Source organism: Pseudomonas sp. LRF_L74, from assembly GCF_965644255.1.
GTDB lineage: Bacteria > Pseudomonadota > Gammaproteobacteria > Pseudomonadales > Pseudomonadaceae > Aquipseudomonas.
On record NZ_CBFFRH010000004.1, the window covers coordinates 115,344 to 346,029 of the forward strand.

Sequence of the window (230,686 nt, forward strand, 5' to 3'; positions counted from 1 at the left end):
ACGATTGAAGGTGGAGCGGGTGTTCGCCGAACGTCCGCAATTGCCTCGCTCCAGCCCCCATCAACCCTCCAGCAACACCCCGTACTGCAACGGCTGGCGCATCAGCACCAGGTCCTTGCGGCGCACCACATTGGTCGGGTAGCGCGCGTCGAGGTTGGAGGTGTCGACGGTCGCCACCGCCACACCGCTGTGGTCGCCGACGATCGCCTCATGACGTGGGAAGGCGAAGGTATCGGCGCCGAATACACCGCTGCCGCCGCAGGCCCCGCTGTCGGCATCGAGGCTGTTGGCGAAGGCCAGGTAGACATTGTTTTCCCCGGCACGCACGCGGCCCAGGTGCCAGTGATACGGATCGGCACCCATGGGAATCGGGTAGTTCTGGCGAATACCGCTGCCCGCATGCGCTCCCGGCACAGGTTCGGCCAAAGCCGTGCTGCAGGCCAGCAGGTCGCAGCCACGCAGCGCCAATACACGACCGGCTTCCGGCACCAGGCAGTCCTCGCCGATCAGCAGGCCGAGCCGGCCGAACGGCAGGTCGTAATGGCACCAACGCTCACCCGCCGTGGCCCAACTGCGCTCCTTTTCGCCCAGGTGGATCTTGCGGTAACAACCGATCACGCCCTCGGGGCCGACCAGCACGGCGCTGTTGTACAGCGCCTCGCCGTCACGCTCGACGAAACCCGCCACTAGGTGCAGGCGCAGGCGCTGGGCCAGGCGCAGCAGTGCGCTGACGCTCGCCCCCTGCGTGCTTTCGGCCCTGTCCGCACCGCGATAGGCACCAGTCAACGCCAGCTCCGGGAACACCACCAGTTCGGCGCCATCAGCCTTGGCCTCGCCCGCCAGTTCGGCGATGCGTTGCAGGTTGGCGGCCTTGTCCTGGCCCGGTGCGAACTGACCGACCGCGATCCGCGAACGCTTGCCCGTGGGCAGCGGATCGAGACCGTACAGGCCGAAGAAATCCAGCGGGTTCCAGGCATAAGTGTTGGTCAGCACCTCGTGATAATGCTCGGGGCGACGCAACGCCATGCGCCGCGCCTGCTCGCTACGCGCGCGCTGCACATCCATCTCGCCGAGCACCACACCGTCGCCGCTGTCACGCGAAGCCTGGATGCTGCCATCGGGTTCGATGATGCAGCTGCCACCACTGAACTGCACGCCGCGCTCCAGGCCCCAGCGGTTGCCTTCGATCAGGTAGCAGCCGTTCTCGTAGGCGCGGTTGATCCAGTACGGTGCGGGCGTGCGCTCGGCCAACCAGTTGCTCAGGTGGCAGATCACGTCGGCACCAGCGAGACCGGCAACCCGCGCGGTCTCCAGGAAGTGGATATCCATGCAGATCAGCAAGGCGATGCGCCCGATGGGCGTGTCGAACACCTGGTGGCCGCGATTCCCTGGCGCTGCCCACTTCGGTTCGGCGATGTAAGGGTGGGTCTTGCGGTGGGTGCCGACCAGCCCTTGCGGGCCAACCAGGAACGCCGAGTTGTAGTACAGGCCGCTGCCGGTATCGACCTCGGGCAGGCCGACGACGATGTGGCAGTCGTAGCGGCGCGCCAGCTCGGCGAAATGCGCGCTGGTCGCACCGGGCACGGTCTCGACCTGCGCGGCGATTTCCTCGCGGCTCATCCAGCAGTAGCCAGTGGTGGCCATTTCCGGCGTGACGATCAGCTCGGCGCTGGCCTTGGCCGCCTCCTCCACCAGGGCGGAGAGACGTTCGATGTTGCGCGCCTTGTCGCCCATCACGGGCTCGAACTGGATGGCGGCGATCTTGACGGTGGACGTGCTCATGGGCGTCTCCTCAGACGGTGGCCGAAAGGGAATCGGGGCGTGGGCCAGGGTGATCGCTGGACGGCTGCCAGGTGGTCTGCACGTCCCTGGGGAACTGGCTGAAGTAGTAGCGGCCGCGGGTGGCGAGGCTGAACGTGACGTGCAGCACCGGGCCGACCAGCATGGCGATGAACGAGGCGTAGTAGAACGGGTAGGCGCCGAGGATACCGGCGGCGCCGATGGCCACGGCGATCACCAGGGCGAAGGTGCCGCACGGGTTCCACGAACGCAGGTACTCACGGCGGAACTCGATGAAATCACTCGGCGCCAGGTTGAGCATTTTCCGGCAGACGAAGTAGTCGGCGAGGATGATGAACACCCAGGTGTTGGTGAGGATGCCGGTAATGGCCAGGAAAGTGGCGGTGTACTGCAGCACGTTGAACACGTAGAACACCACGCCCAGCAACCACACCAGGAGCATCCACCACTGCCGGCCGGGGCGGAAGTTGAAGGTCATGTCCATGGTGTTGGACAGGGCGATGGAGCCGGAATACAGATTCATCACGTTGATGCGGATCTGCGTGATGATGGTGAAGATCACCCCGGTCAGGGCGATCACGAAGGGAAAGACGAAGCCCGGATCGAGGGCCTGGGCGTAGACGTCGCCGCCTTCGATGTGCGGCATCAGGGTGTAGGCGAGGAAGGCGCCGCAAAGCATCACCGCAACGATGGGAATCAGCATACCGAGCATGATCGTGGCCGTGCCACCGTGGCTGATGCCGGGTTTGGCGAAGCGGCCGTAGTCGGTGGCCAGCAAGCCCTGGAAGACGATCTGGCCGTTGGCCATGTTCATCACGATCCACAGCGACGTCGCACTCACCTCACCACGCGGCAGCCAGCCGCTGGGTCCGACGGCGTCGTAGTTGTGGGTCAGTTGGTACAAGCAGAAACCGAACAGCACGATGAAGATCGGCACGCCCCAGGTCTGCAGGAACTGCATCGACGACATGCCCTTCCAGACGAACCAGATCGCCACCAGGCCGATGGCGGCGAAGATGGCGATGCCTGCCGGCGACGACACTTCGATGCCCGCGTAGTGGGCGATGGCGTGGGAAACGATGGTGCCTTCGAAGAGGAAATAGAAGATGAAGTTCACCGCGTAGATCAGCGAGGTGAACGCCGAGCCCATGTAGCCGAAGCCCAGGCCGCGGGTCATCAGGTTGAGCGACAGGCCCTCCTTGCTCGCCAGCTTCATCACGCAGGCGCCGATGATAGTCGCCAGGATCACCATGTAGGCGATGGGCAGCAGCAGGGTCGGCCAGCCGACCTGGTAACTCATGTCGGCACCGAGGCTGAACCAGAACATGGCGGTGGAGTTGCCCAGCAGCACCAGGATGATGGCCGGGATCGGCCAGCGGTAACGGCTGGGTACGCGACCGACCGCGTAGTCCTCGACGGCCTCCGCCTCGGTGATGTCCTGTGGTCCCTGGAACCACGCTTTCAGTTTGCTCATGGGGCGATCCTCTACGGATGGAACTGATGGGTATGGACGGCAGTTGAAAAAGGGCGACGCGTTTTTCAGGCATGCGTCTGCCCTGCCGACAGCCCGGAGGCGTCGGTGAAATGTTTTTTTCGAGGTAGGGTTTAGAACCTGCTCAAAGGCTCGCGAGCTAGAGCAATGCAAGGCAAAAACAGGCGAGGACGCGGAGTTTACGAGCTGTAAATGAGCAGTCCGAGCCTGTTTTTAACGCAGCAGTGCCGACGCGCAGCAGACTTTGAACAGGTTCTTACGGAGGGTGTGAGTGCTGCTCGATGATCGTTTCAGCCACTGCTTCCATGCTGCAGCGCTGGCTCATCGCATCACGCTGGATGCGCTTGTGCGCGTCGCGCTCGCCATAACCGTGGCGCAGCATGAGCAGGGTCTTGGCCATGGATATCTTCGACACGGAGGAATGCTTCACCTGCAACTGACGGATCTGATCGAGCATCTCTACCTTGCGCTTCCAGGCGACCCGCGCCATCAGCACCTGGGTCAGCAGGCCGAAGGGTTTCAGCGGGCGCTCGATCACCGCCGCCGGGCGGGTTTCCAGCAGCAGTTGCAGCATCGACGGGTTCTCGTAGCCGACGATGGCGATGATCGGCGGGGCGTCCTCGCCGAGCCCGGCGCACAGGGCGAGAATGGCGTCGCGCTGCTCCATCTCCACCGCCAGGATCGCCACGTCGGTGGCCGGCAACGCTTCGGGCACCGGCCAGCAGTGCTGGACCACGCAACCGATGCGTTGCAGGTGGCTGCTGACCACGCGCAGTTCGTTGTCCTGCGGATGCACCACCAACACGTTGAGGCCATTGAGTTCGCGCAACAGACTGGGCGTCGTGCTCATCGCTCGGCTCCTCAGGCGTGCAACTGATGGTCGATCATGTAGGGACTCGGCCGCACCGCCGCCGGGCTCTCCTCGATGATCACGAAACGGCCATTGCGGTCGACCCTTGCCACCCGTGGCCACAACCAGGTGTGCTGGGTCTGCGCGTCGATCCACACCTCGCCCTGTGGCGCGGTGAAGCGAACCTGGGCGAGCGCCTCGCGCAGCTCCTCCAGCGAACCGCCCGGCACCTGGCGCGCGGCCAGAGCGAACAGGTGCACCTGGAAATACGCCGCCTCGGCCCCCGAGGTGATCGGCGCATCCGCGCCATGGCGAGCGCGATAGCGCCGCACGAATTCGCGACTGGCCGGATTTTCCACGGTATCGAACCAGGGCGCCACGCAGATGTGCCCTTCGGCCACCTCGGCAGGCATCAGGGCGATCTCCGCCTCGTTGGTCGACTGGCTGAGAATGGGCATGCGCGCCGGGTCGAAGCCCGCTTCGCGATAGGCCCGGTACAGCGTGGGAATGTCACTGCCGACTGTAGTCGAGTAGATCGCATCGGGCGCCGCATCGCGCACCTTGTTCATCACCGCGCGGAAGTCGTCCAGGCTGGAGAAGAACGGCAGGTAGATTTCGCCGACCACCTCGCCACCGGCCTGTTCGAACAGGTCGCGCATGATCCGGTTGGACTCGTACGGGTACACGTACTGGCAGCCGATGAAGAACACCCGCTTGCCGAAATGGCTGAGCGCGTGCCGTGCCAGTTGCACCGAGTTCTGGTTCGGTGCCGCGCCGGTGTAGAAGCAGTTGGGCGAATACTCGAAGCCCTCGTACAGGGTCGGATAGAACAGCAGGCGGTGACGGCTTTCGATGATTGGCAACACAGCCTTGCGCGTGCTCGACATGTGCGTGCCGAACAGCACCCGCACCTGGTCCTCGTCGCACAAGCGTTGTGCCGACTGGCGATAGTGGTCGGGGGTCGGGCCGGTGTCGCAGGCCACGGCTTGCAGCTCCACACCGTCGATGCCACCGGCAGCATTGACCTCATCGATGGCCAGGCGCGTGGCGTTGGCCTGGGTGGTCTCCACCGCGGCGCTCAGGCTGCTGCTGGAAAACAGCAGGCCGACCTTGAATCCGCCAGCGGCCATATCAGCGTGCCTCCGGGACAGAGGAATGAAAGGTCATGGGATTCTCCATGCAAGCCAACGACACTCGTGAGCGCAGTTGAACAACCGCGCAGGCGAAGCGAAAGGGAGAGTGTTGGCGGAAAGCGACCAGAGGAAAAGAGGCGCTTTCGAGACCGACGGCGCTGTCGGCAGGGAACGTGGAGTGAGCCGCAAGGCAGGATCGCATCGTTGGGATCAGGCTTGCCCGAGGCGGTAAAGGCTCGATATGGGAAGCAAAGCAGGTTTCGCGCCAGCTCAGGCAAAACCAATAGAATCAGCAGCTTGTGCTGTCATGGAAAAACCGGATGGCAAGCGAGTGGGTAGAAACTGAACATATCCTTCCCACCCTGCACGTTTTCAGTGCGAAAAATCTTCACAGTGGGGACGGCTAAATCAGCGATTCAAATAGGGCCATTGCGCCGGCGATAGAATGGCTTTGCACGCCATCCGGTGGATCTGGGAGAGCCGTCATTCCCGCGAAGGCGGGACAGCGGCACCATCGCTGAACAGCGCTTGCGCTGGCCCGAAGGGGAATAACCCAGATGCTGCGACGTACTTGGTCCCCCGCCTTCGCGGGGGTGACGGAAACAGGCTGTTTCGGCGCATTCATAGGGCAAACCACAGGCTCACGGATAACTGAAGCGCTTCACCAGCGTCAGCTCGCCCGGCGCGCGCATCGGCACGAGGAAGGTTTCCTGTTTCTCGTTGGGCGTGCCTTCCTCGGTGAGGATGGTCACCTGGGCGGTGGTCAGGGCCTGGGCCGCTTCGCTGTTGCCTTCTTCGTCTTCGCCGTAACCGCCGCCGTAATAGTTGACGTAGACCAGGTACTGGCCCTTGAGCGGAGTCGGCGAAGCGATCATTTCCGGGCCATAGCCGGTGGTGACGTCGACGTCCTGGGCCGCGCCGTTGGGCAGTACGCGGTCGCCGTACCAGACGTGGCCGCCATCCGGTGTGACCAGGTGCAGGTCGAGATCGGTGTTGTCGCTGTCCCAGGACAGCACCACGCGCAGGCGGGCCGCGGTCTGGCCATTGCCACCGTTACCGTAGAACTGCACGCGCTTGCGCGCCTGACCGTCGGCGCTGCGCACTTCCACGCTGTTACTGCCGGAAGGAAAGACGAAGGGCCGGTCGAAGCTGCCGTCGTCCTGCACCTTGAGCGGCATGGCGATGCCGTTGACCACCAGGCGCGCCGGGCCGCCGCCGGGCTTTGGCTGGGCCTTGATCTGGCCACGGATGCGCGCGGTGTCGGACTGGCCGGCATCGACGTTGACCGAAGAGGCCGGGTAGTTGACCTGTTGCGAGAAGGACGCGCCCTCCCCCGAGCCCTGGCGCCAGCCACCGACGGGCGTATCGATCCTGATTGCGTCGGCGGCGAGCACGGCCAGCGGCAAGCTGCAGGTCAGGGACAGAAAGAGTGCGGACAGGCGCAGGTTCATCGCGGTCATTCCAGAAGAAGGTGGCGGGCCAGGGTTTCGACATAGGTTTCGTCCTGGCCGTTGGGGTGGGCCTCGAAGGCCAGGTGCAGGTATTCGTGGGTCAGGTCGAGGCGATCCTGCAAGGAATACAGGCCGCGTACGAAGATACGCCGACGCTCTCTATCGACATAAGGCCGCCCTGACATCAGCTTGCACACGGCGAACTGGCGCGTCTCGCCGTAGCCCGGCTCGGCATCCAGGCGCTCGCGCCATTTGCCCTGTTGAACCAGCAGCCAGGCCTCGGCGGCAGGCAGTGCCTGGCAGGCGGCCACCGGTTTGTCCCAGCGGGTCAGGCTGGCGCGCGGGAAGGCATGGGCGAGGATGGCATCGTAACGCAGCCCTTGCTTGGCTTGCGCCACGGCCTGGGTCCAGGCCAGGCGCTCGGGGCCTGGGATATCGGAGTGGTAGGTGACCGGGCTGCCGGCCAGCACCAGATCAGCCGTCCAGGCGGCAATTTCACGCGGAGCCGCTGCGGCCGGGCGCGGTGCGACCCGCTGATTGGAACTGCTGTCGGCAATGGTCAGGCAGTCGCCATGACGCCCGGCGTTTTGCAGCAGGTAGGTACGGATCGCCACCGCCAGGGCCTTGCCCGCCTCGGCCGGTTGTGCCGACGCCTCGCGCTCCAGCACGCGGGCCACGTACTCCTCGCGCTCCAGGCGCGCAGTCAGTTGCGGCGCGGCGCCATCGCGGGACAGGTAAAGCTCGCCGGTGCTTTCGATGGGCAAGCGATTGCCGTTGGCGAACAGCACCTCGTAGTGACCGCGCAGCACGCCAGCGCCAGCCGCAGTCTGGCTGCCAGCCTGATAGACATCACGCAGCGGATAACGCTGGAACAGGCTGACTTCGACGCAACGGCCGGCATCGGCTGGCCAGGTCGTCGGCAGTACATTGCTCAGCGCATCGGCGTACTGGCCGAGGACCATCTGGCTGGTGCCCTCGCCGCCCGCCCACAGCGGCGTGCCATCGACCAACCAACCGGCGAAGCCGCCTTGGCGCGCGGAGGCATCGCCATCGGCCAACCAGCTCCAGGTCTTTATCCGCAGACGTCCACCCAGGGCGCCAACCACCTTGCCATCGTGGGAATCGAGGACCACGTCGAGCAGGGTCTGACGAGTCTCCTCCTGGGCCGGCAAGCGCTGCAGGATGTCGAGCAATTCGCTGACCGGCACCCGCGTCTGCGGCTTGAGCCGGGCTAGATTGGATACCCAGGTCGGGCTGCGGCGGGTCTGCCAATAAGCGTTCCATTCGGCATCGGCAAAGCCCAGCCGCACCGGATCGAAGTACAGGCCGCAGGACTGCACCAGGGCACGGTCACGCTCGATGCTCTCACCAGTCTTGCAGCAATAGACTTCTTCGCGGTCCTGGCCTTGGCAGGTGTAGGGCGTTTCCGGGCGATGGTTGTCGACCAGATAGGCGTAGACGAAGAGTTTCCACAGGCTGCCCAGCGGGGTTTGCAAATCCTTGGGCAAGGGCTCGCGGGTGATCACCTGCTGACGGTTGAGTTGCAGCAGTTCAGCGCCATTGGGGGAATCGATGGCCAGGCGCAGAGGGGTTTCGCTGGCTTGGGCAGACCAAGACCCAATCGAAAAAAAGATACCCCAAACGCAGCCCCAAACCGTAGGAGAGCTCGCTCCTACACGGTGCCTGGAAGAACGTAGGGTGGACGACGCTTTACCCGTCCACCACGACGCCGCCTTGGTGGATGGAAAGAGCGTCATCCACCCTACGAGAGCAGGCAAGTCCGTGTGCCCCGCCCGACTGGGCAGGGAGCATGACAACGAGCCGACCCGACGCACCGATCACTCGACCTTGAGCGTGCCCAGCGCTGGCTCTTGCTCCAGCGCCTGGTCCTGCGGTGCATACATGCGCTGGTAGCGCACGGGCGGCAGGTTGAACTGGCCTTTCTGCGAGAAACGCACCAGGTGGCGTACGGTCACGCTGCCTTGCAGGCTGTCCAGCGGCACGGCGTAGAGCAATTGCCCCGGTTCGTGACGGGCTTTCTCCAGCGGCGCGGCCTCTTCCGAATCCAGACCGGAGACCTGAATGCCCCAGGTGATACGTTCCACGTCCGCCCCCGGCGGCAGCGGCACTTCGACGATACCGTAGCGCAGCGGGGTTTCCTGCTGGGTGCTCAGGGTCACTTCGTCGAGATACAGCGCATCGCTGGACAGGGCCTCGCCTTGTTTGACCACCTTGACGCTGAACTCGAACGCCTTGTCGCCCGGCACCAGGCGCAGCAGGCGGCGCTCCACGCTGACCGGCAGGTTGCCCTTCGGCGCCTCGGCGCTGTTGAAGGTCACCGCCGCATTCACCGGGCGGCCCAGCTCGGCCGGCAGTTCCAGCGCTGTCGGCAGGCCCTGGCCTTGCCATTGCCAATACGCCTCACCACTGGCGCCTTGCTGCTGTTTCCAGCCAGCGCCCGGATTCAGCGCTTCGCCACGCGGCGCCTGAGCCACGGCGCGTTGCAGCCAGGTCAGCGCCAGGGCGCGTTCCAGGGTTGATTGCTCCGGCGCCAGGCGACGCAGAAGCTCGCTAGCCTTGGCCTGATCCAGTGCAGCCAGGCTCAGCCTGACCGTCTCGGCGAACGGATGCTGGCTGGCGTCGACTGTCTGCTTCGCCAGTTCAAGCTTCGCGGTGAAAGCTTCCGGCTCCTTGACCTTGGCTTCGCGGGCTAGGTCGTCGGCCAGCACACGGGCGATGGCCAGGCCGAGTTTCGAGTCCGGCGCCATCATCACCAGGCTGGTCTCGCCGTCGTCGCCCGGCACTGCCTCGTCACCAGCACCCGCATTGCCAAGGTCAGTCAGCAGGCCTTCCAACAGGGTCGCTACCGGCAGTTGCATGTCACGGGCGAAGCTCAGCACCAGTGCGCGCTGCAACAGCGGCGTGGTCGGCGCCTGCTTGGCATAGACCTCGAGAATACGCGCCCAGTGATCGGCCGGCAGGTCGATTTCCAGGGCGCGGCTGGCGTGCCAGTCGGCATAGTAGGCATACGCCGTGAGGAAGGCATCCGGCTCACCGTCACCGCCCCACCAAGTGAAGGCCGCTTCCGGGCCGGCCATCTGCACCAGGCGCAGACGGCTGTTCTGCATGATCAGACGCAGGCGGTCGCCCACGCGCGGCTCGCCCTTGGCCAGGGTCGGATAGGCCAGGCTCAGCGGCAGCAGGCGGCTGGAGGTCTGCTCGACACAGCCATACGGATAAGCGATCAGCGCATCCAGGTTGTTGTTGAACAGCGCTTGCGGGCTATCGTCCAGACGCAGACGCACATCGCTGGCGTCGGCAGGCAGACTGAGTACGTTGCTGCCAGCATTAACGTCGAGGGCACGGGTCTGCAGGGTCTGCCAACCGGAGCCGGCGACCTTGAGGCTGACGCCAAGGCCGTCGACGGTCTTGCCGTCCTGTTGCAGTTGCGCGGTCCACTCGCCAGCGGACAAGGCCATTTCCGGCAGCGCCACGTAGTTGATGCCTTTGTCCAAGGTCAACGGAATGCGTTGTTCCTGGCCAGCGTACTGGGTGACCAGCTCGGCCTTGGCTTGGCTGTCGCCCTGATTGAACACGAACACGCCCTGGGCCGGTTTGTCGCCGGCACGGTAGGCGGTGGGGCCGCTCCACTTCAGGTACAGCGGTTTTTCGGAACGCACGAACTGTTTCTTCTGACCGACCTGGCCGTCTTCATTCACCGCACGCGCGGTGATGCGCCAGCGGGTCAGCGAGTCGGGCATGCGGAAGGTGAAGCGCGCCTTGCCGTCGGCATCGGTCACCAGGTCCGGTTGCCAGGCGGCGGTGTCGACGTCTTCGCGACGCGGTCGCTCCAGCACCTTGACCCCACGCTCGCTGCGGTTGGCCCGACCGGGTGCGGTCGGCTGACCCGGCAACGCCACGTCGTAGCTGATGAACGCCAGGCTGGCGCTGGTGCGCACGTTGTTACGACGCGGGTGATAGAAGAACTGGTCGATGCCCGGGGCGATTTCCGGCTGCAGGGCGTAGATCATTTCATCGACCACGCTGACAGTCAGGCGTGCGGCGGTCGGCTTGCCGGCATAACGGGTGTCGATCTCGACGGTGACGGTGTCACCCGGCTGGTACTGCTCCTTGTCGGTCTTCACCGCGATGTCGATCTGCGGCTGGGCGACCTTGATCCCGGCGTTCTGGAAGCTGTAGTCGCCGCCCTTGGTGTAGAGGGTGGAGAAGGTCAGGTTCGGCGAGAAGTTGTCCTTCACCGGGATGCGCGCGCGGTACTGGGTGTCGTTGAGCTTCTCCAGCTTCAGCCAGTCGCCACCCTTGGACAGCAGCGCGGTGGCCTCGACGTTGTCGCGCTCCAGGGTCAGCAGTGCATCGCTGACCGGCTCGGGGAAGGTGATCAGTGCCAAGGCTTCGTCACCCGCGTGGTATTCGGCCTTGTCGAGGACGATTTCCACGGTGCCGGCCACTGCCTTGACGCCGTCGCCGCTGACCGAATGGCCGGTGGCGCCGAGGATCAGGCCGTTCTTGTCCTTGAGCGTGATGCTGTAAGTGCCGGGACGGTCGAAGGTCAGGCTGAAGCCATCCTTGCCCGCCTCGACGTCGGCGCGCTTGCTGCTCTGGTCTTCCAGGCGCACCCACTCATAGGTGGCCGGCTTGAGCTGGCTGTTCTGCTCGCTGCGGAAGCTGAACGGCACCGCCTCGTTGACTGCACTGAAGCGTTGCGGTGCGGACAGCACATAGCGCGAGGCGCCGCGCTCGATGAGGATTTCCTTGCTGGTCTTGACCCGGTACGCCGCACCATCGCTGGCGAACACGCTGAGCAGGTAACGGCTCGGCTTGTCCGCCGCTGGCAGGTTCAACGCCGCACGACCTTCGCCGTCGGTTTCCAGTTCGCTGCTGGTCAGCTCGACCGGGAACTGGCCGAGGTACTGCAGTTCGTTATCGACCATCGACAGTTGCTGGGCACGCAGGCTCAGTTGCAGGCGCGCGTTCTTCACCGGTTTGCCATCCGGGTAGAGCAGCACCAGGTTGCCGGTCACCGCTTCGCCGGTACGGAAGTCCGGCTTGACCAGGTCGAGGGAAATCTCGAAGTGCGGCTTGATGTAGTCGGCAACGCGGAAGGCACTGCTGTAGAGCTGGTCACGGTAGGCGAAGCGCAGTTCGTAACCGCCGGCGATAGCGTTGTCCGGCAGTTGGAAGCGGCCCTGGGTGCCGGACTTGCCGTCCAGATTCAGGTCCAGGCTCTGCAGCTCGGTACCACTGGCGTCGAGCACGCTGAGCTTGACCGGTGCGGCCTGCGGCGCCACCGAGTCGCGGGCGTTCTTGAACTCGCGGCCGACGATCTTGACGTTGACCCAGTCGCCCGGCCGGTACAGCGGACGGTCGGTGAAGGCATAGAGCTTGGTGTCGTAGATTTCGCTGTCGTAGTAGAAGTTTTCCGAGACGAACACGCCGCCTTCGGCATCCTCGCCGATCACGTAGGAACGCTCGGGGCTGGCATGCTTGAGGCGCAGCAGGCCCTGTTCGTCGGTGCTGCCGCTGCTCATCACGCCGAGGCCGTCGGTCCACAGCACCTTGGCGTTGGCCACGGCGCTGCCTTCATGCTTGCGCGCCGTCCACACCAGCAGTTCGTCGCCGGCGATCTTGCTCACCGCCACGCTGTTGGAAACGAACACCACGGTCGTCGCACGGTACTTGCCGACCAGCGCCTCGACCAGGTACAGGCCCGGCTTCAGCTTGCCCAGCGGGATATAGACGTTGCCCGGGTTGACCTTGATGAAATCGCTGGACGAACCGGACAGATCGACGCCCTTCGGCGGCTCGATGGGCTTGGCGTCCCACAGCGGGTAACGGAACTGCGCCACCAGCGGCAGGCCTTTCATCGGTGCGAATTGCGGCTGCGCGTCGTATTGGGTCGGCGCGGCGATGGCCGAGCCCATCTTCAGCTCGGGCGCCTCCTCGGTGACCTGCTTGCGCGACTCGTAGGTGAACGCACGCTGCATCACCCGCCGCGACTTGCGGTACCAGTTGTCCCACAGGTAAGCCAGGGTGTTGGACAGGCCCTCACCCTTGAACTGCCCCTCGGCCATGACCCGGTGCAGGTTCTTCTGGCGCTTGAGGAACTCCAGCGGCTGTTCCAGGCGATAGACGCGCATGTCGACGCCGCCGTACTGCTCCATGCGATAGCGGCGGTAGTCACGACCGGGGGCCTCCAGGCGGACCTGGGCCACTTCATCGGTGGCGAAGCTGCTGTCGGCGAGCAGGAAGAACGATTCGCCGCTGACCGGCGCGTAGCCGCTCGACGGCACCGCGTCCTCGGCGTTCGTGCTGGTGAACGGCAGCAGCAGCGCAGCGCACAATGCCAACCCGCGCCAGGCGCTCACGGCGGTCATCGTGCGAGAAACCGCAGACGATACACACCGATGAAGTTGGGGTTGGATGGGTCGGGTATCCATCGAGTGTCCTTCCATGCCATGAGTTGTTGCAGGCTCACTGAGCGCATGCCGTTGTCTGTTGGGGTGGTGGTACCGGTGTGATAGGCGATGTCGCGGCCCATCCAGATCATCAAATGCTGATCGTCACCCTGGTCGAAAAACATCAAATCGCCGGGCCGTGCCTGATTGAGGTCGCGGCCGACGAACTGGCTGTTGTGTTGAATCAGCTTGATCGCGTTCACGTACGGGCCGACCTTGCCGCCGCCCTGCTGCCAGGTCTGCGCCAATTGCCGCTGGCCATCGCTCAGTTCCAGCTCCGGCGGCAGGTAGCGGTTGGACAGGCCATTGGCGCGCAGCCACTTGGCGTCGTGAACCTTCAGCGCCTCGTTGGCGGCGAAACGCACCAGGCCGGCGCAGTCCTGCTGGTGCCAGCGCGGGCTCGGCCCCTGGCGCAGTTGCTCCTGGGCGATGCGCACGAACCAGGCGCGGAACACCTGGGACTGCTCGGGATCCAGCGGCGCGGCTTCCTCGGCGCGCAGCGAGGCGCTGCCCAGCGCGAGCAGCAACGCCAGCAGGGGCAGGTGCCATCTCACAGCGCCTTCCATTCCAGCGGCAGCCATTGCCAGTCGTCATCGGCCTTGGCGTTCGCCGGCAAGGCCAGGGCGTACTTGCCATGACCGGCCAAGGCCTTGAGCTTGGGCAGCAGCAGGGTCTGGGCGGCGTTGCGGAACACGGGTTCCATGTCCGCCGGCAGGCTGTCGAGGGTTTCCTGTTGCAGCAGCGCCGACAGCGTATCCGGGGCTAGGTAGGCCGGAACCAGAGCATCCTTGGGCAGCACGTCGGCCAGCGGCGGGAAACGTTTGTCCAGGGTGTTCAACGCCTTATCCACCAGACGGTCATCGAGGGAGAACAGCAAGGTGCCCTCCTGGCGCGCCAGAGTGATACGGAAGAAACCATTGGCGGCCAGGGTATCCGGCTCATCCGCCGCACTGGCCGGGTATTGACCGAAATTGGAACTGCTGACCCGTTGCCAGACCTGGGCATTGCCACGTTTTTCGGAACTGACCGGGAACGCACCATCTACCGCGTTGGCTTCCCAGGCGCCGATCACGCCACCGAACAGCTTGCCGATACTGGCATCCAGTTCAGCGTTCGGCGTGGCATCGAGCTGGGCGACCAGCAACGGCGAATGCAGGCGCGATTCGGGATACCAGCACAGGCCGGCCGCACCGGTGAAATGTTCGGTCAGGGCCTTGGCCACCGAGCTCTCGGCGCCGACCTTGCCCAGCAATTTCTGCGGCAGGCTCTGGTTGACCGGCAACGCCACGCAGGCACTGGCACCCATCGGCATGGCGCGCCACACCGGGGAGAAGTCGAAACCAGGCTCGCCATCCACGTCGGCCAAGGCCAGGTAGCTGTGCCAGCCTTTGTCGTCCATCTCGAAACGCAGGCCGGCGAACGCCGGGACGAATCGCTGGTAACCGAAGGCCAGGTAATCGCTGCTCAGGGCAATGCGGTGGGCCTGCTTACCGCGGGCATCCAGGCCGAAACGCTTGGGCAGGAAGTCGTCGCCTTCGAGCAGCGCCTCGACACTTTCGGTGGCACCACGAGCCTGTTGCGCACCTTCATAATCACCATCGAACAGCATGCCGGGGCTGGACAGCACCAGCAGCTTGTCGCCGTGGCTGGCCAGCAGCAACGCTCGCTCGCCGTTGTAGCGCAGGCGATAAAGCGGCACCACGTCGCCATCCACGCGAAGCTCGCCGGTCTGGCGCAGTTGCGTGTCGTCGGTGGCCGCATGCAGCAGCGGCTCCAGCACACGGGCCAGGCCGCCACGGTCCATGACCAGGGCGAAATACTTGAGCTTGCCATCGGCGCCATGCCACAGGGCGACACTGGCCGGCTGGTCGAGCAGTTCGTCGATCAGCGTGTCTTTCAGTTCGAGGTCATGCTCGTAGATGATCCGCCGCAGGCTGCCGGTCACGCCGAGACGGTCGGCGTTGGCCTCGTAATAGAAGACGAAGTCCTCAGTCAGGGTGTCGCGCAGCAGCGGCACGCTGAGCAGGTCCTTGGGCAGGCGGCTGAGCGATTGGCTCTCGATCAGCGCGTCGGGCCGGCTCAGGTCCAGTTGCAGCTCGCTGGCCTCGCCCAGTTCGCGGACAGGCGCGGGCGTGTGCAGCATCCAGCCGATGAAACCAGCGGCGCTCAGCGGCACGACGACGCCCAGGCCGATCAGCAGTCCGCGCAGGCTGCGCTTGGACGAGGCATCGACAGGCGCCGGGCCTTGCGTCGGGGTGTTTTCGCTCATGTGATTATCCGGCGGTCCGTTAATAGTTGAAGGCTTTGATGAATTGCAGGTCGCCGATGCCACGCAACGGGACCACGAAGGTCTCGCGCTTCTCGTTCGGCGTGTTTTCGTTGAACACCAGGCTGACCTGCGAGGTGATGACCTCGTTCTGATTGCTGCCAGCCTCGAAGTTGTAGCCGTTCTCGTTGAGGTTGCCCCAGTAGTTCACGTAGACCAGATAGGTGCCGCGCAACGGCGCGGTCATGGTGAACATCTCCGGGCCGGGGCCGTCGACGCTGTCGGTATCCAGGCCGCCGCCGTTGCTCATCACCGGGGCCGCCCAGTAGGCGTGCTGGCCATCGGGGGTGACCACGTGCAGGTCGAGCTCGGCCTTGGGGTCGTCCCAGCCAAGGACGATGCGCACACGCGCCGGGGTCTTCAGGTGGTTGGCTTCGTAGAACTGGATGCGCTTGATCGACTTGCCGTCACCGCTGACCACCTCGACGCTGTTGGAGCCGGCACCAAAGTTGTAGGGCCGCACGAAGCGCCCGTCGTCATCGGTATAAAGCGGCAGCGGGTTGCCGTTGACCACCAAGCGGTGCGGCTGGCGTGCGCCCTTCAGGTTCTTGAGGGTACCCTCGATCATGCTGCGGCCACGTTGGGCGCCACGGTCGATGGGGGGCGTGGGGTAGGCGACACGAGGCTGATCATCCCGATCAATCAGTCCGGAAAAACGCCATCCGCCGGTAGGCCCTTCCAGCTCGGCAGAAGGCTCTGCCAAGGCCACTGGCACCATCATGGCCAGGCCAACGAACGACAACAGCCTGCGCATATCAGTCCTTTAGAGCGACAGCAGTGTTGGGAAAGTTCGTAAGGCTAGCGACTCGCCATGGCGTTTACAATCGCACAACGGCACTAGCTTTAAATCTTTTGCAATGGTGCACAAAGGCGAGACAAGCAGGCTGGAGGATTGAGGCTGAAGGCTGTACGGACCGGGGGCTGGCGGGACACCACAAGGTGTTTATGACAGGCGAATCCGGGTGGACCGGGACGCGCAGCGCGTAGGGTGGACAACGCACAGCTTGTCCACCAATTGGCAGCTCAGGCTATCGAGGCCAAACCCGTTATCGAAGTATCTCGGCAGCTGTGCCGCCCTTCACACCCCACCAAATATTTCCCCTCGTCCCCGAATCGCTCCCGCTCGCCAACTGGCATAATCCACCCCGGACTCTCCACCGGTCGCCGCGGGCGCAAAGCCCGTCACCTTTTCTGCAGGGATGCATCATGCACAACCCGCTCGTCGCCTTCTTCTTTCGCGTCTTCAACACCCTCGCCGTGCTCGTGCTGCTGGCGTTCTACCTCGTGCGCGGCCTGTTGCGCCTGTTGCTCGGCCGCTGGCAGGCGCCGGCCTGGCTGAGTCGTAGTGGCGATGGCCTGTGCTCAGCCGGGCGAACGATGCGCGCGCAACCGAAGAAGACCGCCATCGGCCTGTTACTGCTGGCGCTGATCGGCGGTGTTGGTGCCTATACCTGGCACTGGTACAAGAACCTGCCGGTGCCGCATACCGTCGACTATTCGGTGCATGCGCCGAACCTGACCCGCTACGACAAGGAGCCGGTGGAGATCGACACCCTGCGCGTGGACTTCCGCGAGTCTGTGGCACCGCTGGAAGCCATCGGCAAGGACGTGCCCCAAGGCGTTCGCCTGTCCCCCGAAATCGCCGGCGCCTGGCACTGGGCCAGCGACCGCAGCCTGGTGTTCACCCCGAGCGGCGACTGGCCGATCAATCAGGCCTACACGATTGAGCTGGACAAGAAGGCCCTGCTCGCCGACGGTGTGCTGCTGCAACGCTACGAGGCTGGGGCGGCCACCGCGCCCTTCACAGCCCGCGCAGCGAGCAGCGAGCTGTACCAGGACCCGGCCGTGCCGGCACTGAAGAAGATGGTCACCACCCTCGCCTTTTCCCACCCGGTGGACGAGGAATCGCTGCGCAAGCGCGTCAGCCTCAACCTCGACCGTGGCCTGGAATATCGCGACAAGGACATCGCGCCGACGCCAGAAATCAGCTTCAGCAAGAACGGTCTCGAGGCCTATGTACATTCCGCACCGCTGGCCACGCCGCTGGAAAGCGTCCTCATCCGCCTGCTGGTGGAAAAAGGCATTGCCGCACGTAACGGCGGCAATCTGAGCCCCGATGCGCTGGCGACGGCGGTTACCGTCCCCGGCCGTTATCGCCTGACCTTCAGCAAGGCCGATATCCAGTTCGCCGACAACGACCGTGGCGAACCCGAGCCGGTGCTGATGTTCACCAGCTCCAGCGCCGTGGCCGACGAAGCCATCGCTGGCAAGGTGCAGGCCTGGCTACTGCCAGCGCGTAACGAGCGCGGCCAGCCATACTGGAACGAGTCGGAGATCAGCGAACAGATCCTCGCCAGCTCCGAGCGCGTAACACTGACCCACGTCCCCAGTGCCGATCCGCTCAACAGCCTGCATGCCTTCAAGTTCAAGGCACCACCCGGCCGCTATCTGTATGTGAAGGTAGCGAACAAGGTCGAAGCGGTCGGCGGATACCTGGCCAAGGACCCGACCTATACCCTCAAGCAGATGCCGGCCTATCCCAAGGCGCTGGCGTTCCTATCTGATGGCGCCTTGCTCAGCCTCAACGGCGAGAAGCAGATCGGCTTCCTCGCCCGTGGTGTACCCGGTGCCCATGTGGAAATCGCCCGCCTGCTGCCGAACCAATTACACCACCTGGTCGACCAGAACTACGGCACCTTCGCCCGGCCCAAGCTCAGCGAAGGTGACTTCGACCGCCTGGTGGAACGCGAGGCCTTCGACGTGCCCATCGTCGGCAGCGACCCGGCCAAGACCCACTATGACCATGTCGACCTGTCCCGTTACCTGAACGCCAACGGCGGTCGACGCGGCATCTTCGTGGTCAAGCTCAGCGCCCAGGACAACCCGGCCAAACACACCCTCGACGGCTACTACAACGACAGCAAGCCGAGCGACCTGCGTTTCATCGTGGTCACCGACCTGGGCATCATCGCCAAGCGCAGCGGCGACGGTAGCCAGGATGTATTCGTCCAGTCGATCAGCCAGGGCGGCCCGGTGGCCGGTGCCCAGGTCGACGTGATCGGCCGCAACGGCCTGCCTGTCGCCAGCGGCGAGACCGACGCCGCCGGCCAGGCGCACTTCGCCAAGCTCGACGAATTGCGCCGGGAAAAGACCCCACTGATGTATGTGGTCAGCCGCGGTACCGACCAGTCCTTCCTGCCGTTGAATAACAGCCGGCAGCGCCTCGACCTGTCGCGCTTCGAGATCGGCGGCCGCTACGAGAACGGCGACCCCGGTGCCATCGCCGCCTACCTGTTCACTGACCGTGGCCTGTACCGGCCCGGCGAAACGGCGCACATCGCCTCCATCGTTCGCAGCGGCGACTGGAATACCGCCCTGCGTGGCGTGCCGGTGGAACTGCAGATCTACGACCCACGCGGCCAGACCGTGCTGACCCAGGGCCTGAAACTCACTGCCAACGGCTTCGACAGCCTCGACTTCGCCACCAGCGAAGCCGCGCCTGCCGGCACCTACACGGCGACGCTGATGTTCATCGACCCGGACCAGCGCCGCCTGCCGCTGGGCAGTGTCGACTTCAAGGTTCGCGACTTCGAGCCGGATCGCCTGAAAGTCAGCGCCAGCCTGGCACCGCAGCCGGTCAAGGGCTGGATCGCGCCCGAGCAGGTAGAAGCCAAGGTCAAGGCCCTGCATCTGTTCGGCGCGCCAGCGTCCGGACGCCGTATCACCGCCGACATGACCCTGTCGCCGGCCTACGCCGCCTTCGACGGTTACGCCGACTACCGCTTCCGTCTCAGCGACACGCTGGCCGAATCGACCACCGAAGAACTGGCGGAAGGCACCACCGACGATAACGGCGAAGCCAGTCTCGATCTCGACCTCGCCCGTTTCACCGCCGGCGCCTATCGCCTGAGTCTGCTGGCCAAGGTCTACGAGGCGGAAGGCGGGCGCAACGTGGCAGCGCAGAGCAGCCTGATGGTGTCGTCCGCGCCCTGGCTGGTCGGGGTGAAGAGCGTCGACTCGCTGAGCTACGTGAGCAAGGGCGCCAGGCGCGACGTGCGCTGGCTGGCCATCGACCCGGCGTTGCAGGCCACCGCCGTCGACGGCCTGAGCACCGAGCTGGTCGAGCACCGCTACGTGTCGGTGCTGGTCAAGCAATCCAACGGCACCTACAAGTACGAGTCGCGGGTGAAGAACGTGGTACGTGGCAGCCAGCCACTGAGCCTGCCTGCCGAAGGTGCGAGCCAGACGCTGGAGACCGGCGAACCCGGCGACTTCACCCTGGCGCTCAAGGACGCCGACGGCAAGCTGCTCAACCAGGTCGACTACAGCGTCGCCGGCCAGGGCAACGCCAGCCGCTCGCTGGAGCGCAACGCCGAACTGCAACTGCGCCTGAACAAGGACAGCTATGCACCCGGCGACGACATCGAGATCAGCATCCGCGCGCCCTACACCGGTGCCGGGCTGATCACCATCGAGCGCGACAAGGTCTACAGCCACCAGTGGTTCAAGGCCGACAGCACCAGCAGTGTGCAGCGCATCCGCCTGCCCGCCGAACTGGAAGGCAACGCCTACGTCAACGTGCAGTTCGTGCGCGACAGCGGCTCGCCCGAGGTGTACATGAGCCCGCTGTCCTATGGTGTGGCACCGTTCAAGATCGACCTCGATGCGCGACGCAATCCACTGCGTATCGAAGCGGCCGAACACATCGAACCGGGCCAGCCACTGGACATTCGCGTACACAGCGACCGCCCCGGCCGCGCGGTGGTCTACGCGGTGGACGAAGGCATCCTGCAAGTGGCGCGCTACAAGGCGCCGGACCCATTGGCCGAGTTCTTCCAGAAACGTGCGCTGGAAGTGCAGAGCAGCCAGATTCTCGACCTGCTGCTGCCGGAGTTCAGCCGCCTGCTTGCCGCAGCCGCGCCTGGCGGTGATGGCGAAGACCTGCTGGCCGCGCACCTCAACCCGTTCAAGCGCAAACGCAAGCCGCCGGTGGCGTACTGGTCCGGCTTGATCGACCTGCCAGCCGGCGAAACCACCCTGCGCTACGACGTGCCGGACTACTTCAACGGCAAGCTGCACCTGTTCGCGGTCAGCGTCGACGACGCACGCATCGGTGTCGCCGAAGGCGCCAGCGAAGTCCGTGGGCCGCTGGTGATCACGCCGAACGTGCCGGCCTTCGTCGCACCGGGCGACCGCGTCAAGGTCAGTGCCGGGGTGTTCAGCAACCTGGAGCAAGCAGCGCAGGTCAAGGTCAGCGTGGAAACCAGCGCCGGCCTCAAGTTGGCCAACACCACGCCCGCCACCCTCGACCTGGCGCCACGCAAGGAAGGCGTGGTCGAACTGGATATCGACGCCGCCGAGGTGCTCGGCTCCGCCGACCTGACCTTCGTCGCCACCCTGCCCGATGGCAAGCGCGTGACTATCGGCGAAACCACCTCGGTGCGACCGCTGGTGGAACGCCGTGTCGCCCTTAGCCTGGGCCGCTTCGACGGCTCCAACCATGAGCTGCCGGTCAAGCGCGATCTGTATAAAGAGTGGCGCGAGGTACAGACCGGTCTCGACGCCTCGCCGCTGGTCTGGGCCGGCGGCCTGGAACGCTACCTCGACGGCTACGGCTACAGCTGCACCGAGCAATTGCTGTCCAAGGCGATGCCGGCGCTGGTCTGGGGCAGCTCGGCCAACGGTCTCGCCGCACCGGCGCAACCGGCCTTCGACGCTGCCGCACGCATGCTGCGCCAGCGCCAGAACGGTGAAGGCGGCTTCGGCATGTGGGCGGCCAATCCGCAGGTCGCCCCCTATGTCAGCCTGTACGCTGCCGACTTCCTGATCGAAGCCAAGGAGCGCGGCTTCGCCGTGCCGGGCGACCTGCTCAACAGCAGCAACGCCTATGTTGCGCAGATCGCCAACGGCCCGAGCAACGGTCTGGAGGAGTTGCGCAACCGCGCCTACGCGGCCTACCTGCTGGCGCGCCAGGGCACCCCGGTGACCGCCGCGCTGACGGATATCCGCGAGCGCTACGAAACCTTCCAGGGCAAGGACTGGCAGCGCGACATCGGCGCCGCCTACCTGGCCGCCAGCTACAAGCTGCTGAAGCAGGACAAGCAGGCCGAAGCCCTGTTCGACCAGCAGGTGTGGCGCAGCACGGACAAGGGCTGGAGCCGCTACGGCCTGTACTACGATCCGCTGGTGCACGATGCCGAGCATCTGCGCCTGCTGGTCCGGCACTTCCCGTCGCGCATCGATGACGTGCCGGTCAAGCTGCTCGACGCCCTCGGCAAACAGCTCACCGAGCGGCGCTACAACTCGCTGTCCGCCGCTCTGCTGCTACGTGCGCTGGATGCCTATGGCGAGCGTGCCGGCAACGACCTCAAGCTCAGCCTCACCGCTCGACTCGGCGAGAAAGGCGGCGAACAGGCGCTGCCGATGGCGGGCAAGCCGCCGCGCGCCGATGTACCGCAAGGCACCACCCTGCTGCTGCAACGCAAGGACGGTGACGCCCCGGCCTTCTACATGCTCAGCGAGGGCGGCTACGACCGTGGCGCGCCGGACACGGTGATCAGCCAGGGCCTGGAAGTGACCCACGAGTACACCGACCTGGACGGCAAGCCGTTGAACTCGGTGAAGGTCGGCGAGGAATTCCTCGTGCGCCTGCGCCTGCGCGCCAAGGACTACGACCAAGTGCAACAGGTAGCCGTGGTCGACCTGCTGCCAGGCGGCACCGAGCCGGTGTACAACCAACCGGCACCGGTCACCAGCAGCGAGGACGGCGACGAGGAAGACAGCGGCGAAAGCGAAGAAGAAGCCCGCTGGCTGCCGCCCATCGGCGAGTTCGACAAGAGCACCTGGAGGCCGCAGTTCGCCGACGTGCGCGATGATCGCGTAGTGCTTTACGGCACCGTGCTGCGCGATGCCGCGACCTTCGTCTACCGCGTGCGGGCGACCAACGCCGGCAGCTTCGGCACCCCGCCGGCCTACGCCGAAGGCATGTACGACACCACTCAGCAGGCACGCGGCAAGGCCGGCCGGCTGGAGATCGTCAAGCCGTGAAGGACACAAGCGTAGGGTGGATGACGCTCTTTTCATCCACCATCGCGACGTTGTGGTGGACGGATGAAGCGTCGTCCACCCTACGGCTGACTTTGCGCCTTGACCCATCCTACGGCTTTCCTGACGCAACATGCCGCGCCTGAAACGCCCCCTGACGGTGCTTGCAGTCCTGGCGCTGGGGCTTTTGCTCTTGCGCCTGTGGCCACACGCTCCGCTGCGCGAGGCGGCACCGACCTCACGCCTGGTGCTGGCACAAGACGGTGAGTTGCTGCGTCTGACCTTGGCCAGCGATGGCCAATACCGCTTGTGGCTGCCGCTGGAGCGCATCGCCCCATCGATGGTCGACGCCCTGCTGCTCAAGGAAGACCGCTACTTCTATCGCCACCCCGGCGTCGATCCCGGCGCGCTGCTGCGTGCCGCCATGGCCACCTATGGCGGTGGTCCGCGCCAGGGTGGTTCGACCTTGAGCATGCAACTGGCACGACGGCTCTACGGCATCGAGTCGCGCCACGTGCCGGGCAAGCTGCAACAGATCGTCCTGGCGCTGTGGATCGAGGCGCGCTACAGCAAGCACGACATCCTCGAGGCCTACCTCAACCTCGCGCCCATGGGCGGCAACATCGAAGGCGTCGAGGCGGCCAGCCGCATCTATTTCAGCAAGTCGGCCGCGCAGCTTTCTCTCAGCGAATCGTTAGCGCTGGCGGTGATCCCGCAGCAACCGGGACGCCGTGGTCACTTCGGCCCCTCGCTGCAAAAAGCGCGCTTGCAGCTACAGACCATCTGGCTCGCCGAACACCCGGATGATCCGCGCAACGCCGGTCTGCTCGACCTGCCCCTCGAAGCCCGCAGCCGTGCCCAGTTGCCGTTCCGCGCACCGCACCTGAGCGAGCAATTGCTGGCCAGCCGCGACGGGCAGGAACTGACCAGCACCCTCGACCTGCGCCTGCAACACCAGCTCGAACGCCTGATTCGCCAGTTCGTCAGCGAGCGCGCCAGCCAGGGCGTGCACAACGCCACGGCGATCCTGGTCGACAGTCGCGATCAACGGGTCAAGGCGCTGGTTGGCTCGGCGGATTATTTCGATGCCGGCCTGCATGGCCAGGTCAACGGCGTGCAGTCGCGTCGCTCGCCCGGTTCCACGCTCAAGCCGTTCCTGTATGGACTGGCCCTGGACCAGGGCGTGATCCAGCCGATGAGCATCATCAAGGATGCGCCCAGTGCGTTCGGCGCCTTCCAGCCGGAGAACTTCGACGGCAAGTTCGTCGGCCCATTGACCGCCCAGGACGCGCTGATCCGCAGCCGCAACGTGCCCGCCGTGTGGCTGGCCAGCCAGGTGCAAAAGCCCTCGCTGCACGGCCTGCTGCAACGCGCCGGTATCGCCGGTCTGCGCGACGAAGGTTTCTACGGCCTGGCCCTGGCCCTGGGCGGCGGTGAGCTGACCCCAGCCGAACTGGCACGCCTGTATGTGATGCTGGCCAATGACGGTCGCCTGCGCGAACTGCGCTACACCCTCGATCAGCCGGAAAAGATCGGCCCTGCCCTGCTCTCCCCGCAAGCGGCGTTCATGGTCCGCGACATGCTGCGCCACAACCCGCGCCCCGACGGCCTGCCGCCGGACCGCCGTGGGCGTAACTGGCCGGTAGCGTGGAAGACCGGCACCTCGTGGGGGTTCCACGATGCCTGGAGCGCCGGCATCGTCGGGCCGTATGTACTGGTGGTCTGGGTCGGCAATTTCGATGGCCAGCCGAACCCGGCGTTCATCGGCCTGAAGACCGCCGCGCCGCTGTTCTTCCGCATCGCCGATGCCCTGCCGCTGGCCTTGCCCAATGAGCAGGCGCCTGTGGATAAGGCGCCCGTGGGCCTGATGCGCGTCGAGGTCTGCGCCGCCTCCGGCGAGTTGCCCAACCGCTGGTGCCCGCAGACACGCAAGACCTGGTACTGGCCGGGCGTATCGCCGATTCGCGTGTCCAACCTGCATCGCCCGGTGATGGTCGAGCGCGCCACCGGCAAGGCGGCTTGCCCGCCCTTCGATCCGGGGACCACCGAGCTGCAGGTATTCGAATTCTGGCCGTCCGATCTGCAACGCCTGTTCGCCGCGGCCGGCCTGCCACGCCGCACGCCACCCGATCCACGGGAAACCTGCCAGAACCAGACAGTGATCAGCGACGAAGCGCCACGCATCACCTCGCCGCTGACCCAGGTCACCTACAGCCTGCGCCTGTCCAAACCTGAGGAAAGTATCCCCCTCAGCGCCAACGTCGCCAGCGATGCACAGCGCCTCTACTGGTTCGCCGAGCAGACCTTGCTGGGTGAAAGCGCAGCCCGCAGCGGCCTGCAATGGCGCCCGCCGCACTCGGGGACATATCGGCTGCGGGTTACCGATGACCAGGGACGCAGTGCGAGCAGGGTGTTGCGGGTGGAGTTTTTGCCATGAGGCAGTGGCAAGCGCCATGCTGAAGTGACCACTTGCAACTCACCTCTCCGATCAGATCCAGCCACCCCATTGCAGGATGAACAGACCGATGTTGGTGGTCACCACCGCCATCAGTGTGGTGATGACGATGATCGCCCCGGCCAGTTCGTGGTTGCCACCGGCGGCACGGGCCATGACGAAGCTCGCGGCCGCCGTGGGGCTGGCGAAGTAGAGGAAGAGGATGCCCAGCTCGGCATTGCGGAAACCGCAGAAGAACGCGCCAAGGGTGCCGAGCAGCGGTAGCCAGACCATCTTCATCAGGCTGGCGCTTACCGCCGTCATGCCGCTGGCACGCAGGGAGGCCAGGGACAGGGTGCCGCCGATGCAGATCAACGCCAGCGGCAGGGACAGCGAGGCCAGGTAGTCGCCGGAGGTCAGCAGCCAGGCCGGTAGCTCGATCTTCCAATAGGAGAACGGCATGGCCAGCAGCACGGACAGGATCAGCGGGTTGCGCAGGATGCTCAGGGTGATGTGCCAGGCATTGGTGCGGCTGTTGGGGTTGTAGACCTCCAGCACCACGGTCGACAGGCTGTTGTAGCAGAGGATCACCAGGCCGCCGAGCACGCCGCCGAGGGACAACCCGTAGTGGCCGTACAGGCTGGTCGCCAGGGCCAGGCCGATGATGCCGTTGTTGCCACGAAAGGCGCCTTGCACGTACACGCCACGATCCGCCCTGGGGCAATGCCAGATCGCCCAGCCCCATGCCAGCAGGAAGCCCGCCAGGGTCGCCATCACGAAGTAGCCGAGCACGCCGGGTTGCAACGAGGTGTCCAGGTCGGCATGCAGGATGGCGAGGAACAGCATGACCGGCATGCTGACGTTGAACACCAGGTTGGTCGCGGTATGGATGAAGTTGGGGTCGATCATCCCTACACGCTTGAGGAATACGCCAAGAAACAGCATGGCGAATACCGGCAGGGTGATGGTCAGGGTTTGCAGGAAGATGGAGAGCATACTGCGCCCGGGCAAACAGTTAGGGCGCTAATGATAGACCTAAAAGCAGCGGTAGGCTCCAGGGTGCATCGAGGGGCTGTAGGAACGCTTGACGTTTCAAACGTAAATGGCGGCCTCAAGGGGCGGATATTCTACGGACGCCCGGCCCCCCTCAATCGTCATTCCCGCGAAGGCGGGAATGACGGAGGAATAACGAACGTCCGCTCCTGCCTCAAATCCGCCTGTGAACAACGCAGCGGGTACGGTGGACCGGGACGCGCAGTCAACGCGCAGCTTGTCCACCGTACGGCTTGAAGCTTGTGGCTTATCGCCTTACCGGCCTTTTCTGCAACTTGCGCTGCAAGGTGCGCCGGTGCATGCCCAGCGCCCGCGCGGTGGCGGAGATGTTGCCTTCGTGCTCGGCCAGCACGCGCTGGATGTGCTCCCACTGCAGGCGATCCACCGACATCGGGTTTTCCGGCACCAGGGTGTCGAGGTCGGCGTGCTGGGACAGCAGCGCGGTGAGCACGTCGTCGGCGTCCGCCGGCTTGCACAGGTAGTTGGTGGCGCCGCGCTTGATCGCCTCCACGGCGGTGGCGATGCTCGAATAGCCGGTGAGGATCACCACGCGCATCTCCGGGTCCAGCTCCAGCAGCTTGGGCAGCAGCACCAGGCCGGAGTCGCCTTCCATCTTCAGGTCGACCACGGCGTAGTCCGGCAGGTCGGCCTTGGCCGCCGCCAGGCCTTCGTCCGCCGAGTTGGCGACGGTCACGCGCAGGCCGCGACGATCCATGGCACGGGCCATGACACGGGTGAAGGTCGCGTCGTCATCCACCAGCAGCAGGTGGGGATGTTCTTCGTTCAGGTGCTCGTCACTCATGGTCACTCTCCCGTGGAGATTCTGGGCAGGCGCAACTCGGTCAGGGTTCCGTCCTGGATGTTGTACAGTTTCACCGAACCGCCGGCGCGGGTCACGCTCGCCTGGCTGAGGAACAGGCCCAGGCCGAAGCCCTTGCCCTTGGTGGTGAAGAAAGGTTTGCCAATCTGTTCGGCGATGGCCAGCGGCACGCCGTCGCCATGATCGCGAATGCTCAGGATGATCCACTGTTCATCCCAGTCCAGGCGGATATCCAGCCTGTCCGGGCAGGCATCGGCGGCGTTGTTCAGCAGGTTGAGCAGGGCCTGGGTCAGGTCGGCGGGTGGCGACAGATAAGGGTTCTGCCCCTGGCCCAGGCACTGGTAGCGATAGGTCGCCTCGGGGCGCATCAGGTGCCAGCGATTGAGCGTCGCCTCCAGCCATTGCACCGCGCTCTGCTCGTGGACCGCCTGACGCCGGTCGGCCTCGGCCGCGCGCACCAGATGCTGCAGGGTTTCCTTGCACAGCTTGACCTGTTCCTGGAGCAGTGCCAGGTCGTCCTGCAGGGCCGGCTTGTCGCGATACTCCTGGCGCAGTTCCTTGAGCAACACGCTCATGGTCGCCAGCGGCGTGCCCAGCTCATGAGCCGCGCCAGCCGCCTGGGTCGCGACTGCCAGCAGTTGCTGGTCGCGCATGCCCTCCTCGCGGCGCTGCGACTGCAACTCGGCCTGGCGCCGCAAGGCCGCCGCCATCTTGGCCACGAAGTAGGTGATGAAGGCCGCCGCCAGGGCGAAGCTCAGCCACATGCCGAACAGGTGCAGGCTGATCAGCATCGCCTCGTGATGGACGTTGTGCAGTTGCAGCGGGTGGTACCAGATCAGCAACGCGGTATAGCCGGTCAGCGCCAATGCGCTGAGGCCGATGGAGTAGATCCAGGGCAAGGTCGCCGCGGCGATGCTCAACGGCACCAGGTAATAGGACACGAAGGGGTTGGTCGAGCCACCGGAGAAATACAGCAGCACGCTGTGCACGATCAGGTCGAAGCCGAGTTGCACCGCGTATTCGAGGTCGGTCACCGGCCATGGCGCGCGCCAGCGCAATGCGGTGAGCACGCAGAGCACCAGGGAAAAGCCCAGGGTGATGCACAGCGGCAGCCAGGGCAGCGGCAGGATATCGGACAGGTAGGCGATACCCACCGAACCGGCCTGGGCGGCCAGGACCAGGATGCGGATCAGGGTCAGGCGCCAGAGATTCTGGCGACTGGCGGAGAACAGGAGGACGGGCGCTTGCATGGTGGCTCCGGAAGACTGTGCCGAGTATAACCATCCACCATCGTTCGCCGGTCCTGTGCGGCAACTCGCCGCACGGCGCCCCGCACTTTTTTCGATATTCAGCGAACAGCCCTTGACCCGAACAGTCTCAGACCTGCGTCTACCTTGTCGGAACGTCATCTACAGGAGTTTCCCATGCCCGTTTTCAATCGCCTCGCCCTGGTCGCCGCCCTTGGTCTCGCCGCTCTCGCCAGCCTGCCGGCCAATGCCGACGAGGCCCGTTACAACCAGGTTTCGCTGCGCGCCGAAGTCAGCCAGGAGGTGGCCCACGACCGCATGCGGGTGACCCTGTACAGCGAGGCGCAGAACAAGGACCCGGCCAAGCTCGCCGCGGACACCACCACCACGCTGAACAAGGCCCTGGAACGAGCGCGTGCCGGCAAAGGCATCGACGTGCGCCTGGGCAGCCGCAACAGCTCGCCGGTCTACGACGACGATGGCAAGCGCATCAGCGCCTGGCGCGAGCGCGCGGAAATCCGCCTGGAGAGCGCCGACTTCGCCTCCTTGTCGCAACTGACCGCCGACCTGCTCGGCGAGCTGAAGATGGGCGAGATGAGTTTTTCCATCGCCGAAGACAGCCGCAACAAGGCTGAAGACACGCTGATCAAGGAAGCCGTGGCGGACTTCAAGGCCCGCGCCCAACTGGCCACCGAGGCGGTTGGCGGCAAGACCTACAAGCTGGTCAGCCTGAGCCTCAACGGTGGCGGCTTCCAGCCGGTGATGCCGATGCGGGCGCTGGCCATGGACCGTGCTTCGTTCAGCAAGAGTGCGCCGACCCAGGAGATCGAGGCCGGTACCAGCCGGGTGAGCATGAGCGCGGATGGGGTGATCGAAATCCAGCAACCCTGATCGCCACAAAGCGCGGTGTAGGCGATACACTCCGGTACCCACCTGACCGGAGTCATCGCGCTTGCTGACGTTCATCGCGCGCCGCCTTGCCCTGCTGCTGCCCACCCTGATCGGGGTGACACTGCTGAGCTTCGCCCTGATCCGCCTGATCCCCGGCGACCCGGTGGAGGTGATTATGGGCGAACGCGGCCTGAGTCCGGAACAGCACGCCGCCGCGTTGCAGCAACTGGGCCTGGACCGGCCACTGCCGCAGCAATACCTGAATTATCTCGGCGACTTGCTCACGGGCGACCTCGGCCAGTCGCTGCGCAGCCGCGAGGGGGTCTGGCAGGAATTCCTCGTGCTGTTCCCCGCGACCCTGGAACTGAGCGCCGCCGCCCTGCTCTTCGCCCTGCTGGTCGGCCTGCCGGCCGGGATCATCGCCGCCCTGCGTCGCGGCCGCGCCGCCGATCACACGATGATGGGCATCGCCCTGACCGGCTATTCGATGCCGATCTTCTGGTGGGGCCTGATGCTGATCCTGCTGTTCTCCTCCGGCCTGGGCTGGACGCCGGTATCCGGGCGCACCGACTTCATTGCCTTCGACATCGAGCCGGTGACCGGCTTCATGCTCATCGACGCCTGGCTCAGCGGCCAGCCAGGGGCGTTTGTCGACGCCCTGCATCACCTGCTGCTACCCGCCATCGTACTCGGCACCATCCCGCTGGCGGTGATCGCGCGCATGACCCGCTCGGCGATGCTCGACGTGCTGCGCGAGGACTACATCCGCAGCGCCCGCGCCCGTGGCCTGTCGCCAGCTCGCGTGGTGCTGGTGCACGCCCTGCGCAACGCGCTGGTGCCGGTGCTGACCGTGCTCGGTTTGCAGGTCGGCACCCTGCTCGGCGGCGCAGTGCTGACCGAAACCCTGTTCTCCTGGCCCGGCATCGGCAAATGGCTGATCGAAGCCATCGGTGCCCGTGACTATCCGGTGGTACAGAGCGGTATCCTGCTGATCGCCTGCCTGGTGATCCTCAGCAACTTCGTGGTCGACCTGCTCTACGGGCTGGTCAATCCGCGCCTGGGAGGCAAGGCATGAACCAGGCCATTGCAATCGCCCAGCCACCTCATTCGCTACAGGTGTTCTGGCAATCGCTGCGCCGTAACCGTGGCGCGCTGGCCGGATTGATCTTCATTCTGTTGATCAGTGCCGGCGCCCTGCTCGCGCCCTGGATCGCGCCGTTCGCGCCGGATCATCAACAGGCCGGCGCCGAGCTGCTGCCACCGGCCTGGCTCGCCAACGGCCACCTGCCTTATCTGCTCGGCACCGACGAAGCCGGCCGCGACCTGCTCTCGCGCCTGCTGCATGGGGCGCGCCTGTCGCTGCTGATCGGCCTGGCCTCGGTCGCCCTGGCGCTGGTCCCAGGCGTGCTGCTGGGCCTGCTCGCCGGCTTCTACCCGCGCCTGCTCGGGCCTCTGATCATGCGCCTGATGGACATCATGCTGGCCCTGCCCGCGCTGCTGCTGGCGGTCGCCGTGGTGGCGATCCTCGGCCCCGGCCTGGTCAATACCGTGGTCGCCATCGCCATCGTCTCGCTGCCTGCCTACGTGCGCCTGACCCGCGCCGCCGTGCTCGGCGAGCGTGAGCGCGACTACGTCACCGCCGCGCGCCTGGCCGGGGCGCGTACGCCCCGACTGATGTTCATCACCGTGCTGCCGAACTGCCTTGCGCCGCTGATCGTGCAGGCCAGCCTGAGTTTCTCCTCGGCCATCCTCGATGCCGCCGCCCTCGGTTTTCTCGGCCTCGGCGTGCAACCGCCGGCGCCCGAGTGGGGCACCATGCTCGCCATGGGCCGCGACCAGATGGTCCACGCCTGGTGGATCGTCGCCCTGCCTGGCCTGGCGATCCTGCTCACCGTGCTGTCGCTGAACCTGATCGGCGACGGCCTGCGCGACGCCCTCGATCCCAAACTGAAACCGGCGGGGTGAGCGACGCATGAACCTGCTGAGCCTGCGCAACCTGACCATCCGCTTCGGCGAACGCGCCGTCGTCCAAGGCCTCGACCTCGATGTGGCAGAGGGCGAAATCCTCGGCCTGGTCGGCGAATCCGGCTCGGGCAAGTCCATGAGCATGCTCGCCGTGCTCGGCCTGGTCGATGCCCCCGGCAAGGTCGAGGCCGAGACCCTGGACTTCGCCGCCACCGACCTGCTCAAGGCCGGCCCGCGCCAGCACCGGAAACTGCTCGGCCGCGATATCGGCCTGGTCTTCCAGGACCCGCTCAACGCGCTGAACCCTTCGCTGCGCATCGGCTATCAATTGCATGAAGTGCTGCGCCACCACCTTGGCCTGCGTGGCGCGGCGGCACGTCGGCGGGCCATCGAGTTGCTTGAACGGGTACGCATCCCGGAACCGCAGAAACGCCTGCGCGCCTACCCGCACCAACTCTCCGGCGGCATGGCCCAGCGCGTGGCCATCGCCATCGCACTGGCGGCCGAACCGCGCCTGCTGATCGCCGACGAACCGACCACGGCGCTGGACGTCACCACCCAGCAGCAGATCATGCAACTGCTGCTCGACCTGCAACGCGAGCGCGGTATGGCGATGATCCTGATCAGCCACGACCTGGCCCTGGTGGCGCAGACCGCCAACCGCGTATGCGTGATGCGCCAGGGCTGCCTGGTCGAAGAAGGGCCGGTGGAACAGGTGCTGTATGAGCCACGGCACGACTACACCCGTCAGTTGCTGGCCGCCTTGCCGGAGAATCAGCCCTCCCACGTGCCGGTCATTGCCCATGATGCGCCGGCCCTGCTGCAAGCCAGCGGCCTGTCCCGCGATTATCCACAGTCACGCGGCTGGTTGCGCAGGCCAGGGCTGTTCCGTGCCCTGAACGACGTGTCGTTCGAACTGCGCGCCGGCCGCACCCTGGCGGTGATCGGCGAGTCGGGCAGCGGCAAGTCGACCCTGGCCCGCATCCTCACCCTGATCGACGACGCCAGCGCCGGCAGCCTGCGCATCGCCGGCCAGTCCTTCTCCGAGCTGGACGCAAGCGCCCGCCGGCAAGTACGTCGCGATGTGCAGATGGTGTTCCAGAACCCCTTCGCCTCGCTCAATCCACGGCAGACCATCGGCACTCAGCTGGAAGAACCCCTGCGCCTGAATACCGGCCTGGACGCCAGCGAACGTCGGAGCCGGATCAGCGCAATGCTGCAACGAGTCGGCCTCGCGGCGGAACACGCCAACCGTTATCCACACATGTTCTCCGGCGGCCAGCGCCAGCGCATCGCCATTGCCCGGGCGATGATGCTACGCCCGAAAATCCTCATCGCCGACGAGCCGACCTCGGCCCTCGACGTCTCGGTGCAGGCCCAGGTACTGGAACTGTTCCATGACCTGCAGGCCGAGTACGGCACCGCCTACGTGTTCATCACCCACAACCTGGCGGTGGTGCGCCAGGTGGCGGACGAAGTGCTGGTGCTGCATCGTGGCGTGGTGGTCGAACAGGGTGATGCGACGCAGGTTTGCGAGCATCCGCAACATCCCTACACGCAGACGCTGTTGGCCGCGACACCGAGGTTGGCGCGGCCAGAGGCCTGACCTGGCGCGTCAATACACGTCGCGCCGATAACGGCCGTCCTCGACCAGTTGCTCGACCCGGGCATCGCCCAGCACCTCGCGCATGACCCGGTCGACGCCGCTGGCCATGCCTTCCAGGCTGCCGCAGACGTAGATCGAGGCGCCCTCTTCCACCCACCTGCGCAACGCCTCCGCCGCTTCGCGCAGGCGATCCTGGACGTATAGCTTCTCAGCTTGATCGCGCGAGAATGCCAGGTCCAGTCGCGCCAGTTGCCCGCTGGCCAGCCAGCCCTGCAGCTCGCTGCGGCAATAGAAGTCATATGCCTCGTTGCGTTCACCGAACAACAGCCAGTTACGCCAATGCCCGTCGGCGATGCGCGCCTTGATCAGGCTGCGCAGACCGGCCAGGCCGGTGCCGTTGCCAATCAGAATCACCGGGCGGTCGTCCTCCGGCGCATGAAAACCGCTGTTGCGCCGCAGGCGAGCCAGGACGCTTGCGCCCAGGCCGGCGAACTCGGTCAGCCAACCGGAGCCGAGGCCCAGGCTGCCGTCGGGGTGACGCTGCTGGCGCACGAGCAGTTCCAGGCTGCCGTCGCTCGGCAACGAGGCAATCGAGTATTCCCGACCGCTCAACGGCACCAGCGCCTCGAATAGCGCCTGGGCGTGCAAACCGACCAGATGGGCGAAACTGTCCGGCAACTGGCGGCTGGTCAATGCCTCATGCAGTGGCTGGGCGACCGGGCCGACATTGACCCACTCGGACGGGTCCAGGCCATGGCCGTCGAGCCACCGGCGCACGCGCGCCTTGGCGTTGCGCGGCAGGATTTCGAGAATGTCGCCGGCCTGCCACTGAGTATCGCCAGCGGGCGTCAAGCCAACCAGGAACGTCGCTTCGCCCTGGCTGCCCGGATTGATGCGCTCGCGCCTGCTCAAGGTCCAGTTGCCGAACGGGGCTTCCTGCACGACCTGGGGCTTGATCCCGGTAAGGTCGCCCAGTTGCCGTTGCCAGAGGTCCAGGGCATGGGTGTCGCTACCATCGACTTCCACCGGGTCGAACAGGCGTTGCGCGCCCTGCTGGTCGAGCCAGTCGCGCATGCGCCGGGCGAAACCGCAGAAGTGCGCATACTGCCGATCGCCCAGGGCCAGCATCGCGTAGCTGAGGTTTTCCAGGCCAACCGCGCCGCCGATCACCTTGCGCTCGAAACCACGGGCGTTGTCCGGCGCCTCGCCGTCACCAAAGGTACTGATGACGAACAGTGCCTTTCTGGCGCGTTTCAATTCGTCCTCGCTGAGTTTGCCCAGGGGCTGCACCTGCACCGGATGCCCGGCCGCCTGCAATTGACCGGCAGTCTGCCAGGCCAGTTGCTCGGCGAAGCCGCTCTGGCTGGCGAAACCGATCAGCCAGCTTTCGCCACCGGCGCTGCCCGAGACCTCGCCACGGGCGGCACGCACCGCGCGCTTCTTGCGCCGGCGGTCGAGGTAGAGCAGCCAGCCGGTGATGAAGAACAGTGGCATCGCCAGGCTGGCGACCGCCATCAGGATGCGCCCGGTCAGGCCGAAATACTCGCCGACGTGCAAGGCATAGACGCTGGCCAGCAGTTGCGCCTTGAAACTCTTGTCGCGGAAACGGGAAACCTGCGACACCTCGCCGGTCGCCGGGTCGACTTTAATCTGGTCGAAGGCCCGCACGTGCTCGGCATCCTTGGGCAGGATGAACACGTCGGCCTTCTCGCCGGCACGGAAAGGCAAACGCGTGCTGTAGATGGCGATGTTGTCGCCGGAGGTCTGCTGGATGCCACGCCACATGGCGTCGAGGTCGATGGTCGCCTGCTCCTCGTCAGCCCCGGCGCGCTCCGGTCGACCACGGCGTTCCTGCTTGCCCGGCTCGTCACTGAGCAGCGCGGTCAGGCCGCTGCGGTACCAGTCGTAGGACCAGTAGAGGCCGGTCAGGGCGGCGCAGAGATAGAACACCAGGCACCAGGTACCGGCAATCGCATGCAAGTCCCAGTTGAAGGCGCGGCCCTTCTTCGACCAGTCGAAAGTCAGCCAGGTGCGCCAGCTCAAGGCCTTGCGCGGCCAGCGCAGGTACAGGCCGGACAAGCAGAAGAACACCAGCATGAGGGTGCTGAAACCCGTGAACTGGCGGCCGGTATCGCCCATTGCCAGGAAACGGTGCAGTTGCAGCATGAGCATGAAGAAATCTTCGCCGCGCGGCTCGCCCATCGCCTCGCCAGTGTAGGGATCGACGAAGCTCAAGGCGCCACGCCGTTCGCCCGGCGGCGGCGTGAGGAAGATACGCGCCGGCTGGCTGCCGCTCATGTCGACGAACAAGGCCGAAACGCCCTTGCCCTCAGCTTGCAGCTTGGCCACCAGTTGCGCGGGCGGCAACACCCCGGTGTCGCGCTGCTCGACGCGCATCTGCGGGTTGATGGCGATCATGATTTCTTCCTGGAACGCATACAGCGCGCCCGTCACACCCATCAGGGCCAATACCAGGCCCGCACTGATGCCGAAGAACCAATGCAGCTGAAACATTATTTTTTTGAACACGGCTGATTACCTTGAACGAAACGACCCGCCCCTCAAATGGCAGGTAATTCTATTTGAGAAGCCATCTCGACGGGATCGGTTTCCTATCGCTTTTACCTTTCATTTACATCTTTGTATCCAAATTGATTCGAATAGGCAATGTAATGAGAATCATTATCGATAGTGCTATGCTGGCGGACGTCTTCGTCAGCCATTAGAAGGAGCCACCGCGATGAATGCCCCCGCGCAAGACCGCCGCGTGAACCTGGGACCGGTTCAGGAAACGTTGCTTATCCCTCTGTTCGGACGCGCGCAAGAAACCAGCCGCCGCAACGGAATGCTGCAAGATCCCAAGGCGGTGGAAATCGTCGCCGCGCTCGATTATGACTTCGACAAATGGCGCAACACGCCGAGCCTGGCCGGTGCCTGCCTGCGTACACGCATGTTCGATGAACACGTTCAGGACTTCCTGGCCCAGCACCCTGCCGGCACCGTGGTAGAGATCGGCTGTGGCCTCAATACCCGCTTCGAACGCCTGGACAATGGCCTGGCCACCTGGTTCGAACTCGACCTGCCGGACAGCATGGCGCTGCGCCAGCGCTTCTTCCACGAACAACCGCGCCGCCACATGCTCGCCTGCGACCTGCAGGACAACGACTGGATGGATGATGTCGCCAACACTGGCGGGCCCTGGTGCTTCGTTTCCGAAGCCGTGGTGATCTACCTGGAAGAAGACCAGGTGAAAAACTGGGTCAAGCGCCTGAACCAGCGCTTTCCCGGTGCCTGGCTGCTTACCGACACGACGGCCAGGCGCATGGTCGAGGGCCAGGCCGCCCACGACACCATGAGCACCCTGGGGGTGGACAGCTGGTTCCGCTGGGCCTGCGACGACCCGGCACAGCTCGCTGGTTGGGGCTTGAAGCTGATCGACAGCCGCACCTTCCTCGATGCCCCCAGGGAACTGCTCGAACGCTTGCCCCTCTCCTGGCGCGTACTGATGCGCTGGACGCCCTGGCTGATCCGCGGAAAGCTCGAGGCCTACCGGATGAACCGCTTCGAATTGCTCGGCGTATGACCCCCTGAAAACAAGACGCCCCGCACGAGGCAGGGCGTTCGACGGCTTACAGGTAGAACGCCTTCAGCGGTGGGAATCCGTTGAACTCCACCGCGCTGTAGCTGGTGGTATAGGCGCCGGTGGAGAACCAGTACATGCGATCACCGCTGGCCAGGTTCAAGGGCAGGCCGTACTTGTAGTGCTCGTACATGATGTCGGCGCTGTCGCAGGTCGGGCCGGCGATCACCACTTCTTCCATCTCGCCTTTCTTCTCGGTCCAGATCGGGAACTTGATGGACTCGTCCATGGTTTCGATCAGGCCGCCAAACTTGCCCACGTCGGTATACACCCAGCGCTCGACCGCCGTGCGCGACTTGCGCGCCACCAGCACCACTTCGCTGACCAGCACACCGGCGTTGGCGATCAGCGAACGGCCTGGCTCGAGGATGATTTCCGGCAGGTCGTCACCGAAGTCTTCCTTGAGGAAGCGGATGATTTCCTCGGCATAGGTTTCCAGGCTGTTGGTCCGGGTGATGTAGTTGGCCGGGAAGCCGCCGCCCATGTTGATCATCTTCAGCTCGATGCCGTCTTCTTCCTTCAGGCGCTCGAAGATCACCTTGACCTTGGCGATGGCCGCGTCCCAGACGTCGATGTCACGCTGCTGCGAACCGACGTGGAAGGAAATGCCGTACGGCACCAGGCCCAGTTGCTTGGCCAGGATCAGCAGGTCAAGGGCCATGTCCGGCTGGCAACCGAACTTGCGGCTCAGCGGCCAGTCCGCCGAGGTCGAGCCCTCGGTGAGGATGCGCACATAGATCTTCGAGCCCGGCGCGGCCTTGGCGATGTTGCGCAGGTCGGCTTCGGAGTCGGTGGCGAACAGGCGCACGCCTTTGTCGTAGAAGTAACGAACGTCGCGGGCCTTCTTGATGGTATTGCCGTAGCTGATGCGCTCCGCGCCGATACCGGCCGACAGCACCTTGTCCAGTTCGTAGATAGAGGCGATGTCGAAGTTCGAGCCTTTGTCGCGCAGCAGTTCGATGATCTCGATCGCCGGGTTGGCCTTGACCGCATAGTAGATCTTGGCGAATTCGAAACCGGCGTGCAGGTCGTCATAGGCCTGGCTGATGATCGCGGTATCGATCACCACGAACGGGGTTTCCTGCTGGTCAGCGAAAGCCTTCATTTTATTGAAGGTCTCGCGCGGGTAGTAATCTTCGATCTTGATCGACATGCGGGGGCTCCAAATGGCTAAACCATGAACACTCAATGAATCGGGCAGCCGAACCGTTTACAGGTTCAACCGGGTGTCGGGGGCGGCCGGCGCCAGCGCTGGCCGGAGGGACCACTCGCCAGGAGCGGACCCGGAACGTCTGACAGTTTCCCCACTTTGGTTCGCCTACTTCCCAAGGCATGTCGCCGAAAGCAAAAAGGCCTACCGTTTGTTGGCAGACCTCGCTGTCTCGTCGTCAGTACTTGAGCCGGATGGATCGTTTCCAGCATGGACGTTCGGGCGCGAACTTTAGGGCCATGAACCCCGTATATCAACCAAAAATTGCCGCGTTTTTACATCTGCCGCCTGGTTGTTTTTTATCTTCGACAGAACGTCCTGAATGCTGAACAAAAATGCCTGTTCAGAGGCTTTCTCGATGCATGGAAAGTACAGGCGAGCCGGCCACTCCGCTCGACCTGGCTGACAGAACGGACGCAGGTCCGTATCGTCAACAGCCCCTAGTGCGGACTCCAGCATGGATATCAAACAACTCAAGTTCCTCGTCGCCCTCGACGAGACCCGCCACTTCGGCCAGGCCGCCGCACGTTGCCACGTGACCCAGCCGACCTTGTCCATGCGCCTGCGCAACCTGGAGGAGGAACTGGGCCTGGAACTGGTCCAGCGCGGGCAGCGCTTCGAAGGCTTCACCGAGCCCGGCCAGCGCATCCTGGCCTGGGCCCGCAGCCTGCTCGCCGCCGAGGATGGCCTGCAGGCGGAAGCCGCAGCCTGTCGCGGCCAACTGGTCGGCAGCCTGCGCCTGGGGCTGGTGCCCCTGGCGAGCTTCGATCCGATGCGCCTGGTCCGGGCCTTCTCCGCCCAACACCCTGGCCTGCGCTTCCAACTGTTCGCCCTGAGCAGCGAACAGATTCTGGAGAACCTGGCGCGCAACCAGATCGACCTCGGCCTTTCCTATCTGGAACGCCTCAAGCCCGAACACTTCACCACTCTCGAATTGGCCGAGACACGCATGGGACTGCTGCATGACCGCCGCCACTTTCATTTCGACCAGCCGAGCCTGGGCTGGGAGGCGCTTGGCGCGCTGCCCCTGGGCCTGCTATCGACCGGCATGCACTTTCGCCAATCGATCGATCATGGTTTTCGCAGCCTCGGCCTCGTCGTCCGCCCCCTGCTGGAAACCGATGCCGTTCATCAGTTGCTTCAGGCTGTCAGCGCCGGGCTCTGCTGCGCGATAGTTCCGCTCGATGGCGGCCTGGCGGAATCTGCCGAACACCTGGCCCTGACGCCCATCGACGATGCCCATACCCTGGCTCCCCTCGGTCTCATCATCCGCCGGCAGACACCAAGATCGGCGCTGGCTGAAGCCTGCTTCGAGGAAGCGCAGCGCCTGCTCAGCGAACCCATTCGCAAATCGATAGACGCTTTCGATCAATGAATCAGTAGCAGTTATTAGACGGCGACCGGCCTGCGGCCTAATCTTTCTGTGTCATTCCGCCGCAGGGGAAGCCGTCCATGCCCCGCACCATCGCACCCGTAGCAGAACAAGCCAGCAGCATCGCCTTGCCGACCGCGCAAGCAGGCTACGCCTATGCGGAGCTGGGCAGTGCCCTGCAGACCGGCGATGCGCTGCTGGCAGACGAGTGCGCCCTGGCGATCGCCTACAACGGCATCAGCCATGCGGTCATGATGACCACGCCAGGTGACCTGGAAGACTTCGTCGCCGGCTTCAGCCTCAGCGCCGGTATCGTCGACAGCATCGACGATGTCTATGACATCGAGATCAGCGGCTGCGGCGATGCCCGCCAAGCCAGCGTGCAGATCAGCAGCCGCGCCTTCTGGTCCCTCAAGGACCAGCGTCGCCAGTTGGCGGGTACTACCGGCTGTGGCCTGTGTGGCGTGGAAGCGCTTGAGCAGGCGTTGCCGGCGCTACGCGTGCTGCCCGCCTCGCCTCTACCACCCGCCAGGCATTTGCACGGCCTGCGCCAACGCATCGACGAGCAGCAGAGACTGGCCCGTCGCAGCGGTGCGGTGCACGCGGCGCTGTTCGTCGACGGACAGGGCGAAATCCTCCGTTGCCGGGAAGATATCGGTCGCCACAACGCCCTCGACAAGCTGATCGGCGCGCTCCTGCGCGACGGCCTGGATGCACGCGCCGGTTTCGCCGTGGTCACCAGCCGTTGCAGCCTGGAACTTATCCACAAGGCCGTGCGTGCCGGCCTGTCCACCCTGGTCAGTCTCTCCGCGCCCACCGCCCTGACCGTGCAATGGGCACGCAAGCACAACCTGAACCTGATCCACGTCCCTCATCACAGCGCGCCACGGGTCTACAGCCCGGCGCCCGAATAGAAGAAAAACGACCATGAGCCTGCAACCCGTCAAACCTCGCTTCAAGCCTTACAAGGGCGCGGCCGCCGGATGGGGCGCGCTGATCGCCGTCACCAACTTCTGGCTGGACAGCAAGCAGCCGTTCAAGAACCTGCGCGCGCTGCTCAAGACCAACCAGAACGGCGGCTTCGACTGCCCCGGTTGCGCCTGGGGCGACTCGCCCGAGGACGGGCGCATCAAGTTCTGCGAGAACGGCGCCAAGGCGGTCAACTGGGAAGCCACCAAACGCCGCGTGGATGCCAGGTTCTTCGCCAAATACACGGTCAGCCAGTTGTTCGAGCAAAGCGACTACTGGCTCGAATACCAGGGCCGCCTGACCGAGCCGATGCGTTATGACGCCGCCAGCGATCACTACGTGCCGGTGAGCTGGGACGACGCCTTCGCCCTGATCGCCAGGCACCTCAAGGGCTTGGACAGCCCCAACCAGGCCGAGTTCTACACCTCCGGCCGCGCCAGCAACGAGGCGGCCTATGCCTACCAGTTGTTCGTTCGCGCCCTGGGCACCAACAACTTCCCCGACTGCTCGAACATGTGCCACGAGGCCAGTGGCGTGGCGCTGATCAACAGCGTCGGCATCGGCAAGGGCACGGTGACCTTCCATGACTTCGAACACGCCGACGCCATTTTCGTGTTCGGCCAGAATCCCGGCACCAACCACCCACGCATGCTCGAACCACTGCGCGAAGCGGTGAAACGCGGCGCCCAGGTCGTGGCCTTCAATCCGCTCAAGGAGCGTGGCCTGGAACGCTTCCAGCATCCACAGCATGCCCTGGAAATGCTCACCAACGGCTCGGCACCGCTGAACACCGCGTTCTTCCGCCCAGCCCTGGGCGGCGACATGGCCATCGTGCGCGGGATCGCCAAGTACCTGCTGCAATGGGAGCGCGAGGCCCAGGAGCAAGGTGAGGAGCCGATATTCGACCACGCCTTCATCGCCGAACACACCAGCGGCCTCGACGATTACCTGGCCGTGGTCGACGCCACGCCGTGGGAAAAGATCGTCGAGCAGTCGGGCCTGAGCCAGGACGAAATTCACCAGACCGCGCTGATGTACCGTCGCGCCGAGAACGTGATCATCTGCTGGGCCATGGGCATCACCCAGCACTTCCACTCGGTGCCGACCATCCAGGAAATCGTCAACCTGCAGTTGCTGCGCGGCAATATCGGACGCGAAGGCGCGGGCCTGTGCCCGGTTCGTGGCCACAGCAACGTGCAGGGCGACCGCACCATGGGCATCAACGAGCGCCCTCCGGCCCTGCTGCTGAACAACCTGGAAAAACGCTTCCAGTTCGCCGTGCCGCGAGAAAACGGCCACAACGTCGTCGAGGCGATCAACGCCATGCTCGACGGTCGCGCCAAGGTCTTCATCGGCCTGGGTGGCAATTTCGCCCAGGCCACGCCGGACAGCCCGCGCACCCACCAGGCGCTGCGCAACTGCGACCTGACCGTGCAGATCAGCACCAAGCTCAACCGCAGCCACCTGACCCACGGCACCGACGCGCTGATCCTGCCGTGCCTCGGCCGCACCGACAAGGACATCCAGGCCACCGGCCCGCAGGCCGTGACCGTGGAAGACTCGTTCAGCATGGTCCATGCGTCCTATGGCCAACTGGAGCCGCTGTCCAGGGACATGCGCTCCGAGCCGTGGATCATCACCCAGATGGCCAGGGCCGTACTCGGCAACCATCCGGTCGACTGGAACGCCCTGAGCGGCGACTACAGCCTGATCCGCGACCTGATCGCCGACACCATTCCCGGTTTCCAGGACTTCAACGAGCGGGTCAAGCATCCGGGCGGCTTCTACCTGGGCAGCTCCGCCGGTTCGCGCCGCTGGAACACCGCCGCCGGCAAGGCCATGTTCAAGAATCACGCGCTGCCGGAAGCCCTCGGCCACGAGAAGATCCGCGCCACCGGAGAAAAACCGGACCTGATCCTGCAAACCCTGCGCTCCCACGACCAGTACAACACCACCATCTATGGCCTGGACGACCGCTACCGGGGAGTGTGGGGCTATCGCGACGTAGTGTTCGCCAACGAGGCCGATATCCGTCGCCTGGGCTACGAGCCGGGGCAGAAGGTCGACGTCACCTCGCTGTGGAGCGACGGTATCGAGCGCACCGTCAGGGGCTTCACCCTGCTCGCCTTCGACATTCCGCAAGGCCAGGCCGCCGCCTATTACCCGGAAACCAACCCGCTGGTGCCGTTGGACAGCTATGGCGCCGGCAGCCACACGCCGACGTCGAAATTCATCGCCATCCGCCTCAGCCCCGCCGCCGCGAATCAGCGTATTGCCTGATCCACGGCAACCTTGCGTAGAGTGCGATCTGTTTCAATAACGAAACAGATCGTTACGCGCCCGCATGCGAATCGCTTGAGCGATCCGCGCCTCTCCCTGATACTGCTGCGCTAATTCGCACCGACGACGCGTGCAACGCCTGCGTTTGGCTGGCGTCCTAATAATCAATGCCACACCAACATACAGGTTCGAGGAGCCACCGCCGATGATGAAAAGGAGCGACTGGATCTGGACCCTGGTCGGGTTGGTCGCCGTCGTGCTCTCCTGCTACCTGTTGTACAAAGAAATCCGCAACATCTCGCTCGACGAGCTTTCCGACAGTATTGCCGCCATACGCCCCCACAACTGGCTGATGGCTGGCTGCGCGACGCTGGGTGCCTACGTTGCCCTGGCCTGGTACGACCGTATCGCCGCTGCCCACCTGGGCAAGAAGATTTCATGGTGGTTCATCACCCTGTGTTCGTTCACCACCTACGCCTTGGCCCATAACATCGGCGCCTCGGTGTTCTCCGGTGCCGTGGTGCGTTACCGCGCCTATTCCAGCAAGGGGCTGACGCCCCAGGAAATCGGCCTGCTGATCTTCTTCTGCTCCTTCACCTTCGCCCTTGGCGCATTGCTCTGGGGCGGCCTGGTGCTGGTCTGCCTGCCCCAGGTGATCGAGCGCCTGGCCAACGTGGGGCCTTGGCTGTCGATGGGCATCGGCTCGCTGCTGCTCGCCTTCGTGGCCCTCTACGTGTTCGGCTCGTGGCGCAAGTTCAAGCCGTGGACCTGGCGTAAATTCCACATCGAATACCCGCGCCTGGCTATCGTCGGCCGACAGTTGCTGGCCGGTCCCATGGAACTGGCCTGTGCCGCGGCGATCATCTATTTCGCCTTGCCCACGGAAGGCAACCCTGGCTACTTCGTGGTGCTCGGCGTGTTCATCGCCTCCTTCTCCCTGGCCCTGTTGTCCCATGCGCCTGGTGGCCTGGGCGTGCTCGAGGTGACGTTCCTGACGGCCATGCCGGAGCTACCCAAGGTCGACGTGCTGGCGGCACTGATCGTGTTCCGCGTCTTCTACCTGCTGCTGCCATTCGCCCTGTCGCTGCTGGTGGTGATGGGCTTCGAATGGGGGCAGTGGCGCAAGCGCAGGACTGGCTGACAGTCGATGATGGCCGCCGGCCTCATCGGCGAGACTGATTTTTACTATGGACAGGGGTGAGTTCCGTCAGGAACCCGCCTCCCCGACCATAGGCCTCGTCACTTCCCTAAAGCACGAGGCTCAGCATGAAAACCACTCTTCTCGGCACCCTGCTCGCCACCAGCCTGCTCGCCGTCAACGCCCATGCGATACCGGCAAGCGCGCCCCAACCGATTCTCGGCGAAGCCCGCGACAGCAAAGCGACTCAGACACAACCCCTGGCCGACAGCGGCTATTTCCAGACCCGCATGGGCAAGGCATTCGCCGACAGCGGTACCTTCCAGACGCCACAAGGCAAGACTTCCGGTGTCTCATCAGGCAATACTCATCGAGGCCACATGGCATGAAACACGCCATGACAAACGGCAGCGCCTCCAAGGGCCTGCCGGTTGCCAGGGCTTAGTACAACAGCCCGATTGGGCGCTACTGGCCCCGTGCCGTATAGTTGCCGCCTCTTTTTCGCCGCGACGCCCAGCATGCATACCATAGAGCGGATCTACCCCAAGGACCTCGACCCGCAGAACCTGGATGACCAGAACACCCTGCGCATCCACATGGAGCGCTATGAGTTCGCCAGCCGGCATCTGCATGGCCTGCGTATCCTCGACATGGCCTGCGGTTGTGGCTATGGCACCGCCCTGCTCGCCGAGCGGCACCCGGACAAACAGGTCACCGGCGTCGATATCGATCCTGACGCCATCGCCTATGCCCAACAGCACTATCGCTTGCCGAACCTGACCTATGTCTGCGCCGATGCCCAGCGCTTCGGTAGCGAGCAGCCATTCGACAGTATCGTCAGCCTGGAAACCATCGAGCACCTGCCCGACCCGTACAGCCTGACCGACAACTACGCGCGCCTGCTGGCGGCTGACGGCCAGGTGATCGCGTCAGTGCCGATCACGCCAACCCTGGATGGCAACCCCCACCATCTGCATGATTTCAGCCGCCGCTCGTTCTTCGGCCTGTTTCGCCGCCACGGCCTGGCGCCGCGCGAGCACTTCGAGCAGATCCAGTGGTGGCAATTCAAAGGGCTGTTCTCCAAGCGCCCAGACCAGGCCAAGCAACATCGCTCGGAAGGCGTCGGCAATGCCGTACTGGCGTATTACCGCAAACATCCGCTGTACCTGTTCGCCCGCCTGGCATCGATGCTGCGCTATGGCTTCAGCAATCGCTACCTGACCTGCGCCTTCCGTCGTTGAGTCCAGCGTTTTCGGTTGTTAGAGTGCCCGACTCCAGTTCGCTTGCCAGAAAGACCATGTCGCCACGCGCCGAACAGAAGCAGCAGACCCGCCAGGCCCTGATGGACGCAGCGCTCGGCCAGATGGAGAGTGGTCGTGGCTTCTGCAGCCTGAGCCTGCGCGAGATCACCCGTAGCGCCGGCATCGTGCCGACGGGCTTCTACCGGCACTTCCAGGACATGGACCAATTGGGCCTGGCCCTGGTCAACGAAGTCGGCGCCACCTTCCGCAATACCCTGCGCGACGTGCGCCGCAGCGAGTTCGAGCAAGGCGGCATCATCGACGCCAGTACCCAGATATTCCTCGACACGGTGAAGGCCAACCGGGGCCAGTTCCTGTTCCTCGCCCGCGAGCAGTACGGTGGCTCGCAAGCCGTGCGCCAGGCCATCGCCATCCTGCGCCAGCGCATCACCGACGACCTGGCCGTCGACCTGCGCCTGCTCAATCGCCTGCCGCACCTGGACGACATCGCCCTGGGCCTGGTGTCGGACATGGTGGTGAAAACCGTATTCGCCACCCTGCCCAAGCTGATCGATCCGCCGACCATCGCCTCCCATGGCGAACTGGACCCGGAGATGGAGATGACCGAGCAATTGCGCTTCATCTTCATCGGCGCCAAGCATTGGCGCGGAGTGGGTCGCAACGACAGCTGAGTAGTCGTGCGCGACAGCTATCGCGATCATCGAGACAATCTACGAGCCAGGCGAATGATCCGCGCCTAAGATGGGCCGTACTCATCCGGGAGGTCGCCATCATGTCCCTCGCCAATCTGCTCAACCTGCTCGCCGACTATGCCGCCGGCTCCAGTGGCCGTTGCCCCGACGAGGTTTGAATCCGGCCGGCCAGCGGACTACCCTGTGCGACCTCCTACATAGGGTCGCGCCATGAAACTGAAATCCGTCTGCGTCTTCTGCGGTGCCAGCACCGGCACCAATCCCGTCTACCGTGAAGCGGCGGTTACCCTTGGCCGCACCCTGGCCGAGCGCGGCCTGCGCCTGGTCTATGGCGGCGGCGCGGTCGGCCTGATGGGCATCGTCGCCGATGCGGCGCTGGCCGCTGGCGGCGAAGTGGTCGGCATCATCCCGGAAAGCCTCAAGCGCGCCGAGATCGGCCACGCTGGCCTGACCCGCCTGGAAGTCGTCGACGGCATGCACGCGCGCAAGGCACGCATGGCCGAGCTGTCCGACGCGTTCATCGCCCTGCCCGGTGGCCTCGGCACCCTGGAAGAACTGTTCGAAGTCTGGACCTGGGGCCAGCTTGGCTACCACGCCAAACCGCTGGGCCTGCTCGACGCCAACTCTTTCTACGCCTCGCTCGGCAATTTCCTCGATCATCTGGTCGGCGAAGGTTTCGTTCGTCCACAGCACCGCGCCATGCTCCAACGCAGTGAAAATGCCGCCCAGTTGCTGGATAGCCTCGATGCCTGGCAGCCCGTCGCCGCGCCCAAATGGGTCGAGTCCAACCCAGGCTGAAGCCAGCCCCCCTGTGCGTCCGCGCCAGCGGGCACTATGCTTGTCGCACAACCTTTTTCCCTCAGGTACTTCCGTGGCGATACCGCTCCTGGTCTGCGACGACTCCGCGATGGCGCGCAAGCAGCTCATCCGCGCCCTGCCACCCGAATGGTCGGTGAGCATCACCCAGGCCACCCAGGGCGAAGAGGCCCTGGCTGCGATTCGCCAAGGCCTGGGCCAAGTGGTATTTCTCGACCTGACCATGCCGGTCATGGACGGCTACGAAACCCTGGCGCGGATCAAGGCCGAAGGCCTGTCGTGCAAGGTGATCGTGGTCTCCGGCGACGTGCAGGAAGAAGCCCTGCGCCGGGTCAAGGAACTGGGCGCCCTGGACTTCATCCGCAAGCCGGCACCGGCGGATAGCGTTCGAAGTACCCTGGAGCGCCTGGGCTTGCTGGGCGCCGACACACTGCAGGCAGCAACCCAGCCACGCGCCGAACTGGCCCTGAAGGTCAATTTCCGCGATGCCCTGCGCGAGGTCAGCAACGTCGCCATGGGGCGTGCCGCCGCCCTGCTGGCCCAGGTGCTCGGGGTGTTCGTGCGCCTGCCGATCCCCCAGGTCAATATCTTCGAAGTCAGCGAACTGCACATGGCCCTGCTGGATGCCCAGCGCGGCGAGCGCCTGAGTGCGGTGTGCCAGGGCTTCATCGGCGACGCCATCGCCGGCGAAGCGCTGCTGCTGTTCCACGACTCGGAAATGAACGACGTTGCCCAGTTGCTCGGCTGGCAGCCGCACGACAGCATCGAGTCCTCGGAAATGCTCCTGGAACTGGCCAGCATCATCACCGGTGCCTGCCTACAAGGCATCGCCGAGCAGATCGACGTGCGTTTCTCCCAGGGCCATCCGCAACTGCTCGGCCAGCACTCGTCCATCGAGCAACTGATCCAGCTCAACCGCCAGCGCTGGAAGAAGACCCTGGCCATCGAGATCAGCTACAGCCTGGAAGCGCACGCCGTGCATTTCGACCTGCTGCTGTTGTTCACCGAGGACTCGCTGGTGCGCCTGACCCGCAAGATCCACTACCTCATGCAGCAGGAGTAGGCCGATGCCCGCGCAAATCGATATCAAAGAGGTGCACTGGCTGCTCGACATCGTGCAATGCCTGGACGTCGGCGTGATGGTGCTGGACCGCGACTATCGCATCGAGGTGTGGAACAGTTTCATGGAAAACCACTCCGGCCTGGGCTCGGATGAGGTCCAGGGGCGCAGCCTGTTCGAACTCTACCCCGAGGTCGACGAGCCCTGGTTCCGGCGCAAGGTGGAAACCACGGTGAAGCTCGGCACCCGCGCCTTCAGCCTGTGGGAACAGCGGCCGTATCTGCTGCACTTCAAGAGCTACCAGCCGATCACCGGCCAGGCCGACTACATGTACCAGAACATCACCATCCTGCCGTTGGCCGCATCGATGGGCAAGATCGAGCATGTCTGCGTGATGCTCTACGACATGACCGACGCGGCCATCCACAAGCAGATGGCGGCGACCTAATAAGAATGCCGAGCGGCGCTCCTACAAGATCCAGCACAAGCGTTCGGTTTCGTAGGGTGGACGCCGCTTCATCCGTCCACCATAGCGCCGTCTTGGTGGATGAAAAGAGCGTCATCCACCCTACGGAAACACTCGATATCCGATTGCCTGAGAGCCTGTTCTAAGGCTTGCTGCGCCGTCCCTTACCACCGAAGCTCGGTACTTTGCGCACGGCCTTGATCGGCGGTTCGGCCGGTTCGTCGGCTTCCAGCCATTTGCCCATGCCGGCCTTGCCGCCGACCACCTTGGGCTTCTTCGGTTTTTTCGGTTTCTTCAGGATCTGCCCACTGGCATCGGTCTGCGGCACCCGGTGGTCCGGCTCGAAACCTGGTTCCTCTTCACGGCGCAGGGTCTGGCGGATCAGCACCTCGATGGCCGACAGCAATTGCACCTCATCGGCGCACACCAACGACACCGCCTCCCCCGTGGCGCCAGCACGACCAGTGCGACCGATGCGATGTACATAGTCCTCGGCGACGATGGGCAGATCGAGGTTGACCACCAGCGGCAGGTCGTCGATATCCAGGCCGCGCGCCGCCACGTCGGTGGCCACCAGCACCCGCACCTCGCCAGCCTTGAAGCGTTGCAGCGCGCGCAGGCGCGACGGCTGCGGCTTGTCGCCATGGATCGAGTCGGCGGCGATGCCTTCGGCGAGCAGCGTCTGCTCCAGCTCGTCGACGCCCTTGCGGGTCTTGCCGAACACCAGCACCTGGTCCCAGCGACGATCGCGGTACAGGTGCAGGAACAGCTCGCTCTTGCGCTTCTTGTCCACGGTGACCAGCCACTGCTTGACGCTCTTGGCTGCGGCGTTGCGCGGGCTGACCTCGATACTCAGCGGGTCGCGCAGCAGCTCCCTGGCCATCTGCCGGACCGCATCGGAGAAGGTCGCCGAGAACAGCAGGGTCTGGCGGCGCTTGGGCAGTGCGCAGAACAACTCGTCCAGCTCCTGGGCGAAACCGAGGTCGAGCATCCGGTCAGCCTCGTCCAGCACCAGCGCTTGCAACTGGCCGAACTTCACCGCGTTCTGCCGATACAGGTCGAGCAGCCGGCCAGGCGTGGCCACCAGCAGGTCGATTCCCTTGCGCAGTTTCATCATCTGCGGATTGATGCTCACCCCGCCGTATACCGCATAGCTGCGCAGCGGCAGGTTCTGGGCGTACTGCTGGATGCTCTGGTGAACCTGTTCGGCCAGCTCGCGAGTCGGCACCAGCACCAGGGCGCGCACCGAATTGCTCGCCACCTGGGCACCTTCCATCGTCAACCGATGCAGCAGCGGCAGGGCGAAGCCGGCGGTCTTGCCCGTGCCGGTCTGCGCGGCGGCGAGCACATCGCGCCCCTTGAGCACGGCCGGGATTGCCTCTTTTTGTACGGGCGTCGGCGTGCGGTATTCGAGACTTTCGAGCGTGCGTAGCAGCGGATCGATCAGGCCGAGTTCGGCGAAGGTCATGACGGATTAACCGGAAAAATGAACAGGCGCGCAGTTTACCTGCTTGGCCGCTGTCGCATCAGACGCTCTGTCGCAGCAATGCCCTGACCTTCGCCGCGGAAAGCTGTTGCAAACGGTGCAGGTAGGCGTGGTCGACCTGTGCCACGGCGTGCTCCTCGCGCAAGCGCCGGGCGAGCAGCAACGTCAGGTTGGCGGCCATCTCCGCATCGGCCAGCGCCCGGTGCGCCTGGCCGGTGTCGGGCAATCCGGCCCAACGGTTGAGCGAGCCCAGTTTGTGGCTAGGCGCCTCGGGCAACAAGCGGCGCGACAACAGCAACGAGCAGGCGAAATGCTGCAGGCGCCGACGGCGCAGTAATGCCAGCTCGGCATCCCAGAACTTCGAATCGAAGGCCGCGTTATGCGCCAGTAGCGGCGTAGCGCCAACGAAGTCGGCGACCTCGGCCATGACCTGCGCCACCGGCGGCGCCGCACGCACCATGCGATTGGTGATACCGGTCAGTTGCTCGATGAACGGCGGCACCCAGACCCCGGCGTTCATCAGGCTCTGGTAGCGCGCGACGATCCGGTCGCCCTCGATGATCGCCACGCCGATTTCCGTCGGCCGGGCGTTCTGCGCCGGCGACATGCCGGTGGTTTCGAAGTCGATGACGGCGATACGGTCGAGCATGGAGTCCTCAGTGTTTCAACAGCAGCTTGCCCTCGACGGGCACGTAACGGTCGGCGGCACGAATCAGCGATTGCGCCGTCAGGCCGGGCACACCATACACGCAACTGCTCACACCCAGGGCACGCAGGCGCTCGAGCAACAGGTCGAAGTCGCCATCGCCAGAGGCGAGCACCACTTCATCCACCCGGCTCGCGGCATCCAGCACATCGATGGTGATGCCCACGTCCCAGTCGCCCTTGGCCGAGCCGTCGCTGCGCTGGATGAACGGTTTGAGCTGCACCGCGAAACCGAGGTTGCGCAGGATCTGCTGGAACTGCTGCTGGCGTGGGTCACCGCGCTCGATGGCATAGGCATGGGCCTCGACGATCTCGCCCTCGGCCGCGACCGATCGCCACAGCGCGGTGTAGTCGAAATGGCAGCCATGGGCCTGGCGTACGGTGTAGTACAGATTCTGCACATCGGCGAACAGGGCGATCTTCTTCACGGCTCAGCCTTGGCATGTATGGCCGGCCATTATGCTCGGGCAGGGCAAAAGCTTGAAGCGTGAACTCGGCGCCATTCATCCGCAGGCTCAAGGCTGCACCTTATCCATGCTCATCGGCTAGAGTTACAGCTATCCGTTTTGCCTCGAAAGCAGTCCATGAATCCACTCACAGTCCTCAACGATGCCTTTTTCTTCTTCAGCCGCCATCTGGGTCGGATAGCCCTGCTCTGCCTGCCGCTCATCGCGCTCGAGAGCCTCGCCAGCAGCCTGCTCTCACGGCTGTTCGAAAGCGGCCATTCCGCAGCCTGCGAATTGCTCGTGGGCCTGGCCTTCTACCCGCTGTACAACGCCAGCCTGATTCTCCTGCTCGATGCCCGCAGCCAGCGACAACGCCCGTCACTGCTCAACCTGCTGCTCGCCAGCCTGCCGCTCTGGCCCGCCTACGCGGTGCTGTATGCGGCGAACACGCTGCTGACGATCATGGCCGCCTCGGTGTTTCTGCTGCCGGCCATCTGGCTGATGGTCAAGCTGGCCTTCTCGGAATATCTGCTAGTGCTGCGCGGCCTGCCGCCGCTGCAGGCCATGCGCGAGAGCTTCATGCTGACCACCGGGCACTTCTGGTCACTGCTGGGCTGTGGCCTGCTGGCCCTGGCACCGTTGCTGCCATTCAATGCCTGGTCAGGCGATATGCTTGGCGCCCGACCGCCATTGATCGACAGCCTGCTGGTCGACTGCATCAGAGGCATGCTGCAACTCTTCGCCACCGTGGTCCTGTTCCGCTGCTTCATGCTCTGCACACCGGCACCGGCAGAGGAACCTGGGCATCAATAAGCGCTATGCTGTGGACCCTTTCCGCTCCGACAGGCCCATGACCCTGCCCAAGCTCATTCGCACGCTGCTGCTGGCATTGGCGATTGTCCTGATCATCGCCGCGGCGATGATCTACAGCATGACCTGGCACCCCGCCACGCGTGAGCATGCCCTGGTTTCCTGCGAGGCCGACGCCCCCCAGCCGCAACCCGGCCAGGCGCTCAAGGTGATGACCTGGAACGTGCAGTACCTGGCCGGCAAACGCTACGTGTTCTGGTACGACCTGGCCGACGGCAATGGCCCGGACCTACGGCCGACTAGCGCAGACCTGGCCTACAACCTCGACGAGGTGGCGCGGGTCATTCGTGATGAGCAGCCCGACATCGTCCTGTTGCAGGAACTGCAGGACGGCGCCCACGCCAGTCACTACCAGAACCAGTTGCAACTGCTCAAGCAGCGCCTGAGCGATCTTTATCCATGCAGCAGCGAAGCCTTCTACTGGCGGGCATCGTTCGTGCCGTACCCGAAGATCTGGGGCAGCGTCGGCACCAAGCTGGCGACCCTCAGCCGCTTTCGCATCGAACGCGCCGAGCGCCTGCAATTGCCGCGCGCCAGCAACAACTGGCTGGCCCGTCCGTTCGCTCCGCGTCACTCGCTGCTGGTCAGCTACCTGTCGCTGCGCAATGGCCGCGAGCTGGCGGTGATCAACACCCGCTTCGCCGACCCGCTGCCGCAGTCGAATGCCGCGCTGCGCCAGGTCGCCATGACCCGTGGCCTGCTCGACCAACTGGAAAACCAGGACACGCCCTGGCTGCTCGGCGGCGACCTCAACCTGTTGCCACCTGGCCAGTACCATCGCCTGGCCGAACCGCAGCGCCTGCGTTTCCAGCCGCGCAGCGAGCTGGCCCCACTGCTGGTCTACCCCGTGATCCCGACCAGCGAAGAGGCCGACCAGAGCCGCTGGTTCACCCGTTTTCCCAACGACCCAGCGGTACGCGGCCCGGACCGCACCGTCGACTACCTGCTCTACAGCCCGGCCCTGAGCCGGCTGGACGGCTACGTGCGGCGCCGCGATACCCGCGAGATTTCCGATCACCTGCCCCTGGTGGGGCGGCTGCTGTTGCCGGTGGAATGACGGCGGCAGCAAGGAGGCAGGAGCGGACGTTTGTTACTCCGTCATTCCCGCGAAGGCGGGAACCCAGAAGCGCCTTTTTTATTTGGGTTCCCGCCTTCGCGGGAATGACGATTGAGGGTAGAGCTGGCGTCCTCTCCTGCCTCATCTCGGCGCAGAAGCACCGTCACTGCTTGCGTGGCTTGGCCCGCGCGGTCGGCTCGGCGATCAGCGGGTCGTCGGGCCAGTAATGCTTTGGATAACGGCCCTTGAGGTCCTTTTTCACCTCCAGGTAGGTGTTGGCCCAGAAGCTGGCCAGGTCCTGGGTCACTTGCACGGGACGCCTGGCTGGCGACAACAGATGCAACCTGACCGGCTGGCGTCCGCTTGCGATGCGCGGGGTATCGGCCAGACCGAACAGCTCCTGCAGACGCACGGCCAATACCGGATCGCCCTCGCCGTAATCGACGCCAATGCGCGATCCCGAGGGCACCAGCAGGCTGCGCGGCGCCTGCTCGTCGAGGCGCTGCGGCAAAGGCCAGGGCAATAGCGTGGCGAGGATGCCGGGCAGATCGAGACTGGCGAAATGGCTGAGCCGGCTGACCTTGCCCAGCCAGGGCTGGAGCCAATTCTCCAGGCTCGCCAGCAAAGCCGCATCACTGACATCCGGCCAGGCACTGCTTGCGCCATCCAGGCGGCGCAGCAAGGCGATACGCGCCTGCCACTGGCGCAGTTCCGGTGTCCAGGGTAGAAGCTCCAGGCCCTTGCGCCGTACCAGCTCGACCAACGCCCGAGTACGCGCCGATTCGTCCAGGCCGGCCAGGGGCTCACGCTCGATGACCAGTTCGCCGACCCGCCGCTGCCGTTCGGCACGCAACACGCCTTCGCGCTCGTCCCACTCCAGCGTCTCGCGCACGCTGACCTGCTCGGCCAAGGCGCCAGCGAACAGCGCCGGGTCCAGTTCCGTCGCCAGGTAGATACGTTCTTCACGCTGGCCCTGGCGGCTGCCCAGGTCGGCGATCACCAGCCACTCATGCTTCATCAGCGCATCGGGCTCGGCGAATTGCGCGGCACGGCCATTGGCCAGGCGATAGTTGCCAGCCCCGGCACTCCGCTGGCGGGCAATCCGGTCCGGATAGGCGAACGCCAGCAGGCAACCGAGCCAGCGCCCATCCTCGGGCTGTTCGACAGGCGTCACCTTGCCCTTGGGCAATAACGAGCGGAACTGCCGGGCCAACTGCCGGGCACGCTGCACGCCGCCCCGGGACGTTTGGCCGCCCCCCGCCTCGCCGGCCAGGAGCGCCAGGCGGCGGTGCAGGTCGGCCCCGTCGCCACGCAGGATGTCACGCTCGCCGAGCAACGCGGCGAGATCGCATGCCAGTCCGGCGAGCCCGAGCGACTGGCCACGCAACAACAGGTGTGCGATGCGTGGGTGGGTCGGCAATTCAGCCATCGCCTGGCCATGTGGCGTCAGCGCCCCCCGTTCATCCTGCGCGCCCAGGCGGCGCAGCAGGTCGCCGGCCTGGGCCAAAGCGGCTGCGGGCGGCGCATCGAGCCAGGCCAGATCCTCCGCCGCCGCGCCCCAACGGGCGATCTGCAGGCACAGGCCAGCCAGGTCGGCCTGCAGGATTTCGGCCTCGGCATGGGCGGCGAGCTGCTCGTGCTGGCTTTGCGACCACAACCGGTAACACACCCCCGGCTCCAGGCGGCCTGCACGACCAGCCCGCTGCGTGGCACTGGCGCGGGAAATGCGCTGGGTGTCCAGGCGGGTCATGCCGCTGGCCGGATCGAAGCGTGGCACCCTGGCCAGGCCGGCATCGACCACCACCCGCACACCGTCGATGGTCAGGCTGGTCTCGGCGATATTGGTCGCCAGCACCACCTTGCGCTTGCCGGCCGGAGCCTTGTCGATGGCGGCGCGCTGTGCCTGCAGGTCGAGTTCGCCGTGCAGCGGGCACACCAGGATGTCCTCGCGCCCGCGTAGCATGTCGCGCAGTTGTTCATCGACGCGGCGAATCTCAGCCTGGCCCGGCAGGAACACCAACAGGCTGCCAGGCTCGTCCACCAGCGCCTGCTGGATCGTCTGCAACACCCGTGGCTCGATACGTTCACCGGCCTGCCAGGGGCTGCCCCAGCGAATATCCACCGGATGCATGCGCCCTGCGCTGCTCACCACCGGCGCCTCGCCCAGCAGCCGGGACAGCCGCTCGCCCTCCAGGGTGGCGGACATCAGCAGCACCTTGAGCGGCTCGTCGCGCAGCAGCTCGCGGCCATTGAGCGTGAGGGCCAGCGCCAGGTCCGCGTCCAGCGAGCGTTCATGGTATTCGTCGAAAACCACCAGCCCCACGCCGTCCAGCGCCGGGTCGTCCTGCAGGCGGCGGGCGAGGATGCCTTCGGTGACCACTTCGATCCGCGTCCTGGCGCTGACCTTCGACTCCAGGCGGATGCGATAGCCCACGGTTTCACCGACCTTCTCCCCCAACTCGGCCGCCAGGCGCTCGGCGGCGGCCCTAGCGGCAAGACGGCGAGGCTCGAGCATGACGATGGTCTGTCCGGCCAGCCACGGCGCATCGAGCAGGGCCAATGGCACACGGGTGGTCTTGCCCGCGCCGGGCGGTGCTTCGAGCACGACTTCGTGGCGCTCGGAGAGGGCCTGGCGCAAGGCCGGCAATACGGCATCGATGGGTAACGGGGTCATGGCGGCTCCAGAAACAGGGCGCCGATTATAAAGCGCCCTGCGCAGAACCGTTTAACGATGGCCAAGGTCTGAGGCAGCTAGGGTTCCCGTCTCGCCGCGGCCGGGAATAGGCCCTAAATCATTACCGTGCAACATCGGCCTTGTTATAGTGCCGCACCATTTTCCCGGAGGTGTCCATGCGCAAATCGTCCCGCGTCCTTGGCGGTGTCCTCGCCGTCACGCTGCTGACCCAGTTGTCCGCCTGCGGTACGCTGTTTTTCCCGGATCGCCGTGGGCAGATCGATGGCAAGGTCGACCCCTTGGTGGTCGGCCTGGATGCGGTCGGCATCCTGTTCTATGTGATTCCCGGCCTGATCGCCTTCGGCATCGACTTCGCCACCGGCGCCATCTACCTGCCGAACGACAACAAGTACTCGGTGGCGCCCGAGAAACTGCAAGACGCCATCGGCGAAGATGGCAAGGTCGACAGCGCCAAGCTGAAAGCCATCATCCTGCGCGAGACCGGCAAGGACCTGCCGCTGGACGACCCACGCCTGATCCAGCACCACGGCAGCGTCGAGCAACTCGCCACCTACGGTTTGATCCTGCGGGCGTAAGAACCTGCAAAGCAAAACGCCCCGTCGATGCGGGGCGTTTTGCTGTCTGGCGGACGCAATCAGTCGACCAGTTTCAGCTCGCCTTTCATCAGCGCCACGTGGCCAGGGAAGGAGCAGAAGAACTCGTAGGGCGTGCCCGCTTCCAGTTTCGCCACATCGAAGCTGACGGTTGCGGTTTCGCCGCCACCGATGACCTTGGTGTGCGCGATGATGCGCGCGTCGTCCGGCTTCAGGTAGTCCTTGTCCAGGCCCGCGGCCATGCCGTCGCTCGCCACGCCCGGCGCATCGGCGGTCTTGGCCAGTACCCAGTTGTGACCCATCACCTGCTTGGGCATGGTGCCGACGTGCTTGAGCGTCACGGTGAAGCTCTTGCAGCTCTTGCTGACATCGATCGACTTGGTCTCGAAGGTCATCTGGTCGGTGGAATGTACTTCGACCGCACAGTCGGCGGCGAAAGCCTGGGCACTGGCCAGGCCAAGAGCGGATGCGATCACGAGTTTGCGGATCATCGAAAATTCTCCTTGGCGGATGGGAAATATCCGAATCGGGAGACTGCCTCAAAATGTGGCAACTGCCTATCGTCTGTGGCAACTAGACGCACGGTACTTTGGTAGCAAAACGGCCATGGGCCGCAAGCGCCGGGGCAAAAGCGGCTCAGGACGCTCGCGTTTGAGGCTCGTGGGGGCGGCCATCCGCCCCGAGGCTTTCAGGTATGATGCCCACCTGATCCGCCATGCGAGCCTGACATGCGCCGTCTGTTCATCCTGCTGCTCCTGGTCCTGGCCCTGCCCATCAGCGCCAATCCGCTCGACAAGCGCGCCGCTGCGCCGGCCTCGCCACTGGGCAGCACGGCCAGCGGCAACCTCGACTTCCTGCCTGTACAGGAAGCATTTCGCCTGAGCCTGGCCGACAGTTCGCCGACCTCGGCCAGACTGCAGTTCATCATCGCCGACGGCTACTACCTGTACCGCCATCGCTTCCAGTTCCGCGTCGAGCCCAGCGATCTGGCTGCTGGCGAAACCGTGCTGCCGAACGGCGAGGCCAAGCACGACGAGTTCTTCGGCGATGTCGAGGTGTACCACGGTGTGCTGGAACCGCAGATTCCGCTGAACAACCCGTACAACCTGCCCCTGACCATCCACGTCACCTACCAGGGCTGTGCGGACAAGGGCCTGTGCTACCCACCGCAGACCCAGCGCATCGAAGTCGGCGGCAATGCCGGTGACCAGGCAACCGGTCCATCTGCGACACAAAGGATCGACGCGCTGTCCCTGAAGGAACTGTTGTTGTTCTTCCTTGCCGGTATCGGCCTGGCGCTTACGCCTTGCGTATTGCCGATGTTGCCGATTCTCTCGGGCGTGGTCCTGCGAGGCCAGAGCGGCGGTCTTCGCGGCCTGAGCCTGTCACTCGCCTATGTGCTGCCGATGGCCGCCTCCTTTGCCGTGCTCGGCGCACTGATGGGCCTGTTCGGCGCCCAACTGAACCTGCAGGCGCGCCTGCAATCGGCCTGGGTACTGGTACCGTTCGCCGCGTTCTTCGTAGCCTTCGCCCTGGCCATGTTCGGCGTCTACGAACTGCGCCTGCCGCGCTTCATCAGCGAACCGCTGGACCGGCTCGCCGGCAATGCCCGTGGCGGTTCGATCTGGGGCGCCGCCGTGCTTGGCGTGCTCTCCAGCCTGCTGGTCTCGCCCTGCGTGTCCGCGCCCCTGGCTGGCGCGCTGCTTTATATAAGCAGCAGTGGCGACGCCCTCGGCGGCGGTTTCAAACTGTTTGCCCTGGGCCTGGGCATGGGCGCGCCCCTGATTGTCATCGCCACCGGCGGCGGCGCCCTGCTGCCACGCAGCGGCGGCTGGATGATCGCCGTGCGCAATCTGTTCGGCGTATTGCTGCTCGGCGTCGCCGTCTGGCTGCTGGAACGGGTGCTTCCCGGCCCCCTCGGCCTGGCCCTGTGGGCGCTGCTGGCCGTCGGCATCGGTATCGCGCTGATCCGTCTCGGCCTGCGACATGGCGGCACTGCGCGCGTCCTGGCTCTACTCGGCGGCGCGCTGCTGCTGGCCTATGCCTTGACTGGCGCGATCGGTGCCAGCCGTGGCGGTAGCGATCCGCTGCGCCCCTGGGCGGGAAAACTGGAAACCGGCCAATGGCAGACCATCAGCGATCCGCGCGAACTCGACGCAGCCCTGGCCGCCGCGGCGAAAGCCGGGCAGCCACTGCTGCTCGACTGGTACGCCGACTGGTGCATCAGCTGCAAGGTGATCGAGCGCGAAGTGTTCACCGCCCCCGAGGTGGTTCGCCAACTCGACGGCCTGCGCCTGATCCGCTTCGATATCACCGACAGTACCGTCGAGCAGCGCGCCCTGCTGGATCGCTACAAACTGTTCGGCCCACCCGCGATCCTGTTCTTCGACGCGCGCGGAAAAGAAAATCAGGATGCCCGCGTGATCGGCGAAATAGACGCCAAGGGCTTTTCCGCCAAGCTGAGCCAGGTACGCGACGAATAAACGTGACCTTTCGGTCATCTTCCACCAAAATCGCCCATCGTGCCGGTGACTGGACAGTCCCGGCATCTTTCGGCAAAGTCTCGCCTTTGCTCGAACTGCCCCTCTGACAAGGAATCGCCCGATGGCCACTCTGCTGGTGCTGCACGGTCCCAACCTGAACATGCTCGGTACCCGCGAGCCCGGTACCTACGGCTCGACCACCCTGGCGCAGATCAACCAGGATCTGGAGCAGCGTGCCCGCGATGCCGGCCATCACCTGATGTACTTGCAGAGCAACGCCGAGTACGAACTGATCGACCGCATCCACGCCGCCAAGGGCGAAGGCGTCGACTTCATCGTGATCAATCCGGCGGCTTTTACCCACACCAGCGTCGCCCTACGTGACGCGTTGCTGGCGGTGAGCATCCCATTCATCGAAGTGCACCTGTCCAACGTGCACAAGCGCGAACCGTTCCGTCACCACTCCTACTTTTCCGATGTGGCAGTCGGGGTGATCTGCGGCCTCGGCGCCACCGGCTATCGCCTGGCACTGGAGTCTGCGCTGGAAAAACTGGCGAGCAAAAATACCTGATACCGACGCCATTACAGATCGTGTGAAAGCGTAGCGAGCGAAGGTCAGGCAAGGCGAAAAACGGCGAAAAAGCGCAGTTTACAAATTGTAAATGAGCATTTTGAGCCGGTTTTTAACGCAGCATGACCGAGTGCAGTAGCTTTCACACAATCTGTTCAAGCGGCGGTTCATCCGTACACATGAACGACCCTGACCAGACTGGGAGTTGAACACCTATGGATATCCGTAAAGTCAAGAAACTGATCGAGCTGCTGGAAGAGTCCGGCATCGACGAACTGGAAATCAAGGAAGGCGAAGAGTCCGTACGCATCAGCCGCCATGGCAAGCAAGTCGCCGCGCCGGTCTATGCCGCCGCTCCGGCTCCGGTCGCCGCGCCTGTCGCCGCAGCCCCGGTCGCTGCCGCCGTGGCTACCGCTGACGCCGCTCCGGCCGCCGCCAAGCTGAACGGCCACGTGGTTCGCTCGCCGATGGTCGGCACCTTCTACCGCGCCGCCTCGCCAACCTCGGGCAACTTCGTCGAAGTCGGCCAGACCGTGAAGAAAGGCGACATCCTGTGCATCGTCGAAGCCATGAAGATGATGAACCACATCGAGGCCGAAGCCAGCGGCACGATCGAATCCATCCTGGGCGAGAACGGCCAGCCGGTGGAATACGATCAACCGCTGTTCACCATCGTCTGATGCACGGGGAACCCGTAATGCAGAAGCTGGAAAAAGTCCTGATCGCCAACCGTGGCGAAATCGCCCTGCGTATCCTGCGCGCCTGCAAGGAGCTGGGCATCAAGACGGTGGCCGTGCACTCCACCGCCGACCGTGAGTTGATGCACCTGGGCCTGGCCGACGAATCCGTCTGCATCGGCCCGGCGCCTGGCAACCAGTCGTACCTGAACATCCCGGCGATCATCAGCGCCGCCGAAGTCACCGGCGCCACCGCGATCCACCCGGGCTACGGCTTCCTGGCCGAGAACGCCGACTTCGCCGAGCAGGTGGAAAAATCCGGCTTCGCCTTCATCGGCCCGAAAGCCGACACCATTCGCCTGATGGGCGACAAGGTCTCGGCCAAGGACGCCATGATCAAGTCCGGCGTGCCCGTGGTTCCCGGCTCCGCCGGCCCGCTGCCGGAAGACGAGGACGAAGCCATCCGCATCGCCCGTGAAGTCGGCTACCCGGTGATCATCAAGGCCGCTGGCGGCGGCGGCGGTCGCGGCATGCGTGTGGTGTGGAAGGAAGAAGACCTGATCAAGTCGGCCAAGCTGACCCGCACCGAAGCCGGTGCCGCGTTCGGCAACCCGATGGTCTATCTGGAGAAATTCCTCGGCAACCCGCGTCACGTCGAAGTCCAGGTGCTGTCCGACGGCCAGGGCAACGCCATCCATCTGTTCGACCGCGACTGCTCGCTGCAGCGCCGTCACCAGAAGGTCCTGGAAGAAGCCCCGGCGCCGCTGCTCGACGAGAAGGCCCGCGCCGAAGTGCTGCAGCGCTGCGTCGATGCCTGCATCGAGATCGGCTACCGTGGCGCCGGCACCTTCGAGTTCCTCTATGAAGACGGCCGTTTCTACTTCATCGAGATGAACACCCGCGTACAGGTCGAGCACCCGGTCACCGAAATGGTCACTGGCGTCGACATCGTCAAGGAGATGCTCAGCATCGCCGCGGGCAACAAGCTGTCGATCAAGCAGGAAGACGTGAAGATCCTCGGCCACTCCCTGGAGTGCCGGATCAACGCCGAAGACCCGGACAACTTCATGCCCTGCCCTGGCAAGGTGAAGCATTTCCACGCGCCGGGCGGCAACGGCATCCGTGTCGATTCGCACCTGTACAGCGGCTACTCGGTGCCGCCGAACTACGACTCGCTGATCGGCAAGCTGATCAGCTACGGGCGTACCCGCGAGGAAGCCATGGCGCGCATGCGCAATGCCCTGGACGAAATCGTGGTCGACGGCATCAAGACCAACATCCCGCTGCATCGCGACCTGACCCGCGACAAAGGCTTCAACAAGGGTGGTGTGAACATTCACTACCTGGAGAAGAAGCTGGGGATGGACAAGCACTGATCTACTTGCTCGCAAGCAGTATCATGCGCACCTCGACAGGGAGCGGCCAAGGCCGCTCCCTTGTTTTTTCTCACGACCTAAGGCACTCCGCCTGAGACATCCACCAACGGGAGCCCGCCATGCCCTGGCTACAAGTCCGTCTCGCCATCACCCCGGAGCAGGCTGAAACCTACGAAGACGCCCTGCTCGGCGTAGGCGCGGTTTCTGTCACCTTCATGGACGCCGAAGACCAGCCGATCTTCGAGCCGGACCTGGGCACCACGCCACTGTGGTCGCACACCCACCTGCTGGCCCTGTTCGAGGCCGATACCGATGCGAACGATCTGGTCGCGCACCTGCAATTGCTGACCGGCGCGCCGCTGCCCGAGCACCAGATCGAGCACATCGAGGACCAGGACTGGGAACGCAGCTGGATGGAGAACTTCCACCCGATGCGTTTCGGCCAGCGCCTGTGGATCGTGCCGAGCTGGCACGAAGCGCCGGAACCGGATGCGGTGAACCTGCTGCTCGACCCAGGCCTGGCCTTCGGCACCGGCACCCACCCGACTACCGCGCTGTGCCTGGAATGGCTGGATGGCCAGGCGCTGGACGGTTGCGACGTGCTCGATTTCGGTTGTGGCTCGGGCATCCTGGCGATTGCCGCCCTGCTCCTCGGCGCGCCGCGCGCCGTGGGTACCGACATCGACCCGCAAGCCCTGGAGGCCTCGCACGACAATGCCTCGCGCAATGGCATCGATCCGGCGCGCTTCCCGGTCTACCTGCCGACCGACCTGCCACAGCAGCCTGCTGACGTGGTGGTCGCCAACATCCTCGCCGGTCCGCTGGTGTCGCTGGCCGCGCAGATCACCCGCCTGGTGAAGCCAGGCGGACGCCTGGCCCTGTCTGGCATCCTCGCCGAACAGGCGGAAGAAGTCCGGGCGGCCTATGAGCAGGATTTCCTTCTCGACCCGACCGCGACCAAGGACGGCTGGGTGCGTATCAGTGGCGTACGACGCTGAGGATCACGGGCCTCGAGGCCGCTTTGAGGCACGAGCGGAAGGTCGGTGGGCGCAAACGTCGAACGCCGCAACGGCCTCAAAACGCCCACACGGCAGACCGTGTGAAAACGTAGCGAGCGAAGGTCAAGCAAGGGCTAGGCGCCCCCGCAAAACGGCGAAAAAGCGCAGTTTACGAGCTGTAAATGAGCATTTTGAGCTGTTTTTTAACGCTGCATGGCCGAGCGCAGTAGTTTTCGCACAGTCTGACAGCCCAGCACCTTCATCGGCACATTGAATCGCCCGCCTGTGCTTTCCCCCCGAGCCTTGGGTAAACTAGCGCCTCGCGTTTTCCGGACCCCCGCATGACTGACAGTTTCGTCACCCAGTGCCCTCATTGCCAGACCAGCTTTCGCATCACGCGAGCCCAGCTGGGAGCCGCGCATGGTGCGGTGCGCTGTGGCGCCTGCATGAAAGTGTTCAACGCCGCCCAGCAAATGCTGGTCGACCAGAACCGCGCACAAAAACCAGCCCCGGCCCCGGAACCGCCAAGAACAGAGCCGCCGATCCCGCAGCCGGCCTACCCGGCGCATCCGGTCGGACAGCAGGCAATGCCGGTGATAGAACCGGCGGCCAAACAGGCAGCGACGAAACAGTCGGTCGACACGGTCTGGATTCACGACGACCTCGATCTCGACAATCTCGACCTCGACGAAGAGCTGGCCAAGCTGGAAGAGCAGGAAATGCAGCTTTCCAGGGACTTTCTCGCTATCGAGGCGAGCAGTCCGTCCGCCATCGCCAAGCTGCGCGACGATGACGACAATGGGCCCGCCCATGATGAAGCCTGGGCCGAAACCCTGCTGCGCGAAGAGAACCGCAAGGCCGAACAGGAAGAAGAGGCCGGGACCATTCGCTACACCCCGCCGCTCGCCGCCAGCCGTGAAGACGACGATGAAATAGAGGCCATAGAGGCCGAAACCGAACGCACCGAACCGACCTTCGACAGCGCCGACACAACGCCGGACGACGAGGTCGAACCGGTCCAGATGAGCAGGCGCAGCGAACCCGGGCTGCGCAACGATCACCTGCTCGACTTCGACCGTGAACCCTTGCAACTGGATTGGCAGGAAGAGCGCAAGCCCTGGGGGCGCTGGCTTGGCTGGGGCCTGTTGAACCTGCTCGCCATCCTCGCCCTGGGCGGGCAATACGTGGTCTACCATTTCGAAGAACTGGCACGCCAGGACGACTACCGCCCGTTGTTCCAGCAAATCTGCCCGGAAATCGGCTGCCAGTTGCCGTCCAAGGTCGACATCGAACAGATCAAGAGCAGCAATCTGGTGGTCCGGAGCCACCCGGACTTCCGCAATTCCCTGGTAGTCGATGCGATCATCTACAACCGCGCCGCCTTCGCCCAGCCGTTCCCGCTGCTGGAACTGCGCTTCGCCGACATCAATGGCCAGTTGCTCGCCAGTCGCCGCTTCAAGCCCAGCGAATACCTCGGCGGGGAACTGGCCGGGCAGTCGGAAATGCCGCCGCAGACGCCCATCCACGTGTCCCTGGAGATTCTCGATCCAGGCGCCAAGGCGGTGAACTACAGCCTGAGCTTCCACTCGCCGGAATAAGCGAGCGCCGGCAGCCACGGGTGAAAAACGACCAGAGCGTACGGGCTCCTTGCCTGATCGCTGGAACTTGTGGTTCGCCTCCAGATCACGACCAACGGCAGTCGCCATATAGAGCCTCGCGACAGGCATGTGCCCTTGGCTGCTCATAATTTGTTCAAAACGTCCTTTATCCAGTCACCGAGAGCGGGTATCATGCCCTCCCTTTTTCGCACTCCCCCAATAGCCGTTTCTCCGGATCTGGCAGGCTACGCCTTTCTCCGAGAAGCGCCCGAACAAGCAGGGACGACTCCATGTCGGTGGTACGCATCGGCTCCTACACATTGCCCAATCAGTTGATCCTCGCCCCCATGGCGGGCGTCACCGATCAGCCGTTCCGGCAGTTGTGCCATCGGCTCGGCGCGGGCATGGTCGTGTCGGAGATGGTCACCAGCGACATGCGCCTGTGGAACAGCCGCAAGTCGCGGCTGCGCCTGATCCATGCCGAGGACGCCGAGCCACGCTCGGTACAGATCGCCGGCGGCGATCCCGAGATGCTCGCCGCCGCCGCCCGCGCCAACGTCGAGATGGGTGCGCAGATCATCGACATCAACATGGGCTGCCCGGCCAAGAAGGTCTGCAACAAGGCCGCCGGCTCCGCGCTGATGAAGGACGAGGAACTGGTCAAGGCCATCCTCCATGCCGTGGTCGCCGCCGTCGACGTGCCGGTGACCCTGAAGATCCGCACCGGCTGGGATCGCGCCAACAAGAACGGCATCACCGTGGCCAGGATCGCCGAGCAGGCCGGCATCAGCGCCCTCGCCGTGCATGGCCGGACCCGCGCCGACCTGTACACCGGCGAGGCCGAATACGACACCATCGCCGCGATCAAGCAGGCGGTATCCATTCCGGTGTTCGCCAATGGCGACATCGACTCTGCGCGCAAGGCCCGCGCCGTGCTGGACGCCACTGGCGTCGACGCACTGCTGATCGGGCGCGCGGCACAAGGGCGACCGTGGATTTTCCGCGAGATCGCCCATTTCCTGGCCACCGGTAGCGAGTTGCCGGCACTGGACCTGGAAGAAGTAGAACGCATCCTGCTGGAGCACATGGTCGCGCTGCATGCCTTCTATGGCGACCCGATGGGGGTCCGCATAGCCCGCAAGCACGTTGGCTGGTACCTGGCAACCTTGCCCGGCGCCCGGGAGTTCCGCGCCGACTTCAATCGTCTGGAAAGCACGGACGCGCAATGCGCCAGTGTCCGGCGGTTCTTCGCCGAACATCAGAATAAAGACACCGAGGTGGCCGCATGACGAGGATGAGCGAGCATTTTTTCGATGAATCAGTTTTCGATGGGGCAGTACCCGTGAGTGACAACGCCAACCTGAAGCAGCACCTGACCACGCCGACCGAGCAGGGTCACACCCTGCGCGGCAGCGTGGAAAAAGCGCTGCGCAACTACTTTGCCCACCTAGAAGGGGCCGAAGTGACCGACGTCTACAACCTGGTCCTGACCGAGGTCGAGGCGCCGCTGCTGGAAACCGTGATGAACTACGTCAAGGGCAACCAGACCAAGGCCTCCGAACTGCTTGGCCTGAACCGCGGCACCCTGCGCAAGAAGCTCAAGCAGTACGACCTTCTCTAACATGCGGCGGCAGGCTCCAGGCCTTGGGCGGCAGGCATGCCCCCCAAGGCCTGGAGCCTGCGGCCTGAAGCCTGTAGCCATTCCTGGAATCGTTATGACCGACCAAACCACCCGCCTTCCCGTCCGCCGTGCGCTGATCAGCGTCTCCGACAAGACCGGCATCCTCGACTTCGCCCGTGAACTCGTCGCGCTCGGCGTGGAAATCCTCTCCACCGGCGGCACCTACAAGCTGCTCAAGGACAATGGCGTCGCGGCCGTGGAAGTCGCTGACTACACCGGTTTCCCGGAAATGATGGACGGCCGGGTCAAGACCCTGCATCCGAAGATCCATGGCGGCATCCTGGGCCGTCGCGCCCTCGATGGCGCGGTGATGGACGCACACGGCATCAAGCCGATCGACCTGGTCGCGGTCAACCTCTACCCCTTCGCCGCCACCGTGGCCAAGCCGGGCTGTGACCTGGCCGACGCCATCGAGAACATCGACATTGGCGGCCCGACCATGGTCCGCTCTGCCGCGAAAAACCACAAAGACGTGGCCATCGTGGTCAATACCAGCGACTACGCCGGCATCGTCGAATCGCTGAAAGCCGGTGGACTGAGCTACGCCCAGCGCTTCGACCTGGCCCTGAAAGCCTTCGAGCACACCGCCGCCTACGACGGCATGATCGCCAACTACCTGGGTACCATCGACCAGAGCCGCGACACCCTGAGCACCGAAGCGCGTGGCCAGTTCCCGCGTACCTTCAACAGCCAGTTCATCAAGGCCCAGGAAATGCGCTACGGCGAGAACCCGCACCAGATCGCGGCGTTCTATGTCGAAGACAGCAAGGGCGAGGCCAGCGTCTCCACCGCGATCCAGCTGCAAGGCAAGGAACTGTCGTTCAACAACGTGGCCGACACCGATGCCGCGCTGGAATGCGTGAAGAGCTTCGTCAAGCCGGCCTGCGTCATCGTCAAACACGCCAACCCGTGCGGCGTCGCCGTGGTCCCGGAAAACGAAGGCGGCATCCGCAAGGCCTACGACCTGGCCTACGCCACCGACACCGAGTCGGCATTCGGCGGCATCATCGCCTTCAACCGCGAACTGGATGGCGAAACCGCCAAGGCCATCGTCGAGCGCCAGTTCGTCGAAGTGATCATCGCGCCGAAGATCAGCGCCACCGCCCGTGAAGTGGTCGCCGCGAAGGCCAACGTGCGCCTGCTCGAATGCGGCGAGTGGCCGGCCGAGCGCGCTGCGGGCTGGGACTTCAAGCGCGTCAACGGCGGCCTGCTGGTGCAGAGCCGCGACATCGGCATGATCACCGCCGCCGACCTGAAAGTGGTTACCCAGCGCGCGCCGAGCGAGCAGGAAATCAACGACCTGGTGTTCGCCTGGAAAGTGGCCAAGTTCGTCAAATCCAACGCCATCGTCTACGCCAAGAACCGCCAGACCGTCGGTGTCGGCGCCGGCCAGATGAGCCGCGTCAACTCTGCGCGCATCGCCGCGATCAAGGCCGAGCACGCCGGCCTGCCGGTGCCCGGCGCGGTGATGGCCTCCGACGCCTTCTTCCCGTTCCGCGACGGTATCGACAATGCGGCCAAGGCCGGCATCACCGCGGTGATCCAGCCGGGCGGCTCGATGCGCGACAACGAAGTGATCGCCGCGGCCGACGAGGCCGGGATTGCCATGGTGTTCACCGGCATGCGCCATTTCAGGCACTAAATCGGCCGCACTGAAACCGGCATCTGCGTCGTTGCCCTGGATTCCGCCAATGCTCATTGCCACTAGGCAACTCCGCTTGTCGAAACCCAGGGCGCCTAGCATCTACCGGCTTCATCGCGACCTCGGAATTCGTAGGGTGGATAACGCTTTGCTTATCCACCGAACGGGCCAGCGGCCCGCCTCCATCGGGAGAGATTCATGAACGTACTGATCATCGGCAGCGGCGGCCGCGAGCATGCCCTGGCCTGGAAAGTGGCGCAGGACAAGCGCGTCGAGAAAGTCTTCGTCGCCCCGGGCAACGCCGGCACCGCCACCGAGAGCAAATGTGAAAACGTCGCCATCGACGTGCTGGATATACAGGCCCTGGCCGACTTCGCCGAACAGAACGTGCAACTGACCATCGTCGGCCCGGAAGCGCCGCTGGTGAAGGGCGTGGTCGATCTGTTCCGCACCCGCAAGCTGGATATCTTCGGTCCGACTGCCGCCGCCGCGCAGCTGGAAGGCTCCAAGGCCTTCACCAAGGATTTCCTCGCGCGCCAGAAGATCCCGACCGCCGACTACCAGAACTTCACCGAAGTCGAGCCGGCCCTGGCCTACCTGCGCGAGAAAGGCGCGCCGATCGTGGTCAAGGCCGATGGCCTGGCCGCGGGCAAGGGCGTGATCGTCGCCATGACCCTCGAAGAAGCCGAGGAAGCCGTACGTGACATGTTGTCCGGCAACGCCTTTGGCGACGCGGGCGCACGGGTGGTGATCGAGGAGTTCCTCGATGGCGAGGAAGCCAGCTTCATCGTCATGGTCGATGGCCAGAACGTCCTGCCGATGGCCACCAGCCAGGACCACAAGCGCGTCGGCGACGGCGACAGCGGCCCGAACACCGGTGGCATGGGCGCCTACTCGCCGGCGCCGGTGGTCACCGCCGAGGTGCACCAGCGGGTGATGGACGAAGTCATCTACCCGACCGTGCGCGGCATGGCCGAGGAAGGCAACGTCTACACCGGCTTCCTGTATGCCGGGCTGATGATCGACAAGGCCGGCAAGCCCAAGGTCATCGAGTTCAACTGCCGCTTCGGCGACCCGGAAACCCAGCCGATCATGGTGCGCCTGGAAAGCTCCCTGGTGCTGCTGGTCGAGGCCGCGCTGGCCAAGGCGCTGGACAAGGTCGAAGCGACCTGGGACCCACGCCCGACCGTCGGCGTGGTCATCGCCGCCGGCGGCTACCCGGGCGACTACGCCAAGGGCGAGGCGATCGAAGGCCTGGACGATGCCGCGCAGCTCGATGGCAAGGTGTTCCATGCCGGTACGGCCCTGAAAGACGGCCAGGTCGTCACCAGCGGCGGCCGTGTGCTCTGCGCCACCGCCATCGGCAACAGCGTGGAAGATGCCCAGCGACAGGCCTACCGCCTGGCCGAAAAGATCCGTTGGAGCGGCAGTTTCTATCGCAAGGACATCGGCTACCGGGCAATTGCCCGGGAACGTGGGGAACATGAAGGTAAATAAGCGGTAAAACCAGCGATAAGGCAGCCTTCATGGCTGCCTTTTCTCTATCTGCCATAGCTATAATCCAGGGGTCTGCCGTGTTCGGCAGCCCCAGTTCACTACCGAAGGGATTTCGCCCGTGAGACGGCTCTGGATCGCCACTGGACTTATCGTCAGCCTGCTGCTGGGCCTCGGCTTTGCAGCACAGGCCGAGGACAGCATCGGGCAGAAGCCCGGCAAGGCAGGCTGGGCGATCCTCATCGACCCCAGCGCCCAGCTCGACTTCGCCACCGTGCGGCGCCAGGACGACCGCTTCCAGCCCCTCGACAAACGCGCCGTGACCTTCCCCGCATCGCCCCAGGCGATCTGGCTGCGCATCCAGGTGCCGGCCTACCAGACCCCGCACTGGCTGTGGCTGTTCGCCCCACGGGTGCAGCACCTGGATTACTACCTGCTCAACGATGGCCATCTGGAGCAGCAACTGCAGACCGGCGAAGCCATGCCCATGGAAAGCCGGCCGCTGCCCTCGCGGGCCTATCTGTTTTCCCAACCCAACGACGGCATGCCGCGCGAAGCCTATATCCGCATGACCTCCAACCATGCGCTGATGCTCTGGTTCGATGCCATCGACGAGCACGGCCTGGTCACCCAGGAGCGCCCGGCCTACCTGTTCGGCGCCCTGCTCGGCGGCTTGCTGCTGCTGATGCTGTTCAACCTGCTGCGCATGGCCTACTCGCTGACCGCCAGTCACCTGTGGCTGGCGGCGATGCACGGCTCGCTGGCCTTGTGTGCCACCTGCAACGTCGGCCTGCTGGCGGTGTGGGTGCCGCAACTGAGCTACAACCAGTCACTGATCGCCGACCTCTCGGCCCTGGCCACCGCGCTCAGCGCCCTGGCCTTCACCCTGACGTTCTTCAACAACACGCCGGCGCAGCACAGCCGCCTGCGCTGGGTGCTGCAGGCGCAGTTACTGGCCATCGGCATCGTGGCCAGCCTGTTCCTGTTCACCGGCCTGTTCTGGCACAGTTGGCTGGTCTACCTGCTGGTGGTGCTCACCGCCCTGAGCATCCCCCTGGTGGCCTTCGTTCACTGGCGCCGCGGCTACAAGCCGGCACGCCTGGTGGTCACCGGCCTGGTGATCTTCAACTTCGGTTTCTTCTGGTTCCTGCCGGTGCTGTTCGGCTTCGACCAGCTCAACCCCGGCTGGCTGGTTCTCGGCGTGTTTTCCTTCGCCATGTGTTGCGGCCTGATCCTGAGCATCGCCCTGACCGAGCGCCAGCGGCAGATCCAGCGCGACACCCTGCTGCGACGCACCCGCGAAGCGGCCAATGATGCCGAGCTAAAGGCCAAGGCCGAATTCCTGGCGAAGATCAGCCATGAAATCCGCACGCCCATGAACGGCGTGCTGGGCATGACCGAACTGCTCCTCGGTACGCCGCTGTCGGCCAAGCAGCGCGACTATGCGCAGACCATCCACAACGCCGGCAACGAGCTGCTCAACCTGATCAACGAGATCCTCGACGTTTCCAAGCTGGAATCCGGCCAGATCGAACTGGACGACGTGCAGTTCGACCTCAATGGCCTGGTCGACGACTGCCTGGAAATCTTCAGGGCCAAGGCGGAGCAGCAGAAGGTCGAACTGATCGGTTTCATCCAGCCCCAGGTACCGAGGGTCATCGGCGGCGATCCGGCGCGTCTGCGCCAGGTATTGATGAGCCTGCTCGACAATGCCTTCCGGCAGACCAGCGAAGGCGAGATTCTGCTGGTAGTGGCCATCGAGGCCGCCACCGCCGGCACCCCGCCGCGCCTGCGCATCGCCGTGCAGGACAGCGGGCGGCCGCTGGAAGCCGAGGAACGCCACGCGCTGCTCAACACTGAGCTGCACAGCGCTGACTTCCTCTCCTCCAGCCGCCATGGCGGGCGCCTGGGCCTGATCATCGCGCGCCAGTTGGTGCGCCTGATGAGCGGTGAGTTCGGCATCCAGATCGGTGATGTACAGGGCAGCACACTGTGGATGACCCTGCCCCTGGATGGCGAACGCCTGGAGCAGCCCAGCGCCGACCTCGACGGCCCGTTGCAGGGCGCGCGCCTGCTGGTGGTCGACGACAACGAGACGTGCCGCAAGGTTCTCAGCCAGCAGTGCACGGCCTGGGGCCTGCAGGTCAGCGCCGTGCCATCGGGCAAGGAGGCCCTGGCCCTGCTGCGGACCAAGGCGCATCTGCGCGAGTTTTTCGACGTGGTCCTGCTGGATCAGGAAATGCCCGGCATGACCGGCATGCAACTGGCCGCCAAGATCAAGGCCGACCCCAGCCTCAACCACGATATTCTGCTGATCATGCTCACCGGCATCAGCAGCGCGCCGAGCAAGATCATCGCCCGTAACGCCGGGATCAAGCGCATCCTGGCCAAGCCGGTGGCGGGCTATACGCTCAAGACCACCCTCGCCGACGAACTCAATCAGCGCAGCAATGGCACGCCCGCCGCGTTCCAGGCTGAAGTGCCCGGTCTGTCGCTACCCAGCGACTTCCGCATCCTGGTGGCTGAAGACAACAGCATTTCCACCAAGGTCATTCGCGGCATGCTGAGCAAGCTCAACCTGCAGCCCGATACCGCCAGCAACGGCGAGGAAGCGCTGCATGCCATGCAGACCCAGCACTACGACCTGGTCCTGATGGATTGCGAGATGCCGGTGCTCGACGGTTTCAGCGCCACCGCGGAGCTGCGCGCCTGGGAGGCTCGCGAGCAGCGCCCGCGCACGCCAGTGGTGGCGCTTACCGCGCATATCCTTGCCGAACACAAGGAGCGCGCGCGCCAGGCCGGCATGGACGGGCACATGGCCAAGCCGGTGGAAATGTCGCAACTGCGCGAACTGATCGCGCGCTGGGCACAGAAGAAGGCCAACGATGACCAGCACGACGCGCTACCCTCCTGAGCCATGACTGCCACACTCTTCAGCCTGTACCTGAAAATCCTCGTGCTCTACAGCCCGTTCTTCGTGTTGTCCTGCTTCATAGGCCTGACGACTGGCTACACCCAGAAAGAACGCAAGCGCCTGGCCTGGAAAGTGGCGTTCGGCACCTTGGTCGCCAGTGTGCTGCTCTACCTGTTCGGCCAAGGCATCTTCGATGTGTTCGGCATCACCGCCGACGCCTTCCGCATCGGCGCGGGCAGCGTGCTGTTCATCTCCGCCCTCGGCATGGCCCAGGGCAAACCGACGGTGCAGGCCGACAACCCCAACCAGGACGTCACCATCGTCCCACTGACCATTCCCCTCACGGTCGGCCCTGGCACCATCGGCGCCCTGCTGGTGATGGGCGTCAGCCAACCGCACTGGAATGACAAGCTGCTGGCCGTGGCCGCCATCGCCCTGGCCAGCGCCACCGTCGGCTTAGTGCTGTTCCTTTCCCATGGGTTCGAGCACCTGCTCGGTGAGCGCGGCCTGCAGATCGTCAGCCGCCTGATGGGCCTGTTCGTCTGCGCCCTGGCTGCGCAAATCATCTTCACCGGCGTTCGCGGCTACCTGCTGCCGGCCTGAAAATCAGGGCACCACACGAGTGCAGCGAGCCCCAAAACAGGGCCGCCGGCGTACGCTCACGCGCATAAATAAAAATAAAACCATTTAAAATCATACAGATATATATCTGGCACACCTTCTGCAATCCAGAACACCAACTTGGATACAAGAAGGGATTTAAGACGATGTCCTCGCTCGAACTTGGCTGGACCCTTGGCGAATGGCAGAGCGCCTACCGCAGCGGGCAACTGACCAGCGACATCCTTTTCGAACTGCTGGCCAGCCTGTCGAAAGACGACCCCGCCTGGATCAGCATCGCCAGCACCGAGCAGTTGCAAACCCAGCTCGACGCTCTTGCCAGTAACCTGGCGGCGGTCGAGGGCGACTTCAGCAAGCTACCGCTGTACGGCATCCCCTTCGCGATCAAGGACAATATCGACGCCGCTGGCTGGCCGACCACCGCGGCCTGCCCCGAGTTCGCCCACGTGGCCAAGGCCGACGCCAGCGTCGTCGCACGCCTCAAGGCTGCCGGTGCGGTATTGATCGGCAAGACCAACCTCGACCAGTTCGCCACCGGCCTGGTCGGCACGCGCTCGCCCTACGGCGCCGTGCCCAACAGCTTCAACGCCGAGTATGTCAGCGGCGGTTCCAGCTCCGGCTCGGCCAGCGTCGCCGCGCGTGGGCTGGCGGCGTTCGCCCTGGGCACCGACACCGCCGGTTCGGGTCGCGTGCCTGCCGGCTTCAACAACCTCGTCGGGCTCAAGCCAACCAAAGGCTGGCTGCCGAATACCGGCCTGGTGCCGGCCTGCCGCACCGTCGATTGCATCTCCGTATTCGCCCTGACCGTGGCCGATGCCCTGAGCGTGGCGCAGATCGCCGGTGGCTACGATGCCAGCGATGCCTACAGCCGCCAGAACCCCAACAGCGCCAAGGTCGGCATGCCGGCCAAACCGCGCCTGGCGGTGCCGGCGAGCACCGAGTTCTTTGGCGACACGCAGAACCAGGCGGTATACGAGGCGGCGCTGAGCACGCTGCGCGAACTGGGTGCCGAGATCGAAAGCATCGACTTCACGCCGTTCCAGCAACTGGCCGAGCAGCTCTACTACGGCCCCTGGGTCGCCGAGCGCACGGTCGCCGTCGAGGGCGTCGATCCTGCACACATCAACCCGGTGGTGCGCGGCATCGTCGAGAATGGTCTGAAATACAGCGCCTGCGATGCCTACAAGGCCGAGTACATCCGGGCCGAGCTGTCGCGCCGGATCAACGATGCCCTCGCCGGTTTCGATGCCCTGGTGGTGCCGACCTCGCCGACCATCCGCACCCTCGCCGAAATGGCTGAAGAGCCCGTGCTGTTCAACAGCCAGTTCGGCACCTACACCAACTTCACCAACCTCGCCGATCTCTGCGCCCTGGCGCTGCCGGCAGGTTTTCGCGCAGACGGCTTGCCCGCTGGGATCACACTGATCGCACCCGCCTGGCACGACCATGCCCTGGCCGCGCTCGGCCAGCGCTGGCAGCAGGCCCTGGCCTTGCCGCTGGGTGCGACCGGTCGTGCGCTGCCGGCTCAAGCGCCGGCCAGGCAGGCGCCGGGCAGCGTGCGCGTCGCCGTGGTCGGCGCGCACCTCAGCGGCATGCCGCTGAACTTCCAGTTGCTCACCCGCGATGCCGTGCTGGTCGAGCAGACCGTCACCGCACCGGCCTATCGCCTCTATGCCCTGCCCGGCACCGTACCGCCGAAACCAGGCCTGGCACGCGACACCGGCAGCGGCGCGGAAATCATCGTCGAGCTGTGGGACGTGCCCCAGGCGCGCTTTGGCGAATTCGTCGCCGAGATTCCGCCGCCGTTGGGCATCGGCAACGTGCAACTGGCCGACGGCCGTTGGGTGAAAGGCTTCATCTGCGAGCCCTACGCACTGGATGGCGCCCGCGATATCACCAGTTTCGGCGGTTGGCGCGCCTTTATCGCCAGCCAGCAATCAGCCAAGCACTGAACCGTAGGGTGGATGGCCGAAGCCATCCACTAACGAATAGCGGGTGGAAAACGCTTCGCGGTTTTTCACCCTACGAAGAGGAATCGACCGTGTTCCATACCGTTTTGATCGCCAACCGTGGCGAGATCGCCGTCCGTGCGATTCGTACCCTCAAGCGCCTGGGCGTGAAGAGCGTGGCGGTGTACTCCGATGCCGACCGCAATGCCCAGCACGTGCGTGATGCCGACGTCGCCATCGCATTGGGCGGCGACAAACCGGCCGACAGCTACCTGCGGGTTGACAAGATTCTCGCCGCCGCCCAGCAAACCGGGGCCCAGGCGATCTATCCCGGCTACGGCTTCCTCTCGGAAAGCGCCGAGTTCGCCGATGCCTGCGAAGCCGCCGGCATCGCCTTCGTCGGCCCCAGCGGCACGCAGATTCGCGAGTTCGGCCTCAAGCACCGCGCCCGTGAACTGGCCGCCGAAGCCCAGGTGCCGATGGCGCCCGGCACCGGTCTGCTGCAAAGCCTGGAAGAAGCCCTCGCCGCCGCCGAAAACATCGGCTACCCGGTGATGCTCAAGACCACCGCCGGCGGCGGCGGTATCGGTCTGACCCGCTGCGCCGACGCCGACGCACTGGTCAGCGCCTACGACAGCGTCAAGCGCATGGGCGAACAGTTCTTCAGCGATGCCGGGGTGTTTCTCGAACGCTTCGTCGATCAGGCGCGGCATGTCGAGGTGCAGATTTTCGGTGACGGCCAAGGCAACGTCGCCGCCCTGGGCGAACGCGATTGCTCGCTACAACGGCGCAACCAGAAAGTGGTCGAGGAAACCCCGGCGCCGAACCTGCCGCAGGCCACTCGCGAACGCCTGCATGCCGCCGCCGTGCAACTCGGCGAGTCGGTCGGCTACCGCAGCGCCGGCACCGTGGAGTTCATCTACGACGCCGCCCGCGATGACTTCTACTTCCTCGAAGTGAACACCCGCCTGCAGGTCGAGCACCCGGTCACCGAAATGGTCACCGGCCTCGATCTGATCGAATGCATGCTGCGCGTAGCCGCCGGCGATGCGCTGGACTGGGCCGCCCTGAAACGCGCGCCTCACGGCGCCGCCATCGAAGTACGCATCTACGCCGAAGACCCGTTGAAGAACTTCCAGCCCAGCCCCGGCGTACTCACCGACGTTTACTTCCCCGACAACGTGCGCGTCGACGGCTGGGTCAGTACCGGCAGCGAAGTCTCGGCGTTCTACGACCCGATGATCGCCAAGCTGATCGTGCACGACGCCAGCCGCGACGAAGCCATCGCCAGGATGCGCGCGGCGCTGAGCGAAACCCGCCTGCATGGCATCGCCAGCAACCTCGATTACCTGCGCCAAGTGGTCGCCGACGAACGCTTCGCCGAGGGCGCGGTGTGGACGCGCCTGCTCGACAGCTTCGCCTTCAGCGCCAGCGTCATCGAAGTGCTGGAACCCGGCACCTACTCCAGCGTGCAGGACTACCCCGGCCGCCTCGGCTACTGGGACATCGGCGTGCCGCCGTCGGGGCCGATGGACGATTTCGCCTTCCGCCTGGCCAACCGCATCGTCGGCAACCACGCCGATGCCGCCGGCCTGGAATTCACCCTGCAAGGCCCGACCCTGCGTTTTCACTGCGACGCACTGATCGCCCTGACCGGCGCCGATTGCCCGGCCACGCTCGATGGCGAAAGCGTCGCCTACTGGCAGCCGATCGCGGTCAAGGCCGGCCAGGTGCTCAAGCTCGGTCGTGCGCTCAGCGGTTGCCGCACCTACCTGGCGGTGCGCAACGGCTTCGACGTGCCGTTGTACCTCGGCAGCCGCTCGACTTTCGCCCTCGGCCAGTTCGGCGGCCATGCCGGCAGAACCCTGCGCCCGGCCGACATGCTGGCCATCTCGCAACCCGCGCTGCCGGCCTGCACCACTCCGGCACCGGTGTCGCCGCCCCAGGCCGCGCATCCGAGCCTGATCCCCTGCTACGGCAACACCTGGAACATCGGCGTGCTCTATGGCCCACACGGTGCGCCGGACTTTTTCACGCCCGAGGCCATCGAGGAATTCTTCGCCGCCGAATGGGAAGTGCACTACAACTCCAACCGCCTCGGCGTACGCCTGTCCGGTCCCAAGCCGAGCTGGACCCGCGCCGACGGCGGCGAAGCCGGCCTGCATCCGTCCAACGTACATGACTGCGAATACGCCATCGGCGCGATCAACTTCACCGGCGACTTCCCGGTGATCCTGACCAAGGACGGCCCGAGCCTGGGCGGCTTCGTCTGCCCGGTGACCATCGCCAAGGCCGAGCTGTGGAAAGTCGGCCAGGTCAAACCCGGCGACAAGTTGCGCTTCCACCCCATCGGTTTCCAGCAGGCGCAGAGCCTGGAGCAGGCACAGTTGGGCAGCCTCGAAGCCCTGGCGGCGATCAGCGCGGTGAGCCTGCCGGCGCCGAGCCTGCAAGCGTCGAGCACGGTGTCGGCCACGGTCCTGGCCGAGTTGCCCGCCGACGGCAGCCGGCCACGGGTGGTCTACCGCCAGGCCGGCGATGCCTACATCCTCATGGAATACGGCGACAACGTGCTCGACCTGGCCCTGCGCCTGCGCGTGCACCTGCTGATGGAAGCGCTGAAAGCCGAACCGCTGCGCGGCCTGGAGGAACTCGCCCCCGGCGTGCGTTCCCTGCAACTGCGCTACGACAGCCGCGTGCTGCAACAGCAGGCGCTGCTCGATCACCTGCTGCGCCTGGAAATGCAGCTCGGTGACGTCGCCAACCTCAAGGTGCCGACCCGTATCGTCCACCTGCCAATGGCCTTCGAAGACAGCGCCACCCTCGGCGCGGTGACCCGCTACCGCGAAACCGTGCGCAGCGAAGCGCCGTGGCTGCCGAACAACGTCGACTTCATGCAGCGCACCAACGGCCTGGCCAGCCGCGAGCAGGTGCGCGACATCCTGTTCGATGCCAGCTACCTGATTCTCGGCCTCGGCGACGTCTACCTCGACGCGCCCTGCGCCGTGCCGCTGGACCCGCGCCATCGCCTGCTCAGCTCCAAGTACAACCCGGCGCGCACCTACACCGCCGAAGGCACGGTGGGCATCGGCGGCATGTACATGTGCATCTACGGCATGGACTCGCCCGGTGGCTATCAACTGGTGGGCCGTACCCTGCCGATCTGGAACACGTTCGTGAAGAACGCCCAGTTCGCCAATGGCCAGCCCTGGCTGCTGCACTTCTTCGACCAGGTGAAGTTCTACCCGGTCAGCGAGGCCGAGCTGGATGAACTGCGCGAAGCATTCCGCGAAGGCCGCGCCGAGGTGCGCATCGACCACAGCGAATTCGACTTCGCCGAATACAAGCGCTTCCTGGCCGACAACGCCGACGACATCGCCGCCTTCCAGGCCCGGCAGAAGGCCGCGTTCAACGCCGAGGTGGAACTGTGGCGCGACGACGATCCGAGCGCCGCACAGCCCCTAGCCAGCACCGAGGACGATGATGCCGACCTCGACGGTCACCTGGTCAGCGCCGACATGTGCGGCAGCGTGTGGAAAGTGCTGGTCGAGCCCGGCCAGCGCGTCGAGGCCGGCACGCCGTTGCTGGTGGTCGAGGCGATGAAGATGGAACTGGCGGTCACCGCGCCGGTGGCCGGTATCGTCAAGGCGGTACGCTGCCAGCCGGGCAAGGCCGTGTCGCCCGGCGATGCGTTGATCCTGCTGACCACCGAAGAGGCTGCCTGAGATGCAATTGGTCGACCCACAAAAGCGTGGCAAGGAGCGCCCGGAGAACCTGGCCGAACGCATCTATGCCCAACTCAAGGACGACATTTTCGAATTCCGCCTGCTGCCGGGCGACCGCTTCTCCGAAGGCGAGATCGCCACGCGCATGGACGTCAGCCGCACGCCGGTGCGCCAGGCGCTGTACCGCCTGGAACGCGAAGGTTACCTGGAAGTGTATTTCCGCAGCGGCTGGCAGGTACGGCCGTTCGACTTCACCCATTTCGAGGAACTGTACGAAGTACGCATCCTCCTCGAGCTGGAAGCGGTACGCCGCCTTTGCGAACTGCCGGCCGGCAACCATCCGCCAGAACTGGCGAGGCTGCAAGCGATCTGGCTGGTGCCAGTTGATGAGCGTATCCAGGACGGACGCGAAGTCTCGCGCCTCGACGAAGCCTTCCACTGCCAGTTGGTCGCCGCCGGCGGCAATCATGAGATGGCCCGCCTGCACGCCGAGGTCAGCGAGAAGATCCGCATCATCCGCCGCCTGGATTTCACCCAGACGCCACGGGTGCAGATCACCTACGAAGAACATGCCCGAATCCTCGGTGCGATCCTCTCGCACCGCTGCGAAGAAGCACAGCTATTGCTGAAGACCCACATCGAGATCAGCAAGGCCGAAGTGCGCAAGATCACCCTGCACATGCTGCACAGCGCCCGCCAGCGGGCCGTGCCGGCGCAAGGGTGACGTGATGTCCTTGAGCAACTGCCAACACTAAAAATCGTTCGTGAATGGAGATCGCCCTATGCAACGTCGCAGCCTGATCAAGGCCTTTACCCTCTCCGCTTCCATCGCCGCGATGGGAATGAGCTGGACCCTCCACGCCGCCGAGACCATCAAGGTCGGCATCCTGCATTCGCTGTCCGGCACCATGGCCATTTCCGAGACCTCGCTCAAGGACATGGCGCTGATGACCATCGACGAGATCAACGCCAAGGGCGGCGTGCTCGGCAAGCAGCTGGAACCGGTGGTGGTCGACCCGGCGTCCAACTGGCCGCTGTTCGCCGAGAAGGGCCGTCAGTTGCTGACCCAGGACAAGGTCGCCGTGACCTTCGGCTGCTGGACCTCGGTGTCGCGCAAGTCGGTGCTGCCGGTCTACGAGGAACTCAACGGCCTGCTGTTCTACCCGGTGCAGTACGAAGGCGAAGAGCTGTCGCCGAACGTGTTCTACACCGGCGCCGCGCCGAACCAGCAGGCGATCCCGGCGGTCGAGTACCTGATGAGCGAGGACGGCGGCGGCGCCAAGCGCTTCTTCCTGCTCGGCACCGACTACGTCTACCCGCGCACCACCAACAAGATCCTGCGCGCCTTCCTGCACAGCAAGGGCGTGGCCGACAAGGACATCGAAGAGGTCTACACGCCGTTCGGCCACAGCGACTACCAGACCATCGTCGCCAACATCAAGAAATTCTCCGCCGGCGGCAAGACCGCCGTGGTCTCCACCGTCAACGGCGACTCCAACGTGCCGTTCTACAAGGAACTGGCCAACCAGGGCATCGAGGCCACGGAGATTCCGGTGGTGGCGTTCTCGGTGGGCGAGGAAGAACTGCGCGGCATCGACACCAAGCCGCTGGTCGGTCAACTGGCCGCCTGGAACTACTTCCAGTCGGTGGATAACCCGGTCAACGAGAAGTTCGTCGCCGACTGGAAGGCCTACGCCAAGGCCAGGAAGCTACCGAACGCCGACACCGTGGTGACCAACGACCCGATGGAGGCCACCTACGTCGGTATCCACATGTGGGCCCAGGCCGTGGAGAAAGCCGGCAGCACCGACGTCGACAAGGTCCGCGAGGCCATGGCCGGGCAGACCTTCGCCGCACCGAGCGGCTACACCCTGACCATGGACAAGAGCAACCACCACCTGCACAAGCCGGTGATGATCGGCGAAGTCCAGGAAGACGGCCAGTTCAGCGTGGTCTGGCAGACCGAAGGCCCGATCCGCGCCCAGCCGTGGAGCCCGTACATCCCGGGTAACGACAAGAAGCCGGACCATGCGGTGAAGTCGAACTGAGAGGAAGCAGGCGCTCATCGCTCTTGAACCGTCGTCCCCGCGCAGGCGAGGGCCCAGATGCTCAGGCGACTTATGGCCTCGCGTTTCTGGGTTCCCGCCTGCGCGGGAATGACGGGGTGGGCGTTGTGGTGCCTGCGTCTGCTTGGCGCTCTGCGTTCGCCGCCAGCCATAAGGATGCGTCCATGAATGCCACCCACCTCACCCCCCGTCGTCCTCGCGCAGGCGGGGACCCAGATGCTCAGGCGACTTATGGCCTCGCGTTTCTGGGTTCCCGCCTTCGCGGGAATGACGAGGTGGGCGTTGTGGCGCCTGCGTCTGCTTGGCGCTCTGCGTTCACCGCCAGCCATAAGGATGCGTCCATGAATGCCACACACCTCAACCCCCGTCGTCCTCGCGAAGGCGGGGACCCAAATGCGCTGACGGCTTACGTCTTGGCGTTTCTGGATTATTCCCCTTCGGGCCAGCGCAAGCGCTGTTCAGCGATGGGGCCGCTGTCCCGCCTTCGCGGGAATGACGGAGTGGGCGTTGTGGCGCCTGCGTCTGCTTGGCGCTCTGCGTTCACCGCCAGCCATAAGGATGCGTCCATGAATACCACCCACCTCAACCCCCGTCGTCCTCGCGCAGGCGGGGACCCAAATGCGCTGACGGCTTACGTCTTGGCGTTTCTGGATTATTCCTCTTCGGGCCAGCGCAAGCGCTGTTCAGCGATGGAGCCGCTGTCCCGCCTTCGCGGGAATGACGAGGTGGGCGTTGTGGCGCCTGCGTCTGCTTGGTGCTCTGCGTTCGCCGCCAGCCATAAGGATGCGTCCATGAATGCCACCCACCTCCCCCCCCGTCGTCCTCGCGAAGGCGGGGACCCAAATGCGCTGACGGCTTACGTCTTGGCGTTTCTGGACTATTCCCCTTCGGGCCAGCGCAAGCGCTGTTCAGCGATGGGGCCGCTGTCCCGCCTTCGCGGGAATGACGGGGTGGTAGTTGTAGCGCCTGCGCCACTTTGCTCCCGCCATTCAGCGTCATCGACAAGGACACTCCCATGCCATCTGTCCTGATCCGCCTTTGCTCCATTCCTCTTCTGCTGCTCACACTCCTGGCACTCAATGCCCACGCCGGTGATGCGGCGGATTTCGTGGCGGCCAACCCCGCCAAGCAGGCCGCCCTGCTGGAAAACTGGGCCGCCCATCCCGATAGCGCTCGCCTGGCATTGATCGACGCACTGCAACAGGGGCGCCTGGCCAGCGACAGCGACAAAGCCCCGTTCATCCAGCTCGACAACGCTTGGCAACCCGCCGAGGGTGGCGATGCACAACCCGCTTCCCCGCCGAAAAAATTGCCCCTGAACAACCGCCTGCGCGGGCTGATCGGCGCCGCTCAGGCCAGTCATCAATTGCTGAGTCAAGAGCCCGCCATACGCCTGGCCGCCGCCCGGCAATTGCAGAAAAGCGCCAAGCCGGCACAGCTGGAACTGCTCAATGCGCGCCTGCTCGCCGAAGACGATGCGGGCGTGCACGACGCGTTGTCTCTGGCCCTGGCCAACCTGCAACTGGTCGACCCCGATCCGGCAGTGCGCCTGAACGCCGTGCGCCTGCTCGGTGAAACCGGCGAGCCGCAAGCCCGTACCCGCCTGGAAGGCCTGCTGGCCGACGGTTTGGAAAGCGATGCCAGCGTACGCACCGCGGCGCAAACCAGCCTCAAGCAAGTGGAGCGCCGCCTGCTGGTCGGCGAAGTGCTCGGCCAGGCCTTCAGCGGTCTGTCCCTGGGATCGATCCTGCTGCTCGCCGCCCTCGGCCTGGCGATCACCTTCGGCCTGCTCGGGGTGATCAACATGGCCCACGGCGAAATGCTCATGCTCGGCGCCTACACCACCTATGTGGTGCAGGTGACGGTCCAGCGCCTGGCGCCCGAGTGGCTGGCGATCTATCCGCTGGTCGCCCTGCCCGTGGCCTTCTGCGTCACCGCCGCCATCGGCATGGCCCTGGAACGCACGGTGATCCGCCACCTCTATGGCCGCCCGCTGGAAACCCTGCTGGCGACCTGGGGCATCAGCCTGATGCTGATCCAACTGGTACGTGTGGTGTTCGGCGCGCAGAACGTCGAAGTGGCCAACCCGGCCTGGCTGTCCGGCGGTATCCAGGTGCTGCCGAATCTGGTGCTGCCATACAACCGCATCGTCATCATCGGCTTCGCCCTGTTCGTCGTCGCGCTGACCTGGCTGCTGCTGAACAAGACGCGCCTGGGCCTCAACGTGCGGGCGGTCACCCAGAACCGCAACATGGCGGCCTGCTGCGGCGTGCCCACCGGCCGCGTGGACATGCTCGCCTTCGGCCTCGGCTCAGGGATAGCCGGCCTCGGCGGCGTGGCCCTGTCGCAGATCGGCAACGTCGGCCCGGACCTCGGCCAGGGCTACATCATCGATTCGTTCCTGGTGGTGGTCCTGGGCGGCGTCGGCCAACTCGCCGGCAGCGTATTCGCCGCCTCCGGCCTGGGTATCGCCAACAAGCTGCTGGAGCCGCAGATCGGCGCCGTGCTGGGCAAGATCCTGATCCTCGCGCTGATCATCCTGTTCATCCAGAAACGTCCGCAGGGCCTGTTCGCCTTGAAAGGGAGGGTGATCGATTGAACCTGTCCACCACCCGTAACGTTGCCATCCATCGGGGAAATCGCCCATGAACCAGCCCCTCAGCGTGACCCTGGCGCAGAAGGCCGGGACCAAGACCACCGGCGCGGTCATCGCAGGCGTGTTCCTCGTGCTGCTGAGCATGCCGTTGCTGCACCTGCTGCCGGCGGACCACGCCCTGCACGTCTCGGCCTACGGCCTGACCCTGGTCGGCAAGATTCTCTGCTACGCCATCGTCGCCCTGGCCCTCGATCTGGTCTGGGGCTACGCCGGCATGCTGTCGCTCGGCCATGGCCTGTTCTTCGCCCTCGGCGGCTACGCCATGGGCATGTACCTGATGCGCCAGAGCGCCGCTGATGGCTTGCCGGCGTTCATGAGTTTCCTGGCCTGGAACGAGCTGCCCTGGTACTGGTACGGCACATCGAGTTTCCTCTGGGCGTTGTGCCTGGTGGTGCTGGTGCCCGGCCTGCTGGCGCTGGTGTTCGGTTTCTTCGCCTTCCGCTCGCGGATCAAGGGCGTGTACTTCTCGATCATGACCCAGGCCCTGACCTTCGCCGGCATGCTGCTGTTCTTCCGCAACGAGACCGGCTTCGGCGGCAACAACGGCTTCACCGGTTTCACCACCATCCTCGGCCACGGCGTCGCCGCGCCGGGCACTCGCGCGGTGCTGTTCCTGTGCACCGTCCTGCTCCTGGCCGGCAGCCTGTACCTGGGCTGGCGCCTGGCCCAGAGCAAGTTCGGCCGGGTGCTGACCGCCCTGCGCGACGCCGAGAACCGCCTGATGTTCTGCGGCTACGACCCACGCGGTTTCAAGCTGTTCATCTGGGTGTTGTCGGCGGTGCTGTGTGGCCTGGCTGGCGCGCTGTACGTGCCCCAGGTCGGCATCATCAACCCCAGCGAGATGTCGCCGACCAACTCCATCGAGGCCGCCGTGTGGGTCGCCCTCGGCGGACGCGGCACGCTGATCGGCCCGTTGCTCGGCGCCGGCGTGGTGAATGGCATGAAGAGCTGGTTCACCGTGGCCTTCCCCGAGTACTGGCTGTTCTTCCTCGGCGCGCTGTTCATCGTCGTCACCCTGTATCTGCCGCGTGGCGTGATCGATCTGATCAAGAAAAAAGGAGAGCAATGATGCCCGCCAGCCCGGTTCCCGAACTCATGCTCGAACCCGCCTACGACCCCAGCCGGGATGCCGGCGCCAGTCGCGACGCAGTCGGCCTCGGCAGCGCCGCCGGCAAAGGCCTGGACGTGCGCCACGGCACCATCCTGACCCTGGAGGACATCAACGTCGCCTTCGACGGTTTCAAGGCGTTGACCGACCTGAACCTGTACATCGGCGTCGGCGAACTGCGCTGCATCATCGGCCCCAACGGCGCCGGCAAGACCACCATGATGGACGTGATCACCGGCAAGACACGGCCCACCAGCGGCAAGGCGTTCTTCGGCGAAACCCTCGACCTCACGGGCATGAGCGAAGTGCAGATCGCCCAGGCCGGCATCGGCCGCAAATTCCAGAAACCCACGGTGTTCGAGGCGCTGAGCGTGTTCGAGAACCTGGAGCTGGCGCTGAAGACCGACAAATCGGTGTGGGCCAGCCTGCGTGCCCGCTTGTCCGGCCAGCAGCGCGAGCGCATCGACGACGTGCTCACCACGATCAAGCTGGACGGCTCGCGTCATCGCCTCGCCGGCCTGCTGTCCCACGGCCAGAAGCAGTTCCTGGAGATCGGCATGTTGCTGGTGCAGGACCCGCAATTGCTGCTGCTCGACGAGCCGGTGGCGGGCATGACCGATGCCGAGACCGAGTTCACCGCCGAACTGTTCAAGTCCCTCGCGCGCAAGCACTCGCTGATGGTGGTCGAGCACGACATGGGCTTCGTCGGCAGCATCGCCGACCACGTCACCGTGCTGCACCAGGGCAGCGTGCTCGCCGAAGGTTCGCTGGAGCAGGTGCAGGCGAACGAGCGGGTGATCGAGGTTTATCTGGGGCGCTGAGGGGAAAGCCATGCTGCAAGTCGAAAAACTGCATCAATACTACGGCGGCAGCCACATCCTGCGCGGCCTGTCGTTCGAGGCCAGGGTCGGGGAAGTCACCTGCCTGCTCGGTCGCAACGGGGTGGGCAAGACCACCCTGCTCAAATGCCTGATGGGCCTGATTCCGGCCAAGGAAGGCAAGGTCGAATGGGAAGGCCGCGCCATCACCGGCTACAAGCCGCACCAGCGCGTGCACGCCGGTATCGCCTACGTGCCGCAGGGGCGCGAGATTTTTCCACGGCTGAGCGTGGAAGAAAACCTGCTGATGGGCCTGTCGCGCTTTCCCGGCCGCCAGGCCAGGGAAGTACCCGCGTTCATCTACGAACTGTTCCCGGTACTGCTGGAGATGAAGCAGCGCCGGGGCGGCGACCTGTCCGGCGGCCAGCAGCAACAACTGGCCATCGGTCGCGCCCTGGCCAGCAACCCGCGCCTGCTGATCCTCGACGAACCCACCGAGGGCATCCAGCCCTCGGTGATCAAGGAGATCGGTGTGGTCATCCGCACACTCGCCGAGCGCGGCGACATGGCCATCCTGCTGGTCGAGCAGTTCTACGACTTCGCTGCCGAGCTGGCCGACAGCTACCTGGTGATGAGCCGTGGCGAAATCATCCAGCGCGGCAAGGGCGAGAACATGGCGAGCGAAGGCGTGCAAGGCTTGGTGGCGATCTGAGAACCTGTTCACGATCTGCTGCGCGTCGGCCAAACAAGGTTGAAAGCGACCTCGGAATGCTCATTTACAACTCGTAAACTCTGCTTCCTCGGCCACTTTCGCCCCTGTTTTACTCTAGCTCGCGAGATCGTGAACAGGTTCTGAGCGGACGCCTTGCCGATTTTTCCCGCATAATCCGCCTTCTGTTTCGTTCCTGGAGCCATGCGGTGATCGACCTGCGGCGTTTCGCTCTGCCCCTCGTAACCCTGATCGGCATCGGCATGATCGCCTGGGGCGGCCTGCAGCCCGACTACTGGCTGATGCGCAGCCTGCCCGAAGGCGTGGTGCCGCCCTACCCGGCCAAGGAAGTGCTCGGCAGTGCCTGCGGCGCGCTGCTCCAGTGCGCGATCCTGGCGATGATCCTGCGTACTCATTCATACCGCCGCTCCTGGGGCCGCGCCCTGTGTGCCGCGCTGCTGGCCCTGTTCGTCGCCTACGGCGGCGTGCTGGGCGCGATGCACGCGCCGCCCTACTACGGCCTGTACCTGCTGTGGTGGCTGGGCGTCACCCTGGGGCTGATCCTGCTGAGCCTGTATTCCGCCGGCGCCGCCTGGCGTCATCGCCGTGCCGACTGAGCAGGACATCCTGCGCTGGTTGCGCGAGGACGCCATGCGCCTGGCCGCCCTGCGCGCCGCCCGCGAACTGGCGCTGCCGGACTGGTGCCTGGCCGCCGGGTTCGTGCGCAACCTGTGCTGGGACAGGCTGCACGACTACCCGCTCACCACGCCGCTGAACGACCTCGACCTGATCTTCTTCGACCCGGACGAAACCGACGCCGGGCGCGACCTGGCGCTCGAACGGCAGTTGCACGAGGCCACCGGCCAGCCCTGGTCGGTGAAGAACCAGGCGCGCATGCACCTGCGCAACACCGATGCGCCTTATGTCGACAGTGCCGATGCCATGCGCCACTGGGTCGAAGTGGAGACCGCCATCGGCGTGCGCCTGCTGGCCGATGATCGACTCGAACTGATCGCGCCGCTGGGCATCGATAGCCTGCTGGCCGGCCGGCTGACGCTCAACCCGGTACGCCGCAAACCTGAAGCTTTCAAACGACGCATCGAGGACAAGAGCTGGCTACGGCATTGGCCTCGACTCAGGATCGTCGAACCCTGCGCAACGGATCGGCCAACCCTTCCGCCCTCCATTCCTGAACCTGAAGAGGACACCCCATGAGCAACGTGGTTTTCATCACTGGCGCCACCTCCGGCTTCGGCCGCGCCGCCGCCCGCCGCTTCGCCGAGGCCGGCTGGTCGCTGGTGCTTTCCGGCCGTCGCAGCGATCGCCTGCAAGCGCTGCGTGACGAGCTGGCCGCCAAGGTCCCGGTGCACATCGCCACCCTCGACGTGCGCGACGCCAGCGCCGTGCAACAGATGGTCGACGCCCTGCCGGAAGATTTCCGCAAGGTCACCGTGCTGCTCAACAACGCCGGCCTGGCCCTGGCCCCGGAAGCGGCGCAGAAGGTCGACCTGAAGGACTGGCACACCATGATCGACACCAACATCACCGGCCTGGTCAACGTCACCCACGCGGTGCTGCCGCTGCTGCTGGAGACCGGCAAGGGCACCAGCATCATCAACATCGGCTCGGTGGCGGGCGAATGGCCTTATCCGGGCGGCCACGTGTATGGCGCGAGCAAGGCGTTCGTCAAACAGTTCAGCTTCAACCTGCGCTGCGACCTGATCAGCACCGGCGTGCGCGTCACCGACATCGCGCCGGGCATGGCCGAGACCGAGTTCACCCTGGTCCGCACCAAGGGCAACCAGGCGGCCTCCGACGCGCTGTACAACACCACCACGCCGCTGAGTGCCGAGGACATCGCCGAACAGATCTTCTACGTCGCCACCCTGCCGGCGCACATCAACATCAACCGCCTGGAAATCATGCCGAGCCGCCAGGCCTGGTCGGCGTTCGCGGTGGATCGGGATAAATAAGGCCCACGATGCTGACGTAGCCGGCCTCCTGGGAAAGCAGCAGGTTGCCGGCACGCCCGATGGAATCGCCGCTGTTGTAGGGGACGCTTTCGTCAAAGTGCAAGCCGCGGCAAGCTCGATCACTCAGCGATGAGGAAATTGCCCTTGCCGCTGCCGTTGTCATCCAGCGTGGCCATCTGCGCCTCATCCTTCAGGTTCACGCCGGATAGTTTTCGACGGCTGGCTTCACGCATCAGGTAAAGCAGCTTGTGGGCCGCCAGGCCATAGCTGAGGCCTTCCAGGCGGACGTTGGAAATGCAATTGCGATAGGCATCGTTGAGGCCGACCTTGGGCGCGTAGGTGAAATACAGGCCAAGGCTGTCCGGCGAGCTGAGGCCGGGGCGCTCGCCGATGAGGATCACCACCATGCGCGCGCCGAGCAATTCGGCGACTTCGTCGGCCACCGCCACCCGCCCTTGTTCGACGATGCTCAGCGGCGCCAGCGACCAACCATCCACAGCGCTCTGCTCGCGCAGGCGCTGGAGAAAAGCCAGGCTGTGCTTCTGCACGGCCAGCGCCGACAGCCCGTCGGCGATCACCAGGGCCAGGTCGTAGCCGTCCGGATGGGCCTTGGCGTGTTCCCGCAGGACGCCGACCGAGCGCTCATCCAGGCGTCGGCCAAGATCAGGACGCTGCAGGTAGGTATGCCGGTCAGGCGCCGCGCTGTGCAGGTGCAGCACCTGATGGCCCTGGGCTTCGAGGCCCCGGGTGAGCTCGCGCTGATCCAGCGGCAGATGCACCGCATCGCGGGCCTGGGCATGGGCGAACTGGAAGTCCAGCTGCGCCTCGGTCGGCAGGCTGGTGCCCGTACGACCCAACGCGATACGTGCCGGGGTCAGCTTGCGCAGGGCCGCCCAGGGGTTGGCTGGCAGGTCATCATTCATCGCACGCTCCTTATGCCAGTTGCGCCAGGGCCTTGCGGAACACGTCCGGAACCGGGTCGCCCAGCCGCAACTGGCCGCCCTGCTGGTGCAGGATGTTCATCCGTGCCAGCCAGTCCTCGAACTCCGGCGCCGGACGCAGGCCAAGGACCTGGCGCGCGTAGAGCGCGTCGTGGAACGAGGTGGTCTGGTAGTTGAGCATCACGTCGTCGGAGCCGGGGATGCCCATGATGAAGTTGATCCCCGCCGTACCGAGCAGGGTCAGCAGCATGTCCATGTCGTCCTGGTCGGCCTCGGCGTGGTTGGTGTAGCAGATGTCGCAGCCCATCGGCACGCCGAGCAGCTTGGCGCAGAAGTGATCCTCCAGGCCGGCGCGGATGATCTGCTTGCCGTTGTACAGGTACTCGGGGCCGATGAAACCGACCACGGTATTCACCAGCAGCGGCTTGAACTGGCGCGCCACCGCGTAGGCGCGGGTCTCGCAGGTCTGCTGGTCGACGCCATGGTGGGCGTTGGCCGACAGCGCGCTGCCCTGGCCGGTCTCGAAATACATCAGGTTGTCGCCGAGCGTGCCGCGCTTCTGCGACAGCCCGGCCTCGTAGCCTTCCTGCAACAGCGCCAGGCTGATGCCGAAGCTCTCGTTGGCGGCCTGGGTGCCGGCGATGGACTGGAACACCAGGTCCACCGGGGCGCCGCGCTGGATCGCCTCGATGGAGGTGGTGACGTGGGTCAGCACGCAGGACTGGGTGGGAATCTCGTAGCGCTGGATGATCGCATCGAGCATCTTCAGCAGTTCGCAGATACCGCCGGTGCTGTCGGTGGCCGGGTTGATGCCGATCACCGCATCGCCGTTGCCGTACAGCAGGCCATCGAGAATGCTCGCCGCCACGCCGGCCGGATCGTCGGTCGGGTGGTTCGGCTGCAGGCGCGTGGACATGCGCCCACGCAGGCCGATGGTGTTGCGGAAACGGCTGACCACGCGAATCTTCTGCGCGACCAGGATCAGGTCCTGCACGCGCATGATCTTCGACACGGCAGCGACCATCTCCGGGGTCAGCCCTGGCGCCAGGGCGGCCAGGGCCGCCTCGTCCGCCTGCTCGCTGAGCAGCCAGTCGCGCAAGCCGCCCACGGTGAGGTGGCTGACCGGGGCGAAGGCGGCACGGTCGTGGCCGTCGATGATCAGTCGGGTCACCTCATCCTGCTCGTAGGGAATCAGCGCCTCGCTGAGGAAGTGCTTGAGCGGGATATCGGCCAGGGTCATCTGCGCGGCGACGCGCTCGGCATCGTTGCCCGCCGCGACGCCCGCCAGGTAATCGCCGGAGCGCGCCGGGCTGGCCTTGGCCATGACCGTGCGCAGGCTGTCGAAACGCCAGCTCTGCGCGCCGATACGCTGGGTGAAGCTGCTCATCGCTCACTCCTTCTCTTGCAGTTGCGCGATACGGGCCGCCGCAACGGCCCGGGCATTTCAGCTCGGCTCGCTCAGCGCGGCGGCCGAGCGCTGCGAACCGGTGCAGAGAAAATAGGCAAAACCGATGCCCATCAGGCCAAGGAAGACCAGCGCCAGGGTGCCGTTGAACCAGATCATCGCAGCCAGGCACACCAGGGCGATGGCCAAAGCGATGGCCGGCACCACGGGATAACCCGGCGCGCGGAAGCTGCGCTCCATGTTCGGCTCGCTGCGGCGCAGCTTGAACAGGGCCAGCATGCTCATGATGTACATGACGATGGCACCGAACACGGCCATGGTGATCATCGCCGCGGTCAGGCTCATGCCCTGCAGGTTGACCACGCCATCGCTGAACACCGCCGCGATGCCGATCACGCCGCCGGCGATGATCGCCCGATGCGGGGTGTGGAAACGCGACAGCTTGGCCAGGCCACGCGGCAGGAAGCCAGCGCGGGCCAGGGCGAAGAACTGGCGGGAGTAGCCAAGGATGATGCCGTGGAAGCTGGCGACCAGGCCGAACAGGCCGATCCACACCAGCATGTGCATCCAGGTCGAGTTACTGCCGACCACGGCTTTCATCGCCTGCGGCAGCGGGTCGTTGATGTTCGACAGGGCTTTCCAGTCGCCCACGCCGCCGGCGAAGATCATCACGCCGATGGCCAGCGACACCAGGGTCAGGATGCCCGCGATGTAGGCCTTGGGAATGGTGCGTTTCGGGTCCTTGGCCTCTTCGGCGGCCATGGCCGCGCCTTCGATGGCGAGGAAGAACCAGATGGCGAACGGAATGGCGGCGAAGATGCCCGACACCGCGGCGCTATCGAACACGTTGCTGCCGGCCCAGCCGTCGAGGACGAAGTTGCTGAAGCTGAAGCCTGGCGCGACCACGCCCATGAACACCAGCAATTCGAACACCGCGAGCACGGTCACCACCAGCTCGAAGGTCGCGGCGATGCTGACGCCGAGGATGTTGAGGGTCATGAAGATCAGGTAGGCGCCGACGGCCGCCATCTTCGGGTCGAGCCCCGGATACTGCACGTTGAGGTAGGAACCGATGGCCATGGCGATGGCCGGCGGGGCGAAGACGAACTCGATCAACGTGGCCAGGCCGGCGATGATCCCGCCGGTGGGGCCGAAGGCACGCAGGCTATAGGCGAACGGGCCGCCCGCGTGGGGAATCGCGGTGGTCAGTTCGGTGAAACTGAAGATGAAACAGGTGTACATCACCGCCACCAGCAGCGTGGTGACCAGAAAGCCCAGGGTGCCGGCCACGCCCCAGCCGTAGCTCCAGCCGAAATACTCGCCGGAAATCACCAGGCCCACGGCGATCCCCCACAGGTGCAGGGTGCCCAGGGTGGGCTTGAGTCTTGATGCAGTCATGTCTTGAACCCTCGAATGAGAACGACGATACGCCGGCAGGCTGAGCGCTTCTTTTCGAGAGTAACCAGAGCCCGCCGGGCAAGACTTGACCCTCGGCGAGGGATTCTTGCGCGCTTGGGTCAAGTCGCTCCGAACGCCCCGTTGCAGGGCGCGCAAGCACCAAAATGCAGCAAACCCTGAAGAGGCAGAAGGTCGAAAGACCAGGACTTCGCCATTACCGCGCAGACGGGAATGATCGCGGATGGCTTTTGCATGGCCCCTGAAGGCAATACGCCGCTCGTCCTTCAACGCGCTTGTCGGCTCCCGAAGGGCAAGGCACAGGATTTGCTACCACCCCGACAACCACGCAACGGTTGTTACCCAATGTTTCAGAATCCAGTCCTCAGCAATGCGCTCAATGCCAGCGGCAACCTCGGTGTGCTGTCGGCAGCCGCCAGTGGCCTGGATGGCTTCATCAGCAGCCACGGTGGTGACGTCGATCGCATCTTTGGGGTCTCCGGTATCAACCCGGAACTCATGTGCCACCCGACCCTCAGCCTGGGCCTCGGCAGCTACTGCAAGGTGCTGGAGGAGGCGGCGGCGCAATCCGGTTGCGACAACTTCGGCCTGTACTACGGCCAGCAGTTCAAACCCCAGGCGCTGGGGCTGCTCGGTTATATTGGCCTGTGCTCCACCACCCTGGAAGAAGCGCTGAAGAACTTCTCCGCCGCCTTTCCCTACCACCAGCACGACACCCTGATTCGCCTGGTCGACTGCGGCGAGTGTTACCGCTTCGACTACCGCGTCGAACACGCCGCGATCATCGGCAAGCGCCAGGATGCCGAGCTGACCATGGGCATGCTGCTCAACCTGGTCCGCCATCGCCTGGGCTCGACCTGGGCGCCGCGCACCGTGCACTTCGAGCACCCGCGCCCGGAACACTGGAAGGACCACCTGCGCCTGTTCGACGCGCCCGTGCTGTTCAACCAGCCGTGCAATTCGATGCTGATTCCCAAGCGCGACCTGAACGGCCAGGCCATGGCCGACGCCGACCCCATGCTGCTGATGGTGATGCAGGACGCCTTGCAGCGCCTTGGCGCCCACGGCCGGCAGAACCGCGACGTAGTGGAAGAGGCTCGCGGCCTGGTACGCGGCGCACTGCTGCAGGGCGAACCGAACCTGGAGCAGATCGCCGCCGGCCTCGACCTGAGCGGCGCCGGCCTGCAACGCCGCCTGCGTGACCAGGGCCTGAGCTTCTCCGCGTTGGTCGACGGCGTGCGCCGCGAGCTGGCACTGCACTACATGCGCCAGAACCTCTCCATCACCGACCTCGCGCCGCTGCTCGGCTATTCCGAAACCAGCGCCTTCTCCCGCGCCTTTCGCCGCTGGTTCGATACCAGTCCGCGGCAATGGCGCAACAGGCAGGTCTGACTGGTTACACTGGCGCCTCGTCTGGACTCCGGAACCCGCATGACTATCCTCGACGCCACCCCCGCCGATCTGCCCGGCATCCTGGCCATCTACAACGATGCCGTGGCCAACACCACGGCCATCTGGAACGAAACCCTGGTCGACCTGGCCAACCGCCAGGCCTGGCTGCACGATCGCAACGCCGCCGGCTTCCCCGTGCTGGTCGCCCACGACGATGCGGGCGAAGTGGCCGGCTACGCCAGCTACGGTCCCTGGCGCGCATTCGATGGCTATCGCCACACCGTCGAGCACTCGGTCTACGTCCGTGGCGACCTGCGTGGCAAAGGCCTGGGCCCGGAGCTGATGCGGGCCCTGATCGAACGGGCGCGGGCGGCCGGCCTGCACGTCATGGTCGCCGGTATCGAAAGCGAAAACATCGCTTCGATCCGCCTGCACGAGCGCCTGGGCTTTACCGTCAACGGGCGCATGCAGCAGGTCGGTCGCAAGTTCGACCGCTGGCTCGACCTGACCTTCATGCAACGGCTCCTGGACTGATCGCCTAGCGAAGGCCGGCAGGCATGCCGGAAAACCCCGGGCAGCCAGAGGGCAGCTTATTCACGAGAAATCGACGAACGGCCCTCCCGGCGGCACATCAGCGGTTATCCTCAACCGCTCTATATAGCCACTCCCAGCCGTCCGGGAGGCTCCGCGAGAGAGCTGGCTGATAGTCATCGCCACCTGAACCAAACGCAACAGCGACCGTCCGTCAGCCTGTGCCACTGACGATCACCGTTATCGGGCTGAGCGCGCTACCAGCGTGAAAGCCACTCCTGCCAGCCCCAAGGAGTGAACGACGATGAAGCATCGGACTACCCTTTTGGCGAGCCTGTCGCTGCTGGCGTGCAGCGAACTGCAGGCTCAGGTCATGCAACGCGAGCTCGGCAGCTACGACCTGCAGCTTGGCACCAGCCCCGTCCGCAGCATGGCCCAGGGCTTGGTCAAGCCAGCGAAAAACGGCTCCTTCCACGGCGGCTTCGACCTCGCCAATGAACGCGGCTGGTACCTTGGCAGTTGGTCACCCAGCATGGGACTGGGCGACAGCCAGGCGGAATTCAACACCTACTCGGGCTTCAAGCGCCCGCTGGGCAAACGCTTCGGTTACGAGCTTGGCCTGATCCGCTACACCTATCCGGAGCTGCGCCAGAACGACAGCAACGAGTACTACGCCGGCCTGAGCCTGCTCGGCAGCCGCTTTGGCGCCGCTTTCAGCAATGCCCCTGGACGCACCGACAGCACGCTGCTGATGGACCTGTCGCTGCCACAACCGCTGGAACTGGGGCTGACGGTGAAGTACGCCACCCACCTGCTCGACACCCCCGTCAACCTGAGCGATGGCGGCAGTGTGCGCAGCTTCAACGACTGGTCGTTCAACCTGTCACGCCCTTGGGCCGGCGTGGATCTGAATCTGTCCTATACCAGCTCGAATCTTGGCGGGGTCGAATGTGCGGCCTACTCGGGGCACAACAGCTATTGCGAGAATTACCTGATGCTGAAGGCAGAACGGCAATTGTTCTGAGCGACACCCGCATGCCGGGGCTCGCCGTCTCGCTTGCAAAGTCGTCGTCCTGGTTGTCATATCCGATGATCACGTATTCGAGGACAACGCCATGGCAACCGGTTGGGCCCAGGACGGCGCCGTACAGGAACAGATCGACAGCACTATCGATGACGCGGTACAGCGCGCCCGTAGCCGCCTGCCGAAGGGCGAAAGCCTGAGTCACTGCGAAGAATGCGATGCGCCGATTCCAGAGGCACGCCGCCAGGCCGTGCCTGGCGTACGCCTGTGCATCAACTGCCAGGCCGAAGCCGACAAGGAAGACGCGCGATTCAGCGGCTACAACCGGCGCGGCAGCAAGGATAGCCAGCTGCGCTGAGTCATTCCTTGACGTTCATGTACTCACGCGCCCACTCCACATAGCTTTCCGGCTGGGTGTAGGTGTGGGTCAGCTCGGTGGCGCTCAGCTCCGAGGATTTACTGGTGATGTTGCGCTGCTCGCGCAGGCAATCGTAGGTCGCCTTGATCGCGGCGAAGTAGGCGCCGTGGCCATCGACGGCGATACGTACCCCCAGGTCGGCCAGACGCGCGTCATCCTGCAGGTTTGGATTGCCATAGGTCACCAGCATCAGCGGCACGCTCAGGTGCTCGGCGATCTGCTCCAGATGCTCGAAGTCACGCACCCCCACCATGCAGATGCCATCGGCGCCAGCGGCCTGATAGGCCTTGGTGCGGATGATGGTTTCCTCGGTCGACAACACGCCGGCGTTGGTCCGGGCAATGATCGCCAGGTCGGCATCCACGCGCGCCTCGATACCCGCGCGAATCTTGCCGACGCCTTCATCGACACTGATCAGGTCGGTGGATTTGCGGCCGAATTGGGCGGGCAGCAGGGTGTCCTCGATGGTCAGCGCGGAAATCCCGGCACGTTCCAGCTCGGTCACCGTACGCATCACGTTCAGCGCATTGCCGTAGCCATGGTCGGCATCGGCGAGGACCGGCAACTGGGCGACCCGGCCGATGCGCGTGGCCTGCTCGACGAATTCGCTGAGCGTGATGAGGGCGAAGTCAGGGGCCGCCAGCACCTGCAAGGACGCGACCGAGCCACCCAGAATACCCACTTCGAAACCGAGGTCGGCGGCGATGCGCGCGGACATGGGATCGAACACGGAGGCAGTGTGATAGCAGGCGCGGGATTCGAGGAGGGCGCGAAAAGAACGGCGCAACTCGTGGTGAGAGGCTCTACGCATGGCGGGTATTCCAACTTCTAGGGTCATGAATCGGTCTGTCGCATTAGCAAGACACGTACCTGTCTTGCGCGATTCGTATAAACGCTTATGGCACCTATAGGTTACTACTTATAGCTGGCGGAATCACGCCGAACACCCGCATGGAGTGGCGCCGTGCCGCCACTACAGACAAGCGGCGGCAGGCGACAGCACAAGCGGCATGAATTGCGCTATGCCGGGGCTTTCAGTTGCCCTGGGACTACCCTTACCGAGCATTCGTCTCATCGTTCGGTAGCGTGTCGAATCCATTTATTGATATGTTATTACATAAATAATAAAGGCCATCATCTTGAAGCACCACGCGCCGCGGCTTGCTGGACTCACGCTCGGACAACCTTTGCCAGCCGCGCCAGGGGCATGCCCGGCGCCCCCGCAACCCCAGCGTCAGCCTGCCCCTCAACCTCTGATCGAAAGGATTCACCATGCACGCCCCACTGAAAACCGCCGCCCTGCTGGCCCTGTTCATCGCCAGCCAGGCCGGTGCCCATGGCCTGTGGACCGAAGAACGCCGTGGCAACATCGAAGTGGTCTACGGCCACGGCGCCGAAGACAGCGCCTTCAAGGCCGAGAAAATCAAGGCCGCCTGGGCCTATGACACATCCGCGAAGATGATCCCGGTGACCATCCAGCGCCTGGCCGACCACGCCCGCCTGCAACCGCTCAAGCCACCGGCAGTGCTGGCCGTGATGCTGGACAACGGCCCTTGGTCGCAGACCCCGGACAAGCAGTGGGTCAACCAGGACCGCACCCAGGTCAAGAACGCCATCGAGTCGACCCACAGCTTCAAGTACAGCCTGGCGATCTACCAGGAAGGCGCGCATCTGCCCAAGCTGGACAAACTGCGCCTGGCGATCGTCCCGCAGAGCGACCCGCTGAAGGTCGGCCCCGGCAAGGAGCTTGAGGTACAGGTGCTGGTGGATGGCGAGCCCGCCGCCGACATCGAGTTGATCGGCGACTACCGGGGCGCGCCCCATGAAATAAGTGGCAAGACCGGCAAGGACGGCCGCGCGCGCCTCAAGGTCCGCAACGAAGGCCTCAACGTGATCGCCGCCGCGACCCGCATCGCCCAGCCCAAGGGGGCCGCTACCGATCAGGTCAGCCTGTTCGGCTCGTTGACCTTCCTTGGCGAACCGCATCACGAGTGATCGCCGACACGCGGCCTGCAATTGTGCGAGCAGGCCGCGTGACTCTCGCATAAAATGCGCGGCCGTTTTTTCTGCATCGCGAGCACGCAGCATGAGCCACGACCTTCCCGCCAACGCCCTGGGCATCGACTTCGGCACGTCCAACTCCACTGTCGGTTGGTGGCGTCCAGGCGTCGAGCCGCTGCTGGAACTGGAAGACGGCAAGATCACCCTGCCTTCGGTGGTGTTCTTCAACACCGAAGAACGCCGCCCGGTCTACGGCCGCCAGGCCTTGGCCGAATACCTCGATGGCTACGAAGGGCGCCTGATGCGCTCGCTGAAAAGCCTGCTCGGCTCCAAGCTGCTGAAAAGCGAAACCACCGTGCTCGGCAGTGCCCTGCCCTTCCGCGACCTGCTCGGCTTCTTCATCGGCGACCTGAAACGGCGCGCCGAGGCCCACGCCGGGCGCAGTTTCGATCAGGTAGTACTCGGGCGCCCGGTGTTCTTCGTCGATGACGACCCGGTCGCCGACCAGGAAGCCGCCAACACCCTGGTCGCCGTGGCCAACAAGCTCGGTTTCAAGGACGTCAGCTTCCAGTTCGAACCCATCGCCGCCGCCTTCGACTACGAGCGCACCATCACCCACGAGGAGCGCGTACTGATCGTCGATATCGGCGGTGGCACCTCGGACTTTTCGCTGATCCGCCTGTCACCCGAGCGCCGCAACCTCGTCGATCGCCAGAGCGACATTCTCGCGACCGGTGGCGTGCATATCGGCGGCACCGATTTCGACAAGCAGTTGAGCCTGGAAGGCGTGATGCCGCTGTTCGGCTACGGCAGCCGGATGAAGAGCGATGCCTTCATGCCGACCAGCTACCACCTCAACCTGGCGACCTGGCACACGATCAACGCGGTCTATGCGCAGAAGTCCCAACTGGCGCTACAGAACATGCGCTACGACATCGTCGACCCGACCGGCATCGACCGCCTGTTCAAGCTGATCGAAGAGCGTGCCGGCCACTGGCTGGCGATGCAGGTGGAAGATAGCAAGATCGCCCTGACCGAGCATGACAATCATCGCATCGACCTGAAACGCATCGAAGCCGGCCTCGACGTGCAACTCAGTCGCGCCTTGTTCGACCAATCCATCGATGCCTTGCTGCAACGCGTGCGCGACAGCATCGGCGAACTGCTCAAGCAGGCCGGCGTACAAGCCACCGAGATCGACACGCTGTTCTTCACCGGCGGCTCCAGCGGCATTCCGGCCTTGCGCCAGTCAGTCGCCGCCCTGCTGCCGAACGCCCGCGCCAGCGAAGGCAACACCTTCGGCAGCATCGGCAGCGGCCTGGCCATCGAAGCGAAGAAACGCTATGGCTGAGGCCGTGCCGCCGCGCTATCGTGGCGCCTTTCCTGTCAGGAGTCTGCCAATGCGCACCTTCGTCGCCCTGCTGATCGCCACGTTCCTGTTGACCCTGACAGGCTGCGATGGCGGCGCCAGCGCCGCCCTCGAAGCGGAAAACGCCAAGCGCCTGCAACAGCAGGAGCAGCAACTCAAGCAGCAGATCGACCAGGCCAACGCCGTGAATGAGCAGCGCCTGAAAGAGATGGACGACGCGACGAAGTAAGGCCGAACGACAGCCTTTTCGTAGAAGCAGGGAACGCCTAGAGTCTTAGGAATGCCGTGCCAGAACGCTCCACAGACGATGCCAGCACGGGCTCGCGATGTATCGACGTGATCCCATCCCGTCGTCTCCAGCAACCTTTCCGAGGCAGCGACATGGACGAGCATGAGCAGATTATTCTCGACGTCTGGCGCGACAACGCGGCGCCATGGACGCACGCCGTGCGCACACATGCCATCGCCAGCCGCAGGCTGGTTACCGATCGCGTCATCCTCGATACAGTACTGGCGCAACATCCGCGCCACGCAATCGACCTAGGTTGCGGCGAAGGCTGGCTGACGCGCGCACTGTCGGCCGAAGGGATCGACACGCTGGGTATCGACGCCATACTTTCTCTCGTCGAGTCGGCGCGAACGGCTGGCGGTGGCCGTTTCATCGCGATGGATTATGCCGAAGTGTCCAACGGCGCGCTGCATGAACGTGCCGACGTGGTGGTTTGCAACTTTGCGCTGCTCGGCGGCACGTCCGTCGATACGCTACTGCGTGCAGTCCCCGCCCTGCTCGAACCGGGTGGTGCGTTGGTTGTGCAAACCCTACATCCGTTCTCGGCCTGCGGCGATGCACCTTATGTTGATGGTTGGCGTGAAGGCTCCTGGCAGGGCTGCGGCGAGGGTTTTGGTAAAGCGGCCCCATGGTACTTCCGCACCATGCAAGGATGGATTGGAACGCTGAAGCAAGCCGGGCTGCGGCTAGCTGACATGCTTGAACCACCGTTGCCAGGAACGGGTCGACCTGCATCGCTGGTGCTAATAGCCAGGGTCTGTTGACGAGATAGCCGGCCTGCGCCTGAGGTTGCAGCCACCTTCTACAGCGGATCGGGTGCGCTTGATCTTGGCCATGATCACTCCGTAAACGACCCGTTTTCTGGGTGTCGGCGTAGTCCCGCCGACATCGCTGCTGGAGTCAGCGTGAAATAAAAAACGACGCCTGCGAAGGCGCCGTTTCCGTTCAGCTCACCGGGTCTCCAGCGCTTCTCATCGAGAGCGGTTAAAGCACCTGTTTCAGGGTCTCGATCAGCGCTTCGTTCTGCTCCGGCGCACCGATGGTGATGCGCAGGAACTGGGCGATGCGCTGCTGCTTGAAGTGACGCACGATCACGCCGTGCTCACGCAGCGCCGCCGCCAGCTCGCCAGCATCGCGCTGCGGGTGACGGGCAAAGATGAAGTTGGCCGCCGACGGCAGTACCTCGAAGCCAAGCCCCGACAACTGCTCGACCACCTGCTCGCGGCTGTCGATCACGGCCTGGCAGGTGCGCTGGAAGTAGGCCTTGTCCTCGAACGCAGCCGCCGCGCCGGCAATCGCCATGCGGTCCAGCGGGTAGGAGTTGAAGCTGTTCTTGATCCGCTCCAGCGCCTCGATCAGCTCAGGCTGCCCCACCGCCAGACCAACCCGCAGCCCCGCCAGGGAACGCGACTTGGACAAGGTCTGGGTCACTAGCAGGTTCGGGTAACGGTCGACCAGGGCAATCGCCGTCACCCCGCCGAAATCGATGTAGGCCTCGTCGACCAGCACGACCGAGTCAGGGTTCGCCTGCAGCAGGCGCTCGATGGCGTCCAATGCCAGCAGGCGACCGGTCGGCGCGTTGGGGTTGGGGAAGATGATGCCGCCGTTAGGCCGTGCGTAATCCTCTACCTGGATCTGGAACTGTTGGTCCAGGGCGATGGCCTCGTACTCGATGCCATACAGGCCGCAGTAGACCGGGTAGAAGCTGTAGCTGACGTCCGGGAACAGCAGCGGCTTGCCATGCTGGAACAGGCCGTGGAAGGCATGGGCCAGGACCTCGTCGGAACCGTTGCCGACGAACACCTGGGCGGTCTGTACGCCGTAATAGTCGGCCACGGCCTGTTTCAGCCGCTCGCCATTCGGGTCCGGGTACAGGCGCAGGTCGTCGCTCAGCTCCGCCAGCATCGCGGCGATGGCCTTGGGCGACGGGCCGTAGGGGTTTTCATTGGTGTTGAGCTTCACCAGCTTGCTCAGCTTGGGCTGCTCGCCCGGCACGTAAGGCACCAGGTCCTTGACGAAGGGGCTCCAGAATTTGCTCATTGCCCTTCTCTCCTCGAATTGGTTTTTGATCGTAGGTCTATCAGAACCTGCTCACGATCTGGCGAGCTAGAGCCATACAAGGCAAAAACAGGCGAGGACGCGGAGTTTACGAGTTGTAAATGAGCAGTCCGAGCCTGTTTTTAACGCAGTAGGGCCGACGCGCAGCAGATCGTGAACGGGTTCTTAGTTCTTGATCCGGTATTCGGCACTGCGCGCGTGAGCGGTCAGCGACTCGCCGCGAGCCAGCACAGACGCCACCTTGCCCAGTTCGGACGCGCCCTCGGCCGAGCAATGGATGATCGACGAGCGTTTCTGGAAGTCGTACACGCCCAGCGGCGAGGAGAAGCGCGCGGTGCCGGAGGTCGGCAGCACATGGTTCGGCCCGGCGCAGTAGTCGCCCAGCGCCTCGGCGGTGTAGCGGCCCATGAAGATCGCGCCGGCATGGCGAATCTGCGGCAGGTACTGTTCGGGATTTTCCACCGACAGTTCCAGGTGCTCCGGGGCGATACGGTTGGCGACTTCGATGGCCTGGGCCATGTCTTCCACCAGAATCAGCGCACCGCGCCCCTCGATGGAGGTGCGGGCGATGGCCTCGCGCTCCAGGCTCGGCAGCAGCCTGGCGATGCTTTCGGCGACCTTGTCGAGGAATGCCGCATCCGGGCTGACCAGGATCGACTGGGCGTCTTCGTCGTGCTCGGCCTGGGAGAACAGGTCCATGGCGATCCAGTCTGGATCGGTCTTGCCATCGCAGACCACGAGGATTTCCGACGGGCCGGCGATCATGTCGATGCCGACCTTGCCGAACACATGGCGCTTGGCGGTGGCGACATAGATGTTGCCGGGGCCGACGATCTTGTCCACCGGCGGCACGCTTTCGGTGCCATAGGCCAGGGCCGCGACAGCCTGGGCGCCACCGATGGTGAACACCCGGTCGACACCGGCGATGGCGGCGGCGGCCAGGACGATCTCGTTGATCTCGCCGCGCGGGGTCGGCACCACCATCACCACCTCGGGCACCCCGGCGACCTTGGCCGGGATGGCGTTCATCAGCACCGACGACGGATAGGACGCCTTGCCGCCCGGCACGTACAGGCCGGCGCGATCCAGCGGCGTGACCTTCTGCCCCAGCACCGTGCCGTCGGCTTCGGTGTAGGTCCAGGAGTCCTGCTTCTGTTTCTCGTGGTAACTGCGTACGCGTGCGGCGGCGACTTCCAGGGCCTGACGCTGCTCGGCGGTGATGCGGTCCAGGGCCAGTTCAAGTCGCTCACGCGGCAGGATCAGGTCAGCCATCGAAGCCACGTCCAGGGCATCGAAACGCTGGGTGAACTCGACCACGGCGGCATCGCCGCGCTCGCGCACGGCCTTGATGATGTCGAGAACCCGCTGGTTCACGCCATCGTCCGACACGCTTTCCCAGCTCAGCAGATGATCCAGATGATGGGCGAAATCCTGGTCAGCGGCATTGAATCGGCGGATGGCAACGGGAACGGTCATAGCGGGCCTCATGATTGGCAATTGCTCAGGCGCCCGTAGAGTACCAGCCGCTCCGTGCGGGCACCTGAGAAAAGTGGCTATGACACGGATAGACGGGCGCGGCACGAAACCGCGCGAAGGTTACGCCGGGTGTCGGGACTCGACCGCTTTGCGCAGCGTGTCGATCAGCGCCTGGATGCGCGCGTGCTGCATCTTCATCGAAGCCTTGTTGACCACCAGGCGCGAACTGATCTCGGCGATCAGTTCCTGCGGCTCCAGGCCGTTGGCGCGCAGCGTGTTACCGGTGTCGACCACGTCGATGATCTTGTCGGCCAGGCCGACCAGCGGCGCCAGCTCCATCGAACCGTACAGCTTGATCACATCGACCTGGCGGCCCTGCTCGGCGTAGTAGCGCTTGGCGACATTGACGAACTTGGTGGCCACGCGCAGACGTCCCTTGGGCTCCGTCGCGCCGACCTTGCCAGCGGTCATCAGCTTGCAGTTGGCGATGCGCAGGTCGAGCGGCTCGTAGAGTTGGCCGTCGTACTCCATCAGCACATCCTTGCCAGCCACGCCGAGGTCGGCGGCACCGTGCTCGACGTAAGTCGGCACGTCGGTGGCACGAACGATCAGCAGGCGCACGTCATCCTGGGTGGTGGGGATGATCAGCTTGCGGCTCTTTTCCGGATTCTCGGTCGGCACGATGCCCGCCGCCGCCAGCAGCGGCAGGGTGTCGTCGAGAATGCGGCCCTTGGATAAGGCGATGGTGAGCATGAACAGTCCTTACTAGCCCGGCACGCGACGGATCTTGGCGCCGAGAAGCTGCAGTTTCTCCTCGATGCACTCGTAACCACGGTCGATGTGGTAGATGCGGTCGATCAGCGTGTCACCTTCGGCGACCAGCGCGGCGATCACCAGGCTGGCGGAGGCGCGCAGGTCGGTAGCCATCACCGGAGCACCTTTCAGCGACGGTACGCCAGTGACCACGGCGGTGTTGCCCTCGACCAGGATCTGCGCGCCCATGCGGTTCATTTCATAGACGTGCATGAAGCGGTTCTCGAACACCGTCTCGATCACGGTGCCGGTGCCGCTGGCGACCGCGTTGAGGGAGATGAACTGGGCCTGCATGTCGGTGGGGAACGCCGGGTACGGCGCGGTGCGCACGTTGACCGCCTTGGGCCGCTTGCCCTTCATGTCCAGTTCGATCCAGTCCTTGCCGGTGGTGATTTCAGCACCGGCTTCCTGCAACTTGGAAAGCACGGCCTCGAGGATGGTCGGGTCGGTGTCCTTGAGTTTGACCCGGCCACCGGTGGCAGCTGCGGCAACCAGGTAGGTGCCGGTCTCGATGCGGTCGGGCATGACGTTGTAGCGACCGCCACCCAGGCGCTCGACGCCATCGATGACGATGGTATCGGTGCCGGCACCGCTGACCTTGGCGCCCATGGCGTTGAGGAAGTTGGCCAGGTCGACCACCTCCGGCTCGCGCGCGGCGTTTTCCAGCACGGTCTGGCCGCGCGCCAGGGCGGCGGCCATCATGATGTTCTCGGTGCCGGTCACGCTGACGATATCGAAGAAGAAGCGTGCGCCACGCAGGCCGCCTTCCGGCGCCTTGGCCTTGATGTAGCCGCCTTCGACGGTGATATCCGCGCCCATGGCTTCCAGGCCACGGATGTGCAGGTCGACCGGACGCGAACCAATGGCGCAACCACCGGGCAGGGCCACTTCGGCCTCGCCGAAGCGCGCGACCATCGGGCCGAGCACCAGGATCGAGGCACGCATGGTCTTCACCAGTTCATAGGGCGCGACCAGGGTCTTGATGCTGCTGGCGTCGACCTCGACGGCGAGTTTCTCGTCGATCACCGGCTGTACGCCCATACGCCCGAACAGCTCAATCATGGTGGTGATGTCGTGCAGGTGCGGCAGGTTGCCCACGGTAACCGGCGTATCGGCCAGCAGGGTGGCGGCCAGGATCGGCAGGGCGGCGTTCTTCGCACCGGAAATGCGGATCTCGCCGTCGAGACGGATACCGCCGCTAATAATCAGTTTGTCCATTCGGATCTCTTGCCCGCAGGCTCAGGAGCGTTCGGCCCAGGAGGCCTCGCTGAAGAATTTCATGGTCACGGCATGGATGCTGCCATCGGCGATCCACGGGTTCAGGTGCGCATAGATCTGCTGCTGACGCTTGACCGGACTCAGCGCAGCCAATTCGTCACTGATCAGGTTGAGCTGGAAATTGCAGCCCTCGCCTTGCACTTCGACGCGGGTCCCGGACAGCTTCGCTTCCAGGAGGCTTTTCACTTCAACGGCCTGCATGTTCAACCTCGATCGGCGCTAATCGCTAATTATGTTCATTGGCGGGCCATGGCTCGCGGGCCGGCCATGATACAAAAAAGCCCCCCACCTGCGAAGCCCACCAGGGGCGCCGCTGACGGAGGGCCTTGACGCGGGCTCAGTGGCCCGGCGCCAGAATCTCGAGCAGGCCGGAGACCTTGGCGATCCCCTGCATGTCATCGGGCATGTTACAGACACTGAGGGTCTTGCCAGCCTCGCGGGCATCGCGCATCAACGCCAGCACCAACGACAGGCCGACACTGCTGGAATGCTCGACGCCACTGCAATCGAGCAGCAGTTTGCTGGCCGCGGCGCTCTTGACGATCTGCCGGCCCTCCTCGCGCAACGCCGGGCCGGTGCTGTAGTCCAGAACGCCGGAAAGCTTCAGCTCACCGCCGCTGCCAGCGGCAATCAGCGCGTCACTCATGCCCGGCCGCCTTCTGGCCTTCTTCGGTCTGCTTGGCCTTGGCGATCAGGTCGGTCCAGCCCGCGATGGTCTTGTCCAGGTCATTGCCATTGCGCTGCATGCTGTCGGTGAACTGGTCACGGAACAGTTTGCCGATGTTGATCCCGTTGATGATCATGTTGCGCAGCTTCCACTGACCATCGACCAGCGACATGGTGTAGCTGACCGGATAGACCGCGCCCTTGCCGTCGCGCACTTCCATGCCGACGCTGGCGCGGTCGTCTCCGTCAGCCTTGGCCGGCAGCACACGGATATCCTGGTTGTCGTATTCGAGCAGGGCATTGCCGTAGAACTGCATCAGGCTGCGCTTGACGCTTTCCTCGAAGCGGCTCATCTGCTCCGGCGAGGCCTGGCGCGAATACTTGACGGTCATGATGCCCCGGGAAATCCCCTCGCTGTCGACCACCGGCCCCAGATTGGCATCCAGGGCATCGTAGAACGCCTGGGGATTACGCTTGTACTCGGCCTTGTTCGACTTGAGATCGGAAAGCAGGCGCGTGCTGGTCTGCTGCACCACATCGTGGGCATTCGGCGCCGCCATGGCCAGCAGCGGCAGGCAGGCCAGCAAGGCAATGAAAGCGCGACGCAAGGTGTTGATCATGCTGAAGGTCCTCATTTGCTGTCTTTGTTCACCGAGTTGATCAGGAACTTGCCGATCAGGTCTTCGAGCACCAGGGATGACTGGGTATCGCGAATCGTGCCGCCATCCTGCAAAACCTTGTCCTCGCCGCCGACACTGATGCCGATGTATTTCTCGCCGAGCAGGCCGGCCGTCAGGATCGAGGCGGTGGAGTCCACCGGCAGGTTGTCGATGCGTTTTTCCAGTTCCATGGTGACTCGTCCGGTGTAGGTGTCGCGATCGAGGTCGATCGCGGTGACCTTGCCGATGGTCACACCGGCCATGGTCACTTTGGCTCTGACAGTCAAACCGGCGATATTGTCGAAGCTTGCGTAAAGCCTGTAGGTGTCCTGCGAGGCGCTGGCGGTCAGGCCGCTGACGCGCAGGGCCAGGAGCAGCAGGGCCAGCAGTCCGGCCAGGAGGAACAGGCCGACGCCGATTTCCAGGGAGCGGCTTTGCATCAGAAATCTCCAAACATCAGGGCGGTCATTATGAAGTCGAGGCCAAGCACGGCCAGCGATGCGTAGACCACGGTTTTGGTCGTGGCGCGACTGATGCCTTCCGAAGTCGGCTCACAGTCATACCCCTGGAACACGGCGATCCAGGTCACCACGAAGGCGAATACCACGCTTTTGATCACACCGTTCAGCACATCCTCGCTGAACTGCACGCTGTTCTGCATGTTGGCCCAGAACGAGCCTTCGTAGACACCGAGCCAGTCGACCGCGACCATCGCCCCGCCCCAGATGCCGACCACACTGAACATGGCGGCCAACAGCGGCATGGAGATGAAACCGGCCCACAGGCGTGGCGCGATGATGTACTTGAGCGGGTCGACGCCGATCATTTCCAGGCTGGAGAGCTGCTCAGTCGACTTCATGTTGCCGATTTCCGCCGCCAACGCCGAGCCGGCACGCCCCGCGAATAGCAGGCCGGTCACCACCGGCCCCAGCTCGCGCAGCAGGGTCAGCGCGACCATCTGCCCGACCGCCTGCTCCGAGCCGTACTTGGCCAGGATGCTGATGCCCTGCAGGGCCAGCACCATGCCGATGAAGAAACCGGAGACTAGGATGATCGGCAGCGACAGCACACCGACCGCGTAAAGCTGGCGGATCAGCAGTTGCGTGCCATGGCGAAAGCCGTCGCGCCCGAACAGTGCGGCCAGCAGGAACATCACCGAGCGGCCGAGCGAGCGCAGCACGTCGATCCCCGAGCGGCCCAGCAGGGCAATACGCTGCACCAGGGTTTTACGGCGCATCAGCGACCCCCCATCAAATCATCGAAATATGCAGGCGCCGGATAGTGGAACGGCACCGGGCCATCCGGCACGCCACGAATGAATTGCTGGATACGCGGGTTATCGGACTCTCTCAGCTCCGCCGGCGTGCCTTGACCGAGTACCTGGCCATCGCCGACCACATAGATATAGTCGGAAATGCTCGCGGTCTCGGCCAGGTCATGGGACACCACCACGCTGGTGATACCCAGGGCATCGTTGAGCAGGCGGATAAGGCGCACCAGCACGCCCATGGCGATCGGGTCCTGGCCGACGAAAGGCTCGTCGTACATCAGGATCTGCGGGTCGAGGGCAATCGCACGCGCCAGGGCGACGCGGCGCTTCATGCCGCCGGACAGTTCGTCCGGCATCAGTTCGAAGGCACCGCGCAGGCCGACGGCCTGCAGCTTCATGAAGACGATGTCGCGAATCATCTCGTCGGGCAGGCGCGTATGCACGCGCAATGGGAAAGCCACGTTCTCGAACACGTCCAGATCGGTGAACAGCGCACCGCTCTGGAACAACACGCCGAATTGCTTGCGCACATCGAAAAGCTCGGCACGCGACAGGGTCGGCAGATTCTGACCGTTGACCCACACCTCGCCACTCTCCGGCCTCAACTGGGCGGCGATCAAGCGCAGCAGCGTAGTCTTGCCGCTACCGGAAGGCCCCATGATCCCCGTGACCTTGCCACGGGGGATACGGATATCGACGTTATCGTAGATGGTGCGTGTGCCGCGCCTGAAGGTCAGCCCCTTCAGTTCGACGGCATAGCCATTATCGGCGCTCATCCAAACTCCTTGTTATGCAGCCTGGTCACGGAAAGACGTCGCCTCACACCCTAAGGGCACACGCGAAGCCAGGCCGAACAGGCCGCGCAATATAGCATCGCCAGCCCCTCGTCCCAACGCGCTGCAATGATTTCAGGCAATTTTCGCCATCAAAAAGCATCAATCCCCCTGAGCGGTCTTTCGGTTTATAATCGCCGACTTTTCTTTGTGGACCCGCGAAGCCCGTCATGAGTCAATCCAGCGACCTGATCCAGTCAGCCCAGCGCACCATTCGCCTCGAACAGGAAGCCATCGACGCCCTGCTCAAGCGTATCGACGGCGATTTCGTGCGCGCCTGCGAACTGCTCCTGGCCTGCAGCGGACGCGTGGTGGTGGTCGGCATGGGCAAATCCGGCCACATCGGCAACAAGATCGCCGCGACCCTGGCCAGCACCGGCACGCCGGCGTTCTTCGTCCACCCAGCCGAAGCCAGCCATGGCGACATGGGCATGATCACCCGCGACGACATCGTCCTGGCCCTGTCCAACTCCGGCACTACCGCGGAAATCGTCACCCTTCTGCCGCTGATCAAGCGCCTCGGCATCCCCATGATCAGCATGACCGGCAACCCCGACTCGGCGCTGGCCAAGGCCGCCGAGGTCAACCTGAACGCCAATGTCGCCCAGGAAGCCTGCCCGCTGAACCTGGCACCAACCTCCTCGACCACGGTCTCCCTGGTACTCGGCGACGCCCTGGCCATCGCCTTGCTCGAAGCCCGTGGCTTCACCGCCGAAGACTTCGCCTTCTCCCATCCAGGCGGCGCCCTGGGTCGGCGCCTGCTGCTGAAAGTGGAGAACGTCATGCACAGCGGCGAGCAACTACCCAGCGTGCGCCTCGGCACCTCGTTGCGCGATGCGTTGCTGGAGATGACGCGCAAGGGGCTGGGTATGACTGCCGTGATCGGCGCCGACGGCAAACTCGCCGGAATCTTCACCGACGGCGACCTGCGCCGCACACTCGACCGGGAACTCGACGTGCGTACCGCGCTCATAGACGACGCCATGACCCGCCACGGCAAGACAGCACGCGCAGACATGCTCGCCGCCGAGGCATTGAAGATCATGGAGCAACACAAAATCAGCGGACTGATCGTGGTCGATTCGCAGGACCGCCCCGTCGGCGCCTTCAACCTGGGCGACCTGCTGCGCGCCGGAGTGATGTGATGAACGAAGAACTGCTGCACCGCGCCCAAGCCGTGAAACTGGCGATTTTCGACGTCGATGGCGTACTGACCGACGGGCGCCTGTATTTTCTGGTCGACGGCAGCGAATTCAAGACCTTCAATACCCTGGACGGCCAAGGCATCAAGATGCTGATGAACAGCGGCGTACGCACTGCGATCATCAGCGGCCGCAAGACCCCGGTGGTCGAGCGGCGTGCGCAGAACCTCGGCATCCAGCACCTCTACCAGGGCCGCGAGGACAAACTGGTCGTACTCGACGAACTGCTCGGCGAACTCGGCCTCGGCTATGCACAAGTCGCCTACCTGGGCGACGACCTGCCCGACCTGCCGGTGATCCGCCGTGTCGGCCTGGGCATGGCCGTGGCCAACGCCAACGACTTCGTGCGCCGGCATGCTCACGGAGTGACCCACGCGCGCGGCGGCGAAGGCGCTGCACGCGAGTTCTGCGAACTGATCATGCACGCCCAGGGCAGCCTCGAAGCCGCCCAGGCTGCCTACCTATAAGGTTCTCCATGTCTGCAAGACTGCGTCTGCCCATCATCGTCCTTCTCGCGGCCCTGCTTGCCGCCGTGGGCTACTGGAACATCCGCCCGGAAAGCTTCATGGATCACCAGGCGGCGACGGATGCCGAAAGCCCGGTGGACTTCTACGCGACCAAGGTCAACACCCGGCAGTTCCAGGAGGATGGCCAGGTCCACTACGACATGACCGCCGAGCGCCTCGACCACATGAAAGCCAGCGACATCACCGAGCTCAGCAAGCCTGACCTGCAGCTGTATCGCGGTACCGCCTACCCATGGCATGTGCAGAGCGAACGCGCCGAAGTGGCGCCCAAGGGCAAGCAGGTCGAACTGATCGACGCCGTGCGCATCGCCCGCACCGATGCCAAAGACCGGCCAGTGGTGATCACCAGCAGCCGGATGACCGTATTTCCCGACGAGCAATATGCGCAAACCGCACAAGCCGTTAGAATCGAGGCCGCCAATGGGGTGACCACGGCACAAGGAATGAAAGCGTACTTGAATGACGGCAGGGTTTTCCTGCAGTCCAACGTAAGAGGCCAGCATGAGGTTCGTTAACACCCTCCCCCTATTGTTCGTCAGCCTGAGCGCAGCGCTGGGAAGCCTGAGCGCCTGGGCCCTGCCCAGCGATCGCGAGCAACCGATCCGCGTGCAGGCCGACAGCGCCGAACTGGATGACAAGCAAGGCGTCGCCGTCTATCGCGGTGGCGTCGTGATCACCCAGGGCACCATGAAGATCACCGGCGACACCGTGACCATCACTCAGAACAAGAGTGGTGACGTGGAAGTCTTCACCTCGGTGGGCAAGCCTGCCTACTACGAGCAGAAGCCCGCGGTGGACAAGGAAATCGTCAAGGCCTACGGCATGACCATCCAGTACTTCGCAACCAACGACCGCATCGTACTGATCGACCAGGCCAAGGTCATCCAGGAAGGCAACACCTTCGAAGGCGAGAAGATCGTCTATGACACCCAGCGCCAGATCGTCAACGCCGGCCGTGCCAACGGCTCGTCGGTGAGCACGCCACGCCCGCGTATCGACATGGTCATCCAACCGCGCAAGAAAACCGAACAGCAGCAGAAACAAGGGCAGTAATGGCGACCCTCAAAGCACAGCACCTGGCCAAGAGCTACAAGGGACGGCAAGTCGTTCGCGACGTCAGCCTGTCCATCGACAGCGGCCAGATAGTCGGCCTGCTCGGCCCCAATGGTGCGGGCAAGACCACCTGCTTCTACATGATCGTCGGCCTGGTCCAGGCCGACCAGGGCCGCGTGCTGATCGACAGCAACGACATCAGCCAGCAACCGATGCATGGCCGTGCTCGTGCGGGCATCGGCTACCTGCCACAGGAAGCCTCGATCTTCCGCAAGCTCAGCGTGGCCGACAACATCATGGCCATCCTGGAAACCCGCAAGGACCTGGACCGCGCCGGACGTAACGATGCCCTGGAAAGCCTACTGCAGGAATTCCACATCACTCACATCCGCGACAACCTCGGCATGAGCCTCTCCGGAGGCGAACGCCGCCGCGTGGAAATCGCCCGCGCCCTGGCCACCGAACCCAAGTTCATCCTGCTCGACGAACCCTTCGCCGGCGTCGATCCGATTTCGGTCGGCGATATCAAGCAGATCATTCATCACCTGAAAGCCAAGGGTATCGGCGTGCTGATCACCGATCACAACGTCCGCGAGACCCTGGACATCTGTGAAACCGCGTACATCGTCAACGACGGCCAGCTCATCGCGGAAGGCGACGCACAAAGCATTCTGGCCAACCAACTGGTCAAGGAAGTCTATCTGGGGCACGAGTTCCGCCTCTGACCCGGAACGCCCTCGCTACAAGGATGTTTGTCAAGCCTAGGCAAAGCCAGCGTTATCAGGCATATAATTTGCTTAATGACGGCGCCTCGGCGTCTTGTAGTGAGTGGCGCGATAGCGCCTGCAGATAAGGTGCAAGACTTCCTGCCATGAAACCCTCGCTAGTCCTCAAGATGGGCCAGCAGCTGACGATGACACCGCAGCTGCAACAAGCCATCCGCCTCCTCCAGCTTTCCACGCTGGACCTGCAACAGGAAATCCAGGAAGCCCTGGAGTCCAACCCCATGCTGGAACGTCAGGAGGAAGGGGAAGATTTCGACAACTCCGACCCGATGGCCGACAACGCCGAGCAGACCACCCAGCAGGCGCAGGAAACCAGCAATTTCCAGGAAACCACCGTCGCCACCAACGACAATGAAAGCACGGACGAAGGCGAGTGGCACGAGACCATTCCCAACGAGCTGCCTGTCGATACCGCCTGGGAAGACGTCTACCAGACCAGCGCCAGCAACCTGCCAAGCAACGATGACGACGAGTGGGACTTCACCACCCGCACTTCGGCGGGCGAGAGCCTGCAGACCCACCTGCTCTGGCAGCTCAACCTGGTCCCCATGTCAGATACCGACCGCCTGATCGGCGTCACCCTGATCGACTGCATCAATAACCAGGGCTATCTGGAAGAGAGCCTCGAAGAGATCGTCGCCTCCTTCGACCCCGAACTCGACATCGAACTCGACGAAGTCGAAGCCGTGTTGCGCCGCATCCAGCATTTCGAACCGGCCGGCGTCGGCGCACGCGACCTGGGCGAATGCCTGCTCCTGCAACTGCGCCAGCTCCCCGCCGACACGCCATGGCTGGCCGAGGCCCAGCGCCTGGCCAAGGACCATCTCGACCTGCTCGGCAGCCGCGACTACAGCCAGCTCATGCGCCGCATGAAACTCAAGGAAGACGAGCTGCGCCAGGTCATCGAACTGATCCAGAGCCTCAATCCGCGCCCCGGCTCGCAGATCGAAGCGAGCGAACCGGAGTACGTCGTGCCGGACGTGATCGTGCGCAAGCACAATGACCGCTGGCTGGTCGAATTGAACCAGGAAGCCGTACCGCGCCTACGCGTCAACGCCCAGTACGCCGGCTTCGTCAAACGCGCCGACTCCAGCGCCGACAACACCTTCATGCGCAACCAATTGCAGGAAGCGCGCTGGTTCATCAAGAGCCTGCAGAGCCGCAACGAGACCCTGATGAAGGTCGCGACACAGATCGTCGAGCACCAGCGCGGTTTCCTCGACTACGGCGACGAGGCGATGAAACCCCTGGTCCTGCATGACATCGCCGAGGCGGTGGGCATGCACGAGTCGACCATTTCGCGGGTCACCACGCAGAAATTCATGCACACCCCGCGTGGCATCTACGAACTGAAGTACTTCTTCTCCAGCCACGTCAGCACCGCCGAAGGGGGCGAATGCTCGTCCACCGCGATCCGCGCGATCATCAAAAAACTCGTCGGCGCGGAAAACGCGAAAAAGCCGTTGAGCGACAGCAAGATCGCTGGTTTACTGGAGGCACAGGGCATTCAGGTAGCACGTCGGACAGTCGCCAAATACCGGGAGTCCCTCGGCATAGCGCCCTCAAGCGAGCGCAAGCGATTGATGTGACGAGCCACACTGAGGGAAAGCGCGGCAGCCGATGCAGCCGCAAGGCTTCCCAGCCAGAGTGTTACGGCGGCAGGCCCGATAGCCTGTCTCTTATGCACGGCAACAAGGAGAAGCGGTATGCAAGTCAACATCAGTGGACATCAGCTGGATGTGACCGACGCCATGCGTGACTATGTCGGGGAGAAACTCAGCAGGCTGGAGCGCCATTTCGACAAGATCACCAGCGTCCAGGTGATCATGGAAGTCGAAAAGCTCAAGCAAAAAATCGAAGCGACACTGCACATCGCAGGGGGTGAAGTGGTCGCCAATGCTGAACATGAAGACATGTACGCCGCCATCGACCTGCTCACCGACAAACTCGACCGCCAACTGATCAAGCACAAGGAAAAACAGCTCGGTCGCCTGCAAGGCGCGGCTGCTCGCTGATACACCTAATCCCCAACATGATTCGACTTGAAAACATACTGACCGCCGGCCGCTCCCTCGTGAGCGTGCCGGGCGGCAGCAAGAAGCGCGTCCTCGAACAGATCGCCAATCTGGTTGCGCGCGATTTCGCCGATCTGGATGCCCAGGACATCTTCGAAAGCCTCATTGCCCGCGAGAAGCTCGGCTCGACCGGCTTCGGCAACGGCATCGCCATTCCCCACTGTCGCCTTCCTGGCTGCGCCGCGCCCATCAGCGCGGTCCTGCACCTGGACGCGGCCGTGGATTTCGACGCGATCGACGGCGCGCCCGTCGATCTGTTGTTCGTACTGCTGGTTCCAGAAGCCGCGACTGACGAGCACCTTGAACTACTGCGCCAGATCGCCAGCATGCTCGACCGCGCCGAAGTGCGCGAACGCCTGCGGCAGGCACAGAACAGCGATAACCTGTACCAGGTAATCGTCGACGTGCAAAACGGCCACTGAGGTATCGCCATGCGCCTGATCATCGTCAGCGGTCGCTCCGGCTCGGGCAAGAGCACCGCTCTCGATGTTCTTGAGGACAACGGTTTCTATTGCATCGATAACCTGCCAGCGGCCTTGCTTCCGGAATTGGCCGAGCGCTCGCTGATCCAGACCGAATTGCTGCAACCCCAGGTCGCCGTTTCCATCGATGCACGCAACCTGCCCAGCCAGTTGCAGCGCTTTCCCGAATTGCTCGATGAAGTCAGGGCCCGTCATATCCTGTGCGATGTGCTGTTTCTCGATGCCGAGGAAGACACGCTGCTCAAGCGCTTTTCCGAAACTCGGCGGCGCCATCCACTGACCAACGAAAACCGCGCCCTGTCTGAAGCCATTCGCGACGAAGCCCTGCTGCTCGGCCCGATAGCGGACCTGGCGGATCTACGCATCGATACCACGCACCTGAACCTCTATCAGTTGCGCGATACCCTGAAGCTGCGCCTGCTCAACAAACCCGAGCCGGGCACCGCCTTTCTCGTCGAGTCGTTCGGCTTCAAGCGGGGGATGCCGGTCGATGCCGACGTGGTATTCGACGTTCGCTGCCTGCCCAATCCGTATTGGAAACCCGACCTGCGCGATATGTCAGGCCTGGAGCAGCCAGTCGCGGAATACCTGGCAGCCCAGCCCGACGTCGAAGACATGTACCAGGATATCCACGCTTACCTGCATAAATGGCTGCCACGTTTCGCAGCCAGCAATCGCGCCTATGTCACCGTTGCCATTGGCTGCACCGGCGGCCATCACCGCTCGGTCTACCTGGCCAATCGTCTGGGGGAGGCGCTTAAACCCATCCTGAAGAATGTTCAGGTCCGTCATCGCGACCTCAACTAAGGACATCCCGCCGCAATGCCAGCCCGTGAAATCACCATCATCAACAAACTCGGCCTGCATGCCAGGGCGGCAGCCAAGTTCGTCGGCGTAGCCGGGCGCTTTCCTTGCCTGGTTCGTGTGGGTCGCACCCCCGAGAGCCAGGTCGATGGCAAGAGCATCATGGCCGTGATGATGCTGGCAGCAGGCAAAGGCACCAACCTGCACCTCAACACGGAAGGCGAGCAGGCAGACGAGGCGCTAGATGCGCTGATCGAGCTGATCAATAACAAGTTCGATGAAGGCGAGTGAGCCTTCGCCAACACACCTCGCCCAAGGGCCGCCCCTCTCTACAACAAGCGACAAAAAGAAAACCCATGCTCAGCATCGCTGCCAGGCATGGGTTTACGCAGGTCAGGCTACCGGGAATACTCGATAGCTAATGCATCAAGCAGCCAGTGCTTCCTTGTAGCGACGAGCCACTTCGTTCCAGTCGACGACGTTGTAGAAAGCGCCGATGTACTCAGGACGACGGTTCTGATAACGCAGGTAGTAGGCGTGCTCCCAGACGTCCAGGCCAAGGATCGGCGTATTCTTGTGCATCAACGGGCTGTCCTGATTGGCGCTGCTCTCGACCACCAGCTTCTTCTCCGGCGTGACGCTGAGCCAGGCCCAGCCGCTGCCGAAACGCGAGATCGCAGCCTTGGTGAAGGCCTCCTTGAATTTTTCCAGCCCCCCAAGCTGAGCATCGATGGCCGCAGCCAGCTCGCCGGTTGGCGCACCGCCACCGCTTGGCGACATGACGGTCCAGAACAGGGAATGGTTGGCGTGGCCGCCACCGTTGTTGGTTACCGGGCCACGAAGATTCTCGGGAAGCTCGGAAATGCGGCGCAGCAGGTCCTCTACCGACCAGTCAGCGTAAGCAGAGCCTTCGAGGGCGGCATTGACGTTGTTGATATACGTCTGGTGATGCTTGCTGTGATGGATCTCCATGGTCTGCGCATCGATATGCGGCTCCAGGGCATCGTAGGCGTACGGCAACGCAGGCAGGCTAAACGGCATATTCATGCTCCTTTAATGGTAACGACTGATAGTGGCCGGCTGGCCACGACTGTGGGATGAACGTAGGGTTGACTGGCCAAGCAGGCGATCAGTTCGAGGATAAGCGCCATGCTCACCGATAAAACGCAAGAGTTCAGTATAGGTGTGACGGCTGTGCTGCAATGCCGCATCGCGCAACGCAGACGAAAGGCGCGCATCGGCAACGGCCTGCAACAGGCGCTCATGGCTGGTACAGAGGTTTTCCGCCGCCTCCTCGGGATGCCCTAGGGCCAGATGCAGGTCGGCGAGGTTGTGATGGGAAATCACGAACGCCGCCACGATGGCATCCGGATCGCGCCAGCGCTCGAACAGCAGTTGCGCCTCGGCCAAGGCTTGCAGGTAATACTCGCGTGCTGCCACCCAATCCCCCTCGTGGAAACAGCGATTACCGGCCTCGATTGTGAGTTTCCAGTGCTCCATATCGTGCTCCGCGTGAACAAGGATGGATGACAGCGGCAGATGACTGGTAGCCAGCCATCGCCTGCGTTTTCCGACTTGCGATCAGAGACCGCCCTCGGTCAGTTTCTCCGGATTCAACAACTGCTCGAGTTGCTCGCGGCTCAAGTCCGTGTTCTCCAGAGCGACGTCGATGATCGGCCGTCCTTCCTTGTATGCCTGCTTGGCGATCTCGGCAGCTTTCAGATAGCCGATCAGCGGGTTCAGCGCGGTCACCAGGATCGGGTTGCGATCCAGGGCCTCCTTGAGTTTCGGCTGGTTGACCCTGAAGGTGGCGATAGCACGATCAGCCAGCAGCGTGCTGACGTTGCTCAGCAACTCGATGCTGTGCAGCAGGTTCTGGGCGATCACCGGCAACATCACGTTCAGCTCGAAGTTGCCCGACTGACCACCGATGACAATGGCCGCATCGTTACCGATCACCTGCGCAGCGACCATGGCAGTGGCCTCTGGAATCACCGGGTTGACCTTGCCTGGCATGATCGACGAACCGGGCTGCAGAGCCTCGAGCTCGATCTCGGCCAGGCCAGCGAGCGGACCGGAGTTCATCCAGCGCAGGTCATTGGCGATTTTCATCAGCGAAACCGCGGTGGTCTTGAGCTGGCCGGAGACGGCAACCGCGGTGTCCTGGGAACCGATCAGGGCAAAGAAGTTGGCACCCGGGGTGAACGGCAGGCCAGTCAGGGTCTTCAGCTCGGCACAAAAGCGCTCGGAGAACTTCGGATGGGCGTTGATGCCGGTACCGACTGCGGTACCGCCCTGAGCCAGGGCCTGCAGGCTCGGCAACAAAAGGCGCAGGTGTTCGATATTGGTCTGGATCTGCTGGGCCCAACCGTCGAGGACCTGGCTCATGCGCACCGGCATGGCATCCATCAAGTGGGTGCGACCGGTCTTGACGTAGGGATGCACTTCCAGGGATTTGTCGCACAGCACTTTCAGCAGATGACCCAGGGCAGGTAGCAGGCGCTCGCTGATCTCGATGGCGGCACTGATGTGGATGGTGCTTGGAATGATGTCGTTGCTGCTCTGGCCGCAGTTGACGTGGTCATTCGGGTTCACCTTGTCGCCATGCAGGCGGCTGGCCAGGGTGGCGATGACCTCGTTGGCGTTCATGTTCGAGCTGGTGCCGGAACCGGTCTGGAAGATATCCACCGGGAAGTGTTCCATGAAGTCGCCATCCAGCAGTTGCTGGCAAGCGCCGACGATGGCGTCGCCCTGCTCTGCGGTAATCTGCTCGAGATCGACGTTGGCCCGCGCAGCGGCGGCCTTGGCCAGGATCAGCGCGCGAATGAATGCTGCCGGCATACGCTGGCCGGATACCGGGAAGTTGTTCACCGCACGCTGGGTCTGCGCGCCGTACAGCGCCTCGGCGGGTACCGCCAGTTCGCCCATGCTGTCACGTTCGATGCGGGTATTACTCATAAGGATTTCCTTCTGCCAATTCAGAGGGGGAAAGGGACGGCAGCAGGCGCATGGTCGCCAGGCGATTGCGCAGCTCATTGAGCCGACGCTGCTGCTTGGGTGTGGAAGACAGGTGTTGCAGGGCCTGCAGGGGCAGGTAGGCGTTGTCCAGGCAGAGGCTGCGCCAGTGCCAGGGCAACGCGGGGTCACAGGCGCTATCCAGCAGCAGGGTCAGGGTGCTGGCCGCCATCTGCCAGGGCGAAATCTGTCCATATTCGATCAGTGCGCGGCCATGGGCCCAATGCACTTCAAGCAGACGGGGCTCATCCGGCAGCAATGCGCAGCGGATGCGGAAGCCTTGCCAATGCCAGCAGTCGAGGCACGGCATGATGCGGGAATGGAAGGCCATCTCGAGGTCTCACGCCAAAACACTGATATTAATTCTTATTTGATAAGAATAATCAATATGAGATTGGTTAAAACGCGTCGCGGCAGACAATCGCTCGATGGGTAGGAGCAGGAAGAAAGAGCGTGAGGGACAAGGCGAACAGGCAGCAAAAGAGCTGCATACATGCACGTGGGGGATGCATCGCGCGCCATGCACGCGATGCGCTATCGAAGACTACAACTGCCGGTGATCGTACGGCTCGCGATCAACTCCCGGCCACGGTCATTTTTTCGATCAATACCGAGCCGGTGCGCACGTTGCCGCGCAACTCCAGGTCACTGCCGACGGCGACGATCTGGCGGAACATGTCGCGCAGGTTGCCGGCGATGGTCACTTCCTGAACCGGGAATTGAATCTCGCCGTTCTCCACCCAGAAGCCTGCGGCGCCTCGCGAATAATCGCCGGTGACCATGTTCAGTCCGTGGCCCATCAGTTCGGTGACCAACAAGCCGCGGCCCATACGGCGGATCAGGGCCTGCTGGTCTTCCTCGCCATGGCTGACGAACAGGTTGTGCACACCGCCCGAGTTGGCCGTGCTGGGCATGCCCAGCTTGCGCCCGGAGTAGGTGCCGAGGATGTAGGAGACCAGTTCACCATCACTGACGAACGGCTTGGCGTAGGTGGCAAGGCCATCGCCATCGAACGCGGCGCTGCCCATGGCACGGGGGATATGCGGCCGCTCGTCGATGCTGAGCCAGGTCGGGAACAATGTCTGGCCAAGCGCACCTTCGAGGAACGAGGATTTGCGGTACAGGCTGCCGCCGGAAATTGCTCCGAGAAAGCTACCGAACAGCCCGGTGGCCAGCTCGGCGGCGAACAATACCGGCACCTCGCATGTCGGCACCGGCCGTGCTCCGACACGAGAGACGGTGCGCAACGCCGCGCGTCGGCCAATCTCACGTGGATCGGCCAGCAGTTCGCCCTGGCGACTGGCGTCATACCAGTAATCACGCTGCATCTGCCCTTCGCCACCGGCGATCATCACGCAGCTCAGGCTGTGGCGCGTGCTGGCGTAACCGCCAATGAAACCGTGGCTGTTACCGTAGACGCGGCAGCCCTGGTGAGAGCTCAGGGTCGTGCCATCGGCATTGCTGATGCGCGAATCAGTGGAGAACGCCGCATCTTCGCAGTCCAGCGCCAACTCGATGGCCCGCTCGGGGGAAATGTCCCACGGGTGGTAGAGGTCCAGCTCAGGCAGATCGCGGGCCATCAGCGCCTTGTCGGCCAAGCCGGCGCACTCGTCCTCGGACGCATGCCTGGCAATGGCCAGGGCCGCGGCGACGGTTTCCCGGATGGCCTTGTCACCGGTCGCCGAGGTGCTGGCCGAGCCCTTGCGCTGGCCGGCATACAGGGTGATACCGAAGCCCTGGTCGCGATTGAACTCGACCGTCTCCACCTCGCGCTGGCGCACCGACGTCGACAAGCCCTGGTCGATCGATACCGCGACTTCACAGGCGCTAGCGCCCTGGCGGCGTGCTTCGTCGAGGATCTGTTCGACCTGCGCCTGCAACTGCGCAAGGGCGCCCGGCCCGACTGTTCCAACGTCACTCATAACGACTCCTCAAAGGCAGCTTCAGGCGGCAAGCCTGAAGCTGCAAGAAAACCAAGACCTCGCAGCCAGCACGCTTGTAGCTCACCGCTGCTGCTATCATGGCGACGTTTCCCTCTGGACCGCCCCCATGGCTGATGCTTACGACGACGACTTCTCCGGCGAGAAGAGCAAGACCCAGATCAAGCGCGAGCTGCATGCCCTGCAGGATCTCGGTGCAAGACTGACCACCCTCAAGCCCGATCTGCTGGCCAAGCTGCCGCTCACCGATGCCCTGCGCAAGGCCCTGGAAGAAGCGCCCAAGCACACGGCCAACGCGGCCAAGAAGCGCCATGTCCAGTTCATCGGCAAGCTGATGCGTGAACAGGACATCGAAGGCATCCTCGCGCTGGTCGATCAAGCCGACAGCTCCACCCGCCAATACAACGAGCGTTTCCACAACCTCGAACGCTGGCGTGATCGCCTCGTCAGCGGTGACGACACCACCCTGGAAAGCTTCGTCGTCGACTACCCGGAAACCGACCGCCAGCACCTGCGCAGCCTGATCCGTCATGCCCAGCACGAAGCGGCGCGGAACAAACCGCCAGCCGCTGCACGCAAGGTCTTCAAGTACATCCGCGATCTCGATGAGACCCAACGCGGACTGAAGTGAACCTCAGGCGCCAGTCCCCCCAACCGTGATCGCATCGATCTTCAAGGTCGGCTGGCCGACGCCGACCGGCACCGACTGGCCGTCCTTGCCGCAAGTTCCCACGCCGCTGTCCAGCGCCAGGTCGTTGCCGACCATCGACACCTTGCTCATCGCCTCCGGCCCGTTGCCGATCAGGGTCGCGCCCTTGACCGGCGCGGTGATCCGGCCGTCCTCGATCAGGTAGGCCTCGCTGGTGGAAAACACGAACTTGCCGCTGGTGATATCGACCTGACCGCCGCCCAGGTTGGCGCAGTAGATGCCCTTCTTCACCGAGCGGATGATTTCTTCCGGATCGCTTTCCCCGGCCAGCATGTAGGTGTTGGTCATGCGCGGCATCGGCAGGTGCGCGTAGGATTCGCGGCGACCGTTGCCAGTGCGTGGCACGCCCATTAGGCGAGCATTGAGCTTGTCCTGCATGTAGCCCTTGAGCACGCCGTTTTCGATCAGCGTGGTGCAATGGGTCGGCGTGCCTTCGTCGTCGATGCTCAGTGAGCCACGGCGATTGGCCAGGGTGCCGTCATCGACGATGGTGCACAGGCTCGACGCCACTTGCTCACCGACACGACCGCTGTAGGCCGAACTGCCCTTGCGGTTGAAATCGCCCTCCAGACCATGGCCGACCGCTTCATGCAACAACACCCCCGACCAGCCTGCGCCCATCACCACGGGCAGGGTTCCAGCCGGTGCCGGCTTGGCTTCCAGGTTGACCAGCGCCTGGCGCAGCGCCTCGCGGGCATAGCCCATGGCACGGTCTTCCTGAAGGAAATAGCGGTAGTCGGTACGCCCCCCTCCGCCTTGCCCGCCACGCTCGCGGCGGCCATTCTGCTCGACGATGACGCTGACGTTGACGCGTACCAGCGGGCGGATATCGGCCCCCAGGCTGCCATCGCTGGCGGCCACCAGAATCCGCTCCCACACGCCCACGAGGCTCACGGTGACCTGCTTGATCCGCGGATCGAGGGCACGGGTCGCCACATCGATGCGCTTGAGCAACTCGACCTTCTCGGCGCGCTCCAGCACATCCAGCGGGTTGTCCGCCGTGTACAGCGCGGTCACCTGCGGCGCGACCAGCACCTGGACCTTGCCATTCTGCCCGGACCGGGAGATCGACCGCGCGGCACGCGCCGCTTCGCCAAGCGCCTGGGCGGTGATCGCATTACTGTAGGCGAAGCCGGTCTTCTCGCCGGACTGGGCACGCACACCAACGCCCTGATCGAGGTTGAAGCTGCCTTCCTTGACGATGCCATCCTCGAGCACCCAGCTTTCGGAAATCTGGCTCTGGAAGTACAGATCAGCCGCATCGATACCCGGCCCGGCCAGGTCACCGAGAATGCTCGGCAACTGCTCGATGCTCAGATCGCCTGGCGCCAGCAGATGCTCGCTGACCGCTAACAACATGTCGCTCATAACTTCTCCGTAGGCGCCGGCCCTGGTGTGGCCGGCGCGAAAAAACGTCGGTGACGCGTCACCGGCATGCGCTGGCGGATCGCCGCCTGCTCGGTCGCATCATGCTGGGCGAGCAACACCGCCTCGCCCTTCGCCTGCTCGGCGAGAATCGTGCCCCAGGGGTCGACGATCATCGCCTGACCGTGGGTTTCCCGGCCTCCCGGATGGCTACCGCCCTGGGCCGCAGCCAACAGGTAACACTGGCTCTCGATGGCCCTGGCCCGCACCAACACCTGCCAATGCGCTTGCCCCGTCACCGCCGTGAACGCCGAAGGCACGCTGATCAGTTCCGCCCCGGCTGCCCGCAGGTTGCTGTACAGCTCCGGGAAACGCAGGTCGTAGCAGACCGTCAGGCCAAGCCGCCCCACCGGCGTGTCCGCGACGACCACATGCTCTCCGAAAGCGTAGTCGTCCGACTCGCGATAGCGACCACGGCTGTCGCTCACATCGACATCGAACAGATGCAGTTTGTCATAGCGGGCGGCCCGCTCGCCGTCCTCATCGATCAACAACGAACAGGCGCAAGGCTTGCCATCCGGTTGAGTGTCGGGAGGCAGCGGCAGCGTTCCGGCGACTATCCATAACCTGAGGTCGCGGGCCGCGCGTTTCAACCAGGGCAGGATCGGCCCCTCTCCCCGCGCCTCACGCTGGCCGACCGCCGGCAAGTCCTTGCGCCCCATGGCGGCGAAGTTCTCCGGCAGCACGGCGAGACGGGCGCCGCCCTCGGCGGCCTGTTCGAGCAGGCGACGGGCGGTATCGAGATTGGCCTGGATGTCGTCCTGGCTGACCATCTGGATGACGGCGAGGGTCATGTCGCCTCCCGCCTGAAGGTTATCGGCATCCTGTTCACCCGTGCACCTCGATGGCGTCAATTCGGTTTCTGGAAGGGTTTGTCGAAACTGATCTCAGGCTCCTGCCAGGGCCCCTTCACGTCGTACTGGACGCTGGCGAAGCGGGCAACCTTGTCGCCGAGCAGCTTGTCGACCACGAACAGCGCGCCGCCGATGGCCGGCGCACCGACGATCAGGGCGGCCAACGGCAGGTTGTTGGTCACCGGCAGGGTCACCAGCAGCTTGGCATCGACCTGATCGCGCGCCATGTCCAGGGTGCCGTTGAGTTCGAAACTGCTGGACGGCCCCTCGATGCGAATCGGCTCCTTGGTCACGAATACGCCATTGGTCGCGATCAGCAGCCCCTTGGTACGGTCATAGCTGAAACCCTTGCCGAGCAGGTCGGAAAAGTCCAGGCGCAGGCGACGGCCAATCGAGTTGAAGTTGAGCAGGCCGAACACGCGCAATGCCGACGAGGCCCCTTGCACTTCGACGAACTGGCCATTGCGCATGCTGGCATCGAGCTTGCCGCTGAAGCGTTTGAAGCTCAGCCAGGCCGGCGAACCGGGCCAGCGGCCGTCGGCATCCAGGTGAAAGCGCTCGCTGGTGGCGGTCGGCGCGAAGCCCCAGGCACGCAGCACATCGGCCAGGTTCTTGCCATTCAGGCGACCGATATACCAGCTGCTGCTGGCACCGGCTGCGCCTTCCCAGCCCGCCTTGCCGGTAATGTGCAGGCCCTTGAGATTCAGGTCGAGATCCTGGAACTGCACACCCGCTGCGTTCGGTCGAGTCTTCAAGGCCCAGGCACCGAGTACCTGGTCGCCACGGGAAACCTGGGCGATGGCGATATCCAGGGCCGGAATCTGTTTCGGATCGGTCGCCTCCAACGGGTCCTGCTTGTCCGCTTCCTCTGCCGCACTGACCGATTCCGGCGCGGGCAGGTTGAGCCGCTCCAGTTTGACCTGCAGTGGCGCCCCCTCTGTGCCGGGTATACCGATGCTGCCTTTGAGCAGGTCGCTGTCCAGCGCCAATGACCAACCGTCGCCACTCGGCGCAAGCTGTACGCCAAGGTCAGCGATATCGTTGCCGAAGCCCTTGAACAGGCCGATCCGCAGATTGCCGCCCTTGAAGAAACGCACGGCCTCCTGGTTGCCCTTGGTCGGGACATAACGCTCGGCCACGGCCTTCCATGCAGTCCAGTCGAGTTCATCGACCTGACCACTGAGGCGCACGCCGCTGCCGCTCGGCAAACTCGCGCTGCCCTCGCCCAGGCGCAGCTCGCCACGTCCCTGCATCGGCTGGCCAGCGGGGGCGGCGAAGACGAGGCTGGCCACGCCAGCGTAATCCAGCCAGTAACGGCGCTCATTACCCTGCAAGGTCATGCGCCAGACCGCAGAGCCCTTGTCAGCCGCAGCCTTGCCGAACGGCGCTGGCAGTTCCACGGCCAGCCCGGCCAGATCGGAGCTGATGCGCAGTTGGCTATCCGCGCCATCCAGGCTCAGTCCCAGGCTGTAGGGCAGTTCGCCACTCACAGGCAGAGGCTTGCTCACCCCAAGCCAGTTCGTCAGGCTCTGCACCGCGATGCGCCCATTGGCCTCGATACGGCTGCGTGCCTTGCCGTTGCGGCCCTCGGCGACGATCTTGCCGCGTACCGGGCGCTCGAATACCTGTGCCCGCACATCTGGCGCGCTGAGCCCCCGGGCCAGGTCGAAGCGGAATGCGCCACTGACCTGGCTCAGTTCCAGTTGCGGCGTGCTCATGCGCAGCTTGGCGTTCTGCGTCGCGAAGTCGACCTCCACGCCAGGCTGGCCTTCGCCCTTGCGCAGCGGGATGTCCAGCTTGAGATGGGCATCCACTGCACCCTCGCCCGACCAGCCGGCAAAGATTGCAGCCGTGCCGATAGGAGCCTCCTGAAGGATCTTCAGGGCATCCGGCAAACTGCTGTCGATCTGGCCGTCGACCAGCAGATGGGCGACCTGCCCCTGTGCCACATGGGGAATATCGACATTCACGTCACGCACGCTGCTGTCGAGGATACGCCCCTCGGGTGCGCGCACGCGCACGCCGGTGGGTTCGATCAGCACTTCGCCACGAACGGCCTTGAGCGACGGCCAGCCGGGCTGGAATGCCAGTTCGGCATCGTGGGTACGGAAATACAGGCTGATGCTGCGTGCCACCGGTTCGGCGGTCTTGGACAGCGACCCCTGGTACTGGAAATAGCCGGCATCGACCTGGCCGCCCTTAATCGCCGTGACCAGCCACTCGCTCAACGCCGGACTCATGGCCGGCGACAGCGTTGGCAGGTATTTGCCGGTGTAACGGGCGTCGCCATTGCTGAGGCCGACGCGCAAGTCCATGTACGGCTCGCGCTGCGGGTCCTTGTACATGCGGATGAGGAAATCGCCGGCGATCCGGCCTTCCTCGCCATCCAGTTGCGCATAGGGCATGCGCAGGCTCCAGCCTTCACTGTCGACATGCCAGAACAGTTGGCCGTTGGCACGCCGGTAACGCCACATGTCCGGGAACAGATGGTTCAGGTGCAAGCCGAAATCCTGGCTGTCGGTACGCCCCTCGCCGTCCTCCAGGTCGCCGCTGACGCTGCCACTGGCATTGGCCACGCCGGGTACGCCACGCCACGGCTCGACGCTCACGCGGGTGAGGTTGGCCGAGTATTGCAAGCGCTTGGCATCGCTCAGTTGCGGCCGGTAATCCAGGCTGATATTGCTCAGCAAGCCGCTCGGGTTCAGGCCGTCCAGGGCATCGGCAGCCTTGTCAGGCAGTGGTGCCAGCGATCTGATCACCGAACCGATGGGGCCGATATCGACACGATCGACGGCGAGATGCCAGAACTCGTCATCGCCCTTGCGGTATTGCAGCGCGGCGCGGGTGTCGCCCCAGCGGTTCTCGTTCAGGCTCAAGGCCAGGGAATCGATCAACACATCGAAACCGTCGCCCTGGCGAGTGAAGAACGCGGTCAGCGCCAGGTCTTCGACCGTCACCGGCTTACGCGACTTGTAGCGCCCGCTGAGTTCCGGGGCGTGCAAGCGAGCCACGGCACGCTCGACCTGTCCCTGGCGCAGATTCAGCCAGAACTCGCCACCCGCATGCAGGTGCTGCAGGCTCCAGTCCTGTGTCAGGCCGGGAGGCAGCAACTTGGCCCAGTCGCTTTGCGGCAGGCTGGCGTAGAGCTCGCCACTGCTGCGCTTCCAGTCCTGCTCGTCGATGCGTGCGACCAGGTGCAATGCGACAGGCTGGCCGTCAGGCAACAGCATGCGCGCATCGAGCCGCTGCTCGCCGATGACGCTGCGCAATGTCAGGTTGGCATAGGTGAAGCTCAGTGGCGCCTGGCCCCGGGCCTCCACCGTCAACTGGCTATCGATCAGCGACAGGCGAGCGATGCCTTGCAAGGCACGCAGCATCTTTTGCGGGTCGCTGGGCGTGTTCGGATCGCGAGCGGGAATGCCCTCGACCTGCCACTTGCCTTCGTCATTCTGGCGCAGGCCAAGCTTGAGTCCCTGCACCTCCAGATCGGCCAGGCGCACCTGACGCTCAATGAGGCTGGCGAGCAGTTCCGGCACCACGCGCACCTGGTCCAGGCGCACGCTGTCGTCCCCGGAGCCGATGATCACGTCGTGCGCCGCGATCAACGGCGCCATTCCCTGCCAACGGCCCTCCAGGCGGCCGATACTGACCGGCACGCCGAGCGCGACCTGAGCCTTGTCCTGGATCTCATCGCGGTACTCGGCGACCAACGGCACCAATTGCCGCCCGAGACTGACATACAGCGCGGCAAGGACCAGCAGCAAGGCACAGACTCCGAGCAGCTTGCGCAGCACGCCACTCATCTCAGCGCCTCAGAGCAGCACGACATCGTACTGCTCCTGGGAGTACATGCTTTCCACCTGAAACTTGATGGTTCGGCCGATGAACGCCTCCAGTTCGCCGACGTTGCCCGACTCTTCGTCGAGCAGACGGTCCACCACCTTCTGCTCAGCCAGCACCAGGTAACCCTCGGCCTGGTAGGCGCGCGCCTCGCGCAGGATCTCGCGGAATATTTCGTAGCAAATGGTTTCCGGGGTCTTCAGCTTGCCGCGCCCCTGGCAGTGTTCGCAGGGCTCGCAGAGCACCTGTTCGAGGCTTTCGCGGGTGCGCTTGCGGGTCATCTGCACCAGGCCGAGTTCGGTGATGCCGATGATGTTGGTCTTGGCATGGTCGCGTTCGAGCTGCTTCTCCAGGGTCCGCAGCACCTGGCGCTGATGCTCCTCGTCTTCCATGTCGATGAAGTCGATGATGATGATCCCGCCGATGTTGCGCAGGCGCAGTTGCCGGGCGATGGCGATGGCCGCTTCGAGGTTGGTCTTGAAGATGGTCTCTTCGAGGGTGCGATGGCCGACGAAGGCGCCGGTGTTGACGTCGATGGTGGTCATCGCTTCGGCCGGGTCGACCACCAGGTAGCCGCCGGACTTGAGCGGCACCTTGCGCTCCAGGGCGCGCTGGATTTCATCTTCGACCCCGTACAGGTCGAAGATCGGCCGCTCGCCCGGATAGTGCTCCAGGCGGTCGGCCACCTCGGGCATCAGCTCGTCGACGAACTGGGTGATCTTCTGGAAGGTCTCGCGCGAATCGACGCGAATCTTCTCGATCTTCGGGTTGACCAGGTCACGCAGGGTGCGCAGGGCCAGGGACAGGTCCTCGTAGATCACCGTCGGTGTCGGCGCGCTCTGCATCTGCCCGGCGATCTGCCCCCAGAGACGGCGCAGGTAACGGATATCGGCAAGGATCTCATCGGCACCCGCGCCCTCGGCGGCGGTGCGCAAAATGAAACCGCCAGCCTCCTCGATGCCTTCGGCGGCCACGCAATCGGCGACCACCTGTTTCAGCCGTTCGCGCTCGGCCTCGTCCTCGATCTTCAGGGAAATGCCGACGTGGCTGGTACGCGGCATGTACACCAGATACCGCGAAGGGATCGACAAGTGCGTGGTCAGACGCGCGCCCTTGGTGCCGATCGGGTCCTTGGTCACCTGCACCACCAGGCTCTGGCCGTCATGCACCAGGGCACTGATGCTTTCCACCGAGCTGCCTTCGCGGGTGGAAATTTCCGCCGCATGGATGAACGCCGCACGGTCCAGGCCGATATCGACGAATGCCGCCTGCATGCCCGGCAGCACGCGCACCACCTTGCCCTTATAGATGTTGCCGACGATGCCGCGACGCTGGGTGCGCTCGACGTGCACCTCCTGCAGGACGCCGTTTTCCACCACCGCCACACGGGACTCCATCGGCGTGATGTTGATCAGGATCTCTTCGCTCATGGGGCTTACTCTGCACGATCGAGCTGGTGGTTGACAGACAACGGCTGCCAGCAGGGAATTCCAAATGCTTCAAGCATCTGCGCGGTTTCGCAAAGCGGCAAGCCGACCACGGCCGAATAACTGCCACTGACCTGGCTGACGAACACCGCCGCCAGGCCCTGGATGCCATAGCTGCCGGCCTTGTCGCGAGGCTCGCCGGTCCGCCAGTAGGCCTCGGCCTCGCCGTCACGCAAGGGGCGCAAGGCAACACGACTGGCGACCAGGCGCACGTCATGCCGGTTCGCCGTCGCCAACGCCACGGCGGTCAGCACGTCATGTTCGCGGCCGGACAGCGCCGCCAGCATTGCCAGGGCATCGGCGCGATCAGCGGGTTTGCCGAGAATGCGGCCATCGAGCACCACCGAGGTATCGGCGCCGAGCACCACGGCCTGCGCATCGTCCAGCGTGCGCTGCACGGCCTGGGCCTTTTCCAGGGCCAGCCGCACGACGTAATCGGCCGCCGGCTCGTCGAGATGCGGCGTTTCGTCGACATCGGCAATGACGACCCTGAAGGGCACGCCGATCTGTTCGAGCAACTCGCGGCGGCGGGGCGACCCCGAGGCCAGGTACAAGGTGGCCATGCAGACATCTCCCTGTCGATGAGGGCCGGGAATCAGTGCACGCCCAGGCGCACCTGCAATCCCCGGAAGATGGCGAATACCCAGGGCCAGAGCAAAGCGCTGACCAGGGCCGGAAAGACGAATTCGAGGGTCGGCTGGCGATTGCCGGTCAAGGCGCTGAGCCAGAGCTGAACGAGTTGGGCGAGACCGAACACCACCAGCAACACCAGGCTCTGCTGCCACATGGGGAACATGCGCAGGCGCCGGTGCAACGACAGCACCATGAAGATGGTCAGGGTCAGGACCAGGGCGTTCTGCCCGAGCAGGGTGCCATTGAGCACATCGGACAGCAGGCCGAGCAGCCAGGCGGTGGTCATGCCAATGCGATGGGGCACGGCCAGGGTCCAGAAAGTCAGCACCAGAGCCACCCACAACGGGCGACCAACTGCCATGAACTCGGGCATCGGCGCAACGCTGAGCAGCAATGCCAGGGCCAGGCTGAACCAGATGATCCAACCGTTACGGGGCGCGGAAGTCGCCATCAGTCAGCCTCCGGGGTGGCAGTGGGCGCTGGCGGCGCGGCAGGCTGGGGCACGCCCTCGCCCGTGGCGCTCGCGGGCTTGGGCGTGCGCCCAGCCTCATCGGCGGCCTCCTGGGCCTGGGCGGCGGCAGCGGCACGTTCTTCGGCGCTGCGCCGGTCGCTTTCCACCAGCAGCATATGGCGGCTGCGATTGAGCGCGGCGGTCGGCACGGCGCGGACAATCGCGAAAGGCTGGCCGGAATCGTGGATCACCTCGCTGACCGTCGCCACCGGGTAGCCGGCCGGGAAACGCTGGCCCATGCCGGAACTGACCAGCAGATCGCCAACCTTGACGTCGGCGGTGTCGGCCACATGACGCAGTTCCAGGCGCTCCGGGTTGCCGGTGCCGGAGGCGATGGCGCGCAGGCCATTGCGATTGATCTGTACCGGAATGCTGTGGCTGACGTCGGTGATCAGCAGCACTCGCGCCGCGTATGGCATGACCTCGACCACCTGGCCCATCAGGCCGCGGGCATCGAGCACCGGCTCACCGACGAACACGCCGTCCTTCTCGCCTTTGTCGATGAGAATGCGATGGGTGAAGGGGTTGGGATCGACGCCGATCAACTCGGTGGCGATCACTTTTTCCTCGACCAGCGCAGACGAGTTGAGCAATTCGCGCAGACGCACGTTCTGCTCGGTCAGCGCGGCCAGCTTCTGCACCCGACGCTGCAGCAACAACATCTCGGCCTTGAGTTTCTCGTTCTCGGCGGCCAGCTCGCTGCGGCTGTTCAGCTCCTGGGTAGCACTGTCCCACAAACCGACCGGCATGTGCGCCAGCCAGTAGACCGGCTTGACCATGAGGCCCAGTTGCGTGCGGAACGGCTTGAGCACCTCGAAACGTGCGTCAGTCACCATGAGCGCAGCCGACAGCACGACCAGTACCAGCAGTCGTACCCCCAGCGATGGCCCTTTGGCGAATAACAGTTTGATGGTGGCTCTCCTGGGAAGTCTGTTTGCGTTTCAGCTTGAATGGCCGCGCTGAGTCAATTGCAGACCCTCGTAGGGTGGACAACGCCAAGCTTGTCCACCGCTCTGCGCCGCTAATGGTGGACAAAAAGAGCGTTGTCCACCCTACGTCCGCAATTGCCTCAAAGCTGCCTGATCGAATGCGAGCAACGGTTTATCCGAGGCTGGCCCATGCGCCGCTCAGAAACCAAAAGCCGGAAGTTCTGGCTTCCGGCTTCTGCTTACCGTACGGGAATCACTCGGTGGACAGCAGGTCCATGGTGTGACGGTCGATCATCTCCAGGGCACGGCCACCACCACGCGCCACGCAGGTCAGCGGGTCTTCGGCGACGATCACCGGCAGGCCGGTTTCCTGGGCCAGCAGCTTGTCCAGGTCACGCAGCAGCGCGCCGCCACCGGTCAGCACCAGGCCGCGCTCGGCGATGTCGGAAGCCAGTTCCGGCGGCGACTGCTCCAGCGCGCTCTTCACCGCCTGGACGATGGTCGCCAGGGATTCCTGCAGGGCTTCGAGCACTTCGTTGGAATTCAGGGTGAAGCTGCGCGGTACGCCTTCGGCCAGGTTACGGCCACGCACGTCGACCTCACGCAGCTCGCCACCCGCATAGGCGGTGCCGATTTCCTGCTTGATCCGCTCGGCGGTGGATTCACCGATCAGCGAGCCGTAGTTGCGGCGCACGTAGGTGACGATGGCTTCGTCGAAACGGTCGCCACCAACCCGTACGGACTCGGCATAGACCACGCCATTGAGGGAGATCAGCGCGATCTCGGTGGTACCGCCGCCGATATCGACGACCATCGAGCCACGGGCCTCTTCGACCGGCAGGCCGGCACCGATGGCGGCGGCCATCGGCTCTTCGATCAGGAACACCTCACGCGCACCGGCGCCAAGGGCCGACTCACGGATGGCACGACGCTCGACCTGGGTCGATTTGCACGGCACGCAGATCAGTACGCGCGGCGACGGTTGCAGGAAGCTGTTCTCGTGCACCTTGTTGATGAAGTACTGCAGCATCTTTTCGCAGACGCTGAAGTCGGCGATCACACCGTCTTTCATCGGACGAATGGCGGCGATGTTGCCCGGCGTACGACCCAGCATGCGCTTGGCGTCGGTGCCCACGGCAACCACGCTTTTCTGGTTGCCGCTGCTGCGGATGGCGACCACGGATGGCTCGTTCAGGACGATGCCGCGCTCGCGCACATAAATGAGGGTGTTGGCCGTTCCCAGGTCGATAGACAGATCACTGGAAAACATGCCACGCAATTTCTTGAACATTAAAGGACCCTGGAACGAAGCGTGGTGAAAAACGCTGGGGAAAAAGTGCGGCAAACTCTATCAATGAAGGGCCTTTTGGGCAAGGCGCGTACGCTGTGCTAAATTGCCGGCTTTTCCAGGCTTACGGCCCGAAATTGCGGCGTTCGACCGCCGACGGCGGTTTCCGTTCCCCACCGGCCAGAGCCTGGTCTGTCGTTTGTTCCCTGGAGAATCCCCGATGGCGCTTGAACGCTCCGACGTGGAAAAGATCGCCCATCTCGCCCGCCTGGGCCTGAATGAGGCCGATGTTCCGCGTACCACCGAGACCCTCAACAACATTCTCGGCCTGATCGACGCCATGCAGGCGGTCGATACCGATGGCATCGCCCCGCTCGCCCATCCACTGGAAGCCACCCAGCGCCTGCGCGCCGACGTGGTCGCCGAGAGCAACCAGCGCGACGCCTACCAGGCCGTCGCCCCCGCGGTGCAGGACGGCCTGTACCTCGTGCCGAAAGTCATCGAATAAAAGGAAAAGGGTTCCCATGCATCAACTGACCCTCGCCGAGATCGCCAAGGGCCTCGACGCCAAGCAGTTTTCCGCCGAAGAGCTGACCCGCAACCTGCTGGCGCGCATCGCTCAGCTCGATCCGCAGCTCAATAGCTTCATCACCGTGACCGAGCAAGTCGCCCTCGACCAGGCCAAGGCTGCCGACGCTCGTCGCGCCGCTGGCGAGAACGGCGTCCTGCTCGGCGCACCGATCGCGCACAAGGACCTGTTCTGCACCGAAGGCGTGCTGACCACCTGCGCCTCGAAAATCCTCACCGGCTTCAAGGCGCCCTACGACGCCACCGTGGTCGCCAAGCTCAAGGCCGCCGGCGCGGTCAGCCTGGGCAAGCTGAACATGGACGAATTCGCCATGGGTTCGGCTAACGAATCCAGCCACTACGGCGCGGTGAAGAACCCCTGGGACACCAGCCGCGTACCGGGCGGCTCGTCGGGTGGTTCCGCCGCCGCCGTGGCCGCGCGCCTGATCCCGGCCGCTACTGGCACCGACACCGGCGGCTCGATCCGCCAGCCAGCGGCGCTGACCAACCTCACCGGGATCAAGCCGACCTACGGCCGCGTCTCCCGCTGGGGCATGATCGCCTACGCCTCCAGCCTCGACCAGGGCGGCCCGCTGGCCCGCACCGCCGAGGACTGCGCGCTGCTGCTCGGCGCCATCGCCGGTTTCGACAGCAAGGATTCGACCAGCGTCGAGCAGCCGGTGGACGACTACCTCGCCGCCCTCGCCCAGCCACTGGCCGGCCTGCGCATTGGCCTGCCCAAGGAATACTTCGGCGCCGGCCTCGACCCACGTATCGCCGACAAGGTCATGGCGGTGGTCGAGGAATTGAAGAAGCTCGGCGCCACCGTCAAGGAAATCAGCCTGCCCAACCTGCAGCACGCGATTCCCGCCTACTACGTGATCGCCCCGGCCGAAGCCAGCTCCAACCTGTCGCGCTTCGACGGCGTGCGCTTCGGCTATCGCTGCGAAGCGCCGAAAGACCTGCAAGACCTGTACAAGCGCTCGCGCGGCGAAGGCTTCGGCGACGAAGTGAAGCGCCGCATCATGGTCGGTACCTATGCCCTGTCCGCCGGCTACTACGACGCCTATTACCTGAAGGCACAGAAAGTCCGCCGCCTGATCAAGAACGACTTCGTCGCCGCGTTCGAAGGTGTCGACGTGATCCTCGGCCCGACCACGCCGAACCTGGCCTGGAAGCTCGGCGAGAAAGGCGGCGACCCGGTGTCCGCCTACCTGGAAGACATCTACACCATCACCGCCAACCTCGCCGGCATCCCCGGCCTGTCGATGCCTGCGGGCTTCGTCGACGGCCTGCCGGTCGGCGTGCAGTTGCTCGGCAACTATTTCCAGGAAGGCCGCCTGCTCAACGTCGCCCACCAGTACCAGCAGGTGACTGACTGGCACACACAAGCACCGAGCGGATTCTGAGGAAGGGTTTGAATATGCAATGGGAAACCGTGATCGGGCTTGAGATCCACGCTCAGCTCAGCACTCAATCGAAGATTTTCTCGGCCAGCGCCACCACCTTCGGCGCCGAGCCCAACACCCAGGCCAGCCTGGTCGACCTCGGCATGCCCGGCACCCTGCCGGTGCTCAATGAAGCGGCGGTGCGCATGGCCTGCCAGTTCGGCCTGGCCATCGACGCCGAGATCGCCGAGCGCAACGTCTTCGCGCGCAAGAACTACTTCTACCCGGACCTGCCGAAGGGCTACCAGACCAGCCAGATGGACCACCCCATCGTCGGCAAGGGCTTCCTCGACATCACCCTGGAAGACGGCACGGTCAAGCGTATCGGTATCACTCGCGCGCACCTGGAAGAAGACGCCGGCAAAAGCCTGCACGAAGACTTCCACGGCATGAGCGGCATCGACCTGAACCGCGCCGGCACGCCGCTGCTGGAAATCGTTTCCGAGCCGGACATTCGTTCGGCCAAGGAGGCCGTGGCCTACGTCAAGGCGATCCACGCCCTGGTGCGTTACCTCGGCATCTGCGACGGCAACATGGCCGAAGGCTCGCTACGTTGCGACTGCAACGTGTCGGTTCGCCCGAAAGGCCAGGAAGCCTTCGGCACCCGCGCCGAGATCAAGAACGTCAACTCGTTCCGCTTCATCGAGAAAGCCATCAACCATGAAGTGCAGCGCCAGATCGAGCTGATCGAGGACGGTGGCAAGGTGGTCCAGGAGACCCGCCTGTACGATCCGAACAAGGATCAGACGCGCTCCATGCGCAGCAAGGAAGAAGCCAACGACTACCGTTACTTCCCCTGCCCTGACCTGCTGCCGGTGGTGATCGAGCGCAGCTTCCTCGAACAACTGCGCAGCAAGCTGCCCGAGTTGCCGCCGCAGAAACGCGAGCGTTTCGAGAGCCAGTACGCGCTATCCACCTACGACGCCAGCGTATTGAGCGCGAGCCGTGAGCTGGCCGACTACTTCGAAGCGGTCGAGAAAACCTGCGGCGATGCCAAGCTGTCAGCCAACTGGGTGATGGGCGAGCTGTCCAGCCTGCTCAACAAGGACAACCTGGAAATCGAGCAGTCGCCGGTGTCCGCCGAGCAATTGGGTGGCATGATCCTGCGCATCAAGGACAACACCATCAGCGGCAAGATCGCCAAGATGGTCTTCGAAGCCCTTGCCGCCGGTGAAGGCGCCAGCGCCGATGAAGTGATCGAGAAGAAGGGCCTCAAGCAGGTCACCGACTCCGGCGCCATCGAAGCGATGCTCGACGAGGTGCTGGCGGCCAACGCCGAGCAGGTCGAACAGTACCGCGCCAGCGACGAAGCCAAGCGCGGCAAGATGTTCGGTTTCTTCGTCGGCCAGGCCATGAAGGCATCCAAGGGCAAGGCCAACCCCGGGCAAGTGAACGAATTGCTGAAGAAGAAGCTCGAAGGCTGAAGCGGACCTGGCGCTTCGCTTGGCGGCGAGCGCCAAATGCGGCTTTGAGGCAGGGCGGACATGTGCTTTTTGTAGGGTGGACAACGCTCTTTTTGTCCACCATTGGCGATTTAGAGCGGTGGACAAGCTTCGCGTTGTCCCCCCCTACAAATGTCTGCTTTTGCCTCGAGCCTGCAATTCAGACTTAACGCCCCCTCTGAGGAAGGCCTTCATGCGGCATCTGACAGTTCTGATGTTCCTGTTCAGCTTCCTCGGCGGTTGCAGCCTGGTGCCATTCAGCAGCGGTACGCCCGGCGACTACCGGGCCGATGGCAAGGCCTCGTATTACGGCAAGGCCCACCACGGCAATCGCACCGCCAATGGCGAGCGTTTCGACCAGAACGCCCTGACCGCCGCCCACCGCACCCTGCCGTTCGGCAGCCGCGTGCGGGTCACCAATCTCAACAATGATCGTTCGGTGATCGTCCGCATCAATGACCGCGGCCCCTACGGACGCGGACGCATCATTGACGTATCGAAACGCGCAGCCGAAGAGCTCGGCATGATTCGCAGCGGTATCGTGCCGGTAAGGCTGGAAAGCCTGGAATAGCCGCCTCGCACAGGGCGCGATGACCGCCTGTGCCCTGGCGCCGAGCGCTTCACTGCAATGACAAATGCGACGTATCAGGCGCCACGGCCTGCGCGTTGGACGTTGCCTGCCCCATGTCGCTGCCGACCGGCGCCAGGCTGAACTGCGAGAAATCCACCGCAGGCGGTTGTGCCGCCGGCCGGGCATCCTGCAGATCCACGCCAATCGGTGCCACACCGAAATCCGGCGCCTCGACATCGATGAATGCAGCCATGTATTCGTCGCGCGGCGCGACCTTCAATGGCTTGAAGCCCACACTATCGGGAACAACTGCCGCAACCGCAGTCACGACCGGCGCAGGCGCTGCCGGTGGCGGCGCCAGTTCGATCTCCTCGACCACCGCTTCCAGCGCCTGCACGATGGCAATGGCTCCAGCGCGCGCCAGGGTCGAGCGGTACTTTTCCGCAGTCGCCTCGTCCAGATTGCTCTTGATCACGATCTTGCGACCGGAGAACAACAGCGCCATGCGCTGGGCATCCGCCTGGAACAGCTTGGCCAGGTTCGCCTTGACCAATTCGGGCTGGGCACCGGGAACCAGCTCTCCGGCGAAGGCGATCTCGTACAGTTCCATGGTCATGCTCCTTTTATTCAGTGGCGCAGTATGGCCCAGCTATTTTTCATGTAACAGTCGGTGGCGAGCGTGCTGGCGCTTGTTAAACTGCGCCACCCCGTGGAGGTTGCAATGAATTGCCAGGCGCAAATGATAAGAATTATCGGACTTAGCCTCGGCCTTGGCTTGCTCAGCGGCTGCTCGACCTGGTTTACCAGCGACTTCCAGGACCCGGAAATCCGCCTGCTGGACGTCGAGGTGATCAAAGCCAGGCTGCTTGAGCAGCGCCTCAACCTGCACTTTCGCATCGACAACCCGAATGACAGCCGCCTACCAGTGCGCAAGCTGCTATATAGCCTCGAACTCGATGGCATTCCACTGGCCGAGGGTGAATCCCGCGAGTGGTTCACGGTCAAGGCACACGGCCACAAAACCTTCGTCGTTCCCGTACGCACCAATGTATGGCGACATCTCAAGGACCTGGCCAAAGCCCTGGAAAGCCCTGATACGCCAATCCGCTACCGCTTCACCGGCGCGGTGCAAACCGGCCTGTTGTTCGGCCGCACTGTGCATCTGGTGCGCAATGGCGAGATAATCCCCGACGATTACATCCCGGAGTGAGTCACCGATGAACCAGCAACCCCACGTCCACGGCCCAGACTGCAACCACGACCATGATCACCACCACGATCATGGCCACGTGCACGGCCCGCACTGCAACCACGGCCACCAGGAGCCGGTACGCAACCCGCTCAAGGAAGTCGGTCGCAACGATCCCTGCCCATGCGGCAGCGAGAAGAAATTCAAGAAGTGCCACGGCGCCTGAAGGCAGCCCGCCGGCGCAAGCCTCAAGCAACAGACAACGCCAGGCGGCCTTGACTTGCCGCCTGTAGCTTGAGGCTGGCGGCTCCTACTACAATCGCTCCCCATCGTCTGCCACCCTCTCTGCGCCAGGAGCCGGCTCATGGGTTCGCGCCTTTTTCCTCGTTCGTTCCTGCTTTCAACCGCAACCGCCCTGGGCGGCTGCCTGTTTCTCAGCGGTTGCCAGTCCTATCTCGACAACCGCTACGCTGACAGCGTCGCGCCGGACCAGGGCATCGTGAAGGTCCAAGGCCTGGCGCAGAGCGTGACGGTGCGGCGCAACACCCTGGGCATGCCACTGATCGAGACCGGCACCTTCCACGACGCGCTGTTCGCCATGGGCTACGTACATGCCAGCGACCGCCTCGGCCAGATGGTCGGCATGCGCCTGATGGCCGAAGGGCGCCTGTCGGAAATGAACGGGCCGGGAACCCTGGAAATCGACCGATTCATGCGCACCGTCAACCTGCGCAAGAGTGCCGAGATTCTCTACAAGAACGCCTCGCCACGGATGAAGCGCTTCTTCGAGGTCTACGCCCGCGGCGTCAACGCCTACATGTTCCGCTACCGCGACAAGCTGCCGATGGACATGGCCGAGAGCGGCTACAAGCCAGCCTACTGGAAGCCGGAAGACTCGGTGCTGATCTTCTGCCTGCTGAACTTCGGCCTGTCGGTCAACCTCAAGGAAGAAATCGCCTCGTTGACCCTGGCCGACAAGGTCGGCAGCGACAAACTCGCCTGGCTGCTGCCGACCTACCCGGACGAGCAACTGCCGTTCGAAGAGGTCGAGAAGTTGCGCGGCCTCAAGCTCGCCGGCCAGATTCCCGGCCTGGCCAGCCTCGACCAGACCGCCAACCAGGTGGCCCAGCTCAACATGCTCGGCGTCGCCGCCTCCAACAACTGGGCCTTCGCCCCGCAGCGCAGCCGCAGTGGCAAGAGCCTGCTGGCCAACGACACCCATCTGCCGCTATCGATGCCTTCGCTGTGGAGCTTCGTGCAGATCCGCTCACCGAAATTCCAGGCCGCCGGCGTCTCCATCGCCGGCGTGCCCGCCGTGGTCGCCGGCTACAACGGCAAGCTGGCCTGGGGCATGACCATGGTCATGGGCGACAACCAGGACCTGTTCCTGGAGAAGGTCAAGCGTGAGGGCGGACGCACTCTTTACCTGGCCGATGGCAAATGGCAGCCCGTCGCCGAGCGTCAGGAAACCTTCTTCATCAAGGGCCAGAGGCCGATCCGCGAGACCATTTTCGAGACCCGCCACGGCCCGCTGCTGAATACCGCCCTGGGCGAGCGCAAGAACCCGCTGCAGCCGCCAGCCTTCAACAGCGGCTACGGACTGGCCTTGCAAACCGCCCAATTCGAGAACGACACCTCGCTGGACGCCTTCTTCGACCTGTCGCGCGCGCAGTCGGTCGACGCCGCCTTCGAAGCGACCCGCGAAGTCCGCGCCATGGCCCTGAACATCGTCTTCGCCGATGCCCAGCACATCGGCTGGCAGGTCACCGGCCGCTATCCCAACCGCAAGCAGGGCCTGGGCCTGGTGCCATCGCCCGGCTGGGACGGCGCCTATGACTGGGACGGTTTCGCCGACCCGATGCTCCACCCCTACGACCAGGACCCGCAGCAAGGCTGGCTCGGAACCGCCAACCAGCGAACCGTGCCCAAGGGCTATGGCATGCAACTGTCCAACTCCTGGTATTACCCGGAACGCGCCGAGCGCCTCGAACAACTGGCCGCCAGCGGCAAGCAGGACATGCAGAGCGCGGTCGCCATGCAGTACGACCAGACCACACCGCTCGCCGCCAAACTGAAGACCATGTTCGAGGCACCTGGCATGGCCCAGCCGTTGAAAGGCGCCATCGACGCCCTGCCGGCTGCAGAAAGGGCCAAGGCCCGCGAAGCCTACCAACACCTGATGGCCTTCGACGGCAGGATGAGTTCGACTTCTGCCGATGCGGCGCTCTACAGCGTGTTCCTGCAAGAGAGCAGCAAGCAGATTTTCCTCGACGAACTCGGCCCGGAAACCAGCCCAGCCTGGCAAGCCCTGGTCAGCATCGCCGACGACTCCTATTCGGCCCAGGCCGACCACCTGCTCGGTCGCGACGACAGCCCATTCTGGGACGACGTGCGCACCCCGCAGAAAGAAGACAAACCCACCATCCTCGCCCGCAGCCTTGCCGCCTCGGTCACCGTCCTCGAAGCCAGGCTCGGCAACGACCGCAAGGCCTGGCAATGGGGCAAGCTGCACACCTATGCCTGGACCAGCAACGCGACCAAGATGGCGCCCTACCTGGCGGCCAGCCAGCGCACCGGCATCGAGGCCCTGGGCAGCTACCTCAACCGTGGCCCCTACCCGGCCGGCGGTGACTTCGGCACGCTCAACGCTTCGGCTTATCACTGGGGCGAGAGCTTCGACACCTGGCTGATCCCAGCCATGCGCATCGTCGTCGACTTCGGTCGCGACGAGCCGATGATCGGCGTCAACAGCTCGGGCCAGTCCGGCAACCCGGCCAGCCCTCACTATGCCAATGGCATCGATGCCTGGCTGAAAGGCAACTATGTGACCTTCCCTTTCCAGTCCGGTAACCTGGACAAGGTCTATGGGAACAAGCGACTGCTGCTGACCCCGCCGAAATAATCACCACGTCCCTGCAAAGGCGCCTCCGGGCGCCTTTTTTCTTGTCCGCTCTACGCAGAAAATCGCGCCCAAGATGATGGCCAAATGCCTCAAGAGCCGCATCGGCACTGGGTTGCAGGCATTCCGCTCGTCGTTGCCAAGGTTGTTTTTCAGCCCCCTGAAAATTGACCAGAAAACGTACGACCCTGAAAAAAACCTTGCCCATCAGTAAAAGCCTATCTGGCCATCGAACAAAGTCATTTTTATGACGCCAATACATCGACGAATGGCTCTTACCTTTATCTGACACCAATCTTATAAAGCGTCCCGTGATCACGGCGGCGCCTCTGAGACGAGGGATTCGGCGACCCCATCAGTACGATCACGAACGCATCATTCAGCGTGAATGAAACCGGAACCACCCGGCTTCATGTCCAGGACGGCCCCCACGGCGAATGAATTTTTTGATTCCTGCACCGGAGCCGTCCTTATCATGATCGACCTCAGCACCTGGAACCTCAGCATCCCCGTTGGCACCCCCGCTACCACCATCGCCACCCCCCAATTGGTTGGCGGTTACCAGGACGACTATTTCAAAGCCGCCAATGGCGCCATATTCTTCTGGGCCCCGGTCAACGGCACCACCACCAAAAGCGCCAAATACCCACGTAGCGAACTGCGCGAGACCTATGCCGACGGCACCCTGCGCAACTGGAAATACCAGGATGCCGACAACACCCTCGATGGCACCCTGAAAGTCAGCCAGGTGCCTTCGACCGGCAAGATCGTGATCGGCCAGATCCACGACGTCGAAAGCTCCAACCCACCGATCAAACTGCAATACCAGTACAAAGCCGAAACCAATGTCGGCAGTATCGTCGCCATCGTGCGGGTCAAACCCACCGACGACAGCACCAGCTACACCGTGGCCCAGAACGTGCCGCTGGAGCAGTTGTTCTCCTACACCATCCGCCTGACCCCGAGCGGCACCCTGGCGATCTATGTCAAACCCTCGGCCAGCGCCGCCACCGTCAAGTGGACCGCCAAGCTGGACACCGCCTGGAAAACCAGCACCTTTTACTTCAAGGCTGGCTCCTACGTGCAGGACAATACCGGCGACTCCAGCGAAGCGGGTGCGGTGAGCTTCACCAGCCTGACGATCAAGCACAAATAAGCCGAAGAGAACAAAGCGGCGGCTCCGGGTAACCGGGCCGCCGTTTTTTGCTTATAGGGAACGTTTTAAGCATCGATGGCGATATGCAGACAAATACAAATCCACAATTGATTTAAAAACATAGCTTTACATAAAAGTCATCGCACTAGACTTCAACTCGAGCGACTAACCGCTCGTGCGGCCAGACTTTGCGCCGCAACGGATCCTGCGAGGGCATCATGAGAATCGCCGCAAGCGAACTGGGCCAGTATGTCATCCGCCCCACCCTGCACTACCTGGGGCGCAACTCACCAACCGCTGAAGCCCTGCTGCTGGGTATCGCCGCCTGCCAGTCAGCGATGGGCGAGGTGCTCGACGATAGCCAGGGCTACGGCCTGTACCGGATCAGCGCCAACCATCATCACCAGCTCTGGGACGAATACCTGGCCACCGACCCCGACCTCGCCAGCCAGCACGCTTTCGTGCATGCGCCGGACCTCGAACTGGTCGTCAACCTGCGCTATTCCACGGCCATAGCCTGGATGCTGGTGGAATCCAAATCCCTTGAACTTCCATCCAGCCGGGACATCCATGCACTAGGGTCTGTTGACGTTTCGGCGCAAGCCGCGTTGTCGCGAGAAATAATCCCCGGTTAGGCGCAGGACGCAGGCAATGGTCATTCCCTTACCAAGTCCTGCAACGACAGCGGGGGTTATTTCTCGCACAACCCGTAGGGCCGGGCCAGTTTTTACACGATGCAGCGTTACTCGATGGCTCATTTAGCCCACTAAACTTCGCATCTCGCGCCTCGCCTCGTGTAAAAACTGGCTCCGGCGCGGTCGCGACGAAACGTCAACAGACCCTAGCACTCATCTGGCAGAGGGTGTTCCGCCCCCAGGGCGATCCGCGCGATTTCGTACGCGCCTGGAGAAAACGTGTGGAGCCAGATTTTCGTGCTGCATGAAGACCACACGAACATGACCCAACAGTCAGATCAATAACCCGCATTCCGTTCCTGAATGATCGGAGAAATGCATCCCAGAGCGGTTGGCAAAAATACGCCCCACGGGCTAACTTGCTGCCCTCCCCGTTTTGCCGTCTGTGAGAGATCGACCATGAAAAGAACAACCCTAATAAAGAATGCCGTCGCCCTTGCCGTAGCTGCCGCCTCGACCCAGGCCCTGGCCAATGGCTTCACCCTCAACGAGCAAAGCATCAGCGGCATGGGCCAATCCTTCGCCGGCCGCTCTTCCGCCGCGGAAGATGCCACCACCCTGTTCGGCAACCCGGCAGGCATGTCGCGCCTCAAGCGCCAGGAAGTCAGCTTCGGCGCCGCGGTCATCCACGGCAAGACGGATATCAAGCACGCCAGCGGCAATGCGTCTGGCAGCAACGATGGCGACATGGTCCCGGATACCGGCGTGCCGATGGGCTACTACGTCAACCCGATCAACGACAAGTGGGCGTTCGGTATCGGCGTGTACGTGCCGTTCGGCCTCAAGACCGATTACGAGAGCAGCTTCCAGGGCCGTCGCTTTGGCGACTACAGCGAAGTGACGGTCATCACCGTGCAACCGACCGTGAGCTTTCGCATCAACGACCAGTTGTCCGTTGGTTTCGGCCCGACCATCAACCGTATCGACGGCAAGCTGGAGAGTGCCGTCGGATCGCCCACGCCATTCGATACCCGTGAGAGCCGGGTCAAGATCGAAGGGGACGATACCGCGCTTGGCTTCAACGCCGGGGTGCTCTACGAGTTCACGCCACAGACCCGTGCAGGCCTGACCTATCACTCCAAGGTCAAGTACAAGCTGGAAGGCCATACCACGATCAGTGGCCAGAACCTGGGGCTGGCCAGCATCGATGCATTCGGCAAATACGACGCCAGCCTGAAGCTGGACACTCCAGAGTCGGCGGACTTGTCGATCACCCATGAGCTGGATGATCAATGGACCCTCTACGGCGGCGCCACCTTCACTCGCTGGAGCCGTTTGGAATCCATCGTGGTGAACAACGAAGGACTTCGCACCGCCGCTGCCAGCGCCAACTTCGGCACCATTGCCGAAGAGCAGGACTGGAAAGACACCTGGGCCTACTCCGTGGGCACCTCCTATAAACTCAACGAGCACTGGACCCTGCGTACCGGCCTGGCCTACGACGAAGCGCCGACCAATAACGAGCACCGTTCGCCACGTATTCCCACTGGCGACCGCACGATCTTCAGCCTCGGCTTCGGCTGGAGCCCGACTCCGGACGTCACCGTCGACGTTGCCTACTCCTACCTGTGGGAAGACGACGCCAAGATCCAGCAGGCGTCGGCCAGCAAGGGCACCTATAACGCCACCTACGAGAACAGCGCCCATGGCCTGGGCGCAGCGTTGAGCTATCGCTTCTGATAGATCGGCACGCATGAAAAAGCCGGGCAAGCCCGGCTTTTTCATGCGTTACCGACTCAAAACTGTCGGCGCGTTCTCCTCGCCTATCAATCAATCCCGAGCTTCTTCAACCGGTAGCGCATCGAGCGGAAGGTCAGGCCCAGGCGCTGGGCGGCCGCGGTGCGGTTCCAACGGGTTTCCTCCAATGCCTGCATGATCAGCTTGCGCTCGATGTCTTCAAGGTAGTCTTCGAGATTATCGATCTGCGCCAACGACGCCTCACCCGCCTCGCCACCATTACAGCCTTCGGCCAGGCGCAGGTCAGTGGGCTTGATCTGATCGTCCTCGCACAGGGTGTGCGCACGCTCGAGCATGTTCTCCAACTCGCGCACGTTGCCAGGAAAGCGGTAGGCCTTGAGCTTGTCCAGGGCTTCGCTGGTCAGGCGCGTGGCCGGCAGGCCACTGCCTTCGGTAAGCCGACGCAGCACAGCTTCAGCCAACTGGGCGATATCCTCGCGGCGCTCACGCAGCGGTGGAACCCGCAGTTCGATGACGTTGAGGCGATAGAACAGGTCCTGGCGGAAACGACCGGCAGCCACTTCCGCCGCCAGGTCCTTATGCGTGGCACTGAGGATGCGTACGTCGACCACCACTTCCTGCTGCCCGCCCACGGCACGCACGGCTTTTTCCTGGATCGCGCGCAACAGCTTGACCTGCATCGGCAGTGGCAGGTCGGCCACTTCGTCGAGGAACAGAGTGCCGCCGTTGGCGGCCTGGAACAGGCCCTGCTTATCTTCGATCGCGCCCGTGAAACTGCCCTTCTTGTGGCCGAAGAACTCACTCTCCATCAGTTCGGATGGAATCGCGCCACAGTTGACCGGCACGAAAGGCTGTTCGGTACGCGGCCCTTGCTCGTGGATAAGCCGGGCCACCAGCTCCTTGCCGCTGCCCGACTCACCACTGATGTAGACCGGCGCCTGGCTGCGAGCCAGCTTCTGGATCTGGTTACGCAGTGCCTTCATGGGCGGGGAGTCACCCAGCAAACGCGTATCCACCGGGCCGCTCTCGTCGCCGCCGCGAATGCGCAGAGCGGTGGCGACCAGCTCACGCAGTCGCCCCAGGTCGACGGGCTTGGTCAGGAAGTCGAAAGCACCGGCCTTGAGCGAGTTGATCGCGGTATCGAGGCTGCCGTAGGCGGTGATCATCGCCACCGGCATCTGTGCATGGCGCTGCTGGATGTACTGGATCAGGTCCATGCCGGTGCCATCGGGCAGGCGCATGTCGGTCAGGCACAGATCGAAGGGCTCTCGCGCAAGCCATTCACGGGCTTCTTTGACGTTGCGGGCGCTGCGGGTGTCGAGCTTCATTCGGCCCAGGGTGATTTCCAGGAGTTCGCGGATATCAGGCTCGTCATCGACGATCAGGGCTCTTTGCCGTGTGCTCATGGGTCAACTCAGTTTGCGTGGATGGGCGAAGATGACGCGAAAACAGCTGCCGCCCTCTTCTCGAAGTTTGTAATCAAGGCGGGCCTGGTTGCTTTCGCAAAGCTCGCGGGAAATGTACAGGCCCAGGCCGGTGCCCTTGACGTCAGTGGTAAAGAAGGGCTCGAACAGTTGCTGGGTCTGCTCCGGCGGCACGCCTGGCCCGTCGTCCAGGATCTCGAGTACAGGCAGGTCACTTTCTTCGTCACGGAACAGCCGCAGCCAGACCTGGCCCTGGCTGTTTTTCTGGGCGCTGTAGCGCAGGCCGTTCTGCACCAGGTTGGTCAATACCTGGGTCAACTGGTTCGGGTCCATGCGGGTCTGCAGGCCACGGCCACGGGTTTCCAGGTGCAGGGTCTGGTCGGCCTTGGCGGTGGTGCGGAACTCACTGGCGAAACGATGCAGCCAATATTTCAGGTCGAGCAGTTGAGGCTCCGACTGACGCCGCCTGGACAATTGCAGGACATTCTCGATCACCAGGTTCATGCGCCGCGAGTGGTCCTGGATGATCTGCGCCAGGCGTCGATCAGGCCCGACCAGCTCCTCCGACTCCTGCAACAACTGCGCGGCGTGGCTGATGGCCCCCAGCGGGTTGCGGATCTCATGGGCGATGCCCGCAGTGAGGCGTCCGAGGGACGCCAGCTTGAGTTGTTGCGCCTGCTGGGTGATCTGCGAGATGTCGTCGAGAAATACCAGGGTGTGCTGTGAGCTGCCGCGCTGCAGGGCGATAAAGCTCGGCTGCACCATCGGGCCGTCGGCGCTGATCTGCAGGCTTCGCGTGCGCAGGGTCGGGTTGCTCTGCCACTGATAGAGGCTGCTGAGCAACTCCGGGCAATGCGGGTCGATGATTCGTCCGCTGAGATCATTGCAGCCGGTCAGGCTCAGTGCCCCCTGGTTGGCCAGCAAGACGCGGTGACTGCTGTCCAGGACCAGGACGCCGGTACGCATGCGCTGGATGATCAGGGCATTGAGCGCTTCGAGGTTGGCAACGTCGGTCGCGCGCTGCTCGGCCAGAATTTCACTCTGCTTGAGCTTGCGGGTGATGCGTTGCAGGAAGATCGCCGCGGCGAAACTGAGAGCACCGAGAGACCCGGCCGAAACGTACTGCGTGGCGGCCGCTGGGTGGCTGATGCTCAAATAGAAGGTCAGGTAAATCATGCCGCTGGACGCCACTGCGGCAATCAGCAGACCAATACGCCCACGCAGCAGGATATTGGCGATGGCCACCGAGACGATCAGCAGGTTGCCGATCCCACTGGGAATGCCGCCACCGGCGTAGAACAACACGCTGAGCATGATCACATCGGTCAGCGCCAGGCTGAATATCTGCATCAGGTGGCGAACCTGGCGAACCGTCGCGGCAATCAGCAGGTTGGCGATCAGATAAAGCCAGGCAACGTTACGGAACAGGTTCTCGTTGACCATGCTCAGCACCTGATCATCCAGGTCGCTGTAGATCAGTACCAGCATCGCGCCGCCGACGATCAGCCGGTACAGGTGATAAAGGCCGAGGATGCGCCGCCCCTGAACACCGCCCAGAGCGAGTTGCTCATTACTCACCGTGACGGGAGCCTTCTTGCAGATGAGGCTGGCCGCAGTACCAGCGGTTCTCATGGGTTAGTGCCTGGCTCTTCGGCACATGGACACCGCACACCGCGCAACGGACCATGGGTGCCGCCTCGGCCTCCGGGGCAGCCTTGGGCGGACGAGGGCTATTGAAACGACGCCAGGCCCAAACGGCCAGGGCGATCACGGCGAACCAGAACAGCAGGCGGAACATGGCGGACTCATGGAATGAAGGCAGTCCCGCAGTGTAGCCAAGGTAATGGCTGCTGCGCAGCACTTGCTTGCGACGTTGTGCGGCAGTTTGTGCCGAAAAGAGTATTGACGCTGATACGTTCACACTTTCGCGGAAAAGCACCATGCGCATCAGAGGCTGATGGCTTCTGGCCGTCCGTTTTGCCGGGTGACGCGAGACGTGCGCGCCACCCTCAGCTTGTCCAGCGCTCGGCATTGGTAATGGCGGGCAGCAAGAACCAGCCGGATTGAAAACTCGCCCCATCCAGCCGCAAAAGAAAAAGGAGGCCGTAGCCTCCTTTATTCCAACCTGCTCGATATCAATCGAAGATACCGAAGGTCATGTAGCTGAACCAGGAACGATCACTGTTGTTGCCTTCGGCCTCGCGCTGCTCTTCTTCGACGGCACTCTGGTTTTCCGGCTTCAGCTCGCTCGGGATCTGCTCGGCGGCATCTTCGTACTGGCGGATCACGTCCTGGCTGGCACGGGTTTCGCCCGGCGGCAGCGGCGCATCGGACTCGATCAGGCCCAGTGTGGCCTTGGCCAGCCAGGAGCGGTTGTCCACTTCGTCTTCCTGGGGAACGAACTTGCCGTCCTTGATGCTCGGGTGATCCGGGTAGTTCAGCTTCAGCGCTTCAAGGCTGCTATCGGCCAGGTCGTTCAGTTCCAGGCGCTGATAAGCCTCGACCATCACCGCCAGGCCGTCGCCTACGGCCGGGGTCTCCTGGAAGTTCTCCACCACGTAGCGACCACGATTGGCCGCGGCCACGTAGGCCTGGCGCTGCAGGTAGTAGTGGGCGACGTGAATGTCATAGGCCGCCAGCAGGTTGCGCAGGTAGATCATCCGCGCCTTGGCATCCGGGGCGTAGCGGCTGTTCGGGTAGCGGCTGGTGAGCTGGGCGAACTCGTTGAACGAGTCGCGGGCAGCACCCGGATCACGCTTGGTCATGTCCAGCGGCAGGAAGCGGGCAAGCAGGCCACGATCCTGGTCGAACGAAGACAGGCCTTTCAGGTAGTAGGCATAGTCGACGTTCGCGTGCTGCGGATGCAGGCGGATGAAGCGGTCGGCAGCCGACTTGGAGGCTTCCGGCTCGGCATTCTTGTAATAGGCGTAGATCAGTTCCAGTTGCGACTGCTCGGCATAGCGGCCGAAGGGATAGCGCGACTCCAGGGCCTTGAGCTTGGCAACCGCATTGGTGTAGCTGCCGTTGTTCAGGTCATCCTGGGCCTGCTGGTACAGCGCGGTCTCGCCCAGGTTTTCGTCCACTTCCGGCTTGTTGGACGAGCAGGCGGCAGTAATGGCGAGGAGAGCGATCAACAGCAGGTGTTTCACTTGCATGGTGGCTTGCGTCCCTGTGACGGCCCTAGGCCGTCCTGATATGATGGGCGCCCCGGAACCCCGGGACAAAGACGCCGTATTTAACCACAGCGTGCCGCCGAAACCAAAAGCCGAAAACCTCTGCCAGTGGCCCATGTCTGAAGATTCCCCACAACTGATCCAACTCACCGCCGAAGTGCCTTCCGAACTGGGCGGCCAGCGCCTGGATCAGGTCGCCGCGCAACTGTTCGACGAATACTCGCGCTCGCGCCTCTCCAGCTGGATCAAGGATGGCCGGCTGACGGTCGACGGCACGGTCCTGCGCCCGCGCGACGTGGTCCACAGCGGCGCCGTGCTGGCGCTCGAGGCCGAGCAGGAAGCTCAGGGCGAATGGATCGCGCAGGACATCGCGCTGAACATCGTCTACGAGGACGAGCACCTGCTGGTGATCGACAAGCCCGCCGGGCTGGTGGTCCACCCCGCTGCCGGGCATGCCGATGGCACCCTGCTCAACGCGTTGCTGCACCATGTGCCGGACATCATCAACGTGCCACGCGCCGGCATCGTCCACCGCCTGGACAAGGACACCACCGGCCTGATGGTGGTGGCCAAGACCCTGCAAGCCCAGACCAGGCTGGTCGACCAGTTGCAGAAACGCACCGTCAGCCGAATCTATGAATGCATCACCATCGGCGTGATCACTTCGGGCGGCAAGATCGACGCGCCAATCGGCCGCAGCTCGGCCAACCGCCAGCGCATGGCCGTGGTCGACGGCGGCAAGCCCGCAGTCACCCACTATCGAGTGCTGGAACGCTTCCGCTCGCACACCCATGTGCGGGTCAAGCTGGAAACCGGCCGCACCCACCAGATTCGCGTGCACATGACCCACGTCGGCTATCCGCTGGTAGGCGATCCGCTGTACGCCGGACGCTTCCGCATTCCGCCTGCCGCCAGCCCGACGCTGGTGCAGACCTTGCGCGAGTTTCCGCGCCAGGCGCTGCACGCGCGCTTCCTCGAACTGGAGCACCCGGTCACCGGCGAGCGCATGAAGTGGAAGTCCGAACTGCCGGACGATCTGGTCTGGCTGCTCAGCCTGCTGCGCCAGGACAACGAGTCCTTCGTCTGATGGCCAGCGACTGGCTGCTGCCCGACTGGCCCGCGCCGCGGAATGTGCGGGCCTGCGTGACCACCCGGGCAAACGGGATCAGCCAGCCCCCCTTCGACAGTTTCAACCTTGGCGACCACGTCGGCGATGATCCGCTGGCGGTGGCCCATAATCGCCAGCACCTGGCAACCGCACTCGACTGCCAGCCGACCTGGCTGCGCCAGGTGCATGGCGTGAGAGCGGTCGAAGCGAGCGCCTCACAGGTAGAGGAAGCCGACGCCAGTTGGAGCGCCACCCCTGGCGTCGCCAGCCTGGTAATGACCGCCGATTGCCTGCCGGCACTGTTCTGCGACCGCGCAGGCACGCGTGTCGCCGCCGCCCACGCGGGGTGGCGGGGCCTGGCCAACGGCGTATTGGAAGCCACCCTGGCGACATTCGCTGAGCCACAGGACGTGCTGGTCTGGCTCGGCCCCGCCATCGGCCCGGATGCCTTCGAGGTCGGCGCCGAAGTGCGCGAAGCCTTCGTTTCCACTCATCCTCAGGCTGACTCGGCATTTCGCGCCGGCGCCCATCCGGGCAAATACCTGGCCGACATCTATCAACTGGCCCGCATCCGCCTGGCCGCCCAGGGCGTGACGTCCGTCCATGGCGGCGGCTTCTGTACGGTCAGTGATCCGCGCTTCTTTTCCTACCGCCGCGCCGCGCGTACCGGGCGTTTCGCTTCCCTGGTGTGGCTGGTCGACTGACCTGAATCAACGCCGCTGCGCTTGAATCGCACAAAACTGTCCTCATCTAGTCTTCATCTCGGAGCCTCGTCATTGAGCAATTGACCGCTCAGGCTCTCTTATACGAAGGAAGGACATATCCATGCGAATCGACCGTTTGACCAGCAAGCTGCAACTTGCACTTTCCGATGCCCAGTCCATCGCCGTCGGCCTCGACCACCCGGCCATCGAACCGCTGCACCTGATGCAGGCGCTGCTCGAACAACAGGGCGGCTCGATCAAGCCGCTGCTGCTGCAGGTCGGCTTCGACATCAACAGCCTGCGCCAGGCGTTGACCAAAGAGCTGGACCAGTTGCCGAAGATCCAGAACCCCACCGGCGACGTGAACCTATCCCAGGATCTGGCGCGCCTGCTCAACCAGGCCGACCGCCTGGCGCAGCAGAAAGGCGACCAGTTCATCTCCAGCGAACTGGTGCTGCTGGCGGCAATGGATGAGAACACCAAGCTCGGCAAGCTGTTGCTCGGTCAAGGCGTGTCGCGCAAGGCTCTGGAAAACGCCGTGGCCAACCTGCGCGGCGGCGAAGCGGTCAACGACCCCAACGCCGAGGAGTCGCGCCAGGCCCTGGACAAGTACACCGTCGACATGACCATGCGCGCCGAGGACGGCAAGCTCGACCCGGTGATCGGCCGCGACGACGAAATCCGCCGCACCATCCAGGTCCTGCAACGGCGGACCAAGAACAACCCGGTCCTGATCGGCGAGCCCGGCGTGGGCAAGACCGCCATCGTCGAGGGCCTGGCCCAGCGTATCGTCAACGGCGAAGTGCCAGACGGCCTGAAGGACAAACGCCTGCTGGCGCTGGACATGGGCGCGTTGATCGCCGGTGCCAAGTTCCGCGGCGAGTTCGAAGAGCGCCTGAAAGCGGTGATCAATGAGCTGTCCAAGCAGGAAGGCCGCATCATCCTGTTCATCGACGAACTGCATACCATGGTCGGCGCGGGCAAGGCCGAGGGCGCGATGGATGCCGGCAACATGCTCAAGCCGGCCCTGGCCCGCGGCGAGTTGCATTGCGTCGGCGCGACCACCCTCGACGAGTACCGTCAATATATAGAGAAGGACGCGGCCCTGGAGCGACGCTTCCAGAAAGTGCTGGTCGACGAGCCGAGCGAAGAAGACACCATCGCCATCCTGCGGGGCCTCAAGGAACGCTACGAGGTGCACCACAAGGTCACCATCACCGATGGTGCGATCATCGCCGCCGCCAAGCTCAGCCATCGCTACATCACCGATCGGCAACTGCCGGACAAGGCCATCGACCTGATCGACGAGGCCGCCAGCCGCATCCGCATGGAAATCGACTCCAAGCCCGAGGCCCTGGACCGCCTGGATCGTCGCCTGATTCAGTTGAAGGTCGAGCGCCAGGCGCTGAAGAAAGAAGAAGATGAAGGTGCGCGTAAACGCCTGGCCAAGCTCGAAGAAGAGATCGACAAGCTGCAGCAGGAATATGCCGACCTGGAAGAAATCTGGAAGTCCGAAAAAGCCGAGGTACAAGGCTCCGCGCAACTGCAACAGAAGATCGAACAGTCGAAGATCGAGCTGGAAGCCGCGCGGCGCAAGGGCGACCTCAACCGCATGGCCGAACTGCAATACGGCGTGATTCCCGACCTGGAGCGCAGCCTGCAGATGGTCGACCAGCACGGCAAGCCGGAGAACCAGTTGCTGCGCAACAAGGTCACCGACGAAGAGATCGCCGAGGTGGTCTCCAAGTGGACCGGCATTCCGGTGAGCAAGATGCTCGAAGGCGAGCGCGACAAGCTGCTGCGCATGGAAGACGAGTTGCACAAGCGGGTAATCGGCCAGAACGAAGCCGTGGTTGCCGTGGCCAACGCGGTGCGCCGCTCCCGTGCCGGCTTGTCCGACCCGAACCGGCCCAGCGGCTCGTTCCTGTTCCTCGGCCCAACCGGCGTCGGCAAGACCGAGCTGTGCAAGGCCCTGGCCGAATTCCTCTTCGATACCGAGGAGGCGATGGTGCGCATCGACATGTCCGAGTTCATGGAGAAACACTCCGTAGCTCGCCTGATCGGTGCACCACCCGGCTACGTCGGTTACGAGGAAGGCGGCTACCTGACCGAAGCCGTGCGCCGTCGCCCGTACTCGGTGATCCTGCTGGACGAAGTGGAGAAAGCGCACCCGGATGTCTTCAACATCCTCCTGCAGGTCCTCGACGACGGTCGCCTGACCGACAGCCAGGGGCGTACGGTGGACTTCCGCAACGCCGTGGTGGTGATGACCTCCAACCTGGGCTCGGCGCAGATCCAGGAACTGGTCGGCGACCCCGAAGGCCAGCGCGCGGCGGTGATGGATGCGGTGAGCAGCCATTTCCGTCCGGAGTTCGTCAACCGTATCGACGAAGTGGTGGTGTTCGAACCGCTGGCCCGCGAACAGATCGCCGGCATCGCCGAGATTCAGATGCAACGCCTGCGCAATCGCCTGGCCGAGCGCGAGCTGTCGCTCGAGCTGTCGCCGGCGGCGCTGGATAAGCTGGTGGGGATCGGCTACGACCCGGTCTACGGCGCCCGTCCGCTCAAGCGTGCGGTGCAACGCTGGATCGAGAACCCGCTGGCGCAGATGATCCTCGCCGGCAAGTTCTCGGCGGGCGGTTCGATCAAGGCCGATGTCGAAGGCGACGAGATCGTCTTCAACTGACGCCCAGGCGCTGACTGAGGCGCTCTTGCCTCAGTCAGCGCGCAACCGTCGCCCTGGCGCGTAAGGCGCCGGGTCGATGATCGGCACACGCCCCAGCATCAGATCGGCCAACAAGCGGCATGAGGCCGGAGCCAGCACCAAGCCATTGCGGAAATGCCCGCAATTCAGCCAGAGTCCGGGATAGTCTGCGACCTCGCCGATGAACGGAACGCCGTTCGGCGAACCAGGCCGAAGCCCCGCCCAATGCCCAACCACCTGGGCATCCGCCAGCGCCGGCAACAGCTCTTCGGCAGAAGCCCTCAAGCTGCCCAGCGCGATCTCGGTGGGCGTCTTGTCGAAGCCTTCGTATTCAAGGGTACTGCCGACCAGAATGTGTCCATCACGACGGGGAATCGCGTAGCGCCCCTTGGCCAATACCATGCTGGGCAGGAAATCGTCGGCGCATTTATAGAGGATCATCTGCCCTTTGACCGGCTCCACCGGTACCTGCAGATCGAGCTTCGCCAGCAGTTCGCCACTCCAGGCTCCAGCCGCGACCAAAACACGCTCGCCGCGTATCTCTCCAGCAGCAGTACGCACCCCGACGACGCGCGTGCCGTCCCGGACGAAGCCGGTCACCGGTGTATTCTCGAGCAGGCGTACATTGCCCATGCGCAGCAACGCTTCACGCAGGGATCGCACCAAACGTGGGTTGCGCACATTAGCCACATCGGGCATGTGCAGCGCATGTCGATACCCCTCGCCCAGAGGCGGTACCGCAACGGCGACCTGCTCGACCGGTACGTCGAGCAACGTGCGCCCTTGTTGCTGCGCCCAGGCCAATGCCTGGTCGGCATCATCCAGATCCAGCCAGTACAGCCCGGTGACATGCACCTCGGGATCGATACCGCTGAGGCCAGCCAGTTCGTCGGCGAAACCCGGATAGAAATCCTGCGACCAATGTGCCAGCGCCGTAACCGGCTGGCTGTAGCGCCAGGGATAGAGCGGCGAAACGATCCCTCCTCCCGCCCAGGAGGACTCCCTGCCCGCCCGTCCCGACTCCAGAAGCGTCACCGACACCCCGGAGCGCGCCAACTGATAAGCCGAGAGCAAACCGATGGCCCCGGCACCGACGACAACCACCTCGTTTTTCAAACCACACCTCAAACTGCATAACCACTGCTTTGACGTTGGGCTGCCGTGGGTTAGAAAGAACCGGCGGCCAGGAAGGCTGCCAATCATACGTGCAAAAGGAATCGCACCATGGACCGAAATCAATATCGGGCGTTCAGCCTGGTAGAGCTGCTTGTCGTATTACTCGTCCTATCGATAGCGTTATGCATAAGCCTGCCTAATCTACAGAGCCTGATACATTCCAGTCTCAGCCAGAGTACCCACGACAAACTAAAGGCAAGTCTTCATTTCGCCAGGGCTTATAGCATCCAACACCAGATCAATGTCGAACTCTGTGGCTCACAACACGGCGAGCGGTGCGAAGGCTCATGGCAGCACGGCTGGTTGATACGCGAGCGCAGCAGCGCAAAGGTCATCCAGATCATTCGCATCAAAGACGACCTGCGCCTGACCTGGAATGGGTTTTCCAAGCCAGTAGGCTTCAAACCATCAGGGCATTCAAGCATCAGCAACGGCACGTTCACGTTGTGTGATGAACATGGTCAAGCGCTCTGGAACATTGTTCTGAATCGCCAAGGCAGAGCCCGCACCGTAGCCGCGTCACATCTGAACAGCAAGGCCTCGTCAGCGTGCAGGGGAAGCTGACCGGCCATCCACCCCGTTCTCCCTCTCGTCCAACAGAGAGCGTCATTGAAAGGTTTCTCTGGCATATCTGCTGGATGAAAGGAGTTTTTCAGCATGCCAAGACACCGCAGTGATGGGTTCACCATTATCGAACTAATGATCGTCGTGGCCTTGCTGGCAATTTTCGCCAGCATCGCGCTGCCGGCATTCAACAGTTTGATAGAAAACAATCGTGTGAAAAGTGCTGCTGATGAGTTCCAGGCCTTGCTCATATCGGCACGCAGCAATGCCGTAACGCTCCGCAAGACCATCGATGTGACGCAAACAGATACGGTGTGGAGTTCTGGCGATCGAGAGATGAAAGTGCCGGATTCTGTGACGGTAGAAGGCAATGAGGCGAAAATCACCTTCTATCCCAATGGCACAGCCAGTGTTTCCTCCACCTCTTTTTCGAGCGCCCAAAACAGCACCTCATACACCATCAGTACGAGCCTGCCAGGACTAATCAAGAAAACCCAGGACTGAGCATGAACATCAGCAAGAACGCCCAAGGTTTCAGCTTGATTGAGGTGCTGGTCGCCATCGTGCTGATCTGCATCGGAGTACTCGGGATGGTCGCCCTGCAAGGACGCACCATTGCCTATACCCAGGATTCGGTACAACGCAATGCCGCCGCCGCGCTGGCCGACGACCTTCTGGAAATGATGCGCGCCGACCTCGATGCAGTCGTGAGCGATGACGGTCTTCCCGAGAGCACATCCGACTACTACAAGGCGGAAGGGAGTGACTTCCCCGATGCGCCCGAGGATTGCAGCTCGCTTGCCAGCCTCAGCGCCAGCGAGCGCCTGGGGTGCTGGGCCGCACGCGCCCAGGCCTCGCTGCCTGGAGCGTCCGACCTGATGAACGAGCAGTTCCACATCTGCAGAACCAAAACGAGCAAGACCTGCACCGATGATGGCTCGACGATAGAAATACAGCTTGCCTGGGCAACCAAAAACGGCGAATGCCTGGATTCAGAGAGCGAAGACTTCTGCACCTATCAGTTGCGCGTGGAACTATGAAGATGCCCAATTCCTTTCATCAACAACACGGCCTCTCGCTGATTGAATTACTCGTCGCCATGCTGATTAGTTCTTTCCTGATAATCGGCGTCACCCAGATCTACATCGACAACAAACGCAATTATCTCTACCAGCAAGGGCAGGGCGAAAATCAGGAAAACGGACGCTTCGCCCTCATGTTCCTCGAAGGCCAGTTGAGCAAGGCAGGCTATCGGCGTGATCCACGTAGCGACATGAGCAGTGCTTTTCCGGCCGCAACCGTCAATAACTGCACATTTGCCGCTGGACAGGTCGTCGTCAGAGTCGACGATGAAAGCATCTGCCTGAGGTACCAGCCCCGCGATGAAAACGAAACCGATTGCGAAGGCAATACCTTCTCGGGCAGCAGCTCTCTCTCCGAACCCTACGCGGAAACTTTCAATACGTCCGAAAACATCGTGGAAAAGATCACGTACGAGGATGGGGAACTCCGCTGCAACGACCAGTCGCTGGTCACGGGATTGCAAGCCATCTATTTCGACTTCGGTGTCAACGACGATGCGGACACTAAGGCCGTGACCTCATACAAGCCCGCCCCCGCAGCGGCAGACTTTATTCGCAGCCTGCGTTACTCGCTGTTGCTGACAGCCACCCAAAGCAATCTCGCCCAGGGAATCGAAAGCAAGCTGTGCGAAAACTCTGCCAATACCGATGATATGGGCGACTGGGAAAAACTGACGGGCCAGGAGCTCGACTGCGACGACGATAAGCTCTATCAAATGGTCAGCGGTAGCACAACCTTGAGGAATCTGATGCCATGAACTTCCCCGGCCAACAACAAGGTACCGTCCTGTTCATTGCCTTGGTCATGCTCTTGGTCATTACCCTTCTCGGTATCAGCAGCATGCGTGAAGTCATGCTGGAAAGCCGTATAACCGGAAACCTGATCGAACAGAAAAAGTTGTCGGGCTCCGCCGAATCGGCACTTCGCGAAGCGGAAAGAAGAATCACGAATGACAAGAGCGTCACCGATTGTGCAGAGAGCAGTACCAGCCCTTGCTATGACGGGGAAGCCACGGACGAGAACTACACGTTCGCCGACGCTACTGCATACAGCGGTCTCGACGGCGACACGGAACTGGATCGCCAGGCACGCTGGTATATCCGACTCATCGGCGGCCCTTATACAGCCGGTTCCACCGGGGCAAGTGCCAACGGTGCAAGCAATGCACTCGCGGGAACCGATGAGGCCTCCAGTGGAAGCAGCTTCTACTACGAAGTAAACGCCCAGTCCTACAAGGAAGGCGAAGACAGTGACACCTGCCTGTCGACCAGCCTGTGCCTGACCTCGACCGTTACCTTGTTTATCCAATGAGCCGCCAGGAGATCGCCATGTTTCAACGGATAGCCGCATCAGTCCTCGGCGTCATTCTCGGCCTGGCGATCAGCCTGCCGGCCGCCTGGTCGGCCTCATCGAATATCCTCGCCCAGACCCCGCTGTTCGTCAGCGAGTCGGTCCCGCCGATGAACATGCTGGTGGTCAGCAAGGACCACAAGCTATTCGCCCCGGCCTACAACGATGCCTCGGACATCGATGACGACGGCGAGCTGGACATCTACTACAAACCCGACATCGACTACACCGGCTACTTCGATTCCTACAAGTGCTACAGCTACGACAGCACGAACGGTATGTTCACGCCGGCCGCCACCACCACCGACAAGAAGTGCAAGAGCAGTACGGGTCGCTGGAGCGGCGACTATCTCAACTACCTGACCATGTCGCGTATCGACGTACTGCGCAAGGTACTCTACGGCGGCTACCGCTACACCGATACCGCCACTACCACCGTCCTGGAACGGGTCTTCGTCCCCAATGACGCGCACAGTTGGGGTAAGGAGTATCTGAGCTACGCCCGCGACGGCTACTATGTTTCCGACTACACCCCGCTGAGCGAACCGACCAACAGCAAACACATCCTGTTCGCCAACACCTCATGCCCCAGCAGTGGCTGCTCAACTTCATCTATTACCAGCTACAGCGACGGTGCACTGCCCAAACTGCGCATCATCACCAGCAGTCAGCAGGGCAGTTCCACCTACCGCATCTGGGGCTGGGTCTCGCGGGAAAGTAGCCAGGGCACCAACAGCATCACCAGTACCAGCAATACCACCAGCACCATTACACCAACTTACGATTACACCGTGCGGGTCAAAGCCTGCGTCAGCGGACTGCTGGAGGACAATTGCACGCAGTACGGCAGCAACTACAAGCCGACCGGCCTGCTGCACGACTACGGGGCCTCGGACAAGATGTACTTCGGCCTGCTGTCCGGCACCTACGCCAACAACCTGCGCGGCGGCGCCCTGCGCAAGGCGCCGGATAGCTTCAGCGACGAGTACAACAGCTCGACCGGCCGCTTCCTCACCAACACCACCAGCAGCAACAACAGTTCCTCACGAACCTACACGAACACCAACGGCATAGTCGCCAACCTGGACCGGCTCATTTACACGGACAGTTGCAGCACCGCCACCGCCAACCCGCTGACCAACGGCAACTGCAACGACTGGGGCAACCCGCTGGGCGAGATGGCCTACGAAACCCTGCGCTTCTTTGCCGGCAAGTCGGCCTACTCGCCCTACGCCGCCAGCACTGCGGACACCAACCTCAAGCTCACCAGCGTCGGCACCTGGACCAATCCCTACAGCACCAGCAAAATTTCCAGTTGCACGGCGCCCTACATGACCCTGGTCAGCGACATCAACCCCAGCTACGACTCCGATGTGCCCGGCAGCAGCCTCGGCACCGACAGCAAACCCACCACCGACATCGGCTTCGACTTTTCCAGCCTTGGCCAGACGCTCTGGAACAAGGAAATCGGCAGCAGCGTCTCGGTGAACATCGGACAATCCGGCTCGACCAACGATTCAGCCCCTACCGCCAAGACCGCCAGTAGCTTCGCCACGATCCGCGGCTTGCCGGAAGAACCGACACGCCAGGGTAGTTACAGCACCGCCGCCGTCACCTACTTCGGCAGCCAGAACGAAATCTCCGCGTCCGGTAGTCACCCTGTCCAGTCTTTCTCCGTGGCGCTGTCGTCCACCCTACCGAACATCCAGATCACCAACACGGCCGGAAATACCGTGACCTTCAAGCCCTTCGGCATGGAAGTCAGCAACAACAAGGTGGTCGAACAGATCACCGGCTTCTACATGGACACCATGGCCAACACCTCGACCAAGAACGCCGCCAGCAACGTCAACGGGGGACGCGCCTACTACAAGTTCCGCGTGGTCTACGACGACTCCGCGCAGAACAGCGACTACGATATGGACGCCATCGTCCTGTACGAGGTGAAGCTGAACGCGGACGACAGCGTCTCGATCACCAGCACCACCGAATACTCGGTGGGCAGCTACGAGTCGCACATGGGCTACACCATCGCCGGCACCACCAAAGATGGCGTGTACCTGGAAGTGACCGGCGGCGGCAGCGGCACGACCCACTACAGCCTGGACACCCCCGACGGCAAGGACGCTAGCGGCTGCGTAACCAACACCAGCAGTTGCGCCTACCTGCCCGGCCTGAAGAACAGCAGCGCGACCATCAGCGGACGCAACGCCTACCACACTCGCACCTTCACCGCCTCGGCCAGCACGGGTATCACCAACCTGGAAAACCCCATGTGGTACGCCGCCAAGTATGGCAAAAGCGACCTGACCACCTGGGACACCGACAATGACGGGGTACCGGACAACTACTTCCTGGTCAGCAACCCGACCAAACTGCAGGCCCAGCTCAAGTCGGCCTTCGACAGCATCCTGCAACTGAACAGCAGCGTCACCTCACCAACCGTCAGCACCGAAGCTGCCCAGGACAATACGGTATCGGACACGACCTATACCTATACGACCAGCTTCGACGTCGATGGCTGGAGCGGTGATCTGAAAAAAACCGACACGGCCACCTCGACTCTGGTGTGGAAAACCTCGTCGACCATCACCTCATCCAGTAGCCGTAACATCTACTTTGCCCAAAACGACAGTCTACGCAGTTTCACCTGGAGCAATTTGAGCAGCGCCCAGAAAGCACTGCTGAACCGCACCAGCGCTGGCGCCACCGACACCAACGGAGAGGCACGCGTAGCCTTTATACGGGGTGGCAGCAATAGCGCGTTCCGCACCCGTACCACCCTGCTTGGCGATATCATCAATTCCTCCCCGCTATTGGTGAACGGTGCAAACTACAACACGACCAAGGCCAACAGTCTCGAAGGAAGCACTAACTACAGCACCTACAAAACCCAGCAGGAAAGCAAACCAGCAGTAATCTATGTCGGCGCCAACGATGGCATGCTGCATGCCATCAACGCGTCGAATGGGACAGAAATATTCGCCTTCATTCCAACGGCCGTAATCGAGAACCTGCCTGCCCTTACCGCTTCCGACTATGGGGAAGAAGATGGAACCGAACATCAATATTTTGTCGATGGTTCGCCCGTTGCACGGGACGTCTACTTCAACGGCTCCTGGCACAAAGTCCTGCTAGGCAGCCTCGGCGCGGGTGGCCGGGAAGTCTTCGCTCTGGATATCACCGATCCGGAGCAACCGGAACTGCTCTGGGAGTTCACCAACGAAGAAGACGCGGACATGGGCTACAGCGTTCCCAAACCCAACATCGCCCGCCTGCACAACGGCAAATGGGTCGCTCTCGTCCCCAACGGCTATGAAAGTGGCAACGCCCTGAAAGCCGTAATGTTCGTGCTGGATATAGAAACGGGCGAGATCCTCAGCAAGCTCGAAGCGACCCCGACACTGAACACTGGCGAGGCGGCGACGTCCCTGGGTAACGGGCTGTCGCGCATCACCGACTCCGACTTCAATGGCGATGGCATTGCCGACTATGCCTATGCTGGCGATCTGCTCGGCAACCTCTGGCGCTTCAACCTGCTTGATACCAGTGCCGATTCACCCTTGACCGCCGAGGCCAACGACAGTCAATTCGGCGTATCTTTCAATGGCAAGCCGTTATACACCGCCCGCGACGGTGCCGGTTCGCGCCAGCCCATTACCGCCGCCCCGACCCTGACCAAGCACAGCAGCGGCCTGGGCTACCTTGTGACATTTGGCACCGGCCGTTATCTGACGACCACGGACAAGACTTCCGAAGATCAAGAGAGCCTTTACGCGATCTGGGATCGCAAAACGGATGGACAGGCCACCACCACGTCTCTGACCCAGAGCAAGACGCGTAGCGCCTTGCAGCAGCAGACCATGAGCAGCAGCACCTTCGATGGCAGCACGGTCTACAGCTTGTCGACAAACACCGTCGACTGGTACGAGGGCTCGGATACCGGTGACAGCGACGTCAATAAATGGGGCTGGTATTTCGACTTCAGTCAAACAGGCGAACGACTGATCTACGATATGTATCTATACGGCAATACGCTTGTCCTCACGACGATCACCCCGATAGACAATGACTGCTCCGCCGGGATGAGCGGCACCGTCTATGGAATCGACCCGAAGAGCGGCGGTGCTACGAGCTACTCGACGTTCGACCTGGATGGCGATGGCGACTATGAAGCCAACATATCTGGATTCGTCATTGACGGCGGCAACAGCACGATCTCCAACGGCAAGGTCTATGTGAATGGCGATAGTGGTGGCGGCGGTGGTGGCAGTGGCGTCGAAGAAACGCCGCTGAATGCAGGCGTGTCAGAAGGTCGGCAGACTTGGCACCAAATCAACACTGAGGAGGAATAACTGGTGCGTCACATCCAGTATCGGCACTTATCGGCAGGCTTTACCCTGATCGAAGTCATGATCGTCGTGGCCATTATCGCGATCCTGGCCGCGATTGCGTATCCAAGCTATGACGCCTATGTGAAACGCGGTTATCGAACAGAAGGCCAGGCCTTCCTTGCCGATGTCGCCGCCCGGGAGGAACGTTACTTCGCCCAGAACAATGAATACATTACGTCGACAGACGACAGCGACAAGCTGAATCTGAAGAACGGAAACAATTCGGACACAGGGAAATACACATTATCGATCAGTAAAGTTGATGACGACGGTGGCTATACCCTGACGGCCCAACCGCAGTTCGACGATACAAAGTGCGGCGACCTGATACTTAATGCAACGGGTGATCGGGAGGCAGGAGCAGACGACTGCTGGCGCTAACAGGGCGTAACAAAAAACCGGCTCATTCAAGCCGGTTTTTCATTGGTGAACTCACACCGCCTTCATCCGCAATTCCTTCGGCACGGAGAATGTAATGTTCTCTGGCCGCCCATCCAGTTCTTCCGCGCCAACCGCCCCCCACTCACGTAAACGCTCGACCACGCCACGCACCAGCACCTCGGGGGCCGAGGCACCGGCGGTGATGCCGATCCGGGCGATACCATCGAACCAGCTACGGTGCATGTCATCCGCGCCGTCGATCAGGTAAGCCGGCGTGCCGATGCGCTCGGAAAGTTCGCGCAGGCGGTTGGAGTTGGAGCTATTAGGACTGCCGACGACCAGCACCACATCGCACTCGTCTGCCAGTTGCTTGACCGCATCCTGGCGGTTCTGGGTGGCATAGCAGATGTCGTCCTTGCGCGGGCCGCCAATACTGGGGAAACGGGTACGCAGGGCGTCGATCACCCGACTGGTGTCGTCCATCGACAGGGTGGTCTGGGTGACGAACGCCAGGTTCTCCGGATTACGCACCTGAAGCTCAAATACGTCCTGCTCATCTTCGACCAGATAGATAGTGCCGCCATTACGGTCGTCGTACTGGCCCATGGTGCCTTCGACTTCCGGGTGCCCCTCATGACCGATGAGGATGCACTCGCGGCCATCGCGGCTGTAGCGCGCCACTTCCAGGTGGACCTTGGTGACCAATGGGCAAGTGGCATCGAACACTTTCAGGCCGCGATTATCGGCCTCCTTGCGTACAGCCTGGGAAACGCCGTGGGCGCTGAAGATGACGATGACGTTGTCCGGAACCTGATCGAGCTCTTCGACGAAGATCGCGCCACGGGAGCGCAGGTCCTCCACGACGAACTTGTTGTGCACCACTTCGTGACGCACGTAGATCGGCGGGCCGAAGACTTCCAGGGCCCGGTTGACGATCTCGATGGCACGGTCGACACCGGCACAGAAACCACGCGGATTGGCGAGTTTGATTTGCATGCTGCCTACCCCGGCCTCAGGCCGGCTTTACCTCGATGATTTCCACGTCGAAGCTGAGTGTCTTGCCTGCCAGCGGATGATTGAAGTCGATGGTCACCTGGGCCTCGTCGAACGCCTTCACTACGCCCGGTAACTCGGTGTTCGCTGCATCATTGAAGATCACCATCAGGCCTTCCGACAACTCCATGTCCTGGAACTGGCTTCGCGGCATGACCTGAACGTTCTGCGGGTTGGGCTGGCCGAAGGCGTTTTCCGGCTCGATCTGCAGCGTGCGCTTGTCACCGGCCTTGAAGCCATAGAGCGCAGCCTCGAAGCCCGGCAGCAGGTTGCCGTCACCGACCTTGAAGGTGGCAGGCTGCTTGTCGAAGGTGGTGTCCACCACTTCACCGGTCGCCAGTTTCAGGGCGAAATGCAGGGTGACGACCTTGTCCGAGCCAATGCGTTGTTCATCAATCATGAACGGGTTCTCCGGACTTCTTGCTCTTGAACATGTCCAGCGCCAGCATCACCGCGCCGACGGTGATCGCGCTGTCGGCCAGGTTGAAGGCCGGGAAGTAATATTCGCTCTGCCAGTGGACGAGGATGAAGTCGACCACATGACCGAGCACGATGCGGTCATACAGGTTACCCAGAGCACCGCCCAGTACCAGCGCCAGGGCTACGGCCAGCCAGGTCTCGCTGGGCTTCAGGCGCTTGAGCCAGACGATCAGCACGGCGCTGACCGCCACGGCGATGGCGGCGAAGAACCAGCGCTGCCAGCCCGACTCGCCAGCCAGGAAGCTGAACGCGGCGCCCTTGTTATAGACGTGGGTCCAGTCGAAGTAGCCGTTGATCAGAATCAGCCGCTGACCATAGTCGAGGGTGTTGAGCACGATCTGCTTGGTAGCCTGATCGAGCACCAGCACCAACACGGTCAGCCACAGCCAGGACAAGCGCCCTATGCGCGACAACTCAGACATGCCTGCGCTCCTCACCCGAGCCTTCGATGTTGGTCACGCAGCGCCCGCACAGCTCGGGATGCAGGGCGTGGCTGCCAACGTCGGCGCGGTGGTGCCAGCAGCGCGCGCACTTGGCATGGACGGACTTGAGGATTTTCAGCTTCAAGCCGCCCAGCTCGGTAGCGACCGCATCGGCTGGCGCCTGTGCCAGTGGCTCGACCTTGGCAGCCGAGGTGATCAGGGCGAAGCGCAGCTCGTCGTCCAGCTTGGCCAGGGTCGCCTGCAACGACTCATCGCCGAACAGGGTGACCTCGGCCTGCAAGCTGCCGCCAATCGATTTGGCCGCACGCATGCTTTCCAGCTCCTTGTTCACCGCGGCCTTCACCTCGGTGACCTTGGCCCAGTAGCCGCGATCCAGTTCGAAGCCTTCCGGCAGCAGTTCGAGGCCTTCATGCCAGGTATTGAGCATCACCGATTCGTTACGCTCACCCGGCAGGTATTGCCAGATTTCGTCGGCAGTGAACGACAGGATCGGTGCGATCCAGCGCACCAGCGCCTCGCTGATGTGGAACAGCGCGGTCTGGCAGGAACGACGCGCGACGCTGTCGGCTGCGGTGGTGTACTGGCGATCCTTGATGATATCGAGGTAGAAGCCGCCCAGTTCCTGCACGCAGAAGTTGTGCAGCTTGGAGTAGACGTTCCAGAAACGGTACTCGCCATAGGCCTCGACGATTTCGGCCTGCAGGCGCGCGGTGGCGTCCACCGCCCAGCGGTCGAGGGCGATCATCTGCTCGGCCGGCAGCAGATCCTTGGCCGGGTCGAAGCCCTTGAGATTGGCCAGCATGAAGCGCGCGGTGTTGCGGATACGACGGTAGGCGTCGGCGCTGCGCTGCAGGATTTGATCGGATACCGCCATCTCGCCGGAGTAATCGGTGGAGGCGACCCACAGGCGCAGGATATCGGCGCCCAGGCTGTCGATGACCTTCTGCGGCGCGACCACGTTGCCCAGGGACTTGGACTGCTTGCGGCCCTGCTCGTCGACGGTGAAGCCGTGGGTCAGCAGCTCCTTGTACGGCGCGTGGCCGTCGATGGCGCAGCCGGTCAGCAAAGAGGAATGGAACCAGCCACGGTGCTGGTCGGAACCTTCCAAGTACAGGTCGGCAGCCGGGCCACTCTCATGCGCCAGTTCGGCGTGGGAACCACGTAGCACGTGCCAGTGGGTGGTGCCGGAATCGAACCAGACGTCGAGGGTGTCGCGGCTCTTGTCGTATTGAGCGGCCTCGTCACCCAGCAGTTCGGCGGCGTCGAGCTTGAACCAGGCTTCGATGCCGTCCTTCTCGACACGCTGGGCGACTTCTTCCATCAGTTCGACCGTACGCGGATGCAGTTCGCCACTCTCTTTATGAGTGAAGAACGGGATCGGCACACCCCAGTTGCGCTGACGCGAGATGCACCAGTCCGGACGGCCAGCGATCATGCTGTGCAGACGTGCCTGGCCCCAGGCCGGGACGAACTTGGTTTCTTCGATGGCTGCCAGCGAGCGCTCACGCAGGGTGCCGCCTTCATTGGGCTGCTTGTCCATGCCGACGAACCACTGCGCAGTGGCACGGTAGATCAGCGGCGTCTTGTGACGCCAGCAATGCATGTAGCTGTGGTTGATGGTCTCGTGCTTGAGCAGCGCGCCGACTTCTTCGAGCTTGGCGAGGATGTCTGCGGTGGCTTTCCAGATGAACTGGCCGCCAAAGAACGGCAGCGACTCGGCATAAACGCCGTTGCTCTGCACCGGGTTAAGGATGTCGTCGTTGCTCATGCCATAGCGTTTGCAGCTATAGAAGTCGTCCTCACCGTAAGCCGGTGCGGAGTGAACGATACCAGTGCCGGCGCCCAGCTCGACGTAGTCGGCCAGATAGAGCGGCGACAGACGCTCGTAGAACGGGTGACGGAAGTTGATCAGCTCCAGCTCGGCGCCCGCCACGGTAGCGATGACTTCGCCTTGCAGACCGTAACGCTGCAGGCAGCTTTCGACCATTTCTTCGGCCAGCAGCAGCAGACGATCACCGACGTCGACCAATGCATAGTTGAATTCCGGGTGGACGTTCAGCGCCTGGTTGGCCGGGATGGTCCAAGGCGTGGTGGTCCAGATGACGATGGCAGTCGGTTTGCTCAGGCTGGTCAGACCGAAAGCGGCGGCCAGTTTTTCGGCATCTTCGACCGGGAAGGCGACGTCGATGGCTTCGGACTTCTTGTCTTGGTACTCGACCTCGGCCTCGGCCAGGGCCGAACCGCAATCGAAGCAAAAGTTGACCGGTTTCAGGCCCTTGAACACGAAGCCGTTCTTGACGATCTCGGCCAGGGCGCGGATTTCACCGGCCTCGTTGGCGAAGTTCATGGTCAGGTAAGGATTGTCCCACTCGCCCAGCACTCCCAGGCGGATGAAGCCAGCCTTCTGTTCGGCTACCTGTTCGGCGGCATAGGTGCGGCAGCGCTCGCGGGTCAGGTCCGCCGGCTGGTTCTTGCCGAAGGTGGTCTCGACCTTGTGCTCGATCGGCAGGCCGTGGCAGTCCCAGCCCGGCACGTAGGGGGCATCGAAGCCGGCCAGGGTCTTGGAACGGGTGATGATGTCCTTGAGGATCTTGTTCAGCGCATGACCGATGTGAATGCTGCCGTTGGCATAGGGCGGGCCATCGTGCAGAACGAAGGACGGCCGATCCTTGCCGATCTCGCGCAGCTTCTGGTACAGGCCAATGCTGTCCCAGCGCGCCAGGGTTTGCGGCTCGCGCTGGGGCAGGCCGGCTTTCATCGGGAAGGCAGTGTCCGGGAGGTTCAGCGTGGCTTTGTAGTCGGTCATCTCAGGCTCTTGGCTTCATGGGTACGAGCGGCAATCAATCCAGCGGTTGGCCGAGCCAATAGGCTCGCGCCGCGGCGACATCCGCATCTATCGCCGCTTTCAATGCCTCCAGCGAGGCGAAACGCTGCTCATCCCGCAGCTTTTTATGGAAGGTCACCGTGACGCGCCGGCCGTAAAGGTCGCCAGCGAACTCCAGCAGATGCACTTCCAGATGGGGACGCCCATCGCCGGCGACCGTTGGCCGCTGGCCGATATTGGCCACCCCGTGATAACGCACGCCATCCTCGGCCTGCGCAGAAACCAGGAAAACCCCACGCAAGGGCGGCTGGCGCCTCTTGAGCTGGACATTGGCAGTCGGCGCGCCGAGTTGGCGGGCCAGTTTCTGCCCGTGCAACACCCGCCCGGCCAGGGCGAAAGGCCTGCCCAGCAGACGCTCGGCACGCTCCAGTTCGCCCTTGTGCAAAGCGTCCCGCACGCGCGAACTGCTGACCCGCTCACCGTCCAGCTCGACCGTCAGCGCTGCTTCGACGCTGAAGCCTTGCGCCTCTCCCGCATGCACCAGAAAGGCGAAATCGCCAAGCCGGTCGCAACCGAAGCGGAAATCGTCGCCGACTTCCAGATGCCGAACCCTCAATCCCTCGACCAGAACCTGCTGGACGAACGCACTGGCGGACAGCTCGCGCAGGCGACGGTTGAAAGCCAGGCACAACACCAGGTCCACGCCTTCGGCCGCCAGCAACTCCAGCTTCTCACGCAGGCGGGTCAGGCGCACCGGTGCACTGTCCGGGGTAAAGAATTCCCGCGGCTGTGGCTCGAAAATCACCACGCAGCTCGGCACACCCAACTCGATGGCGCGCTCACGCAGGCGCGCGAGAATAGCCTGATGCCCTCGATGCACACCGTCGAAATTGCCGATGGTGGCGACACATCCCTGGGTCAGGGTTTGCAGATTGTGAAGGCCTCTAACCAGCTGCATAGCGCGCTTCTTGCTTACAAAGTGCCCGATTATACGCACAGCGAGCGGTGGGCGACAGGCTGCGCGTCAGCCGATTAGCCCAGGCTGCGCCGGGAAAAATGGCGCAGGCGAAAGCCCAGGACCAGCAAGGCGCCGAAGTAAACCGACACGCCAAGCACAACCAGCCCAGCGAGGCGCAGCAGACGCCAGAGCATATCGCCCTGCGCCCAATCCGGCACCCATTGCATGACCACCAGCAACGCCGCGGCCATCAGCAATACCGCCACGACCAGTTTGAGCAGGAATCCCATCCAGCCAGGCTGCGGCTGGAACAGGCCGCCACGCCGCAGCTTCCAATACAGCAGGCCGGCATTCAGGCATGCCGCCAGGCCGATGGACAACGCCAACCCCGCATGGGCAAGCGGGCCGATCAGGACCAGGTTGAGCAGTTGCGTGACCACCAGCGTGATCAGGGCGATGCGTACCGGTGTCTTGATGTTCTGCTGGGCATAGAAGCCCGGAGCCAGGATCTTCACCAGAATGATGCCGAGCAAGCCGACGGCATAAGCGATCAGCGCCTGCTGGGTCATCAAGGAATCGTTCGAAGTGAACTTGCCATACTGGAACAACGAGACAGTCAACGGCTCGGCCAGCACCGCCAGCGCCACCGCGCAAGGCAGCACCAGCAGAAAGCACAGGCGCAGCCCCCAGTCGAGCAACCGCGAATACTCGTCGCGATTGGAGCTGGCGTAGGTTTTCGACAGCGCCGGCAGCAGGATCGTCCCCAGGGCAACACCGAGCACGCCCGATGGCAATTCCATCAGACGGTCGGCGTAGTACATCCACGACACCGAACCGGCGACCAGGAATGAAGCGAAGATGGTGTTGATGATCAGCGATACCTGGCTGACCGAGACGCCGAAGATCGCCGGCCCCATCTGCTTCAGCACCCGCCACACCCCCGCATCGCGCAGATTCAGGCGCGGCAGCACGAGCATGCCGATGCGCTTGAGATGCGGCAGTTGGTAAAGCAACTGCAGCAGGCCGCCGACCAGCACCGCCCAGCCCAGCACCATGATCGGCGGGTCAAAATAGGGCGTGAGGAACAGGGCGAAGCCGATCATGCTGAGATTCAGCAGGGTCGGCGTGAATGCCGGCACCGAGAAACGGTTCCAGGTGTTGAGCACCGCTCCGGCCAGGGAGGACAGCGAGATCAGCAATATATAAGGGAAGGTCAGGCGCAGCAGATCGACGGTCAGCGAGAAACGTTGCGGCTCATCAGCGAAACCAGGCGCGGACACCCACACGATCCAGGGCGCGGCGAGCATGCCGACCAAGGTGACGATGGCCAGCGCAAGAGTCAGCAAACCCGAGACGAAGGCGATGAAGGTTCGCGTGGCCTCCTCGCCCTGCTGGGTCTTATATTCCGCCAGGATCGGTACGAATGCCTGGGAAAATGCCCCTTCGGCGAAGATTCGTCGCAGCAGGTTGGGCAACTTGAAAGCCACGACCCAGGCATCCGACGCCACGCCGGCACCGAAAATCCGCGCGATCAGCGTGTCGCGAACAAACCCCATGATCCGGGAAAGCATCGTCAGCGAACTGACAGCAGCCAAAGACTTTAGCAAATTCATGAGGTTAGCGTTTACCCTGGAAACAACGCAGCGCGATTGGCGCACAAGGCCGTCGAGTTTAACCAGCCGCCGCCGGTCAGGCCAGTACGGACTGGCGCCGGCAGACTTGACACGAGCCCAACGCATCGGCATGATTCGCGGCCTTATTTGTTTGCTATCCCCCCTAGTATTCGAGGAGCTTGACGGTGGCCAATACACCTTCTGCCAAAAAACGCGCCAAACAGGCTGAGAAGCGTCGTAGCCATAACGCCAGCCTGCGCTCCATGGTTCGTACCTACATCAAGAACGTGGTCAAGGCTATCGACGCCAAGGACCTGGAGAAAGCCCAGAACGCCTACACCCTGGCCGTTCCGGTCATCGACCGCATGGCCGACAAGGGCATCATCCACAAGAACAAGGCCGCTCGTCACAAGAGCCGCCTGAACGGCCACATCAAGGCACTCAGCCAAGCTGCCGCCTAAGCCGTCAGGTTCTTGAAAAAACCGGCCATTGGCCGGTTTTTTTATTGCGCTCAAAAAATCCGGCCTCGCCGCAGCCGCGGCGAGGCCCGACCCCCTCAGTGTGCCCAGGGCAGGATCGGAATCGCCGTCACCGCATTCTGCGGGCTACCCTCGATCACGCGATCGCTATACACCAGATACACCAGCGTATTGCGCTTTTCATCGAAGAAACGCACGACCTGCATGCTCTTGAACACCAGCGAGGTTCGCTCCTTGAACACCTCCTCGCCATCGGCCAGCTTGCCCTTGAACTCGATAGGGCCAACCTGGCGACAAGCGAGCGACGCCTCGGCGCGGTCCTCGGCCAAGCCAAGACCACCCTTCACGCCCCCCGTCTTGGCCCGCGACAGGTAGCAGGTCACACCCTCGACCTTCGGATCATCGAACGCCTCGACGACGATCTTGTCGTTCGGGCCGACCCATTTGAAGACAGTGGACACCTCGCCAATCTGCTCGGCCGAAGCCCACAGCGGCAACGCACACAGCAACCCCACCCAGACACGCTTCATCGACTCTCTCCCCAAAACCCAAATTCGCACAAGCCCCGACAACGAGACATCACACCAGAATCATATTGTCCCGATGCAACAGCTCCGGCTCGTCGACGTAGCCCAACAGACGCTCGATGGCATCCGACGAATGGCCGATGATTTTCTGCGCCTCGAGCGCACTGTAGTTGGCCAGGCCACGCGCGATCTCGCGCCCGTCCGGACCGACGCAGACGACCATTTCGCCGCGCCGGAAACTGCCCTGCACCTCGCGCACGCCAACCGGCAACAGGCTCTTGCCGTCACGCAGCACCGCCTTCACCGCACCCGCATCGAGCACCAGCGTGCCGCGGGTCTGCAGATGGCCGGCCAGCCACTGCTTGCGCGCCGCCAGCAGGCCACGCTCAGGCGCCAGCAGCGTACCCAGGCGCTCGCCCGCATGCAGGCGATCCAACACCCGCTCGATACGCCCCCCCACGATCACCGTATAGGCACCGGAACGCGCCGCCAGGCGCGCCGCGCGCAACTTGGTCTGCATGCCGCCACGACCGAGCGCACCACCGGTTCCACCCGCGACCGCATCCAGCGCCGCATCATCGGCGCGCGCCTCATAGATAAGCTGGGCATCGGGATTGTGCCGCGGATCGGCATCGAACATGCCATCACGATCAGTGAGGATCACCAGCAGGTCGGCCTCGACCAGGTTGGCCACCAGCGCCGCCAGGGTATCGTTGTCACCAAAGCGGATCTCGTCAGTGACCACGGTGTCGTTCTCGTTGATCACCGGGATCACCCCCAGCTCGACCAGCGTGCGCAAGGTGCTGCGCGCATTCAGGTAGCGCTTGCGGTCGGAAAGGTCGTCATGCGTCAGCAATACCTGGGCCGTCTGCTCGTCATGCCCGGCGAAACTGGACTCCCAGGCACGCACCAAGCCCATCTGCCCCACCGCCGCAGCCGCCTGCAGCTCATGAATGGCACTCGGCCGGGACACCCACCCCAGGCTACTCATGCCCGCCGCCACGGCCCCGGAAGAAACCAGCACCAGCTCGACACCAGCACGGCGCAACGCCACCATCTGCTCGACCCAGACCGCCATCGCATCACGATCAAGACCACGACCATCGGCAGTCAACAGCGCACTGCCGATCTTCACCACCCAGCGCTGCGCGCCAGTCACCTTGTCCCGCATGTCAGAACCCCAGAACCAGTCAGCACAACGCCGCTAAGAAGCGGCGCTGCAAGATACCCTGTTTTCAGTCACGGACGTAGATGATCTCAGGACCATCCTCGTCATCCTCGAAGTCATCCCAATCGTCGTCATCATCCACATCATCGACACTCTTGAGACCCGCCTTGCGCAGCGCACGCCGGTCGTCCAGCGCCTGGATACGGGCACGCGCCTCATCCTCGATACGGCGATCCAGCTCAGCGAGCTCTTCAGCGTACGCAGGCTCCTCGACCTTGCGCAGCTCACGCTCATCGAGATAACGCATGATCGCCTGCGTCAGCGACTCGGTCCCTTCGCTCTCTAGAGCCGAAATCACATGCACCGGGCCTTGCCAGTCGAGACGCTCGACCACCGCACGCATGCGCTCCTCGCGCTCATCGTCGAGCAATTGATCAGCCTTGTTCAGCACCAGCCAGCGATCGCGATCGGCCAAGGCCGGGCTGAATTTCTCCAGCTCGCGAATGATGACCTCGGCGGCCTCGGCCGGATCGCTTTCATCCAATGGCGCCATGTCGACGAGGTGCAGCAGCAGGCGGGTACGCGCCAGGTGCTTGAGGAAACGGATACCCAGGCCAGCCCCCTCAGAGGCGCCCTCGATCAGCCCCGGGATGTCCGCGACCACGAAGCTTTTGTAGCGTCCGACACTGACCACACCCAGGTTCGGCACCAGGGTAGTGAATGGATAGTCCGCCACCTTCGGCTTGGCTGCGGACACGGAACGAATGAAGGTACTCTTGCCGGCATTCGGCAAGCCGAGCAGACCGACATCGGCCAGCACCTTCAGCTCGAGCTTCAGGTCACGCGCATCACCCGGCTTGCCTGGCGTGGTCTGGCGCGGTGCGCGGTTGGTACTGGACTTGAAGCGGGTATTGCCCAACCCATGCCAGCCGCCCTGAGCGACCAGCAGACGCTGGCCCGGCCTGGTCAGGTCGCCGATCACCTCCTGGGTGCCGGCATCGATCACGGTGGTACCCACCGGGACCGGGAGGATCAGGTCCTCACCCTTGGCACCGGTACACTCGGTGCTGCCGCCCTTCTCTCCATTGCGCGCATTGAAGCGGCGGGTATAGCGATAGTCGACCAGGGTATTCAGGTTCTCGTCGGCCTCCATGAATACGGAGCCGCCGTCGCCACCATCACCGCCGTTGGGGCCACCCTTCTCGATGAATTTCTCACGACGAAAACTCATCATGCCGTTGCCGCCGTCGCCGGCTTTTACAAATATCGAAACTTCGTCAACGAATTTCATGGGTACGCCTCCCGTCGCGGGACGGGCCAATGGAACACGAGTTACAGGATATACAGAAACAAAAAAGCCCCGTCGCGAGACGAGGCTTTTTCAGCGAACGCGGGCTTAGGCAGCCACGACGCTCACGTAACGGCGACCGAAGGCACCCTTGACTTCGAACTTGACCACGCCATCCACTTTCGCGAACAGGGTGTGGTCTTTGCCGATGCCAACGCCGTAGCCGGCGTGGAACTGGGTGCCGCGCTGACGCACGATGATGTTGCCGGCCTTGATGACCTGGCCGCCGAACAGTTTCACGCCAAGGCGTTTACTTTCCGAGTCGCGGCCGTTGCGGGTAGAACCGCCAGCTTTTTTGTGTGCCATGAGTCAAATCCTCCAAAGAAGGGATCGAGGGCTGAAAGATCAGGCCTGGATACCGGTGATCTTGATTTCGGTGAACCACTGACGGTGGCCCTGACGCTTCATGTGGTGCTTGCGGCGACGGAATTTGATGATGGTCACTTTGTCGTGACGGCCTTGGGAGACCACTTCAGCGACAACCTTGGCACCATCGACGACCGGCGCACCGATCTTGACGTCGTCGCCATTGCCAACCAGCAGAACGCGGTCGAAGGTAATGGACTCGCCAGTGGCGACTTCCAGTTTTTCGACCTTGAGGAATTCACCTTCGGCGACTTTGTATTGCTTGCCACCGGTAACGATTACAGCGTACATGGATTGCTCTCCGTGAAACCTGCTCACCCGACGCTTTAGAGAAAGAGTTATGGGCCGGCATGGCTGCACGACATCGGGATGATGCCGTTGCAATTGCGTAAGGCAGGGAGTTAGGGGCCGCGATTGTACGGAAAGGCCAATCCCGAGGCAAGCCCTGCCCGTCCTTGCCTTGACAGGCCCTACCCTGCCCCCTAGCATGCCGCGCAACCCGCCCGGGCCCGGCCAGGCGCCGCGGTCCTGCTGGCTCCGCACCTCCCGGTGAGGTTGGAGCGTCTCAGTTTCAGGAGCAACGATGCAACCCCAGTCCTTCTACAGCGTGGTCGCGGACGATTTCGCTGCCGTCGACGGCATCATTCGCCGCCAACTGGTTTCCCGCGTTCCACTGGTGGAAAAGATCGGTGACTACATCATTTCCGCCGGCGGCAAGCGCCTGCGCCCACTGCTCGTCCTGCTGAGTGGCAAAGCCCTTGGCTATCAGGCCGACGACCTGCGCCTGCTGGCCGCGACCATCGAATTCCTGCACACCGCCACCCTGCTGCACGATGATGTGGTCGACATGTCCGGCATGCGTCGCGGTCGCGCCACCGCCAACGCCCAATGGGGCAACGCACCCAGCGTGCTGGTCGGCGACTTCCTTTATTCACGCTCCTTCGAAATGATGGTCGAGCTGGGTTGCATGCCAGTCATGCACATCCTCTCCCACGCCACCCGCGTCATCGCCGAAGGCGAAGTGCTGCAACTGACCAAGGTGCGCGACGCCAGCACCACCGAAGAAACCTACATGGAGGTCATCCGCGGCAAGACCGCAATGCTCTTCGAAGCCTCCACTCACAGCGCCGCCGCACTGGCCGGTGCTGACGAAGAGGTGCGTAACGCTCTACAGACCTTCGGTGACCACCTCGGTATCGCCTTCCAACTGGTCGACGACCTGCTCGACTACCAGGGCGACAGCGAGACCCTGGGCAAGAACGTCGGCGACGACCTGGCCGAGGGCAAGCCGACCCTGCCGCTGATCTACACCATGCGCGAAGGCACCGCCGAACAGGCGGCCCTGGTGCGCAAGGCGATCCAGAAAGGCGGCGTGGAAGACCTCGAAAGCATTCGCGCGGCCGTCGATGCCTCTGGCGCCCTGGCCTACACCGCGAAACTCGCCCGCGAGCACGCGGATCGCGCCATCGCCTGCCTCGACAAGTTGCCGGCCAACCCCTATCGCGACGCCCTGATCGAATTGAGCCGGTTTGCCGTAGCCCGCACACACTGATCGTCAAGCACTGTTGAAAGCCCGTCCTCGTGACGGGTTTTTTCGTTGGTGCGACAAAAGGTCAAATTGAGGCTTGCTATTATTTGAATAAGAATTATTCTCATCACACGAAAGCATTTTCAGGAGATGGGCAAATGACTTATTTGATCGACGCATGGCTGGATCGCCCGCATCCCTACCTGCGCATCCTCAATCGCGAAACGGGCGAGGTCTGTGCGGTCCTGGAGGAAGAAGCCATCGACGAATTGCGCGACCAGGGCGACCTCGACCTCGTCAGCCTCAACTCGAACGAGCCCAGCGTCTTGAAGGAACTGGTTCGGGGACTCTTCCTGTTCTGCTACGCCCGTGCCTTGCGCCCTCAGGGAGAGGCCTACTGACAGCGGAACGAAAACCGGCGCAGGAGGCGCCGGCGACAGAGGCGTGACGCCACAAGACGTCACGTCGACGCCCAGGGCACTCAGGAAGAGTGGCCTGGGCGTCGGGTACGGCATACCTCAGAGGATTTCCAGCAGCTCGACGTCGAACACCAGCACGCTGTGCGGCGGGATGCTGCCGGTCGCCTGGCCGCCGTAGGCCAGTTCGCTCGGCACGTGCAGACGCCACTTGCTGCCGGTGCCCATCAGTTGCAGGGCCTCGACCCAACCGGCAATCACGCCGCCCACCGGGAACTCGGCCGGCTGGCCGCGCTGGTAGGAGCTGTCGAACACGCTGCCGTCGATCAGGGTGCCGTGGTAGTGGGTACGAACCTGATCTTCGCGGGACGGCTTCGGGCCATCGCCAGCGACCAGCACTTCGTATTGCAGGCCAGATGGCAGCTCGGTCACACCTTCGCGCTTAGCATTCTCGACCAGGTATTCACGCCCGGCAGCAGCGGCCGCTTCGGCTTTGGCTGCGGCTTCGGCCTGCATCACTTCGCGGATGGCACGGAAGGCGTTGTTGAGATCATCCGGCGAAACACGGCTTTCCTGATTGGCGAAGGCATCGCGCAGGCCGACGACAATCGCTTCGAGACTGACGCCTGGCGGTGGATTGTCACGCAGTTGGTCGCCCAGTTGGCGGCCGATGCCATAGCTCACGCGGGTTTCATTGGTAGACAGATCGATGTCGGACATGGCCGGACTCCAGGGGCGGTCGAAAAGGCCGGCAAGCCTAGCACAAGCGGCCAGTGCCAATGCGCAGGCGGAAAAAAGCCCAGCGCAAGCCGGGCTTCAGGAACAATTACACGATCAGTGATCGTGCTTGGTCATCTTGTCCAGGTAACCCATGGCGAATGCGGAAACCACGAACGTCATGTGGATAATCACGTACCACATCAGCTTGTCGTTCTCGATCTTCTGCGCATCCATGAACATGCGTAGCAGGTGGATGGACGAGATCGCCACGATGGAAGCCGCGACCTTCATCTTCAGCGAACCGGAGTCCATCTTGCCCAGCCAATCGAGTTTTTCCTTGTTTTCGTCGATATCGAGCTGGGACACGAAGTTCTCGTAGCCCGAGAACATCACCATCACCAGCAGGCCGCCAACCAGCGCCATGTCGATCAACGACAGCAGAACCAGGATCAGCTCGGCCTCGGTCTTGACGAATACCGCCGGCAAGATGTGGAAGATTTCCTGGAAGAACTTCAGCGACAGAGCCAGCAAGGCCAGGGACAGGCCGAAATAGACCGGGGCAAGCAGCCAGCGCGATGCGTACATCGCATTTTCAATAAAGCGTTCCATGAGTTCTCGCAGGAAAGGAGGGGAAAAACGCCCGCGAGTATACTCAGCCGTCATAACGGAACAAGGTGTTCGAGGTTACCGCGCTTTACCCCCAGAAGCTGTGGATAACATTGTTGGTAATCTCGGGATCGATGGCCACGTATCATGCGCTACCTAGGCTCCGCGAAGCCGGCCAAAAAATGTCCAGCCGCACTCAGACGCCGACCAGGCGCGTTCGTTTACCCGCATTGAGGCGGCGTAGCTCGGCGTGCAAGTGCAGGTCCCAGATCAGCGGTTCCTCGCTCGCCTGATAGCCTTGCTGCACCAGGCACTCGGCAATCGATTGAAGAATCGACTCGGCAACGAAAGGCCCGTGGAATGGGCCTTGCGCACGGATCTCCGAAGGTTGTGAACCAGACATTCCAGCTGCGCAGAGCAACGTCCACAAACCGCGCCCGCCAGCGAGCGGACGGATCTGGCATTCGATACGCGTGGTCAGGCCAAGGAAATGGCGGATAAGACAGAGACTGCGCGACATGATGGCGCCCCCCTCGAATGGCTGATGTCAGCCTACACCCCACCAGACCACGAAGAAACGGCAAAGTTATCCCGATTTTCTGTGGATAACTCTGTGAGCGAAGCGGGGGCAGATGGCTGGCGGCGATGAGCCACGGGATCGCAGGCGGACTGCTCAAGGGATGAGCGAGCCGCGACCGGCCCCGTGCGCCGCAAGCTTCGAGTCGCGTTGACTTGAAGCTCGCGGCAGATCCCGCCGCTGGCACCGCCTATCCGGCGCTCGGATCTTGCGGCTTTTCCTCTGAAGCCTCTTGCATACCCATTTCAGCGATACCGCGTAGACGCTCGACGACGCGGGCGTTGACACTGCCCGCCGGGAAACGCCCCTGCTCGTCCGCCGCCCCAGCCGGCTCGCCGACCAGCAGGCTCAAGGCCTCGTCGACGTGACGCACCGCGTAGACGTGGAACAACCCGGCCCTCACGGCTTGCAGAACCCGCTCGTCGAGCATCAGGTTGGCGACGTTGGAATACGGAATGATCGCGCCCTGCTCGCCCGTCAGTCCACGCGCCTCGCAGAGGCGGAAAAAGCCTTCGATCTTCTCGTTGACCCCGCCGACCGCCTGCACTTCACCGAACTGGTTGATCGAGCCGGTAATCGAAAAGCACTGTTTCAGCGGCGTGCGCGACAGTGCGGAAATCAGCGTGCAGACTTCGCCTAGCGAGGCACTGTCGCCATCCACGTAGCCGTAGGACTGCTCCAAGGCGATGCTCGCGGAAATTTCCAAGGGGAATTCCTGGGCATAGCGACTGCCCAGGAAGCCGGTGAGAATCATCACCCCCTTGGAGTGGATAGGCTGGCCCAGGTTGACCTCGCGCTCGATGTCGACGATGCCGGAACCACCCGGATAAACCGTGGCGGAAATCCGCGCCGGCACGCCGAATGCCGAATCGCCGACTTCGAGCACGGTCAGGCCGTTGCACTTGCCGATGGCAGCACCCTCGGTGTCGATCAGGATGATACCGGCGAGCATGTCATCGATGATGCGCGCCGAGACTCGTCCGGTGCGCGTGGCCTTGGCTTTCAAGGCCCGCTCGATGTGGCCGGCATCGGTCGCCCCATCGCCTGCCAGGTTACGGATGAAATCCGCCTCGCTGACCAACTGGAACAGGTCGCCGATCCGCGCCGAAAGGCGCCCCTGGTGTTCGGCCAGACGCGCGCTGTAGGTCGCCAGGCGGGCGACGGCCGACGATGTCAGCGGCGCCAGCCCTTCCTCCGACGTGCGGGTTTTCAGCAACTGGGCGAACTGCTCCAGGCTCTCCTCGGCCAGCGGGATGTCCTCGTCGAAGTCCACCAGCACGCGGAACATCTCCTGGAAGTCCGGATCGGCGTCCTGCAGGGCGTAATAAAGCTGGCGCGAGCCGATGATCACTACCTTCAACTGCAAGGGGATCGTCTGTGGCGTCAGGGTCACCGTGGCGATCCGACCGAGATCGCCCAGCGGCGACTCCATCTTCAGCTTGTGCGACTGCAGTGCGCGCTTGAGCGCCTCCCAGACGAAGGGCTCGCCAAGCATCTTCTCAGCCTCCAGCACCAAAAAGCCGCCGTTGGCCCGGTGCAGCGCACCGGGGCGTAGTTGCCGATAGCTGGTATAGAGCGCGCCCTGATCGGTGTTGTACTCGATGCGACCGAACAGGTTGTCGTAGGTCGGATGCGACTCGAACACCACCGGCGCCCCGCCATCGGTATGGTGACCGACGATCAGGCTCGGGCAGTATTGTTCTTCCAGCAGCTCACGCCGATGGGCATCGGGCTTGTCGTCGCTGAGCAGATCGAACACGGTTTTCAGCAGGTTGACCTGAACGGCCTGCAGGTAAGCGCAGACGCCAGCGTTCTCGGCGTATTTCTCCGACAGCGGCGCAAGCAGCGGCTGCAAAGCGAGGGTGATGGTTTCCTCATTGAGCTGGCGCAACTGGTTGCTCGACTCGCGCTTCCACTGCGGCAAGCCAGTCAATTCTTCGTTCAAGCGCTCTTCGAGCACCGCTATATCGGCGTGGAAGCGCTCGCGCTCGGCCTCGGGCAACTGGGCAAACTCGGCCTCGTCGAGGGCCTTGCCTTCGCTCATCGGGGTGAAGGCGATATTGCTGCTGTCGCGATACAACGCCACGCCCTTTTCCAGGGACAGGCGCTCGATCACATCCAACGCCTTGTCGTAGCGCTGGTTGAAGGCACGGTCGATGACGGCCTTCTTCTGTTGATAGGTCGGGGTCTCGAACACCGCCGGGAAGGTCGACAGCAGGTTGTCGACCAGATGATTGACGTCAGCGATGAAATCCGCCGCGGTACCAGCCGGAAGCTCGATCGAGCGAGGCTCCCGTGGCTCGTCGAAATGATTGACGTAGACCCAGTCGGACGGCGTCGCCTGGCGCTTGGCCTCGGCCTTCAGGTAGCGCTTGACGAAGGAGAAGCGGCCGGTGCCCGGCTCGCCCATGACGAACACGTTATAACCGGGCCGCGGCATGGCCACACCGAACTGCAATGCCTCGACGGCCCGCTCCTGGCCCAGCACGCCGCGGAAGGGCTCGAGATCTTCGGTGGTCTTGAACGGGAACTGCTCTGGAGCGAAGGGACGGGTCAACTCATCGGGTGCCAGGCGCAGGCCGGCAACGAGGGATTCAGGCATTGGATGTCCTTACCGCTGAATGATGGCTCATTCTGGCGCCCGCTCGACGGGCATGGCAAGGAACTCAGAGCAGCCGCAAGCTACAAGTTAAAAGCGCTTCAGGGCATTCCAGGCTCTTAACTTGCAGCTTGACGCTTGACGCTTGGGGACTTCTTGTCAGACCACGCCCTGCGCCAGCATGGCGTCGGCGACCTTGACGAAGCCGGCTATGTTCGCGCCCTTGACGTAGTTGACCGTGCCGTCCGCTTCCTCGCCGTAGGACACGCAGGCGTTGTGGATCGACTGCATGATGCCGTGCAGCTTGGTGTCCACTTCACCGGCCGTCCAATGCAGGCGCATGGCGTTCTGGCTCATTTCCAGGCCGCTGGTGGCCACGCCGCCAGCGTTGGACGCCTTGCCCGGTGCGTAGAAGATACCCGCCTCGATGAACAGGTCCACGGCGTCCAGGGTCGACGGCATGTTGGCGCCTTCGGCAACGCAGATGCAGCCGTTGCGCAGCAGCACGCGGGCATCCTCGGCATCCAGTTCGTTCTGGGTCGCGCACGGCAGGGCAATGTCGCACGCCAGGCCCCAGGGCCGCTGGCCGGGGAGGAAATGCAGGTCGAAGGCATGGGCCATTTCTTCGAGACGACCGCGCCGCACGTTCTTCAGGTCCATCAGGTATTGCCACTGCTCTTCGCTCATGCCCTGCGGCATGTGCAGGGTGCCGGCGGAATCGGAGACCGAGATGACCCTGCCGCCCAGCTCCATGACTTTCTGCGCGGCGTATTGGGCGACGTTGCCCGAGCCGGAAATGGTCACGTTGCGACCGTCAAAAGACTGCTCCTTGCGTTTGAGCATCTCCTGGGCGAAGTAGACACAGCCGTAACCGGTCGCCTCCGGGCGGATCAGGCTGCCGCCATAGGCCAGGCCCTTGCCGGTCAGGACCGAGGAGAACTCGTTGGCCAGGCGCTTGTACTGGCCGAACAGGTAGCCGATTTCACGCCCGCCCACGCCGATGTCACCGGCCGGCACGTCGAGATCAGCACCAACGTGGCGGTACAGCTCGCTCATGAACGACTGGCAGAAGCGCATCACTTCGGCATCGCTCTTGCCCTTCGGATCGAAGTCGGACCCGCCCTTGCCACCGCCCATCGGCAGCGAGGTCAGGGAATTCTTGAACACCTGCTCGAAGGCCAGGAACTTGAGCACGCTGAGGTTCACCGACGGGTGGAAACGCAGGCCGCCCTTGTATGGGCCGATGGCACTGCTCATCTGCACGCGGAAACCACGGTTGACCTGTACGCGGCCGGCATCGTCGACCCACGGCACGCGGAACAGGATCGCCCGTTCAGGCTCGACCATACGCTCGACGATGCCCGCTTCCATGTAGTGCGGATTGGCTTCGAGAAACGGCCACAGGGAGCGCAGGACCTCTTCCACCGCCTGATGGAATTCGGGCTGGTTCGGGTCGCGCTGCTTCAGGCGGTCGAGAAAGTTATCTACGGAATGCGTCATGGCGGAGTCCCTGAAACCAATGGTGTTGAAGTTGTTAGGCGGCAGACTCTACCAAGAATGAATTGCACTTAAAAAGTGCAAAATGACGCTTTTTTGAATCTTTTTGGCGCTCAAAATATAAAACACCCGCTGAAACACGGATAAATCGAGCGAATTTCGCACCAAAACAAGACTATTGATGCGCGAAAATCGGGCGCTAATTTACTGCTGGTTTACCGCCAACCCAGGTCGAACCGGGCCGGGTATTCACGCAATCTGCCACCTCGCAGGCCTGCCGGCTGACACCGTCCAACCATTCATCGACAGGCTTTTAACGAATTACCGACATCGGCGGTCTGAAACTACAAGGACCTTTCAAGTAGTAGGGATCGTCATGCGCCTGTGGGTATTGCTGCTGGCAGCGAGTATCTTGGCTGGCTGCCAATCCAACCACGAGTACCTGCTAAGCCAGGGCTACCCACCGGCTTTCGCCGATGGTTTCGATGCCGGGTGCAGCAGCGGACGCAATGCGGCTGGGGCGATCAGCGATGGCTTCCAGAAGGACGTGCCGCGCTATCTCAAGGACAAGACCTACGCCAAGGGCTGGGACGATGGTTTCCGCCAATGCCAGGCCAAGGCCGACCGCGAGGAGCGCCGCGCCTATTTCGAGCACGTCGGGCAGAAACGCGCGGACCGCGACCGCGCCTGGGAACGCGAGAAAAACCGTGCGCTGAGCCGTTCCCTGCGCGGTCGCTGACCGGCACGCTTACGGGTTATCCTCGCACCTCAATTCTTGCACGGATGCCCGTCGTGACCATTCCCGCCCAAGAGCCGAAAGGCCCTCTGCCCTTTTCTACCTGGCTGCCACTGATCGCGGGTGGCGTCTATGGCCTGGTCCTGCGCCTGCTGTTCTCCGGGATGATCATCGGCGGAGAACAGATGCCAACGGTGATGGCCGCAGCCTTCGTCTATGCCGTGCCCTTCGCGGTCGGTGCGATCACCATCTACCTGGCCGAACGCGTCACGCGCAGGTCCTGGGTCTTCTACGTCTTCGTCCCCTGGCTGGCGGTGGCACTGTTCGTCGGCGGCACCGCCGTGGCCTTGATCGAGGGGCTGATCTGCATTGCCATGGCGCTGCCGCTGTTCTGCCTGCTGGGTTCGGCCGGCGGCTTGCTGATGGGGCTGATCTGTCGCCTGCGCAAGCGCCCGGTGCGTACCTTGCAGAGCATTGCCCTGCTGCCATTGCTGATGGCCGCGGGCGAGCACTTGATTCCCAGCCGGAACGACATTGACCAGGTCCAGCGCAGCGTGCATATCGCCGCCGCGCCGGCCGATGTCTGGAAGCTGATTCTCAATCCGCGCGACATGCGCCCGGAAGAACTGCAAGGCGGCCTGGCCTATCGCATCGGCGTGCCCTACCCGGTGCAGGCGATAACCGAGCGCGCCGAAGTCGGTGCCGTGCGCAAGTCGTTCTGGCAGAAAGGCGTGCAGTTCGATGAGCGCATCAGTGCCATCGAGCCAGAACGGTTCATCGCCTGGACCTACCAGTTCACCCCCGAATCGTTCCCGGCCGGCAGCATGGACGAGCATGTGGTGATCGGCGGCCAGTACTTCGACCTGCTCGACACCCGTTACACGCTGACCCCGGAAAACGGCGGCACCCGCCTGGACCTCGACGTGCGTTTCCGCGCCACCACCAAGTTCAACTGGTATGCCGTGCCCCTGGCCAACTACATGCTGAATGACACCGCAGGCGTACTGCTGAACTTCTATCGGCAGCGCGCCGAGCACGTAGCGACGCGCCGATAATTGCCGCGCAGGCGGCCTGCATAGCTGTTCAGCCGTGGCCCTTTCGGATAAAAGTCTGCGCTAGGCGAACCGGTGCCGCCAAACTGGCCTATCCCCGGCAAGGAGCGAAAACAGCTCCCGCCCGTATCGTGTTGTTCTGTTTTGTCTGCCCCATCCATCTGTGTAGGCATGGCTTCCAAATGATAGAACCGGAACGGATAGTGGCGTTGTCACACGACGTCGAAGTACTGGCGGGGCGCGGTATCAACGACATTCAGAAGATCACCCAGCAGACCCGCCTGCTGGCGATCAACGCCTTGATCGAGGCGGCGCATGCGGGCGAGTCGGGACGCGGCTTCGCGGTCGTGGCCGAGGAAGTCAAGGCCATCTCCGAGCGTATCACCGGCATCGCCGCGAGCCTCACCCGCGACCTGCAGAGTGCCGTCAGCGAGCTTTCCGAACTCGGCCGCGGCATGTGCTTCGATGTCCGTGGCCAGCGCCTGGCCGACCTTGCGCTGAACATGATCGAGATCATCGACCGCAACCTCTACGAACGCTCCTGCGACGTACGCTGGTGGGCAACGGACGCCTCCCTGGTCGAAGCGCTGAGCCTGCGCACAGCCGCAGCATGCGCCCATGCGAGCCAGCGCCTGGGCGTGATCCTGAACGCCTATACGGTCTATCTCGACATCTGGCTCACCGACACCGAAGGCACGATCATCGCCTCGGGGCGCCCGGACACCTACCGCCAGGTGCAGGGCGCGGATGTCTCGCAGGCCGACTGGTTCCAGGCGGCCATGCGCCATCGCGACGGAGATCAGTACCATGCCGGAGCGGTCCAGCAGCAAGCGCTGCTGGAGAATGCCCGTAGCTGCATTTTCAGCGCTGCCGTGTTCGGTGGCGCGCAGGGGCGCGAACGTATCGGCACGATAGGTATCCTGTTCGACTGGCAGAACCAGGCGCGTTCCGTCATCGACGGTGTCCGCTTGAGCGACGAAGAGCGCGCCCGCAGCCAACTGATGCTGGTGGATGCCCAGCACCGCCTCATCGCCAGCTCGGATCCGAAAGCGCAACTGGGCACGCCGATCGCCTTGCAACTTCGCCAGGATCAGAAGACGGGCTACCGTTCGCTGAACGCCCACACCATTCAGGCCTATTCCTTGACGCCCGGCTTCGAAACCTACGCCGGCCTAGGCTGGTATGGCGTGATCGAGCAGCGCTTGCCAGGCCAGGAGTCCAGGTCGCCGGCCAGGTGACTGGCTCCTCCGCTTTGCGGGCCAAATGCTAACGGAGCCAGAGCTCCGTTTTTTCACTGCGGCATTTACTGCGCCAGTTTCTTGTGCCGTACGCGATGCGGCTGGGCGGCGGCATCGCCGAGGCGTTTCTTGCGGTCGGCCTCGTACTCGGTGTAGTTGCCTTCGAAGAAGATCACACCGTCGTCCTCGTAGGACAGGATGTGGGTCGCCACGCGGTCCAGGAACCAGCGATCGTGGGAAATCACGATGGCGGCGCCAGGGAAGTCCAGCAGCGCGTCTTCCAGCGAGCGCAGGGTTTCCACGTCGAGGTCGTTGGACGGTTCGTCGAGCAGCAGGACGTTGGCGCCTTCCTTCAGGGTCAGGGCCAGGTGCAGACGGCCACGCTCACCACCGGAGAGGTCCTTGACGAACTTCTGCTGGTCGGCGCCCTTGAAGTTGAAGCGGCCGACGTAGCCACGCGACGGTACCTCGTAGTTGCCGATTCTGATCTGGTCGAGCCCGTCGGACACCGCTTCCCAGACGGTCTTGCTGCCGTCCAGGTCGTCGCGGCTCTGGTCGACGCAGGCCAGTTGCACGGTCTCGCCGATCTCGATGCTGCCGGAGTCCGGGGTTTCCTTGCCCATCAGCATGCGGAACAGGGTCGACTTACCGGCGCCGTTACCGCCGATCACGCCGACGATGGCGCCCTTCGGTACGCTGAACGACAGGTCTTCGACCAGCACGCGGTCGCCGTAGCCCTTGGTCACGTTCTTGAACTCGATGACCTTGTCGCCCAGGCGTGGGCCGGCCGGGATGTAGATTTCGTTGGTCTCGGCGCGCTTCTGGAATTCCTGCGACTGCATCTCTTCGAAGCGCTGCAAGCGGGCCTTGGACTTCGACTGGCGGGCCTTGGCGCCTTTGCGCACCCACTCCAGCTCTTCCTTCATGGCCTTTTCGTGGGCCGACTGCTGCTTGGATTCCTGGGCCAGGCGCTCGGACTTCGCCTCCAGCCAGCCGGAATAGTTACCCTCATACGGGATGCCCGCGCCACGGTCGAGTTCGAGAATCCAGCCGGCGACGTTGTCGAGGAAGTACCGGTCGTGGGTGATCGCCACCACGGTGCCGGGGAAGTCGTGGAGGAAACGTTCCAGCCAGGCCACGGAGTCGGCGTCCAGGTGGTTGGTCGGCTCGTCGAGCAGGAGCATGTCGGGCGCCGACAGCAGCAGGCGGCACAGGGCCACGCGGCGCTTCTCGCCACCGGACAGGTGCTCGACCTTGGCGTCCCAGGCTGGCAGGCGCAGGGCATCGGCGGCGACTTCCAACTGGCGTTCGAGATTGTGACCATCGCTGGCCTGCAGGATCGCTTCGAGCTTGGCCTGCTCGGCGGCCAGCTTGTCGAAGTCGGCATCCGGCTCGGCATAGGCGGCGTAGACCTCGTCCAGGCGCGCCTGGGCATCCTTGATCCCGCTCACCGCTTCCTCGACCACTTCGCGCACGGTCTTCTGCGGATCGAGCTGCGGCTCCTGGGGCAGGTAGCCGACGTTGATGTCGGGCATCGGCCGGGCTTCGCCATCGAACTCTTTGTCGACACCGGCCATGATCCGCAGCAGGGTGGATTTACCCGCGCCGTTCAGGCCAAGCACACCGATCTTGGCGCCGGGGAAGAACGACAGGGAGATGTTCTTGAGGATTTCACGCTTCGGCGGAACGACCTTGCTCAGCCGGTGCATGGTGAAGACGTATTGAGCCAAAATCCTGACCTCGTTGGAAAAGGTGAAAACACTGAATCCAGCCATTGGCGGCGCTGGGGGCCAACTCATGGAGTCCGTGCGACGACGTCGGCGAGCGACGGGCGGACCAGGGCGAGCAGCGGCCAAGGAGACGCAGTTTACGCGTTGTGAGGCCGCCCCTGAACCCACCGATGGTAAAAGCGGAGAATTCAGTTGCGACGCGGGGTGCGAAGCGTAGCAGAGCGCTCCGCGCAAATGATCGATAGCCAACGGCGCCCGATAGGCCGATGCTGCCTGTACGTTTCCATCGAAAGCAGCCCATGTCCACCATCGAACCGTTGTTGCTATCCACCGCTCGCGTCTGCACTTTCGACGGCAGTCAGCCGCTGACCAACGCCAGCGGCTTTTTCTTCGCCCGTGACCAGCGCCTGTTCCTGGTGACCAGCCGCCACGTGATGATCGATGAACCGAGCCAGCATTTTCCCGACCGGGTGGAAATAGAACTGCACACCGACCTGAACAACCTGGCCGAATCCATCGGTTTCTCGATTCCCCTGTACCGCAACGGCAAGAGCCTGTGGCGCCGGGCTACCGACAGCGCTGGCGAGGTCGATGTGGCGGCGATCGAGATCGACCGCGATGCGCTCCCCGCGACCACGCTCTTCCAGCCTTTCACCCCGGACCACCTGTACCTGCCGCCCGGCGGCGTGGAGGTCGGCACCTCGCTGCTGGTGGTCGGTTTCCCCCTGGGTTTCCACGACAACCTGCACCACATGCCGGTGGTGCGCCAGGCGGTGGTGGCGTCGTCTTTCGGCCTGCGCTTCCAGGGCGAGGGCTACTTTCTCACCGACGCCCGCACCCACCGTGGCACCAGCGGCGCGCCGGTGGTGATGCGTGCACCCGGCAGCCAGGCAGCCCTGCCCTGGGTGCTGCTCGGCGTGCATTCGGCACGGCTCGACCTGGGCACCCGCGACCTGGAGCTGGACGAAGCCCTGGGCCTGAACTGCACCTGGTACGCCGACATCCTGCTGGCCCTGACCGAAAGCTGATCCAATCGACCCGCCCCGGTCATGCCGAAAAAGAATGATATTCAGAGGAAACGTCGCTTTTCCCTGAATGACCGGCGAGGCAAGAATGCAGGCTGATCATGTCTGCGGCCTCTGCCGCTGGGAACAAGAGGTCGGGATGGTTCAACTCGCTGAAACATGTCTATGGGAACAGGTCGCGCCCACGCGCCTTGCCTGCATCGCCCTCAACGACGCGCACACGGCTGACGTGTGCATCGTTGGCGCGGGTATCACCGGTCTGTCAGCCGCCCTGCACCTGCTGGAGCAAGGCCGTTCGGTCATTGTCGTGGAGGCCAGGACAATCGGCACCGGCGGCTCGGGACGCAACGTCGGCCTGGTCAACGCCGGCAGTTGGATCCAGCCGGACGAAGCCGAGCAAACCCTTGGCCCCGGTATAGGCGAGCGTTTCAACCAGGTCATGGGAGAGGCGCCTGCCGCCGTGTTCGACCTGATCAAGCGCCATGACATCGACTGCCAGGCCCGCCACGTCGGCACCCTGCACATGGCGCACAACGCCAAGGGCGGCGCGGACATCCAGGCCCGCCACGATCAATGGAAGCGCCGGGGCGCCGATGTCGAACTGCTGACCGGTGCCAGGTGCCGCGAATACTGCGGCACCGAGCAGATCGAAAGCGCCCTGCTCGACCGCCGCGCCGGCACCATCAACCCGATGGGTTACGTGCAGGGCCTCGCCGAAGCGGTGACGAAGCTCGGCGGACACATCTTCCAGTCATCGCCGGTCGACGCACTTCAACGCAACGGTGCCGGCTGGGAGGTGGTGACGCCGGCCGGCTCGGTCAGCGCCGCCAAGGTGGTGATTTCCACCGGCGCCTACACCGAAGGCGAATGGGCGGGGATCAAACAGAACTTCTTCAAGGGCTACTACTACAACGTCGCCTCGGTGCCGCTGGACTCTGCCGCCGCCGACGATGTGCTCAAGCATGGCCAGGGCTCATGGGACACGCGCCTGGTGCTGAGCAGCATCCGCCGCGACGAGCAGGGCCGATTGATCCTCGGCAGCATGGGCAAGATGGACAACAAGCCGGCCTGGTTCGTGCGCAGTTGGGCGGACCGCATCCAGCGTCATTATTTTCCACAGCTCGGCAAGGTCGAGTGGCAGATGCACTGGACCGGCTGCATCGACTTCACCCCGGACCACCTGATCAAGCTGTTCGAACCGGCCCCCGGTATCGTCGCCGCCAACGGCTACAACGGGCGTGGCAACACCACCGGGACCGTGGTCGGCCGCGCCTTCGCCGACTACCTGATCAAGGATGAGCGCGGCACCCTGCCGGTGCCGTTCGCGCCGGTCAGCCAGTTGAAAAGCGCGGGAGTACGGGCACTGGCTTACGAGGCTGGGTTCAATCTGTATCACGCCGGGCAATGCTTGCGCGTGGTGCTCTGAAAGCCAGCTCCAGGTCGAGCGGCAGCATCCTTTTCTTGGCCCTGTCGCCCGATACCTCTCCAGTCGTCATTCCCGCGCAGGCGGGGCAGCAGCTACATCGCTGGACAGCGCTTGCGCTGGCCCGAAGGGGAATAATCATCTGGACTCCCGCCTGCGCGGGAGCGACGGCTAAATGGCTTGGCAATGCCTGAAGCGCCCCTAATCAGGAGCGCGCCATGCCCGCGATACGTAACTTATATGAGCCCACCGACACCCAACGCTTCGCTGCACGCCTGTAATGAACGGCGCTGAGTCTCGGCATAGAGAGTCAGCTCATCGATAGTCGAGCGGCCGAGAGCACTCTCGAATTCGCGCTGATTCGAACTGCCCGCATAGTGACTCTGAGCATCATCCCCCAGGTTGGACTGGAAGATCCCCGCCGCGCTGACCGGCAGGAAATCTTCGTAGACCAGCGGCTCGTAGCGGATCAGCCGGCGATCCAGCAGGCTTTGCAGATCAGTTTTCACACCTGCGGCCGCGCGCTCGTCAGCCACGAAATAACGGAAGAACGCCAGTTCTTCACGACGTAATGTTTCCAGTTCGTCAGGAAACGCTACGAACACCCGTTCGAGAATGTCCTGGTAACGCAGAGCGTTTGCTTCGTTGGGAAACTCACCCAGTTCGGCGCGGGCCGTGTTCAACAACTGGTCATACAGCGCACGCCCTTTCGGCGTCAGCGCCACGCCACGTTGTTCGATCTCGCCGAAACGCGCCGAGTGGCTGCCATACTCACCGGCCGCCTGGCCGACGAAGGTGATGCGCTCGTCCAGCGCCTTGAAGCTGGTCTGGCGCAGCAGGATCGGATGCTTGCGGCGCGGCGGGCCTTCGACCACCGCCTTGGGCGTGATGCCCTTGAGCGGCATGCCACTTTGCACACTGTCGATATCCAGGGTTCGCGGGGTCAGGTGGTTGATGTGCGGCCCCCTGAACGCCACCACATCGGCCACCAGGCGATGCTGGCCAAGCAGTTGCTTGTAGGTGTCCAGGCTGACGGTCGCCGAGCTGTGCCAACGGAAGGTTTCCAGGGCCTCGCGCACGAACACATCGGCATCCGCCTGGCTCAAGCCACCGTCGCGCTCACTGCGTTCGATCAACGCCAGTACGCCCGGGGTGAAGATGTTGCGCGCCGCCAACACCTCGCGGGCACGCTCGCGCAGTTGCGGGTCGTCGATCAGCTCCAGGCGCAGCAACGAGGTGAACACGCGAAACGGGCTGACCTGCAACGATGTTTCATGCACCGCGCGAAATGCCGTGGAGTGTACCGGCACGCCGGCCGGAGTCAGGTCGTAGTAGCCGACCGGCTGCATGCCCATCACCGCGAACAGGCGGCCGAGGGTCGCCAGTTCCTCGGCGCTGCCGACCCGGATGGCGCCGTGGCGCTCCATGTCCAGGCGTTCGAGTTCGCCGGTCTGGAGCAGGCTGGCAGCCACTTCGGGCGACTGCCGCATGACCTGCCGATTGACCTCGGCGACCAGTTCCATGAGCGTGCCGTACAGCGGCACCTCGGTCTTGTACATGTCCGACATCGCGCGGGAAAAGCGGGCACGGATTTCGTCGCGGTTGACGAAGGCGGGCGCGTTCATTGCGTTCAAATCTCCACATCGGTTTTGTTTGATCCGCCACAGTGCTGGCGGTAGATCACGGGCTTATGCGAGCGTGGCCAGGCAGCGTTCGAGGATGTCGAAGCCCTCGTTGAGAACCGTGGGCTCGATGGTCAGCGGCGGCAGCAGGCGCACGATGTTGCGCGCCTTGCCGCTGGGCATCAGCAACAGGCCGGCATCACGGGCACGCTCCAGCAATTGCGCCAGTTGCGCAGAGGCCGGCTTGCCATCTGGCGTACGCAATTCGATGCCACGCATGGCACCAACGCCGGTCAAGCGCCCGAGAAACGGCGTGAGGCCATTGGCCTGCCAGGCGGCATGACGCGCGCTCACGGTGCTTTCCAGCAACTCGCCCCAGGTCGCCAGGTTGGCGTCGCTCATCGCCTCCAGGCTGGCGAGACCGGCGGCGCAGGCCAGCGGATTGCCCGAATACGTGCCGCCCAACGCGCCCTTGGGCAAGGCATCGAGCAGTTCGCGGCGGCCGACCACCGCACCCAGCGGCAAGCCGCCAGCGATGCTCTTGCCGAGCAACAGCAGGTCCGGCTCGATGCCCAGGCGGGTGAAGGCAAAACGCTGGCCGGTGCGACCGAAACCGGACTGGATTTCATCGATGACCAGCACGATCCCGTGCTCGTCGCAGAAGCGCCGCAGCGCCTGGGCGAAGGCAGGCTCCAGGGCCAGGAAACCACCCTCGCCCTGCACCGGCTCGACGATGACGCAAGCCACTTCGGCGACATCGATTTCCACCGCGAACAAACGCTCCAGCGCCTGCAAGCCCTGCTCGACGCTGACGCCGGTATCTCGGCTCGGATACGGCAGGTGATAGACCGGCCCCGGCAGCACACCGACGCCCTGCTTGTAGGGCGCGACCTTGCCGTTGAGATTGAGGGTCGCCAGGGTGCGGCCATGGAAACCGCCGTCGAAGGCCACCACCGCCGTGCGCCGGGTCGCGCCACGGGCGATTTTCAGCGCGTTCTCCGCCGCTTCCGCGCCGCTGTTGGTGAGCATGCCGCTGACCGGCCAAGGCACCGGAATGAAGTCCGTCAGGCTCTCCATGAAATGCAGATAAGGGCCGTGGGGAATCGCGTTGAATGCGTAGTGAGTCAGTCGCGTGGCCTGCTCCTGGATCGCCGCCACCACCTGCGGATGGCAGTGCCCGAGGTTGAGCACGCCGATGCCACCCACGAAGTCGATGTAGCGCCTGCCATTCACATCCCAGACCTCGGCATTGCGGCCATGGGACAGTTGCAGCGGATGGACGAAGGAAATCGAGCGACTGATGCTGGCCTGGCTCATGCGTCATCCTCGCGGAAGAACGCAGCGCCATCTGCGGAAAAAGTCATGGAGCGGCCTTATCGAGACAGGGAAATGTCGCGCTATCTAATAAGGGAAGCGCCGCCGCTCACAAACGAAATAATCTCTCGCCATCATTCCTTAATTTCAGGAACCCGCTGCAATACCCACTGCACGAAGGCCTTGATCTTCGGCACCTCGGCGGCATGTTCCGGGTAGGCGATGAAGTGTGCGCCGGAGCTGGGCAGGCGGAAATCCCAGGCGATCACCAGCTTGCCGTCCTCCAGTTCCTCGTCCACCAGATAACGCGGCACCAGGGCGATACCGCATCCTGCACGAGCGGCACGGATGCACATGTAGAAGGTGTCGAAGCGCGGGCCGTGGTAGCTGTTCTGCGATTGCAGGTCCTGGGCCTGGAACCACTCATGCCAGGCCTCCGGGCGCGAGGTGCATTGCAGCAGGACGAAACCGGACAGCGCGGCGGCGCTGCGAACCCTGCGTCCAACCAGCAGCTCCGGCGTACACACCGGCACCACCTCTTCGCCGAACAGCGCCAGGCAGGTCGCCCCCGGCCAGGTGCCCTGGCCATAGAAGAACGCCACGTCGGCCTTGGCCCGCAGCAGGTCGAAGGGTTCCAGTTCGCTGCTGATATCCAGGTGGATATTCGGGTGCTGGCGGCCGAACCCCATCAGGTTGGGAATCAGCCAGCGCGCGCCGAAGGTCGGCTGGGTGGCGACGCGCAACACCTCGGTCTCGCCGCCATAGCTGAGGATGTAGCGGCTGGAGATATCGACCTGGTTGAGGATCTTGTTCACCTCTTCCAGGTACAGCGCGCCAGCCGGTGTCAGGTGCAGGCGCCGGCGAATTCGTTCGAACAGGTGGTGGCAGAGCATTTCCTCCAACTGCGCCACCTGCTTGCTGACCGCACTCTGGGTCAGATGCAGCTCTTCGGCGGCACGGGTGAAGCTGAGGTGACGGGCCGCGGCTTCGAAGCATTGCAGCGCGGTCATCGAGGGCATCAGACGCTTGGACATTCACCTTGACCTATCGGGCAGGAAGCGCAAGTTCATTCCCGGAAGGAATCATGTGCTTCTAAATCGTCGTTTGTTCGAGTGAGCAGGCGAGATTAATACTGACCCGAATCAATGATTTCAACCGAAACCTCGAATAGGAACGCAGATGGTTAGCGACCTGCTGAAAAGCCTGGGTGTAGCGCCCGAGGCAGTGACCCACGGGGACTTCCCCATCCATACCCCGATCGACGGCAGCCAGATCGCCACAGTGACCTTGCAGGGCAAGGAAACGACCAGCGCAAGCATCGCCGCCGCCCATGCCGCCTTCCTCGAATGGCGCACGGTGCCGGCCCCGCGCCGTGGCGAGCTGGTACGCCTGTTCGGCGAAGTGCTGCGCCAGCACAAGGCCGCCCTGGGCCAACTGGTCTCCATCGAAGCCGGCAAGATCACCCAGGAAGGCCTGGGCGAAGTGCAAGAGATGATCGACATCTGCGACTTCGCCGTCGGCCTGTCGCGCCAGCTCTACGGCCTGACCATCGCCTCCGAGCGCCCTGGCCACCACATGCGCGAGACCTGGCATCCGCTGGGCGTGGTCGGCGTGATCAGCGCGTTCAACTTTCCGGTCGCGGTCTGGGCCTGGAACACCACCCTGGCCCTGGTCTGCGGCAACGCCGTGGTGTGGAAGCCGTCGGAAAAAACGCCGCTGACCGCCCTGGCCTGCCAGGCGCTGTTCGACAAGGCCCTGAAAGATTTCGGCCAGGCACCCGCCGGTCTCAGCCAACTGGTGGTCGGCGGCCGCGAAGCCGGCGAAGCGCTGGTCGACGACCCGCGCGTGGCGCTGGTCAGCGCCACTGGCAGCACGCGCATGGGTCGCGAGGTCGGGCCGCGCGTGGCTGCCCGTTTCGGCCGCAGCATCCTTGAACTGGGCGGCAACAACGCGATGATCCTCACGCCCAGCGCCGATCTCGACCTGGCCGTGCGCGGCATCCTGTTCAGCGCCGTCGGCACTGCCGGCCAGCGCTGCACCACCCTGCGCCGCCTGATCGTGCATCGCTCGGTGAAGGACGAAGTGGTGAGCCGTCTCAAGTCGGCCTACGCCAAGGTGCGCATCGGCGACCCACGGGAGAACAACCTGGTCGGCCCGCTGATGGACAAGGCGGCATTCGCCGCCATGCAGGACGCCATCGCCAAGGCCCGCGACGAGGGCGGCCAGGTGTTCGGCGGCGAACGCCAGTTGCAGGAGCGCTATCCGAATGCCTACTACGTGTCGCCCGCCATCGTCGAGATGCCCGGCCAGACCGAGGTGGTGCGCCACGAAACCTTCGCGCCGATCCTTTATGTGATCGCCTATGACCAATTCGACGAGGCCCTGCGCCTGAACAACGACGTGCCGCAAGGCCTGTCGTCGTGCATCTTCACCACCGACCTGCGCGAGGCAGAAGCCTTCCAGGGCGCGGCCGGCAGCGACTGTGGCATTGCCAACGTCAACATCGGCACCAGCGGCGCGGAAATCGGCGGTGCCTTCGGTGGCGAGAAGGAAACCGGCGGTGGCCGTGAATCCGGCTCCGATGCCTGGAAGGGCTACATGCGCCGGCAGACCAACACCATCAACTATTCACGCGAACTGCCGCTGGCCCAGGGCATCGTCTTCGACTGACCGGCAGCACACCTTGCGCACCAGCGTGCGCAAGGTGTCCCTGGTACAACCTGCCGGCAACCTTGCCCGGCGCTTACAACAACAAGATTCACCCCGCACCACTCTCCCGCTGCCACTCGAAAACAATCAAAGGAAAGCAAGATGGCTCGCACCGACTCCAACGCCCAACCACCCCCTCGAACGCCCACGCCCGACCTGGCGCGCTAGCCCAGGCACACACCGGGAAACGCTTGTCGGCAGGTGTGCCGACCGTTGATGCCTGAACGATAAGAATCGTTCACAGGCCATTTGCCGTACCGATTCGAGGGTACTTCCATGACCGAATCCGAGAAGCGACTGCGCTCGCTCAAACACGGCCTGACCTCCCGTCAGGTCTCGATGATCTCCATCGCCGGCATCATCGGCGCCGGCCTGTTCATCGGCTCGTCCAACGCCATCGCCAAGGCCGGCCCGGCCATTCTCATCTCCTATGCGCTCACCGGCCTGCTGGTGTTGCTGGTGATGCGCATGCTCGGCGAAATGGCCATCGCCGAACCCAACAGCGGTTCGTTCTCCACCTACGCCGGACGCGCCATCGGCCCCTGGGCCGGCTTCACCATCGGCTGGTTGTACTGGTGGTTCTGGGTGCTGATCATTCCGGTGGAAGCGATTGCCGGCGCCGACATCCTGCACACCTGGATTCCCGCCGTGCCGTCCTGGCTGTTCGCCTTCCTGATCATGCTCGTGCTGTCGTGCACCAACCTGATCAGCGTGAAGAACTTCGGCGCCTTCGAATACTGGTTCGCCCTGGTCAAGGTCATCGCCATCCTCGCCTTCATCGCCGTGTGCGTGCTCGGCGTCAGTGGTTATTGGCCGCTGGCCGAGGTGTCCGGCGTCGGCCACCTGGCGAGCAACGGCGGCTTCATGCCCAACGGCTTCGGTGCCGTGCTCGGCGGTGTACTGGTGACCATCTTCTCGTTCTTCGGCGCGGAGATCGTCACCATCGCCGCCGACGAGACCGCCAACCCGAAAGCCAAGATTCGCCAGGCCACCAACCTGGTGGTGTTGCGCATCGCGCTCTTCTATCTCTTGTCGATCTTCTTCATCGTCTCGCTGGTGGCCTGGAACGACCCGCGCCTGACCGAAGTCGGCTCGTTCCAGCGCACCCTGGAAATCCTCAACGTGCCGGGTGCCAAGCTGATGGTCGATATCGTGGTGCTGGTGGCGGTGACCAGTTGCATGAACTCGGGCCTGTACACCGCGTCGCGCATGCTCTATTCGCTGGGCAGCCGTGGCGAAGCCCATCCATCGACCCGGCGCGTCTCAGGCAATGGCGTACCGACCGTCGCCGTGCTGCTGTCGACCCTGGCCGGCTTCGTCGGCTGCTTCATCAACTACGCGGCGCCCGGCAAGGTGTTCGGCTTCCTGCTCTCGACCACCGGCGCCATCGCCCTGCTGGTGTACCTGGTGATCGCCGTGTCGCAACTGCGCATGCGCGGCATCCTCGAACGCGAGGGGCATGTCTTCGAGCTGAAGATGTGGTTGTTCCCCTGGCTGACCTGGCTGGTGATCGGCATGATCAGCGCGGTGCTGGGCTATATGCTGCTGAGCGACAGCTACCGCTACGAAACCCTGCTCACCGCCGGCGTGGCCGGGGCCATGCTGCTGGTCGGGCTGTGGCGCAACAAAGCGAGCGGCCATCTGTACGCCGCGACGGACGGGAACCAACCCGCGCGATAAACAGCCCGGGAAACTGAAGGCTGACGAGAGCCCCGCAGCACCTGTCGTCCAGCCTCCAGTCGTCCCGCGTTTCACTCGCTACACGACAGACAGTAATGGCACTTTGACTCGCATCCGGGCATGCTAGGCGGTTGTGATTGCCTGGCCTACAGTTTCCAGGGCCGGCAGCAGTATCAGGAAACGTCGCGTGTCCATACCTCGCCAATCTCGCCCCGCACAACTGCCAGGCGACCCATTCGCACGGGCCTCCAATGGCCCGCTCAAGGCTGTGCTTGGCCTGCTGGTCGCGCTGATGCTTGGCCTGTTGCTCTGGCAACTGCGCCTCGATGCACTGCAACTGGCAAACGACCAGCGCGTCAACGCGGTCGCCCATGGCAATCAGTTGGCCGCGCAACTGGACCTGATCCTGCGCATGAAAGCCGATGCCGGCGAGGTCTTCCTGCGCACCCACGCCGCGCAAGCGCCGGACAGGCAACGACAAAACCTGTTGCTCGGGCAGTTGCGCGGCATCTATCCGGCCCTGCACAGCCTGGCCTGGTTCGACCGGAACGGCCAGGTTGTCGCGGACAGCGCGCCGGGAAGCGATACCCAGTTGCTGGCACAGCTGACCAACGAACGCGAAGCGCCCTATCACTACCGCTATGACTATGACGAACGGGACAACGGCCTGGTCTATCTGTTGTTGCGCCGCAGTGACGGCGAAGGTGGCTGGGTCCTGCGCTTTCCCGTGCATACATTGCGCAGTTGGCTGCCAGCCAGCGCTCCCCACCTGCCCTGGCTACTGGAAGACAAACACAGCGGCCAGGTATTCCTGCGTCAACCGGAACAACGCCCCGGCATGGCGGACTCATTCGCGCCGGACGAAGAAACCCTGAGCCAACCGCTGCATGGCAGCGACTGGCGCCTGCACGCCTTGTATGACGCTCAGGCGGCACGCCAAGGCATGCAGCCCGAACAGGCGGGCAAGATGCTCCTGTTCATCCTGTGTGCGGTCGTGGCCCTGACGATCCTGTTCATCCTGCTGCGCGACCATCGCCAGTTGAAGGCCGCTCACGCCAGTTCGCGACGCTCGCTGGAGAATGCCATCGGCGCGCTCGGCGTGATTGACGAGCGGGTGCTGGTCACTCAGGCCGACGGCCAGCTCAGCTATGTCAATCCACGTGCCGAGCAGATGTTCGGCCTGGCCAGTACCGATATCGGCACATTGCACATCCTCAGCCTGCTGCCTGCCCTCGGCCCCTGGGTGCGCGATCCCGGCTACGCGCGGTTCGAGCCCATCGAGATCCTCCAGCACGGCCGCAAACGCCTGTACACCGTCAACAGCCATGACCCGGACAGTTCCAGCAAGCTGGACGGCCGGGTCTGGGTGTTGCGTGACGTCACCGAGGAACAACATGCCCTGCGCGTGCTACAGGACACCCGCAGGCGTTACCAGGACATTTTCGAAGGCGGCGGCGTGGCGCTCTGCGTGTTCGACCTCAGCGAGCTGAGTGACTTTCTCCGGCAACGCGGCCTGAACGATGGCGAACAGTTGCCAGGCTGGCTCGAAGGCAGCCCGCACCATGCCATCGACCTGCTGCGCAGCATCCTCCTGACCGAAGCCAACCAGTTGGCCCTGGACCTGTTCGACAGCCAGACCCTCGAGCAACTCTGGCAGCGCCTGATCGGCGATGCCAGCCTGACACCCGGCGAACTGGCGCACGAGCTGGCCAGCGCCCTGCTCGACGGCAAGCCGAACGTGCAGTTGGAAACCCGTATCAGGACTGCCAAGGACGGCGAACGCTATCTGTGGCTGAGCATGCAACTGCCCGGCTACGCCGACGCCCTGCAGGCCGTCACCCTGAGCCTGCAGGATGCCACCAGCCGTAAACGCATCGAACTCTCGCTGGCCGAGCGCGAGCGCTTCTGGTCCGATGTGCTGCGCGCCGTGCCCGATACCCTGTACGTCCACGACCTGACCAACGACACCCTGCTGTTCAGCAACAACCGCCTGGGCCAGGGCCTCGGCTACAGCCGCGAGGAGTTGCGCGAGATCGGCGAGCGCTTGTGGGAAAAGCTGATGCACCCGGACGACATCGAACAGTACCTGCGCATCCGCAACGTGCATAAGGCCATCAATGATCAGCAGGCCATCAACAGCCAGGTGCGCCTGCGTCACCGCAACGGCGACTGGCACTGGTTCGACGTGCGTGAACACGCCTTCGCCCGCGACGAGCAGGGCCGCGTCACCCACCTGATCGGCGTGGCCAAGGACATCACCACGGAGATTCTCACCCAGGCCAGCATGAGCGACAGCGAACGCCGCTATCGCCTGCTGGCCGAGAGCATCAGTGACTTGATCATCTCTTCCGACAGTGAACTCAAGCTCAATTACGTCAGCCCATCGGCAGAGGCCTTCATCGGCTACAACGCCGAGTGGATCATGAACAACGGCCTGCTCAACACCGTGACCAATCCACAGCAACTGGCCGACCTGTATCTCCTGCTGGTGGAAATCCGCAAGGCGCTGGGCAACGCGCAACAGCTCGCCGCGTTGCAGAGCAGCCTGTCGAGCAAGCCCTTCATCGTCGACTGCCTGCGCATCGACGGGCGCAAGATCACCGTGGAAATCCGCGTCACCCTGATCTGGGATGAACTGGGGCATTTCGAAGGTTTGCTCGGCATTGGCCGCGACATCAGCCAGCAGCGCCGCGCCGAACGCGAACTGCGCATGGCCGCGACGGTGTTCGAACACTCCACCGCGGCGATCCTGGTCACCGACCCGGCCGGCTACATCGTGCAGAGCAACAAGACCTTCGAGCGCATCACCGGCTACAGCGCCAGTGAAGTCCTCGACCGCCAGCCCAGCGAGCTCACCGCCGAGCCCAAGCCGAGCGGACAGACCGGCTTCATCCTCAACCAGTTGAACAAGCACGGCCTGTGGGAAGGCGAACTGTGGCTGCGGCGCAAGAACGGCGAAAACTATCCAGCCTGGGTCGGTATCACCGCCGAGCATGACAGCGATGGCGACCTGGTCAGTTATGTGTGCTTCTTCAACGACATCAGCGAGCGCAAGGCCAGCGAGCAGCGCATCCACCGCCTGGCCTATTACGATGCCCTGACCCAGTTGCCCAACCGCACCCTGTTCCAGGACCGCTTGCACACGGCCCTGCAACGTGCCGAACGGCACGACGAGTGGGTGGTGCTGATGTTCCTCGACCTCGACCGCTTCAAGCCGATCAACGACTCCCTCGGCCACGCCGCCGGCGACCGCATGCTCAAGGACGTAGCCGTGCGCCTGGCCGCCTGTGTCGACGACGAAGACACCGTGGCGCGCATGGGCGGCGACGAATTCACCCTGCTGCTCAGCCCCCGGGAAAGCCGCGAAGCGGCACTGGGCAAAGCCATTCGCGTCGCCGAGCAGATTCTCACGCGCCTGTCCCAGCCCTTCGTCCTGCAAGGCCGTGAATTCTTCGTCACCGCCAGCATCGGCATCGCCCTCAGCCCGCAGGATGGCAACGAGGCCAGCCAGTTGATGAAAAACGCCGATACGGCGATGTACCACGCCAAGGAGCGCGGCAAGAACAACTTCCAGTTCTACCAGGCGGACATGAACGCCACCGCCCTGCAGCGCCTGGAGCTGGAAAGCGACCTGCGCCACGCCCTGGAGCAGGACCAGTTCCTGCTCTACTACCAGCCGCAGCTCAACAGCGACGGCACGCGCCTGGCCGGGGTCGAGGCGTTGCTGCGCTGGCAGCATCCGCGTCGCGGTCTGGTGGCGCCAGGCGAGTTCATTCCGGTCCTGGAGGAACTGGGCCTGGTGGTCAAGGTCGGCGACTGGGTGATCGCCGAGGCCTGCCGGCAGATGCGTGATTGGCAGGACATGCGTATCGACGTGCCGAAGGTCTCGGTCAACATATCCGCCCGCCAGTTCGTCGACGGCCAACTGGGCAAGCGTATTTCCAGCATCCTGCGCGAATACGGCGTCCAGCCCCGCCGCCTGGAGCTGGAGTTGACCGAGAGCATCCTGATGCGCGACGTCGGCGAGACCATGCAGACGCTGGTGGGTTTGAAGCAGCTTGGCCTGTCGGTGGCAGTGGATGACTTCGGCACCGGTTACTCCTCGCTCAACTACCTCAAGCAGTTCCCCATCGACGTCTTGAAGATCGACCGCAGCTTCGTCGATGGCCTGCCCGGCGGCGAGCAGGACGCGCAGATCGCCCGCGCGATCATCGCCATGGCCCACAGCCTCAACCTGGCGGTGATCGCCGAGGGCGTCGAGCGTCATGACCAGTTCGATTTCCTGCGCGAACACGGCTGCGACGAAGTCCAGGGCTACCTGTTCGGCGCGCCCATGCCGGCCGGCCAGCTCGAGGCGCTGCTGGAAGACAAGGGGCTGGCCAAGGCCTGAGGCTGGACGATAGGCAGTTTTTCGGGTGGGGCGGCAGCTTTGAGGCAGGGACGGACGTTCGTGTGATGACCATTATTACGCGGTGTGTTTAGCCGTCATTCCCGCGCAGGCGGGAACCCAGAAGCGCTTTTTTATTTGGGTTCCCGCCTGCGCGGGAATGACGGTGAACCGAAACGTCCGCTCGTAGCTCGTAGGGTGGACAACGCGAAGCTTGTCCACCGCTCTGCATGGCCAATGGTGGACAAAAAGAGCGTTGTCCACCCTACAAAAGCGAATGGCAGATCGTGCCTCGTAGCCGCCCCCAAACTGAAACATACCGAGCCTTCCTGACATTCCTGTCAGTCTGGCGTCATGGGCATGACCCGTTGGCCGGGTTATAACGGCAGCCTGATCACTCATCGTCCGGCCCGCCATGCGCAAGAAACACCTGCTGATCGCCATCCCGCTGGCCGCCCTGGCACTCGCTGCCGGTTTCGTCGTGTCCAAGGGCGGCAGCAAGCCCGTTGCCAACAGCCACCCGGCCATTCCGGTCAGCGTGATCGCGGTGGCTCGCCAGGACGTGCCCATCGCCACCAGCGGCATCGGCACGGTGCAGTCACTGCATAGCGTCACGGTCCGCGCCCAGGTCGAAGGCGTATTGACCCGCATCGCCGTGCGCGAGGGGCAGCACGTCGAACGCGGCCAACTGCTCGCGACGCTCGACGACCGCGCCATTCGCGCCGCGCTCGACCAGACCAAGGCCCAACTGGCGCAGACCCAGGCGCAACTGGGCGTGGCGCGGATCAACCTCGATCGCTACAAATTGCTGATCGCAGACAACGGCATCTCGCACCAGGAACTGGACGCCCAGCAGGCCCAGGTCGACCAGCTCAAGGCGACCCTGGAAGGCAACAAGGCCGCCGTGGCCGCCGCGCAGGTGCAATTGTCCTACACCCGCATCGAGTCGCCGGTCAGCGGCCGGGTGGGGATTCGCAATGTCGACGAGGGCACGCTGCTGCGCAGCTCCGACACCCAGGGCTTGTTCAGCGTCACCCAGATGAAACCCATCGCCGTGGTGTTCTCCCTGCCGCAGAAACTGCTGCCCACCTTGCAGACCCTGGCCCATGCCGAGCCAGCGGCGAAGGTCGAGGCCTGGGTCGACAACCCGGCGGCGCAAAAGCCGCCGCTGGCCGAAGGCCGCTTGAGCCTGATCGACAACCAGGTCAGCAGCAGCACGGGAACCCTGCGCGCCAAGGCCGAGTTCGCCAACGACGACGAACAGCTCTGGCCCGGCCAACTGGTCAACGTGAAAATCCAGACCGAGCTGCGCAAGGATGCCTTGGTGGTGCCGGCCGGCGTGGTCCAGCGTGGCCTGGAGTCGCACTTCGTGTTCCGAGTGAACGGTGACGCGGCCGCCCCTCATGTACAGGTCGTACCGGTCAAGGTGCTGTACCAGGACAGCCAGATCGCCGTGATCGAGGGCGTGGCGGCTGGCGACCGGGTGATCAGCGACGGCCAGTCGCGGCTCAAGGATGGTGTCGCCATCAGGGTCCTCGCCGATGCGCCCGCGCTCGCCCAGGCCCCGGCCGAAGCGCGGGAAGCCGCTCGATGAACGCCCGTGGCGCGGTCTCGCGCTGGTGTGTGGAACACCCCATCGCCTGCCTGCTGCTGACCTTCGCCCTGGTGCTGCTCGGTGTCATCGCCTTTCCGCGCCTGCCGGTGGCACCGTTGCCGGAGGCGGAGTTCCCGACCATCCAGGTCAGCGCCACCCTGCCCGGCGCCAGCCCGCAGACCATGGCCTCGTCGGTGGCCACGCCGCTGGAGGTGCAGTTCAGCGCCATTCCCGGCATGGCCCAGATGACCTCCACCAGCGCCCTGGGCTCGTCCATCCTGGTGCTGCAGTTCAACCTGGAGAAGAACATCGACACCGCCGCCCAGGAAGTCCAGGCGGCGATCAATACTGCGGCCGGCAAACTGCCGCAGGACCTGCCCAACCTGCCGACCTGGCGCAAGGTCAACCCGGCGGACAGCCCGGTGCTGCTGCTCAGCGTCAACTCCGACCTGATGCCCACCACCGAACTGAGCGACTACGCAGAGACGTTGCTGGCCCGGCAGATCAGCCAGATCAACGGCGTCGGCCAGGTCAACATCATGGGTCAGCAACGTCCGGCCATTCGTGTGCAGGCCGAGCCGCAGAAGCTCGCCGCCCTCGGCCTGACCCTGGCCGACCTGCGCAGCACCTTGCAGAACAGCAGCCTCAACCTGGCCAAGGGCGCGCTGTACGGCGAACACTCGGTGTCGACCCTGGCGACCAACGACCAGTTGTTCGAGGCCGAAGACTATTCGCACCTGATCGTCAGCTACCGCGACGGCGCGCCGGTGCACCTGCAAGACGTGGCCACGGTGGTCAGCGGTCCCGAGGACAATTACGTGAGCGCCTGGAACGGCGGCAAGCCCGGCGTCAACCTGGTGATCTTCCGCCAGCCGGGGGTCAACATCGTCGAGACGGTCGACAACATCAAGGCCGCCCTGCCCGGCTTGCAGGCGATGCTGCCGGCTTCGGTGCAGGTCTCGGTGCTCAACGACCGTACCCGCACCATCCGCGCCTCGCTGCACGAGGTCGAACTGACCCTGTTGATCGCCGTGGTGCTGGTGATCGGCGTGATGGCGCTGTTCCTGCGCCAGTGGTCGGCGACCCTGATCGTCACCGCCGTGCTGGCGGTGGCGCTGATCACCAGTTTCGCCGGCATGTACCTGATGGGTTTCAGCCTGAACAACCTGACCCTGGTGGCCATCGTCATCTCGGTGGGCTTCGTGGTCGACGACGCCATCGTCGTGGTGGAGAACATCCATCGCCACCTGGAGTTGGGCGAAAACCGGCGCGACGCGGCGATCAAGGGTGCCGGCGAGATCGGCTTCACCGTGGTGTCGATCAGCTTCTCGCTGGTCGCCGCGTTCATTCCGCTGCTGTTCATGGGCGGCGTGGTCGGCCGCCTGTTCAAGGAGTTCGCCCTCACCGCCACTGGCACCATCCTGATTTCGGTGGTCGTGTCGCTGACCCTGGCGCCGACCCTCGCTTCGCTGTTCATGGCGGCGCCCAAGCACGACGAGCAAAAACGCCAAGGCTTCGGCGAACGCCTGCTCGGCGCCTATGAGCGGGGCCTGCGCCATGCCCTGAATCACCAGCGCACGGTCATGGGCGTGTTTCTCTTCACCCTGGTGCTGGTGGCGGCGGGTTACGTCGGCATTCCCAAGGGCTTCTTTCCGATGCAGGACACCGGCTTCGTCCAGGGCACCAGCGAGGCGGCCGCCGACGTGTCGTTCGCCGACATGGTCAAGAAGCACGAGGCGCTGGCCCGTATCGTTGGCGCCGATCCGGCGGTCATGGCCTTTTCTCATTCGCTCGGCGTCAGCGGCATGAACCAGAGCATCGCTACCGGGCGTTTCTGGATCGCCCTCAAGGATCGCGGCGAGCGCGACGTCTCGGCCAGCGAGTTCATCGACCGCCTGCGCCCGCAACTGGCCGAAGTCCCAGGGATCAACCTCTACCTGCGCGCCAACCAGGACATCAACCTCAACTCCAGCCCGAGCCGCGCGCAGTTCCAGTACGTGCTCAAGAGCAACAACGGCGATGCCCTCGCCGAATGGACGCAGAAACTCACCGACGAACTGCGCAAGAATCCCGCCCTGCGCGACCTGTCCAACGACCTGCAACTGGGCGGCAGCATCACCCACATCAGCGTCGACCGCAGCGCTGCGGCGCGTTTCGGCTTGACGGCCAGCGATGTCGACCAGGCCCTCTACGATGCCTTCGGCCAGCGCCAGATCAACGAATTCCAGACCGACACCAACCAGTACAAGGTGATCCTCGAACTCGACAGCCGCCAGCGTGGCCAGGCCGAGAGCCTCGACTACTTCTACCTGCGCTCGCCGCTGACCCAGGAAATGGTGCCGCTGTCGGCCATGGCCAAGGTCGATGCGCCGACGGTCGGGCCACAGTCGATCGCCCACGACGGCATGTTCCCGGCCGCCAACCTGTCGTTCAACCTGGCCCCCGGCGTGCCCCTCGGCGATGCCGTGAAAATCGTCGAAGCGGCGCGCAATGCCATCGGCATTCCCGCCGACGTCACCGGCAACTTCCAGGGCTCGGCACGCGCCTTCCAGGATTCGCTGGCCAGCCAGCCGTGGCTGATCCTCGCCGCGCTGGTGGCGGTGTACATCATCCTCGGCGTGCTCTACGAGAGCTTCGTGCATCCGCTGACCATCATTTCCACCCTGCCCTCGGCCGGCCTCGGTGCCATCGCCTTGCTCTGGGCCTTGCGCTTCGATTTCTCGATCATGGCCCTGATCGGCCTGGTGTTGCTGATCGGCATCGTCAAGAAGAACGGCATCCTGATGATCGACTTCGCCCTCGACGCCCAGCGCCGCCTCGGCCTGGCGCCGGAGCAAGCGATCTACCAGGCCTGCATCACCCGCTTCCGGCCGATCATCATGACCAGCCTCGCCGCCCTGCTCGGCGCCGTGCCGCTGATGCTCGGCTACGGTGCCGGCGCCGAGCTGCGCCAGCCGCTGGGCGTGGCGGTGGTCGGCGGCCTGCTGATCAGCCAGGCGCTGACCCTGTTCACCACACCGATCGTATACTTGTGGCTCGAACGCCACCTGAACAACCCCGGACGCCTGGCTGCCGCATCGGCGCACGCCAGTGAGTGAATCATGCGCGTACTGATCATCGAAGACGAAGACAAGACCGCCGACTACCTGCAACGCGGCCTCGGCGAACAGGGCTACAGCGTCGACGTCGCCAGCGACGGTATCGAAGGCCTGCACCGCGCCCTGGAACACGACTACGAAGTGATCGTGCTCGACGTCATGCTGCCGGGCCTCGATGGCTTCGGCGTGCTGCGCGCCCTGCGCGCGCGCAAGCAGACGCCGGTGATCATGCTCACCGCCCGCGAGCGCGTGGAAGACCGTGTGCATGGCCTGCGTGAAGGCGCCGACGACTACCTGGGCAAGCCGTTCTCCTTTCTCGAACTGGTCGCCCGCCTGCAAGCCCTGACCCGCCGTGGCGCCACCCAGGAACCGCTGCAACTGGCCATCGCCGACCTGAAGATCGACCTGCTCGCGCGCAAGGCGACTCGCGCCGGCCAGCGCCTGGACCTGACCGCCAAGGAATTCTCGTTGCTCAGCGTATTGGCCCGACGCCAGGGCCAGATCCTGTCCAAGACGGTGATCGCCGAGCTGGTCTGGGATATCAATTTCGACAGCGACGCCAACGTCGTCGAAGTGGCGATCAAACGCCTGCGCGCCAAGCTCGACAACCCCTTCGAAAGCAAGCTGCTGCACACCATCCGCGGCATGGGCTACGTGCTGGAAAGCCGGCATGACGCGAGCTGAACTCACCGCGTCGATGTCCCTGCGCCTCGGGGTGCTGTTCGCCCTGGTCGCCCTGGCGGTGTTCGCCCTGATCGGCTGGGCGCTCTACGTGCAGGTTGACAACAACCTCTCCGACCTGCCGAAAGCCGAGCTGCAAGCGCGCTACAGCGTGCTGGAGCCCGCACTCGGCCGCGATGGCAGCCCCGAGCACTGGGCACGCATCAGCAATCGCTTGCACCTGCTCGCCAATGAGGATCGGCGCCTGCAATTCTGGGCGCTGAGTGACGATGCCCGTTTCCAGCTCGGTCAGATCGACGACAACCTGCGCGCAGGCATCGACGGTCAGAGCGGCATCATCGATTTACAGCTACCGGGACACTGCCCGCAGAAGGTGCTGATCAGCGAATTCCCAGCCTTGGACCAGCGCCCACCGATGCGTTTCCTGATCGCCATCGATACCTCGACCTTCAAGCAGGCGCGCCACGCGTTGCTGGTGGCCCTGGGCGCCCTCGGCGCGCTGGGCGTGGTGCTCGCCTCGGTGCTCGGCTACTGGGTCGCGCGTATCGGCCTGAAGCCGCTGCGCGCCTTGTCCGCCGAGGCCCAGAGCCTGGCGCCGCCACGCCTGTCGGCCCGCCTCTCCGGCGCCGCGCAACCGGCCGAACTGCAGCAGTTCGTCAGCGCCTTCAACGATGCCCTGGCCCGTGTGGAAACCGCCTACTCGCGCCTGGAATCGTTCAACGCCGACGTCGCCCACGAACTGCGCTCGCCGCTGACCAACCTGATCGGCCAGACCCAGGTCGCGCTGACCCGCGGGCGTTCCGCCGAGCATTACTTCGAAGTGCTGCAATCGAACCTGGAAGAACTGGAACGGCTGCGCTCGATCATCAATGACATGCTCTTTCTCGCCAGTGCCGACCAGGGCAGCAAGGCCACCCGCCTGGTCAGCACGGCCCTGGCCCCGGAGGTCGCCACCACCCTCGACTACCTCGACTTGATCCTCGAAGAGGCCCAGGTCAGCGTGCAGGTACAGGGCGATGCCGAAGTGCGGATCGAGACCGCGCTGTGGCGCCGGGCACTGATCAACCTGCTGCACAACGCCGTGCAACATACGCCGGCAGGCGGCGTGATCGAAGTCAACATCGAGCGGCGGGATGGCGAAGTGATCCTCGCCGTATGCAACCCCGGCGAGCGCATCGCCGAGGAACACCTGGCCAGCCTGTTCGAGCGTTTCTACCGGGTAGACCCGTCACGCAACAGCAGCTCGGCCGGCAACCACGGCCTCGGCCTGGCCATCGTCAAGGCGATTGCGCAGATGCATGGCGGCAGCGTGTTCGCCGAGAGCCGCGATGGGCTGAATCGGTTTGGCCTGGTGTTGAAAGTAGACAAGAGCGCTTGAGGTTCTGATCGTTCCCACGTCGAGGTGTCCGCGTGGGAACGATCAGTGACTTACTGAGCCACCTGCTCCGCCGGCGACACGATGCTGCTCTTGCCGCGCGAGCGGCCGGAACTGAGGTAGTCGGCGATGGACTCCTGGGTAACCTCGCCAAGGAAGTCGTTCTCCGCACTCAGCACCGGCAGCCACGAGCTGTTGAACTCATACATGCGCGACAACAGGATACGCAGGTGTTCGTCGTGGGCGGCGGTGGTGTTGAACGGCCGCAGGAACGGCTGCACCGGGCCGTTCTGCCCACGCAGGTCGCGGCGACGGATGTAGCCCAGGCCCTTCTTGTCGGCATCGGTGACCACCAGGTAGCGGCGGTCGTTCTCCTCCATCAACTCCTGGGCCTCGCCAATCGAAGTCTGCGGCAAGATCGATGGCGCGTCGTCGGCGGCGTCCTCGGCACGGATCAGCAGCAGGCGCTTGAGCGTACTGTCCTGGCCGACGAAACCGCTGACGAAATCATCGACCGGATGGGCCAGCAGCGTATCCGGGTGATCGAACTGCAGTAGTTTGCCGTCCTTGAAGATGGCGATCTTGTCGCCCAGCTTGATCGCCTCGTCGATGTCGTGGCTGACCATGATCACGGTCTTGTTCAGCGCGCGCTGCATCTGGAAGAACTCGTTCTGGATCGCATCGCGGTTGACCGGGTCGACCGCACCGAACGGTTCGTCCATCAGCAGCACCGGCGCATCGGCGGCCAGGGCGCGGATCACACCGATGCGCTGCTGCTGGCCACCGGACAGCTCGCGCGGGTAGCGCGACAGGTATTGCCGGGGTTCGAGCTGGACCATGCTCATCAGCTCCCTGGCCCGCTCGTGGCAACGCTGCTTGTCCCAGCCGAGCAGCTTGGGCACGACCATGATGTTTTCCTCGATGGTCATGTTGGGGAACAGGCCGATCTGCTGGATCACGTAGCCGATGTTGCGACGCAGGGTCACTTCGTCGATGCCGGTGGTGTCCTCGCCGTTGATCAGCACCCGCCCGGAGGTCGGCTCGATCAGGCGGTTGATCATCTTCAGGGTGGTGCTCTTGCCACAGCCGGAGGGGCCGAGGAACACGCAGATCTGGCCTTCGTCGATGGTCAGGCTGACTGCGTTGACGGCGATGACGTCCTTGCCTTTCTGCTGGAATTTCTTGGTGAGTTTGTCGAGTACGATCATGTTCAGGTCCTCAGTGGGCGGCTTTCAGGCCACGGGGAGTGAGCGTTTTCTGCAACCACTGCAAAAACAGGTCGGCGATGATCGCCAGCAAGCTGACCAGTACGGCGCCAACGAACAGGGTGGTCATGTCGCTGCGGCTGATGGCGGTCAGAATCAGCACGCCGAGGCCGCCGGCGCCGATGGTGGCGGCGATGGTCATCACGCCGATGTTCATCACCACGGCGGTGCGCACGCCAGCCAGGATCACCGGCAGGGCGATGGGCAGATCGACCATGCGCAGGCGCTGCCAGAAGCTCATGCCGATGCCGGTGCCCGCCTCACGGATGCCCGGCTCGACGCCGCTGAGCGCCAGGTAGGTGTTGCGCAGGATCGGCAGCAGCGAATAGAGGAACACCGCCGTCACCGCCGGCAGCGGGCCGAGGCCCTGGCCGAACTTCGAGTAGAACGGCAGCAGCAGGCCGAACAGGGCGATGGAGGGGATCGTCAACAGCACCGTGGCACTGGCCTGCAGCGGCCCGGCCAGTGCGGGAAAGCGCGTCATCAGGATGCCCAGCGGCACACCGACGAGGATGGCCAGGCTGACGGCGATGCCGACCAGGGTGATGTGCTGCAAGGTCAGGTGCAGCACCTCGACCCAATCGAGCTGGGCGAAGGTATCGAGCAGGTTCATGGCTGGGCCTCGCTAAGTGGATGGTCGCGCAGGAACGCCCTGGCCACGGCGGTCGGGCTCCGATGCTCGACATCGACCTGGGCGTTGAGCTGGCGCATGGTCTCGTCATCCAGCCGTTCGGCCAGCGGCTTGAGCAGGCTGGCCAGTTCTGGATTGGCGTCGAGCACGGCTTTGCGCACCACTGGGGCAGCGGTGTAGTCCGGGAAATAGCGTTTGTCGTCTTCCAGCAGCTTCAGATGGAACGCGTTGAGGCGGCCGTCGGTGGTGTAGACCAGCCCGGCGAACACCTGGTTGTTGCGCATGGCGGTGTACACTAGGCCGGCATCCATCTGGCGGATGTTGCGACGATCCAGCGGCAGGTCGTACATCTCGCGCAAGCCCACCAGCCCATCGGGACGGTTGGCGAACTCGGTATCCAGGGCGACCAGATGGTTACGATCCTTTTCTTCACGCAACACACGGTTGAGGTCGCTGATCGAATTGATCTGCGGGTACGCGTCGGCGACGTCCTTGGGCAGGCCCAGCGCATAGGTGTTGCTGAACCTGGACGGCGTCAGCCAGACCAGGTCCTTCTTGGCATCCAGCGCCTTGACCCGGGCGTACGTGGCCGCCGGGTCGGGAATGCGTTCATCGATGTGGTTGTAGGACACCAGCGACACGCCGGTGTATTCCCACAACAGGTCGAGCTGGCCGGTTTCCTGGGCCTGGCGCGCGATGTTGCTGCCAAGGCCGGTGGTCACCCGTACATCGAAGCCGTTGCTACGCAGGTATTGGGCGGTGATTTCGGCGAGCACGGTCTGTTCGGTGAACACCCGCGCGCCGATGCGCACCAGCGGTTTTTCCGCTGCCTGGGCAATTCCCGTAAACAGCAGGGCCGCGCCCATCAGTAAGGCGATTGTCTTTTTCATGGATTCCTCTGCTCAGTGGGCCAGGCCGCGCTCGAGCCAACGTCTGCTGGAAAAACTCACCAGGGCGTCGAGCAGCAGTGCCAGCAACGCGGTGCAGGCGGCACCCAGCAGCAACTGCGACTGATTGTTCAGGGCGATGCCGGGGAAGATCAGGCTGCCCAGACTGTTGGCGCCGATCAGGAAGGCCAGCGGCGCGGTACCGACGTTCAGCGCCAGGGCCACACGTACTCCACCGACGATGATCGGCACGGCATTGGGCAGTTCGACCTTCCACAGCATCTGGCGCGGCGTCATGCCGATGCCGTTGGCCGCTTCTTTCAGCGAAGCGGGTACGGCGCGCAGGCCTTCGTAGGTGTTACGCACGATGGGCAGCAGCGAGGCGAGGAACAGCGCCAGGATCGCCGGGCCGTTGCCGATGCCGACGATGGACAGGGCGATGGCCAGCACCGCCAGCGGTGGGACAGTGTTGCCAATGTTGAAAATCTGCATGAAACGCTCGGCGCTGTGCTCGCGGCCGGGCCGGCTGAGTGCGATGCCGGCAGGAAGGCCGACAACCAGCGCAGCGAGCATCGAGGCAAAGACCAGCACCAGGTGAGCTTGCAGGTAGAACAGAAGGTCTTCGCGTTGCTGCACGATGACGGCAGGGGTGATCCAGTGGATCAACAAGGCCAATACCGCGATGCTGACGACAGCGCCAGCGGCAACCTTGCCCAGGGTCTTGGACATTTCGATGTCTCCCTTCGGATGCGGGCGACCACTGTCCGAAAGGGGCTCGGACAACGCTGCATCGAATGAATAGAAATCGCCGAAAATCAATGGGTTCTGATTTGGCGACGCTAGGGGACGGACCACCCTATCACCGCTTCGGTTCAATGAAAAAGGGCAAGCGGCCATCATCGCCACGCCCGATCCACCGCAATCCCCCGCTACATAGGGGCTGGGGGCGATTGAAAAATATCAATGAATTCAACTAGATCTGATGAACGGTAGGACTTGGCGGCGAATTCAGCGTCGTCACCAACCAGAGGTCCGTCACAACAGCTCGCGCTGGAGAATGCTAAAAATGCCTGGTCGTCACGGATGACGACTGCCTCGTACAAGGACGCCGACATGCCTCTGCCCCTGCTCGACCCGAAGAACGATTTCGTCTTCAAGCGCCTGTTCGCCGAATCCCCCGATCTGCTCGCCGACCTGATCAACGCGATCCGCAGCGACCAGCCGCCCATCGCCAGCCTCGAGGTGCTCAACCCGCGCATCGACCCGGCCGAACTGCAAGGCAAGTACATCGTCCTCGATCTGCTGGCCAGGGATGTAGACGGTCGCTTGTACAACATCGAAATGCAGGTTCGCCGTTATCTGGACTGGCCGCTGCGCGCGACCTACTACCTAGCCCGCACGCTGACCTCCCAGCTAAAAAGTGGTGAAGACTATGCTGATCTCAAACCTGTGATCGGTATCCATTTGCTCGACTTCGAGTTGTACGCGCACAATCGCGCGCACTGGTGCTTCGAACTGCGCGACCGGCGGCATCCCGAGGTGTTGCTGGAGCAAGGCCTGCAACTGCACCTGATCGAACTGCCCAAGGCCGACCGCCTGCGTGGCCAGGCGCAGCGGCTGGACGACTGGATCACCTACTTCAAGCACTGGCAGGAGGACGACCTCATGAGCCGCATCAGCCACGAACCGATTCGCGAAGCCCATCGCCAGTTGGAAGCGCTGTCCGACAACGATGATGCCCGTTACCAGGCATTCGTGCGCGAGCGGGCATTGAGTGATGAGGTGAGTTTTCTCGCCTCAGCACGACGGGAGGGGCTGGCGGAAGGATTGCAGCAAGGTCGCCAGCAGCAATTGGCCGAGACGGTGCAGCGCCAGTTGACGCGGCGTTTCGGCTCCCTGCCAGAGGCCGTTCAAGCCCGACTGGAGCAGGCCTCCCAAAGACAATTGGCAGAATGGGCGGATCGTCTGCTGGATGCGCCAACCCTGGACACCCTATTTGCCGATTGAGACGGATGCTCGGCATCGCGCCTGACGCTGGCTGCGACCAGGCGCACAACTCCGGCGATCATCGGCAAACATTCTGTTACGGCACGGGCTCTGGCCGTTATCATGTCAGCCCGTTCTTTCGAGATCCGTTCCGCCCTCGCATCCATTAAAAGGAGTTTTCGTGCTCGACCTGGTCGCCGCCTTCATCGCCCTCACCACCCTGCTCACCTACGTCAACTACCGCTTCGTGAAGCTGCCGCCGACCATCGGCGTGATGGCCACGGCACTGGTGTTCTCACTGATCGCCCAGGGGCTGTCGCTGATCGGCTACCCGATCCTCGAACTGGAAATGCAGCAGTTCATCAGCCGCATCGACTTCTCCGAAGTGCTGATGACCTGGTTCCTGCCCGCCCTGCTGTTCGCCGGTGCCTTGCACGTCGACCTCAGCGACCTGCGCAACTACAAATGGCCCATTGGCCTGCTCGCGACGTTTGGCGTGCTGATCGCCACCAGCGTGATCGGCGCCCTGGCCTACTACACTTTCGGCCTGTTCGGCTGGCACGTGGACTTCATCTACTGCCTGCTGTTCGGCGCACTGATCTCGCCGACCGACCCCATCGCCGTGCTCGGCATCCTCAAGTCCGCCGGCGCGCCCAAGCCACTGGCGACGACCATCGTCGGCGAGTCGCTGTTCAACGACGGCACCGCCGTGGTGGTGTTCACCATCCTGCTGGGCATCCTGCAACTCGGCGAGGCGCCGACCTTCGCCGCCACCGCTTGGCTGTTCGTCCATGAAGCCGTGGGCGGCGTGCTGTTCGGCGCGGCGCTGGGCTACGGCATCTTCGTGATGATGCGTGGCATCGACCAGTACCAGGTGGAAGTGATGCTGACCCTGGCCCTGGTGATCGGCGGCGCGGCACTGGCCGCACGCCTGCACGTGTCGGCGCCGATCGCCATGGTCGTCGCCGGCCTGATCATCGGCAACCATGGGCGCAACTATGCGATGTCCGATGAAACCCGGCGCTATGTCGACAAGTTCTGGGAATTGATCGACGAAATCCTCAACGCCCTGCTGTTCGCCCTGATCGGCCTGGAACTGCTGCTGTTGCCGTTCTCCTGGCTGCACGTGGTGGCGGCCTTCGCCCTGGGTGGCGCGGTGCTGGTGTCGCGCCTGCTGACCGTGGCACCGGCCATCATCGTCCTGCGCCGCTACGCCAAGGACCGCCGCCCGGTGCCGCGCGGCACCATCCGCATCCTCGCCTGGGGCGGCCTGCGCGGCGGCGTTTCGGTGGCCCTGGCGCTGTCGCTGCCCCTGGGTGAGCAGCGCGACCTGCTGCTGAGCCTGACCTATATCGTGGTGCTCGCCTCGATCCTGATCCAGGGCCTGACCATCGGCCCGCTGGTCGCCTTGATCTACAAGGGCGAAGCGAAGGCGCAAGCGCTCGACAGCCATTGAGACGAAGGTGGCACCGACCGGCACGGTGCCGCCTCCCCAATTGGCCTCGCGGACGAACGCAACGCAGGTGGTGCCAACAGCCGGCTAGAAATGCACAATCCCGATGAACGCGCTGATGGTCACGAACGACAGCAGCGTCGCGCCGACCAATGCGGCCGCGCAGCGCCCCTGCAGGCCGAAGCGCTGGCCGATGATGGGGTAGATGCTCATCATCGGGCAGCAAGCGAAGAGGATGCCGGCCACACGTAGCGCGGGGTCGTTCACCGGCAGCAGCCAGAAGCACGCCATGACCGCCAGCGGGTGCAGGACCAGCTTGCCCAGGCTGACCAGCAGTACGTCGCCGACCATGCCGCCGACCTTCAGCCCGAACAGGTTGCCGCCGATGACGAACAGCGCCACCGGCGCCGAGGCCATGGCCAGCATTTCGATGACTTTCCTGGGGATCGCCGGCAGGCGCAGTTCCAGCAACGACAGGGTCATGCCGACGAAGATGGCGATGATGATCGGGTTGCTCGCCAGGCGCTTGAGCGAGGCCAGGATGCTTTGCCAGACCGTGCCGCTACGCTCGCCACCGAACTCGGCGATGATCAGCACCAGCGGGAACATCAGCATGTTCTCGACCATCATGCCCAGGGTCAGCGCCAGCGCGGCGGGCTCGCCGACCACCATGGACACGATCGGGTAGCCGATGAAGGCACTGTTCGACACCGACATGCCCAGCCCGCTCAAGGCACTGCCGCTGACACTGTCCTTGCGCAGGAACCTGGCGATCAGCATGCCGACCACCAGCATCGCCAGGGAGGCGATGCCATAGGCCAGCAGGTAGTTGCGGTCGAACGCCTCGTACAACGGCTTCTGCGACAGGGCATTGATCACCAGTGCCGGCATCGCCAGGCTGATGACGAAACGGCCCATGCCGGATACCTGGTCACGGCTCACCACGCCGTTGCGGGTGAACAGGTAGCCCAGGCCTATCAGAATGAAGATCGGCGCAGTAATACCAAGGATCTGCAACATCGACGATCAGGCCTCCAGGCCGTTGGTGAGAGGGTGTGCCTTGAGTTGGCGAAGGCGGCTCAGGGTCCGGTAGAAATCCACTGCGTTACCGCCCTCGGCCAGTTGTTCCAGACTCACGCGGGAGAACAATTGCAAGTGCAGGCCACGGTCGTAGGCGATATCGACGAAATTCAGGAAACGCTGGCTGATGCTCTGCGGATAGTCGCCCAGGCGGTCCAGGCCGCTGACGGCCATCTGCGGGAAACGCTCCATCAGCCATAGATAGTCGCTGGCCGAACGGGGCGTGACGAACAGTTCATCGAACGCCAGCCAGGCTCGCTCGCCATCCTCGGCGCGCAGGTGCAGCGGATGATGGTTCACCTCCAGCACCTGGTCAAAGCATGCCTGCTCGCTCAGTTCGAGTAGCGCAATGACCGCCGCATCGCTCGGCTGCGGCCAATGGAACACGCCCCAGGCCTCCAGCTCGGTGGCGCGCTGGCGATAATCCTCGCCGCCGTCCACGGAAATCACCGCGAAGCGTTTCTCAATCATGGCGATGGCGGGTTTGAAGCGGTCGCGGTACAGCGGATTGGGACAGAGCTTGTCCGGGCTGTAGTTGGAGGTGCAGACCAGGGAAACGTCCTCGTCCACCAGCACCTTGAGCAAGCGCCCGAGCAGCATGGCGTCACCGATGTCGTGCACGTGGAATTCGTCGAAGCACAGCAACTGCACCTCGCGGGCGATCTCCTGGGCCACCAGAACCAGCGGATCGCGCTGGCCACTGAAGCCCAGCATGCGTTTCTGCAGCTCCTGCAAGAACGCATGGAAATGTACCCGGCGCTTCTTTTCCACCGGCGCGGCGGCGAAGAACGCATCCATGACGAAGCTCTTGCCGCGCCCCACGCCGCCCCACAGGTAGATCCCCGTGGGCGTGCGCCGGAACAGCGATTTTCGCCCACGCAGGCGCTCACCCAGCCAGTCTCCCAACTGTTCGAGCGCTGCCAACTGTGCCGCATCGGCCCGGTAGCCGCGAGCCTCCAGCACATTGTCGAAATGCCGCCGGACCCGCTGCGCAGCGGATTCGGCGTCGTGGTTTCCGTCGGAACCCGGTGTATTAGAAATCAAAGAAAACCGTTTCCCCCTCCCCCTGGATGCGGATATCGAAACGGTAAGCCAGCTTGCCGTCAACCTCGCAACGCTTGGCGACCAGCGTTTCGCGACGTTGTGGCTGCTCGATCAGGTTGAGCACGGGGTCGACCTTGTTGGCCTCGGCCTCGTCCTCGAAGTAGATGCGCGTCTGCAGATGGATGTTGATCCCGCGGGCGAACAGCGACACGTTGATGTGCGGCGCCATCGGCACGCCAGCGGCATTCTTCACCACGCCGGGCTTGATGGTCTTCAGCGTCCACTCGCCAGCATCGAAGGTGGTGGCGGTACGGCCGAAGCTGTTGAACGGCTTTTCCAGGTCATAGGCGCTGTCATACACGCCTTCATGGTTGGCCTGCCAGACCTCCAGGAAGGAGTCGCGAACCAGGTGGCCATTGCCGTCGTAGACGTTACCGAGCAGCACGATATGCTCGCCGGGCGCACCGGGCTTGGCCAGTTCGCTCCAGATTTCCTGGGGCCGTGGCGGGTTACCGGCAGCCTCCAGGGCCAGGCCGATATGAACATAGGGGCCGGCGGTCTGAGAAGGCGTTTCCGGCAGCAGTTGAGTAGGCATGTGCGGATCTCCTCAGCGGTTTTCGAAGTGGGTCTTGCGCTGGCCGCGCAGGACGATGTCGAAGCGATAGGCCAGGCAATCCATCGGATTAGCCATGCCCATGTCGAGCTTGGCGATCAGGGTCTGCACCGCTTCCGGGTTGGCGATCGACTTGACGATCGGGCACAGCGGGATCAGCGGGTCGCCTTCGAAATACAGCTGGGTGATCAGCTTGGTCGAGATCGACGGGCCGCTGATCGAGAAGTGGATGTGCGCCGGACGCCAGTCGTTCGGACCATTGCGCCACGGGTACGGGCCGGGCTTGATGGTGCGGAAGATGTAGTTGCCTTCGCTGTCGGTCAGGGCGCGACCGACACCCCCGAAGTTGGGGTCGATGGGCGCCAGGTAACGGTCATTCTTGTGGCGGTAACGGCCACCGGCGTTGGCTTGCCACATTTCCACCAGGGTATGCGGGATCGGCTTGCCGAACTGGTCCATCACGCGACCGGAGACGATGATGCGCTCGCCGACCGGCAGTGCGCCGGTATTGAAGTTGAGCAGCAGGTCGTTGTCGTGCTCGCCCATCTTCAGATGGGAGAAATCAGGGCCGGTGGTTTCCGAGATCGATTGCGGAATGCTCACCAGCGCCTGGCGCGGCGAACGCGGCACGGAGGTCTTGTAGTCGGGGGTAAAGGCTTTCGGGTGCCAGTTTCGGTCACGGATGACGAAACGGCTCTGGTCCGCATCAGACATGCTGCTTTCCTCTTGTTCTAGTAATGAGGCGGTTGGTGGTCTCGACAGGCAAGCGAGTGCTATCCCCAACCGGTAAGCGAGTGTCGCCGATGCGAACCTCAGTGAAAATTGAAAAGAACGACTCGATGCATAACCAAATGGTTATGCATCGAGCGACTGCCGATAGGTAAGCGCCACCTCGCGCAGCACCTCGCAGCACCACTGCGCAGCCAGCGGCAACGGTGAAGCCGGGTTGCTGCAGATGCCCACCGAACCGCCGGGCTCCTTGTGTCCAAGCTGCAATTCGACCAGTTCGCCCTGGGCCAATTCGCGCTGCACGGCATCCAGCGGGGCAATCCAGATCGCGTCGCTGGCCATGACGTAGCGCCGGCTCAGGGTGATCGACAGGGTCTCCAGGCGCTGGCGCGGCTGGCCAATGCCGAACTGCACGAACAGGCTGTCGGCGTAGCGGCGGATCGTCGTGCCAGCCAGCGGCAGCACCACCGGAAAGTCCCCCAGGCGCGAGCGGTCGTGGCGCTCGTCGAGCAACAGCGGATGAGCGGGACGCACCACCAGCATCATCGACTCGCTGTACAGGTGCTCGAAGGTCAGGCCCTCGATCTGCGGGCTGTCGGTCATGCGCCCGACCACCAGGTCCAGTTGCCCGCCACGTAACTGGCCGAGCAGGTAGGCGCTGGGCCCGGTCACCACGCTGACCACCAGCGCGCCATGCTGCGCATGCAGGCGATTGACCACCTCCGGCAGCAGCGAACTCTCCACGGTGGACAACACGCCGAGCTTCACCAGCCCGGCCTCGTGAGCGCCGGAGCGCAGGCTACGCACCCCCTCGCGCAGCGCCTGCACGCTGGGTTCGGCATAACGCAGGAAGGCCCGCCCGGCCTCGGTCAGCACCACGCCACGCTTGCCGCGCTCGAACAGCACGGCTTCGAGCACGCCTTCGAGTTCCTTGAGCGTTTTCGACACCGCCGGCTGGCTCACCGCCATGCGCTCGGCGGCCCGCGCCAGGCTACCCTCGCGCACGACCTCGAGAAAGCACAGCAGGTGACGGTACTTGATGCGGGTGTCGATATTCACACAGGCCTCGGGGGATGCCAGTCGCTGCGGGGTGGGGAGCATCGCTTGCAGGCTGGCCGCCAGGCAAGCGCCGAATGGGCTTCCCCTCGCTCATCACTGCTGGCGAATCTTCTCGACGATGGCCGTGGTCGAGCTGTTCTCGACCAACCCCAGCACCCGCACTTCGCCGCCATAGGCACGCACGATCTCGGCACCGACCACCTGGTCGATGCCGTAGTCGCCGCCCTTGACCAGCACGTCGGGCTTGACCGCGCGCAGCAGGTTTTCCGGGGTGTCTTCGCTGAAGCTGGTGACCCAGTCCACCGCGCCAAGTCCCGCCAGGACGGCCATGCGCCGGTCAACGGAGTTGATCGGGCGGCCCGGCCCCTTGAGGCGGGCGACCGAGGCATCGTCATTGACCGCCAGCACCAGGCGGTCGCCTTGTGCGCGGGCCTGCTCCAGATAGGCCACGTGACCGGCATGGAGAATGTCGAAGCAGCCGTTGGTGAAGACGATCTTCTCGCCGTGGGCGCGGGCGTCCTCGATCGTCACCAGCAGTTGCTCCAGGCTCAGCACGCCGCGCTCGGAACCTTCCTCGCGCTGCACCGCGCGACGCAGTTCTGGCGCGCTGATCGCCGCCGTGCCCAGCTTGCCGACCACGATGCCCGCGGCCAGGTTGGCCAGGGCCACGGCCTGCGGCAGGTCCTCGCCGGCGGCGATGGACGCGGCCAGGGTGGAGATCACCGTATCGCCGGCACCGGTCACGTCGAACACTTCACGGGCGCGGGCAGGCAGGTGCAACGGCGGATGCTCGGCGCGCAGCAGGGTCATGCCGTGTTCGCCACGGGTGACCAGCAGCGCGCCCAGTTCCAGCTCGCGCATCAGTTGCGCGCCCTTGGCGACCAGGTCGGCCTCGTCGACGCAGCGGCCGACGATGGTCTCGAACTCGTTGAGGTTCGGCGTGATCAGGCTGGCGCCACGATAGATGGAAAAATCCTTGCCCTTGGGATCGGCCAACACCGGGATGCCCTTGCCACGGGCCAGCTGGATCAGCGCCTGGTGGTTCTTCAGCGCGCCCTTGCCGTAGTCGGAAAGCACCAGCACCTTGACCTCGTCGAGCAACTGCTCGACATCAGCGGCCAGGGCAGACGTATCGGTGTCGAACAGCTCCTCGAAGTCCATGCGCAACAGTTGCTGGTGACGACTCATGACCCGCAGCTTGACGATGGTCGGCTGCCCGGCGATGCGCTGGAAACGCGACTTCACGCCAACAGCGGCCAGGCTGGCGCTCAGGCTGTCGGCGGCTTCATCCGCGCCGGTCACGCCGACCAGCAATGCCGGCGCCCCCAGCGCGGCGATATTCAGTGCGACGTTGGCGGCACCGCCCGGACGGTCCTCGATCTGGTCGACCCGCACCACCGGCACCGGCGCCTCCGGCGAGATGCGTGAGGTGCCGCCATGCCAGTAGCGATCGAGCATGACATCGCCCACCACCATAACGGGGGCGCGGTCGTAACGGGGCATGGACAACTTCATCAGGGCAGACTCCGGAAGGCGGCGAAAACGCCGCAGATCATAGCATGCCCGGAAAGCGTCCCCTGACTGGCGCGTGACTATAGAGGTTCCCCCGGCGGCTCCTGCTCGATGGGCCGGACCCAGAACAGCTCATGGCGGCGCACGGCCTTGCGGAAGAACTCGTTCTCGCCGGTCTGCGGCCAGCGCCGGCCCGCCAGCATGCTCTGCAACAGGCGACGCAGGCGGTTCTTGGTCGACAGCGGTTCGAGCAGGTCATGTTGCATGCCCAGGGCCATGGCCTTGTCCAATTGCGCCTCGACACTCAGGGTAGGGCTCCACAGGCGATCGCCAGGCAGCGGCTCGATGGCTGGCGGCAAGGCAATGCCATAGCCCGCCGGCCCCATCGGCCAGCGGTCGTTATCATTCAGGTGGTTGGCGTAGAGCAGCAACGTGGACGGTTTCCAGGCGCTGGCAGCCACCGCCTCACGCAGGGCCTGGGTGGTGGCGATATGGTCGCTGTGCGGGTCGAACTCCGGGTGGGTGGTGACCAGCACCTCGGGACGAAAGCGCTCCAGCAGCGCCGCCAGGTCGGCCACCAGATTGCGCCAGGTCGGCGCGCCATCCTGGTCGCCAGGCAGGCTGAAATCGTTGTACTGGCGCACCGGGCGGATGTCGTACTGACCGGACTCGCGCGAGCCGAAGCCTTGCTCGGGCGCTTCCAGCATCGAGCTCAGTTGCAGGCAGTAGTATCCCAGTTGCACGCAACGCTGCTGCGCAACCCCGCCCCATAGCGGCACAGCCATGCTGTTCCAGGCCCGCAGCCGCCCCTTCAGGCAGGCGGCCTGGGCCTTGTCCAGGCCCAGGCGCTGATAGGACTCGGCTTCGATCTCGCCCTGGGTCAGGGTGACGATGCTGACGTCCTCGGCACGATGATAGAGACCGAACGCCGCCAGCTCGGCATCGTCGGCATGCGGGGCGAGGATCATCAGGCGCTGCCCGGCATAGTCGGGATTGCTCATCGCATACAGGGTCGCCTCGCCGGACAGCCGGCAGAAGCGCCCGGACAGCGTCAGCGCGCCCACCAGCAGCGCCTCGCCCTGGCCGGAAAGGTTCAGGTAGCGGCGTCCGCGCACGCCCCGCTCGAAATCCTGGCGGTCATCGCCAACCCGCACGTAGGGATCGATGAAACGTCCGAGCAGGCGCCCGCGCAGATGCACTTCGAGAATCAGCGTGTCGGCGAGCTGGAAGCCTTCGGGCACCTGCAGCACGCCCTTCTCGATACGCACTGGATAGCGCCGCGTATCCGCCGGGAAGTCGTACTGGTAATCGTCTTTCGGCGAGTAGAACAGGTGGTCTGAGAACCAGGCCTCATGGGCGATCCAGCACACCAGCAGAAGCGGTGGAATCATCCACCAGACCACCCAGGTGTCGATGCTGCCGATCAGTACCACCAGCAGAATCAGTATCGTCAGCCGCTTGTTGCGGCGATGACGCTTGAGCAGCGCCTGCTTGCGTCCGTTCATGTTTCACACCCGATAAACCGCAACCCGATTGCACCATCGTTCCTTGTATTCGCGATCCGCCCTGCCGAACGAATAACGCAGCGGCTTGCCCTGTGCCCGTGCCTGCTCCCAGGCTTCCTGGGTATTGACGAAGCTGAGTACGCTGCCGGGGCTGAATGCACGGTTCTGCGGATCGACCCCGCCATTGATGTATTCCAGGCTGACCCATTGTGGCGCTTCGACCCTGTACAGCACCTGAACCGCCACCGGTTCGTCGCCGAGGTAGATCAGCGAGCCGGTCATGAACTCGCGCAGCAGGCTGAAGACTTCGGCCAGATGGGCCTTGCCTGGCACCTCGAAGCCCCAGCGGCGCTCGAACAGTTGCGTGTAGATACGCGCCTGCTCACGGGCATCGAGCGACAGCATCGGGCGGATAACGCCACCCGCCTCTTCCAGCAGGCGCTGCTCGCGACGCTGGTTGTAGCGAAACTTCTTGCCGTAGGCCTCGGGCTCTCGCGCCAGCGCCAGGCCTTCGACCTGTTCACGCAGGCCGGGAATGTTCTCGGCATGCAGTTGGGACAGGTAATCGGCACGGTGGCGCAGATGGATACGCGCGTCGGGCGCGACCGGCAGGATGACCTCCGCGTTGCCCAGGTCGAACAGCGCACGCTTGCCCCGGGCTTTCAATACCGCCTTGGACAACGCCAGGTGACGCCCCCAGGCCGGCAGCGCCGCCTTCAGCTCTGCGCCCTCGAACCAGCCCAGGTAACGCACCGGCACCCCGGCCAGGCCAGCCAGGCGCTCGACGACCTGGGGATGGGTGACGACGCTGCCACCGAAGCGCTGCCAGGCCTGGGCATAGGTATTGCCGTCGACAGGCGTCCAGCCCCGCTCGCGCCAGGCTCGCAGATGGCTGAGCATCAGGCCTCCGGCTCCGCCTTGTCCTCATCCTTGAACTGGTGGGCATGCAAGCGGGCGTAATGTCCGCCCTGGGCCAGCAGTTCGGCATGGCTGCCGCGCTCGACGATACGTCCCTGATCCATCACCAGGATCAGGTCGGCTTTCTCGATGGTGCTCAGGCGATGGGCGATGACCAGGGTCGTGCGGCCTTTCATCACCTCATCCAGGGCAGCCTGGATGTGCCGCTCGGACTCGGTGTCGAGCGCCGAAGTCGCCTCGTCGAGGATCAGCAACGGTGCATTCTTCAGCAGCGCACGGGCAATCGCCAGGCGCTGGCGCTGGCCACCGGAGAGCAGCACGCCGTTTTCGCCGACCATGGTCTCGTAGCCCTGCGGCAGCTTGTCGATGAACTCTGCGGCGTAGGCTGCCTGAGCCGCGCTACGTACCTCGTCGAGAGCCACCCCGGCCAGGTCGCCGTAGGCGATGTTGTTGCGTACGCTATCGTTGAACAGGGTGACGTGCTGGGTCACCAGGGCGATGTGGCGACGCAGGTTGCGCAGGCTGTAGCGGCGGATTTCCAGGCCATCGAGCAAAATCTGCCCGGTTTCGTGGTGGTAGAAACGCGGGATCAGGTTGGCCAGGGTCGACTTGCCGCTGCCTGAGCGCCCGACCAGCGCGACCATCTGCCCCGGCTCGGCAACGAAGGAAATATCCTCGAGTACCGCCTTCTCGGCGCCCTTGTAGGTGAAGCTGAGGTCACGCACTTCGAGGCGCCCGGATATCCGCTCCAGCACCTCGTCGCCAGAATCCGTCTCCGGCGCCTCATCCAACTGCTCGAAGATGCTCTCGGCACCGGCCACCCCGCGCTGAATGGTCGAACTGACTTCGGAAAGCTGGCGGATCGGCTTCGGCAACAGGCCGGCCATGGTGATGTAAGCGACCAGTTCGCCGGCCGACGAATCGCCACGCATGAACAGCACGAGGAACATCAGCACCGCCATGGCGCTGTAAATCACCAGTTGCAGCATCGGCGTGTAGACCGCCGAGGTCTTGGTCATCTGCAACTGCTTGAGCGTGTTGCCAGCGCTGGCCTCGAGGAAGCGCCGCTGTTCGTAGGGCTCGCCACCGAAACTGCGCACCACCCGATAGCCCTGGATGGTCTCCGACGCCACGTGGGTGACATCGCCCATGGCCACCTGGATCTTCTTGCTCTGCTTGCGGAACTTGCGGCTGGCGCTGCTGACCATCAGGGCGATCAGCGGCAGGATGGCGACCATCACCAGGGTCAGCTTCCAGTTCATCCACAGCAGGGTGCCGAACAGGAAGATCACCGTCATGCCTTCGCGGATCACCACCTTGATCGCATCGGTGGCGGCGCCGGTGACCATGGTCACGTTGAAGGTGATACGCGAGATCAGGTGCCCCGAGTTGTGCTCGTCGAAATAACGATTGGGCAGCGTCAACAGGTTGTTGAACAACGCCACGCGCAGGTCGTGCACCAGACCGAGCGATACCCGCGCCAGAAAGTAGTTGCCCAAATACGAACCGATGCCCTGCCAGACGGCGATCATCACGATCAGCAACGGCACCGCCTCGACCAGGTGCAGATGCGCAAGCCAGGGCACGTCGGGAAACAGTGGCGCGCTCGGGTCGGACAAGCCGTCGACGAAGTACTTGAGGATGTAGCCGAACATCGGCTGGGTCGAAGAGAAGATCAGAAAGCCGACGATGCTGATGACGAACAAGCCGATGTAGGGGCGCACGTACCCCAGCAGGCGCAGGTAGATTTTCAGGCTGGACGGTTGCTTATCGGTCGTCATTCGCTCGGTCTGATGGTGGCAGAAAAGGCGCAGAGCTTAGCACAGGCAAGGCTTCCACTTAGCGGCCAATGCTTTAAGATGCCGCCCCTGGAAAAACCATAAAGGCCGCCACGTGCAAGCTACCCAACCCTCCATTTTCACTCGGCAAGCGGCCGCTTCCCGGTCAGCCCTGATACTCGAATACTGGATCATGGCGGGTATGCTGGTCCTGCTTTGCGGATTGTTCTGGAGCACGGGGGGCAGCCAATACACCAAGCTCTATTACGCGTTCATCGCCTTGCCGGCACTACTCAGCCTGTTTGTCGCGCCGCAGGCGTTCGCCAATCTGCTGCGCCAGCCCGCCATCGTCCTGTTCCTGCTGTTTTGCGCATGGTTGCTGGCCAGCCTGTGCTGGACAGGCAGCGACGACGCCCCTGGCAGCCTGGCGAAGCGACCGTTCTACGTGCTGGCCCTGTTCGTCGGCTGCGCCTTTCTCGCCCAACGCCCGACGCCGCGACTCTGGCAGACAGTACGACTGGGCTCGATGGCCGGCTCGCTCGGCGCGCTCGCCTGCCTGGTGCAGTTCCTGCTGCTGAGCGAACCGCAGGAACGCCTGATAGGTACCGGTGCCTTCAGCAATCCGCTACTCACCTCTCATGTCCTCGGTTTCTTCTGTACCTTTTGGCTGGCCACCTGGCTGACCCGTGGCGAAAAACACGATTGGCTACCCATCGTACTCGCGCTCCCCTTGTTCGCCGCTCTCGTCGCCACCGGGTCGCGCACCCCGCTGGTCGGCCTCGCAGCCGTCTGTGTATTCATGCTCTGGCACGCCCCGCGGCGAGCCTGCCTGCTGAACGCGGTCATGCTGGCCGGTGTCGCAGCAAGCCTGTTGCTGCTGCCGGACCTCCTGCTGCAACGCGGCGTCTCGTTCCGCCCCCAACTCTGGAGCGAGGCGCTGCGCCAGGCAGGCCAGCACCTCTGGCTGGGCTATGGCTACGGCAGTGACTTCCTGCTCAAGATCGCCGAACTCCCCTACCCACTCAGAGACCCGCACAACGTCGAACTGCGCGTCTTGCTCGAGCTTGGCCTGGTCGGCCTGGCCTTGTGGGCAATGCTCTACCTCGCGGCGTTCCTGCGTTGCATTGGCGATCGCCAGCAGCAGCCGGTGCAGGTCGCCTCGGCCCTGGTCATCTATGGGCTGGGGGCCGGCCTGACCGAGGGCAGCAACTACCTGGCTCGCCCCAACGAAAGCTGGTTTCTGATCTGGATTCCGCTGGCATTGCTGGTCGCCCTGACAATTCGCCACGACAAGGCGGCATCATGACGCCGATCAATGCGGCGCAATTGCAGGCGTTGCTCGACGGTTCGACGACCATCGAGGCCGATGGCCTGGGTCTCAAGGTCGCTCGCCTCGGCGATGGCAGCTTCCTCAAGCTCTACCGGCGCAAGCGCCTGATCTCCTCGGCCCTGTGGTCGCCACCGGCCAGGCGTTTCGCAGACAACGCCGCGCATCTGACACGCCTGGGCATAGCCGCCCCGGAGATTCTCGATCTATTGCTGATCGGCGAGTTGCACCTGAATGGCGTGCGCTACCAACCATTGCCGGGCGAAACCCTGCGCAACCGTTGGCGAACGCTGGAGGCAAGCGTTCGTGAAAGGGAAGTCGAGGCGTTCGGGCGATTCCTGGCGGGCCTGCATGAATCAGGCGTGTATTTTCGCTCGCTGCATCTCGGTAACGTGCTCCACCTGCCGGATGGCCGTCTTGGATTGATCGATCTGTCGGACATGAGGATCGACAAAGGCCCGCTCAACCGCTTCAAGCGGAGCCGCAATCTCAAGCACATCCTGCGTTACCGGGAAGATAGCGGCTGGCTGCTCGACGAACACCGCACAGCCTGGTTGCGCGGTTATACCGCAGGAAGCGGCAGTGCCGCCGGCAAGCTCATCGGGCACAAACTGGAAACGATAAACAGAAAGCGCCAGGCCTCTTGAAAACCCGCCCACGCCTGCGGCGCGTCGGCGAGATCACGAACACGGCGTGATTCTCATCGACCGGCAATGCCACCCGTTCCACCGCTCTCTCGGCGCCGGCCACCAGCAGTTCAGCGTTATTCTTCATGGCTGCCCGGGCTGCAGATGCCCATGCGCTTGCAGGCGTTGCAGCAGATAGGGAAAGAACGGGTTGGCCGTGACCCGCTGCAACGCCTCCATGTTGACCAGCAGTACCCCCCGTTCGCCACGTACCGACAACGCGCCAAGCTGCACGCCGAAACGCTCCCGTTCATCCGGATGCAAGCCATAGAGCGAATCGCTCATGGGAAACGGCAGGGCGACGTGGGAAAGGGAAAACACTTCGTGCGGGAAGGCCTGGTCCAGCGGCACGACCTGCTCGTCATCGCTGCCCGCCTCGGTCACCCGGGCGACACCCTGTTCGCTGGCGAGCGAGGCGTTGCCGACCACGATGCTGCGATAGCGACGCGGCGGCGTCGGCAGCAGCGCCGCAGGCGAGCGGGAACCCGCACCGAGCAGCGCCTCGAAGCCCAAGGAACGGTTGAGGTCGAACAGCACCAACTCGCTGCCATTGTCCGGCAGGTGGGCGTACAACGCCTCGATCACCGCCGGGGTACTGACCGTGTAGTCCACCAGGGACTGGAAGGTTTGCAGCGGCGGCAACTGCGCCAACCTGCCGGCCTCGGCATCGCGGGCCAGTTGCGCCTGCAACTCGCTGGTGAGCAGGTAGGACTGCCGGGCGGCGTTGAGCGGGAAGGAGTTGTACTTGAACGGGTTGTACTCGGGCAGCACATCCATCCACGCCGCCTTGGCGAAGGCCGGGAAGATCGCCGGCAGGCCGGCCAGCCCGGCGAAACGGGCATAGCTGGTAACGCCGATCATCGGCGAAATCAGGGTCAGGTGGCTGGCCCGGGGCAGGCTCGGATCGCCGAGAGCGTCCAGGCTGTACTTGAGCGCCAAGCCGCCGCCCGCCGAGTAGCCCACCAGGTGCAGCGGCAACCCGTCCGGCACACGCCGCCGCGCCTCGCGAATCGCCAGGCGCGTGGCCGCCAGCCACTGCTGCCATTTGACATTGGTGAGACTGCCGGGGACCGTGCCGTGGCCTGGCAGGCGCAGGCCGATCACCAGGAAACCGGCATCCTGATAGGCCCTGGCGATATGGCGCAGGCTGTAGGGCGAGTCGGTCAGGCCATGCAGCAATACCACGGCGCCGCGTGGCACGCCCGGCGGTTCGAGCAGGTAGGAGCGATTCCAGTCATGGCTCAACTTGAGTGGATTGCTCGGGCTGCCCTCGAAGTAGCGGTTGCCTGGTATCCGCTCCGCCTCGTTGACATGGGCATAGACCTCGGCGGGCAACGCGTCGAACAGTGCCTGCTCGGCCTGCAGATAGCGCGGCCAGTCGGCGCCATCCAGTTGCGCGACACTGAGCTCGTGGGGGACGAAGGTGTGCCATGGCTGCAGGTCCGGCTTGCCCTGGGCATCGTAGACACGCACGGCAAAGAAGGTCGCGGCGACCACCGCCACGACCAGCGACCCAACTTTCAGCAATCCCGTCATTACGCCCTCCTCGTCACGAAGCGTCGATCATAACGGCATTCGCGGCTGGGCCGCCTCATGGCATAACCTCCCATCGGCGAACTTACGCGGGTCGTCGCGCTTCGGTTACAGAGGGCGATTGCAGCCGAACCTTGGCGTAACTGGATCAAGGCCAACGACTGTGTCGGCGCGCTTGTCGTAACCGCCCTTTAATAATTGCGCGACTGCCGGGAAGCAGGCGCACTGCACTCACGCTGCATCTTGAGTCGTCTGACCTGAAGCCTTGTAGAAGCGAATGCGGGAGTACACAGAGTAGAGATAAATGATGATCCCGCCCTGGATTGCCATCGATACAAAGTTCGACGATCCGTAGTACGCCAACGTGTAAGACTGAGCCAGCAACATTATGGCGGCGCATCTAGCGAACACTGATCTAGAAGACATGGCCTCAATCAAGGAAATCGCAAAACACACAACGGCAGCGAAGACTAGTGACCCGACAAATCCAAAATTCAGAAACGCCTCAGACATGAAGTACATCCCCATGTTGGCACCTACAGACGTCACTTCGTCAGGCAAAATGTCCATTGCAAACGTAGAACTAACTGTTGCGCCTCCTAGCCCTACCAACCTGCCAATAGAACCAAGGTAACTATTCTTCTCTAGAATGTCAGGGTTCGCGACGGACAGAAGCAGAGTATAAAACTCGTTTTCCTCATGCTTGCCAAGCATGCCCATGATATTTGCGTAATTCATGGAAAGCTCTGATCGAACCACGCCGATTACGACAAATGCGCTAAATGCCAGAACGCCGTATATGGCGAGAGGGGAAACCTTGACTTTTTTGTATTCGGAAATTTTACATACGAAGACAATCAAGCAGCCAAGAACCACACCCCGAAATCCAAATAAAAAAATGCTTGCCATGCAGAAAAAAAGCAGCAACACGAACGCCTTTCCTACAATGCTTGATGAGATGTTTTTGAAATCAAGAATAGTGATATAGGCAAGGATTGTTGCGAGTTCCAGGAACGGAATTCCGGATGCTAGCGGACCATAGGCAAACTTTCCTAAAGGCAGATACTTATAGTCAATCAACAGGAAGGCCAATAGCAGCGCTATGCCGCACAGCGAGAATATGTTACGTGCGCCAACCCTATCTGATGAGAATATCTTTAGCTCGCACTGCGCTCTAGAAAACACAAATAGAGACAGACTTGCCACAAACAGAAAGCAAAGCGTAAGGAGAAATGCGGTTTTGGCGCTTTTCTCATCATAGAAGTCCGCTCGCCAAGCATCGGCCTCATAGCCGGCCGCAAACATCTTCAAGAACACAATCAAAGCGAACAAGGTATTGATCGCAAGAAATGCGAAAGATATCCAAGACTTTCTTTTCAACAGGCGTATCGTAACGAGCGATGCGAGCGGAAGGACAAGAACTGCAAGTGAGTTTTCGGCTGAAGAAAACAGCATCGTAAAACATGCTGCCGTTATTATCGAGCACGCTATGATTGTCGCAGAGATTGCTCTTCCATGGGTTGTGACTTTCATTATCGGCGCTCTAGCGTCAATCGTTTCATAAACCCTATCATTTTACATCAAACCTAAATTAGTGCTAGAGCGCATAGAGGATTACATCCTGGCATTTTCATGCGCCAGTCGATGCCGCTCTGGCTTTGGAGAACTCTGTGGGCAGGTAGGCCAAACCCAAGGACAAGGCCTACACGCTCATGGACACCTGTTCTTGTACGTCGCCGAAGTCCTAGCATTTCCGATAATAAAGCGCTCGCCTGAAACTGAACAATCGAATGGCGACCTCCGTTCAGCCGGCAGCCGCAGGTGCCTTGGCTCCCGGACCTTGTTTTGCCCCCGGCACGCCACCATCTGCTGGGGATCACGAGGAGCCTGCCATGACCGATCCCCTGCTGATTCCCTGCCCGAGTTGCGCCGGGCTCAATCGCATTGCCCATGAACGCCTGGGCGATGCCCCGCACTGCGGGCGCTGCAAGCACGAGTTGCTGTCGCGCACGCCATTCGAGCTGAACCAGGCGAGCTTCGCCCAGCAGATCAAGGGCGGCCTGCCGCTGCTGGTGGATGTCTGGGCCGAGTGGTGCGGTCCATGCCGGGCGTTCGCCCCGGTGTTCCAGCAAGCCGCCGCGCACCTTCACGGGCGCTGCCGCCTGGCCAAGCTGGACAGCGAAGCCAATCGGGGGCTTGCCACGCAGTTGGGCATTCGCTCGATCCCCAGCCTCATCCTGTTCCGCGATGGCGAGGAAGTCGCACGCCAGAGCGGCGCCCTGCCACTGCCTCGGCTACTGGAGTGGCTGCGCATCCACGATGTATGAAAACAGGTACGGACCAGACCGTGTGAAAACGTAGCGAGCGAAGGTCAAGCAAGGCAAAAAACGGCGAAAAAGCGCAGTTTACGCGTTGTAAATGAGCATTTTGAGCTGTTTTTTAACGCCGCATGACCGAGCGCAGTAGTTTTCACACCGTCTGGGACGTGCGGCCTTGCCGCAAGTCAAAAGGCGGTCTATCTAAAGGGGTCAGCATAAAACCCCGGTATCGGCATCGTGCCGTGCAGGATGCCCATGCGCAGAGGGGACATAACAATGATCCGCCACATCCTTATTGCCCATGATCTGCGCAGCAGCGCCGATCTTGCCCTGCGCCGCGCCGCCCAGCTCGCGCGCCAGCACGACGCCCGGCTGACCCTGCTTCACGTCTTCGCCAGCAACCTCAGCCGGGCCCAGGAAGACGAAGCCCACCAGACGCTCGACAAGGCCCTGACCCGCCATGCACCAGCCGGCAGCGAGCTGCGCCTGGCCCATGGCAAGCCCGCCGACGTGGTCTTGGAGCAGGTGCAGGCACTGGGCGCCGACCTGCTGGTGCTCGGCGCCCAGCAGCAGCGCCATGAACAGTTCTCCGGCACCAGCCTCGACCGCATCGCCCGCCTGTGCAGCGTGCCGCTGCTGCTGGTCTCCCGCGACAACGACCAGCCGTATCGCCGCGCGGTCGCCGCCCTGGACTTCTCGCTGTGCGCCTGCACCGCCGTACATCGCGCCTGCGAGCTGCTGCCGGTCGAGGCCACGCTGCATGCGCTGCACGTATTCGAAGCCTTGAAAGACCTGGGCAGCGAAGAAAGCCAATTGCAGACCCAACACGCCCTGATCGACCAGTTGATCGAAGATGAAAGCCGCAACTGGCCCAGTGGCAGCCCGACCCTGACCTACGAGATCCAGAGCGGCAGCGGTATCGCCCGTGGCCTGCAGGAGAGCATCAGCCAGCGCGACGCCGAGTTGCTGGTGCTCGGCTGCCACGGCCGCAGCGCGCTGTCCCAGGCGCTGCTCGGCAGCCTCGCCCAGCATTTCCTGCACAAGGCGCCGTGCGACGTATTCGTCGTACGCTAGGGCAGCGGCAAGCTGCCAGTAAAAGCAGAGACCTGGCAAGCGGGCCCTTGCTTGCCGCCTGAAGCGTGCAGTTGTCCTCAGGCTTCCAGCAGATCGTGCAACTCGACGAATTGCTGGGTCAGCTTGTGGCTGCGGTCGAAGAAGATCAGCGGCACGCAGGCCTGGTGCGACTCGCGCATGCGCACCGAGCTCATCAGGTTGACCGGCAATACCGGCAGGCCCTCGGCGACCAGTTCGTCGAGCAACTGCTGCGGCAGGGTCGCGCGCGGCTGGAACTGGTTGACCACGATACCCTCGACTTCCAGCCCCTCGTTGTGGTCCTCCTTCAACTCCTCGATCTCGCGCAGCAGGCCGTACAGGGCATTGCGCGAGAAACTGTCGCAGTCGAAGGGAATCAGCACGCGATCCGCGGCGATCAAGGCCGAGACCGTATAGAAGTTCAATGCTGGCGGCGTATCCAGGTAGATGCGCTCGTAATCCTCGGCAAGCTCGTCGAGCAGTTTGCGCAGTTTGTTGATCTTGTGCTTCTGCTCGAGCTTGGGCTGCAGGTCGGCAAGGTCGGCGGTAGCGGTGATCACGTGCAGGTTGTCGTAGGGCGTCTCGTAGATGTCCACCTTGCCCTTGCGGAACGACGGGCTGGCCAGGGTCTGGCGAAAGAACTCGGCGATACCGAGCGGAATGTCTTCGCCGGTCAGGCCGGTCAGGTAGTGGGATGAGTTGGCCTGGGCATCCAGGTCGATCAGCAGGGTCCGGTAACCCTGAGACGCGCTGACCGCCGCCAGGTTGCAGGCGATGCTGGACTTGCCGACCCCGCCTTTCTGGTTGAACACCACACGTCGCATGTCACACCCCCCGATCCGAAAATGTCGAAGGAGTGTACGACAGGGAGAGGCATTCGACATCGACTGGCGAAAACCAGGGCAAAGCAGGCCGGGCGCGGTGCGTCAATAGCTCCGATGTGCAAGGCCTGCCGTACGGGTATTTGTGTCAAGATTTGCGCACACCACATCGGGTCTGGATAATGCTCGCTCCTCGCCATGGCCCCATCGACTGGGGCGTAGCAGTCGACAAGGAAGCCCGAAGGTTGCCACGTGATACATTTCAATATCGAAACATGGCGCGCCTGGGCTCCTGAGCGGGATGGCACGGACGACTGGAGCGCCTGGAGCCGTTCACCCGCCGCCATTGCCGACCAGGGCCAGCAGCCTGATGTCAGCTTCCTTCCGGCCATGCAGCGCCGCCGCCTCAGCCGCCTGGCACGCATGACTTTCCAGGTCGCCTGGCCGATCGCCGAAGCCAACCCGCCGATGCCCCTGGTGTTCGTCAGCCGCCATGGCGAGACGCCGCGTACCCTGGCGATCCTCGAAGACCTGGCCCGCGACGAACCGCTGTCGCCGACCCAGTTCAGCCTCTCGGTGCACAACGCCATCATCGGCCTGTGGTCGATCCAGCGTGGCGACACCAGCGAGATGACCGCCATCGCCGGCGAGTTCGACGGCCTGGAACAAGGTATGCTCGAAGCCGCCACGCTGCTCGGCGAGGGCGCGCCACGGGTGTTGCTGGTGATCGCCGAAGAAACCCCGCCGGCGCTCTACGCACCGTTCATCGATGACGTGCCGTTTCCCTATGCGCTGGCGCTGCTGCTGACCCCTGGCAGCGACTGGCACCTGGAGCTGGGCACCGCCACCGGCCAACGCGCCGAGTGGCCACACGCACTCAATCTGGTCCGCGCGCTCTGCGGTGAGCAGAGTGTCCTGTACCACCACTGGAAAAGCCGTCAATGGATCTGGTCACACAAGGCCTGAGCAATCACAGTGCGCCCTACTGGTGGCGCCTGATCGCAACCGCGCTGAGCTTCGGCCTGTTCGGCGCGGGCGGCGTATTGCTGCGCCTGGTGGTGTTTCCCCTGCTGTCCCTGATGCCCGGCGACGCCCTTGTGCGCCGCACCCGGGCCAGACGGGTGGTCAGCCGTACCTTCCATTGGTTCGTGCAGTTCATGTACCGCAGCGGCGTGCTCACCTATGAGGTCGAGGGCGCCGAACGCCTGGGGCGCCCCGGGCAACTGGTGATCGCCAACCACCCGTCGCTGATCGACGTGGTGGTGCTGATCGCCTTCATCCGCGACAGCAACTGCGTGGTCAAGCAGAGCCTGTGGGACAATCCCTGCATGCGCGGGCCAATCCGTGCCTCCGGCTACATCAGCAACAGCGGCAGCATCGACATGCTCGAAGAAGCCGCCCAGGCCCTGGAAAGTGGCCAGACCCTGATCGTGTTTCCCGAAGGCACGCGCACTAAACCGGGCACGACGCCCGAGTTCCACCGTGGCGCCGCGGCCATCGCCGTGCGTGGCGCCACGGTGGTGACCCCGGTCGTGATCAGCGTTACACCGACCACCCTGACCAAGGCCGAACCCTGGTACAGCATTCCGTCGCGCCGCTTCCACTTTCGCCTGCGGGTCGGCGAGGATATCGACCCCGGGCAATTCACCGCGCAGGCGCCATTGCCCATTGCCTCGCGCCGACTCAATGAACACCTGCATCAACACTTCATCAAGGAGCTCGCAACAGATGAGCGATCTGCACCTGGACATTAAGAACCTGATAATCGATTCCCTCGGCCTCGAAGACATGACCGCCGAGGACATCGCCGACGACCTGACCCTGTTCGGCGACGGCCTGGGCCTCGACTCGGTGGATGCCCTGGAACTGGGCCTGGCGATTCAGAAGCGCTTCGGCATCAAGATCGATGCCGAGTCGAAAGACACGCGCCAGCATTTCGCCAATGTGGCCACTCTGGCAGCATTCGTCGCTTCCAAGCAGGCCGCCTGAGGACGCCATTCCATGCAAACCCGTGAAGATATTTTCGCTACCCTGCAAGGCGCTCTGGTCGAACTGTTC

196 protein-coding genes (1 of these 196 running past the window's edge) are annotated in these 230,686 nt (G+C 63.7%); 107 read left to right on the plus strand and 89 right to left on the minus strand.

The features are described from left to right. Positions 1-60 precede the first annotated feature (60 nt). The 10 genes from ACSZPK_RS11965 to ACSZPK_RS12010 all read right to left on the minus strand — a co-directional run bounded on the left by ACSZPK_RS11965 (position 61) and on the right by ACSZPK_RS12010 (position 16,282). On the minus strand, positions 61-1,782 hold the full coding sequence (locus tag ACSZPK_RS11965) for a nitrilase-related carbon-nitrogen hydrolase (protein ID WP_437881684.1): 1,722 nt from the start codon (positions 1,780-1,782) through the stop codon (positions 61-63). A 10-nt stretch (positions 1,783-1,792) separates the two neighbouring features. Then, a complete protein-coding gene (locus ACSZPK_RS11970; protein WP_437881685.1) occupies positions 1,793-3,274 on the minus strand; it encodes a purine-cytosine permease family protein in 1,482 nt (493 codons plus the stop codon). Between the two features lie 274 nt (positions 3,275-3,548). Continuing rightward, complete coding sequence (locus tag ACSZPK_RS11975; protein ID WP_437881686.1) at positions 3,549-4,142, minus strand: ANTAR domain-containing response regulator; 594 nt, start codon at positions 4,140-4,142, stop codon at positions 3,549-3,551. 11 nt (positions 4,143-4,153) lie between these two features. Then, the gene (locus ACSZPK_RS11980; RefSeq protein WP_437881687.1) at positions 4,154-5,272 is read right to left on the minus strand and encodes a transporter substrate-binding domain-containing protein; all 1,119 of its coding nucleotides are present in this window, start codon (positions 5,270-5,272) and stop codon (positions 4,154-4,156) included. A gap of 644 nt (positions 5,273-5,916) precedes the next feature. After that, positions 5,917-6,726 (minus strand): YfaP family protein, encoded by an 810-nt coding sequence (locus tag ACSZPK_RS11985; RefSeq protein WP_437881688.1) that lies wholly within the window; start codon positions 6,724-6,726, stop codon positions 5,917-5,919. Between the two features lie 5 nt (positions 6,727-6,731). Further along, on the minus strand, positions 6,732-8,360 hold the full coding sequence (locus ACSZPK_RS11990; RefSeq protein WP_437882005.1) for a DUF2300 domain-containing protein: 1,629 nt from the start codon (positions 8,358-8,360) through the stop codon (positions 6,732-6,734). 204 nt (positions 8,361-8,564) lie between these two features. Continuing rightward, positions 8,565-13,121, minus strand: a complete 4,557-nt coding sequence (locus ACSZPK_RS11995) for an alpha-2-macroglobulin family protein (RefSeq protein WP_437881689.1) — start codon at positions 13,119-13,121, stop codon at positions 8,565-8,567. Next, positions 13,118-13,768 carry a DUF1175 domain-containing protein gene (locus ACSZPK_RS12000; RefSeq protein ID WP_437882006.1) on the minus strand — a complete coding sequence of 217 codons (651 nt, stop codon included), beginning with the start codon at positions 13,766-13,768 and terminating at the stop codon, positions 13,118-13,120. The genes ACSZPK_RS11995 and ACSZPK_RS12000 overlap by 4 nt, the downstream gene beginning before the upstream one ends. Continuing rightward, positions 13,753-15,471 (minus strand): DUF2138 domain-containing protein, encoded by a 1,719-nt coding sequence (locus ACSZPK_RS12005; protein ID WP_437881690.1) that lies wholly within the window; start codon positions 15,469-15,471, stop codon positions 13,753-13,755. The genes ACSZPK_RS12000 and ACSZPK_RS12005 overlap by 16 nt, the downstream gene beginning before the upstream one ends. A 19-nt stretch (positions 15,472-15,490) precedes the next feature. Beyond that, positions 15,491-16,282, minus strand: coding sequence for a YfaP family protein (locus ACSZPK_RS12010; protein ID WP_437881691.1), 792 nt, complete (start codon positions 16,280-16,282; stop codon positions 15,491-15,493). Between the two features lie 452 nt (positions 16,283-16,734). On the opposite strand from ACSZPK_RS12010, the gene ACSZPK_RS12015 reads away from it, so the two are divergent. Both ACSZPK_RS12015 and pbpC read left to right on the plus strand, forming a co-directional pair. Then, positions 16,735-22,575: an alpha-2-macroglobulin family protein gene (locus tag ACSZPK_RS12015; RefSeq protein ID WP_437881692.1), complete on the plus strand. Its 5,841-nt coding sequence runs from the start codon at positions 16,735-16,737 to the stop codon at positions 22,573-22,575. 130 nt (positions 22,576-22,705) lie between these two features. Beyond that, positions 22,706-25,009 carry a penicillin-binding protein 1C gene (gene pbpC, locus ACSZPK_RS12020; protein WP_437881693.1) on the plus strand — a complete coding sequence of 768 codons (2,304 nt, stop codon included), beginning with the start codon at positions 22,706-22,708 and terminating at the stop codon, positions 25,007-25,009. 51 nt (positions 25,010-25,060) lie between these two features. Here pbpC and ACSZPK_RS12025 read toward each other — a convergent pair whose 3' ends face one another. The 3 genes from ACSZPK_RS12025 to ACSZPK_RS12035 all read right to left on the minus strand — a co-directional run bounded on the left by ACSZPK_RS12025 (position 25,061) and on the right by ACSZPK_RS12035 (position 28,129). Beyond that, positions 25,061-26,002, minus strand: coding sequence for an AEC family transporter (locus ACSZPK_RS12025; protein WP_437881694.1), 942 nt, complete (start codon positions 26,000-26,002; stop codon positions 25,061-25,063). A gap of 304 nt (positions 26,003-26,306) precedes the next feature. Continuing rightward, complete coding sequence (locus ACSZPK_RS12030; RefSeq protein ID WP_437881695.1) at positions 26,307-26,861, minus strand: response regulator transcription factor; 555 nt, start codon at positions 26,859-26,861, stop codon at positions 26,307-26,309. Positions 26,862-26,863: 2 nt separating this feature from the next. Further along, positions 26,864-28,129, minus strand: coding sequence for an ATP-binding protein (locus tag ACSZPK_RS12035; RefSeq protein ID WP_437881696.1), 1,266 nt, complete (start codon positions 28,127-28,129; stop codon positions 26,864-26,866). 174 nt (positions 28,130-28,303) lie between these two features. Here ACSZPK_RS12035 and ACSZPK_RS12040 point away from each other — a divergent pair, with 174 nt between their 5' ends. From ACSZPK_RS12040 to ACSZPK_RS12055, 4 genes are all read left to right on the plus strand, one after another. Next, on the plus strand, positions 28,304-29,017 hold the full coding sequence (locus ACSZPK_RS12040; protein ID WP_437881697.1) for an SIMPL domain-containing protein: 714 nt from the start codon (positions 28,304-28,306) through the stop codon (positions 29,015-29,017). Positions 29,018-29,078: 61 nt separating this feature from the next. Next, positions 29,079-30,092, plus strand: a complete 1,014-nt coding sequence (locus ACSZPK_RS12045; RefSeq protein WP_437881698.1) for an ABC transporter permease subunit — start codon at positions 29,079-29,081, stop codon at positions 30,090-30,092. After that, positions 30,089-30,982, plus strand: coding sequence for an ABC transporter permease subunit (locus ACSZPK_RS12050; protein WP_437881699.1), 894 nt, complete (start codon positions 30,089-30,091; stop codon positions 30,980-30,982). Before ACSZPK_RS12045 ends, ACSZPK_RS12050 begins: the two co-directional genes overlap by 4 nt. A gap of 7 nt (positions 30,983-30,989) precedes the next feature. After that, positions 30,990-32,588 (plus strand): ABC transporter ATP-binding protein, encoded by a 1,599-nt coding sequence (locus ACSZPK_RS12055; protein WP_437881700.1) that lies wholly within the window; start codon positions 30,990-30,992, stop codon positions 32,586-32,588. Positions 32,589-32,597: 9 nt separating this feature from the next. Here ACSZPK_RS12055 and ACSZPK_RS12060 read toward each other — a convergent pair whose 3' ends face one another. Further along, entirely contained in the window at positions 32,598-35,117 is a 2,520-nt protein-coding gene (locus tag ACSZPK_RS12060; RefSeq protein ID WP_437881701.1) for a PepSY domain-containing protein, read from the minus strand. Between the two features lie 211 nt (positions 35,118-35,328). Here ACSZPK_RS12060 and ACSZPK_RS12065 point away from each other — a divergent pair, with 211 nt between their 5' ends. After that, on the plus strand, positions 35,329-36,171 hold the full coding sequence (locus ACSZPK_RS12065) for a class I SAM-dependent methyltransferase (RefSeq protein WP_437881702.1): 843 nt from the start codon (positions 35,329-35,331) through the stop codon (positions 36,169-36,171). Positions 36,172-36,217: 46 nt separating this feature from the next. Here ACSZPK_RS12065 and ACSZPK_RS12070 read toward each other — a convergent pair whose 3' ends face one another. Beyond that, complete coding sequence (locus ACSZPK_RS12070; protein ID WP_437881703.1) at positions 36,218-37,381, minus strand: type III PLP-dependent enzyme; 1,164 nt, start codon at positions 37,379-37,381, stop codon at positions 36,218-36,220. A 514-nt stretch (positions 37,382-37,895) separates the two neighbouring features. On the opposite strand from ACSZPK_RS12070, the gene ACSZPK_RS12075 reads away from it, so the two are divergent. From ACSZPK_RS12075 to ACSZPK_RS12120, 10 genes are all read left to right on the plus strand, one after another. Then, entirely contained in the window at positions 37,896-38,813 is a 918-nt protein-coding gene (locus ACSZPK_RS12075; protein WP_437881704.1) for a LysR family transcriptional regulator, read from the plus strand. A gap of 77 nt (positions 38,814-38,890) precedes the next feature. After that, positions 38,891-39,724 (plus strand): formate dehydrogenase accessory sulfurtransferase FdhD, encoded by an 834-nt coding sequence (gene fdhD / locus ACSZPK_RS12080; RefSeq protein WP_437881705.1) that lies wholly within the window; start codon positions 38,891-38,893, stop codon positions 39,722-39,724. A 13-nt stretch (positions 39,725-39,737) separates the two neighbouring features. Further along, positions 39,738-42,059 (plus strand): FdhF/YdeP family oxidoreductase, encoded by a 2,322-nt coding sequence (locus ACSZPK_RS12085; protein ID WP_437881706.1) that lies wholly within the window; start codon positions 39,738-39,740, stop codon positions 42,057-42,059. Positions 42,060-42,264: 205 nt separating this feature from the next. After that, positions 42,265-43,200, plus strand: a complete 936-nt coding sequence (locus tag ACSZPK_RS12090; RefSeq protein ID WP_437881707.1) for a lysylphosphatidylglycerol synthase transmembrane domain-containing protein — start codon at positions 42,265-42,267, stop codon at positions 43,198-43,200. A gap of 125 nt (positions 43,201-43,325) precedes the next feature. Then, positions 43,326-43,586 carry a hypothetical protein gene (locus ACSZPK_RS12095; protein ID WP_437881708.1) on the plus strand — a complete coding sequence of 87 codons (261 nt, stop codon included), beginning with the start codon at positions 43,326-43,328 and terminating at the stop codon, positions 43,584-43,586. A 129-nt stretch (positions 43,587-43,715) separates the two neighbouring features. Further along, positions 43,716-44,438: a class I SAM-dependent methyltransferase gene (locus ACSZPK_RS12100; RefSeq protein WP_437881709.1), complete on the plus strand. Its 723-nt coding sequence runs from the start codon at positions 43,716-43,718 to the stop codon at positions 44,436-44,438. 56 nt (positions 44,439-44,494) lie between these two features. Beyond that, the gene (gene fabR, locus ACSZPK_RS12105; protein WP_437881710.1) at positions 44,495-45,130 is read left to right on the plus strand and encodes an HTH-type transcriptional repressor FabR; all 636 of its coding nucleotides are present in this window, start codon (positions 44,495-44,497) and stop codon (positions 45,128-45,130) included. 231 nt (positions 45,131-45,361) lie between these two features. Beyond that, a complete protein-coding gene (locus tag ACSZPK_RS12110; RefSeq protein WP_437881711.1) occupies positions 45,362-45,949 on the plus strand; it encodes a TIGR00730 family Rossman fold protein in 588 nt (195 codons plus the stop codon). Positions 45,950-46,058: 109 nt separating this feature from the next. Then, positions 46,059-47,030, plus strand: coding sequence for a response regulator (locus ACSZPK_RS12115; protein ID WP_437882007.1), 972 nt, complete (start codon positions 46,059-46,061; stop codon positions 47,028-47,030). 4 nt (positions 47,031-47,034) lie between these two features. Beyond that, entirely contained in the window at positions 47,035-47,475 is a 441-nt protein-coding gene (locus tag ACSZPK_RS12120; RefSeq protein ID WP_437881712.1) for a PAS domain-containing protein, read from the plus strand. 160 nt (positions 47,476-47,635) lie between these two features. Here ACSZPK_RS12120 and ACSZPK_RS12125 read toward each other — a convergent pair whose 3' ends face one another. From ACSZPK_RS12125 to ACSZPK_RS12135, 3 genes are read right to left on the minus strand one after another with little or no spacing between them, the layout of a single operon-like run. Then, positions 47,636-48,961, minus strand: a complete 1,326-nt coding sequence (locus ACSZPK_RS12125; RefSeq protein WP_437881713.1) for a DEAD/DEAH box helicase — start codon at positions 48,959-48,961, stop codon at positions 47,636-47,638. Between the two features lie 58 nt (positions 48,962-49,019). Beyond that, entirely contained in the window at positions 49,020-49,628 is a 609-nt protein-coding gene (locus ACSZPK_RS12130; protein WP_437881714.1) for a 3'-5' exonuclease, read from the minus strand. Between the two features lie 7 nt (positions 49,629-49,635). After that, a complete protein-coding gene (locus ACSZPK_RS12135; RefSeq protein WP_437881715.1) occupies positions 49,636-50,112 on the minus strand; it encodes a LabA-like NYN domain-containing protein in 477 nt (158 codons plus the stop codon). A gap of 156 nt (positions 50,113-50,268) precedes the next feature. Here ACSZPK_RS12135 and ACSZPK_RS12140 point away from each other — a divergent pair, with 156 nt between their 5' ends. Together ACSZPK_RS12140 and ACSZPK_RS12145 are read left to right on the plus strand one after the other, a co-directional pair. Then, entirely contained in the window at positions 50,269-50,943 is a 675-nt protein-coding gene (locus tag ACSZPK_RS12140) for a hypothetical protein (protein ID WP_437881716.1), read from the plus strand. A 37-nt stretch (positions 50,944-50,980) separates the two neighbouring features. After that, a complete protein-coding gene (locus tag ACSZPK_RS12145; RefSeq protein ID WP_437881717.1) occupies positions 50,981-52,057 on the plus strand; it encodes an endonuclease/exonuclease/phosphatase family protein in 1,077 nt (358 codons plus the stop codon). A gap of 163 nt (positions 52,058-52,220) precedes the next feature. Here ACSZPK_RS12145 and hrpB read toward each other — a convergent pair whose 3' ends face one another. After that, positions 52,221-54,731, minus strand: coding sequence for an ATP-dependent helicase HrpB (hrpB, locus tag ACSZPK_RS12150; protein ID WP_437881718.1), 2,511 nt, complete (start codon positions 54,729-54,731; stop codon positions 52,221-52,223). Positions 54,732-54,907: 176 nt separating this feature from the next. Here hrpB and ACSZPK_RS12155 point away from each other — a divergent pair, with 176 nt between their 5' ends. Continuing rightward, a complete protein-coding gene (locus ACSZPK_RS12155) occupies positions 54,908-55,327 on the plus strand; it encodes a polyribonucleotide nucleotidyltransferase (protein ID WP_437881719.1) in 420 nt (139 codons plus the stop codon). A gap of 59 nt (positions 55,328-55,386) precedes the next feature. Here ACSZPK_RS12155 and azu read toward each other — a convergent pair whose 3' ends face one another. Then, positions 55,387-55,836, minus strand: a complete 450-nt coding sequence (azu, locus tag ACSZPK_RS12160) for an azurin (RefSeq protein WP_437881720.1) — start codon at positions 55,834-55,836, stop codon at positions 55,387-55,389. Between the two features lie 237 nt (positions 55,837-56,073). Between azu and dsbD the strand changes: the two genes are divergently transcribed. The 23 genes from dsbD to ACSZPK_RS12275 all read left to right on the plus strand — a co-directional run bounded on the left by dsbD (position 56,074) and on the right by ACSZPK_RS12275 (position 86,401). After that, the gene (dsbD, locus tag ACSZPK_RS12165; RefSeq protein WP_437881721.1) at positions 56,074-57,828 is read left to right on the plus strand and encodes a protein-disulfide reductase DsbD; all 1,755 of its coding nucleotides are present in this window, start codon (positions 56,074-56,076) and stop codon (positions 57,826-57,828) included. A gap of 121 nt (positions 57,829-57,949) precedes the next feature. Continuing rightward, positions 57,950-58,399 carry a type II 3-dehydroquinate dehydratase gene (gene aroQ, locus ACSZPK_RS12170; RefSeq protein ID WP_437881722.1) on the plus strand — a complete coding sequence of 150 codons (450 nt, stop codon included), beginning with the start codon at positions 57,950-57,952 and terminating at the stop codon, positions 58,397-58,399. A gap of 215 nt (positions 58,400-58,614) precedes the next feature. Next, positions 58,615-59,079, plus strand: a complete 465-nt coding sequence (gene accB, locus ACSZPK_RS12175; protein ID WP_437881723.1) for an acetyl-CoA carboxylase biotin carboxyl carrier protein — start codon at positions 58,615-58,617, stop codon at positions 59,077-59,079. Positions 59,080-59,096: 17 nt separating this feature from the next. Then, complete coding sequence (gene accC, locus ACSZPK_RS12180; RefSeq protein ID WP_437881724.1) at positions 59,097-60,452, plus strand: acetyl-CoA carboxylase biotin carboxylase subunit; 1,356 nt, start codon at positions 59,097-59,099, stop codon at positions 60,450-60,452. Between the two features lie 119 nt (positions 60,453-60,571). After that, a complete protein-coding gene (gene prmA, locus ACSZPK_RS12185) occupies positions 60,572-61,450 on the plus strand; it encodes a 50S ribosomal protein L11 methyltransferase (protein WP_437881725.1) in 879 nt (292 codons plus the stop codon). 341 nt (positions 61,451-61,791) lie between these two features. Beyond that, positions 61,792-63,048: a DUF3426 domain-containing protein gene (locus tag ACSZPK_RS12190; RefSeq protein ID WP_437881726.1), complete on the plus strand. Its 1,257-nt coding sequence runs from the start codon at positions 61,792-61,794 to the stop codon at positions 63,046-63,048. A 290-nt stretch (positions 63,049-63,338) separates the two neighbouring features. Further along, positions 63,339-64,337: a tRNA dihydrouridine synthase DusB gene (gene dusB, locus ACSZPK_RS12195; protein WP_437881727.1), complete on the plus strand. Its 999-nt coding sequence runs from the start codon at positions 63,339-63,341 to the stop codon at positions 64,335-64,337. After that, the gene (gene fis, locus ACSZPK_RS12200; protein WP_437881728.1) at positions 64,334-64,669 is read left to right on the plus strand and encodes a DNA-binding transcriptional regulator Fis; all 336 of its coding nucleotides are present in this window, start codon (positions 64,334-64,336) and stop codon (positions 64,667-64,669) included. The genes dusB and fis overlap by 4 nt, the downstream gene beginning before the upstream one ends. A gap of 94 nt (positions 64,670-64,763) precedes the next feature. Next, the gene (gene purH / locus ACSZPK_RS12205; RefSeq protein WP_437881729.1) at positions 64,764-66,371 is read left to right on the plus strand and encodes a bifunctional phosphoribosylaminoimidazolecarboxamide formyltransferase/IMP cyclohydrolase; all 1,608 of its coding nucleotides are present in this window, start codon (positions 64,764-64,766) and stop codon (positions 66,369-66,371) included. A 198-nt stretch (positions 66,372-66,569) separates the two neighbouring features. After that, positions 66,570-67,868, plus strand: coding sequence for a phosphoribosylamine--glycine ligase (gene purD, locus ACSZPK_RS12210; RefSeq protein WP_437881730.1), 1,299 nt, complete (start codon positions 66,570-66,572; stop codon positions 67,866-67,868). A gap of 118 nt (positions 67,869-67,986) precedes the next feature. Further along, entirely contained in the window at positions 67,987-70,779 is a 2,793-nt protein-coding gene (locus ACSZPK_RS12215) for a response regulator (RefSeq protein WP_437881731.1), read from the plus strand. Positions 70,780-70,782: 3 nt separating this feature from the next. Continuing rightward, positions 70,783-71,382: a MarC family protein gene (locus ACSZPK_RS12220; protein WP_437881732.1), complete on the plus strand. Its 600-nt coding sequence runs from the start codon at positions 70,783-70,785 to the stop codon at positions 71,380-71,382. 164 nt (positions 71,383-71,546) lie between these two features. Next, positions 71,547-73,352: an allophanate hydrolase gene (atzF, locus tag ACSZPK_RS12225; RefSeq protein ID WP_437881733.1), complete on the plus strand. Its 1,806-nt coding sequence runs from the start codon at positions 71,547-71,549 to the stop codon at positions 73,350-73,352. 89 nt (positions 73,353-73,441) lie between these two features. After that, positions 73,442-77,071: an urea carboxylase gene (gene uca / locus ACSZPK_RS12230; RefSeq protein ID WP_437881734.1), complete on the plus strand. Its 3,630-nt coding sequence runs from the start codon at positions 73,442-73,444 to the stop codon at positions 77,069-77,071. A 1-nt stretch (position 77,072) separates the two neighbouring features. After that, a complete protein-coding gene (locus ACSZPK_RS12235) occupies positions 77,073-77,795 on the plus strand; it encodes a GntR family transcriptional regulator (RefSeq protein ID WP_437881735.1) in 723 nt (240 codons plus the stop codon). A 58-nt stretch (positions 77,796-77,853) separates the two neighbouring features. Continuing rightward, positions 77,854-79,119, plus strand: coding sequence for an urea ABC transporter substrate-binding protein (gene urtA, locus ACSZPK_RS12240; protein WP_437881736.1), 1,266 nt, complete (start codon positions 77,854-77,856; stop codon positions 79,117-79,119). A 1,033-nt stretch (positions 79,120-80,152) separates the two neighbouring features. Next, on the plus strand, positions 80,153-81,736 hold the full coding sequence (urtB, locus tag ACSZPK_RS12245) for an urea ABC transporter permease subunit UrtB (RefSeq protein ID WP_437881737.1): 1,584 nt from the start codon (positions 80,153-80,155) through the stop codon (positions 81,734-81,736). A 46-nt stretch (positions 81,737-81,782) separates the two neighbouring features. Next, positions 81,783-82,862, plus strand: coding sequence for an urea ABC transporter permease subunit UrtC (gene urtC / locus ACSZPK_RS12250; protein WP_437881738.1), 1,080 nt, complete (start codon positions 81,783-81,785; stop codon positions 82,860-82,862). Further along, positions 82,862-83,722: an urea ABC transporter ATP-binding protein UrtD gene (urtD, locus tag ACSZPK_RS12255; RefSeq protein ID WP_437881739.1), complete on the plus strand. Its 861-nt coding sequence runs from the start codon at positions 82,862-82,864 to the stop codon at positions 83,720-83,722. The genes urtC and urtD overlap by 1 nt, the downstream gene beginning before the upstream one ends. Before the next feature lie 10 nt (positions 83,723-83,732). Further along, positions 83,733-84,431, plus strand: a complete 699-nt coding sequence (gene urtE / locus ACSZPK_RS12260) for an urea ABC transporter ATP-binding subunit UrtE (RefSeq protein ID WP_437881740.1) — start codon at positions 83,733-83,735, stop codon at positions 84,429-84,431. A 206-nt stretch (positions 84,432-84,637) separates the two neighbouring features. Next, positions 84,638-85,045 carry a hypothetical protein gene (locus ACSZPK_RS12265; protein WP_437881741.1) on the plus strand — a complete coding sequence of 136 codons (408 nt, stop codon included), beginning with the start codon at positions 84,638-84,640 and terminating at the stop codon, positions 85,043-85,045. Further along, positions 85,035-85,643, plus strand: coding sequence for a nucleotidyltransferase family protein (locus ACSZPK_RS12270; RefSeq protein ID WP_437881742.1), 609 nt, complete (start codon positions 85,035-85,037; stop codon positions 85,641-85,643). Before ACSZPK_RS12265 ends, ACSZPK_RS12270 begins: the two co-directional genes overlap by 11 nt. After that, the gene (locus ACSZPK_RS12275) at positions 85,640-86,401 is read left to right on the plus strand and encodes an SDR family NAD(P)-dependent oxidoreductase (RefSeq protein ID WP_437881743.1); all 762 of its coding nucleotides are present in this window, start codon (positions 85,640-85,642) and stop codon (positions 86,399-86,401) included. Before ACSZPK_RS12270 ends, ACSZPK_RS12275 begins: the two co-directional genes overlap by 4 nt. Positions 86,402-86,520: 119 nt before the next feature. Here ACSZPK_RS12275 and eutC read toward each other — a convergent pair whose 3' ends face one another. From eutC to eat, 3 genes are read right to left on the minus strand one after another with little or no spacing between them, the layout of a single operon-like run. Further along, positions 86,521-87,324, minus strand: coding sequence for an ethanolamine ammonia-lyase subunit EutC (gene eutC, locus ACSZPK_RS12280; RefSeq protein ID WP_437881744.1), 804 nt, complete (start codon positions 87,322-87,324; stop codon positions 86,521-86,523). Between the two features lie 10 nt (positions 87,325-87,334). After that, on the minus strand, positions 87,335-88,729 hold the full coding sequence (locus ACSZPK_RS12285) for an ethanolamine ammonia-lyase subunit EutB (protein WP_437881745.1): 1,395 nt from the start codon (positions 88,727-88,729) through the stop codon (positions 87,335-87,337). 57 nt (positions 88,730-88,786) lie between these two features. Then, complete coding sequence (eat, locus tag ACSZPK_RS12290; RefSeq protein WP_437881746.1) at positions 88,787-90,145, minus strand: ethanolamine permease; 1,359 nt, start codon at positions 90,143-90,145, stop codon at positions 88,787-88,789. A 363-nt stretch (positions 90,146-90,508) separates the two neighbouring features. On the opposite strand from eat, the gene qhpR reads away from it, so the two are divergent. The 4 genes from qhpR (at position 90,509) to ACSZPK_RS12310 (ending at position 93,468) form a co-directional block, all read left to right on the plus strand. Further along, complete coding sequence (qhpR, locus tag ACSZPK_RS12295) at positions 90,509-91,555, plus strand: AraC-like transcriptional regulator QhpR (protein WP_437881747.1); 1,047 nt, start codon at positions 90,509-90,511, stop codon at positions 91,553-91,555. Positions 91,556-91,594: 39 nt separating this feature from the next. Next, positions 91,595-92,089: an N-acetyltransferase family protein gene (locus tag ACSZPK_RS12300; protein WP_437881748.1), complete on the plus strand. Its 495-nt coding sequence runs from the start codon at positions 91,595-91,597 to the stop codon at positions 92,087-92,089. Positions 92,090-92,390: 301 nt separating this feature from the next. Then, entirely contained in the window at positions 92,391-93,110 is a 720-nt protein-coding gene (locus tag ACSZPK_RS12305) for a TorF family putative porin (protein ID WP_437881749.1), read from the plus strand. Positions 93,111-93,201: 91 nt separating this feature from the next. Next, on the plus strand, positions 93,202-93,468 hold the full coding sequence (locus tag ACSZPK_RS12310) for a DksA/TraR family C4-type zinc finger protein (protein WP_437881750.1): 267 nt from the start codon (positions 93,202-93,204) through the stop codon (positions 93,466-93,468). A gap of 1 nt (position 93,469) precedes the next feature. Here ACSZPK_RS12310 and ACSZPK_RS12315 read toward each other — a convergent pair whose 3' ends face one another. Continuing rightward, on the minus strand, positions 93,470-94,339 hold the full coding sequence (locus ACSZPK_RS12315; RefSeq protein ID WP_437881751.1) for an isocitrate lyase/PEP mutase family protein: 870 nt from the start codon (positions 94,337-94,339) through the stop codon (positions 93,470-93,472). Between the two features lie 461 nt (positions 94,340-94,800). Here ACSZPK_RS12315 and ACSZPK_RS12320 point away from each other — a divergent pair, with 461 nt between their 5' ends. From ACSZPK_RS12320 to ACSZPK_RS12335, 4 genes are all read left to right on the plus strand, one after another. Beyond that, positions 94,801-95,523: a DUF4198 domain-containing protein gene (locus tag ACSZPK_RS12320; RefSeq protein WP_437881752.1), complete on the plus strand. Its 723-nt coding sequence runs from the start codon at positions 94,801-94,803 to the stop codon at positions 95,521-95,523. Between the two features lie 91 nt (positions 95,524-95,614). Beyond that, entirely contained in the window at positions 95,615-96,880 is a 1,266-nt protein-coding gene (locus tag ACSZPK_RS12325) for an Hsp70 family protein (protein ID WP_437881753.1), read from the plus strand. Between the two features lie 49 nt (positions 96,881-96,929). Then, positions 96,930-97,127: a hypothetical protein gene (locus ACSZPK_RS12330; RefSeq protein ID WP_437881754.1), complete on the plus strand. Its 198-nt coding sequence runs from the start codon at positions 96,930-96,932 to the stop codon at positions 97,125-97,127. Positions 97,128-97,279: 152 nt separating this feature from the next. Then, positions 97,280-97,951 carry a class I SAM-dependent methyltransferase gene (locus tag ACSZPK_RS12335; RefSeq protein ID WP_437881755.1) on the plus strand — a complete coding sequence of 224 codons (672 nt, stop codon included), beginning with the start codon at positions 97,280-97,282 and terminating at the stop codon, positions 97,949-97,951. Between the two features lie 220 nt (positions 97,952-98,171). On the opposite strand, the gene hisC is transcribed toward ACSZPK_RS12335, so the two are convergent. The 10 genes from hisC to ACSZPK_RS12385 form a co-directional block, all read right to left on the minus strand. Further along, a complete protein-coding gene (gene hisC / locus ACSZPK_RS12340; protein ID WP_437881756.1) occupies positions 98,172-99,227 on the minus strand; it encodes a histidinol-phosphate transaminase in 1,056 nt (351 codons plus the stop codon). Positions 99,228-99,410: 183 nt separating this feature from the next. Next, positions 99,411-100,721, minus strand: coding sequence for a histidinol dehydrogenase (hisD, locus tag ACSZPK_RS12345; RefSeq protein WP_437881757.1), 1,311 nt, complete (start codon positions 100,719-100,721; stop codon positions 99,411-99,413). 120 nt (positions 100,722-100,841) lie between these two features. Then, positions 100,842-101,474 (minus strand): ATP phosphoribosyltransferase, encoded by a 633-nt coding sequence (gene hisG, locus ACSZPK_RS12350; protein ID WP_437881758.1) that lies wholly within the window; start codon positions 101,472-101,474, stop codon positions 100,842-100,844. A gap of 12 nt (positions 101,475-101,486) precedes the next feature. Next, positions 101,487-102,752, minus strand: coding sequence for a UDP-N-acetylglucosamine 1-carboxyvinyltransferase (murA, locus tag ACSZPK_RS12355; protein WP_437881759.1), 1,266 nt, complete (start codon positions 102,750-102,752; stop codon positions 101,487-101,489). Positions 102,753-102,773: 21 nt separating this feature from the next. Next, positions 102,774-103,013 carry a BolA family protein gene (locus ACSZPK_RS12360; protein ID WP_437881760.1) on the minus strand — a complete coding sequence of 80 codons (240 nt, stop codon included), beginning with the start codon at positions 103,011-103,013 and terminating at the stop codon, positions 102,774-102,776. A 136-nt stretch (positions 103,014-103,149) separates the two neighbouring features. Next, positions 103,150-103,458, minus strand: a complete 309-nt coding sequence (locus ACSZPK_RS12365) for an STAS domain-containing protein (protein ID WP_437881761.1) — start codon at positions 103,456-103,458, stop codon at positions 103,150-103,152. Beyond that, on the minus strand, positions 103,451-104,098 hold the full coding sequence (locus ACSZPK_RS12370; protein ID WP_437881762.1) for an MlaC/ttg2D family ABC transporter substrate-binding protein: 648 nt from the start codon (positions 104,096-104,098) through the stop codon (positions 103,451-103,453). The genes ACSZPK_RS12365 and ACSZPK_RS12370 overlap by 8 nt, the downstream gene beginning before the upstream one ends. A gap of 11 nt (positions 104,099-104,109) precedes the next feature. Then, on the minus strand, positions 104,110-104,577 hold the full coding sequence (gene mlaD, locus ACSZPK_RS12375) for an outer membrane lipid asymmetry maintenance protein MlaD (RefSeq protein ID WP_437881763.1): 468 nt from the start codon (positions 104,575-104,577) through the stop codon (positions 104,110-104,112). Continuing rightward, positions 104,577-105,374, minus strand: a complete 798-nt coding sequence (mlaE, locus tag ACSZPK_RS12380) for a lipid asymmetry maintenance ABC transporter permease subunit MlaE (RefSeq protein WP_437881764.1) — start codon at positions 105,372-105,374, stop codon at positions 104,577-104,579. The genes mlaD and mlaE overlap by 1 nt, the downstream gene beginning before the upstream one ends. After that, positions 105,374-106,183 carry an ATP-binding cassette domain-containing protein gene (locus ACSZPK_RS12385; protein ID WP_437881765.1) on the minus strand — a complete coding sequence of 270 codons (810 nt, stop codon included), beginning with the start codon at positions 106,181-106,183 and terminating at the stop codon, positions 105,374-105,376. The genes mlaE and ACSZPK_RS12385 overlap by 1 nt, the downstream gene beginning before the upstream one ends. Before the next feature lie 227 nt (positions 106,184-106,410). Here ACSZPK_RS12385 and ACSZPK_RS12390 point away from each other — a divergent pair, with 227 nt between their 5' ends. From ACSZPK_RS12390 to ACSZPK_RS12435, 10 genes are all read left to right on the plus strand, one after another. Further along, a complete protein-coding gene (locus tag ACSZPK_RS12390; RefSeq protein WP_437881766.1) occupies positions 106,411-107,385 on the plus strand; it encodes a KpsF/GutQ family sugar-phosphate isomerase in 975 nt (324 codons plus the stop codon). Further along, positions 107,385-107,909 (plus strand): KdsC family phosphatase, encoded by a 525-nt coding sequence (locus ACSZPK_RS12395; RefSeq protein WP_437881767.1) that lies wholly within the window; start codon positions 107,385-107,387, stop codon positions 107,907-107,909. Before ACSZPK_RS12390 ends, ACSZPK_RS12395 begins: the two co-directional genes overlap by 1 nt. An 8-nt stretch (positions 107,910-107,917) precedes the next feature. Continuing rightward, positions 107,918-108,484, plus strand: coding sequence for an LPS export ABC transporter periplasmic protein LptC (lptC, locus tag ACSZPK_RS12400; RefSeq protein ID WP_437881768.1), 567 nt, complete (start codon positions 107,918-107,920; stop codon positions 108,482-108,484). Continuing rightward, positions 108,471-109,022, plus strand: coding sequence for a lipopolysaccharide transport periplasmic protein LptA (lptA, locus tag ACSZPK_RS12405; RefSeq protein ID WP_437881769.1), 552 nt, complete (start codon positions 108,471-108,473; stop codon positions 109,020-109,022). Before lptC ends, lptA begins: the two co-directional genes overlap by 14 nt. Beyond that, positions 109,022-109,747 (plus strand): LPS export ABC transporter ATP-binding protein, encoded by a 726-nt coding sequence (gene lptB, locus ACSZPK_RS12410; RefSeq protein WP_437881770.1) that lies wholly within the window; start codon positions 109,022-109,024, stop codon positions 109,745-109,747. Before lptA ends, lptB begins: the two co-directional genes overlap by 1 nt. Positions 109,748-109,893: 146 nt before the next feature. Next, positions 109,894-111,396 carry an RNA polymerase factor sigma-54 gene (locus ACSZPK_RS12415; protein ID WP_437881771.1) on the plus strand — a complete coding sequence of 501 codons (1,503 nt, stop codon included), beginning with the start codon at positions 109,894-109,896 and terminating at the stop codon, positions 111,394-111,396. Positions 111,397-111,513: 117 nt separating this feature from the next. After that, on the plus strand, positions 111,514-111,822 hold the full coding sequence (hpf, locus tag ACSZPK_RS12420; protein WP_437881772.1) for a ribosome hibernation-promoting factor, HPF/YfiA family: 309 nt from the start codon (positions 111,514-111,516) through the stop codon (positions 111,820-111,822). 17 nt (positions 111,823-111,839) lie between these two features. Then, positions 111,840-112,304, plus strand: coding sequence for a PTS IIA-like nitrogen regulatory protein PtsN (ptsN, locus tag ACSZPK_RS12425; protein WP_437881773.1), 465 nt, complete (start codon positions 111,840-111,842; stop codon positions 112,302-112,304). 9 nt (positions 112,305-112,313) lie between these two features. Continuing rightward, positions 112,314-113,171, plus strand: coding sequence for an RNase adapter RapZ (gene rapZ, locus ACSZPK_RS12430; RefSeq protein WP_437881774.1), 858 nt, complete (start codon positions 112,314-112,316; stop codon positions 113,169-113,171). A gap of 15 nt (positions 113,172-113,186) precedes the next feature. Continuing rightward, positions 113,187-113,459 (plus strand): HPr family phosphocarrier protein, encoded by a 273-nt coding sequence (locus ACSZPK_RS12435; RefSeq protein ID WP_437881775.1) that lies wholly within the window; start codon positions 113,187-113,189, stop codon positions 113,457-113,459. A gap of 135 nt (positions 113,460-113,594) precedes the next feature. Here ACSZPK_RS12435 and ACSZPK_RS12440 read toward each other — a convergent pair whose 3' ends face one another. From ACSZPK_RS12440 to pmbA, 5 genes are all read right to left on the minus strand, one after another. Then, the gene (locus ACSZPK_RS12440) at positions 113,595-114,209 is read right to left on the minus strand and encodes a superoxide dismutase (protein ID WP_437881776.1); all 615 of its coding nucleotides are present in this window, start codon (positions 114,207-114,209) and stop codon (positions 113,595-113,597) included. Between the two features lie 12 nt (positions 114,210-114,221). Beyond that, on the minus strand, positions 114,222-114,668 hold the full coding sequence (locus tag ACSZPK_RS12445; protein ID WP_437881777.1) for a hypothetical protein: 447 nt from the start codon (positions 114,666-114,668) through the stop codon (positions 114,222-114,224). Positions 114,669-114,749: 81 nt separating this feature from the next. Further along, a complete protein-coding gene (fumC, locus tag ACSZPK_RS12450) occupies positions 114,750-116,126 on the minus strand; it encodes a class II fumarate hydratase FumC (protein WP_437881778.1) in 1,377 nt (458 codons plus the stop codon). Then, positions 116,119-116,514, minus strand: coding sequence for a FagA protein (locus ACSZPK_RS12455; protein ID WP_437881779.1), 396 nt, complete (start codon positions 116,512-116,514; stop codon positions 116,119-116,121). The genes fumC and ACSZPK_RS12455 overlap by 8 nt, the downstream gene beginning before the upstream one ends. A 244-nt stretch (positions 116,515-116,758) precedes the next feature. Next, positions 116,759-118,105, minus strand: a complete 1,347-nt coding sequence (gene pmbA / locus ACSZPK_RS12460) for a metalloprotease PmbA (protein ID WP_437881780.1) — start codon at positions 118,103-118,105, stop codon at positions 116,759-116,761. Between the two features lie 127 nt (positions 118,106-118,232). Here pmbA and yjgA point away from each other — a divergent pair, with 127 nt between their 5' ends. Then, positions 118,233-118,754 (plus strand): ribosome biogenesis factor YjgA, encoded by a 522-nt coding sequence (gene yjgA / locus ACSZPK_RS12465; protein ID WP_437881781.1) that lies wholly within the window; start codon positions 118,233-118,235, stop codon positions 118,752-118,754. 3 nt (positions 118,755-118,757) lie between these two features. On the opposite strand, the gene tldD is transcribed toward yjgA, so the two are convergent. The 8 genes from tldD to mreB form a co-directional block, all read right to left on the minus strand. Beyond that, a complete protein-coding gene (gene tldD, locus ACSZPK_RS12470; protein WP_437881782.1) occupies positions 118,758-120,200 on the minus strand; it encodes a metalloprotease TldD in 1,443 nt (480 codons plus the stop codon). Continuing rightward, positions 120,197-121,051, minus strand: a complete 855-nt coding sequence (locus tag ACSZPK_RS12475) for a carbon-nitrogen hydrolase family protein (protein WP_437881783.1) — start codon at positions 121,049-121,051, stop codon at positions 120,197-120,199. Before ACSZPK_RS12475 ends, tldD begins: the two co-directional genes overlap by 4 nt. Positions 121,052-121,107: 56 nt before the next feature. After that, positions 121,108-124,914: a YhdP family protein gene (locus ACSZPK_RS12480; RefSeq protein WP_437881784.1), complete on the minus strand. Its 3,807-nt coding sequence runs from the start codon at positions 124,912-124,914 to the stop codon at positions 121,108-121,110. A gap of 9 nt (positions 124,915-124,923) precedes the next feature. After that, positions 124,924-126,381 (minus strand): ribonuclease G, encoded by a 1,458-nt coding sequence (rng, locus tag ACSZPK_RS12485; RefSeq protein ID WP_437881785.1) that lies wholly within the window; start codon positions 126,379-126,381, stop codon positions 124,924-124,926. 5 nt (positions 126,382-126,386) lie between these two features. Continuing rightward, entirely contained in the window at positions 126,387-127,001 is a 615-nt protein-coding gene (locus ACSZPK_RS12490; protein WP_437881786.1) for a Maf family protein, read from the minus strand. 32 nt (positions 127,002-127,033) lie between these two features. Beyond that, positions 127,034-127,522 (minus strand): rod shape-determining protein MreD, encoded by a 489-nt coding sequence (gene mreD / locus ACSZPK_RS12495; protein WP_437881787.1) that lies wholly within the window; start codon positions 127,520-127,522, stop codon positions 127,034-127,036. After that, positions 127,522-128,463: a rod shape-determining protein MreC gene (gene mreC, locus ACSZPK_RS12500; RefSeq protein ID WP_437882008.1), complete on the minus strand. Its 942-nt coding sequence runs from the start codon at positions 128,461-128,463 to the stop codon at positions 127,522-127,524. Before mreC ends, mreD begins: the two co-directional genes overlap by 1 nt. A gap of 301 nt (positions 128,464-128,764) precedes the next feature. Then, the gene (gene mreB, locus ACSZPK_RS12505) at positions 128,765-129,802 is read right to left on the minus strand and encodes a rod shape-determining protein MreB (RefSeq protein WP_437881789.1); all 1,038 of its coding nucleotides are present in this window, start codon (positions 129,800-129,802) and stop codon (positions 128,765-128,767) included. Between the two features lie 217 nt (positions 129,803-130,019). On the opposite strand from mreB, the gene gatC reads away from it, so the two are divergent. The 4 genes from gatC to ACSZPK_RS12525 all read left to right on the plus strand — a co-directional run bounded on the left by gatC (position 130,020) and on the right by ACSZPK_RS12525 (position 133,827). Next, positions 130,020-130,307: an Asp-tRNA(Asn)/Glu-tRNA(Gln) amidotransferase subunit GatC gene (gene gatC / locus ACSZPK_RS12510; protein WP_437881791.1), complete on the plus strand. Its 288-nt coding sequence runs from the start codon at positions 130,020-130,022 to the stop codon at positions 130,305-130,307. A 16-nt stretch (positions 130,308-130,323) separates the two neighbouring features. Continuing rightward, positions 130,324-131,775, plus strand: coding sequence for an Asp-tRNA(Asn)/Glu-tRNA(Gln) amidotransferase subunit GatA (gene gatA, locus ACSZPK_RS12515; RefSeq protein WP_437881792.1), 1,452 nt, complete (start codon positions 130,324-130,326; stop codon positions 131,773-131,775). Positions 131,776-131,789: 14 nt separating this feature from the next. Further along, positions 131,790-133,238, plus strand: coding sequence for an Asp-tRNA(Asn)/Glu-tRNA(Gln) amidotransferase subunit GatB (gene gatB / locus ACSZPK_RS12520; RefSeq protein ID WP_437881793.1), 1,449 nt, complete (start codon positions 131,790-131,792; stop codon positions 133,236-133,238). A gap of 211 nt (positions 133,239-133,449) precedes the next feature. Next, positions 133,450-133,827, plus strand: coding sequence for a septal ring lytic transglycosylase RlpA family protein (locus ACSZPK_RS12525; protein WP_437881794.1), 378 nt, complete (start codon positions 133,450-133,452; stop codon positions 133,825-133,827). A 49-nt stretch (positions 133,828-133,876) separates the two neighbouring features. On the opposite strand, the gene ACSZPK_RS12530 is transcribed toward ACSZPK_RS12525, so the two are convergent. Beyond that, positions 133,877-134,437, minus strand: coding sequence for a hypothetical protein (locus tag ACSZPK_RS12530; RefSeq protein ID WP_437881795.1), 561 nt, complete (start codon positions 134,435-134,437; stop codon positions 133,877-133,879). Between the two features lie 111 nt (positions 134,438-134,548). On the opposite strand from ACSZPK_RS12530, the gene ACSZPK_RS12535 reads away from it, so the two are divergent. The 6 genes from ACSZPK_RS12535 (at position 134,549) to ACSZPK_RS12560 (ending at position 141,446) form a co-directional block, all read left to right on the plus strand. Next, positions 134,549-135,037: an LEA type 2 family protein gene (locus tag ACSZPK_RS12535; protein ID WP_437882009.1), complete on the plus strand. Its 489-nt coding sequence runs from the start codon at positions 134,549-134,551 to the stop codon at positions 135,035-135,037. Positions 135,038-135,044: 7 nt separating this feature from the next. Then, a complete protein-coding gene (locus ACSZPK_RS12540; protein ID WP_437881796.1) occupies positions 135,045-135,242 on the plus strand; it encodes an SEC-C metal-binding domain-containing protein in 198 nt (65 codons plus the stop codon). A gap of 138 nt (positions 135,243-135,380) precedes the next feature. Beyond that, entirely contained in the window at positions 135,381-137,918 is a 2,538-nt protein-coding gene (locus ACSZPK_RS12545) for a penicillin acylase family protein (protein WP_437881797.1), read from the plus strand. A gap of 472 nt (positions 137,919-138,390) precedes the next feature. Further along, positions 138,391-139,071 carry a polysaccharide lyase family 7 protein gene (locus tag ACSZPK_RS12550; protein ID WP_437881798.1) on the plus strand — a complete coding sequence of 227 codons (681 nt, stop codon included), beginning with the start codon at positions 138,391-138,393 and terminating at the stop codon, positions 139,069-139,071. A 218-nt stretch (positions 139,072-139,289) separates the two neighbouring features. Continuing rightward, positions 139,290-139,706 carry a hypothetical protein gene (locus ACSZPK_RS12555; protein WP_437881799.1) on the plus strand — a complete coding sequence of 139 codons (417 nt, stop codon included), beginning with the start codon at positions 139,290-139,292 and terminating at the stop codon, positions 139,704-139,706. Positions 139,707-140,165: 459 nt separating this feature from the next. After that, positions 140,166-141,446 (plus strand): OmpP1/FadL family transporter, encoded by a 1,281-nt coding sequence (locus ACSZPK_RS12560; RefSeq protein ID WP_437881800.1) that lies wholly within the window; start codon positions 140,166-140,168, stop codon positions 141,444-141,446. Positions 141,447-141,532: 86 nt separating this feature from the next. On the opposite strand, the gene ACSZPK_RS12565 is transcribed toward ACSZPK_RS12560, so the two are convergent. The 4 genes from ACSZPK_RS12565 to ACSZPK_RS12580 form a co-directional block, all read right to left on the minus strand. Continuing rightward, entirely contained in the window at positions 141,533-142,870 is a 1,338-nt protein-coding gene (locus ACSZPK_RS12565; RefSeq protein ID WP_437881801.1) for a sigma-54-dependent transcriptional regulator, read from the minus strand. Between the two features lie 3 nt (positions 142,871-142,873). Continuing rightward, positions 142,874-144,466, minus strand: a complete 1,593-nt coding sequence (locus tag ACSZPK_RS12570; protein WP_437882010.1) for a sensor histidine kinase — start codon at positions 144,464-144,466, stop codon at positions 142,874-142,876. Continuing rightward, on the minus strand, positions 144,459-144,686 hold the full coding sequence (locus ACSZPK_RS12575) for a PP0621 family protein (protein ID WP_437881802.1): 228 nt from the start codon (positions 144,684-144,686) through the stop codon (positions 144,459-144,461). Before ACSZPK_RS12575 ends, ACSZPK_RS12570 begins: the two co-directional genes overlap by 8 nt. A 337-nt stretch (positions 144,687-145,023) precedes the next feature. After that, positions 145,024-146,043 carry an outer membrane protein assembly factor BamD gene (locus ACSZPK_RS12580; RefSeq protein ID WP_437881803.1) on the minus strand — a complete coding sequence of 340 codons (1,020 nt, stop codon included), beginning with the start codon at positions 146,041-146,043 and terminating at the stop codon, positions 145,024-145,026. A gap of 133 nt (positions 146,044-146,176) precedes the next feature. On the opposite strand from ACSZPK_RS12580, the gene rluD reads away from it, so the two are divergent. The 3 genes from rluD (at position 146,177) to clpB (ending at position 150,559) form a co-directional block, all read left to right on the plus strand. Next, a complete protein-coding gene (gene rluD / locus ACSZPK_RS12585; protein ID WP_437881804.1) occupies positions 146,177-147,148 on the plus strand; it encodes a 23S rRNA pseudouridine(1911/1915/1917) synthase RluD in 972 nt (323 codons plus the stop codon). Further along, positions 147,148-147,873 (plus strand): peptidoglycan editing factor PgeF, encoded by a 726-nt coding sequence (gene pgeF, locus ACSZPK_RS12590; protein WP_437881805.1) that lies wholly within the window; start codon positions 147,148-147,150, stop codon positions 147,871-147,873. Before rluD ends, pgeF begins: the two co-directional genes overlap by 1 nt. 121 nt (positions 147,874-147,994) lie before the next feature. Then, positions 147,995-150,559, plus strand: coding sequence for an ATP-dependent chaperone ClpB (clpB, locus tag ACSZPK_RS12595; RefSeq protein ID WP_437881806.1), 2,565 nt, complete (start codon positions 147,995-147,997; stop codon positions 150,557-150,559). A 30-nt stretch (positions 150,560-150,589) separates the two neighbouring features. Here the strand turns inward: clpB and thiO are convergent, their stop codons facing one another. Next, positions 150,590-151,693: a glycine oxidase ThiO gene (gene thiO, locus ACSZPK_RS12600; RefSeq protein ID WP_437881807.1), complete on the minus strand. Its 1,104-nt coding sequence runs from the start codon at positions 151,691-151,693 to the stop codon at positions 150,590-150,592. Between the two features lie 108 nt (positions 151,694-151,801). Between thiO and ACSZPK_RS12605 the strand changes: the two genes are divergently transcribed. The 7 genes from ACSZPK_RS12605 to ACSZPK_RS12635 all read left to right on the plus strand — a co-directional run bounded on the left by ACSZPK_RS12605 (position 151,802) and on the right by ACSZPK_RS12635 (position 159,525). Then, entirely contained in the window at positions 151,802-152,317 is a 516-nt protein-coding gene (locus tag ACSZPK_RS12605) for a GspH/FimT family protein (protein ID WP_437881808.1), read from the plus strand. 93 nt (positions 152,318-152,410) lie between these two features. Then, on the plus strand, positions 152,411-152,821 hold the full coding sequence (locus ACSZPK_RS12610; protein ID WP_437881809.1) for a pilus assembly FimT family protein: 411 nt from the start codon (positions 152,411-152,413) through the stop codon (positions 152,819-152,821). 2 nt (positions 152,822-152,823) lie between these two features. Beyond that, entirely contained in the window at positions 152,824-153,357 is a 534-nt protein-coding gene (gene pilV / locus ACSZPK_RS12615) for a type IV pilus modification protein PilV (RefSeq protein WP_437881810.1), read from the plus strand. Positions 153,358-153,359: 2 nt separating this feature from the next. Then, on the plus strand, positions 153,360-154,157 hold the full coding sequence (locus ACSZPK_RS12620; protein WP_437881811.1) for a PilW family protein: 798 nt from the start codon (positions 153,360-153,362) through the stop codon (positions 154,155-154,157). After that, positions 154,154-154,711, plus strand: coding sequence for a pilus assembly PilX family protein (locus ACSZPK_RS12625; protein WP_437881812.1), 558 nt, complete (start codon positions 154,154-154,156; stop codon positions 154,709-154,711). The genes ACSZPK_RS12620 and ACSZPK_RS12625 overlap by 4 nt, the downstream gene beginning before the upstream one ends. A 17-nt stretch (positions 154,712-154,728) precedes the next feature. Beyond that, positions 154,729-159,105 carry a pilus assembly protein gene (locus tag ACSZPK_RS12630; protein WP_437881813.1) on the plus strand — a complete coding sequence of 1,459 codons (4,377 nt, stop codon included), beginning with the start codon at positions 154,729-154,731 and terminating at the stop codon, positions 159,103-159,105. Positions 159,106-159,108: 3 nt separating this feature from the next. Further along, the gene (locus ACSZPK_RS12635) at positions 159,109-159,525 is read left to right on the plus strand and encodes a type IV pilin protein (protein ID WP_437881814.1); all 417 of its coding nucleotides are present in this window, start codon (positions 159,109-159,111) and stop codon (positions 159,523-159,525) included. 51 nt (positions 159,526-159,576) lie between these two features. Here ACSZPK_RS12635 and ispH read toward each other — a convergent pair whose 3' ends face one another. The 6 genes from ispH to murJ all read right to left on the minus strand — a co-directional run bounded on the left by ispH (position 159,577) and on the right by murJ (position 166,896). Next, positions 159,577-160,521, minus strand: coding sequence for a 4-hydroxy-3-methylbut-2-enyl diphosphate reductase (gene ispH / locus ACSZPK_RS12640; protein ID WP_437881815.1), 945 nt, complete (start codon positions 160,519-160,521; stop codon positions 159,577-159,579). Positions 160,522-160,537: 16 nt separating this feature from the next. After that, complete coding sequence (gene fkpB, locus ACSZPK_RS12645; protein WP_437881816.1) at positions 160,538-160,978, minus strand: FKBP-type peptidyl-prolyl cis-trans isomerase; 441 nt, start codon at positions 160,976-160,978, stop codon at positions 160,538-160,540. Further along, on the minus strand, positions 160,971-161,480 hold the full coding sequence (gene lspA, locus ACSZPK_RS12650) for a signal peptidase II (RefSeq protein WP_437881817.1): 510 nt from the start codon (positions 161,478-161,480) through the stop codon (positions 160,971-160,973). The genes fkpB and lspA overlap by 8 nt, the downstream gene beginning before the upstream one ends. Continuing rightward, positions 161,473-164,307 carry an isoleucine--tRNA ligase gene (ileS, locus tag ACSZPK_RS12655; protein ID WP_437881818.1) on the minus strand — a complete coding sequence of 945 codons (2,835 nt, stop codon included), beginning with the start codon at positions 164,305-164,307 and terminating at the stop codon, positions 161,473-161,475. The genes lspA and ileS overlap by 8 nt, the downstream gene beginning before the upstream one ends. Before the next feature lie 34 nt (positions 164,308-164,341). Continuing rightward, positions 164,342-165,283, minus strand: coding sequence for a bifunctional riboflavin kinase/FAD synthetase (gene ribF / locus ACSZPK_RS12660; protein ID WP_437881819.1), 942 nt, complete (start codon positions 165,281-165,283; stop codon positions 164,342-164,344). A 74-nt stretch (positions 165,284-165,357) separates the two neighbouring features. Beyond that, on the minus strand, positions 165,358-166,896 hold the full coding sequence (gene murJ / locus ACSZPK_RS12665) for a murein biosynthesis integral membrane protein MurJ (RefSeq protein ID WP_437881820.1): 1,539 nt from the start codon (positions 166,894-166,896) through the stop codon (positions 165,358-165,360). Between the two features lie 185 nt (positions 166,897-167,081). Between murJ and rpsT the strand changes: the two genes are divergently transcribed. Continuing rightward, positions 167,082-167,357, plus strand: coding sequence for a 30S ribosomal protein S20 (gene rpsT, locus ACSZPK_RS12670; RefSeq protein ID WP_437881821.1), 276 nt, complete (start codon positions 167,082-167,084; stop codon positions 167,355-167,357). 95 nt (positions 167,358-167,452) lie between these two features. On the opposite strand, the gene ACSZPK_RS12675 is transcribed toward rpsT, so the two are convergent. The 5 genes from ACSZPK_RS12675 to rplU form a co-directional block, all read right to left on the minus strand. Then, positions 167,453-167,905, minus strand: coding sequence for a CreA family protein (locus ACSZPK_RS12675; protein WP_437881822.1), 453 nt, complete (start codon positions 167,903-167,905; stop codon positions 167,453-167,455). Positions 167,906-167,954: 49 nt separating this feature from the next. Then, the gene (gene proB / locus ACSZPK_RS12680; protein WP_437881823.1) at positions 167,955-169,073 is read right to left on the minus strand and encodes a glutamate 5-kinase; all 1,119 of its coding nucleotides are present in this window, start codon (positions 169,071-169,073) and stop codon (positions 167,955-167,957) included. Positions 169,074-169,137: 64 nt separating this feature from the next. After that, positions 169,138-170,361 carry an Obg family GTPase CgtA gene (gene cgtA / locus ACSZPK_RS12685; protein ID WP_437881824.1) on the minus strand — a complete coding sequence of 408 codons (1,224 nt, stop codon included), beginning with the start codon at positions 170,359-170,361 and terminating at the stop codon, positions 169,138-169,140. 105 nt (positions 170,362-170,466) lie between these two features. Next, positions 170,467-170,724: a 50S ribosomal protein L27 gene (rpmA, locus tag ACSZPK_RS12690; protein WP_437881825.1), complete on the minus strand. Its 258-nt coding sequence runs from the start codon at positions 170,722-170,724 to the stop codon at positions 170,467-170,469. Positions 170,725-170,763: 39 nt separating this feature from the next. Next, on the minus strand, positions 170,764-171,075 hold the full coding sequence (gene rplU / locus ACSZPK_RS12695) for a 50S ribosomal protein L21 (protein WP_437881826.1): 312 nt from the start codon (positions 171,073-171,075) through the stop codon (positions 170,764-170,766). 292 nt (positions 171,076-171,367) lie between these two features. Here rplU and ACSZPK_RS12700 point away from each other — a divergent pair, with 292 nt between their 5' ends. Beyond that, the gene (locus ACSZPK_RS12700; RefSeq protein WP_437881827.1) at positions 171,368-172,336 is read left to right on the plus strand and encodes a polyprenyl synthetase family protein; all 969 of its coding nucleotides are present in this window, start codon (positions 171,368-171,370) and stop codon (positions 172,334-172,336) included. A gap of 134 nt (positions 172,337-172,470) precedes the next feature. Next, positions 172,471-172,713, plus strand: coding sequence for a PA4570 family protein (locus ACSZPK_RS12705; RefSeq protein WP_437881828.1), 243 nt, complete (start codon positions 172,471-172,473; stop codon positions 172,711-172,713). A gap of 117 nt (positions 172,714-172,830) precedes the next feature. On the opposite strand, the gene ACSZPK_RS12710 is transcribed toward ACSZPK_RS12705, so the two are convergent. The 5 genes from ACSZPK_RS12710 to gdhA all read right to left on the minus strand — a co-directional run bounded on the left by ACSZPK_RS12710 (position 172,831) and on the right by gdhA (position 178,730). After that, positions 172,831-173,448 carry an FKBP-type peptidyl-prolyl cis-trans isomerase gene (locus ACSZPK_RS12710; protein ID WP_437881829.1) on the minus strand — a complete coding sequence of 206 codons (618 nt, stop codon included), beginning with the start codon at positions 173,446-173,448 and terminating at the stop codon, positions 172,831-172,833. Positions 173,449-173,562: 114 nt separating this feature from the next. Beyond that, positions 173,563-174,057 (minus strand): TIGR00645 family protein, encoded by a 495-nt coding sequence (locus tag ACSZPK_RS12715; protein WP_437881830.1) that lies wholly within the window; start codon positions 174,055-174,057, stop codon positions 173,563-173,565. A 193-nt stretch (positions 174,058-174,250) separates the two neighbouring features. Beyond that, on the minus strand, positions 174,251-174,574 hold the full coding sequence (locus ACSZPK_RS12720; RefSeq protein WP_437881831.1) for a hypothetical protein: 324 nt from the start codon (positions 174,572-174,574) through the stop codon (positions 174,251-174,253). Between the two features lie 247 nt (positions 174,575-174,821). Continuing rightward, the gene (locus ACSZPK_RS12725) at positions 174,822-177,233 is read right to left on the minus strand and encodes a Lon protease family protein (RefSeq protein WP_437881832.1); all 2,412 of its coding nucleotides are present in this window, start codon (positions 177,231-177,233) and stop codon (positions 174,822-174,824) included. Positions 177,234-177,389: 156 nt separating this feature from the next. Continuing rightward, positions 177,390-178,730, minus strand: a complete 1,341-nt coding sequence (gene gdhA / locus ACSZPK_RS12730) for an NADP-specific glutamate dehydrogenase (protein ID WP_437881833.1) — start codon at positions 178,728-178,730, stop codon at positions 177,390-177,392. A gap of 373 nt (positions 178,731-179,103) precedes the next feature. Between gdhA and ACSZPK_RS12735 the strand changes: the two genes are divergently transcribed. From ACSZPK_RS12735 to ACSZPK_RS12745, 3 genes are all read left to right on the plus strand, one after another. Further along, a complete protein-coding gene (locus ACSZPK_RS12735; protein WP_437881834.1) occupies positions 179,104-179,466 on the plus strand; it encodes a hypothetical protein in 363 nt (120 codons plus the stop codon). A gap of 53 nt (positions 179,467-179,519) precedes the next feature. Beyond that, positions 179,520-180,518, plus strand: coding sequence for an SRPBCC family protein (locus tag ACSZPK_RS12740; RefSeq protein ID WP_437881835.1), 999 nt, complete (start codon positions 179,520-179,522; stop codon positions 180,516-180,518). A 200-nt stretch (positions 180,519-180,718) separates the two neighbouring features. Beyond that, complete coding sequence (locus tag ACSZPK_RS12745) at positions 180,719-181,753, plus strand: methyl-accepting chemotaxis protein (protein ID WP_437881836.1); 1,035 nt, start codon at positions 180,719-180,721, stop codon at positions 181,751-181,753. A gap of 65 nt (positions 181,754-181,818) precedes the next feature. Here the strand turns inward: ACSZPK_RS12745 and ettA are convergent, their stop codons facing one another. Further along, a complete protein-coding gene (gene ettA / locus ACSZPK_RS12750) occupies positions 181,819-183,483 on the minus strand; it encodes an energy-dependent translational throttle protein EttA (RefSeq protein WP_437881837.1) in 1,665 nt (554 codons plus the stop codon). A gap of 299 nt (positions 183,484-183,782) precedes the next feature. On the opposite strand from ettA, the gene ACSZPK_RS12755 reads away from it, so the two are divergent. Continuing rightward, on the plus strand, positions 183,783-184,511 hold the full coding sequence (locus ACSZPK_RS12755; RefSeq protein WP_437881838.1) for a S1 family peptidase: 729 nt from the start codon (positions 183,783-183,785) through the stop codon (positions 184,509-184,511). A gap of 136 nt (positions 184,512-184,647) precedes the next feature. Continuing rightward, positions 184,648-185,934 (plus strand): L-pipecolate oxidase, encoded by a 1,287-nt coding sequence (gene amaA / locus ACSZPK_RS12760; RefSeq protein WP_437881839.1) that lies wholly within the window; start codon positions 184,648-184,650, stop codon positions 185,932-185,934. 233 nt (positions 185,935-186,167) lie between these two features. Here amaA and hglS read toward each other — a convergent pair whose 3' ends face one another. The 3 genes from hglS to gcvA form a co-directional block, all read right to left on the minus strand. Beyond that, the gene (hglS, locus tag ACSZPK_RS12765) at positions 186,168-187,556 is read right to left on the minus strand and encodes a 2-oxoadipate dioxygenase/decarboxylase HglS (protein WP_437881840.1); all 1,389 of its coding nucleotides are present in this window, start codon (positions 187,554-187,556) and stop codon (positions 186,168-186,170) included. Between the two features lie 63 nt (positions 187,557-187,619). Then, positions 187,620-188,870, minus strand: a complete 1,251-nt coding sequence (locus ACSZPK_RS12770; protein ID WP_437881841.1) for a 2-aminoadipate transaminase — start codon at positions 188,868-188,870, stop codon at positions 187,620-187,622. A 131-nt stretch (positions 188,871-189,001) separates the two neighbouring features. Further along, the gene (gene gcvA, locus ACSZPK_RS12775) at positions 189,002-189,901 is read right to left on the minus strand and encodes a transcriptional regulator GcvA (RefSeq protein ID WP_437881842.1); all 900 of its coding nucleotides are present in this window, start codon (positions 189,899-189,901) and stop codon (positions 189,002-189,004) included. A gap of 145 nt (positions 189,902-190,046) precedes the next feature. Here gcvA and amaB point away from each other — a divergent pair, with 145 nt between their 5' ends. From amaB to ACSZPK_RS12810, 7 genes are all read left to right on the plus strand, one after another. Next, complete coding sequence (amaB, locus tag ACSZPK_RS12780; protein ID WP_437881843.1) at positions 190,047-191,537, plus strand: L-piperidine-6-carboxylate dehydrogenase; 1,491 nt, start codon at positions 190,047-190,049, stop codon at positions 191,535-191,537. Between the two features lie 315 nt (positions 191,538-191,852). Beyond that, positions 191,853-193,256 (plus strand): amino acid permease, encoded by a 1,404-nt coding sequence (locus ACSZPK_RS12785; RefSeq protein WP_437881844.1) that lies wholly within the window; start codon positions 191,853-191,855, stop codon positions 193,254-193,256. Positions 193,257-193,548: 292 nt separating this feature from the next. Continuing rightward, complete coding sequence (locus ACSZPK_RS12790) at positions 193,549-197,646, plus strand: EAL domain-containing protein (RefSeq protein ID WP_437882011.1); 4,098 nt, start codon at positions 193,549-193,551, stop codon at positions 197,644-197,646. Positions 197,647-198,058: 412 nt separating this feature from the next. Beyond that, the gene (locus tag ACSZPK_RS12795; protein ID WP_437881845.1) at positions 198,059-199,237 is read left to right on the plus strand and encodes an efflux RND transporter periplasmic adaptor subunit; all 1,179 of its coding nucleotides are present in this window, start codon (positions 198,059-198,061) and stop codon (positions 199,235-199,237) included. Next, positions 199,234-202,335, plus strand: a complete 3,102-nt coding sequence (locus ACSZPK_RS12800; protein WP_437881846.1) for a multidrug efflux RND transporter permease subunit — start codon at positions 199,234-199,236, stop codon at positions 202,333-202,335. Before ACSZPK_RS12795 ends, ACSZPK_RS12800 begins: the two co-directional genes overlap by 4 nt. A gap of 3 nt (positions 202,336-202,338) precedes the next feature. Further along, a complete protein-coding gene (locus ACSZPK_RS12805) occupies positions 202,339-203,019 on the plus strand; it encodes a heavy metal response regulator transcription factor (protein WP_437881847.1) in 681 nt (226 codons plus the stop codon). Beyond that, positions 203,006-204,394, plus strand: a complete 1,389-nt coding sequence (locus tag ACSZPK_RS12810) for a heavy metal sensor histidine kinase (protein ID WP_437881848.1) — start codon at positions 203,006-203,008, stop codon at positions 204,392-204,394. The genes ACSZPK_RS12805 and ACSZPK_RS12810 overlap by 14 nt, the downstream gene beginning before the upstream one ends. Before the next feature lie 50 nt (positions 204,395-204,444). Here the strand turns inward: ACSZPK_RS12810 and ACSZPK_RS12815 are convergent, their stop codons facing one another. From ACSZPK_RS12815 to ACSZPK_RS12830, 4 genes are read right to left on the minus strand one after another with little or no spacing between them, the layout of a single operon-like run. Next, entirely contained in the window at positions 204,445-205,599 is a 1,155-nt protein-coding gene (locus ACSZPK_RS12815; protein ID WP_437881849.1) for an ABC transporter ATP-binding protein, read from the minus strand. Between the two features lie 10 nt (positions 205,600-205,609). Next, positions 205,610-206,269 carry an ABC transporter permease gene (locus tag ACSZPK_RS12820; RefSeq protein WP_437881850.1) on the minus strand — a complete coding sequence of 220 codons (660 nt, stop codon included), beginning with the start codon at positions 206,267-206,269 and terminating at the stop codon, positions 205,610-205,612. Further along, positions 206,266-207,177: a glycine betaine ABC transporter substrate-binding protein gene (locus tag ACSZPK_RS12825; RefSeq protein WP_437881851.1), complete on the minus strand. Its 912-nt coding sequence runs from the start codon at positions 207,175-207,177 to the stop codon at positions 206,266-206,268. Before ACSZPK_RS12825 ends, ACSZPK_RS12820 begins: the two co-directional genes overlap by 4 nt. A gap of 12 nt (positions 207,178-207,189) precedes the next feature. Continuing rightward, entirely contained in the window at positions 207,190-207,903 is a 714-nt protein-coding gene (locus tag ACSZPK_RS12830; RefSeq protein ID WP_437881852.1) for an ABC transporter permease, read from the minus strand. A gap of 384 nt (positions 207,904-208,287) precedes the next feature. Here ACSZPK_RS12830 and ACSZPK_RS12835 point away from each other — a divergent pair, with 384 nt between their 5' ends. Both ACSZPK_RS12835 and ACSZPK_RS12840 read left to right on the plus strand, forming a co-directional pair. Next, the gene (locus ACSZPK_RS12835) at positions 208,288-209,181 is read left to right on the plus strand and encodes an Rpn family recombination-promoting nuclease/putative transposase (RefSeq protein ID WP_437881853.1); all 894 of its coding nucleotides are present in this window, start codon (positions 208,288-208,290) and stop codon (positions 209,179-209,181) included. A 160-nt stretch (positions 209,182-209,341) separates the two neighbouring features. Continuing rightward, the gene (locus ACSZPK_RS12840; protein ID WP_437881854.1) at positions 209,342-210,616 is read left to right on the plus strand and encodes a cation:proton antiporter; all 1,275 of its coding nucleotides are present in this window, start codon (positions 209,342-209,344) and stop codon (positions 210,614-210,616) included. 84 nt (positions 210,617-210,700) lie between these two features. Here the strand turns inward: ACSZPK_RS12840 and ACSZPK_RS12845 are convergent, their stop codons facing one another. The 9 genes from ACSZPK_RS12845 to msbA form a co-directional block, all read right to left on the minus strand. Then, a complete protein-coding gene (locus ACSZPK_RS12845; RefSeq protein WP_437881855.1) occupies positions 210,701-211,633 on the minus strand; it encodes an AEC family transporter in 933 nt (310 codons plus the stop codon). 6 nt (positions 211,634-211,639) lie between these two features. After that, positions 211,640-212,737 (minus strand): cell division protein ZapE, encoded by a 1,098-nt coding sequence (zapE, locus tag ACSZPK_RS12850; protein ID WP_437881856.1) that lies wholly within the window; start codon positions 212,735-212,737, stop codon positions 211,640-211,642. Next, the gene (gene pcaG / locus ACSZPK_RS12855) at positions 212,727-213,332 is read right to left on the minus strand and encodes a protocatechuate 3,4-dioxygenase subunit alpha (protein WP_437881857.1); all 606 of its coding nucleotides are present in this window, start codon (positions 213,330-213,332) and stop codon (positions 212,727-212,729) included. Before pcaG ends, zapE begins: the two co-directional genes overlap by 11 nt. Before the next feature lie 12 nt (positions 213,333-213,344). Then, entirely contained in the window at positions 213,345-214,064 is a 720-nt protein-coding gene (pcaH, locus tag ACSZPK_RS12860; RefSeq protein WP_437881858.1) for a protocatechuate 3,4-dioxygenase subunit beta, read from the minus strand. Positions 214,065-214,205: 141 nt separating this feature from the next. Beyond that, positions 214,206-215,138 carry a pca operon transcription factor PcaQ gene (gene pcaQ / locus ACSZPK_RS12865; protein ID WP_437881859.1) on the minus strand — a complete coding sequence of 311 codons (933 nt, stop codon included), beginning with the start codon at positions 215,136-215,138 and terminating at the stop codon, positions 214,206-214,208. 93 nt (positions 215,139-215,231) lie between these two features. Next, positions 215,232-216,653, minus strand: a complete 1,422-nt coding sequence (hldE, locus tag ACSZPK_RS12870; RefSeq protein WP_437881860.1) for a bifunctional D-glycero-beta-D-manno-heptose-7-phosphate kinase/D-glycero-beta-D-manno-heptose 1-phosphate adenylyltransferase HldE — start codon at positions 216,651-216,653, stop codon at positions 215,232-215,234. A 77-nt stretch (positions 216,654-216,730) separates the two neighbouring features. After that, complete coding sequence (locus tag ACSZPK_RS12875; protein WP_437881861.1) at positions 216,731-218,155, minus strand: PIG-L deacetylase family protein; 1,425 nt, start codon at positions 218,153-218,155, stop codon at positions 216,731-216,733. Between the two features lie 3 nt (positions 218,156-218,158). Next, positions 218,159-219,055 carry a GNAT family N-acetyltransferase gene (locus ACSZPK_RS12880; protein WP_437881862.1) on the minus strand — a complete coding sequence of 299 codons (897 nt, stop codon included), beginning with the start codon at positions 219,053-219,055 and terminating at the stop codon, positions 218,159-218,161. Continuing rightward, positions 219,055-220,854 carry a lipid A export permease/ATP-binding protein MsbA gene (gene msbA / locus ACSZPK_RS12885; protein ID WP_437881863.1) on the minus strand — a complete coding sequence of 600 codons (1,800 nt, stop codon included), beginning with the start codon at positions 220,852-220,854 and terminating at the stop codon, positions 219,055-219,057. Before msbA ends, ACSZPK_RS12880 begins: the two co-directional genes overlap by 1 nt. Before the next feature lie 199 nt (positions 220,855-221,053). Here msbA and ACSZPK_RS12890 point away from each other — a divergent pair, with 199 nt between their 5' ends. Together ACSZPK_RS12890 and ACSZPK_RS12895 are read left to right on the plus strand one after the other, a co-directional pair. Further along, complete coding sequence (locus ACSZPK_RS12890) at positions 221,054-222,157, plus strand: O-antigen ligase family protein (RefSeq protein WP_437881864.1); 1,104 nt, start codon at positions 221,054-221,056, stop codon at positions 222,155-222,157. Next, positions 222,154-222,825, plus strand: a complete 672-nt coding sequence (locus tag ACSZPK_RS12895; RefSeq protein ID WP_437881865.1) for a phosphotransferase — start codon at positions 222,154-222,156, stop codon at positions 222,823-222,825. Before ACSZPK_RS12890 ends, ACSZPK_RS12895 begins: the two co-directional genes overlap by 4 nt. Positions 222,826-222,948: 123 nt before the next feature. Here the strand turns inward: ACSZPK_RS12895 and ACSZPK_RS12900 are convergent, their stop codons facing one another. Both ACSZPK_RS12900 and ACSZPK_RS12905 read right to left on the minus strand, forming a co-directional pair. Continuing rightward, positions 222,949-224,400 carry an alpha/beta hydrolase gene (locus tag ACSZPK_RS12900; protein WP_437881866.1) on the minus strand — a complete coding sequence of 484 codons (1,452 nt, stop codon included), beginning with the start codon at positions 224,398-224,400 and terminating at the stop codon, positions 222,949-222,951. A 228-nt stretch (positions 224,401-224,628) separates the two neighbouring features. Next, positions 224,629-225,930: a hypothetical protein gene (locus tag ACSZPK_RS12905; RefSeq protein ID WP_437881867.1), complete on the minus strand. Its 1,302-nt coding sequence runs from the start codon at positions 225,928-225,930 to the stop codon at positions 224,629-224,631. Between the two features lie 359 nt (positions 225,931-226,289). Between ACSZPK_RS12905 and trxC the strand changes: the two genes are divergently transcribed. Continuing rightward, positions 226,290-226,724 (plus strand): thioredoxin TrxC, encoded by a 435-nt coding sequence (trxC, locus tag ACSZPK_RS12910; RefSeq protein WP_437881868.1) that lies wholly within the window; start codon positions 226,290-226,292, stop codon positions 226,722-226,724. A 267-nt stretch (positions 226,725-226,991) separates the two neighbouring features. After that, positions 226,992-227,789, plus strand: a complete 798-nt coding sequence (locus ACSZPK_RS12915; RefSeq protein ID WP_437881869.1) for a universal stress protein — start codon at positions 226,992-226,994, stop codon at positions 227,787-227,789. A 77-nt stretch (positions 227,790-227,866) separates the two neighbouring features. Here the strand turns inward: ACSZPK_RS12915 and ACSZPK_RS12920 are convergent, their stop codons facing one another. Then, positions 227,867-228,631, minus strand: coding sequence for a ParA family protein (locus ACSZPK_RS12920; RefSeq protein WP_437881870.1), 765 nt, complete (start codon positions 228,629-228,631; stop codon positions 227,867-227,869). Between the two features lie 249 nt (positions 228,632-228,880). On the opposite strand from ACSZPK_RS12920, the gene ACSZPK_RS12925 reads away from it, so the two are divergent. The 4 genes in view from ACSZPK_RS12925 to ACSZPK_RS12940 are tightly spaced (at most 12 nt apart) and all read left to right on the plus strand, a layout consistent with a single transcriptional unit that may run on beyond the window. Continuing rightward, positions 228,881-229,594, plus strand: a complete 714-nt coding sequence (locus ACSZPK_RS12925) for a beta-ketoacyl synthase chain length factor (RefSeq protein ID WP_437881871.1) — start codon at positions 228,881-228,883, stop codon at positions 229,592-229,594. Continuing rightward, complete coding sequence (locus ACSZPK_RS12930; protein ID WP_437881872.1) at positions 229,570-230,382, plus strand: lysophospholipid acyltransferase family protein; 813 nt, start codon at positions 229,570-229,572, stop codon at positions 230,380-230,382. The genes ACSZPK_RS12925 and ACSZPK_RS12930 overlap by 25 nt, the downstream gene beginning before the upstream one ends. Continuing rightward, the gene (locus ACSZPK_RS12935) at positions 230,357-230,617 is read left to right on the plus strand and encodes a phosphopantetheine-binding protein (protein WP_437881873.1); all 261 of its coding nucleotides are present in this window, start codon (positions 230,357-230,359) and stop codon (positions 230,615-230,617) included. Before ACSZPK_RS12930 ends, ACSZPK_RS12935 begins: the two co-directional genes overlap by 26 nt. A gap of 12 nt (positions 230,618-230,629) precedes the next feature. After that, a protein-coding gene (locus ACSZPK_RS12940; RefSeq protein WP_437881874.1) for an acyl carrier protein crosses the window boundary here: on the plus strand, positions 230,630-230,686 show its 5' portion. It continues 204 nt past the right edge of the window; 57 of the gene's 261 nt are visible here — the first part of the coding sequence; it begins with the start codon at positions 230,630-230,632; the stop codon falls past the right edge of the window.

Coding starts and splice junctions, on each gene's coding strand:
- ACSZPK_RS11965 (WP_437881684.1), bottom strand. CDS start 1,782: ATGAGCACGTCCACCGTCAAGATCGCCGCCATCCAGTTCGAGCCCGTG.
- ACSZPK_RS11970 (WP_437881685.1), bottom strand. CDS start 3,274: ATGAGCAAACTGAAAGCGTGGTTCCAGGGACCACAGGACATCACCGAG.
- ACSZPK_RS11975 (WP_437881686.1), bottom strand. CDS start 4,142: ATGAGCACGACGCCCAGTCTGTTGCGCGAACTCAATGGCCTCAACGTG.
- ACSZPK_RS11980 (WP_437881687.1), bottom strand. CDS start 5,272: ATGGCCGCTGGCGGATTCAAGGTCGGCCTGCTGTTTTCCAGCAGCAGC.
- ACSZPK_RS11985 (WP_437881688.1), bottom strand. CDS start 6,726: ATGAACCTGCGCCTGTCCGCACTCTTTCTGTCCCTGACCTGCAGCTTG.
- ACSZPK_RS11995 (WP_437881689.1), bottom strand. CDS start 13,121: ATGACCGCCGTGAGCGCCTGGCGCGGGTTGGCATTGTGCGCTGCGCTG.
- ACSZPK_RS12000 (WP_437882006.1), bottom strand. CDS start 13,768: ATGGAAGGCGCTGTGAGATGGCACCTGCCCCTGCTGGCGTTGCTGCTC.
- ACSZPK_RS12005 (WP_437881690.1), bottom strand. CDS start 15,471: ATGAGCGAAAACACCCCGACGCAAGGCCCGGCGCCTGTCGATGCCTCG.
- ACSZPK_RS12010 (WP_437881691.1), bottom strand. CDS start 16,282: ATGCGCAGGCTGTTGTCGTTCGTTGGCCTGGCCATGATGGTGCCAGTG.
- ACSZPK_RS12015 (WP_437881692.1), top strand. CDS start 16,735: ATGCACAACCCGCTCGTCGCCTTCTTCTTTCGCGTCTTCAACACCCTC.
- pbpC (WP_437881693.1), top strand. CDS start 22,706: ATGCCGCGCCTGAAACGCCCCCTGACGGTGCTTGCAGTCCTGGCGCTG.
- ACSZPK_RS12025 (WP_437881694.1), bottom strand. CDS start 26,002: ATGCTCTCCATCTTCCTGCAAACCCTGACCATCACCCTGCCGGTATTC.
- ACSZPK_RS12030 (WP_437881695.1), bottom strand. CDS start 26,861: ATGAGTGACGAGCACCTGAACGAAGAACATCCCCACCTGCTGCTGGTG.
- ACSZPK_RS12035 (WP_437881696.1), bottom strand. CDS start 28,129: ATGCAAGCGCCCGTCCTCCTGTTCTCCGCCAGTCGCCAGAATCTCTGG.
- ACSZPK_RS12040 (WP_437881697.1), top strand. CDS start 28,304: ATGCCCGTTTTCAATCGCCTCGCCCTGGTCGCCGCCCTTGGTCTCGCC.
- ACSZPK_RS12050 (WP_437881699.1), top strand. CDS start 30,089: ATGAACCAGGCCATTGCAATCGCCCAGCCACCTCATTCGCTACAGGTG.
- ACSZPK_RS12055 (WP_437881700.1), top strand. CDS start 30,990: ATGAACCTGCTGAGCCTGCGCAACCTGACCATCCGCTTCGGCGAACGC.
- ACSZPK_RS12065 (WP_437881702.1), top strand. CDS start 35,329: ATGAATGCCCCCGCGCAAGACCGCCGCGTGAACCTGGGACCGGTTCAG.
- ACSZPK_RS12070 (WP_437881703.1), bottom strand. CDS start 37,381: ATGTCGATCAAGATCGAAGATTACTACCCGCGCGAGACCTTCAATAAA.
- ACSZPK_RS12075 (WP_437881704.1), top strand. CDS start 37,896: ATGGATATCAAACAACTCAAGTTCCTCGTCGCCCTCGACGAGACCCGC.
- fdhD (WP_437881705.1), top strand. CDS start 38,891: ATGCCCCGCACCATCGCACCCGTAGCAGAACAAGCCAGCAGCATCGCC.
- ACSZPK_RS12085 (WP_437881706.1), top strand. CDS start 39,738: ATGAGCCTGCAACCCGTCAAACCTCGCTTCAAGCCTTACAAGGGCGCG.
- ACSZPK_RS12090 (WP_437881707.1), top strand. CDS start 42,265: ATGATGAAAAGGAGCGACTGGATCTGGACCCTGGTCGGGTTGGTCGCC.
- ACSZPK_RS12095 (WP_437881708.1), top strand. CDS start 43,326: ATGAAAACCACTCTTCTCGGCACCCTGCTCGCCACCAGCCTGCTCGCC.
- ACSZPK_RS12100 (WP_437881709.1), top strand. CDS start 43,716: ATGCATACCATAGAGCGGATCTACCCCAAGGACCTCGACCCGCAGAAC.
- fabR (WP_437881710.1), top strand. CDS start 44,495: ATGTCGCCACGCGCCGAACAGAAGCAGCAGACCCGCCAGGCCCTGATG.
- ACSZPK_RS12110 (WP_437881711.1), top strand. CDS start 45,362: ATGAAACTGAAATCCGTCTGCGTCTTCTGCGGTGCCAGCACCGGCACC.
- ACSZPK_RS12115 (WP_437882007.1), top strand. CDS start 46,059: ATGGCGCGCAAGCAGCTCATCCGCGCCCTGCCACCCGAATGGTCGGTG.
- ACSZPK_RS12120 (WP_437881712.1), top strand. CDS start 47,035: ATGCCCGCGCAAATCGATATCAAAGAGGTGCACTGGCTGCTCGACATC.
- ACSZPK_RS12125 (WP_437881713.1), bottom strand. CDS start 48,961: ATGACCTTCGCCGAACTCGGCCTGATCGATCCGCTGCTACGCACGCTC.
- ACSZPK_RS12130 (WP_437881714.1), bottom strand. CDS start 49,628: ATGCTCGACCGTATCGCCGTCATCGACTTCGAAACCACCGGCATGTCG.
- ACSZPK_RS12140 (WP_437881716.1), top strand. CDS start 50,269: ATGAATCCACTCACAGTCCTCAACGATGCCTTTTTCTTCTTCAGCCGC.
- ACSZPK_RS12145 (WP_437881717.1), top strand. CDS start 50,981: ATGACCCTGCCCAAGCTCATTCGCACGCTGCTGCTGGCATTGGCGATT.
- hrpB (WP_437881718.1), bottom strand. CDS start 54,731: ATGACCCCGTTACCCATCGATGCCGTATTGCCGGCCTTGCGCCAGGCC.
- ACSZPK_RS12155 (WP_437881719.1), top strand. CDS start 54,908: ATGCGCAAATCGTCCCGCGTCCTTGGCGGTGTCCTCGCCGTCACGCTG.
- azu (WP_437881720.1), bottom strand. CDS start 55,836: ATGATCCGCAAACTCGTGATCGCATCCGCTCTTGGCCTGGCCAGTGCC.
- dsbD (WP_437881721.1), top strand. CDS start 56,074: ATGCGCCGTCTGTTCATCCTGCTGCTCCTGGTCCTGGCCCTGCCCATC.
- aroQ (WP_437881722.1), top strand. CDS start 57,950: ATGGCCACTCTGCTGGTGCTGCACGGTCCCAACCTGAACATGCTCGGT.
- accB (WP_437881723.1), top strand. CDS start 58,615: ATGGATATCCGTAAAGTCAAGAAACTGATCGAGCTGCTGGAAGAGTCC.
- accC (WP_437881724.1), top strand. CDS start 59,097: ATGCAGAAGCTGGAAAAAGTCCTGATCGCCAACCGTGGCGAAATCGCC.
- prmA (WP_437881725.1), top strand. CDS start 60,572: ATGCCCTGGCTACAAGTCCGTCTCGCCATCACCCCGGAGCAGGCTGAA.
- ACSZPK_RS12190 (WP_437881726.1), top strand. CDS start 61,792: ATGACTGACAGTTTCGTCACCCAGTGCCCTCATTGCCAGACCAGCTTT.
- dusB (WP_437881727.1), top strand. CDS start 63,339: ATGTCGGTGGTACGCATCGGCTCCTACACATTGCCCAATCAGTTGATC.
- fis (WP_437881728.1), top strand. CDS start 64,334: ATGACGAGGATGAGCGAGCATTTTTTCGATGAATCAGTTTTCGATGGG.
- purH (WP_437881729.1), top strand. CDS start 64,764: ATGACCGACCAAACCACCCGCCTTCCCGTCCGCCGTGCGCTGATCAGC.
- purD (WP_437881730.1), top strand. CDS start 66,570: ATGAACGTACTGATCATCGGCAGCGGCGGCCGCGAGCATGCCCTGGCC.
- ACSZPK_RS12220 (WP_437881732.1), top strand. CDS start 70,783: ATGACTGCCACACTCTTCAGCCTGTACCTGAAAATCCTCGTGCTCTAC.
- atzF (WP_437881733.1), top strand. CDS start 71,547: ATGTCCTCGCTCGAACTTGGCTGGACCCTTGGCGAATGGCAGAGCGCC.
- ACSZPK_RS12235 (WP_437881735.1), top strand. CDS start 77,073: ATGCAATTGGTCGACCCACAAAAGCGTGGCAAGGAGCGCCCGGAGAAC.
- urtA (WP_437881736.1), top strand. CDS start 77,854: ATGCAACGTCGCAGCCTGATCAAGGCCTTTACCCTCTCCGCTTCCATC.
- urtB (WP_437881737.1), top strand. CDS start 80,153: ATGCCATCTGTCCTGATCCGCCTTTGCTCCATTCCTCTTCTGCTGCTC.
- urtC (WP_437881738.1), top strand. CDS start 81,783: ATGAACCAGCCCCTCAGCGTGACCCTGGCGCAGAAGGCCGGGACCAAG.
- urtD (WP_437881739.1), top strand. CDS start 82,862: ATGCCCGCCAGCCCGGTTCCCGAACTCATGCTCGAACCCGCCTACGAC.
- urtE (WP_437881740.1), top strand. CDS start 83,733: ATGCTGCAAGTCGAAAAACTGCATCAATACTACGGCGGCAGCCACATC.
- ACSZPK_RS12275 (WP_437881743.1), top strand. CDS start 85,640: ATGAGCAACGTGGTTTTCATCACTGGCGCCACCTCCGGCTTCGGCCGC.
- eutC (WP_437881744.1), bottom strand. CDS start 87,324: ATGAATGATGACCTGCCAGCCAACCCCTGGGCGGCCCTGCGCAAGCTG.
- ACSZPK_RS12285 (WP_437881745.1), bottom strand. CDS start 88,729: ATGAGCAGCTTCACCCAGCGTATCGGCGCGCAGAGCTGGCGTTTCGAC.
- eat (WP_437881746.1), bottom strand. CDS start 90,145: ATGACTGCATCAAGACTCAAGCCCACCCTGGGCACCCTGCACCTGTGG.
- qhpR (WP_437881747.1), top strand. CDS start 90,509: ATGTTTCAGAATCCAGTCCTCAGCAATGCGCTCAATGCCAGCGGCAAC.
- ACSZPK_RS12300 (WP_437881748.1), top strand. CDS start 91,595: ATGACTATCCTCGACGCCACCCCCGCCGATCTGCCCGGCATCCTGGCC.
- ACSZPK_RS12305 (WP_437881749.1), top strand. CDS start 92,391: ATGAAGCATCGGACTACCCTTTTGGCGAGCCTGTCGCTGCTGGCGTGC.
- ACSZPK_RS12310 (WP_437881750.1), top strand. CDS start 93,202: ATGGCAACCGGTTGGGCCCAGGACGGCGCCGTACAGGAACAGATCGAC.
- ACSZPK_RS12315 (WP_437881751.1), bottom strand. CDS start 94,339: ATGCGTAGAGCCTCTCACCACGAGTTGCGCCGTTCTTTTCGCGCCCTC.
- ACSZPK_RS12320 (WP_437881752.1), top strand. CDS start 94,801: ATGCACGCCCCACTGAAAACCGCCGCCCTGCTGGCCCTGTTCATCGCC.
- ACSZPK_RS12325 (WP_437881753.1), top strand. CDS start 95,615: ATGAGCCACGACCTTCCCGCCAACGCCCTGGGCATCGACTTCGGCACG.
- ACSZPK_RS12330 (WP_437881754.1), top strand. CDS start 96,930: ATGCGCACCTTCGTCGCCCTGCTGATCGCCACGTTCCTGTTGACCCTG.
- ACSZPK_RS12335 (WP_437881755.1), top strand. CDS start 97,280: ATGGACGAGCATGAGCAGATTATTCTCGACGTCTGGCGCGACAACGCG.
- hisC (WP_437881756.1), bottom strand. CDS start 99,227: ATGAGCAAATTCTGGAGCCCCTTCGTCAAGGACCTGGTGCCTTACGTG.
- hisD (WP_437881757.1), bottom strand. CDS start 100,721: ATGACCGTTCCCGTTGCCATCCGCCGATTCAATGCCGCTGACCAGGAT.
- hisG (WP_437881758.1), bottom strand. CDS start 101,474: ATGCTCACCATCGCCTTATCCAAGGGCCGCATTCTCGACGACACCCTG.
- murA (WP_437881759.1), bottom strand. CDS start 102,752: ATGGACAAACTGATTATTAGCGGCGGTATCCGTCTCGACGGCGAGATC.
- ACSZPK_RS12360 (WP_437881760.1), bottom strand. CDS start 103,013: ATGCAGGCCGTTGAAGTGAAAAGCCTCCTGGAAGCGAAGCTGTCCGGG.
- ACSZPK_RS12365 (WP_437881761.1), bottom strand. CDS start 103,458: ATGAGTGACGCGCTGATTGCCGCTGGCAGCGGCGGTGAGCTGAAGCTT.
- ACSZPK_RS12370 (WP_437881762.1), bottom strand. CDS start 104,098: ATGATCAACACCTTGCGTCGCGCTTTCATTGCCTTGCTGGCCTGCCTG.
- mlaD (WP_437881763.1), bottom strand. CDS start 104,577: ATGCAAAGCCGCTCCCTGGAAATCGGCGTCGGCCTGTTCCTCCTGGCC.
- mlaE (WP_437881764.1), bottom strand. CDS start 105,374: ATGCGCCGTAAAACCCTGGTGCAGCGTATTGCCCTGCTGGGCCGCTCG.
- ACSZPK_RS12385 (WP_437881765.1), bottom strand. CDS start 106,183: ATGAGCGCCGATAATGGCTATGCCGTCGAACTGAAGGGGCTGACCTTC.
- ACSZPK_RS12390 (WP_437881766.1), top strand. CDS start 106,411: ATGAGTCAATCCAGCGACCTGATCCAGTCAGCCCAGCGCACCATTCGC.
- ACSZPK_RS12395 (WP_437881767.1), top strand. CDS start 107,385: ATGAACGAAGAACTGCTGCACCGCGCCCAAGCCGTGAAACTGGCGATT.
- lptC (WP_437881768.1), top strand. CDS start 107,918: ATGTCTGCAAGACTGCGTCTGCCCATCATCGTCCTTCTCGCGGCCCTG.
- lptA (WP_437881769.1), top strand. CDS start 108,471: ATGAGGTTCGTTAACACCCTCCCCCTATTGTTCGTCAGCCTGAGCGCA.
- lptB (WP_437881770.1), top strand. CDS start 109,022: ATGGCGACCCTCAAAGCACAGCACCTGGCCAAGAGCTACAAGGGACGG.
- ACSZPK_RS12415 (WP_437881771.1), top strand. CDS start 109,894: ATGAAACCCTCGCTAGTCCTCAAGATGGGCCAGCAGCTGACGATGACA.
- hpf (WP_437881772.1), top strand. CDS start 111,514: ATGCAAGTCAACATCAGTGGACATCAGCTGGATGTGACCGACGCCATG.
- ptsN (WP_437881773.1), top strand. CDS start 111,840: ATGATTCGACTTGAAAACATACTGACCGCCGGCCGCTCCCTCGTGAGC.
- rapZ (WP_437881774.1), top strand. CDS start 112,314: ATGCGCCTGATCATCGTCAGCGGTCGCTCCGGCTCGGGCAAGAGCACC.
- ACSZPK_RS12435 (WP_437881775.1), top strand. CDS start 113,187: ATGCCAGCCCGTGAAATCACCATCATCAACAAACTCGGCCTGCATGCC.
- ACSZPK_RS12440 (WP_437881776.1), bottom strand. CDS start 114,209: ATGCCGTTTAGCCTGCCTGCGTTGCCGTACGCCTACGATGCCCTGGAG.
- ACSZPK_RS12445 (WP_437881777.1), bottom strand. CDS start 114,668: ATGGAGCACTGGAAACTCACAATCGAGGCCGGTAATCGCTGTTTCCAC.
- fumC (WP_437881778.1), bottom strand. CDS start 116,126: ATGAGTAATACCCGCATCGAACGTGACAGCATGGGCGAACTGGCGGTA.
- ACSZPK_RS12455 (WP_437881779.1), bottom strand. CDS start 116,514: ATGGCCTTCCATTCCCGCATCATGCCGTGCCTCGACTGCTGGCATTGG.
- pmbA (WP_437881780.1), bottom strand. CDS start 118,105: ATGAGTGACGTTGGAACAGTCGGGCCGGGCGCCCTTGCGCAGTTGCAG.
- yjgA (WP_437881781.1), top strand. CDS start 118,233: ATGGCTGATGCTTACGACGACGACTTCTCCGGCGAGAAGAGCAAGACC.
- tldD (WP_437881782.1), bottom strand. CDS start 120,200: ATGAGCGACATGTTGTTAGCGGTCAGCGAGCATCTGCTGGCGCCAGGC.
- ACSZPK_RS12475 (WP_437881783.1), bottom strand. CDS start 121,051: ATGACCCTCGCCGTCATCCAGATGGTCAGCCAGGACGACATCCAGGCC.
- ACSZPK_RS12480 (WP_437881784.1), bottom strand. CDS start 124,914: ATGAGTGGCGTGCTGCGCAAGCTGCTCGGAGTCTGTGCCTTGCTGCTG.
- rng (WP_437881785.1), bottom strand. CDS start 126,381: ATGAGCGAAGAGATCCTGATCAACATCACGCCGATGGAGTCCCGTGTG.
- ACSZPK_RS12490 (WP_437881786.1), bottom strand. CDS start 127,001: ATGGCCACCTTGTACCTGGCCTCGGGGTCGCCCCGCCGCCGCGAGTTG.
- mreD (WP_437881787.1), bottom strand. CDS start 127,522: ATGGCGACTTCCGCGCCCCGTAACGGTTGGATCATCTGGTTCAGCCTG.
- mreB (WP_437881789.1), bottom strand. CDS start 129,802: ATGTTCAAGAAATTGCGTGGCATGTTTTCCAGTGATCTGTCTATCGAC.
- gatC (WP_437881791.1), top strand. CDS start 130,020: ATGGCGCTTGAACGCTCCGACGTGGAAAAGATCGCCCATCTCGCCCGC.
- gatA (WP_437881792.1), top strand. CDS start 130,324: ATGCATCAACTGACCCTCGCCGAGATCGCCAAGGGCCTCGACGCCAAG.
- gatB (WP_437881793.1), top strand. CDS start 131,790: ATGCAATGGGAAACCGTGATCGGGCTTGAGATCCACGCTCAGCTCAGC.
- ACSZPK_RS12525 (WP_437881794.1), top strand. CDS start 133,450: ATGCGGCATCTGACAGTTCTGATGTTCCTGTTCAGCTTCCTCGGCGGT.
- ACSZPK_RS12530 (WP_437881795.1), bottom strand. CDS start 134,437: ATGGAACTGTACGAGATCGCCTTCGCCGGAGAGCTGGTTCCCGGTGCC.
- ACSZPK_RS12535 (WP_437882009.1), top strand. CDS start 134,549: ATGAATTGCCAGGCGCAAATGATAAGAATTATCGGACTTAGCCTCGGC.
- ACSZPK_RS12540 (WP_437881796.1), top strand. CDS start 135,045: ATGAACCAGCAACCCCACGTCCACGGCCCAGACTGCAACCACGACCAT.
- ACSZPK_RS12545 (WP_437881797.1), top strand. CDS start 135,381: ATGGGTTCGCGCCTTTTTCCTCGTTCGTTCCTGCTTTCAACCGCAACC.
- ACSZPK_RS12550 (WP_437881798.1), top strand. CDS start 138,391: ATGATCGACCTCAGCACCTGGAACCTCAGCATCCCCGTTGGCACCCCC.
- ACSZPK_RS12555 (WP_437881799.1), top strand. CDS start 139,290: ATGAGAATCGCCGCAAGCGAACTGGGCCAGTATGTCATCCGCCCCACC.
- ACSZPK_RS12560 (WP_437881800.1), top strand. CDS start 140,166: ATGAAAAGAACAACCCTAATAAAGAATGCCGTCGCCCTTGCCGTAGCT.
- ACSZPK_RS12565 (WP_437881801.1), bottom strand. CDS start 142,870: ATGAGCACACGGCAAAGAGCCCTGATCGTCGATGACGAGCCTGATATC.
- ACSZPK_RS12575 (WP_437881802.1), bottom strand. CDS start 144,686: ATGTTCCGCCTGCTGTTCTGGTTCGCCGTGATCGCCCTGGCCGTTTGG.
- ACSZPK_RS12580 (WP_437881803.1), bottom strand. CDS start 146,043: ATGCAAGTGAAACACCTGCTGTTGATCGCTCTCCTCGCCATTACTGCC.
- rluD (WP_437881804.1), top strand. CDS start 146,177: ATGTCTGAAGATTCCCCACAACTGATCCAACTCACCGCCGAAGTGCCT.
- pgeF (WP_437881805.1), top strand. CDS start 147,148: ATGGCCAGCGACTGGCTGCTGCCCGACTGGCCCGCGCCGCGGAATGTG.
- clpB (WP_437881806.1), top strand. CDS start 147,995: ATGCGAATCGACCGTTTGACCAGCAAGCTGCAACTTGCACTTTCCGAT.
- ACSZPK_RS12605 (WP_437881808.1), top strand. CDS start 151,802: ATGGACCGAAATCAATATCGGGCGTTCAGCCTGGTAGAGCTGCTTGTC.
- ACSZPK_RS12610 (WP_437881809.1), top strand. CDS start 152,411: ATGCCAAGACACCGCAGTGATGGGTTCACCATTATCGAACTAATGATC.
- pilV (WP_437881810.1), top strand. CDS start 152,824: ATGAACATCAGCAAGAACGCCCAAGGTTTCAGCTTGATTGAGGTGCTG.
- ACSZPK_RS12620 (WP_437881811.1), top strand. CDS start 153,360: ATGCCCAATTCCTTTCATCAACAACACGGCCTCTCGCTGATTGAATTA.
- ACSZPK_RS12625 (WP_437881812.1), top strand. CDS start 154,154: ATGAACTTCCCCGGCCAACAACAAGGTACCGTCCTGTTCATTGCCTTG.
- ACSZPK_RS12630 (WP_437881813.1), top strand. CDS start 154,729: ATGTTTCAACGGATAGCCGCATCAGTCCTCGGCGTCATTCTCGGCCTG.
- ispH (WP_437881815.1), bottom strand. CDS start 160,521: ATGCAAATCAAACTCGCCAATCCGCGTGGTTTCTGTGCCGGTGTCGAC.
- fkpB (WP_437881816.1), bottom strand. CDS start 160,978: ATGATTGATGAACAACGCATTGGCTCGGACAAGGTCGTCACCCTGCAT.
- lspA (WP_437881817.1), bottom strand. CDS start 161,480: ATGTCTGAGTTGTCGCGCATAGGGCGCTTGTCCTGGCTGTGGCTGACC.
- ileS (WP_437881818.1), bottom strand. CDS start 164,307: ATGACCGACTACAAAGCCACGCTGAACCTCCCGGACACTGCCTTCCCG.
- ribF (WP_437881819.1), bottom strand. CDS start 165,283: ATGCAGCTGGTTAGAGGCCTTCACAATCTGCAAACCCTGACCCAGGGA.
- murJ (WP_437881820.1), bottom strand. CDS start 166,896: ATGAATTTGCTAAAGTCTTTGGCTGCTGTCAGTTCGCTGACGATGCTT.
- ACSZPK_RS12675 (WP_437881822.1), bottom strand. CDS start 167,905: ATGAAGCGTGTCTGGGTGGGGTTGCTGTGTGCGTTGCCGCTGTGGGCT.
- proB (WP_437881823.1), bottom strand. CDS start 169,073: ATGCGGGACAAGGTGACTGGCGCGCAGCGCTGGGTGGTGAAGATCGGC.
- cgtA (WP_437881824.1), bottom strand. CDS start 170,361: ATGAAATTCGTTGACGAAGTTTCGATATTTGTAAAAGCCGGCGACGGC.
- rpmA (WP_437881825.1), bottom strand. CDS start 170,724: ATGGCACACAAAAAAGCTGGCGGTTCTACCCGCAACGGCCGCGACTCG.
- rplU (WP_437881826.1), bottom strand. CDS start 171,075: ATGTACGCTGTAATCGTTACCGGTGGCAAGCAATACAAAGTCGCCGAA.
- ACSZPK_RS12700 (WP_437881827.1), top strand. CDS start 171,368: ATGCAACCCCAGTCCTTCTACAGCGTGGTCGCGGACGATTTCGCTGCC.
- ACSZPK_RS12705 (WP_437881828.1), top strand. CDS start 172,471: ATGACTTATTTGATCGACGCATGGCTGGATCGCCCGCATCCCTACCTG.
- ACSZPK_RS12710 (WP_437881829.1), bottom strand. CDS start 173,448: ATGTCCGACATCGATCTGTCTACCAATGAAACCCGCGTGAGCTATGGC.
- ACSZPK_RS12715 (WP_437881830.1), bottom strand. CDS start 174,057: ATGGAACGCTTTATTGAAAATGCGATGTACGCATCGCGCTGGCTGCTT.
- ACSZPK_RS12720 (WP_437881831.1), bottom strand. CDS start 174,574: ATGTCGCGCAGTCTCTGTCTTATCCGCCATTTCCTTGGCCTGACCACG.
- ACSZPK_RS12725 (WP_437881832.1), bottom strand. CDS start 177,233: ATGCCTGAATCCCTCGTTGCCGGCCTGCGCCTGGCACCCGATGAGTTG.
- gdhA (WP_437881833.1), bottom strand. CDS start 178,730: ATGACGCATTCCGTAGATAACTTTCTCGACCGCCTGAAGCAGCGCGAC.
- ACSZPK_RS12735 (WP_437881834.1), top strand. CDS start 179,104: ATGCGCCTGTGGGTATTGCTGCTGGCAGCGAGTATCTTGGCTGGCTGC.
- ACSZPK_RS12755 (WP_437881838.1), top strand. CDS start 183,783: ATGTCCACCATCGAACCGTTGTTGCTATCCACCGCTCGCGTCTGCACT.
- amaA (WP_437881839.1), top strand. CDS start 184,648: ATGGTTCAACTCGCTGAAACATGTCTATGGGAACAGGTCGCGCCCACG.
- hglS (WP_437881840.1), bottom strand. CDS start 187,556: ATGAACGCGCCCGCCTTCGTCAACCGCGACGAAATCCGTGCCCGCTTT.
- ACSZPK_RS12770 (WP_437881841.1), bottom strand. CDS start 188,870: ATGAGCCAGGCCAGCATCAGTCGCTCGATTTCCTTCGTCCATCCGCTG.
- gcvA (WP_437881842.1), bottom strand. CDS start 189,901: ATGTCCAAGCGTCTGATGCCCTCGATGACCGCGCTGCAATGCTTCGAA.
- amaB (WP_437881843.1), top strand. CDS start 190,047: ATGGTTAGCGACCTGCTGAAAAGCCTGGGTGTAGCGCCCGAGGCAGTG.
- ACSZPK_RS12785 (WP_437881844.1), top strand. CDS start 191,853: ATGACCGAATCCGAGAAGCGACTGCGCTCGCTCAAACACGGCCTGACC.
- ACSZPK_RS12790 (WP_437882011.1), top strand. CDS start 193,549: ATGCTTGGCCTGTTGCTCTGGCAACTGCGCCTCGATGCACTGCAACTG.
- ACSZPK_RS12795 (WP_437881845.1), top strand. CDS start 198,059: ATGCGCAAGAAACACCTGCTGATCGCCATCCCGCTGGCCGCCCTGGCA.
- ACSZPK_RS12800 (WP_437881846.1), top strand. CDS start 199,234: ATGAACGCCCGTGGCGCGGTCTCGCGCTGGTGTGTGGAACACCCCATC.
- ACSZPK_RS12805 (WP_437881847.1), top strand. CDS start 202,339: ATGCGCGTACTGATCATCGAAGACGAAGACAAGACCGCCGACTACCTG.
- ACSZPK_RS12810 (WP_437881848.1), top strand. CDS start 203,006: ATGACGCGAGCTGAACTCACCGCGTCGATGTCCCTGCGCCTCGGGGTG.
- ACSZPK_RS12815 (WP_437881849.1), bottom strand. CDS start 205,599: ATGATCGTACTCGACAAACTCACCAAGAAATTCCAGCAGAAAGGCAAG.
- ACSZPK_RS12820 (WP_437881850.1), bottom strand. CDS start 206,269: ATGAACCTGCTCGATACCTTCGCCCAGCTCGATTGGGTCGAGGTGCTG.
- ACSZPK_RS12825 (WP_437881851.1), bottom strand. CDS start 207,177: ATGAAAAAGACAATCGCCTTACTGATGGGCGCGGCCCTGCTGTTTACG.
- ACSZPK_RS12830 (WP_437881852.1), bottom strand. CDS start 207,903: ATGTCCAAGACCCTGGGCAAGGTTGCCGCTGGCGCTGTCGTCAGCATC.
- ACSZPK_RS12835 (WP_437881853.1), top strand. CDS start 208,288: ATGCCTCTGCCCCTGCTCGACCCGAAGAACGATTTCGTCTTCAAGCGC.
- ACSZPK_RS12845 (WP_437881855.1), bottom strand. CDS start 211,633: ATGTTGCAGATCCTTGGTATTACTGCGCCGATCTTCATTCTGATAGGC.
- pcaG (WP_437881857.1), bottom strand. CDS start 213,332: ATGCCTACTCAACTGCTGCCGGAAACGCCTTCTCAGACCGCCGGCCCC.
- pcaH (WP_437881858.1), bottom strand. CDS start 214,064: ATGTCTGATGCGGACCAGAGCCGTTTCGTCATCCGTGACCGAAACTGG.
- hldE (WP_437881860.1), bottom strand. CDS start 216,653: ATGAAGTTGTCCATGCCCCGTTACGACCGCGCCCCCGTTATGGTGGTG.
- ACSZPK_RS12875 (WP_437881861.1), bottom strand. CDS start 218,155: ATGAACGGACGCAAGCAGGCGCTGCTCAAGCGTCATCGCCGCAACAAG.
- ACSZPK_RS12880 (WP_437881862.1), bottom strand. CDS start 219,055: ATGCTCAGCCATCTGCGAGCCTGGCGCGAGCGGGGCTGGACGCCTGTC.
- msbA (WP_437881863.1), bottom strand. CDS start 220,854: ATGACGACCGATAAGCAACCGTCCAGCCTGAAAATCTACCTGCGCCTG.
- ACSZPK_RS12890 (WP_437881864.1), top strand. CDS start 221,054: ATGCTGGTCCTGCTTTGCGGATTGTTCTGGAGCACGGGGGGCAGCCAA.
- ACSZPK_RS12895 (WP_437881865.1), top strand. CDS start 222,154: ATGACGCCGATCAATGCGGCGCAATTGCAGGCGTTGCTCGACGGTTCG.
- ACSZPK_RS12900 (WP_437881866.1), bottom strand. CDS start 224,400: ATGACGGGATTGCTGAAAGTTGGGTCGCTGGTCGTGGCGGTGGTCGCC.
- ACSZPK_RS12905 (WP_437881867.1), bottom strand. CDS start 225,930: ATGAAAGTCACAACCCATGGAAGAGCAATCTCTGCGACAATCATAGCG.
- trxC (WP_437881868.1), top strand. CDS start 226,290: ATGACCGATCCCCTGCTGATTCCCTGCCCGAGTTGCGCCGGGCTCAAT.
- ACSZPK_RS12915 (WP_437881869.1), top strand. CDS start 226,992: ATGATCCGCCACATCCTTATTGCCCATGATCTGCGCAGCAGCGCCGAT.
- ACSZPK_RS12920 (WP_437881870.1), bottom strand. CDS start 228,631: ATGCGACGTGTGGTGTTCAACCAGAAAGGCGGGGTCGGCAAGTCCAGC.
- ACSZPK_RS12930 (WP_437881872.1), top strand. CDS start 229,570: ATGGATCTGGTCACACAAGGCCTGAGCAATCACAGTGCGCCCTACTGG.
- ACSZPK_RS12935 (WP_437881873.1), top strand. CDS start 230,357: ATGAGCGATCTGCACCTGGACATTAAGAACCTGATAATCGATTCCCTC.